The sequence below is a fragment of the Thermus sp. CCB_US3_UF1 genome, assembly GCF_000236585.1.
GTDB lineage: Bacteria > Deinococcota > Deinococci > Deinococcales > Thermaceae > Thermus.
In genome coordinates, this window is sequence record NC_017278.1 from 114,194 (window position 1) to 334,681 (window position 220,488).

Consider the following 220,488-nt stretch of genomic DNA (forward strand, 5'->3'; position numbering starts at 1 on the left):
GGTCTTCCACGCTTTGTAGAATTTCCTGCATTCCTTATCCTCCAGGCACGCAAAGGCCACCCGTTGGCAGCCCTTTTGCCAGGCCTCCCCTTCGTCAAGGCCTATCCCCTCCCCCCACCCCTCCCCCGGCTGGTAGATCTCCAGGGTGTAATCGTCCCGCACGAAGTAGATGTAGTCCACCCACCTCCAGCCCGTGGTCAAGGCATACCCGAAGACGGGAGAGGGGGGCGCCATCCCCTTGCCAGGACCCCGGGAAAGCCTGTCCTTCAGGCCCAAGCCGATTAAAACCTGGGCCATGAAGCGTTCCGGGTCCCAAAAGCCCCGCTCCTCCCGGAAGAGGTCGGTCACCGCCAGCAGAAGGGGTACCACCTCCTCGGGATAACCGTCGGCCTCCTTGTAGATCTTGATCCCCTGGTTTCCCTGGGCCAGAATCAGGGCCCGCGTGGGCATCGTACCGCTACGCATCCGCTTCCCAGGATAAGCCCCTGGGGGCCTGGGCGAGGGGATTATGACCGCCGCGCCAGGGGTCTGGGGGGGCTAAAGGCCCAGGTAGGCCCGCTGGAACTGGGGATCCTCCAGGAAGCTTTGCGCGGGGCCGTGGCGCACCAGGCAGCCGTTGGAGAGGAGGTAGGCCCGGTCGGCCAGGGCCAGGGCCCGGGCCGCCTCCTGCTCCACCAGGAGGACCGTCACCCCCTCCCGGCGCACCCGGGCGATCTGCTCGAAGACCAGGGCCCGCACCTTGGGGGCCAGGCCCGTGGAGGGCTCGTCCACGGCCAGAAGCTTGGGGCGGGCCATGAGGGCCCGGCCGATGGCCAGCATCTGCTGCTCCCCCCCGGAGAGGTCCCCTGCCCGCTGCTTCCGCCTTTCCCGGAGGCGGGGGAAAAGCTCGTAGACGAAGGCCAGCTGCCGCCCCACCTCCCCCTTGGGGAGGAGGAGGCCCCCGGCCAGGAGGTTCTCCTCCACGGTGAGCTCGCGGAAGGGGCGGCGCCTTTCGGGACACAGGACCAGGCCCAAGCGGGCGATCTGGTGGGGCAAAAGGCCGTCGATGCGCCGTCCCTGAAAGCGCACCTCCCCCTCCAGCCGGATCTCCCCCGCCTTGGTCCCGCGGTGGAGGCGGGCCTCGAGGCGGACCAGCCCGGAGATGGCCCGGAGGAAGCTGGTCTTGCCGGCCCCGTTGGGCCCCACCAGGCAGACCAGCTCCCCTTCCCGGACCTCGAGGTCCACGCCAAAGAGGATCTGGGCCTTGCCGTAGAGGAGGGAAAGCCCCCTAACCTCCAGCATGGACCCCCTCCCCCAGGTAGGCCTCGATCACCTTGGGGTCCTGGGCCACCGCCCCGGGGGGGCCCTCGGCCAGGACCTCCCCGAAGTTCAGGACCACCACCCGGTCGGCGATCTTGAAGAGCTCGGAGAGCTTGTGCTCGATGATGACCATGGCGCACCCCTCGCTGTGGAGCCGGCCAAACCGCCCCCCCTTGCGCAGCCGGGAAAGGGACTTGGCCAGAAGCTCGGTCTCCGCCGGGGTCAGGCCGGCGAAGGGTTCGTCCAGGACCAGGAGCTCGGGCTCCGTGGCCAGGGCGCGGGCGATCTCCAGCCGCTTCAGCTCCCCTTGGGAGAGGACGGCGGCGGGCTCCTTGGCCTTGTCGGCAATGCCCACGAACTCCAGGGCGTCCAGGGCCCGCACCTCGGCCCGCTTCACCCAGTCCCCCATCCTTCCCCCCCGGGGCCCGTAGGCCGCCACCAGGACGTTGGCCATCACGGGCAGGCGCTTGAGGGGCCTGGGGTTTTGGAAGGTGGCGGCCAGGCCCAGGCGCACCCGCTCCCAGGTGGGGAGGGGGGTGATGTCCTTGCCCTTGAAGAAGACCCGCCCCTCGTCGGGCCGGTGGATGCCCAGGAGGAGCCGGAGGAGGGTGGTCTTCCCTGCCCCGTTGGGGCCGATGAGGCCCACGATCTCCCGCTCCCCCACCCGGAGGTCCACCCGGTAGAGGGCCTGGAGGCCCCCGAAGCGCTTGGAAAGCCCCCGGGCCTCAAGGAGCGCCACCCTGCACCTCCTCCCTCAGCTCCCGGCGGGAGACCTTGCCCACGTCCGTCTTGGGGAGCTCCCCGCGGAACTCGATCTCCCGGGGGAGCTTGTAAGGGGCCAGGCGCTCGCGGAGAAAGGCCATGAGGTCCTCCTCCGTCACCTTGCCCCGGGCCTCGGCCTCGAGGACCACGTAGGCCTTGGGGTAGGCCCCCACCTTGGGGTCGGGCACTCCCACCACCCCGGCCGCCTTGACCAGGGGGTGGGCCCGCAGGGCCTCCTCGATCTCCCGGGGGAAGACGGGCCGGCCCTTGTACTTGATCATGTCCTTGGCCCGGTCGTAGAAGTGGAAGTACCCCTCCTCGTCCATGCGCACCAGGTCCCCGGTGCGGAAGAAGCGGAGCCCCCCTCGGGCGAAGAAGCTCCGGGCGTTCTCCTCCTCCCGCCGCCAGTACCCCCGGGTGACGTTGGGCCCGGCCAGGGCCAATTCCCCCACCTCCCCCACGGGCACCGGCTCCAGGGTGTCCGGGTCCACCACCAGGGCCCGGATGCCCGGCAGGGGGATGCCGAAGGAGCCCCGCTTCACCCGGTCCCGGGGGTTGATGTGGCTCACGGAAGTGGTCTCGGTCATCCCGTACCCCTCGGCGATCTCCCGGCCCGTCCGGGTGCGGAAGGCCTCCGCCGTGGCCTCGTGCAGGGTGTCCGCCCCGCTCACCACCACCTCCAGCCGCCCCCAGTCCACCCAGTGGGCCTTGGGGTGGTCCCGCAGGACCTCGTACAGGGAGGGGACGCCGAAGAAGTGGGTGGCCCGGTAGCGGACCATGGCCTCCAGGATCCAGTCGGGGTCGGGGGTGGAGAAGACCACGAGCCGGGCCCCGGAGAGGAGGCCCCCCAGGAGGAGGACCACCTGGCCGTAGATGTGGTAGAAGGGCAGGAAGGCCAGGATGGTGCTCCGCCGGCTGAAGGGGTTGAGGCTCTGGATCATGCGGTGGGCGGCCAGGATGTTGCCGTGGGTGATCTCCACCCCCTTGGGCAGGCCCGTGGTCCCCCCGGTGTAGGGCAACGCGGCCAGGTCCTCCCCCTGCCTGGGCTCGGGGGCCGGAAGGGGCGGGGCGCGGAAGAGGTCGCGCCAGGGGTAGACCCCGGGGCCCTGGGGCAGGGGCAGGCTCCGCACCAGAAGCCTCTGCCAGGGGGGCAGGGCCTCCTTGAGGGGGACCACGATGGTGGCCTCCAGGGCCACCCCGGCCCGGGAGGCGTTTTCCCAAAGGGCGTCCTGGACCACCAGGAAGCGGGCCCCGGAGTCCTGCAGCTGGTGCCTAAGCTCGTGGGAGGTGTAGAGGGGGCTGACGGGCACCACCACCCCCCCCGCCCAGAGGATGCCCAGGTAGGCGAGGGCGAACTGGGGGCTGTTGGCCAGGTAAAGCCCCACCCGGTCCCCGGGGCTTAGGCCCAGGGCCTTAAGCCCGGAGGCGAAGCGCTGGATGCCCTCGAGGAGCTCCCCATAGCGGTAGGCCCGGCCGTAGTAGAAAAGGGCCACCTCCCCCCCGCGGGCGCGGAAGGCCTCCTCCACCCTCTGGCCCACGTGCCCCTCGGGCGGCTCCACCGCCTCCGGGGTCCCCGGGGGGTAGAAGCGGAGCCAGGGGCGCTCCCAGTACAGGGTTTCCGTCACCTTGCCACCTCCTTGGGCCTGCCCAGGTGGAGCTCCACCCCGCAGGCCCGGCACCGCTTGCGGGTGAAGGCGTTTCTGATCTTGCACCGGGGGCACTCCTCCTCCAGGCGGTCCAGCACCCCCCGCACCACCCCCTGGGGGAGGAAGCGCATGACCAGGAGGACCAGGAGGGCGAAGGCCAGGGTCCTGAGCTCCTCGGCCAGGCGCAGGACCTCCAGGAGGGGGAAGAGGAGGAAGGTGCCCGCCACGGGGCCGTAGATGGTGGCGATGCCGCCGAAGACCGTCCAGATCACGGGCTGGATGGAGTTGAAGAGGGAGAGGCTGTCGGGGCCCGCCACCCGCAGGTAGTGGGCGTGAAGCCCCCCCGCCAGCCCGGCGAAGAAGGCGCTCACGGCGAAGGCCAGGAGCTTGAGGCGCACGGTGTTCACCCCCACCATGCGCACCGCCATCTCGTCCTCGCGGATGGCGTGGAAGAGGAGGCCTACCCTGGAACCGGAAAGTTTCCATAGGACCAGGATGGAAGCGAGGAAGAGGAGGACAACCAGGTAGTACTCCTCCAGCCGGCTTCCCCCCAGCCGGGGCAGGCCGGAAAGCCCCAGCTCCCCCCCCGTGAAGCGGGGAAAGAGGAAGATGAGGCCCAGGGCGATGATGGGAAAGGCCAGGGTGACCAGGGAGAGGTAGGGCCCCCTCACCCTTAAGGAGGGAAGGCCCACCAGGACACCGGCCAGGGTGGCCAAGAGGGCCCCCAAGGGGATGGTGAGGCCCGGGGGCAGGCCCAGTTCCCGGCCCAGGATGGCGGAGGCGTAGCCGGAGATGCCGAAGAAGAAGGCGTGCCCCAGGCTGACCTGGCCCGTGTACCCCGAGAGGAGGTCCCAGCTTGCGGCGTAGAGGGCGAAGATGGCCGTGAGGGTCAGGACCCGGAGCCAGTAGGGGTCCTGGCTGAAGAGGGGGAAGAGGAGGAGGAAGAGGGCGAAGGCCAGGGCGAGGGTGCGCCCCGGCAAGGCCAGGACCTCGTGCCGCAGGTAGAGGAGGGCCCAGGGAAGGGACCAGAGGCGCAAGGGGCCGGTCATCGCTCCTCCGCAAAGGCCGCCCCGAAAAGCCCCTCGGGGCGGAGGACCAGGACCAGGACCAGGATCAGGAGGGCCACGGCGGTGCGCAGGAAGGCCCCCCCGGGGAGGAGGTTCACCACCAGGACCTCGGCGAAGGCCAGGATCACCGCCCCCAGGAGGGCTCCCGGGAGGCTCCCCAAGCCCCCCAGGACCACGGCCGCCAGGACCACCAGGAGGGGGGCGTTCCACATGTGGGGCTCCAGGGTGGCCATGGGGGCCACGGCCAGCCCGGCCAGGGCCGCCAGGAGGGCCCCCAGGCCCACGGCCCAGTACCCGGCCCGGGAGAGGCTGATCCCCAGAAGCTCCGCCGCCTCCTGGTCCTGGGCGGCGGCCCGGATGCCGAGCCCCAGGCGGGTGCCCTTGAGGAGGGCCCAGGCCAGGAGGAGGACCAGGCCGGCGAAGAAGAGGGCCAGGAGGGCCTGCTGGGCCACCCGCACCCCCAGGACCTCGAGGAAGCCCGGCAAGAGGGCGGGCACCGAGCGGAAGTGGCCGCCGAAGAGGAGGAGGATCCCCTCCTGCAGGAGGAGGGCCAGGACGATGGTGACGATGAGGACGGTGGCCTCGTACTCCTTCAGGGGCTCCAGGAGGAGCCAGTAGGCCAGGAGGGCCAGTCCCAGGACCAAGAGGGCCGAGAGCAAGGCCGCAGGGGCAAAGCCAAGAAGCCCCAGGAAGAAGAAGAGGGCGTAGGCCGCGGCCATGTAGAAGGCGGTGTGGGCCAGGTTCAGGATGCGGGCCACCCCGTAGGTGAGGGCGAAGCCCAGGGCCAGCATCCCGTAGATGCCGCTCAGGACCAGGCCGTTGACCAGGATGGCGGCCAGCATCTACCGCCTCCAGGCCTCCACCACCCAGGGGGGAAGCTGGTAGGGCCGCACCCCCGCGTAGCTCACCACCTGGTTCCCCACCCGCCACTGCCGGGGCCAGAAGGCCTGCATCCGCCCCTCGATCCACTGCACCCCCAGGCCGGTGGTGTAGCCCGGGCCCCAGGTGACGTCGTGGGTGCGGTCAAAGACCAGGCGGCCGGAGGGGCCCACGTAGTCCGTGGCCTCGAGGGCCCGCACCACCGCGTCCGCCGCCGTGGTCCCCGCCCGCTGCAGGGCGTCGGCCAGGATGTAGAGGGCCGCGTAGGCCCCGCTGGCGGTGTAGATGGGGAACTGGCGGAAGCGGGCCTGGAAGTTGGCGATGAAGGGGATGGTCTTGGGGGTGATGGCCACGCTGGGGGCCAGGGTGTTGAGGGTGGCCACGTAGGCCCCCAGGTTGTCCGTGGCCTTGAGCCAGGTTTCCTGCTGGGCCTCCACGTTGATGCCCACGGGGGCAGCGGGGATCTTCAGGCGGCCCCAGTCCCGCCCGAAGGGCACCCCCACCGGCCCCGAGAGGACGGTGAAGATCACCTGGGCCCCCGCCCGCTGGATGGCGGTGAGCTCGGGGGTCACGTCCGTGGCCGTGGCCGAGGGGCGCCAGGTGCCCACCACCTCGCTGGCGTAGCCCTGGGGGGCAGGGGCGGCGATGAGGCGGCTGGCCGTCTCCACCAGGGGGTCGGCCCAGGCGGCCCGCTCGGCTAGGATGGCCACCTTGGGCCGCTCCACCCGCAGGTCCCGGCGCACGGCCTGGATCACCTCCCCCAGGAGGAGGAGGGAGGTGCGGGCCAGGTCGCTGGACTTGGTGGGGCTTACCCGGAAGAGGTACTTGAAGCGGTCGTAGTTCCGGTCCACCCGGCCGGCCAGGATCCCGTCCAGGGCCGCGCCGGTGATGAGGTAGACCTTGCGGTAGTCCGCGGCCACCTCGGTCATGGCCAGCACCGCCTCGCTGCGGAACCCGCCCACGAGGAAGTCCACCCGCTGGGCGGTGATGGCCCGCTCCACCGCGGTGGCCGCGTCGGTGACGCTGGTCATCTCGTTGGTGTCCACCCGCACCAGCTCGATGCGGTAGCGCTGGTTGCCCACCGCAATGCCTCCGGCACGGTTCAGCTCCTCGGCCGCCAGGGTGGCCCCGTGCCAGGTGTGCTCCCCCTGCACGAAGGCCATGGGACCCAGGATGCCGATGCGCAGGGTCTGGGCCGCCGCGGGGCCAGCCAGGGCGAGGGCCAGGGCCAAAAGGGCCAACCACCTATGGTGCGCCATCTCCGCCACCTCCCCTTCGGGTGCGTTTACCGGACGGTCGGTTAGGTTCAAGGTAACCCCCGGGCCCTTCCTTGTCAAGGAGGTTTAGCCCCTTCCCCCTCAGGGCCGGCGCGAAGGGGTTAGGATGGGGGCATGCTGGACCCCGTGGAGGCCCTGGCCCGCTTCCGCCTCCTGCCCCTTCTCACCCTCCGGGGAGGCGAGGACCTCGAGGCCCTGGGCCAGGCCCTGCTGGAGGAGGGCCTGCCCCTTTTGGAGGTCACCCTGCGCACCCCGGAAGGGCTCCAGGCCCTCCCCCGCCTGGCGGCCCAGGGGCTGGTGGTGGGGGCGGGGACGGTGCGCAGCCAAGACCAGGCGGCCAAGGCCCTAGCGGCGGGGGCGGCCTTCCTGGTCTCCCCCGCCCTGGTGGAGGAGGTGGCCCACCTGGCCCAGGAGCGCCAGGTGCCCTACTTCCCGGGGGTCCTGACCCCGGGGGAGGTGGAGCGGGCCCTGGGCCTGGGGCTTAGGGACCTTAAGTTCTTCCCCGCCAAGGCCTTCCACGCCCCCCAGGTCCTCCGGGCCTACGCCGAGGTCTTCCCCGAGGCCCGCTTCATCCCCACCGGGGGCCTCCGGGAGGAGGACCTGCCCCAGTACGCCCCCCTCCCCAACCTCCTGGCCTGCGGGGGAAGCTGGCTCCTGGAGGGGAGCCCCGCCGAGGTGCGCCGCCGGCTCCGGGCGGCCAAGGCCCTCCTCACCCCCCAAGCTCCCGGCTGATGCGCCGCGCCGCCTCCTGCACCAGGCGGGCCACCTCGGGGATCCGGGCCTCGTCCAGGTATAGGGCGGCGGTGGACACGCTCACCGCGGCCACAGGTTCCCCCTGGCCGTTGAGGATGGGGGCGGCCACGCACCGCACCCCGGGCTCGTTCTCCTCCAGGTCCACCGCGTAGCCCCGGGCCCGGGTGGCCTCGAGCTCGGCGGCGAAGGCCGGCCAGTCCCCTAGGGTCTTGGCGGTGCGCCGCAGCCCGGGGACAAAGGCCTGCCGCCAGCGCTCCGGGGGGGACCAGGCCAAAAGGGCCTTGCCCAAGGCGGTGGACTGGGCGGGAAAGCGGGCGCCGATCTGGCTGGCCAGCTGGAGCTCGCGGCGGCCCGGGACCTTGTCGATGTAGACCACCTCTTGGCCCTCGAGGATCCCCAGGTGCACGGTCTCCTGGGTGGCATCCCGCAGGGCCTCCAGGTGGGGCCGGGCCAGGGTGGGCAGGTGAAGCTGCCCGTAGGCCTTGAACCCCAGGCGGATGAGCTTGGGGCCCAGCCAGTACCCCTTCCGGGGCTCGTGCCGCAGGTAGCCCGCCCGGGCCAGGGAGGCCAGGATGCGGTAGGCGGTGCTCCGGCTCAGGCCCAGGGCCTGGGCCAGGCCCTGGAGGTCATGGACGCCCTCGGCCACCTTTTCCAGGAGCTGCAGGCCGCGCAGGAGGGTCTGGGTGCCGCTTGCCTCCGCGGTTTCCGTCTCGTGCCGGGGTAGGCGGGCCATCGGTCCCATTATATGGGAAATCCTTCCCGCAGGGCCAGGTATTGACACTATGTGGGAACAAGGAGTATATATTGGGACGAAAGGCAAGGTGAGGCCAATGAAACGATGGTGGGCGGTTGTATCGGCTTTGGCCCTGGGGGTGGGCCTGGCCCAGACCTATACCCTGCGCTACAACCACGTCCTGGGGCCCAACCACCCCTACCACGCCGGGCTCCAGGCCTGGGCGGAGCGGGTGGCCCAGCGGACCAACGGCGACCTGCGGATCCTGGTCTTCCACAGCGCCCAGCTGGGCATTGAGGAGGACATCATCGAGCAGCTGCGGCAGGGGGTGCCCCTGGGCCAGAACACGGACGGGGCCCGCCTGGGCAACTACGTGCGGGAGCTGGGGGTCTTCAACGGCCCCTACTTTGTGGACGATTATGCGGCCGTGGAGCGCCTGGCCCGCCTGCCCGTGGTCCAGGGGTGGGTGGAGCGCCTGGCCCAGCAGTACGGGATCCGCGTCCTCTGCTTCAACTGGGTCCAGGGCTACCGCCACTTCATGACCAACCGGCCCGTGCGCCGGCCCGAGGACCTGCGGGGCCTCAGGATCCGCACCCCCCCGGCCCCGGTGTGGCAGGAGTCCGTGCGGGCCCTGGGGGCCACCCCCGTGGCCCTGCCCTTTGGGGAGATCTACTCGGCCCTGCAGCAGCGGGCCATCGACGGGGTGGAGCTCGTTTACGCCAACGTGCCCGACATGAGCCTGTGGGAGGTCCTGCGCTACATCAACGAGACCAAGCACTTCCTCCTCATCAACTTCCAGATCGTGGGCGAGGCCTGGTACCAGCGGCTGCCCGCCAACTACCGCCAGATCCTGCGGGAGGAGTGCGCGCGGGCCGGGCGGGAAACCTCGCAACGCATCGCCGCCGAGGAGGAGCGCATCAAGCAGCTGGCGCAGCAGCGGGGGATGACCATCGTGAGCGACGTGGACCTGGCCGCCTTCCGGCGGGCGGCGGAGGCCGCCTACCAACGCCTGGGACTCAGGACGGTCCGGGACGCCCTGTACCAGGCCCTGAAGCGGTAAGCCGGGGCCCCCGGGTCCGGGGGCCCTCCCCTCTGCCATGAAAGGACTCCTGAACACCCTGCACCGCGTGGAGGAAGCCCTGGCCAAGGGCTTCCTCCTCACCTCCACCCTGGTGGTCTTCCTGGGAGGGGTGGGCCGCTTCCTCGGCCACCCCCTGGACTGGTCCATGGACCTGGCCACCTTCTGCTTCGCCTGGGCGGTCTTCCTGGGGGGCGACCTGGCCCTGAAGGCCGAGCGGCACGTGGCCGTGGAGAACCTGGTGCGGCTCCTTCCCCCTGGAGGGCGCCGCTGGATTCTGGCCCTGGTGTGGGGTGCGGTGGCCCTCTTCCTGCTGGTGCTCCTGGTCTACAGCCTCCAGGCGGCCTACCAGACCCGCTTCCGCAGCTTCCAAGGCATCCCCGGCTTCAGCTACAGCTGGGTGACCCTGAGCGTGGCCCTGGGGAGCCTCCTCATGTTCCTCACCGCCTTGGGCAAGCTGCGCGCCGCCTTCTCGAGGTAACCCATGCTCTTGAGCTTCGCCGTCTTCTTGCTCCTCCTCCTTTTGGGCATGCCTGTGGTTTTCGCCATCGGCATCGGCGGGCTGGTCTTCTTCCTGACCCAGCCGGGGTTGCAGCTCACCATGCCGGTCCAGCTGGCCCTGGCGGAAACCCAGAACTTCTCCCTTTTGGCCATCCCCACCTTCATCCTGGCCAGCAACCTGATGAACGAGCTGGGGGTCACCCGCAGGCTCCTCCAGTTCGCCTACGTGCTCACCGGTTTCCTGCGCGGGGGGCTGGCCCAGGTGAGCGTCCTCATGGGCTTCCTCATGGGAGGGGTTTCGGGGTCGGCCATCGCCGACGCCACCATGCAGGCCAGGCTCTTGGGGCCGGAAATGGTCCGCAAAGGGTACCCCCGCGGGTTCATCGCCGCCCTGCAGGGGTTCTCCGGCCTCCTGGCCGTGGCCATCCCCCCCAGCATCGGCCTGATCCTCTACGGGAGCATCGGCCAGGTCTCCATCGGCCAGCTCTTCGCCGGGGGCATCGGGGTAGGGGTGCTGATGGCCCTGAGCTACATGCTCACCGTGGCCTTTCTGGCGCGCCGCCAGGGGTACGCCCCCGAGGCCTCGGCTCCCCCCAAGGCCCGTGAGGTCTGGCAGGCCTTGCGGCAGAGTTTCTGGGCGGTCCTCTTCCCCTTTTTGCTCCTGGCCAGCCTGCGCTTTGGGGTCTTCGTGCCCTCGGAGGTGGGGGCGGCGGCGGTGGTCTACGCCCTCTTCGTGGGCCTGGTCTACCGGGAGCTCAGCCTGGAGCGCCTCGGCCGGGCCCTCTCCCACTCGGTGCGGGACGTGGGCATGGTGGCCCTCCTCATCTCCATGGCCGCCGTTCTGGGCTACGGGATGAAGTGGGAGATGGTGCCCCAGCAGGTTTCGGGGTTTCTGCTGGAGGCGATCCAGAACCCCCAGGTGGCCCTCCTCCTCATCCTGATCACCCTCCTTCTCCTGGGCACGGTGCTGGACTCCACGGTGATGATCATCCTCCTCACCCCCATCCTGGTTCCGGCGGCCAAGGCCCTGGGGATCGATCTGGTCTACTTCGGCGTGCTCATGGTCCTGACCTGCGCGGTGGGCCTCCTCACCCCCCCGGTGGGCCTTTCCATGTACTCGGTCTGCTCGGTGATGGGGTGTGGGATTGGGGAGTACGTGCGGGAGGGGTGGCCCCTCTTCCTGGCCACCCTTTGGGTCCTCCTTCTGGCCTACCTCTTCCCCGGGGTGGTCCTCTTCCTGCCCCGGCTGCTCTTCTAAGGGGGTAAAGGGATGCGGCTTAAGGGCAAACGCGCGCTGGTGATCGCGGCGGGACAGGGGATCGGGCGGGCCATCGCCCTGGCCTTCCGGGACGAGGGGGCCGAGGTCCTCGGGGCCACCCTGCACCCGGAGAAGCTGGAGGGGGTGGTGCCGGCGGTGCGCTTGGACGCCCGGGACAAAGGGGCCCTCCAGGCCCTCATCGGGGGGATGGCGCACCTGGACGTCCTGGTGAACGCCCAAGGGGTGGTGCCCGTGGGGGGGGTCCTCGAGGCCACGGACGAGGCCTGGGAGGAGGCCTTCCGCCTCAACGCCCAAAGCGTCTTCTGGGCCATGCAGGCCGCCCTACCCAAGATGGCGGCCCAAGGGGGCGGGAGCATCATCAACATCGCCTCCGTGGCCGCCTTCAAGGCGGTGCCCCAGCGCTTCGTCTACAGCGCCACCAAGGCCGCGGTGGTGGCCATGACCAGGGCAGCGGCCCTGGAGTTCGCCCCCCAGGGGGTGCGGGTCAACGCCATCTGCCCCGGCACCGTGGACACCCCCTCCCTGAGGGAGCGGGCCGGGGGAGAGGAGGGCCTGAAGGCCTTCGCCGAGCGCCAGCTCCTGAAGCGCCTGGGCCGTCCGGAGGAGATCGCCGCCCTGGCGGTCTACCTGGCCTCGGACGAGGGGGCCTTCGCCACGGGGGGCGCCTTCGTGGTGGACGGGGGGATGAGCCTATGAGGCTGAACGCCCAGGCTTTGGACCGCTTCGCCCAAGGGGTGCTCCGGGCAGCGGGGGCCGACGAGGCCTCGGCCGCGGCCACGGCCCAGGTCCTCCTGGACGCGGACCTGAAGGGGATCCACAGCCACGGCCTGGTACGGCTTCCCATCTACGTGCGCCGCCTCGAGGCCGGCCTGGCCAACCCCCGGCCCGTCCCCCGCCCCTTACGGGAGGAAGGGCCCCTGGTGCTGCTGGACGGGGACCAGGGCCTAGGCCCCCGGGTGGGCCTTTTGGCCGTGGAGCTAGCCCGGGAACGGGCCCGGGCCCACGGGGTGGGAGGGGTGGGGGTGCAGCGGAGCACCCACTTCGGTGCCGCCGGCTTCTACGCCGAGGCCCTGGCCCGGGAAGGGCTTTTGGGCCTGGTCCTGAGCAACGTGGAGCCCGACGTGGTCCCCTACGGGGGTAGGCGAGCCACCCTGGGGACCAACCCCCTGGCCTTCGCCGCCCCTGCCCCCCAGGGGGTGCTCCTGGTGGACCTGGCCACCTCCCAGGTGGCCATGGGCAAGGTCTTCCTGGCCCGGGCCCGGGGGGAGGCCATCCCGCCCGACTGGGGGGTGGACGAGGAGGGCCGGCCCACGCGGGACCCCCACCGGGTGCGGGCCCTCCTCCCCCTGGGCGGGCCCAAGGGGTACGCCCTGGCCCTCATGGTGGAGGTCCTGGCCGGGGTCCTGACCGGGGCCGGCATCGCCCACGGGGTGGGGCGGATGTACGACGAGTGGGACCGTCCCCAGAACGTGGGCCACTTCTTCCTGGCCCTGGACCCGGAAAGGCTGGTGGGGCAGGAGGCCTTCCGGGAGCGGATGGGCCTCCTCTGGCAGGCCATCAAGGCCACGCCCCCTGCCCCCGGGTTCCCCGAGGTCCTCCTGCCTGGGGAGCGGGAGGCCCGGCTGCGGGCCGAGCGCCTGGCCACGGGGGTGCCCCTGGAGGAGGCCACGGTCCGGTCCCTGAAGGAGCTGGGCGCCCGCTACGGCCTGGCCCTGGAGGTGGAAGGTGCCTGAGGTGGTGGCCGCCGGGGAGGCCATGGCCCTCCTCCTGGCCCCCCAGCCGGGCTACCTGCGCCACCAGACCTACCTGGAGCTGCGGATAGGGGGGGCGGAGGCCAATACCGCCATCGCCCTGGCCCGGCTGGGGTTTTCCGTGGCCTTCGCCACCTGGCTAGGCCGGGACGAGCTGGGCGAGGTGGTCCTCTCCCGGCTCAGGGCCGAGGGGGTGGAGGTCTGGGCCAACCGGGTGGAGGCCCCCACCGGCCTCTACCTCAGGGAGCGCCTCCCCGGAGGGCGGGGGCGGGTCCACTACCGCCGGGCAGGCTCGGCGGCAAGCCGCATGGGGCCCGGGGCCTTTGACCCCGGGGGCCTCGAGGGGGCCAAGGTCTTCCACCTCACGGGCATCACCCCTGCCCTTTCGGAAAGCGCCCGGGCCTTCGCCCTCTGGGCCCTGCGGGAGGCCAAGGAGCGGGGTGTGCGGGTCAGCCTGGACGTGAACCACCGGCGCAAGCTCTGGTCGGCGGAAGCGGCCCGGGGCTTCCTGGAGGAGGCCCTCCCCCTGGTGGACCTCCTCTTCCTGAGCGAGGAGGATGCCAGGCTCTGGTCCACGGAGCCCCAGGACCTGCTCCCCGCCCTGGCCGCGCGGGGGCCCAAGGAGGTGGTGCTCAAGCGAGGCCGCAAAGGGGCCCTGGCCCTGGTGGGGGGAAGCCCCGTGGCCGCGGAGGCCTTCCCCGTGGAGGAGCTGGACCCCGTGGGGGCGGGGGATGCCTTCAACGCCGGCTACCTGGCAGGGCTGCTTTGGGGAAAGCCCCCGGAGGAGCGCCTCCGGCTGGGGTGCGCCCTGGGGGCCCTGGCGGTTACGGTGATGGGGGACTACGAAGGGGCCCCATCCCCCGAAGAACTCCTGGCCTTCTTGGGACAGGAACACACCATGGACCGATAGGGGTGGGAAGATGCGCGTGGCGTTGGTGACAGGAGGAAGCCGGGGCATCGGCCTGGCCCTGGTTCAGGAACTGCTGGCCAAGGGGTTCAAGGTGGGCGTGGCCAGCCGCCACCCCGAGACCGCCGTGGCCGACCTGACCCGTCAGGGGCTGGCCGCTTTTGCGGTCCCCATAGACCTGGAGCACGAACCCCCCGAGAAGGCAGTGGCCCAGGCGGTGGCCCAAGGGGGGTTGCACGTTCTGGTCCACGCCGCAGGGATCAACGTGCGCAAGCCGGCCTTGGAGCTGGGCTACGAGGAGTGGCGGCGGGTGCTCTACCTGCACCTGGACGTGGCCTTTCTGTTGGCCAAGGCCGCGGCCCCCCACATGGCCCAGGCGGGCTGGGGACGGATCCTCTTCCTCGGCTCCGCCACCACCTTCACCTCCGGGGGCCCCGTACCCATCCCCGCCTACACCACGGCCAAGACCGCCCTGCTGGGCCTCACCCGGGCCTTGGCCAAGGAATGGGCCCCCTTGGGCATCCGGGTCAACCTCCTCTGCCCAGGCTACGTGAAGACGGAGTTCACCGCCCCGGTGTGGGGCAACCCCGAACTCTACAACCCCATCACCGCCCGGATCCCCCTGGGGCGGTGGGCCTCGCCGGAGGAGATCGCCAAGGTGGGGGCCTTCCTCTGCACGGACGAGGCCGGGTACCTGACCGGCCAGGCGGTGGTGGTGGACGGGGGGTTTTTGGCCTACTGACCCTCCCCTCCCCCGGGCCTGCCCTTGGCCCAGACCAGGGAGAGGAGGAGGACCAGGGCGGAAAGCCCCCAAAAGGCCAAAGCGGTGGGGCTCCCGAAGAGGTACCCCGGGTCCCCCGCCCCCAGGATGAGGGCCCGGCGCAGGTTGATCTCCATCAGGTAGCCCAGGACCAGGCCGAGGAGGATGGGGGGCAGGGGAACCTCCAGCTTGCGCAGCAGGTAACCCAGGAAGCCGAAAGCGGTCATGAGGAGGAGGTCAAAGGGGTTGTGGTTGACCGCGTACACCCCCACGAAGCTGATGGCCAGGATACTGGGAAGGAGGTAGTACGCCGGGACCCTGAGCACCTGGACGAAGAGGACCATTGTAATCCCTAACGGCTAACATTTAGCCCTATGTACACGTCAAAACCTCCATAGGGCATAACCCCAAGGGACTTCCGCGCCTTCCTCCCCCTGCACCCCAGAGGGCAAGCGCCCAAAGGGTGAGCAGGTCCAGCCCCGCCCGGAAGAGGCTCTGTCCCAGCCTCCCGTGCTTCTTGGGCCTCACCGGACGCACCCGGTGCAGCACAAGCCCCGTCCGAAACGCCCACACGAAGGCCAGGCTCAAGGGGACCAAAAGCCGCGAAAGCCTCTCCCCCCGCGTCACGTGCGTGGCCTCCAGGTCAAATCCCCGCCCCTTCAGGGCCCCAAAGAGCCGCTCTATCCCCCACCTGAGCCCGTACACCTCCAGCACCCGGTGAGGGTCCAGGTCCGTAGCCACAATCAGCCACTCCCGGACCCCAAGGCGCAACCCCACCACCCACATGCGCCGCCCGTAGACCCAGTACCGCCGCCTGGGCACCCGGCTCTCTCCCACCTTCAGGGAGGCAAAGAGCTCCCAGGCCCGAGGGCCCGAGCCCAACCGCCACATCCGGGTGTTGGCCTTGATTCGGATGCACCGGGGGATGCCCTTCTCCTCCAGGTACCGGAACCACGCCTCCCCTATGAACTCCCGATCCGCCAGGAACCCCTCCACCCGGAGGTGGGGGAAGTGGGCCCTCAGGAAAGCCAAGGCCCTCTCCATCAGGGCGATGCGTTCGGGGGTGGAGGAGTTGCCGTCGTGGGGAAGGAAGCTCCAGAACAGGGGGACGGCCAGGCCTTGGTACAGGAAGGCCAGCATCAGGAGGTTGACCTTGCTCTTCCCCAGCTCCCACTCGGTCCGGTCCATGACCAGGAGGAGCCCTTGGGGTCGGAGGAGGGCGAAGATGAAGCGGGCATAGCCCTCCCCGTCCAGCCCCGGCCAGGCCAAGAACCGCTGGAACCTTCGGTAGGCGGAGCGGGGGTCAGGGCTGGCTATGGAGCCGAGGGAAAGAGCGAGTCTGGGGCCGCTTGTGGTGCGGGCGGTGACCAGAGCCATCACCAGGGCGGCCAGGAAGGTGAGGCGCCTGAGGTCGGCCTTCCAGTATCGCTTCAAGGCGTTGATGAGTGGGGTAAGCTGTTCCATGGGGACCACCTCCTATGGGTACCTGCCCATCCACGTGGGCGCAGGTCCATCCTAAAGGGGTGGTCCCACGTTTTGACGTGTACTGAGCATTTAGCCACTCAGTGACTAAATATCCACCATCTGCCCCTCTACCCCGTAGACCCCTTCTCAGGACCCGCGCCTCGGCCCGGACCCGCCCGTAGGGGTGGCAGGCCCTGGGGAGGCCGCATCTGCGGAGCCAGCCCTCCTGCATGGCGGCCTCGAGGAGGGTCCTAGGCGGTGTCCAGACCAAGGGGTCCAGGCGCCTCCCCCCAGTTGGGGGGCACGGTGGGGGCAAGGCGGGCCGCCCCGCCCCCACGCCACGGCCAAAGGGGGAGGAAGGCCTCGAGGACCCCCTACCGCTCGGGGAAATCCCTAACCGCCAAGGCCGCCATCTCCCACCTCCGCCACGAAAAGGTGCCAGGCCTCCCCCCCATCCCGCCGCACGGCCAGGTGGTAGTGGAAGGGCCTCAGGCGCGGGCTCACCTCCGCCAGGGCCCGCTCAAAGGGGGAAAGGAAGAAGTCCCGCCCCATGGCCCACTCCCTTGGGCTAAGGGCGTGCCGGGGGCGCACCACCAGGACCAGCCTCCCCCCCGGCCTCAGGGCCGGAAGGGCGTAGTCCAAAAGGCCCTGCAGGTACTCCACGTAGGCGGCGTACCGCTCCTCCGGGGGCGCCTTCTCCCCCTCCTCCTTGAGCCAGGAGGCGAAGGTGGGGGGGTGAAGGACCAGGAGGGCGGCCTCCCCCTGGAAGCGGCGGGGCAGGTCCCGGATGTCCGCCCGCTCCACCCTCGGCCCTTTGGGGCAGGTATCCCCGCCCCAGGCTCGCCGCCCCAGGCCCAGGGCCTCCTCCACCACCGTGCCGTAGCCGGCCATGGGGTCCACCACCAGTTCCCCGGGGAGGGAGTAGAGGGCCACCAGGGCCCGGGCCACCCCGGGGGCCAGGGCCTCGGGCCGGGGGTCCTCCGGGTAGAGCCAGACGGGCGCCCCCAGGTCCACCCCCCCTTCCTCCCGGGGCAGGGCCTTGAGGGCCTCAGGGGGGCGGCCCTGGAGGTCCTCTAGGGCCAGCCTTCCCGCCCGGAGGAGGCGGTTTAGGCGGTGGGCGTGCCACAGGGGAAGCCCCGCCCTCAAGGCCTCCCGCAAGGGCTCAGGCAGGAAGGCCACGGGCAGGAGGTCGTGCCGCAGGTACTTGGGCTTCAGGCCCAAGCCCTGGGCGAAGGTGCGGAAAGCCTCCCGAGGAAGGGCCAGCAACCCCTGGACCACCTCCCCTTCCTCCCCTTCCAGACCCAGGCCTTGGGCTGCGCGCAAGACCTCCTCATAGACCTGCCAGGCACCCCGCTTCATGCCCTTCAGGCTAGGCCCGCCCCGGGTTTCTGTTCAACCGACGGATCCCCCTGGCCCACCATGGACGACGGGTGGGGGCTCCTCGGGCTCCACCGGGCCCGTGGATTAAACTGGTGGGCAATGGCCGCTCACCGTACCTCCTCTAAGGAGGCCCTAGCCCGGCCCAAGCACTTTGATGAGGCCAACGTGGCCCGGCTGGGGCTCATCTCCATCCAGGAACGGATTCCGGAAGGGTACTCCTCCTGGGAGGAGGAGTTTGAGTTCCTCGGCAAGCCGGTGAAGCTGGCCTGCTACGCCAGCGAGAAGGTGGGGGGCGTGCCCCACGGCCTGGACAACGAGGTGTCCCTGGCCCTCATCGCCCTCTACTTCAACGCCGGCAGCCCCGAGGACGGTACCTTTACCGCCACGCCTTACCAGATCCTCAAGCTCATGGGCCTGGACACCTCCGGCTACTACTACCAGGCCCTCAAGGAGAGCCTCATGCGCCTCACCACCGCCACCTATGTCCTCTCCGAGGCCTGGCGGGCGGACGGGCGCTGGCAGAGCGTCACCTTCCGCTACATCGAGAAGCTGGAGTACACCTCCTCGGCCGAGGGCAAACTGGACCGGGCCAGCGTGCTGCGCATCACCTTGGCCAAGGAGATCGTGCGCTCCCTGAAGCAGAACTACGTCAAGCCCATCGACATCGAGTTCATGGCCAGCCTCAAGCGCCCCTTGAGCCGGGCCCTTTACCGCCTTCTGGACGCCCAGCGCTTCTCCCCCGAAAACCCCTCTCCCCTCCCCCGCTTTGAGGTGAACCTCATGGAGTGGGCCGCGGCCTGCAAGATCGTGCACAAGCGCCCCGACAAGGTGCGGCGTACCCTCGAGCCCGCCCACGAGGAGCTCATCGCCCGACGCTACCTCCAGTCGGTGGAGTACATCGGCCGGGGGCAGCAGCAGACCATCGTCTACGTCTTCGGCGAGGAGGCGGGCGGGGTGGCGGACATGGAGGCGGTGGACCTTCTCATGGCCGAGGGGCTTTCCTTCACCTCCGCCTACTCCTTGGCCCGGCGCTACTCCCTGGCCCACATCAAGGACCGGCTGGAGCGGTTCCGGAGCATCCTGGCCTCGGGGTACAAGCCCAAAAACCGGCTGGGCTTTCTGGTGGACGTGATCCGCGACGAAGAGGGCAAGTACCGCCGGGCCCTTCCCCCTGCCCAGGGCCGGCGGGCCCAGGCCCACCGGGAGGAGGAGGAGGCCCGGCGCATTGAGGAAGAAGCCGAGCGGGAGTGGCAGCGGATGCCTAAGGAGGCCCAGGTGCGCCGGGCCCTCCAGGTGGCCCAGCTGGTCCTGCGCTCCCGGATCAGCGTGGGGGAGCTGGAGGAGCTGGCCCGCCTCATGGAGGCGGGCCAGCTAGAGCCCAGGGCGGTGGTGGAGGAGCTGAAGGCCGCCGCCAGCGGGGGACGTTTAGAGGAATGGCTCCAAACATTTCGCCAGGGCCTCGCGGAATAGGGGTATCGGAAGACTTGGGGAGTCGGGAAGGGGCCTCGAGGGCCCAAGCGGGGCAAAACGCCTTCGTAACGGGCTTTTTCTGCTCACCCCCCCATATCGGAAGACTTGGGGAGTTTGGGGGGCAAAGTATCGGAAGACTTGGGGAGTTCGGCCCACCCCCCTATCGGAAGACTTGGGGAATTGGTATCGGAAGACTTGGGGAGTTTCTATCGGAAGACTTGGGGAGTTTGCGGGGAGGGGTATCGGAAGACTTGGGGAATTGGTATCGGAAGACTTGGGGAGTTCTATCGGAAGACTTGGGGAGTTTACCACCCCGACTTGCGTCCTGGAGGCGCTTCCTCTCCCCTCCCCCCGCCCCCTTGTTGTTGATCAACATTTAGTCAAAGAATTAAGACCTTTATCTTTTAAAAGAGATCAACATCAAGGGCAGATTGCTTCACAAGGTTCCAAAAATACTCGACCACAAGATGCGAGCCCCTCCTGCGGGCCACAACCCCCTCAAGGGGAAAGTGCTGCCTCCTAGTCCCGCCCTTTCCTGTAGAATGAGGTTTCAATGGAACAGGCCTTGGCGGCGGATCGCGTGTGGGTGGCGTTGGACCTCGAGGCCACCTCGTCCCGTCCGGAGGAGGCGGAGATCCTGGAGGTGGCGGCGGTGGACACCTTGGGGCGCACCTTCCGCCGCTACCTGGTTACCCAAAACCCTCTGGGGCCGGATCACGAGGCGTTTCGCCTCACGGGGATTCCTTATGGGGAGTACCAAGCCAACAAGGTGCTCCCCGGGCAGGCCCTCGTGGAACTCTTGGAGTTTTTGGGGGCGCGGCCCCTGGTGGGCCACAACCTTCTCCGCTATGACCTTCCCCTTTTGGGGCGTTACCTGAAGGATCTGGACCTTTCCCTCCCGGCCAGGAGTGTCCTGGATACCCTACGCTTGGCTCACCTTCTCTTCCCTGTGCCTCCCCCGGGCCTCGAGGGATACCGCTTAGGCGACCTCTACCGCTTCTTCACCGGCCATGAGCTTCAAGGGGCACACCGGGCCCTGGAGGATGCCCGGGCCAACCTCCAGGTTCTGGACCACCTAATGGCTTGGGGAAAGGAGCACCTTGCCACCCATCCGGGTTTGGTAAGAGCCTGGCGGGAGCTTGGCCTTAGGGAGGCTGCCCTCTTCCCCGAGGTACCGGGCTTGGTGAAGGACCTCCTGGCGCGAGCGGCTGATGTGAGGGAGTTTTTTGTGGAGGCGGAGGGGAAGCCCCTGCCTTCCCTGGATAACCTGGGCCCCGACCTGCTACCTACCCGCCGGGAGGCTCAGCAAAGGATGTTCCACCTGGTGGCAGCGGCCTTGGACCAGGGTATTCCATTGCTCCTTCAAGCCCCTACAGGCACCGGGAAGACCAAGGGCTACCTCTACCCAGCCCTGGGGCGGGAGGGAGTAACCTGGGTGGCCACCCATACCAAAGTCCTCCAGGCCCAAGTCCTGGACGAGCTCCGTGAGGTGGCGCAAAGGGGCTACCGGGTTCGTGCGGCCCTGGTCAAAAGCGCCCGGGACGCCCTCTGTCCGGACCGCCTCCTGGAGGCATTTCTGGAAGAACGCAAGGCTGGCAGCGAGGAAGCGCGCTTGGCGGTGGGGGTTCTCCTCCACTATGCGGCCCTGGGCTTCCACGACCTCGAAGCCCTCCCTGCTTACTGGCATTTCCAGGAGGGCTTCCGCGCCGTGCGGGCCCGGGTAGGTACCAACCCCATACGCTGCCGCGAAGCCTGCCCCTTCTTCGCCTACTGCGCCTTCCAGCGGATGGAAGCAAAAAGGAAGAGGGCTACCCTTCTGGTGACCAACCAGGCTTACCTGCTGCAGCACTTCCTAGAGGCGGGCACCGGGCCCACCCTCGAGGCTACCCCCAGCCTGGTGGTGGACGAAGCCCACCACTTGGAGGAGGTGGCCACCGAGGCCCTAACGGAACAGGTAGACGGGGAAGGCTTGCGGCACCTCCTTGAACGCCTTGCTGACCAGGATAGGGGGCGGGGCCTTCTCCTTAACGAAGAATACCTCCGCCCACTGGGGGAAGAGGCCCGGGCCAAGGCCAAGGAGTTGGCAGCGGAAGGGGTACCCCGGGCTGCCGGGGTCCTGGAGGCTTATGGAAATCGCTTGGAGGCTTTTTTGAAGCAATGGGGCAGGGGAAGCCCTGAGTACGGGCTTTACCTGCCGCTGGACCGCACCTGGCCCCGGCATGAGGCCTATCCCCTTCTCCGCCGCGAGGAGCAGGCCCTCATAAGGGTCCTCGCCTATCTTCTGGAAAAAGTTCAAGAACTACGGGACCTTGCACCCCGCTCCCTGCTCGCCCTAGAGTTGGACTCCATTCTTCGGGAGTTTCGGATTTATTTGGATTTATTACGTGAAAGAGAGGAGGCCTTGGAAAAGGGGGGGGATGACAGCAGCCTGTACGTTTCCCGCCTTGATCCCGTAACCGGAACCTGGGCCCATCTGAAAGAGCCGGTGGAGGTGGCACCCCAGCTGGAACGGGGGTTGTGGCCCAAATTCCGTGGTGTGGTCCTGACCAGCGCCACCTTGAGGGTACCCACGGAGAAGGATCCGGAAGGGTTTTCCTTTTTGCAGCGGATCTTGGGCTTACCTGAGAAAGCCAAAAAGGAAGCCCTTCCCCCGAGCCTACCTTACGAGAAGGCGACCTTACTGGTACCCCACCATTTGCCAGAGGCCAGGGAGAGCACCCTTCCCCGCTTTCAACGCCTTTTGCACCAAGAACTCCGCCTGATCCTCCAGGCAGTGCCCCGCACCCTTACCCTTTTCACCAGCCTCCGGCGTCTGGAGGAAGCCAGAAGGGCCTTGGAGGACCTTCCCCATCTGCGCGCCCCCCTTACCCGCCGTGAGCGGGAGGATACCCTCCGCCTGGCCCGCGCCAACCCGGAGGCTCCCCTGGCCGCCCTAGGGTCCCGAAGCTTTATGGAGGGGGTGGATATTCCCCACCTCAAGCTGGTCAACCTGGAGCGCATACCTTTCCCTTACCCTTCCCCCCTGGTGCGCAAACGCATGGAGCGGGCCTATGAGTATGGGCTGGACGGCTGGGAAGACTACTATCTGCCCAAGGCGGTGCTGGCCTTTGTCCAGGCTTTTGGCCGTCTGGTCCGGGATGACCGGAAGCGGGCGGGTAGGGGTGCTTTCGTCCTGTGGGATAAAAAACTACTCCATGCGTCGTACCAGGAGCCCTTCTACCGCGCTCTGCCCGAAGGTGTGGGCCGCCTCTTCCCCGGAACCCGGGAAGCCTTTTACCGAGCCTTGGGGGAGGCTTTGGACCTCCCCCTACCGGTACCGGCCGAGGAGTTTCCTGAGGCACCCTGGGCCCAGGTTCAGGCCATCCTGAGGAACCCGCTGCTTTCCAACCTGGAGAAGGGCCGGCGGGTGGCTAAAGAGGTGTACCGGCTGGTGCTGGCCGAAGATCGCTGGGCCAAACAGGCGGAAGCCATCCAGGCAGCCCTCGAGGGCCACCACCTCCTCGCCCTACTCCCCACCGGTTTCGGTAAGAGCTTGGCCTTTCAGATCCCCGCCTGGCTCCAGGAGGGGCTTACCCTGGTGGTTTCGCCCCTGGTGGCCCTGATGAAGGACCAGGCAGACCGGCTGGCGGAGCTAGGCTTGCCTGCCTTGGCCCTGCACGGGCTGATGTCGGGCGGGGAACAACGGGGCGTGCTGGACGAGGTGCGCCAAGGAAGGGTACACCTCCTGTACGTGGCCCCCGAGCGGATCAACCGAAGCAGCGAACTCCAGAAACTCCTGAAGGAGTTCCGCGCTGCGGGCAGGCTGGCCCGGGTGGTGTTTGACGAGGCCCACTGCCTCCTGGAGTGGGGCTTTGACTTCCGTCCCGACTACCTGCGGGCCCTGGAGTGGCTCAAAGGGCTGGCTCTGCCCATGAGCTTTTTCACCGCTACCTTGACCCCGGAGGAACGGGTGCGGCTTAAGCAGGTGGCGGGCCTGAGGGAGGTGGTGGAGGTCCTGCCCGACACCTTCCACCGGGAGAACCTGCGCTTCGTGGTGCGTCAGGCCCGGGGAGAGGTGGACAAGTTTGCCCATCTGGCCCAGGCGCTACTTTGGGTGCAGAAGGAGGGGGGAAGCGCCATCGTCTACGCCACCAGCCGGGCGGAAACGGAGCGGCTGGCTTGGGCCTTGGGCAAGCTCTTCCCCGGGCTAGGGGTGGAAGCCTACCACGCGGGGCTCGGTCCCCACATCCGGCGCGAGGTCCAGGAGCGCTTTACCCAGGGGGTAAGCCGGGTGGTGGTGGCGACCACCGCCTTTGGCATGGGGGTGGATAAGGCGGACGTGCGTTTGGTGGCCCACTGGCGTCCCCCCTTGAGCCTCGAGGAGTACATCCAGCAGGCAGGCCGTGCGGGCCGGGATGGGAAGGAGGCCTACGCCTTCCTGCTCTACACCGTCGGGGACTGGAACTTCCTGCGCTGGATGGCCGGGCTAAGCAGGCGTTCTTCCTGGGAAGTCTACGCGGAAGCCCTCCTAAAGCGCCTGGAAACAGGGGCGTTCCGGGGGTACAAGAAAGACCTCTTGCAGAGCCTGCGCCAACAACTTGGAGAAAGTGTAGCGGAGGAGGTGGGAGTGGGGGAAGAGGAGGACGAGCCAGAGGGGATAGAAGGACCCGCTCCCCTTGGCTCAGAGGAACTGGACCTCCTGTTGGCCGGCCTGGAACGGGCGGGGGTTTTGCGTTTCCAGTACCTTCCCGGTAGGGCTTCCCTTCTCCTTTTCCCTGAGGAGTTGGACCGCCTGAGGCGCCGTGAGCCTGGGCTCTCTTCCCTGCTGGAGCGTGCTGTTTTCCGGGGCAGTCCTCGTCAGGGGGAGGTTTTTTTGGACATGAGCCGTCTTCCTCTGGAGCAGGCCGAGGAACTGGACAACGGCCTTTACCGTGCTTACCGGGAAGGATGGCTGCGCCTTTACCACTACCGGGAACCCCTCCTTTTGGTGGAGCGTTCCCCTACAGCCCAGGGCCAAAACCTGGATGCCTGGCGGCAGGATCGTGAGAAAGCCGTACGCCTGGCGCAGGAGCGCCTGGATGCGGTGCGGGAGTATGCCACCCGTAGCCGCTGCCGGGCTGGGGTTCTCCTGGCCCACATCAACGGGGAAAGGCGACGCTGCGGTACCTGCGATACTTGCTCGGGGGACCTGGGGCCTTGGGAAGGATTGGAAACCTTCCAATCAGAAGAGCTTCTTCGCGCCTATAAGCCTTTGGATACGCTTCTGGCTTTCTTCCGTTGGGTGGAGGAACACTACCTCCAAAACCCTTATCTGGGCCGTCAGGCCACCCTTATGGCCTTGAGGGGTAAGGACCGGACCAAGGATGGCCTTCTTTCTCCCCGTTACCGCGATAACGCCTTGTTTGGTCACCTCTCCTTCCTGAAGCCTAAGCAGCTGGAGCGGGCCTTTGAGGAAGCGTTGCGGCTAGGGTACTTGGAGAAAAAGGCGGTTTGGCAGGGGCGCGACCTTTTCGGCCTAACCGAGGCAGGGCGGAAGCGGCTGCGGAGGTGAGCGTGAAGGAAAAGGGAGAGAGAACGCCGCCCACCTTTAGGGTCCCCTCCTTAGGGGAACTTCCTGAGCGCTCGGGAGGGTGTCGTCCGGAGGACCTTCCCAGGCCCGTCTTCACCCCGACCCCCGAGGGTGACCTTCCCTTGTTGGGGGAAGGTTCCCAGCAGGAGGATTCCGAAAACCCAAAGGAGGAACGACAGGTTTGGAGGCTGAAGCAACGCCTTCAGAAAAAGCACGCGGAGCTGGAGGACTTGCGACGCAGGTTGGCCAGATTGGAGCGGGAATGGCAGGTAGCCTTGCGGGCCAAGGGGAAGGCAGAGATGGAGGCCAGCCGCCTGCGCAAGGACTATGCGGCATTGGAGGAGGAGCTTGCCCAGCTGAGGAAGCAATGGGAGGAGGCCCAAGCCCAGCTCAACCTACTTCTTCCCTTGCGGGAGGAGAACAAAACCTTAAGGGAAGAGGTGGTTCGCTTGGGGGAAAAGGTAGCCTCCCTTCAAAAAGAGGCCAAGCGGGGGGAAGCCTGGGCCCGTGCTCAGGCTTTTCAGGAAGCCCTCCCGGCCCCCTTTCCCCTCGAGGTCTTCTCCCGGGTCCTCTTTTTGGACTATGGGGCTCTAGGGACTACCCCCGAGGAGCGCCTCTTGGCCTTGGCGGAAGGGTACAAGGCGCTCCTGGCCGGCCACGACCATCCTGCCCTTCAGGCTAGTACTCGGGAACTAATCCAAGGAGACCCTGAAGGCATTGCCCTGGTGGGCCTGGAGCGGCTCCTCTTGGACCTGGCCAATAGCCCCTTGCCCCGCTGGTTGCGAACCCATGCTTGGCTGCTGGAGGCCAGGCTGCGGGGGGGAGGGCTACATTCCCCCAGGGAGGAAGGATGACTCCGGAGGAGCGCCAGACCCTGGAGGCTAGGTTCCGGGAGGACCTGGCCTGGTACGAGCGGGAGTTAGAGGCCTGCTGGAAACGGCTTGCTGAGGAGCGGACAGCCTGGCAGGAAACGAAGAGGGGGCTACTAGAAGAGATAAGCCGTTGTTCGCACAGGATCCGGGCCTTGGAGGCTAAGGGCCGGGAGCGGGAAAAGGAGGTGGAAGCCCTTAAGCGTCGCTTGGAGGCCCTGAACCGACCCGCCCTCGGGGAGGGTTGGTTGGCGGCGTTGCGCGAGGAGCTGGGTCATTGGGACCAGATGCTTGTGGAGAAGGTGGGGGCGGTGCGGGCGGGTAACCTCGAGGAGGCCTTGGAGGAACTGCTAGGAATGCGCCTAGAGGCCTTGCGCCGCCACCTTCAGGGGCAACAGCCCGACTTCAAGGCCCTGTACACGGCCTTGGTCCTCGAGTGGGCCCTTTGGGCCTGGTTGGAGGGAGAATGGCAGACCCTTGGCGACACGCCGTGAACCTCTATCGGGCGGTGGAGGAGGGGTTGCGCTTGGGGGATTTGCGCCGTGCTCCGGTGCGCTACGAGGATTACCTGGGGGTGAAGGAAACGGTACGCAAGCTGTGGCTGGGGGAGTGGAGACCAGGGCTCCACAAGCCCACCAAGGATGGGGTGGTACCCGCGTACCTGCTCCTCGGCTTCTTGGCCGGCTACTTCTTCTACCGGAATTTGCCCGAGAACGACCTTGCCTTTTGGCCCGACTTCCTTAAGGCCTTAGGGGTGGATCAGCAGGAGCCGACCCCCGCTCAGCGGGACCTGCTTTGGCGGGTTCTTTCTGGGGTGCCCCTCGTTCAGCGCCACTTGCGCTTTCATGCTGACGGGAGCCGGGACTTCGTGGGCACCCTGGATGCGCTCTTCGGCTTTCGGGCGTTGCGCCTTCGCGATCTGCTGGCCCACCTCCGGCGCTACCGGGAGGAGGGAGTGCTTGCCGGGGAGCTGGGGGCGTACGGGGAGATCTTGTCCACCTTGAAGGAGGCCTTGGACCGCTTGGTCCAGGAGGGGCTGGCCGAAGAGGAGCTGGACGACCTCGAGGGTCTGGTGGCCCGACTGGAAAGCCTGGGCTTCTTCCCTCCCGATCCGCACCCTTTGCGGTTTCTCTTCCACCGTTCCCAGGAGGCTCTGCGAAGCCTTTACCGGGAGTGGCGAGGTGAGAAAAACGAGGCCACGCGCTACTCTAAGGTACGGGTAGAACTCCTCCAGGGAAAGGGCCTGGTAGAGCGGGTTGTGCCCCAGATGCGGCCCGAGCCTCTCTTGGAGGGCATGAAGGTTTATGGCCAGGTCCGCTTCCGGGACGGGACCTTTCAAGGTTTCACCTGGACGCCGAGGCTGGACGAGAAGGGTTTGCCGATCCCCGAGGAAAAGCGCCTGGTTCACCAGGAGGGGGAGGTGGTCTTCCGCCTCCATCACCGGGCTTGGGGCGTGCGCTTTCTTGACAGCTCGGGCAACCCGGTCCCCTTCTGGCGCTACCCAGAACCCTTCCGGGTGGAAAGCTTTCACTTTGACCCGGCGAAAAACCCCCTGGCGTTTTCCCTCGAGTCCGGGGGTGCGCCCGTGGAGGACCCCCGGGGGATTTCCCTTGACCAGGCGCTCTTGGAGGACATCCTCTTGGTAGAGGTTCTGGTTTCAGGCAAGCGGGAGCACGGGGAGTGGCGCCTCCTTGGGCGGCTTCCTGTGCGTTTCCATCCGCTGCTGACCCCTCGGCTTACGGAGGAGGCCTTGGAGCTAGGCCTCTCCCCACCAGGGGAACTGGAGGTGGAGCTTCTCCCCTCCCAGGCCCCTCCGCAACGGGCTAGGGGCAGCGTCCGCATACCGCGAGGGCGCCTGCCTTTTCGGGTCCGGGTCCGGGCCTTCGGCCAGGTCTGGGAGTACCAGGTGCCGCCTCGAGGCTGGCCCGCCGCTTTCTACCGGGCAGGGATGGCCTTTGGAAACCCAGGCCCCCTACGGCCTGAGGGGCCCGTGTGAAACTGGGAAAGGCCCTAGCCTTTAGGGCAGGCAGGGGCGGTTTCCGGTCTGCCCCGGTTAGGGGGCGAGCCGCACGGCTGTTCCGCTGGCGGTGACCATGAGCATGGAGTTCCCCTGGCCCAGGACCTCGTAGTCCACGTCGATCCCGATCACCGCGTTGGCCCCAAGCTGGCGGGCGGCCTCCGCCAGCTCCGAGAGGGCCATTTCCCGTGCCCGGCGCAGCTCGGCCTCGTAGGCCCCGCTCCGCCCCCCCACGATGTCCCGGATGGAGGCGAAGAGGTCGCGGAAGATGTTGGCGCCCACGATGGCCTCGCCGAAGACCACGCCCAAGTAGGCCTCCACGCGCTTGCCCTCCACAGTGCCCGTGGTGGTGAGGATCATCCCAGGTCCCATGGTCTTCCTCATCCTAACCGGGGGCGGCCTCGAGGGGCCTTAAAGCCCCTTTAGGCCTCCTCCAGGCTGTGGTCCGCCTTCAGGGTGGCGCTGTTTTCCCGGAGAACCCGGGCCAGGTCCTCGGAAAACCCTCCTTCGGCCTCGGCCTGGACCTCCAGGTGGAGCTTCAGCCGCACCCCCGGTTCCTTTGCCAGGTGGAGCACGATCTCCTTGGCCAATAGCTCGGCCTCCTGCACCAGGCTATGGGGGGCCAGCTCCTTGCGGAGGTAGAAGCGCTTGGGTCGGGGCTTGGGGGCAGCGACGGGGGTCTTTTCCGGGGTTGGCGGCAAGGCACCGCCACCAGGGGGAGTGGGCCCATCTACGGCTACCTTGGCCTCCTCCCCCTGGGTGGCCTCGGCCACCTCCCTGCGCAGGAGGAAGCCCTGGAGGCTCGGGGTGACCCTTTCCCCCAGGAAAACCCCTTTGGGCTTGCCTTCCTGGAGGTGGGTTGCGTAGCCGAAAAGCCCCTCCTCCACCCCCCTTTTCACGCTCTCCAAGAGCACCTCCTCCCCCTGCAGCTTGGGCAGGTAGGGATAGGTGCAAAGGGCTTCCCAAAGCCAGCGCAAGGGGAGGACCCCTTGGGGCTCGCGGGAGGTGAAGAAACGGTACCGCTCCAGGGTTTCCAGAAGGAACCTAGGGTGCCACTCGGTGTACACCAGGGCCTCGTGTTTGGCCTTGGCCGCAGCCCGCTCCGCGGGGTCGCCGCTTCCCAAAAGGCGGATGGCGGTGGGCTCCAGATGGGGGTTTTGGGAATCCGGCTGGGTGAAGCTTAGGAGGATACGGTATGCCTCCTTCAGGCGGGCCTCGAGGGTATCCCCTGCCTCCTTGAGCCGCGCCTCCACCTGCCGCAGGTCCGCCTGGCCCAGGTTCAGGGCCTCCCGGTCCTCCCAGATGCCCTTCCAGGCCAGATAGCGCCGGGTGGCTTCCTCCAGGTCGGGCACGAGGGAGGCCTCCGCCGCCAAGAAGAGGAGGGTGTTGCGGTAGAGCCTGGGGGCCTGGCGGCGGGTTTCCAGGATTTCCCGGGCCCGCCTCTCCCCTTCCGATCCCCCCTTGGCGTAGGGGGCGGTGGGGGGAAGGAGGACCAGGCGCAGGGCAGGCTCGTCAGGCACGTCCGCGGTGCTCTCGGGGGCCGCGTGCAGGGCGGCGAAAGGGGTGCGGCCCCTGGCCCAGCCCTTGAGGCGGCCCGCTATCTCCCGCCTTGCCTCCTCTGGGTCCAGGCGGGTCGCCCGCTCCTGGGCCAGGCGGTTGAGGCTGGGCCGGGTTTCAAACCAGTACCGGTCCCCTTCCGCGTGGAAGTAGGTGAGGTGGTCGGCCAGGGCCCTTAGGGCGTCGGCCACCAGGGCCGGGCTTTCCCCCGGCTGGACCACCCCCAGGCGCACCCGCACCCCCTCCACCCCTCGAGGCCGCCCCACGGGGGCCGCCGCCCCTGGAGCCGTGGCCATGAAGACCGCCCGGGCGGTGCGCCGGGCCATCTGCTGTCGGCCCAGGGCGAGCCGCTCGTTGTCCAGGACCAAGGCCCTGGCGTTCACCCCGTCCACGTCCGCGTCCAGCACCCCATCAAAGCCCTCCAGGAAGCGGGAGAGGTGGCGGGTGAGCTCATAGCGCGGCCCGCCGGGGTCCAAGGGCAGGCCGCCGGGCAGGATCATGAGGGAGGTGTCCCCGCGGCTCCAGAGGGCGTAGACCACGGCGGCCATGAAGCGGAGAACCCCCCGGGTGCGCTGGAAGCCTTCCAGGGTGGACCAGTCCCCATAGAGGCGGTCAAAGAGCTCGGGATGGATGGGGTAGGCCAGCTTCAGGCGGCGCTCGTAGTCCGGCTCCAGGGTTTCCGGGGGGAACTCCCCCTTGTGCTCCCGGTAAAGGCGCATAAAGGCCTGGACCACCGCGTCCCGGGCCCGGTAGCCCTCCTCCGAAAGGGGGAGGAAAAGCCGCCTCCGGACGATCTCGTAGGACTCGTCCTGGGTGGCAGGCTGCCACACGGACTCCAGCCGGCCAAAAACGTTCTGGAGCCTGAAGAGGGCCTCCCGCCCCCGCTCTCCCCCCACCTCGGCGTCGGAGGCGGGCAGGGAGGCCACCAAGAGGGTGCGGCGGCTCCTCTTGGCCGCCTCGGTCAGGGCCTGGGCGAAGGTGAGGTTCTGGTCAAAGGTGCCCGCGGGTAGGTCTTCCCCGTGAAGGTTGCGCAGGTAGGCTACCCACTCGTCCATGAGGATCAGGGCGGGCGCGAAGCGGTCAAAGAGCTCCATGAACTACCCACGACCAACCGCTATCGCGGCATGGTCGGGGTTTCGCAGTTCAACGGGGCCAGTCAGCCCCTCCCCGCCCCCTGGTTCCCAGGGGTCTAAGGCCCATCTCAGCATGACCAAGGCCGCGGCCTGGTCGCGGGGCATCTCGCACCCGCAAGGGCATTGGTGTACACGTTGAGAGAGTAGTTTTTTCTCCTGGCGTAGGCAGAGGGGACAGGTCTGTGAGGGCTTGACCTTTGAGGTGGGCACCTCTACCAGCCGCGTACCAGCCTCTGCCGCTTTGTACGCCAGCTTCCGTAGAATGTCGCCGATCCCCACGTCAAGCATTGCCCGGTTGAGACCCGCCTTTCTGCTCCCACCCCTTGCCGTCATGTTTTTGACCTTGAGGGCCTCGGTTGCAATGAGCCCATATTTCGCAACCCAACCAGCAGTAAGCTTGTGCTGGAAGTCGTCTCGCTGGTTGGCAACCTTCCGGTGTATGCGAGCGATAGCCCTTTTTGTTCGCATCCAGCGATTGCTGCCTTGCTTTTGCCGGGATAGTTTGCGTTGCAGGGTCGTGTAAGGATTTATGTGTAAGGGTCCGTGTTTAATAGGGGGGCACACCTTAGCACGAGGAGGTGCCCCGTGGACCAGGATACCTTGCGGATCTTGCTGAGGGAAGCGGTGCGGGAGACAGTAGCCGAGGTTCTGCAGACGGTTCTGGAGCTGGACCGGACGGCCTTCTTGCAGGTGCACGGAGGCCGCAGGAACGGCTACTACCCCCGCAAGCTGGAGACCACCTTCGGCCAGGTGGACCTGAAGGTCCCTAGGGATCGGGAATCTCGGTATTACCCGGCTTTCCTTAAGCCCTACGTCCGCCGCCTGGTGGACGTGGGGGAAGTGGCGGTAGCCCTTTACGCCGCCGGGGTCAGTCAGCGCAAGGCGGCCGAGATACTGAGCCTGCTCTTAGGCCACCGCTACTCCCACGAGACCCTGAGCGCCCTGACGGACGAGGTCCTGGAGGCGGCAGGAGCCTTCCGCACCCGGCCTTTGCCCGAGGAGATGGCCTTCGTCTACCTGGACGGGCTTTCCCTAAAGGTCTTCAGGGAAGGAGAAGGGATCGTACGGGAAAGCGTGTATGTGGCCCTGGGCATCGCCCCTAATGGGGAGAGGCGGGTCCTGGGGTTTTGGCTGTTGCCCACGGAGAGCGCCCTGGGATGGGAGGGGGTCCTGGGGGAGCTTTGGCAGCGGGGCCTGCGGCGGGTATTGCTCTTCATCACCGACGGGCTGCCCGGGCTTCCTGAAGCGATCCGCAGGGTCTACCCTCAGGCGGAATGGCAGCGGTGCGTGGTGCACGGGGTGCGGTGGAGCCTGTCCCAGGTGCGGGCGCGGGACCGGGGCCTGCTGGCGGAGGACCTGAGGCGGGTGTACGGGGCGGAGAGCCGGGAAGAAGCTCTTGGGGCCTTGGAGGAGGTGAAGGCCGCCTGGGGTTCGCGGTACCCGGGGGTGGTGGGGCTTTGGGTACAGGATTCGGGGGCCTTCCTGCGGTTCTACGGGTACCCCAAGGTGCTTTGGCCGTACCTGCGGAGCACCAACCTGATGGAGCGGTTTATCCGGGAAGTGCGGCGGGGGACGAAGGTGCGGGACCACAAGTTTCCTAAGGAAGAGGCGGTGTACAAGCTTCTTTACCTGGAGTCGGAGAGGCAGGAAGGGAGGTGGGCAGAACGGAAACTAAAGGGGTTCTCGGAGGTGAAGGAGGTGCTGGAGAAGATGCTTCAGGAGCGGTATGCCCCCCGTACACAGACTCTTACACATAACTCTTGACACGACCTCGCAGTGCAGCCCATTCCACCGTTCCAAGGTTTCAAGCTGGGCTCGGTTCGGATACAGCTTGTAGCGCACCTGGCGGGCCTGCACGCCTCTAGTGTATCGTCAAACTCAAGACCGCCAACAACGCTGCTTTCCACCTCTCGTCTGACGGCGGGTGGTGCGCCCTTGGAGGTGCTCAAGCCATACATCCAGGGCCAGCGCAGGCCACGGGGGTAGCCGCCTTTGGCGGCGCGGGGTTATCCTTCTCCCACGGACCAAACTACGGTCTGGTCGGAGACTGCCGCCCCGCACCCCGGTGGTTCAGGGTGTCCGATCCCAGGGCCACGCCCCGCCGGTCCCCCTCCTCCACCAGCCGGTACCCCTCCACCCCCCCGAGCTGGTAGGCCATCTCCCCCAAAGGGTGTGGACCAGGAGGCCTTCGGGCTTGGGGCGGGGCCTGGCGGGGTCCAGGGCGGTGCCCACCAGCACCGCCCGGCGGGCCGTGGGCACCCGGGCCAGGCCGGCCTCCTTCAGCACCTCCTCGAGGCCCGGCACCTCGTGGGGGTCTACCCGGCCCCCGAAGAGGTGGTAAAGGGCCAGCATGGAGTGGGTCTTGCCCCCACCGAAGGCGGTCTGGAGCTCCACCACCGGGTCGCCCCCCTCCCCGCTGAGCCGCCTCAGGGCGTTCAGCAAAAGCTGCCTGAGCCCCCCGGTGAAGTGGGTGCGGCGGAAGAACTCCAGGGGGTCCCCGTACTCGGGGCTGGCCTCCCCCTGGAGCACCTCGGCCAGGTCGGCGGCGAACTCCGCCTCGGTGAAGCGGCCCGAGGCCACGTCCGCATGCGGGGTGACCACCTCCCGCCAGGGCTTGAGCCCCGAGGGGGTGGGGGCTTGGGGAAGCTTCGCGGCCTTTTCCGCTTCCCGCCGGGCCTCCTCCTCAAACCGCCTGCGGAGGAGCTCGCGGGCCATGCGGTTCGTTTCGGCCCTTTCCTCGGCGGCCACCATCTCCAGGAGGCGGGTGATGGTGTCCAGGGCCCGGTGGGCGTCCTCCAGGGAAAAGGGGTTCTGGTGGGCGAAGCGGTTGCGCACCTCCAGGAGCTCCTTGACCAGGGTGCGGCCCCAACGGCCCAGCTTCTCGTCAAAGACCTCGTTCCAGCGGAAGTCCATGAGCTTGAGGAGGGCCTGGCCGTCGGGGTCTTGGAGGCTTGCCCGGTCCTTCAGGACCTCGAGGGCCTCCTCGGCCCATGCCTCACCGTAAACCCTTTGGTACTCCCGTTCCACAAAAGGGGCCAGGCCTGCCCTCAGGAGGTCCAGGCCGCGGCCCACGATTTCCCGGTTGCTGAGCGCCATATCCCAAGCATAAAGGCCAAACCGCCTGGGCCTGGCCAACACAGCCTATGTCCGGGCCCTCATTGAGTTTTTGGGGGAAGCTTCTTCCTTGAGCACGCGGAGCTCTCTTTTGAGCACGGCAAGAGGAAGGCGCTCCGAAAGCAGGCTAACGATAAACTGGTTCAGGCTTACTCCTTCTGCCCGGGCTTCCTCATCCAGGCGGCGGTGGAGGCTTTTGGGCATTCGCACCAAAATCCTGCCGCTGTATTCCTTGGCTGAGGAAGGAAGAGGGATTTCGTCCCCGTGTTCGTAGGCGGTTTCTATCCAAAGCTGGCGTGCCTCTTCCAGATTGGCTAGGGCTTCTTCTTCCGTTTCACCCACAGAAACGCAGCCCTCCAGGTCTGGCAAAAGGGCAGTAAACCCCCCCTCGGGTTCGGGGACCAACAGCACGGGGTACCTCAGGTTGAGGTAGTATTCAAGGGGCTTGTTTTCCTTCCAAGTTTGGCGTCTCATTCTTCCTCTATCAGCTCTTCCAGGGTCTTACCCGTGACACATTCCAGGGCGGCTATCACCTGCTTGAGGTAGGTTCGGGTCACGGTTTGGCCTTTTCGTTTGGGGACTGTTAGCATACGCCCTCCCGGATGGCGGAACTGCTGGTGGCTTCCCTTGGAGCGAACGCACTCAAAGCCGAAGGCTACCAGCACCTTTTCCACGTCTTCATACCGCATCTCCGGGGGTAGGGCGAAGAGCTTTTCCAGCAGCTTTCGCTTTTTACCCACCCCTATCCCCCATTAGGATATCACAGGTGATATCATACCTCAAGCCCTGGTGTGCCCGCCTTAGAACAGCTCCCCCTGCACCGCGCCCCGTCTCCGGGCGGCTTCCACGTGGAGGTGGCCGTAGCTGCCCGCCAGGAGGTTGAAGTCCTGGGCTTCCTCGGTGCGTCCCTTGCGCTCGGCGATGCCGTAGAGGCGGTAAGCCAGGGCCCGGGCTCCCTCGGCCAGGTCGGGTGGTACCTGGGACAGGAGGGTGGCGGCGGCGCTCTCCCCTGCTTGCTTTAGGGCGCGGATGAGCTGGTGGGCCACCTCCCAGGCGCTGAGGCGGCGGTCCGTTTGGGGGTCCCAGCCTTCGGGGTACTCCTCCGGCTTCAGAAGGCGCACCTTGCCCGCCTTGGCCCGCAGGATGCCGCCCTCCTCCAGGGCGGCCACGGCCACGTTCTTGGCCTTGGCCAGGGTTTCTGCGTCCCCGAAGGGGCCTTCCCCATACCCATACTGCTCGTACCAGGCGATGGCGAAGCGGGTGGCGCTGTCCAGCTCGGCCTCCTCCTCGGCCAGGAACTCGTCCAGGACGCTGTTGATGAGGACGAGGGCCTCCCGCACGGAAAGGGCCCGGCCGCTGGGCTCCACCACCTGGCGGTAGCGGCTGAAGACGGCCATGCCCGGGCCGATGGCGCTTTGGGCTAGGTCCACAGGGGGAATGCTCCCCTGGGTAAGTTTTCTTAGGGCCTCCGGAAGCTCCTGGCGCAGGGCCCGGAGAAACTCCTGCCGGGTGGCCAAGGGGGCGTCTTGGGGCCGGGGGCGGCAGACCAGGACGATGGAGGAGGCCAGGGCGTTGGACCCCTGGCCCTGGGGGCGGTTGGCCAGCTCGGTGCGCATGGGCCAGGTGGCGGTGATCTGGAAGCCCGCGTCCACCAGGCCCTGCAGAAAGGTTTCCCACCCCGTGGAGGCCAGGGTGGGGGCGCCATTGCCCTCCTCGTCCGCCTCCTCTTCTTGTTGCTTGAAGGCGTAGTAGAGGGTTAAAGGGTAGTCCGGGTGGGCCTTTTGGCGCAGGTTCCGGAAGACCTGGCGCATGCCCTCCTCAAAGTGGCGCTTGGCGGCCTCTTTGCTTCCGTGGCGGTAGGGGTCGGCCACCAGCTCTTCGGCCTTGGGGGTAAGAAGGGTGCGGAAGAGGTCGGGATAGGTGGGTTCTAGGGTTTTGCGCAACCAAACATAGAAGAAGTCCGAAAGGATAGCATAACTGATGTTGTCATAGTAGGGGGGATCAGTGGAAATGAGGGGTGGGGTGGGTACGCCGTTCACGGACTCCTGGGCATTGAGCTGCCGGGCCTGGCCGGGAGGATGGGCGGGGAGGGCTTCCAGGGCGGTGGCTACCCATTCCAGCATGTTGTCCCAGCTTCCAGACGATTGGCTAAAGGGGTTGGCCTCAGCAAGGTCCCATACCATGGGGAGGGCTTGCCGGGTGAAGGTATTCCTAATATTTTCCCTGCTTGTGTGCCAGCTGCAAAGGGCTGGGTGGTAGTCCACAAGCCTCCCCACAGCCAGGGCCAGGTACACCCCCACCGCTTCCGCGTACGCTCTAGCGCCCCGGCCTCCCTCGGCCAGGGGGGTATCGTCATCAGGCATGCCGGCTTGGAGGGCGTCTTGGTAGACCCTTTCCCGGGCTTCGTCCACCAGGTCGGCGAAGGTGGCCAGGGCCAGGAGCTGGCGGGGGGTGAAGAGGTCGGCGTGGGTAGCGAGGCCGTACTGCACGCACCAGATGTTCCTGGGGTCGTGGACGAGCTGGGTCAAGGGTTTCCAGGTTGGCAAGGCTTGGTGGGCAATCGCCTCGTGTTCCTCGTTTGGCGCGTGGTAGTTCCTGCCTCCCTTCCCCTCCGTCATGAGGGCCATTAGTTTGGCCCCCAGGCGTCCCGCCCTTCCCTCTTGGCGCACATGCTCCAGGGAAAAGGGGGTTCCGCATACCAGGCACCGGGCCCCCTTGCGGTTCACGGTGCCCTCCACCGGGGGTTCCCCTCCCCTTTCCACCCGGAAGAACACCTGCCCGGAACGCACCTCGGGCACCACAAAGGCTTCCCTGCCCCTCTTTTTGGAAAGCCAGAAGGAGCGCACCAAGGGAGTTTCCGCGCGGCAGCCGGGGCTGGGGCAGGTTACGGTGTGGGCCCAAAGCCAGGCGATGACGGTTTCCCCGTTCAGCTCGGGGTAGAGGTGGCCGATGCGCCTCCTGGCCTCCTCCCGCACCCAGGCCCCGTAGTGGCGCACGTCCCAGGCCAGGCCCTTGGCCCCTGGCAGGGCCTCTCCTTCCCTGGCCTTGGCCCGGTACTCTGGGTTAACGGGCAAAAGGCCAAGGAAACGGGGTGGGATTTCCACCAGGGCCTTGTTGATGAGTACGGCCACGGGGTTGAGGTCGGAGGCGTAGGCCCTAAGCCCCAGGCGCTGGGCCTCCAGGGGAATGGTGCCGCCGCCGGCGAAGGGGTCCAGCACGGGAGGAGCTTCCTCCAGCAGGGCCGCTATGGTCTCACGGTCGTTCGTGGAAGCTGGCGGGGTTTTGCCTAAGCTTTGGGCCAGGCTTTTGGCAATCTCATACTGGGCCTCGGCCACCACCCCTTTCCTGGGGTCCAGGGCTTCTTGGGGGTCCTTCACATGGTCCAAGGGCTTGCCGGGCAGGGCCACCTTGTCCTTGTGGAAGGTGACCCGCTGGTAGCTCCTCAGGATGCCGGGCCTGGCCTGGCGCACCCGGGGAGGGACGAAGCTCACCTCCATCCGTCCCGCTTCCCGCAGGTGCACGCTGCCCCCCAGGCGCTCCAAGGCCTCGCGGAAGAAGCTTCCCAGGAAGTGGGGTCGGAGCTTCCTGGCCTCGGCCCGCTCCAGTTCCAGCCGAAGGGCCTGTACCTGTTTGGGGCTCAGAACCTCCTTGGCCAGGGCGTTTTGCAGCAGGCGTTCCAGGCGCTTGAGGTCCACGGCCCCTTCCACCTGGCGCAAAAGCCGGGCCCGCACCTCGGGGTCCTCGCCGTAGCGGATGGACTCGAGGAGGAGGTCCCTTAAGGGTTTTTCCTAGAAGAGCTGGCCCAGCACGTCAAACACCTTTCCCCCGAGGGCCCGGCTGGCCTCTTCCAGTTTGGCCAGGAGCCGCCGGTATACCTCCCCCTCCCGGGTGTTCTCCGCCACCAGGTAGACCTCGGTCTGGCCGATGCGGTGGATGCGGCCAAAGCGCTGCTCCAGGCGGGCGGGGTTCCAGGGGAGATCGTAGTTGATGAGGAGGTGGGCCTGCTGGAGGTTCACCCCTTCCCCGGCAGGAGGCGGAGGAGGGGGAGGCGGGTGCGGACAAAGCTCTCCCAGGTCATGCGGCCAAGGAGGCGGAAGACCTCTTCCACCTTCTTCCCCTCGGGGCTACCCAAAACGTTTTGGGTAACTTCCCCCTGTTTCTTCCCGACTCATCGATGCCATGAGCTACAATGGTAGTCGGCATGAGGGTTTCCAAGGCTTACTTCAAGGCGCATGCCCTGGAACTCCTTCGCCAGGTAGAGGCCACGGGGGAACCCCTTATCCTCACCCACAGGGGAAAGCCCGTTTTGGAGGTCCGCCCCTACCGGGAGGAGAACCCCTTAGAGGAGCTCAGGGGCACCCTCCTCCGCTATGAGGGACCCACAGAACCCACGGAGGGGGTTTGGGAGGCCCTCCGTTGAGGCCTTTTCTCCTGGATACCCACGCCTGGGTTTGGTTTCTGACCAGTCCTGAGCTCCTGCCCTCGTCTCTGCTTGCTCGCCTTGAAGCGGCTAGGAGGCGAAAAGCCCTGTACATCTCCGCCATCACTCCTTGGGAGGTGGCGGTACTGGCCCAGAAGGGCCGGATTGCTTTGGCCTTGGAATCCTGGCACTGGTTGAAAAAGGCTCTACAGGTAGAGGGTATCAGGGTCATACCTTTGGATGTGGGGATTGTCCTGGATGGTGCCTATATGGACTTGCCTCATCCTGACCCTGCTGACCGCTTTATCGCTGCGACGGCTCTACGCCTAGGTGCGGTTTTGATAACCAAGGATGCCAACCTGAGACGGCACCCTAGGTTAGACACCCTGTGGGAATGAGGCGCGGCTTCAGAACCCCATGAGGCCTAAATCAAAGGGTTCGAGCCGTGGAGATTCATCCTGGGAAACCCAGTCAGGTCCGCCTACAGGGGGGCTGTACGGACAGGGGCAACCGCATAGCCGGGTCCTTTTCCGTTGCACCCCCTTCGGCTTCCCACGTGACACCGATCCGGTCACTCCGACGACGCTCGATAGGCGAGTATAGCTACAACCCGGCCCGATCATCGGGCCCAGCTTGCAGCCGCTTTCCCTCGGGAGGACTCCCGGCTTCAGATGCAAGATGGCCTACTCTGCAAGTAGCTGCCGCAAGGCTTTTAGATGCTTCTCCACCTCCTGCCGCTTGGCCTCGGGAAGGCTCTCTAGGTCCAGCCGGGCCAGCCTGGCCGCCACCTCCTTGTGCCAGGGCGGGGGAGGGGCGGGGCGCTTCAGGGCTTGCCGCACCCGCACCCTCAGCTCCCGCAAGGGGAGGCCGGCCCTGGCTTCCGCCAGGAGGCCCTTCCTGACTCCCTCGTCCTTCACCTTCTTCAACTCCAAGGCCGCGGTGTAAGGGATGGAGCCCTCCTCCAGGGCCTCCCGGAGGTCAGGGGGGAGGCGGAGGAGGGGAAGGCGGTTCTGGACGAAGCTCTCCCAGGTCATGCGGCCAAGGAGGCGGAAGACCTCTTCCACCTTTCCTGCCTCGGGGCTCCCCATAACGTTATGGGGAACTTTCCCCTTTCGTTCATCCCGCATCCGGTGCAGGAGGCCCACCACCTCCTCCCGCTCCCGGCCCAGCTCCAGGGCCAGGAGGTCCAGGACCCCGAGGGTCTCCTCGTAGGGGTTGAGGTCCTCCCGCTGGAGGTTCTCCATGAGGGCTAGGGCCTGGGCGGTCTTCTCGTCGGCCTCCAGGACCACCACAGGCACCTCTGAAAGGCCTGCCATCCGGGCCGCCCGGTACCGCCTCTCCCCGGCGATGATCTCGTACCGCCCCTCCCCCACGGGCCGGACCAGGAGGGGCTCCAGGACCCCGTGGGCCCGGATCGAGTCGGCGAGAGTGGCCAAGGAGGCCTCGTCAAAGCGGCGCCGGGGCTGGGGCCGGGGCACCAGCTCGGCCAGGGGCAGGGTGGAGGTGGCGGGGCGCTTGGCCTCCTCCACCAGACCCTTGAGGTAGGCGCGGATGGCGCTCATGCCGGCACCCCCTCGAGGCGGAACACCCGTTCCAGGAGGAAGTCGGCCAGCCGGGCGATCTCCTCCACGGCCTCCTTGTCCCCGGCGGCGTGGATGGGCACCCCCTCCTCCGTGGCCTTGCGGTGGGGCCCGGGGCGGTAGGCCACCTTGGGGGCCACGGGGGCTACCTCCTCCAGCTCCCCGATGAGCTGGAGGACGCGGTTATCCCCTTGGGTACGGGCGTCGTACTTGGTGGGGATGAAGGCGCGGATGATGTGGGCGCGGCCCGCCACGGCCTCGGGGGCCACCTTCCTCAGGGCTTCCCGGTACTCCTTGGCCACCTGGACCACCGCCTGCAGGGCCTGCACCCCCTTGGCCCCGGTTTCCACCGGCACCAGGAGGCCGTCCCCGGCCAGGGCGGCCATCACCGCCAGGGAGCCCAAGGAGGGGAGGGAGTCCACCAGGACCAGGTCGTAGCCCTCCCGCCGCTCCAGGGCCGTGCGCAGGGCCAGGGCCCCCAGGGGCTTGCGGTCCAGCTCCAGCTCCCCCACGGCCAGGTTCACCGAGGCGGGGATGAGGAAGAGGTTGCGGCCCACCGGCCGGGGTTGGGGGAGGGTGTCGTGGCGGATCACCCGCAGGAGGGTTTCCTCGTCGGCCACGCTCCCGGGCTCCACCCCCAGCCAGGCGGTGAGGTTGGCCTGGGGGTCGGCGTCCACCAGGAGGACCCGGTACCCCCGGGAAGCCAGCTCAAACCCCAGGTCCCGGGCCAGCGAGGTCTTGCCTGCCCCTCCGGCGTGGGTGAAGAGGGTGTAGGCCTGGCCCCGGCCCTCGGGCCCCTCCACCACCTCGGGGACGTACCAGTAGTGGCCCAGGCGGACGGCCTCGAGGCGGCCCTCCCGGATCCACTTCCGGGCCAGGCTTTCGGAGATCCCTTCCCGCCGCGCCCACTCCGGCAGGGGCACCAACCTTTCCCGTTTCATGCGGAAAGCATACCCGCGCGGTGCGGTATGGCGCAAGGGAGGCCTGGACCCGGGGCCAGAGCCCCCTATATCCTTGCTCATTCAGCATGTCCATGCTAAATGAGCAGGGATGATTATCCCTCGCCGCCTGGAACCCATCCTGGAGGCGCGGTTGCGGGAGGTGCCGGTGGTGGTCCTCACCGGTCCCCGCCAGGCGGGGAAGACCACCCTAGCCCTCAGGGTAGGGGAGCGCTGGGGGGCCCTCTACCTGGACCTGGAGTCGGAGCGGGACCGGGCCAAGCTGGCCGAGCCTGAGCTCTACCTGGAGGGCTTTTGGGGCCGCCTGGTGATCCTGGACGAGGTGCACCGCATGCCGGGGCTCTTTCCCGTCCTCCGCAGCCTGGTGGACCGGGCGCGGCGGGGCCACAGGGCCGACCTCTACCTTCTCCTCGGCTCGGTCTCCCCGGAAGTGTCCCGGCAGGCGGGGGAGAGCTTGGCGGGAAGGGCGGGTTACAAAAGGGGGTGTGGGGGGCTGCAAAGCCCACCTCTTTCAAGGGTGGGATGTAGCAGCCCCCCACGTGGTCCCGTGGGCCACACAGCATGGTGAGCGGCTGGTGTGCTAGACTGTCAGCACCCTACAAACACAACAACACCTCCGTCTCGCTACTGCGATACCATTTCGTGTGGTGTCCCAAGCGTCGCCGAAAGGTGCTGGTGGGTGCGTTAGCTGAACGGCTGAAAGAACTCCTGCGGGAGAAGGCCGGGCAACTAGGCTGGGAGATAATCGCCCTTGAAGTCATGCCTGACCATGTACACCTGTTCATTTCGGTAGACCCAAAGGTTGCTCCTGTGCAAGTGATGCACCGCCTTAAGGGGTCGTGTAAGGATTTATGTGTAAGGGTCCGTGTTTAATAGGGGGGCACACGGAGACGCTAAACGCTTGGGGAGTCTCTGTAAGACCCGCGCGCAGCGGGCAGGAGACGATGAACCAAGAATCCCACCGGCTTTAGCCGTGGGAGTGTCAACTTCTGCGGCGGCTACCTCCCTATGAGGCCAACGTGGGCAAGCGCCTGGTCAAAACCCCCAAGCTCTACCTGAGGGACTCGGGCTTGGTACATGCCCTTTTGGGTCTTCCCCACCGGGAGGCCCTCCTGGGTCACCCGGTGGTGGGTGCGAGCTGGGAGGGCTTTGTGGTGGAGAACCTGCTGCGGGTCCTGCCCTGGGGGGCCGAGGCCTTCTTCTACCGCACCCGTGCCGGGGCCGAGGTGGACCTGGTGGTCCGCTTCCCTTCCGGGACCCTCTGGGCGGTGGAGGCCAAACGGAGCCTCACCCCCAGGCCCACCCGGGGCTTCTTTGAGGCCCTTGGGGATCTGAACCCCGAGAGGGCCTTCGTGGTCTACCCAGGGGAGGAGGCCTTCCCGGTGGCTCCCGGGGTGGAGGCCCTGCCCCTGCGCGCCCTCATGGCCAGGCTTGGAGGGGCTCCCTAGGGCGGGGTTGCCGGGAGGGAGCGCAGGGGCCTGGCCCACGCGGGGGTCTTCCGGGGTAGGCCCGGGGTTGGCCGGGCTAAGATGGGAGGAAGGCCATGCTCAGGACCCTGGGTGGACTTTGGTGGGAAGGCCAACCCTTTCGCCGGACCAAGCCCCTCCTCCTCCTGGCCTACCTGGCCCTCGAGGGCCCCAAGCCCCGGCGCCACCTGGCGGAGCTCTTCTGGCCTGGGGCCCAGGACGGCCTCAACAGCCTCTCGGTGGCCCTGAACCAGCTGCGCCCCCTAGGGGTGGTGGAAGGGGGAGAGGTGCTTTCCGCCCGGGTGGAAAGCGACGTGGGGGCCTTGCTGGCGGCCCTCCGGGCCGGGGACCTGGAAGGGGTCCGCCGCCTGTACCGCGGGGCCTTTCTGGAGGGGCTGGACCTGCCCTTGGGCGAGGAGCTGGAGGAGTGGGTATGGGCGCGGCGGGAGGCCCTCGCCCTGGAGGTCTACCGCCTCTTTGCCCGGCGGGCCCGGGCCCATTTCGCCCTGGGCCTGGCCGAGGAGGGGCGGGCCCTGCTCGGGGAGGCCCTGGCCCTGGGGGGGGTGCGCCACGCGGTGGAGGTGGCCGAGGAACCTCCTCCCCATCCCCAACCCCTCCCCCGGGAGGTGCGCAGGGCCTACTGGGCCTTCCACCTCCTGCCCGGCAAGGCCCCGGAGGTGTGCCCCTTGGAGCCCGAGGCCTTGGAGCGCCTCCACGAGGAAGGCCTCCTCAGCCCGGGCGGCTACCCCTTGCTCCCCTTGGGCCTCGAGGCCCTGCCCCCGGAGGCCCAGGAGGTGGCCCTGGAGCTGGCCCGCCGCCTTCCCTTGCGGGAGGCCTTGCCCCTGTACCGCCTGGCCCGCTTCTTCTGGACCGAGGAGGACCGCCGCCGGGCCGGGCAGGCCCTCCTGGCGGAGGCGCGGCGCTGGCTTTCGGAAAACCCCCTGCAGGGCCTGGAGCTTCTCCAGGGCCTGCCCCGGGACCCCCAGGTCCAGCTCCTCAGGGCCAGGGCCCTGGAGCGGCTTGGCCGCTATGGGGAAGCCCTGGAGGAGCTGGAGGGCCTGGAGGAGGAAGACCCCGAGGCCGCGGCGGTGCGCGGGGGCATCCTCTTCCGCTTGGGGAGGGTGGGGGAGGCCCTGGCCGAGGCGGAAAGGGCTGCGGGCGGAAGCCCCTGGGCCCAGGGGGAGGCCTGGAACCTCCGGGGCCTCCTCGCCTTCAGCCAGGGCCGCTTCGCCGAGGCTGCCGCCCTCTTCGCCCGGGCAGCGGTGCGCTTTCTGGCGGCAGGCGAGACCGCCCGCCAGGTGGACGCCCTGAACAACCGGGCCGTGGCCCTGGTGGAGGGAGGGAGCCCGGAGGCTGAGGGGGTGCTGGCCGAGGCCCTGCGGGCGGCGGGGGAGGCTCCCCTTCTGCGGGCCCGGGTTCTCCTGAACCTGGGGGTGGTGCGGGAGCGGCAGGGCAGGCCAGAGGAGGCCGAGGCCCTCTACCGGGCCTCCCTGGAGGCGGCGGAGCGGGCGGGGAGCCTCGAGGCCTTGGGCCGTGCCTGGAACAACCTGGGGGCCCTCTTCCACCGCCAAGGGCGCCTTGGGGAGGCCGAGGCCGCCTACCGCCAGGCCCTGGCCCTGGCCAAGGAGGGGCGGGAGTGGGTGCTCACCGCCGCGGTTCTGGCCAACCTGGCCGAGCTCCAGGGGGACCCCGCCAGCCTGGAGGAGGCCATCGCCCTGCTGCAGGAGGCCCGGTACACCGTCCTGGCCGAGCGCTACCGGGCCCGCCTCGAGGCGTTCAGGGGGCGTTAAGCCCCCTGGGACCACCTTGGAAGGGGTGAGGAGTCCATGGAAACCCTAAGGAGAAGGGGGAAGTCCGCCCGGAGGCCCAGGCCCCGCTGCCCGGCCGTCCCTGGAGGGAACGGCCTTCCCCTCCCCTAACCATGCCCATCTGGGTGCTGGATTTGGGCGGGCGGAGCGTGCTTCTCCTGGAAGGAGAGGAAGATGACCCAACGCGCCAAGGGCTTATGGCTGGTCTGGGTGCTCTTGGGGGCCTGGCTTGCGGGGTGTGGCCCTTCGGAGCCCTCCCTCACCCTCTACCCCTCCCGGGCGGTTCCGGGGGAGGAGGTGGAGGCCAGGCTTTCGGGGATGGGGGGGCTGGAGGCCCGGGTCTACGTGGGGGAGGTGGAGGCGGAGGTGACGGCCCGTGAGGTCCGGGCGGTCCGCTTCCGGGTCCCCGCCCTTCCTGGGGGCCCCAAACCGGTCCGGGTGGTGTCGGGGAGCCAGGAGGCCCAGGGCACCTTGGGCCTCCTGGGCCGGGTGGACCCTAGCCGGGTCCTCCTGCGCCTGCCCCTGGGCCGCGAGCCCCGTCTGCCCAAGGGGTTCACCCTCCTCCGCCAGGATTCCCTTTCCGCCTGCGGCTTTGCCCTGGCCGAGCTGGGGTACAGCGGGGAGGCCCTGGGAAGGGCCTTGGAGGAACTGGAGGCCCAGGACCCGGCCTACAAGGCCGATCCGGAAAGCCTCTGGAGCCTGGGGGGTGTTTCGGGCGGGGAGGCCGTGGGGGCGCCCCTGGCCCATAGGCGGGGGCGCACGGGCAAAGGGGTGCGGGTGGCCGTGCTGGACACCGGGGTGGACGCGGCTATCCCCCAGCTTCCCGGCTACGACTTCGTGGAGGACGACCCCGTCCCCCAGGATGCCTTCCCCGGGGGCCACGGCACCGGGGCCGCCGGGCTGGTGAAGGAGGTGGCCCCTGACGCCCAGATCGTCCCGGTGCGGGTATGCGACGGGAACGGGGTCTGCCGGGCCAGCCGGGTGGTGCGGGGGGTGTGCTGGGTGGTGGCCAACCGCCAGGGGCCCACGGTGCTCAGCCTGAGCCTGGGCGGGGATACCCCGGTGGAGGCCCTGCGCTTGGCCCTCGAGGCCGCCCTGGCCCAGGGCCTCCCCGTGGCCGCGGCCGCGGGCAACCAGGGGAACCAGGGGAGCCCGGCCCACTACCCCGCAGCCCTGGACCTTCCCGGCCTGGTGGCGGTGGGGGCCTTGGAAGAGGTCCAGGGGGAGTGGAAGCCCGCGGCCTACAGCACCCGGGGGACCTACGTGGACCTCGCCGCCCCCGGCACCGACCTGGACTGCGTCCTTCCGGGTGGGGGCAGGGGAAGCTGCACCGGCACCTCCTTCGCCACCCCCCTGGTGGCCGGGGCCATGGCCCTTTGGCTGGAGGCCCAGCCGGGCCTCACCCCGGCCCAGGTACAAGGCCACTTGATGCAGAGCGCCAAAGCCCTTCCCCAACCGACCCAAGCGGTGGGGGCGGGGATGCTGGACCTGGGGCAGGCCCCCTGAGGGGCTTTAGGGCCCTTGCCCTCTTAGCGGTGGGTCTTCCGTTCAGGGGCCGTTCACCCTCCCCGGGGTAGTTTGCCCTCGAGGCTTCCAGGAAAACCGGCCTGGTCCCTCAGAAAGGAAGCGGGAGATGCGCAAGCTCTTCGTTGGAGTCTGGATAGGGGCCTTTGCGGGCCTGCTGCTTGCGGGGTGCAACCTGGGGGGCGGTACCGATCCCTTGAACGAAGCCCTAGCGGCGGAGGATGCGGTGTACGGGGCCGTCCTGGCCTGGGTGGAGGGGGTGGAGGCCTCGGCCCAAGGGCTTACCCCCCAAGGGGATGGGGGGCGGCCCCTGACCCTGGTCAAGGACTCGGACGGCCTCACCGTCCTGGCCCAGGCCACGGGCTGGACTCCGCCCCAGGACCCGGGAGGGCTTCTGGGACAGCCCCTGGGCATCACCATCAAGTGCAGCAGCGACGGGCGCCGGTGCGCCTACGCCCCCATGGAGCTGGTGGGGGATGGGGAAGGGGGCTACCGCATGGTCTGGCGCGGGCGGACGGGGGAGGGTACCCCCATCGAGGAGGCTACCCCGGCCACGGCGGAGCCCGGAGGCCCGGGGACGGACCCCACGGCCAAGCCCCGCTGGAGCTACAACAAGATAGGGCTAGGGGGGTTCTGGGCGGATAGCCTTATCCAATATCCCTTCCGCCTCCACCTGGCCGCTCCTGGCCCGGAGGGGCTTGCCGGGTGGGCGGGTCCCACCCCCCCGCAAAACCCCACGGCCTCCCTGGAGGAGGCCTTGCGCCAGGCCTTCAGCCTGCCCAAGCCCTTCAGCCTTTCCTGGCCCCCGGCCCTCCTCTTGCGGGAAGACCTGGTCTTGGCCTTTGCCCCCTACCAAAACCCCGCCTTTTCCACCGCCCGAAGCCCAGCGGACCTGGTGGGCCAGCCCCTGGGGGTGGCCTACTGGCGGGGTGGGAAGGGGGCCAAGCTCACCAAGGCCGATGCCGCCCGCCTCTTGAGCCTTTCCTTGACCCAGGAGCCCGGGGGCGGGTACGGGCTCGAGGCCCAGGACCTCCGCAACCCCGGCCAGGTCCTGCGCTTCCGGGTGGGGGAGGTGGGCTGGTGCGACGGGTGCTTCGGCCAGGACCCCCGCCCCCGGTACCTGGGCATTGAGGACAGGCTCCAGGGGCCGCCCCTGGTCCACCTCCAGGTGGGGGGCCTTCTCCTGCGGGGGATTGAGAAGAAGGACCGCTAGTCCCTTTGGCCTTTGGGCCCGGGAAGGCCCTCCTCCCGGGCCCTGGCCTACAGGGGGAGAAGGCGCCCGGCCACCAGAAGGTAGGCCTCCTGGGCCGCCTCCGCCGCCAAGCGGTTCACCTCGCCCAGGAGGTCGCGGTAGCGGCGGGCCAGGGGGTTGGCGGGGACGATGCCCATGCCCACCTCGTTGCTCACCAGGATCACCCGCTTGCCACTTTCCTGGGCTGCCTTCAGGAAGCGCCCCGCCTCCGCCAGGGGGTCCAGGCCCCGCTCCAGGAGGTTGGACACCCAGAGGGTCAGGCAGTCCACCACCACCACGGGGTGCTGGGCCCGGGCCAGGGCCCCCACCAGGTCCAGGGGCTCCTCCAGGGTTTCCCAGGTGGGGGGGCGCTCCGCCCGGTGGCGGGCGATGCGCTCCGCCATCTCCCCGTCCCGGGCCTCGGCGGTGGCGATGAGGGTGGCGAAGGGCCCGGCCAGGCGCTGGGCCTGGCGGCTCTTGCCGCTCCTTGCCCCACCCAGGAAGAGGACCAGGCCGGGGGCGGGCGGGGGGTCTGGGGCCTGGGGCCTGGGGGCGGGGTGGACCCCTCCCACAAGCCCCAGGGCCCGGTGGAGGGCGGGGAGGTCCAGGTGGGCCTCCAGGGCGTCCGCGGCCCCCTCCAGGGCCTCCTCCAGCCCCCTGGCCTCCCGGCCGAAGAGGGCCCGCTGCACCCCGGGGTCCTCCAGGAGGCCGTGGAGCCAGGTGGCCAGGAGGGGGCCTTCCTGGTGGAGGAGGGGGAGGCCCTGGCCGTGGTGGATCTCGTACCCCGTGGCCTCGAGGCCGTTGAGCCGCCCCCAGAAGCCCTGGAGCCCCCCAAAGCGCACCCGGGTCCGGCGCACCGTCTTCTCCCGCTCCATGCGCACCCGGAAGGGGAGGAGGCCAAGCCCGGGGAAGACCCCTTGCGCCTCCACCCCCTCCTCGTCCACCAGGGCCTCCGAGAGCATCTCCGCCCCGCCGCACACCGCCAGGACCGGCCTTCCCGCCTCCAGGTGGCGCCGGAGGAGGGGGAGGAAGGCCCTAAGCCAGGGGAGGTCGCGGGCGGGAAGGCGGCTTCCCGGGAGGATGAGGAGGTCCGCCCCCTCGGCCTCCTCGGGGGTGCGGGCGTGGACCAGGCGGACCAGCTCCCCCAGGGCCCAGAACTCGTCCAGGTTGGCCGCGTGGGGGTAGCGGAGGAGGGCCACCTTGGGACCCTCCCCCTCCTTGGGCCGGTGGCGGAAGCCGTCCTCCTCGGGAAGCTCCAGGGGCAGGAGGGGCAAGGTGCCCAGGACGGGCACCCCCGTCCACCCCTCCAGGAGGGCATACGCCGGCTCCAAAAGGCTCAGGTCCCCCCGGAACTTGTTGAAGACGAAGCCCAAAAGCCGCTCCCGGTGCTCCCCCAGAAGGGCCCAGGTGCCGAAGAAGGCGGCCAGGGAACCCCCCTGGTCCACGTCCGCCACCAGGAGGGCCCGGGCCCCGGCCCAGACGGCCACCTGGAGGTTGGGCAGGTCCGGCCAGAGGTTCCGCTCCACCGGGCTTCCCGCCCCCTCCAGGACCAGGAGGTCGTACTCCCCAAGAAGCCCCTCCAGGGCCTCCCGCACCGGGGCCAGGAGGTGGGCCTTCCGCTCCTTCCAGGGCAAGTGGGAAAGCCTGGGGTCCACCCGGCCTAGGACCACCACCTGGCTTCCCCCTTCCCCGAAGGGCTTCACCAGGATGGGGTTCATCCGCGGGTCCGGCTCAGCCCCGGCGGCCAGGGCCTGGAGCCACTGGGCGCTGGCCATCTCCCCCCCGGCCACCACCCGGGCGTGGTTGGACATGTTCTGGGCCTTGAAGGGGGCGGCCTTTAGGCCCAGGCGGCGGAAGTGGCGGAGGAGGGCCGCGGCGAGGAAGCTTTTGCCCACCCCGCTCCCCGTGCCCCAGACGGCCAGGGCCCTAGCCCTTCCCAAGGGCCACCTCCACGGCCTTCAGGATGGCCTGGGCGTCCATAAGGGCCTTTTGGGCCTCCTCCTGGGTGTAGGCCTCCTTGGGGGTGAGGCCCGGCAGGGCGTCGGGGTAGCGGGTGGGGATGTAGAGCTTGTCCAGGGCCAGGGCCTGGGGAAGGAGGGGCTGGAGGGCCCCGCCCATCCCCTCGGGCAGGTCCCGGATCAGCCGGGCCAGACTGTGCCCCCAAGGGTCCAGGCCAAGGGCAATCCAGAGGGCCTTGAGGGCCTTCTCCCCCGCCTGCTGGGCCAGGAAGGCCGCCTGGGCGAATTTCCCCGCCCCGAGGAGGGCCTCCCCCGCCTCCCAGTCGTCCTGGGCCTGGGCGAGCCATCTCAGGCCCTCTTCACGCCGCTTTTCCGCGCTCATAGAGGGGCTTGGCCTCCCGCAACACCCCCTTGAGGAAGGGGAGCTCTCTCCTTTCGGCCAGTTCCTCGGGGGTCAGGACCAGGGCCTCCACGGGCAGGGGGGCGTCGGCCAAGAGCTGGAGGACCAGCTCCAGGCGGGCCAGGGGCGGGAGGGGGGTGCGGGCCACCACCAGGAGGTCCAGGTCCGACCTCCGGTCCGCGGTACCCCGGGCGTGGGAGCCGAAGAGGTAGAGGGCCTCCAGGTCCAGGGCTTCCCTGAGCCGCTCCGTGGCCTGGGCCAGGTAGGCTTCCAGGTCGGCCTCCATGCCCCTAGCTTAGCCCATCAGGGGCACGGCCCCCTGGAGCATCCGGGCGAGGACGGGCCCCAGGGCCTGGGCCTCCTCCAGGGTGTAGGCGTGGAGCTCCAGGGGGAGGCCGGGAAAGGCCCGCCGGGCCAGGCGGTGCAGGTCCTCCCGGCGGGGGCCCCGGTAGAGGAGGAGGAGGTCCACGTCGCTTCCCGCCACGGCCCGCCCCCTGGCCCAGGAGCCAAAGAGGTAGGCGGCCTCCAGGGGCACCTCCTGGGCCAGGGCCTCGAGGCCCTTCCTAAGGCGTTCCAGGAGGGTTTCCCTGTTCCAGGGAGGATAGAAGACCTGCACAGAAGGCATGGATTTCCTCCGCATGTGCAAGAAGCCGCTCGGCCTCCGCCCTTCGGTAATGCGCGAAGGGCGCTCCCTCGGCAGGGCGTCGGGGTAGCGGCTAGGGATGTAGGCCTTGTCCAGCTCGCTGGCCCCATCCAGGAGGGCCTCCGGCACGGGAAAGGTCTGGGCAAGTTCCTCTAGAAGCCTGGCCACAGAATGTCCCCAGGCCACAGCCCCCAGCCGTTGGAAAACCGCCTTCACCGCCTTCTCTGCCCCCTGCTGGGCGGCAAAGGCTGCCCACCCGTAGAACCCTTCCCTGAGGGAAAGCCGGGCCTGTTCCAGGTCCCGCCCCGCCTGGAGGAGGAAGTCCCGGCTCCGCTCCACCCCTTCAGCCTACCACCTCCAGGAGGATTCCCAGGGCTAGCCCGAGCCCGTAGCCCCAGGCTCCCGCCAGCCATACCCCCCGGCGCAGGTGGGCGGGGGTGGGGGAGGGGGCGGTGGGGTTCAGGGCGTAGACCCCCGGCTTGCGCAGGCGCACCCCCAGGCGGAGGGCCATGGCCCCCATGGGGAAGCCGGCGTTGGGGGAGGGGGTTTTCCGGGCCTCCTGGAGGAGCCTGGGCCATAGCCTTGGGGGGCATAGGAGGAAGCCCGCAAGCCGGGCGGGGAGGAGGTTCAAGAGGTCGTCCGCCCGGGCGGCGAAGGCCCCCCTCTCCCCGTGCTCGGGGTAGCCCCACATGGCGTCGGCGGTGTTGGCGTAGCGGTAGAGGGCAGCCCCCGCCAGGCCCAAGAGGGCGTAGTAGAGGAGGGGGGCGAGGAGGCTATCGGAGAGGTTTTCCGCCAGGCTCTCCAGGGCCGCTTCCCGCACCTCCTCCTCGCTGAGCCCGCCCGTAGGGCGGCTCACCAGGCGGGCCACCTGCCTACGGCCCGCCTCCAGCCCCTTCCCCAGGGCCCTTTCCACCTCGAGGACCTCGAGGAGGAGCATCCTCAGGCTGAAGAGGGGCTTGAGGAGGAGGCCGAGGAGGAGCCAGCCCAGGCCCAGGGGCCTCAGGAGGAGGTCCAGGAGGAGGGCTGGAAGGGTGAAGAGGAGGGCCCCCAGGCCCCAGTAGAGGGCCCCGGACCAAAACCCCCGCACCCGGGGCCAGGCCCAGGCCAGGTACCGCCCCATGAGGACCACGGGGTGCCCCCGGGCCGGGGGCTCCCCCAAGAGGGCGTCCAGAAGGAGGGCCAAAAGGAGGCTCACGGGCTAGGGAGGATCCGGTCCAAGACCCTCTTGGGCCACTCCAGGACCACGGCGCTCCCTAAGGGGATGAGGCCATCCTCCCCCAGGGCCCTGAGGGCGGCCCGGATCACCCCGCCGTGGGTGAAGAGGACCGCGGGGGCCCTAAGGCCCCCCAGGAAGGCCAGGACCCGCTCCTGGAACCGGTCCAGGCTCTCCCCCTCGGGGGGGTGGAACCCCTGGAAGCGGAGCATGGCCTCCTTGAGGCCGGGGTCCAGGGCGTCCCAGAGGGCCCCCTCCAGGGAGCCGAAGTGGATCTCCCGCAGGGAGGGGGTGGGGGTGGGGGAGAAGCCCGCCAGGAGGGCCGTCCTCAGGGCCCGGGAGAGGTCGGAGCTGTAGGCGGGAAGGGGGGGAAGAAGCCCCTGGAGGGCCCTGGCCTGGGCCTCCCCCAGGGGGGTGAGGGGGAGGTCGGTCCAGCCCAAAAGCCTCCCCTCCCGGTTCCACAGGGTCTCCCCGTGGCGCACCAGCCAGAGTTCCATAGGGCCAGTCTAAGCCGGGTGGGGGGTGGGTATAGTGGGGGCATGGAGGGGATCAGGGAAGCGGCCCAAAGGCGCATGGAGCGCCTCACCAAGCCGCCCCGCTCCTTGGGGCGGCTGGAGGAGGTGGCCTTAAGGCTTGCCGCCATCCAGGGCCGGGTGAGGCCCGAGCTCGGTCCGGGGGGGGTGGTGGTGGCGGCCGCGGACCACGGGGTGGCGGAGGAGGGGGTTTCCGCCTATCCCCAGGAGGTCACCCGGCAGATGGTCCTGAACTTCCTCCGGGGCGGGGCGGCCATCAACCAGTTCGCCCAGGTGGCGGGGTGCGAGGTCTACGTCCTGGACGTGGGGGTCAAGGGGGAGCTTCCCGACCACCCCAGGCTCCTCAAGGCCAAGGTGCGGGAGGGAAGCCGCAACCTGGCCCGGGAGGCGGCCTTGACCCTGGAGGAGGCGGAAAGGGCCCTCGAGGCCGGGCGGGAGGCGGCCCGGAGGGCCATCGCCGAAGGGGCCACCCTCCTGGCCGCGGGGGACATGGGCATCGGCAACACCACCACCGCCGCCGCCCTCACCGCAGCCCTCCTGGGCCTCCCCCCGGAGGCGGTGGTGGGCCGGGGGACCGGGGTGGGGGAGGAAGGCCTAAGGCGGAAGCGGGAGGCCGTGGCCCGGGCCCTAGGGCGGCTGGGGCCGGGGATGGGGCCCCTGGAGGTGGCCGCCCAGGTGGGGGGGCTGGAGCTCCTCGCCATCGCCGGGGTCTACCTGGAGGGGTACGCCCGGGGGCTTCCCCTGGTCCTGGACGGCTTTCCCGTGACGAGCGGGGCCCTTTTGGCCTGGCGGCTTGCCCCCGGGATCCGGGACCACCTCTTTGCCGGCCACCTCTCCCGGGAGCCCGGGCACCGGCACGCCCTCGAGGCCCTGGACCTAAAGCCCCTCCTGGACCTGGACCTGGCCCTGGGGGAGGGGACGGGGGCGGTCCTGGCCATGCCCCTCCTGCGGGCCGCGGCCCGCATCCTGCACATGGCCACCTTTGAGGAGGCCGGGGTTTCCGACCGGCTCTAGGCCCGTGCTCCTCGCCTTTCGCCTGGCCCTGGCCCTCCTCACCCTCCTGCCCGTGGCCCCCCACGGGGCCAAGGAGGAGGACTTCCGCCGGAGCACGGCCTTCTTCCCCCTGGTGGGCTACCTCCTGGGCCTGCCCCTGGCCCTCTTGGCCCCCCTCCCCCTGCCCGAGGGCCTCTGGGGGGCCCTGGCCCTGGGCCTCCTCCTGGGCCTCACGGGCTTTCTCCACCTGGATGGCCTCCTGGACGCGGCAGACGCCCTCCTCGGGACCAGGACCCGGGAGGAGCGGCTCCGCATCCTCAAGGACCCTCACCTGGGGGCCTTTGCCTTCGGGGTGGGCGGGGTCTACCTCCTCTTCCTCTGGCAGGCCCTGGCCCTGGTGAGGGACCCCCTTTTCCTCCTCCTCTTCCCCGGCTTCGCCCGCTTCCTCCCCCTGCCCCTCCTCCACCGCTACCCCCTCCTGGGCCCGGGGATGGCGGGCCTCATCCGCGGGGGGCCCCTCCTCCTTCCTGCCCTCCTCGCCCTGCCCTTCCCCCTCCTCTACCCCCTGCCCGCCCTCCTGGCCCTCCTCGCCGCCTGGGGGGTGGCCCGCCTGGCCCTCCTACGCCTGGGGGGGCTCAACGGGGACGTGCTGGGGGCGGGCATCGCCCTTGCGGAGCTTTCCGCCCTCTTAAGCTATGCCCTATGGAGGAGCCTAAGCGGGTGAAGCCCTACCGGAAGCCGGAGGGGGAGAGGCGGGGCCTCCTTTTGGTCTACACGGGGGAGGGGAAGGGGAAGAGCACCGCGGCCTTCGGCCTGGCCCTGCGGGCCCACGGGCGGGGCCTTAGGGTGCGCATCTTCCAGTTCCTGAAGCACCAGGGGGCGCGGTTTGGGGAACACCGGGCCTTTGCCCTCTTGGGGGTGCCGGTGGAGGGGCTGGGGGACGGGTTTACCTGGAGGAGCCGGGACCTGGAGGCCACGGCGGGGCTGGCCCGGGAGGGGTGGGCCCGGGCCAAGGGGGTTCTCCTTTCGGGGGAGGCGGACCTGGTGGTCCTGGACGAGGCTACCTACCCCTTGCGCTACGGCTGGATTCCCCTAGAGGAGTTCCTGGAGGCCCTGAAGGCCCGCCCCCGGCACGTGCACCTGGTGGTGACGGGGCGTGGGGCGCCGGAGGCCCTGGTGGCCCTGGCGGACACGGTGACGGAGATGCGCAAGGTGAAGCACGCCTTTGACCAGGGGGTGCCGGCCCAGCGGGGGATGGAGCACTGAAGAGCTAAGGGGGTTTTGGCCCGATTAGGACCCAACCCCCTATACCCCATTACCTAGGAACCATTCAGTACACCTGTTCCCGTTGCCCGTAGCTGAACACGCTCACCCCCATCACCTGGTCAACGCCCGTGGTGGGGAAGAAGGGTGGTGCTAACCCCTGGAGGAAGCGGCGGTCGTAGGTGAAAGCCCGCCCGTATCCCGTGTTGTTCTGCCCGGTTTGTGGGTTGAAGGTGCCAAAGGCCCCGTAGAACCTTTCGATGATCCCGCCGATGAGGTACACGTTGCCCTTGTTGGCTATGGAATTGTAGTTTTCTACCTGCACCACGCCCCTGGCGCTCATGAGGGTTCCGTGAATGTGAAGATCCCTAGGCGCGCCCTGATCGATTAAGACATCGCCGTTTTGGCTGAAGATGCCCAGCACGTTTTCAGCCGAGAGGTTATCGCAGCTGGCCGGGTTCACGGTGCCGTTGGGGTTCCGCGTGGGTGTCCCTGAGCAGGGCGGGTTTTCGTACTTGAGATCCCCAGTGATCTGGATGGTGTTGTTGGCGGCCACGGTGATCTGGGCAAACTCGGCCAAGGCAGGCCCAGCCGTGTTGGGGTCGTTGGCATTTGTCCTGCTTGGTCCGGACAGGTTCTGGATTTCGCCGTCGCTGAAGATGACCCCGTTAAAGTACACGTCGTTGTTGTTACGCCTTACGGGCTGCCAGGTGGTGGTGTTGCCCTGGGTTACCCTTTGGTAGAGTTTCAGGTCGGGCCCATAGCGGTAGATCTCGGTGGCGGTCTGGTTGCAGTTGTTGTTGGCGCAGTACGTGACGGTAATGTACTGGAACTTGCTCACGCCCACGGGCAGAGGGAGCGCGCACGTTACCTCAAGACCTGTGAGGTTTTCGATGCACTTACGCTCCAGGCGCAGGTTAGTAATGGTCCGCTGGAAGTAAAGGCCTCCGCTTTGGGCTGCGCTGCGTTGATCCTGGTTGTTCTGGGGCAAAGGGATGAAAGGGGCATTCCAGTCTACCCCGGCGGTAAATTCTGGGGCGTGGGTACCGAAGGTGTTGGTGTAAGAAGGCGCACTGGCGCTGGGCTGCATGTTGGTGGCCAGCACCAGGTTGCCCCCGTTGACCCCATAGAAGTAGGCTCCCGCCCGGGTTTGACCCGAACAGGAGGAGTCTCCCGGGTTGGTACAGCCCGCACTGGTCACCTCGCCCCCGAACCAGGGCCTGCGGTAGAGGCGCAGGTGGCTATTGGTGTGCACGGGGCCGTCGAACAGGGTTCGCTCGGTGAACCACACATCCGTACCGTCAGGAAGGGTGTGGATGTGGGTGAAAAGAGCCCAGCGGGCAAAGCTGGCCCGGCCCACGGTAAACCGATACTCCCCTTGCAGGACCACGTTGCGGCGGTAGGGGCCCATCTCGGCCTGGGCTACCATCACGAAGGGCAAAGCGTAGGTCTGTGCGGTGTTGGAAGCCCCTGCGGTTCTCGGACTGCCGTCCACAAAGCGACCTGCGGGTAGCTGGGTCCCAGGTGGAAGTCCCTGCCCGCAGGCGGTGGCGGTGAAGTGGAGCCGGAGGGTTACGTTGGCGTTCAGTCCGCTTGGGGCCAGGTTCCTTGGGGTACCGTTAGGGCAGAGGGACCCATCCACTTGGCTCTGGAGCTGGGAGGCCACGGTCCCCAGGGCTTGGGCTACGGCCACGGGGTCAGGAGTCTGCCCTGACTGGCAGTTGGCGTTGCCGCCATAAGCCCAGCACGCGGTGTTGCTGGCCGTGTTGCGAACGATGGTGTTCAGGCGGTCGCGGCCCGTGGTGCTCAGGAAAGTACCCCCTACGTTGGCGGCGCCACGGGCCAGCATCAAGGTTTGCACGATGCCCTGGTCCTGGCCGCTGTGCCGGATCTCCCCCAGGGTGCGCACGAAGAGGAGGGTGCCGATGCCCGAAACCACCACCAGGGTGGCCAAGGCGATTACCAGTGCAATGCCCTTTCTGCTCATCCTTACCCTCCCTATTGGCACGGGATGATCCGCTTGACCTGATACTGGGTGTTGGAGGAGAGCTCCACCTGGCTGGTGTAGGTTCGCTCGAACGTTCGTCCCCGGGATGCGAACCCGGCGGAGAGGGTAAGGGACAGTCGTTTTAGGGTGTAGGTTTTTCCCGCGGCGGTGAACTGGTAGGGGGGTGAGGCCGAAGGAGCCCCATAGTTGTAAGGGCCAGGATTCACCAACACATCCTGGCTGCCCGCTTCATAGACGTAATCGATGCGGAAGCCTGTGAGGTCAAAGGCCATGGGAAGGGGGTTGCCCGAGCCTTCCCTGTAAGACAGTTGTTTGGTGGCAGGGTCGTAGGTTAGGCCCACGGTTCGGACGCGAAAGAGCAGCGTATTGGGAGTGTAGTCAATGGTGTTGCCGCACCCCGCATGGACCACGTGCCACCGGTTGGCTTGGCCACCCACGGCGTTGACGCCAGTTACCGGGAGGATGACCCCATCCCCATTGCGGTTGACCATGAGGACATAATCCCCTCGGTTGATGCCGATTTGCGAAGCCTGGGTTGCCAGGGCGAGAATTTTGACCTCCGCCGCTTGTTTGAAGCTGTTGTTGTTGCCGCTGTCGTGAGGCAGAACCGGATACCCTGCTCCCCCGTCGATGAGGGCGAAGGAGATGCTGTTCCTCCCCGTAGGGTAAGGCGTGGAGGCCAGGCCCCCGAATACGGCGCTGCGCAGGTCTTGGGTAAAGACCTCCACGATCCGCCGGAGCTTGGCTTGAGCGCTTACCGTGGCATCTAGGTCGGAGCGGGTCTGCATAAACTGGACGACGCTGCCGTAGGCGATGGCCATTACGATACCGAAAATGGTAAGGGCCAGAAGGACCTCAACCAGCGAAAGCCCCCGATTTCCAAGACCCTTTGCGCGCATCTTAGCCTCCAGACCTTCAGTTGATCCCCTCCAAGGGGGGCGTGCTCGGGCTTGCGGTGGAAGGAGGCGCGGAGAAGGTCCTTCCCTCGGCGCAATGCTCCCGGCCACCTTGCCGCCAGCATACGAGGATCCGGTACTCGTTGACGCCTACCCCTAGGGAACTGGCCCACGTGGGGGTTCCCAGGTTGCTGATGGCCACCCGGTACAGGTCGGGGTTGGCGAAGCGCACCTCCTGGGGCAGATCGGGAAAGTTCTGACGCAAGGAGCCGTAGCCGTAGTTGAGGGGTGTGGAACCGGGGAGAAGGAGGGTTTCCCCGCCCACGATCCTGCGCCCCACGTAGTTGAGGATCTGCACCGCCTGCGTCCGTGCGCCCGAGATAGAGGTGTGCCGCAGGCTGGAAACCAGGAGGGCGTTGAGCGCGAGGAGCACCAGGCTAAGCACCGTAATGGCGATGAGAACTTCAACCAAGGTAAGCCCCTTGCGGAAAAACCCCCCACGCTTCATGGTGCCCCCTTGACCTCACCGATGAGCGAGACCGTATAGGCGTATGTCCTTTGGCCTATGCTGATGGTGAAGGATAAGGGAGAGGAGAGGTTCTGGCCCTGCGCGTCCAGGAGCTTACCTGGGGGGGAGAAGCGGACCACCGTTCCTTGGGGAAGGGAAAGGTTCACGCCTTGAGGTATGTCCACCGTGCGCAGGGTTTGGCTTCCCAAGCGGAGCTGGAGGCGATTACCTTGCCGCACCAGGCTGAGTTCCGCGCCGCGGCTCGCCGCTTCCGTGGCCCCTTGCCAGAAAAGACCTTGCACTGTTCGCAGAAACGCGGTTTGCTCCTGGCCAAGAAGGGTTCGGCGCCCGTTGAATGCCGCGATGGTGAAAATGACCGCCAGGATGACCAAGACCACAAGGAGCTCCGTAACAGTGAAGCCTTTTGTCTTCAACGGGTTACCTCCCCAAGGACACATTGTCATTCTAATACTAACCAGGAAGCCCTTGTGCAGGCATCCCCCATGGGGGGGCTAGAGTCGCTCAAGTGGGTGATGGGCACTTGTGCGAGATCCAGACAAGGATTGTTGCTTCCGCACCCGTAGGCTAAACGTTTGCATTGGGTTGCCCTTAGGCTGCCCTCTGTGCGGGAGGGATTCGTGGTCATGAACCGTAGCCTATTAGCCTAGATACCCCAGGGGTTTGCGGAGGCTTGCTGCACCTCGGCCTGCCTGGTGGGTCGGATGCCCTGGCTTATTGGTGACCTGGTCCTCAGGCCCAGGGAGCTGGAGGATCCCTGTATGCCATGATCTTTGGGGAAAGGGAAAGAGTCTTCTGCGCCTCGATACGAGGCCCCGAGTTTTGAAGGGTACGCCCCTACTCGATGGGGCTTTTCTAGGGTTCGCGGGAGAGTCATGGCTAGGCCCTATTTGCAAGCTTCGTCCTGGGCCAAGAGGGATGCGGTAGGCTAAGGGGTAAGCCATGCTGCGTTTCCGCCTGCTGGGTATCCCTGCTCTGGAGCAGGCGGGAAGGCGGGTGGCCTTGCCCACCCACAAGCTCTTGGCCCTGCTGGCCTACTTGGCCCTGGAAGGCCCCACGGCACGGACCAAGCTGGCAGGGCTACTTTGGAGCGAGCAGGACGAGGCCGGCGCCCGGGCCAACCTGCGCCGTGAACTCAATCGTTTGCGGCACACGCCCGTGGCCGCGGTGTTGCGGACCGAAGGCGGCTGGCTTGCCCTTGAGCCCTTGGAAACCGATGTGGAGGCCTTTAGGGCCTCCGTTGAGCACGGAGATTTGCAGGCCGCTCTTAGCCTCTACCAGGGGCCTCTGCTGGAAGGATTAGACCTGCCGGGGGCCACGGGGTTTGCCGACTGGCTCGAGGGACGGCGGGAAGGTCTAGCCCAGCTTTGGCGGGAGGCTTTGCACCGGCAGGCTCAGCGCCTCGAGGCCGCCCACGACCTGCGGGGGGCTTTGGCCAGCCGGCTTACCCTCCTACGGGAGGACGAACTCCAGGAGTTCCACCATCGGGAAGCCATGCGCTTGCAGGCCCTTTTGGGTGAGCGGGAGGCGGCGTTGGCCAGGTTTGCCCGCCTGAAAGAGCTCCTCCGGTGCGAGCTCCACCTAGAGCCCCTTCCGGAAACCCTGGAGTTGGTCCGGCAGATCCAGGAGGGGACCCTAAACCCGGTAAGGCTCCCCCCGGTGCGCGAGGTCATAGGGGTTGTGTCCCGGGTTCCCTTCGTGGGGCGGGAGCAGGAATGGGCCCAGATGGAAGCAGCTTGGAGGGCGCAACAGGCCATCTACGTTTCCGGACCTGGTCGTGTAAGGATTTATGTGTAAGGGTCCGTGTTTAATAGGGGGGCACACCTTAGCACGAGGAGGTGCCCCGTGGACCAGGATACCTTGCGGATCTTGCTGAGGGAAGCGGTGCGGGAGACAGTAGCCGAGGTTCTGCAGACGGTTCTGGAGCTGGACCGGACGGCCTTCTTGCAGGTGCACGGAGGCCGCAGGAACGGCTACTACCCCCGCAAGCTGGAGACCACCTTCGGCCAGGTGGACCTGAAGGTCCCTAGGGATCGGGAATCTCGGTATTACCCGGCTTTCCTTAAGCCCTACGTCCGCCGCCTGGTGGACGTGGGGGAAGTGGCGGTAGCCCTTTACGCCGCCGGGGTCAGTCAGCGCAAGGCGGCCGAGATACTGAGCCTGCTCTTAGGCCACCGCTACTCCCACGAGACCCTGAGCGCCCTGACGGACGAGGTCCTGGAGGCGGCAGGAGCCTTCCGCACCCGGCCTTTGCCCGAGGAGATGGCCTTCGTCTACCTGGACGGGCTTTCCCTAAAGGTCTTCAGGGAAGGAGAAGGGATCGTACGGGAAAGCGTGTATGTGGCCCTGGGCATCGCCCCTAATGGGGAGAGGCGGGTCCTGGGGTTTTGGCTGTTGCCCACGGAGAGCGCCCTGGGATGGGAGGGGGTCCTGGGGGAGCTTTGGCAGCGGGGCCTGCGGCGGGTATTGCTCTTCATCACCGACGGGCTGCCCGGGCTTCCTGAAGCGATCCGCAGGGTCTACCCTCAGGCGGAATGGCAGCGGTGCGTGGTGCACGGGGTGCGGTGGAGCCTGTCCCAGGTGCGGGCGCGGGACCGGGGCCTGCTGGCGGAGGACCTGAGGCGGGTGTACGGGGCGGAGAGCCGGGAAGAAGCTCTTGGGGCCTTGGAGGAGGTGAAGGCCGCCTGGGGTTCGCGGTACCCGGGGGTGGTGGGGCTTTGGGTACAGGATTCGGGGGCCTTCCTGCGGTTCTACGGGTACCCCAAGGTGCTTTGGCCGTACCTGCGGAGCACCAACCTGATGGAGCGGTTTATCCGGGAAGTGCGGCGGGGGACGAAGGTGCGGGACCACAAGTTTCCTAAGGAAGAGGCGGTGTACAAGCTTCTTTACCTGGAGTCGGAGAGGCAGGAAGGGAGGTGGGCAGAACGGAAACTAAAGGGGTTCTCGGAGGTGAAGGAGGTGCTGGAGAAGATGCTTCAGGAGCGGTATGCCCCCCGTACACAGACTCTTACACATAACTCTTGACACGACCCCGGACCTCCTGGGGTAGGAAAGACCCGGCTGCTGTTGGAGTTTGCCCAGCGCCAGGGCCCCATGTTTTTCCTGCGGGCGGATCCCTCCGACGGGGGCATCCCCTACGCCTTCTACACCCGGGGTCTCCGCGAGTCCCTAGGGCAATTCCCGGCTTTGGAGCTTCCTCTTTGGGCAAGGAGGGAAGTTTCCCGGCTCCTGCCTGAGCTTGGGGAAGGATCCCTGGCCCCTGCTTCGGGCCTCGAGGGCAAGGTGCGCTTGCTGGAAGCCATCACCGAGGTGATCCGGGCCTTGGGGCGACAGGGGGTGAGGAGCGTGGTGGCCGATGATCTGCACTTCGTCCGCGACGCGGCCAGCCTCGAGGCGGCCACCTATGCCATGGCCCGGCTTCTGCCGGAGGGGATGTTGCGCCCGTTGGTGGCCTTCCGCCCGGAGGAGCTGGATCCTGCCTTCCTGAGGGCCATCCGAGAGCAGGTTGAAGGAGGGAAGGCCATTCTGCTTGAGCTGAAGCCGCTTTCCGAGACCGACCTCTTGCGGCTGGTGCGGGCGCTTTCGGGCTCCTCTGGGGCCACCCGTTTTACCCAACGGCTTTACCAAGCCACTGGGGGCAATCCCTTGTTTGTGCTGGAAACCCTCAAGGCGCTCTTCGAGTCGGGGGCCTTGCAGGTGGGCCCCGAGGGCTGGCACACCCCCTACGACCAGGAAACCACCGACTACCGCGAGCTGCCCCTGCCCGCCTCGGTGCGGGAGGCCGTGTGGCGGCGCATCGAGGGGCTGGGAGCTGCGCCCCGGCGGCTCCTGGAGGCGGCCAGCCTGGCGGGGGATGGCTTCAGCCTGGAGGTGCTGAGGGGGGCCACCGCCCTTTCGGAGTGGGAAAGCCTGGAGGCCCTCGAGCAGGCCCTGGCCGCCGACCTGTTGCGCCGCCAGGACGCCGGCTATGCCTTCAGCCACGAGCTGGTGCGGCGCTCGGTGCGCGAAGGGCTGGGCCCGGAGCGACGCCGGCTCCTGCACCGCAAAATGGCCCAGAGCCTGGCCCGCCAGGGCGGTAGCCCGGCCCGCGTGGCCGAACACTGGGAAGAGGGCGGTAGGCCCCAGGAGGCCATCCCCTGGCGCCTCCGGGCTGCCCTAGCCGCGGTCCGGGTCTATGCCCACCGGGAGGCCTTGGAGCAGTACCAGCTGGCCCTGTCGGACGGCGCCGAAGGCAAAGTGGCCTACGAGATAGAGCGCGAGCGGGCCCGGCTCTGGCAGACCCTGGACGAACGCACCCCCTGGGCCGAGGCCCTGGGGGCGATGGAGCGGCTGGCCCAGGAACTGGGAGAGGCCGCCTTGCAGGCCGAAACCCGGCTGGGCTGGGCCGAGCACCACCTGCTCTGTGGGCGCTATAAGGAGGCGCTGGCGGAGGCCGAAGGGGTGGGGCAGTCCGGGCCTCTGGCCGCTCCCTTACAGGCCAAGGCGCTCTACCTGGGGGGCCGGGCCCTGGGGGCGATGGGGGAGCTTGGGGCCGCCGAAGCCCGTTTGCTGCAAGCCCAGGTCCTACTGCCGGCCGAGCCCCTGACCCTGGAGGTCTACGACTGGCTCAGCATCTTTGCCTACCGGCAGGGCAAGCTGGAGGCCGCCCTGGGCTACACCGAGGCCGAGCGGGCCCTGGCGCAAAAGCTGGGCAACCGCACCGGTCAGAACAACGCCCTGCAAAACGCCGCCACCTTCACCGCCGCCCAGGGCCGCTACCAGGAGGCCGTGCAGCTGGCCGAACGGGCCATCGCCGAGGCCAGGGAGATGGGGGACATAACCCTGCTGCGCTACGCCCTTTTGAACCTGTTTGCCATCCACTACCAGCGCAGCAACTTCGAAGCTGCCCTGGGCCCCCTCGAGGAGGGCCTGCAAATGGCCCGTGAGCCGCAAAACCCCGAGATGGAGGCCAAGTTTCTGAACAACCTGAGCTTGGTGCACTGGTACCGGGGGGCCCTGGGGGAGGCCTACCGGGCGGTGTCCCGGGCGCTGGAACTGAGCCAGAGAAGCGGCCACCGGGCCGATGCCCTCTTTTACCAGGTGGTGCTGGCCGACGACCTGCACTGGCTGGGCCAGCCCGCCGAAGCCCGGCGGTTGCTGGAGGCGGCGGTTCGGTCCATACAGGAACTGGGCTTGTGGGGCCGCCTGCCCTGGGCCGAGACCCACCTGGCCCGCTGCGAGGTCTCGCTGGGGCAGCCCGAGCAAGCCCTAAAGCGGCTGGGGCGCCTGCGCCAGGAACCCCACCTGGCCGACTCCCTGAACCCCCCGCGCGTGGCCTGGGTGGAGGGGCTGGCCTGGCTGAGGCTGGATCAACCGGCCCGCGCCTTGCAGGCCGTGCAGGACACCCACTCCGACGACCCCACCACCACCTCGCAGCTCTGGAGCGTTCGGCTTTGGGCCCAGGCCCGGCTTGGGCAGGTTTCCCAGGATGACCTCCAAGCAGGGCTAAAGTTTTTGCAGGCCCCGGAAATACCCCCCTTAGAAAAGCTCGCGCTGCGCCAGGCGGTGACGGCGGCCTTGCGTGCCCGGGGCAATTTGCGCCAGGCCCAGGAGCAGCAACGCCTGTGCGAGCAGGCCTTGCGGGCCCTATGCGAGAGCCTCGAGGGGTACCCCCTCCTTAAGGAGGCCTGTAGGAAAGCGTACGGTCTTTATCCGGGTTCGCCTTCCTGATGCCTTCTTCCAAGAGAGGGGCAGCGCCCTCTGCTTTGCCCCCATGGAGGGCGCCCTTGCACCCCCTGCCACGCTTTTGCCACGCCTACCCGGCTAAGGTAAACCGCACAAGGAGGTGAGGCGTGGACGAGGAAGAAAGCCAACGCGAATACCGGCTCATCGTGCGGTTGCCGGACGAAACCCACCCCTGGCAGGCCCGCCTTGAGCGGGCAGGAGAGGTGCTTGAGTTCGCGAGCCCCCTGGAACTGGTGGCCTGGCTTGAGGCCGCCTTCCATCACGAGGGCTTGTCTTGACGGGAGTCACATGAAGCCCAAGCTGATGTTGGCGCTGTTTCTGGGTATCCTGGGGGCCTGCACCAGCCCCTCCCCGCAAGGGGGACCGGTCGGTCCGGATATCCAGGAGTTCTTGACGGTAGGAGGTTACCCAGCGGTGCGGCTGGGCAACGGAGAGGTCAAGCGCCTGGATAAACCCGAGGAAACCGCCTGGTACTTGGATCGCTTTCCCCCACCGGCCACCCCGGGGTTGGCCCAGGTGGGTCCGCAAAACCTGCCCCTCGCGGTGGACCTTACCCCTTACCAAACCCCGGTGAAGGACCAAGGAGGCCGGGGTACCTGCACGGCTTTTGCGGTGGTGGGGGCCCTCGAGGCGGCCTACAAGCGCGCTTATAACCTTACCCTGGACCTCTCGGAGGAGTTCCTAAACTGGCAGGACAAGGTCAACGTGCTGGATACCCAAAGCCCACCCGTGCCTCCCAGTCAGTCCGAGAATTTCCTGGCGGTTTGGGGTGGGGGTAGCGTAAACTATAAGCTGCAAAGCATCTTGAACGGGGAGCGGGGCATTCCCCTGGAAAACCAGGCTCCGTACAATGGACAGGAATCCTTTGGGGACTCAGGCCAGTGGCTCCCCCCCATCACCCGCAATAGCCCGCAGCGCTCCATGGGCGAGGCCAATCTCAGCCAGCGCAGCCAAACCTACCGCATCCCCTTCCCGCTGGACTGGCTGATGCTTCCCCAGCTGGCCCTGGAGGAAGGCCGCTACCGGGTCAACCAGGCGGTCTTCGCCGGTGGGAGTCAGCTCACCAACCCCGAATGGTTCAAGGCCCAGCTAGCCGCTGGGCGCGAGGTGGCCTTTGGGGTTCGCATACCCAATAATGGCAAAGGCGTCAAGGGCGGGATTTGGATGCCCGGGGATATGGACTGGGGCGACCACGCCATGCTGATGGTGGGCTACGACGACAGCAAGCAAGCTTTCCGTGTCAAAAACTCCTGGGGCACGAGCTGGAACGAGGGAGGATATGTCTGGATGAGCTACGAGTTTGTGCGGCGGGGCAAGGTTTACGAGGCTGCCAGCATCCTGAGCGTGATGCCGCCTAACTTTGCGGTCTATACGCCCCAGCTCTTCTTTGGCCGCTACCTGCTCAGCCACGACGGCTGGCGCGGGGTGCTGGACATCTACCATATCCCCAACCCCAGTCTGTTCCGGTTCCAGAACGATACCGACCGCCGCCTGGGTACCTACTACGGCGCGGACGGTATGGCCCGGCGGGTCAATGGGGTCATCCACGGGCGGCAGATCGACTTTTACCTCGACTGGGGCAACACCGTGGCCCGTAGCTATGGCGAGTTGAGCGGCATGCGTTTCACAGGCTTCCTGGCCGACGACAACCGCACCCTAGCCGGCACCCTGGACGACGGTAGCGGCACTACCCAGGGCTTTTATGCCGTCAAGTTGCGGGATTACCTGAGCGGCACCCCCGGCGGCAGCCTGGGCCTGAGCGCTTATCTGGGCAACTGGCAAATAGATGGGCTGGACGTGACGGCAGGCAGCTTTTCCATAACAGCGGTAAATCCCAGCACCGGGCAGGTTACCGGTACCGTCTTTGGTGGTGACCCCCTGGTTGGAACGGTTAGCCCCACCCAGCCCCGGCGCTTTACCTTTCAACTGGGCGGCCAGAGTTACGAGGGCTATATGTTGGCCCTCGACCCCGGGGTGATGGCCGGGAAGGTGGGCTCGAGCAAGGGCTTCATCGCTACCCGTCGCGACTTCAGCGCCCCTCAGGTGAGCATCCAGAGCCCCCAGTCGGGCGCAACCCTCTACCGCACCCAGACCTACACCCTGAGCGGGCAGGCCAGGGGCGACAATGGCAGCGGGTTTATCGTAGACCTGCCCTGCCGCTGGGCGAGCAGCGACGCGGGCGATACCCAGTTCCCCCTCCAGGGTAGCTGCAACCCTACCTTTACCCTTCGCCCCGGAAGCCCTGCCAGCGTTACCTTCACGCTATCAGCAACGGCCCAGGGCGGGGCCAGCGCCCAGACCAGTGTGACGGTTAACGTGCAGAACCCGCCTAACAGCGGCCCGCCCAGTGTGAGCATCATTGAACCCGCGAGCGGAAGCTCGGCCAGTGTGGGCAGCACGGTGACGCTTGGGGGCCGGGCAGTAGGTGGAACCCCACCGTATCGCAACTACCGCTGGAGCTGGCAAGCCAGCAAGCCCGGCTGTGCCGAGATCGACATCTCTGTCCGAGCGCTGCCCAACCAGCCCATTGGCGGGGGTCAGTACTGGGAGTGGAACACCGCTGGGGCGCAAAACATCCCAAACGGTTGTGGTTTCGATAATGCCGGCGGCACCCTCCGGCTCTATGTTACCGATGACCTCAACCTCACCGGCTCGGCCTCTATTGCCTTCCGGCTTTTCTATGTTCCGCCGCCCAACTGAGAAAGGAGCGAAGCACATGAAGCGGTTCCTCATTTTTGCGCTGGTACTGGGTTCCCTGGGCCTGGCCCAGAAAGACCCTCACCCCTGCTACCTGATGGGCATCTTTAACCCCAACAACACCCCCAACGCCCTGGGCTCGGTGGGCTTTGTGATGAGCAACGAAGGCCTCTTGCAGGATGGCAAGCCCCTGAGCAGCCCTGGCGGCCAGGCGGTGGCCCAGGCCATGGCGCAGTCCATCGGCTCGGTACAGCCCATGTACTACTGCATTCACAACCTGTCCGGTGGGGTCGTCCAACTGCAATACTTCCGCAGCAGCCCTGAAGGGGCCAAGGACTGGCTGGGCAAAATCCGCAAGGGGGCCCCCAGCTGGGTAGGCCTGCAAGTGGGCGACGAGGCCGGGTTGTTTCGCGGCGACCAGAGCCAGCCGGGTTTCAACCTGGCCTTCCGCTACCGCGAGTATGCCTTCTTGCTTACCAACAGCAGTGTGAACGACCCCGAGAGCTACCGCAAGTGGGCCCTGGCCGTCATTGAACGGGTACAGAAGTTCAAGTAGGGTGCAGGTCTCAGGTTGCAAGACGAGTCACAGAAAAAGGAGAAGACCATGAACAAGCTCTGGCAAACAATCCTGGTACTGGCGCTGGGCCTCTCGCTGCTGGCGCTGGCCCAAAGCGCCCAGCGGCTGATCCTGAACGGGCAGGTGGCCTCCACGCGGGTGATCGTGGTGCAGGGGGTGGCCTACGTGCCGCTGGCCGACGTGGCCAAGGCCCTGGGCCAGACGGTGGTCAAGGTGCAGGGCGGCTACGAGATTCGCGCCGCCGGGGGAGCCAACCAACTGATGGGACAGTTCCAGGGCAAGGTGGGGGATCAGATTCTGACCGGGCTCTTCCGGGTGCAGGTGCAGAAGGTGGAGCGGATGGAGAGCTACACTACCCGCTTCGACGGGGGTAACCGGGCGATCCAGCCCAACAATGCCCAGGAAGAGCTGGTGGTGGTGACCGGGGTGCTCAAAAACGCCAAACAGTCGGGCACGGTGGCTCCCTCGCTGGGTACCAACAACCCCGGCAATACCGCCCTGGCCGGGGCCGATGGACGCTCGTTCCCACCCATCGCCTACGACAGCCCGGCAGGGGTCAATGTGGGCGGGGGGTTTACCCTGTTGCCGGGAGCGGCCTTGAACTTCGCAGTGATCTTCTCCGTGCCCCGCGGGACCGAGGCCAAAGCATTGGTGCTGAGGGTTGGGGAGTATGGCGAGGTTGGCAGCAAGGACGTGCGCGTGGCCTTTTAAAGGCTGGGACATGGGCTTGGGTTGCTGGTGTGGGCCAGGCAGGGAACAATAGGGCCATGCGGGCCATGGTGTTGCGGAGGGTAGGGGAGCCCCTGGCCCTGGAGGATCTCTCCCTCCCCCGCCCGGGTCCGGGGGAGGTTCTCCTGAAGGTGGAGGCCTGCGGGGTCTGCCGCACGGACCAGCACATCGCCGATGGGGAGCTTCCCCCGCCCAGGTTGCCCTTGGTCCTGGGGCACCAGGTGGTGGGGCGGGTGGCTGCCCTGGGGGAGGGGGTGGAGGGCATCCCCTTGGGGGCCCGGCGGGGGGTGGGGTGGCTGGGGGGAACCTGTGGGGCCTGCAAGTTCTGCCGCCGAGGCCAGGAGAACCTCTGTCCGCAGGCGGAGTTCACCGGCTACGGGCGGGACGGGGGGTATGCGGAGTACACCCTGGCCCGGGCGGCCTTCACCTACCCCTTGCCCGAAGGGCTTCCCGCGGAGGGCCTGGCCCCTTGGCTTTGTGCCGGGCTCATCGGCTACCGGGCCTACCGGATGGTGCGGGACCGGGAGGTCCTTGGCCTTTACGGCTTCGGGGCCGCGGCCCACCTCCTTCTCCAGGTGGCGCGCCATGAGGGGAAGCGGGTCTACGCCTTTGTCCGCCCAGGGGACGAGGCGGCCAAGGCCTTTGCCCGAGAGCTAGGGGCGGTCTGGGCGGGGGACTCCACGGAAGACCCCCCGGAGCCCCTGGAAGGGGCCCTCATCTTTGCCCCCGTGGGGGAGCTGGTGCCCAAGGCCTTGGCGGACACGGAGCCAGGAGGGGTGGTGGTCCTGGGGGGGATCCACATGAGCCCCATCCCCTCCATGCCCTACCGCCTCCTCTGGGGGGAGCGGACCCTCCGTTCCGTGGCCAACCTCACCCGGGAGGATGCCCGGGCCTTCCTGGAGGTAGCCCCGAAGGTTCCGGTGCGGGCGGAGGTGGAGGTCTTCCCCCTGGAGGAGGCCAACCGGGCCCTCGAGGCCCTCCGGGGAGGCGGGCTTAGAGGGGCAGCGGTGCTGGTGCCTTAGCGGTGGGTTTGCGGGCGCACCTTGTACGCACCACCTACCTTACCTGGGCTGAAGGGAAAGGGGAAGGCCTCGAGGGCACCCCTACCGCTTGCGGTAAGCGTAGAGGACCAGGGCCACCCCACCCGCGAAAAACAGGATGCCTGGCCAGATTCCCCTCCAGATCCCCTGCCATCCCCCTTCCTTCTGGAGCTCGTACAACCATACCCCAAAAAGGGCCCCGAGGAGGGCCAACCAGAACTCGCGGTAGCTAGACCGGGGTTTGGAAGCCATTAATGCTAGAATGGCACTTCCCTGTCAGCCCTGGGTCAAGGAGGGTCCGGGGCGTTTCGCCGGGGGGGCCTCAGGGGCAGACGGGCTCGGGCGAGGGCCGGTGGAGGAGGAAGCCTTGGGCCAGGTCGCACCCCAGGTGGCGGGCCAAGGCCACCTCCTCCTCCCTCTCCACCCCCTCCAGGACCACCCCCAGCCCCAGGCCGTGGGCCATCTCCACCAGGTGGGCCAGGATGGGGCCCATACCACCTTTCCCTAGACCATGAGCTCAAAGGCTCCCTGGGTTTCCGCGGGGTAATATTGCGAGCGGACGGGGGTAGACCCCCTTTCACGAGGCCATGCGTTCCGTAGCCCTGTTTCTTCACCTGATGCGCGCCGAAACCCTCCCTGAGCTTCACGCCTGGGCGGCCCAAGGAGCCATGCACCTGGCCCAAGCCGAGGGGGCCTACCTTCTCCGGGCGGAGATGGGGCGTTTCCGGGTGGTGGGGGCCGCCGGGGTGGGGCGGGTAGCCCGGGGCCTGCGTCTGCCCCTGGAGTGGGAGCCTTACCGCGGCCCCACCCCTCCTCCCGGCCCCTTGGGCTTTTCCCCTGACGGCAAGGCCCGGTGGGGGTACCTGGCGCACCGGGGGCACCTGGTTCTGGCCCTCGAAGGAACCCCATCCCTTTCCGAGGACCAGGAGGAGCTACTTCAGATGCTCCTGGAGGCCGTGGCCCTGCGGGAGGGCCGCATGGTGGGGCTCAGCACCTTGGAGGGCCTTCTCTCCCTGTCCCGTCGCCTGCGGGAGGGGGCCTCCCTAGAGGCCGAGGTGCGGGGGGTCCTGGAGGAGCTGCTGCGCTACCTGGGTTTGGATGCGGGCTTTTTGTTCGGTTTGGCCGAGGGGGTGTTGGTCCCTTGGGTGGCGGCAGGGGAGTTTCCCAAGGGCTACCCGGAACTCTACCGCCGTTTTCCGGTGGTCCTGGGTGAAGGGGCGACCCGGGCCCTAGAGGGAGGGAAGGCTTTTGCCCTGATCCCCGACTACCAGGAGTACCCCCATGCCCTTCCCCCCATGAAGCAGGCAGGCCTGCGTACCGTGCTCCTGATCCGCCTGGAGCGGGGGGATAGCCCCTATGGGGTTTTGGTCCTGGCCAGTTTTCGCCGCCCCCGGGATGTGCCTCCCGAGGCCCAGACCTTTCTCCTGGTGGCCCGGGGCGAGCTGGAAGCCCACTTGGAAAGGCGCTTGCAAGTGGAGGGCACCCTGGAGGCCATCGCCGCCATCCTGGAACGGCTGGATTACGAAACGGAGGGGCACATGCGCCGGGTTTCGGAGCTGGCGGTTCTTCTGGGGGAGCGGGCGGGGGTGAAGGACCTGGAGGGCCTGCGCATGGGGGCGTACCTGCACGATCTGGGCAAGCTCTTCATTCCCCGGGAGATCCTGGAGAAGGACGCCCCCCTTGTCACGCAGGAGTGGCGGGTGGTCAAGACCCACCCCGAGGCCGGTCACGAGGTGCTTTCCCGGATCCCCTTCCTGCCCCAGACGGCCTTGGAGGTGGTCCTCCACCATCACGAGCACTGGGACGGCACGGGGTACCCCTTGGGGCTAAAAGGGGAGGCCATTCCCCTGGCCGCCCGGGTGTTCGCGGTGGTGGACGTGTGGGATGCCCTTAGGTCGGCGCGGCCCTACAAGCCTGCCTACCCTGAGGAGGAGGCCATGGCCGAGCTCCTTGCCATGGCGGGGCGGAAACTGGATCCTCGGTTGGTGGAGCTCTTTTTGCTCCTGGTGCGGGAGAAGGTCCTAACAGGAAAGGAGAAGCGGAGATGAAAGGCGAAACCCTGGAGATCTTTTTGGATACCCCCGAACTGCCGGAGGCGCAGCGGGAAGCCTTGGCCCGGGAACTCCAGGCGGCGGTGGAGCGCCACCTGCCCGGTCGGCCGGTCCGCCTTTTGTCGGGGGTAGACGGGCAGGGGCGAAGGTGGTTGCGCCTGGTCATTGAGATGGAACCGGGCCGTTCCCTCGAGGCTCCTAAGGAAGTCCGGGGCTAACCACCTCCCAAGAACCCGGTGTAGGCTTTCCCTGAGGCGACGGAGGGCAGGTGAAACGCCTAGGGTTATGGCTTTTCCTTGCGGCCCTGCCCGGCCTGTTGGGTGGGTGCCGCGAGGGAGGGCCCTCCTTTCCCCCGCCTTATGCCGCCCGGCCCGATGGGGTGTACAAGGGAGGGGCCCTGTTGCCCCTCTACGGCCTCAACTGGTTCGGGCTGGAGACCTGCGACCGGGCCCCCCACGGCCTCTGGGCCGGGCGGAGCGTGGGGGAGTTCCTGGCCCAGGTGCGGGGGCTTGGGTTCAACGCCCTCCGCCTCCCCGTGTCCCCCGAGGTCCTGCGGGACCAAGGGCAGGTGGCCCCCTGGGCCCGCACGGGGGATCCCGGCTACCCCCAAAGCCCCCTGGCGGGCCTGCGCTACGTGCTGGAGAGGGCCCAGGGGCTTGGCTTCCACGTTCTTCTGGACCTCCACACCTTCCGCTGCGACCTCATCGGCGGCAGCCTTCCCGGCAGGCCCTTTGACCCGGCCCGGGGCTACACCAGGGGGGACTGGCACGCGGACCTCAGGCGGCTGGCCCGGCTTTCCCTGGAGTTTCCCAACGTTTTTGCCATAGACCTCTTCAACGAGCCCCACGGCCTTACCTGGTCGGAGTGGAAGGCCCTGGTCCAGGAGGCGGCCCAGGAGGTCCTCAAGGTGAACCCGCGGATCCTGGTGGCCGTGGAGGGGGTGGGGAACCTTTCGGACCACGGGGGCTACCCGGCCTTCTGGGGGGGCAACCTCAAGGAGGCCACGGACGACCTGGGCCTGGGGGACCGCCTGCTCTACTTGCCCCACGTGTACGGGCCCTCGGTGCACGCCATGCCCTATTTCAGCCACCCCGGCTTTCCCGAGAACCTCCCCCCCATCTGGGACCTCCACTTCGGGCACCTTTCGGGGCGGGGCCTCCCCTGGGGGGTAGGGGAGTTTGGGGGCAGGTACACGGGCCAGGACCAGGTGTGGCAGGACCGCTTTGCCCTGTACCTGCGGCAGAAGGGGGTCAAGGTCTGGTTTTACTGGGCCCTGAACCCCAACTCGGGGGATACGGGGGGGATTCTCCAGGATGACTGGCGAACCCCCGTGGCGGGCAAGGTGAACCTCCTCAAGGGGCTCATGGGGGCTCCATCGGGCCAGGCCTTTGACTTCCTGCCCGAGGGGGGCGAGGTGCCCGGGCCGGAGCGGGGCTTTTCCGTGGACTCCCACTACCCGAACACCCCCCTTTTGGACGCCCCGGGCCTGGTGGCCCAATGGCGGGCCCAAGGGTTTGAGGTGCGCCTCATCCGCCGGGTGTACTACCTGCACGCCTTCGCCGGCCAGGACACCCTTCCCCAGGCTTTTCTCCACACCCTGGCCCAGGACCTGGCCTCGGCGGAGGCGGCGGGGGTGAAGCTGATCCTGCGCTTCGCCTACCGGCCCGATGAGAACCGCGCCGGAGGACCCACCTACTGCGACCCACCCACGGCCAGGATCCTGGGCCACATCGCCCAGCTGGGGCCGGTTCTCAGGTCCCGCATTGGGGTCATCGCCTACCTGGAGGCGGGCTTCATCGGCCCCTGGGGGGAGTGGCACTCGGCAAGCCCCGAGGCGGCCCTCATGGACCCCCTTCCTGGCTACCAGGAGGGTGCGCAACCCCCTTGCGGCCGGCAGAACTACGACCGCAAACTCCCCAACGCCGCCACCCTGGAGATCGTCCAGGCCCTTCTCGGGGAGGTTCCCGGGCGGAAGGTGGCCCTGCGCTACCCCATGGCCAAGGCCAAGCTGGTGGAGCTGGCGCAAGGGGGTGTGGCGGGCACCTACCCAAGCCCCTCCTCCTTCACCCCCCTTACGCCCCAGGAGGCCCACGGGAACACCCTCAAGGCCCGCCTGGGGGCCCACAACGACTGCTTCCTGGCCTCAGCGGACGATTACGGCACCTACTACTACACCCCAGGTCCCCAACAGGAGCGGGAAAAGGAGTACTGGAGCCAGGACAACCGCTTCACGGTGATGGGAGGGGAGACCTGCACCCCTGCTCCCCACGTCCCTTCCGGGGAGGACCCTGCTCGGTACGTGTACGAGCAGTTCCGTCGCTACCGCTACAACAACCTCAACCTCCTCTACCACCCCGACATGATGGCTTGGTTCCGGAGCCAGCCTTTCGGGACAGGTACCCTGCTGGAGGCCCTGAAGCGGGACCTGGGGTACCGGCTTTACCTGAGGCGGGTGGAGGTGAGCGGCGTGCACCTTTCCCCCAACCAGGCCTTTACCGTGAGGCTTTACCTGGAGAACCAGGGCTTTGGGGGGCTCTACAACCCCAAGGGGCTGGAACTGGTCTTCATCCGGGAGGGGGACGGGCTGAGGGTGGCCCGCACCCTGCAGGCCACGGGCTTTTACGGCCCGCCCCCGGGGGAGGAGGGGATGTACGCCTACACCGTTCCTGCCCCGGGCCAGCCTGGGACCTATGCCCTGTGGCTGCGGATTTATGACCCGGACCTCCCCAATAACCCTGCCTACAGCGTTCCCTTGGCGAGCCGGCTGGAGCGCCGGGAGGGGCGGAACGCTTTGGGGTTTGTCGTGGAGGTTAGGTAGAAGGGTCTCCGCCCCTCTCCCGGCCCCTGCCCGGGGAGGTTGGCCTGAGGGTTCCCTGTTTTCAGCTTCTGCGGCCTGGCCCCCACCTCTCCCGTGCCTGGGCCGGAGATCGGGATCCGCACCCGGGGTTTTGGGTCCCGAAGGCCTTCACAGGGGTGGGAGTTCCGAGGCGCAGAGGGTAGGGGCCCCCTAGGCCAAGGCTGGCCCCGGGAGGAGCGAGGGAAAAAGCCGCCCTATGCCCGCGAGGTCCGGAGGGGTCAGGATCCCTGCGGGGGCCTTTGGTGTGAAAAGGGCTTCATTCCCCTCGAGGGGAAAGCGCGTGGGTGTGGGGCTGGGGTGGCCTCGAGGGTTTTCACACGGTTTTCACACGCCCTCGGGATGATCTACCGGGGGTAGGTATGCGCAAAGCCCTTGTTCCAGCCCTTTTCCTAGCCTTGCTCGTGGCCCTGGCCCAGGCCCTTAACCTGGACCTCCGGCCCTATCTGGTAAAGGCGGTGGAAGGCAAGGAAACCTACGAAGAGAACCCCTTGGGCGTCAGGCCGGGCGACCTCCTGGAGTGGCGCCTCCTGGCGGAGAACCGCTCCCAAGGGGCCCTGCGCCAGGTGGCCTTGGTGATCCCCATTCCCAAGGAAACCCGCTATCTGGAGGGGACCGCCAAGCCCCTAAGCCTTGGTTCGGCCACCATCCGCCCGGAGTTCAGCTTTGACGGGGGGAAGACCTTTGGTTTCCCCCCCCTGAAGAAGCGGATCCGGGTGGTGGAAAACGGGAAGGAGGTGGAAAAGGAAGTGGAGGTCAAACCAGAGGAGTACACGCACGCCAGGTGGGTTCTCCCCGAGATGCCTAAGGGCGCCAGGGTGCAGGTGTCCCTGCGCACGGTTGTGAAGTGAAGGAGGTTTGAGGAGGATGAAGCGCATACATGTAGGGTTTCTTTTGGTCGTGCTGATGGGCCTGGCCTTGGCGGCTGGTACCCCTGCGGGTACCGCCATCACCAACCAGGCCACCGCCACCTACATAGACTCGGCCGGCCAGCCTAGGACCACCACGTCCAACCTGGTCACCACCATCGTCCAGCAGGTCTACAGCTTTACCATTACCCCTGACGGGAACAACGAGGGCAATCCCGGCCAGGTCCGCAGCGGTCTTCCCGGGTCCCAGGTGCTTTTCAACTACCGGGTGAGGAACAACGGTAACGGCACCGACACCATCAACCTGTCCATAGCCCAGGGCACCAGCGACAACTTTGACCTGCAAAACGTACGCATCCACCTGGATGCCAACTGCAACGGCAACGTGGACGCCGGGGAGGGGCAGGTCACCCAGGTGACCCTGCCGGCGGACGGCGAGGCCTGCCTGGTGGTGGCTGCGGTCATCCCCAGTGGGGCCACGTCCGGACAGTACGGCAACCTCAACTTGGTGGGAACTTCCCAAGGCAATGCCAGCGTAGTGGATAACAACAACTGGGCCCGGGCGGTGGCCACGGCCCAGGCAGCCCTTACGGCCTTCAAGGCTGCGACCCCCTCCGGAAGCGTCGCGCCTGGGACCCCCATCACCTACACCATCTCCGGCGCCAACACCGGCGGAAGTGGGGCGTACGGGTACCCCGTCACCGTGGACAGCACCTCCCGGACGGGGATCCTCATAGAGGACGTCATCCCGAATGGCCTCCGGGTGACCGCCATGCCTACTGGCTCCGCGGGGGCGGGTACCGTCCGGTTTGTCTACAACACCGGTTCCGGCTGGTCCACCCTTACGAGCTCTAACCTGCCCCTCACCGGCAACGGGACCGTCAGGATCGGCATGCTCATTGAGGGTAGCGGACCCTTCTTCCCCCAGGGAGCCCAGTACACCTTCAGCTTCCAGGCCCAGGTACCCTCGGGTGTCCCTGCCGGCACCAGCTACAGCAACTTCGCCGTGGTCCGGTTCGACGCCAACGGGGATGGGGATGCCGACGACCCCGGGGAGACCGTGACCACCAACACCACCACCAACACCGTGGGGGCTGCTTACGCGGTCCAGGTAGGGCCCTACGGGTACCCCCTTGGGAACGGTACCGGCACCTACCTGGTGGGAGCCTACACCATCACCCGGAATGCGGACCAGCAGACGGTGAGCGCCGTCTACAGCGGGACCACGGTCATCTTCCGCCACACCCTTAGGAACACGGGGAACACGGCCGATAGCTTCACCTTGAGCCCTAGCGGGCAGCCCTCGGGCTGGGCCTGCCAGCTGGTGGCCGATGACCTCGCCACGCCCATCTCTGGCCCGGTGGGTCCTGTGGCGGCGGGGGCTGACCTGAACTTTGCCTTGCGCTGCCAGGTGCCGGCGGGCTACACCAGCGCTTCTGCCATAAACATCACCGTCACAGCTACGAGCGTAGGCGATCCTTCCAAGTGGGACGCTACCCAGGACACGGTGACCCAGGTTCTCCTGGGCTATGGCGTGGATTTGGCCGCCAGGGGCCGGGCAGGGGACAATGACCAAAGCAACGATAACCCGCCAGCCCAAAGCGCCAACCCTGGCCAGGCAGCCTACTTCCCCTTGGAGGTGTACAACGCCGGTCAGAACCCAGACGTCTACAACTTGGCCGCCAGCCTGCCGAGTGGCTGGAGCGCCATCTTCTACCCGGATGCCAACTGCGACGGCATGCCCGATGGAGCGCCCATCACCAACACCGCCTTGCTGAACCCTGGCGCCAAGCAGTGCGTGGTGGCTGCGGTATCCGTACCCGCGGGTACGGCGCCCGGTAGCAACCCCGTGGGCTTCACCGCTACCAGCACCACGCTACCCGGGGTGAGCGATGTGGTTTCCAGTACGGTTACCGTGAACCTGGTGGCCCAGGTCACCTTAGACCCCGACCGTTCCGGCACCGTGACCAGCCCGGGGACCCTGGTCTACACCCACACCCTCACCAACAGCTCCAATGCCCCGGCCTACTGCGACATCTCTGGCAATGGCGGGGCCCATGGCTGGACCTACCAGTACTCCACGGACGGGAGCAACTGGTATGGGGCTTTGACGGATGTGTACGTGGCGCCCAATGGCGGCACCGCCACCATCTATGTCCGCCTCCAGGTACCCGCGGGCCAGCCTGTGGGCCGGACGGACGTGAACACCGTCACCGCCAACTGTGACGTGACCACGGGTACGCCGGACAACGTCTACGAGGCCACGGACACGGCCACGGAGACCACCACCATCGTGGGCGGGGAGCTCCGGCTGCAAAAGACCGTGGACAAGTCCACGGCCTACCCCGGGGACGTCCTCACCTACACCGTCACCGCCGAGAACATCGGTACCGGGAACCTCAAAGAGGTGAAGATCTCCGATCCCCTGCCGCACCACACCACCTTTGTGAGCATCTCCGCCACGGCCACGGGCTTCCCTGCTGGGGCCACGATCCTCTACTCCACGGACGGCACCACCTGGTCGTCCACGCCTCCCACCTCTCTGCCGGCGGGTGGGGTGGTGTACGTGGGCGTGGACACGGACGGCGACGGCAACATCACTAGCGCCGACTTCATGCTGCCTGCGGCCAAGGTCACCATCACCCTGAAGGTGCAGGTTCAGTAGCTTCTCTAGCTCCGCCCCAGGAGCCCCTGGGGCGGAGCCCCCCTCCAGGGGGCGTGCGGAAACCAGAGAGGAAGTTTTGAGAAGAGCTTTCAAAGGGTTTTCACAGGGGGTGTAGAGGATGAAGAAGGCGATGGGGATGCTGGGGCGAAACAGGATGTGGCCCAAGAGCTTTGGGGCCCTCCTCTGGCTCCTTTCCATCGCCTTCGCCCTGACCCCTGCGGGAACGGTGATCCGCAACCAGGCTGTGGCCTACGCGGGAGGGGAGCGGTACCTCTCCAACGAAGTGGAGGTTCTGGTGAGGCCCCTTTGCGTTCCCCTCCTTTCTCCTGATGGGACCACGGCCCTCCCAGGGCAAGAAGCCGGGGTGAGCCCTGGGGGGTACGCCTACCTTCCCTTCCTCCTGACCAACGGGGGGAATGACCGTTTTTCCTTGCGGCTTTCCCACCTCTTTGGTCCAAGGGACTGGAACCCCGAGGAGGTCCACCTCTACCCTGACCGTGATGGGGATGCCCTGCCCGACCCGGGGGCTTCCCCTTTGGCGGAGGTTTCCCTGGCCATGGGGGAAAGCCTCCGGCTGGTGCTGCGGGTCAAAGCCCCTTCTGGCGCTTCTGGTGCCCTTCTTTTGAGCCCGGTGGCTTCCTGCCCCGAGGGCCAGGAGGATCGGGATAACTGGGCGAGGGTGGTGGTCCAGCCGGGCCCGGTCCTGGCCCTTCAGAAGGGGATGCCCCTCGAGGCCCTCCCAGGGCAGGAGGTCCTCGTGGTCTTGAGGGTGCGCAACCTGGGGGACAGGGAGGCCCAAGGGGTGGTGGCGACCGACGCCCCCCTGCCCCTCCCCTTCGTACCCAGCTCGGCCTCGGCCCCCAAGGGACGGGTGGAGTACTGGGATGGGGCCTTATGGGCCCCTTCGGAGCCGTCTGGGGTGCGCGGGGTGCGCCTGGTCCTGGAGCGGCTAGGGGTAGGGGAGGAGGCCTTCCTTGCCTTCCGCCTCCTCGTGCCCCCAGGAACCCCCCCAGGATTCGTGGAAAACCTGGCCCGGGCCGAGGGACCTGGAGGGCCTGTGGAGGCTAGGGCTTCCCTGCGCGTCCTTCCCCTTTACGCCCACCACCTGGGGCCGAGGGGCAACCCCAGGGCCCTCCCCGGCGGGGAGGGTTCCCCCGACGACCGGCAGGCCCAGCGGGGCCTCGAGGGCCAGACCCTCTGCTTCGCTCATACCCTGGAAAACGCCGGCACGGGCCAGGACACCTACGATCTAAGGGTGGAGGGCCTTCCCCAAGGGGTGGACTTCTGGTGGGAAGGCCCCACCGGCACCCCCTTGGGCCTCCCCCTTACCCTCTCCCCAGGGGAGAGCCGGGACTTTTCCCTTTGCCTCCGCCCCTCAGCCCCCATGGGCTTTACCGCCCGGGTGGTGGCCACCTCCCGGGCCACGGGGGCCAGCAACGCCACCTGGGACCTCCTGGAGGTCCTGCCCGCCTCGGCCCTCACCCTTTGGAAGGAGGCCGACCCCCCATCGGGCACCACCCTGCGCCCGGGTCAGGAGGTGGTCTACACCCTGCGGATCCAAAACGCCTTTGCCCCCCTGCGGGGAGCCAGGGTGGAGGATGCCCTAAGCCCCTGGCTGGAGTTTGTGGAGGCCTCCCACGGGGGCCTGTGGGACCCCACCCGCCGCCTGGTGGTCTGGAACCTGGACCCCCTCCCCCTAGGGGAGACCCGCCTCACCCTGCGGGTGCGGGTGCGGGAGGATACGCCCGACGACACTCTGGTCCAAAACGCCTTTTCCCTGCGCGCCCAGGACCTGACCCAGCCCATCCTCTCTCCCCCCACCCGCCACCCCGTCTTCGGGGTACGCCTCCTCCTTCGGAAGGAGGTAAGCCCCAAAAGCGCCCGGGTGGGGGACCTCTTGCTCTACCGCCTGACCCTGGAAAACCCTTCCCCTAGTCTCCTTACCGTGCGCCTCAGGGACCTGCCTCCCCCGGGCACGGCCTACGAGCCCGGCACCGCCTTCCTGGGATGCGGCGCCTCCAAACTGCCCCTGGAACCCAAGGTGCAGGAGGGCCTCCTCCTTTGGGAGGGCCTGGAGCTCCCGGGCCGTGGCCGGATTTGCCTGGAGTACAAGCTTCGCCTCCTCCCCGGGGCCCCAGAAGAACTGGTGAACACCGCCGAGGCCCAGGGCCTAAGCGCTAACGGGGCGGCCACGGCCAGCGGCAGGGCCCAGGCTCTCGCCAGGTTGGACCTAGGCCCCTTCGCCCTGGGGGGGGTCCTCTTGGGCCGGGTCTTCCTGGACCTGGATGGGGATGGGGTTTTCGGCAAGGGGGATCTGCCCTTGCCGGGGGCCCGGATTCTCCTCAGCAACGGCACCCAGGCCCTTACCGACGCCATGGGACGGTACGCTTTCCGTAATCTTTCTGGCCTTCACCAGGTGATGCTGGACCCGGACTCCGCGCCCTTTGCTCCCCTTCCCCTGCCGGAAGGCCTGGGGGAGGGGTACCGCAAGCGGGTCCTGGTCCAGGGGGCCACGGTGGCGGACTTCCCCTTGCGGGTTCCCAAGGGGTACGTGAGGGTCTTGCGCGCCACCACCTTGCGCATGGGCCCTCTTTCCGTGGAGAAGCGGGTGGTGGAGGTGGCCGGGAAGGCCTTGGCGGAGCTACGGGTGCGCAGCCTCGAGGCCCTTCCCGAGCTGACCCTGCGGGACCCCTTGCCGGGGGGTGGGGAAAGGGTCTTTGCCTTTGGGCTCTTCCAGGGGGAGGAGGTCTTAGCCTATCCCCTGGAGCGTCCCATCCTCACTGACCCTGAGGTGCGTTGGAGGTATCCATGAGGTTTGGGCTGGTCTTGCTTCTGGCCTTTTTGCTCATCCAAGGGGTAGTTGGGGCTTCAGAAGCCCCTAAGGCAGAACTCAGGGTACGGGTATTCCTGGATCTACCAGGAGGGGAGCGGCCTGGGGAGGGGCTGTTGCGTGCGGGCGGGGAGGAGCGCCGGGTGGTGGGGGAGACGGTGCTTGCCCTGGCCCCTGGCAGGTACCCGCTGGCCTTCCTGGTCGAGGGAGCGGAGGTGGAGGGGCCTAGCGAGGTGGTTCTAGCTCCCGGGGAGAGGAGGGAGGTGGTCTACCGCCTGCGGCCCCGGGTGGAGCTGGTCCTCACGCCTCCTTCCCAGCGGCTTCCCGAGGGGGAGGAGGCCCGCTTCCTCTTGCGGGCCACCACGGACTACCCCGGGCTTTTGCCTGGGGAGCTGGCCTTGGAGCTACCGGAGGGCTTGGAGGCCCTTTCGCCCACGCGGCTTGTGGGGGTGCTTTCCCGGGGTCGGCCTGCGGAGCTTTCTGTGGCGGTGCGGGGCCCGGTGGGGCAGTACCAGGTGCGGGGGGTGCTTGCCCCCTATGGCCTGGTACGGGCGGCCGGCGTGGAGTTTTACCGTAAGGCCACCTTCGCCTTGCGCAAGGAGGCCCTGACCCCCAGGGTGGAACGGGGTGGGGAGGCCCGCTTCCGCCTCACGGTGGCTAACCAAGGGGATGAGGCCGGGCGGGTGCGTCTAAGGGACCTGGGCGGGGAGGGCCTCGAGGGTCCCGGCCTGGATCAGGAGGTTTACCTCGAGGCAGGCCAAGCCCGGAGCTATGAGGTGGCCTTCCGGGTGGTGGGGGAAGGGGTAGCGGTGAACCGGGCGGAGCTCCTGGGGCCCGAAGGGGTGGTGGCCCGGGCCGAGGCCAGGGTGGAGGTCCTCCTCCCCAAGCCCCTTCTGGCCCGCGAGCTTCCCTTCCGCCGCTATTTGCCCGGGGAGGCGGTGGAGCACCGCCTAGTGGTGCGCAACCTAGGCCAGGCCCCCCTGCGCTACGTCCTGGAGGACACCTGCCCCGACTTTCTGGAACCCTCGGGGGCCCGCTTTGAGGGCACCCTGCCCCCTGGGGGAGAAACGGTCCACACCTACCGGGCCCAGGTGCGCTTTGGCCTCGAGGCCGAAGGGGTCTGCCAGGCCCTTTTGCGCCACCAAGGGGAAGGGGTGAGGGCGGAGGTCCCCCTTGCCCGGGTGCTCCTGGACCTCCGCAAGGAGGTAAGCCCACAGCGGATCCTGGAGGGCAGCGAGGCCACCTTCCTCCTCAAGGTCCATAACCCCGCGGACCACCCCGTGCGGGTGCGGCTGCTGGACACCCCCCCCAAGGGCCTGCCCATGGAAGGGCTGGCCTGGGAGGGCCTCCTGGAGGCGGGGGAGGTTCGGATCTTCCCCCTGAAGGCCTCTGGGGTGCCTGCGGGCCTCCACGTGAACCGGGCCAGCGCCTTCGTGGGCGAGGTCCCGGCTGCCTTCCCTGCAGAAGCCTCCTTAGCCGCCCTGCCCCTGTTGCTGCCCGAGCGGCTTTCCGAGATGGCCCTGCCCTTTAGGGTGGAGGGGCGGGGGGAGGAACTCCTCCTGGCCTTCTCCCTGCCCGAGGGAGCCGAGTACGTGCCAGGAAGCGCCCGGATTCTGCGGGAGGGAAGCCTCCTTCCCCTGGCGGATCCCCTTTTCCTCCAGGAAGGGGGGAGGCTCTACTGGCGCCTTCCCTTCCAGGGGGAGGGCGAGGTGCGCTTCCTCCTCCGCCACCGGGAGGCCCTGCCCCCCCTGGCGGAGCCGGGCCTGACCCTTTTGGCCTCGGGGCGGGAGGTCCCCTTGCAGGGGGCGGCCAGCTTAGCCGAATACCGCAGGGCCAAGCCCCTCAAGGGGGAGCGGCAGGGGGCGATCCGCGAGCCCCAGGACGGCCAGGTCTTCCAGGACCAGGGGGCCATCCGGGTGGTGGTGGAGGCGCCCTTGGGGCCCCTTGTCCTTAGGGTGAACGGGGAGCCCGTGGGCCAAGACCGCCTGGGCAAGGCGGAGCTGGACGAGGGGCGGGGCTGGCAGCGGCTGGAGTACTACGGGGTGCCCCTCCGGGTGGGGCGGAACCTCCTGGAGGTGGAGGGGGTGGCCCAGGACCGCCTCGAGGTCTTCCGGGCCGGCAACCCCGTGCGCCTGCGCCTCACTTTGGTGGAGGCCAAGACCGATGGGCGCACCCCCCTCAGGGTCCTGGTGGAGGCCCTGGACGAAAACGGGCTTCCCTCGGGCTTTGGGCCCTTGAGCGTGGAAACGGATCTGGAGCCCCTGAACCCCGACGCCTTCCTGGCCCTCTCCGGCTACCAGATCCTCCTCAAGGATGGCCGGGGGGAACTCCTCCTGCGCCCCCTGGTGGCCCCGCGGGAGTTCTACGTGCGGGTGGGCTTCAACCGCCTCGAGGCCCAATCCCGCTTCTTCGCCGGGGAAGGGGCCAAGGGGCTTTGGCTGGCCCAGGGGAGCGTGGGGGTGGCTCTGAGGGACCCGGGGGCGGGCCTCCGCCTGGAGAACCTCCACCCCTTCGGCCTGGCCCGGGCCTACGCCGAGGGGCCCTTCCTTGGGGGGCAGGCCCAGGGGGCCCTGGACACCGCAGGGGGGCTTGGGCAAAAGCTCACCCAGGAGCGCTTCCCCGTCACCGGGGCCGCCGCTGAGCCCAAGCGCCCCCTCACCTCCGATGACCCCATAGCCTTCCGCTATGACCAGCCCGGCTTTACCCTTGCCTACGAGCGGGCTCCCCTAGGAGCCTCCCTTCCCGAGGCCACGGCCCTAAGGCTCAGCACCCGGGGGGAGGCCCGCCTCGAGGGTTTCCTGGCCCTCCTGCCCCGAGGGATCGTGCGGGAAACCATTCGCCCAGACGGCACCTCCTTCTACCGCCTCTCCCAGCCCCCCAGGCCGGGCTCCCTCACCCTGACCCTGGTAGAAGGCTCCAAGGAAACCCGCCTGGAGGCGGGCCGGGACTATGCGGTGGATGACCTGGGCAACCTCCAGCTCGCCCGGCCCCTCTTCCCCACCACCCCCGACCTGGCCCCCGTCTACTTGGTGGCGGAGTACGCCCCGCAAAACGCCCCCCGCGACCTCCTGGCCTACGGCCTGGGGGCGGCCTACGAGGGAGGGGGCTGGCGGTTTGGCCTTTCCGCGGCCTACCTGGGGGCCTGGCGGTATGGGGCCGAGCTCGGCTACCAGGAGGGGACGGACCGCCTGGGCATTAGGGCGGGCTACGCCGAGGGCCGCCTGAGCCTGGCCCTGGGGGCTGAGGCCCGCCTCGGGGCCTTCCGCCTCCGGGGGGATCTGCGCTCGGAGGACCTGGCCCAAGGGGTGCGGGGCCTCCAGGGGGAGGCCCGCCTGGCCTACGAGGAGGGTTCCTTGGGGGTGGCCCTGGAGCAAACCACCCCAGCCCAGACGGCCTTCCTCCTGGAGTACCGGACCAGGCCCTTTTCCTTGGGGGCCGGCCTGGGCTACCTCTGGACCGAGGGGGCCCTGGCCCTCCTGGGCCGCGCGGGGTACGAGGAGGGGGGCAGGCGGCTCCTCCTCACCCACACGCAAGCCCTGGGCCCCGCCAAGGCCATCACCCGCCTGGATGCTGGCCTTCCCCTGGACCCCAACCTGGGCCTCGAGGCGGGCCTGGCCTACACCTGGGGGGAGGGTTTTGGGGGCACCGTGGCCCTGAAGCAGCGCTTCCAGGGGGCCAACCTGGCCCTTTCCTACGAGCTCCCCACCGCCTCTGGCCAGGGCAACCGGGCCCGCTTTGGCGTGGAGGCCCCCCTGCCCTTGGACGAGCGCTGGAGCCTGAACCTGAGCGCCGGGGCCGAGCGGAGCTTCGCCAGGGGGGAAGGCCTCACCTCCTTCGGCCTTGCCGCCCGGTACAAGGCCGAGGAGTTCAGCGCCACCTTAGGGGCCGAGACCGCTTTCGCCCAGGAAACGAAGCTGGTCCTCAAGGGTGGGGCGGCAGGCAGCCTGGACCCCGAGAACACCCTTTCCGCCGACTTCGCCTACCAGGTCCTGCCCCGGCCCCAGGGCCGCTTCACCCTGGCCTACGCCCTCTTCGCCCCCCAGGCCAACCTCCTCACCTACCACCGCCTCCTCTGGGAGGGGGAGCCCGTGCTGGAGGGAGAGGCCCTCTTTGCCTACCACCAGCCGGGCTTCCAGCTCCGCCCGGGGCTCGCCTACCGGGTGAAGCCCCAGGACCCCGCGGCCAACACCTTCCAGGTGGGGCTGGGGGGCAACCTGTACCTCACGGAACGCTTTGGCCTAGGGGCTGCCCTCTACTATGTCTTCCAGCCTGCCACAGGAAGAAGCCGCCTGGCCCCCAGCGCGGAGTTCAGCCTGCGGGCCCTGGAGGGGCTTTGGCTCAATCTAGGCTACGGCTTTGGGGAAAGCCTTCTGCAGCCCGAAGGGCTTTACCTGCGCCTGGACCTCTTTGGAGGTAGCCGATGAAATTCCTAGCTCTCCTTCTCAGGCGAGCCAAATCGGTTCTGACCCGTACCTTCCCCTGGCTAAGCGGTTTGCCACTAGCCCTATTCCTTGTGCTGCTTAGGGGTAACGGTGGAGGTGGGCCCTGCGCATGTGGATTCTGTGGGGGTGCTGCCTGTACCGCTTCCCCTCACCCCATTCACCAGGCAGGGTTCTTCGCCTGGGTGTACGCCTTTTGGACAGCCTTCTTGTTCTCACTGAAGCAATGGAAGGTATGGAAGCTGATACGGAGGCCAACAGGTGCCTTTGTGTTTTTGATTGCCCTTGTTCTCCTTCCCATTAGAGGCAGCAACTTCCCAGTGATTGATCTGCCATCCCCTCCTTCCAATCCTCTCCCACTACAAGCAGGTTCCCTTGTCATCCCCATGAATGACAGTCTGCAAAACCTGAGTGGAACCCCCCTCAGTACACGTCAAAACGTGGGACCACCCCTTTAGGATGGACCTGCGCCCACGTGGATGGGCAGGTACCCATAGGAGGTGGTCCCCATGGAACAGCTTACCCCACTCATCAACGCCTTGAAGCGATACTGGAAGGCCGACCTCAGGCGCCTCACCTTCCTGGCCGCCCTGGTGATGGCTCTGGTCACCGCCCGCACCACAAGCGGCCCCAGACTCGCTCTTTCCCTCGGCTCCATAGCCAGCCCTGACCCCCGCTCCGCCTACCGAAGGTTCCAGCGGTTCTTGGCCTGGCCGGGGCTGGACGGGGAGGGCTATGCCCGCTTCATCTTCGCCCTCCTCCGACCCCAAGGGCTCCTCCTGGTCATGGACCGGACCGAGTGGGAGCTGGGGAAGAGCAAGGTCAACCTCCTGATGCTGGCCTTCCTGTACCAAGGCCTGGCCGTCCCCCTGTTCTGGAGCTTCCTTCCCCACGACGGCAACTCCTCCACCCCCGAACGCATCGCCCTGATGGAGAGGGCCTTGGCTTTCCTGAGGGCCCACTTCCCCCACCTCCGGGTGGAGGGGTTCCTGGCGGATCGGGAGTTCATAGGGGAGGCGTGGTTCCGGTACCTGGAGGAGAAGGGCATCCCCCGGTGCATCCGAATCAAGGCCAACACCCGGATGTGGCGGTTGGGCTCGGGCCCTCGGGCCTGGGAGCTCTTTGCCTCCCTGAAGGTGGGAGAGAGCCGGGTGCCCAGGCGGCGGTACTGGGTCTACGGGCGGCGCATGTGGGTGGTGGGGTTGCGCCTTGGGGTCCGGGAGTGGCTGATTGTGGCTACGGACCTGGACCCTCACCGGGTGCTGGAGGTGTACGGGCTCAGGTGGGGGATAGAGCGGCTCTTTGGGGCCCTGAAGGGGCGGGGATTTGACCTGGAGGCCACGCACGTGACGCGGGGGGAGAGGCTTTCGCGGCTTTTGGTCCCCTTGAGCCTGGCCTTCGTGTGGGCGTTTCGGACGGGGCTTGTGCTGCACCGGGTGCGTCCGGTGAGGCCCAAGAAGCACGGGAGGCTGGGACAGAGCCTCTTCCGGGCGGGGCTGGACCTGCTCACCCTTTGGGCGCTTGCCCTCTGGGGTGCAGGGGGAGGAAGGCGCGGAAGTCCCTTGGGGTTATGCCCTATGGAGGTTTTGACGTGTACATAGGGAACCCCCTTTAACCTAGCTGCCTATGGTCTGGTCAACCACTTGCTCCAAAACAAGATTCCCGTGTACTGGGTCATTCGCTCAGGGAAGCCCAAAGATGGAGTGGACTTCTCGGCACGCGCAGAGCGCGTTTTACCCTCTGCCCTAGCTGAGAGCAACCTTAACTTCTCAGGGGGGCCTTTTGTTGTTCCTGCAGAGTTTGCCGATCAAGCCGTCACGCTGGCGACGAATTTTGGTAGGCAAGTAGCTGTTTACCGCCTTAAGGAGGATGTAACTGCAGATGTCCGTTACATCCTAACTTTTAAACCCAGGATTTTGGTCCACTACGACAATTCCACAATCCACACAAGTATTCTTCTTGCTGCGGGCTTCCCAACGACATCCTACCAAACAGCTACCCAAACCACTCAGCTAAGCTCTAATAGCTGTTTCACATTGCACACAGCTCCCCATACCACCACCCCCATTCCTGGAGCTGGCGATTTTGTTAGCAGTGGCGGCAACCTCATGGCCCAATGTCAAGCCATTTTCTGGTACGAAAATCAATACAGTTTCCAAATAAACGGAAATATGCAGATAGATAACAGAAATCTAGTTCTGTCATATCCTAACCCCGACTTGCACTTCAGCCAGTTCACGGGGACTTTAGACCCGAATCCGGGAGGCTCAGAGGAAGACTGGAGGGTGGTGGGTTCCCTAAAGAACAACGCCCATCCCCATGCCCTGGCCGTTTTGTCGGGTACCACGTATTACCAGGCTACAGCTTCCAAGCACTTTTCTGGAGCCGGTGGAATGGTGTTTTACCTTGGCGGTCACAATTATAACGATAACAACCTGCCTTCCTATAATGGGAGGCGGATGTTTTTGAACACGGTTTTTGTGCCCTCTACACGACCCCAAACCTGCGGCCTTTTGTTCGGCATGCTACGCGGTAGCGTCTTTTTGGACTTAGATGCGGACGGCATCTGGGATGCCGGTGAGCCCCCCTTACCGGGTATTTCCGTGAACCTGACCGGTCCTGAAAACCGTACCCTGACTACAAGCAACTCTGGTTCCTTCGCTGCGGGTGTGGATTTGGGAACTTACCAAGTAACTGTGGTAGTACCCTCTTGGGCTCAAGTAACCACTGGGAATGCTATCCAAACCCTTAACGTACTTCCTTACAGGGTCAACCAAACCACCCCTGTGGGTTTGACATACCAAGCATCTCCCTTGTCTGGGCAACTGGTGATCAATGAGCTCCTTTTCCGCCAACGTTCAGGAGATGTGGATGAGTTCATTGAGCTTTACAACGCGGGCTCCAGTCCGGTGGACCTTACAGGCTTTCGCCTCATGGATGGTAATATTTTGATTAACTTGCCCAATCTCTTGGATGGTACTGGCTCCATCACCGGTTCCAACACGCCCTTTTCCTTCCCCTCAGGCACCGTTTTGGGGCCGGGAGAGTACCTGGTAGTTTGGGTGGGAAGTCCCTCAACAGAACGGAATGCCCCTGGAGCGCGTTACCAGTTCTACCTAGCCCAAACCCAACCCCGCCTGAACGACAGTGGGGATGACCTTTGGCTTTACGATGCACAGCTTCGCCTGGTGGACTATGTGGCCTGGGGTAGCTTTTCCGAGAACTACTACCCACGCCACCTGTGGGACGCCAGCTACCAGGCCAACCTGGTTTCTGTGGGTCCTGGCCAGTCCATCAGCCTGACCCCTAACGGCCAGGACACCCACACCTCGGCCTGTTGGGAGCCCACCACCAGCAACCAGGCCCAAGGGCGGTGCCTGGGGTGGTTGCCCACTGTGGACACCGATGAGGTTGCGGGCAGGATTACCAGCGTGGGCCGCAACAACAACGGCTTTACCGTAGCGGGGTTCGTCTACCACGACCGCCAGCCCAATGGGATGCGGGACCCCGCCGAGGACTGGTCGGATGGGGCCACGATCTGGGTGAAGCTGGTCCAAGGAAGCACTGTGGTGGCCACGGCCCAGGTGGACCCGGGGAGCGGGGCCTTTGGGTTCCAGGGGGTTATGCCGGGGAGCTACACCCTGCTGGTGGACAATAACAGCTCTACCTCGGACCTCACCCCCACCCCCCCTTCGGGCTGGCTTTTCGTCACGCCCCCCGGGGGAAGCCTTTCCGTGAATGTGAGCGGCAACGTCCAGGGCCTCCTCTTTGGCCTCTTCCAGGGTAGCCTGGTGGAGGGCCGGGTGTTCTGGGACGACGGCCTGGGTGGGGGTGTGGCCAACGACGCCCTGCAAAACGGCGGGGAAGGAGGCGTGGGCGGCGTGGAGGTACGGGCCACGGACGGGGCGAACCTCCGCACCGCCCTCACGGATGGGGCTGGGTTCTACCGCCTCTACCTGCCCGCCTCCTGGGGGAGTGTGGTCCTCTCTCACCCCCTGCGCCCGGCCACGGGCTGGAACGACGGGAGCGTGGCGCAGAGGGTAACCTCCTGGTCCCAGGCTGCAAGCCCTTCCTCCCCTGGGGCCCAGGTGGCCCTGGGGGCGGCCTCGAACCTGGCGGGAAGCACCCTGGTCCGCAACTTTGGCGCGGTGCGGGAAAGCCGCCTCTACCCGGATGGCTCGGGGCAGACGGGCTCCCCTGGGGTCTACACCTTCGCCCACAGCTACCGGCCCGGCACCCTGGGGAGCGTGGTCTTTTCCCTGGCCTCCCCGCCCCGCTACGCCTACCAGGTGCGGCTGGATGCGAACTGCAACGGCTCCTTTGACCCGGGGGAGGGCTGGACCCCCTTCCCGGCCAGCTTGGCCGTGGGCCCCACCTGGCCCCGGGAGCCCGATGGGAGCCTGAGGGCCTGCGCCCTCGAGGTGCGGGCCCTGGTCCCCGCGGGGGAGCCCCAGGGGGCTGTGGACGTGGCCCTGGTGCAGGCCACCCTCACCTGGGCCAACCTGGCCTCCGTTCAGGAGGTGGATGGCCTCACGGATACCCTCCAGGTGGTGGGGGGAGAGGTGCGCCTCAGCAAGCGGGTGCGCAACGTGACCCAGGGCACCCCCTTGGGCACCACGGGACAGGGGAGGCCGGGGGACATCCTGGAGTACTGCATCGCCTACCGCAACCTAGGCACTTCCCCCGTGGGGAGCTTTACCCTAACCGACCCGGTCCCCTTCTTCACCAATCCCGAGAGCAGCGTGGGGGACTATGGGAACCGGGCCATCCGCTGGGTGCAAGGGGGCACCACCTCCTTCCTGACCGCGGCCCAGGACGGGGATGCGGGGGAGATTGTGGGAGGGGTGGTCCGGGTTCTTGTGGGGAGCCTGGGTCCCGGTGGGGAAGGGGAGGTGTGCTACCGGGTGCGGGTGCGCTGAGGGGTTGGGTTTTGGTTTTCAGTCCAGGATCTCGGACGCGTGACGGATGGCCCTGGCCCTTTTGCCTTCGAGCTCCAGGAAGATGTAGCTCACCCGCAGGGGTCCCGAGGCCGGCCTGAGGGCCAGGCCCTTGGGGGGAAGCCTGCGCCTCAGGGCCTCCACCAGGAAGTCGGGCTCGTACCCCTGGTAGCCCCCATCCGCCCCCACCATGCCCACGTCGGAAACGTAGGCCGTCCCCTTGGGCAGGACGCGGGCGTCCTGGGTGGCCACGTGGGTGTGGGTGCCGAGGAGGGCGGAGATCTGCCCGTCAAAGAGGTAGGTGCACCCCAGCTTCTCGAACACGGACTCGGAGTGGAAGTCCACCAGGACCGGCACCTCCCGCTACCCCTCCAGGAGGGCCTCCAGGGCCTCGAGGGGATCCCCCGCCAGGGGCAGGGCGCTCCGGCCGGCCAGGTTCACCACCAAAAGCTCCCTTCCCCCCTTGCGCAGGAGGAGGCTTCCCTTGCCGGGGGCGTGGCGGCTATAGTTGAGGGGCCTTAGGACCCGGGCGTGCCCCAGGACCATCTCCGCCTCCGGCGGGTCAAAGGAGTGGTTCCCCCCCGTGAGGGCGTCCACCCCCAGGCGCACCAGGCGCTCCACGCTCTCGGGCCGCATGCCCGCCTTCCCCAGCTCGGGGACCGTGAGGTCCAGGTTCTCCCCGTTGGCTACCACGAAGTCGGGCTCCAGCTCCCGCCTCAGCCGGGGCAACTCCCGCTCCAGGGCCCTTACCCCCGGCTCCCCCACCACGTCGCCGAAAAAGAGCACCCTCATCCCCGCACGCCTCCTTCCATAAGGGTTTCCAGAATCCTCCGGTGGAAGAGGAGGAAGAGGACCAGGGTGGGCAGGGTGGCCAGCACGGAGGCCGCCATGAGGGGCCCCCAGGCGTTGGACCCTTCCCCCCCGGCAAAGCGCTGCACGGCCACCGTGAGCACGTACATCTCCGGCCGGTTGGCCACCAGCATGGGCCAGACGAACTGGTTCCAGGCCCCGATGAAGAGGGTGAGGAAAAGGGCCAGGAGGGTGGGGCGGTTGGCGGGGAGGAGGACCCGGAGGAGGAGGTCCTTGGTCCCCGCCCCGTCCACGATGGCCGCCTCGAGGATCTCCCTGGGAAAGCCCAGGAAGTGCTGCCGGAGGAGGAAGGCGGCGTACCCCGCGGTGAGCATGGGCAGGATGAGGCCCGGGAAGGTGTTGAGGAGGCCCAGGCGGGCCACCAGGAGGTAGCTCGGCAGGTAGGTGACCACGAAGGGGACCAGCATGCTGAGGACGAAAAGGCCCAAGAAGAACCCCCCCAGGGGCGGCCGCCGGAAGGCGAAGGCATACCCGGCCAGGACCCCCAGGAGGACCTGGCCCAGGGCCGAGCCCAGGGCGAAGGCCAGGGTGTTCAGGGTGTACCGGGCCCAGGGGAGCTTCTCCAGGACCACCCGGTAGTTCTCCAGGGTCAGGGGGTGGGCGAAGGGCCAGGGGCTGGTGAAGAGGGCCTGGGGCGGGGTTAGGCTCAGGCCCACCTGGTAGGCGAAGGGGAGGAGGGTGAGCCCCGCCGCCAGAAGGAGCAGGAGGTGGGGAAGGAGCCGCCTACCCATACCCCCTCCGGCCCAACAGGTAGAGCTGCCCCAGGATGAGGGCCCCAAGCCCCAGGGTGAGGAGGACGGCCTGGGCCGCGGCCACCCCGGCCCGGAAAAAGCGGAAGGCCTCCTGGTAGACGGCGTACATGAGGTGGGAGGTGTGGCCGAAGGGCCCCCCTTGGGTCATGACCTCCACGGGCACGAAGGCGTAGTCCAGGGCGCTGGCCAGGGCGCTCAGGAGGAGGAAAAGGAGGGTGGGGAAGAGGAGGGGGAGGAGGACGTGCCGCAGGAGGGGCCAGCCCTGGGCCCCATCCACCCGGGCGGCCTCCAGGACCTCCCGGGGGAGGGCCTTGAGCCCCGCCAGGGCGATGAGGTAGTGGAAGCCCAGGAACTTCCAGTTGGCCACCAGGGCTATGGCGGGAAGGGCGTACCGGGGGTCCGCCAGGAAGTTTGGGGCAGGAAGCCCCAGGGCGGCCAGGCCCTTGGCCAGGGGTCCGGCGGCGGGCAGGTAGAGGTACAGCCACACCAGGGCGGCCACGGAGACCGCGGCCACCGTGGGGGCAAAGAGGAGGGCCTGGTACAGCTCGGCCCAACGCCCCTTCACCTGCAAGGTCAGGAGGGCCAGGCCCAGGGGGAGGAGGAAGTTGCCCAGGAGGGCCAGGCCCATGTAGAGGAGGCTTTGCCGGAGGAGCTGGCCGAAGAGGGGGTCCTGGAGGAGGAGGCGGTAGTTGGCAAGCCCCACGAACTCGGCCTTGGGCCGCACCAGGTTCCAGTCGTGGAGGCTCAGCCAGAGGTTGTAGAGGAGGGGCCAGTAGACGAAGACGAGGAGGAGTAGGAGGCCTGGGGCCAGGAGGAGGAGGGCCTCGAGGTCGGCCTGCCTCCTCCGGCCCCCTTGGCCCAAGCCCCTGGCCGCCCCTACTCCCTGCACCGCTCCGTCCCGATCAGGCGGTTGATCTCCGCCGCCGCCTCCTTGAGGGCTGCCTCAGGGGTGGCCTGGCCCGCCAAGGCCTTCTGCACCGCCCGGAAGAGGGTCTGGCTGGCGGCAAGGCCGTTGGGGCCGGGGAAGCCGGTCCAGGGAGCCGTGAAGGGGAGCTGCTCCACCGCTACCCTTTGGATGGGGTTCTTCTCCACAAAGTCCTTCAGGTACCGGGGGTCGCGGATGAGCTCGGGGAGAAGGGGGACGTACCCTGTCCCCTTGGTCCAGAGGGTGAACCCCTCGGGGCTGGTGAGGAACTGGATGAACTTCCAGGCCGCCTCCTGCCTCTTGGGGTCCTGGCTGAAGACCATGAGCACGTTCCCCCCGCTGGGCAGGGCCGGGGGCTTGCCCCCGAAGGTGGGGAAGCGGGTCGCCCGGAGCTCAAACCGCCCCCGGGTCTGCTCCTGGAGCCCGGCCCGGCGGGCGATGGTGGTCATGAAGCTGGCGGCCTCCCCTGCTAGGAAGGCCTGCTCCCCCTGCTGAAGGGGCACCCCCAGGGCGAGCCCTTCCCGGACCAAGCCCGCCCACATCCCCAAGGCCTCGGCGGCCTCCTTGCTGTCCAAGCCCGTGCGGAAGAACCCCCCTTCGCAGCGGAGGAGGGTTCCCCCGTTGGAGCGGATGAGGGCCTCCACCGCCCAGTTGTCGTCCAGGAGGATGAGGTAGATGCCGTACTTGCCTGTGCGTTCCTTGATCTGCCGGGCAGCCCGCCGCCACCCCTCCCAGGTGGCGGGGGGACGGTCAGGGTCCAGGCCGGCGCGGCGGAAGAGGTCGGCGTTGTAGTAGGCCACGATGTTGGAAAGGGAGTAGGGCATCCCCACCAGGACCCCGTCCACCTGGCCCAGGGCCAGGACGTTAGGGGCGAAGCGGCGAAGGTGCCTTTCCCCGCCGTAGCGCTTGGCCAGCTCGTCTATGGGCACGTAGGGCAGGTTCTTGGCGGCGTAGCGGGTGTAGAGGTAGCCCATCTGCACCACGTCTGGGGGGTTGCCCGCTGCCAGGGCCGCCTGGAGGTTCTGCAGCAGGCCGGTGTAGGCGTTGGGATTGTAGCGCTCTTCCACCTTGATCCCCGGGTTCCGCCGCTCAAACTCCCGGATGAGTTCCCTAAGGGCGGGCAGGCCGAAGACCTCGGTGTTGATGTGCCAGTACTGGAGGGTGATGGGGGCTTGGGCCAGGGACAGGCCCGCCGCCACCACAAACCCAAGAAGCCCCTTCATCCCCTTCACCTCCCATCCCTAGGGTGGGGGAGGCCCATCAGAGGGCGGTCAGGCCGGTAAAATGGCGGCATGAACCGGGCCCGGGACTGGCTGGAGCAGGCCAGGCACAACCTGGGACACGCCCAAAGAAGCCTGGACCTAGGGGACTACGCCTGGGCCTGCTTCGCTGCCCAGCAGTCGGCGGAGGCGGCCCTCAAGGGCCTCCACCTCTCCAAGGGGCAGGTGGCCTGGGGCCACTCCATCCTGGATCTCCTATCCGGCTTGCCCGAAGGGGTGGAACCCCCCGAGGCCCTGTTGGAAGCGGCCAAGGTCCTGGACAAGTACTACATACCCACCCGCTACCCCGACGCCCACCCCGCTGGGCCCGCCGCCCGCCACTACACCCGCCTCGAGGCCCAGGAGGCCCTGCGGTTGGCCGAGGAGATCCTTCGCTTCGTGGAGGCCCGGATGTGACGCGGATCTTTCCCTTTGACCCCAAGGCCAGGCTGGAGGAGGTCCGGCGGGCAGCCCAAAGCCTACAGGAGTGGCCCGAGGTCCTGGGGGTGGTGCTCTTCGGTTCCCTGGCCCGGGGGGAGGCCACGGCCTTCAGCGACGCGGACCTCCTGGTCCTCCTGGCCCACACCCCCTTGCCCTTCCCCGAGCGGCTCCTCCGCTACCGCCCCCAAGGGGTGCGGGGGGTGGAGGTCTTCCCGTACACCCTGGAGGAGGTCCGGCAAAGCCTCCGGGGGGCCTGGGGCCTGGCCCCGGTGGCCTTGCGAGAGGGAGTGGTCCTTTGGGAGCGGGAAGGTGCCCTGAGGGCCTTGGCTGCCGAGCTAGGGGACGCTATCCTTGGGGGAAGCGCAGGAGGCGGGTGAAGCCCAGTCCCACCCGTTCCCCGGGCCGGGCCTCGAGGCGCACCCAGGCCTCCCCCCAGGGGAGGTGGACCCGGCAGAGGACCTCCCCCCTGAGGGTCCGCCGCTCCAGAACCAGGGCCTCCACCTCCCCTCCCTCCCGCACCCACTCCTGGCGGAAGGCCAGGACCTCCCCGTCCTGGGGAAGGAGGTTGGCCCGGCCCAGGGCCAGGAAGGCCGCCAGGGAGCCTGGGGCCTCGTAGACCTCCTCGGGGGAGCCCACCTGGAGGAGCCTCCCCTCCGCCATCACCCCCACCCGGTCGGCCAGGAGCATGGCCTCCTCCGGGTCGTGGGTCACGTGGAGGGCCGTGGTCCCCATCTCCTTGAGGAGCACCCGCACCTCCAGCCGGAGTTCCTCCCGCAGCACAGGGTCCAGGGCGCTGTAGGGCTCGTCCAGCAGGAGAACCTTGGGCCTGCGGGCCAGGGCCCGGGCCAGCCCCACCCGCTGCCGCTGCCCCCCGGAGAGCTCCCCTGGACGCTTCCCCGCGTGGTCCAGAAGCCCTACCCGTTCCAGGAGGGCGAGGGCCTCTTTGCGGTCGGGCCTTGGCATGACCAGGAGGAGGTGTTCCAGGGCGGTGAGGTGGGGCCACAGGGCCTGGTCCTGAAAGACATAGCCCACCTGGCGCCGCTCTGGGGGCAGGTGGGTGACCTCCTTCCCCCCCAGGTACACCCGGCCCCGGTCAGGGAGGAGGAGGCCCGCCACCAGGTGGAGCAGGGTGGTCTTGCCGCTCCCCGAGGCCCCCAGGAGGACGAGGACCTCCCCCTCCCCCACCTCCAGGTCCACCCCCTCCACCCCGCCTCCCCGGGGATAGCGCTTGCTCAGGCCTTCCAGCCTCACCACCTTGGCCTCCCCAAAAGGGTGGTAGCGGATAGGGCCATGAGCAGGAGGCCTAGGGCCGCAGCCTCCCGGTAAAGCCCCCCGTTCAGGGCCGAGAGGACCGCCACCCCCACGGTCTCCGCCCCGGGGGCGTAGAGGAGGGCAGACAGGGTGATCTCGGCGAAGGCCAGGGGGAAGATGAGGAAGAAGCCGGCGAAGGCCGAAGGGAGGAGGAGGGGGTAGCCTAGGCGGAGCCAGGCCCGCCACGCCCCAAGCCCGTGGACCCGCCCCGCCCACACCGCCCCCTCCACCCGCACGCTCCCCTCCAGAGCCCGCAGGGCCAGGGCGGCGAAGTTGAGGAGGTAGGCCAGGAACAGGATCCACGGGGTGCCGTAGAGGGGCGTGGGGCCCAGGAGGAGGATGAGCCCCAGGCCGAGGAGGGTGCCGGGAAGCAGGTAGTGGAGGTCCAGGACCCTCCTAAGCCGCCCCAGGGCCTGGGGAAAGGGCCGGAGGGCCAGGGCCAGGAGGAGGAGAAGGCCCGTGGTGGCGAGGGCCAGGAGGAGGGAGTTGCGGAGCCCCCTCTGGACCAAGGGTAGGGCTAGGGCCTCCCCGAAGGCCGGGTCCAGGGCCCCGGTATAGGGGTTTTGTAGGGCTTCCCGCACGAGGCCGAGCAGGGTTAGGGCCAGGGCCAGAAGGGCGTAGAGGGCAAAGAGGTGGCGGTAGATGGGCCTGGGGGGCGGGAGGAGGGGTTCTTGGGCCTCCAGGAGGGGGGGGCGGGAGAGGAGAAGGGCGGGAAGGGCCAGGAGGGCCAACCAGATGCCCAAGGCCGCCGCCTCCCCCAAGGGGTCTTGGGCCAGGGGGCTCATGAGGCGGGCGTAGGCCAGGGTGGGAAGGACATAGACCCTTTCGGGGAGGCCCAGCACCGCGGGCACCCCGAAGTTGCCCAAAAGGGCCAGGTACAGGGCCCCCCCTGCGGCCAGAAGGGGGGGCAGGAGGGGGGGGAGGAAGACCCTGAGGGCCCTCACCCCCACCACCCCGTGCACCCGGGCTGCCCCTAGAAGGCCCAGGGCCACCCGCACCTGAGGCTTGAGGAGGAGGTAGGCCAGGGGGGTGTAGTGCAGGGTCCAGGCCAGGAGGATTCCTGGGGCCCCATAGGCCTCCATCCCTATCCCCTCCAGGCTGAAGAGCACCCCCATCCCCGTCACGAAGGGGGGGACCAGGTAGCCCAGGAGGAGGAGCCCCTCCCATCCCCGGCCCACCCGGCCCAGGAGGCCCCATGCGGCTAAGGCCAGGGCGAGAAGCAGGGTGAGCAGGGTGCCCGCACCCGCCAAAGCCAAGCTTTGCAGGACCACGTCCAGGTCCTGCAGGGTCCGGGGGAAGGTAGGGAGGCCGCGGAGAAAAAGGAGGAAGAGGGGCAGGGCCAGGGCCAAGGCCAAGCCCCAAAGGAATATGCGCAGAAGGGGGAGGGTTTTCACCGCCGTAGGCCGAAAAGGGTGTTGAACCGCTCCAGGGTGGCGCTGTCAGCGAACCGGGCCTTGAGCCCTACCACCTGTTCGGGAGCTCCTTGGGGTCTAGGAGCCCCGGGCATCACCGGGTAGTACCCCCTCTCGGCGAAGATCCTCTGGGCCTCGGGGGAGAGGAGGAAGTTGAGGAAGCGCACCGCCAGTTCGGGGTTCTTGCTCCAGGAGGCCACGGCCACGGGGGTGGGCACCAGGATGGCCCCGTCCCGGGGATAGACCACGGCCAGGGGGGCTCCCCGGGCGATCTCCTGCCGCACCCCGAAGTCGGTGGTGATGGCGAGGCCGTACTCCCCCCGGGCCAGCTTCTGCTGGAGCACGGGGTTGGACTGCTCTATCCGGAGGCCCTGCTCCTTTAGCTGGGCGAAGAAGCCCATCCCTAGCCGCTCTGCCAGGGTACCCACCGTGGCCAAGGCGGCCCCGGAGAAGTTGGGGTCGGGCATGGCCAGGAGGTTGCGGTACTCCGGCCTTAGGAGGTCCCGCCAGAGGGCGGGTGGGGTCCGCACCCTTTGCGTGTTCACGGCCAGGATGTTGTAGAGGAGGCGCACCTCGTGGTAGAGCCCCCCTCCCGGGGCGTACTGCACGGGGTAGCCCGGAACCGTGGGCGGCACCCGGCGGAGGAGGCCCTTGGCCCCAAGCTCCTTGAGGAAGTCCTCGTTGGCGAACCAGAGCAGGTCGGGTTGGGGGTTGCCCGCCTCCAGTTCCGCCCGCAGCTTGGCCACCACCTCCCCCGTGCCTGAGCGGAAGACCTGGACCTGGACCCCGGGGTTCCGGGCACGGAAGGCCTCCACCAGGGCGTTCACGTCAGCCAGGACCTCCGAGGTGTAGAGGGTAAGGGTGCCCTGGGCCAGGGCAGATCCCACCAAGAGCGCAAGGGTAAGGACGCTTTTCCCCTTCACGGTTCCGAGGCTATGGGGTCCGTGTCAGGAGCGCGTCAATCGGTTTCGCCCATGATGTCTGGCTGGATCCTTCAACCCCGCGGGAGGATGGGAACCGGCAGGGGATCCTTAATGTAGGAAAAGCCCGGGGGCCCCTTTCGGGGGCCCCACAGGGGGTGTCTTCGCTTACCGCTTGAGGGCTGGGTCTAGGTTCAGAGGCTTGGCCAAGCGGATCCAGATGAACTCGTTGGGGTCCTTCACCCCGGCCCCCCGCCCGCCCGTGGCCGGGTAGTTGTTGTCGTTGACCAGGAGGAGGGTCTCCCCGTCCAGGGGGAGGACGGCCTCAATGGTGAAGTAGGGGAAGCGGTAGGCCCCGCCCCGGCTGAAGGGGGAAAGCCCCCTGGGGTCGCGCAGGTTCAGGAGGTCCACCAGGAGCTCCTTGCTCACGAAGCCCTGGGCGTCCTTGCGCTTCAGGTTCACCAGGTAGACCCGCTTGAACCGGGCCTCGTCCCCCTGGCGGCTGTCCCGCTCGATGACCAGGTACTCCTCCTCGTTCACGGCCACGATGTCCCCGATGGCGTGGGCGGGGTCCTCGAGGCGGTAGAGCCCCGCCAGGCCCAGGTAGCGCCGGGCGGCGGGGTCAAACTCGTAGATGCGCAGGGTCCCGGGCGGGTCCCCCGCCACCGCCCCCTCCAGCATGGGGTAGATGCGGGTCTTGCCCGGGTTGATGGCCATGCCCTCAAACCCCCGGGAGGTGGCCAGGTTGGCGGGATAGGCCTGCCCAGGGGCCGGGGGGTTGAGGAGGAGGGCCGGGTTCTGGGGGGCCCGCACCTGGTCCTTGGCCGGGTCCTTGCCCTGGCCGAAGTCGGGGGTGGGGTAGGGGGGGTCCAGGAGGACCCCATCCGGGCCGAAGCGGAGGAGGTAGGGGCCGAACTCATCCCCCACCCACAGGCTCCCGTCCGGGCCGATGACGAAGGACTCGGGGTCAAAGTCGTACCCCGTGAGGAGGCGCTCCCGCGTGCCCTCGTTCAGGATGGGGAAGGGCACCTTGCGCAAGGGGTCGCGAAGCTGCACGTGGCGCAGGACCTCCACGCCCCCCTCCCCGCCTTGGGCCGTCTTGGGCTCGGGCCGCACCAGGTAGAGGCGGAGGAGGTAGTCGGGGCTGTTGGCCTTGCTGCCGAAGCCGTTGTCGGAGAGGACCCAGTAGGTGCCCGCCACCGGCCCCCGCTGGATGGCGCTGAAGCCCTGGACGGGCTGGCCGGCAAAGGCGGGGCTAGGGGAACGGAAGCCCGGGGTCTCCCGGTAGGCCCCGCTCGGGGGGCCGGGGGCAAAGGTGTCCGCGGGCAGGAGGGCCCAGCCCACCAGCTCCAAGGCGGGCGTGGCCTCCCCCTGGCCTGCCCCCCGGGGGGAGGCCAGGTACCCAAGGAAGGCCAGGAGGGTGAGGAGGGGAAGGAGGTTTTTCATACGGCTTCACCTCCAAGGGGAAGCCTAGGGGGGGTTTGTCAGTGGAAGGTTTGGGTCAGCCCGGGGTCAGGGAAGGCTCAACCCAACCTAAAGGCCAGAGGGGCCATGCGCCTCTACCCTGAAGGGTTGAAGGAGGTAAGGTCCATGAGGTTTGCGGTCCTTGCCCTGGCGGCCCTCCTGGGGGCCTGCGCCCCCGGCCCGTGCCCGAGCTGGAGGTTTCCCGTCGCTTTGGCCTGGTGGTGCCCGACGGGGTCCTCCTGGCCCGGGAGGGGGAGGGCCCGGTGGAGGTCACCGAGTTCCGCTTTCCCCCGGACTCCTCCTACCGGGCCTACTCCCTGGAGGAGCTGGGGGAGCGCCTCCGCGCCCAGCTGGAGGCCCGGGGGTTTTCCCTCCGCTGCCGCACCTATAACGCCCTTCCCCTCTTTGGGGGGCCCCAGTACACGGTCCGCCTGGCCCGGGGGGCAGAGGGGGTGGGGACCTTCCTGAGGCCCCTTCCCCAGCCCGACGCCTACCGGGTGGAGGTGGCCCCCGGTGACCCCAACCCGCCCCTAGGCTGCCCCGCCCGGTAGCCCCCCGCCCCGGGATACCCCCTGCCTCGGGCAGGGGGTTTGGCTCCCTGACCAGGGATTGACAGGCTTCCCGTACCATCCCCCCGGGTGGTACCTATGAGAAAGCCCAGCCCGCTTTTTTGGACGCTATCCCTCTTGGCCCTTCTGGGAGCCCAGGGCCAGGCCCCCGGGGCAGGGGAGGTCCAGGTGGTGGGGCCCTACGCCCTGCCCCCCACCCCCATCCGGGCCCTGAACCCCCACCTGCGGGAGGCCGAGGTGCAGGAGGCCTTGCGCCGGGGCTGGCCCGTGGCCGATCGGCCCGCCATCGGCTCGGGGCTTGCCTACCTGGGGGGTGGGCGTTTCCTGGGCCTCACGGACCGGGGGCCCAACGGGGACTGCCCGGGGGGGAAGTTCTTCCCCCTGCCCCGCTTCGCCCCGGCCTTGGTCCCCTTCCGCCTGGATGAGGCGGGGAGGGCCATCCGCCTCGAGGCCCCCCTCCTCCTCCGCACCCCGGGCGGCTCCCCCCTCACGGGCCTGCCCAACCGGGAGGAGGAGGACATCCCCTTTGCCGCCGCCGACTGCAAGGAGAAGCTGCCCCTAGACCCGAGCGGGGTGGACACCGAGGACCTGGCCGTGCTGCCGGGGGGTAAGGGGTACCTGTTGGTGGAGGAGAACTCCCCCTCCCTCCTCTACGTGGACCCTCGAGGCCGCCTCCTGGTCCGCTATACCCCCGAAGGGGTGCGCTTCTCCGCCCGCTACCCGGTGCGGGACATCCTCCCCAAGGTCCTGGCCCTGCGCCGCAACAACCGCGGCCTGGAGAACCTGGCCCTCTCCGGGGACGGGAAGACGGCCTGGGCCGTCCTGCAAAGCCCCATCGGCTCCACCCGCGACCCCGCCTACGACGCCAGCCTGGTGGCCCGGGCGGTCCGCCTGGACGTCTCCGACCCCGAGCGGGTCCGGGTGACGGGGATGTACCTGGTGCCCTTCTCCGACCCCAAGGACTACCCCAAGCCCAACCGCCCCCGGGACATGAAGTACTCCGCCGCCACCTGGGTGGATGGGGAGAAGATCCTCCTCCTGGAGCGGGCCGAGGGCGGGGCCCGGGTCTACCTGGTGGACTTCGCCCAGGCCACGGACCTCCTGGCCCATCCCAAGGGGGCAAGCCCCGAGCTGGACAGGGCGGGCACGGACTACGCCGCCCTGGGCATCCGCCTGGCCCCAAGGCGGCTTCTCCTGGAGACCTGGCGCTTCCCCGCCTTTGACACGGACAAGCTGGAGGGCCTGGCCCTCTTGGAGGACGGCAGGACCCTGGCCATCGTCGACGACAACGACTTCGCCATCACGGGGAAGGAAGGGCCTTCAAGGGCCTGGCTGGTGCGGCTGGCCGAGGGGTTGCGGTAGTCCGGAGGATCCCATATGCGCAAGGTGGGTTGGTTGTGGCTATGGACGGTGGGCCTCCTGGCGGCCTGCACGGGCCAGCGTTCCTCCACTGGGGGGGAAACCCCTGTTCGGGTGCTGAACGTTCCAGACACCGTGCAGGCGGTCACCTTGGAGGTGAACGGCACCCCCTATCCCGTGGCCCGGGAGGGGGAGGTCTGGACCGCCCGGGTCCGCCTTCCCCAGGGGGAGCATACCTTCATCGCCCGAGGCCTGGACGCGCCCGGGGGCATCGTGCTCTACAAGGCCCACGAGCGCAAGCGGGTGGTGCCAGGGCAGGAGGTGCGCCTGCGGATGTACCGCCTCACCTCCGATCTGGAGGTGGAGGTGGAGAACCCTGCCCCTGGGGAAGCCTATCTGGCCAAGGCGGCCGGGGCCATGGCTGCCCTGCCTGGGGGGCGGGGCCTCCTGCAGGGGGTGCCCACGGGCCGGGGGGTAAGCCTCCTGGTGGAGGCCAGGGACCCCTCGGGGATGCTCCTCCGCCAGGGGACGGCCCAGGTGGACCTCTCCGAAACCCCCCGTTCCGTGCGGGTGCGGCTTGGGGAGGTGGCCCACGAGCCTCCCCGGGTGCGGCTCGTGGGCCCTGTTCAGGTGGAGAGGGGCCAGGCCTACACCCTGCGGGTGGAGGCGGAAGACCCCAACCCCCAGGACCGGGGGGTGGTCCTTAGCCGGCTGGCCGTGGAATGGGGGGATGGGGCCAGGGAGGAGGTGGCCCTCTCCGGGCGGCAGGCGGTGCGGGAACTGGTCCACACCTATACCGCTTCGGGCAGCTACACGGTGAGCGTCCGGGTGGAGAACAGTGCCCGCCTTGCGGCCCAGGAGAGCCTGGCCCTGGCGGTGCTGGAGCCGGAAACCCCGGTGACCATCGAGCCTGGCCCCGACCTGGCCCGGGTGGCCCTGGCGGTCACGGGGGCTCCCGAGGGCACCGAGGCCCTCCTGGCGGAGATCACCCCGGAAACCCCTCTGGTGCCCCAGGCCCTCAGGCCCCTGGACCTGAGAAACCGCTACCAGGTGGCCCTCTTCCCCCAAGGGGGCGCCTGGCGGGGTGGCCTCCACCTCCCCAGGGGCTTGGGCTACCGCCTCCTCCTCCGGGCCCGGGTAGGGGGACAGGAGGTCCTGTCCAGGGAGGAGGCCTTCCGCACCGACGGGGCCGAGGTGGTCCTGGAGCGGCCCTTCGTCCCTGCCCCCGAGTACGCCTGCCCTGCCCCGGGGGCGCCCCTGAAGGCCGCCTACGAGGTCCAGGGCCGGGGGGCCCGTAGCCCCCTTGAGGGCCAGACCGTGGCCGTGCGGGGGGTGGTGACCGCCTTCTTCCCCGGGCTCCAGGGCTTCTTCCTGCAAGACCCAAGGGGGGATGGGGACCCCGCCACCTCCGATGGCCTCTTTGTCTACTACGGCAACACTAGCCTCTCCCTAACCCCGGGCCAGTACGTGCAGGTGGTGGGCCAGGTGGCCGAGTATGCGGCCAGCGGGGACACCCTGGGCACCCTGACCCAGCTCCGCCTCAGCGGCCACGCGGTCTGCGGGGAGGCGGGCCTTCCCCAGGCGGTCTCCCTTAGCCTGCCCGCCCAGGACCTCGAGGCCCTGGAGGGGATGCGGGTGCGCCTTTCGGGCCTCACGGTGACCGAGGTCTACAACCTGGGCCGCTTCGGCGAGCTTACCCTGGCCCCAAGCCGCCTGGTCCACCCCAACGCCGACGGGGATCCCGCCACCCGCCTGGATCCCAACACCCCACCCTACCCCGGGCATACCCTGGTCCTGGACGACGCCTCCACCCGGCAAAACCCCAGCCCCATCCCCTACCTGCCCCAGGGGGGCACCCTGAGGGTGGGGGACCGCCTGGTGGCGGCCGAAGGGGTTCTGGAGTGGCGCTATGGTGCCTACCGCCTCCAGCCCACCCAGGCCCCCACCTTCCAGGCGGCCAACCCCAGGCCCGCCCCACCTTCTGGGCCAGGCCTCAGGGTGGCCTCCTTCAACCTCTACAACTGGTTCACCACCCTTTCCGGCACCTTCACCCCCCCGGGGTGCACTACCCCCTTGGACCGGCGCGGGGCCACCAGCCAGCAGGAGCTGGAGCGGCAGCGGGCCAAGCTGGTGGCGGCCCTCACCGCCCTGGACGCCGACGTGGTGGCCCTCCAGGAAGTGCAAAACAACGGCGCCACGGCCATCCAGGCCCTGGTGGACGCCTTGAACGCCGCCTTGGGCCCCGGCACCTACGCCTACGTCCCCGATCCCGAAGGGGGGCTAGGGTGCGACGCCATCAAGGTGGGCTTCATCTACAAGCCCGCCCGGGTGGAGCCCGTGGGCGCCCCCAAGGCCCTGCAAAGCCCCACCTTTGAGCGCTACCCCCTGGCCCAGGCCTTCCGGGACAAGGCCACCGGGGGGGTCTTCACCGCGGTGAGCGTCCACCTGAAGAGCAAGGGAGGCTGCGACCCCTCCGACCCCGACACCGGCCAGGGGTGCTGGAACCGCCGCCGCACCGCCCAGGCCCAGGCCCTGGCCGGCTGGGTGGACACCCTGAAGGCCGTGGACCCAGACGTGGTGGTGCTTGGGGATTTCAACGCCTACGAGGAGGAAGACCCCCTGGCCCTCCTCAGGGGCCGGGGCCTGGTCCCCCTCCTTTCCGGCCACCACACCTACGTCTACATGGGGCTTTCCGGGGCCCTGGACCACGCCTACGCCACCCCCAGCCTCTCCGCCCAGGTGCGGGGGGCCTTGGCCTGGGCCATCAACGCCGAGGAGCCCAGGGTCCTGGACTACACCTTGGCCAACAAGCCGGACGACCGCTTCGCCCCTGACCCTTACCGCTCCAGCGACCACAACCCCCTTCTCCTCCGCCTGGAGCTCGCCCCCGACCGGCCGCCTTGCGCCGGGGAGGGGGCGCGGGTGGTCATCAACGAGTTCCGCTTCCGGGGCCCTAGTGGCGGCAACGACGAGTTCATCGAGCTCTTCAACCGCTCCTGTACCCCCGTAAACCTCGGGGGGTGGAAGGTGCAGGGGTTGAGCGGAACGGGCTCCACCTGGAGCGACCGCGCCACCCTCGCCAACGTCACCCTGGAACCCGGCCAGTACTACCTGCTCGCCAACACCAGCAGCGGGGGTTACAGCCTGGGCGTGGCTCCCGACCAGACCTACACCACCGGCATAAGCGACAACCGGGCCGTGCGCTTGCTGGATGCCGGAGGGCAGGTGGTGGACCTGGTGGGCTTCGCTTCCAGCGGCCAGTTCGAGGGCCAGGGCCTGGCGGACGGCCCCACGTCCAGCACCGGGTTGGGCCAGATCAGCTGGAAGCGGATCCCCTCCGGCAAGGACACGGACAACAACCTCCAGGACTTCCAGTTCGGCCAGGGGTGGGCCAACCCGCAGAACCGCCAAAGCCCCCTCTACGGGGATAACTAGCCCTGCCTCTGCCGCGGAGGGGGCCCTGCGGGGCCCCCTCCCGGCCTCTGGCCCCTCCGGGGGCCGGGGAGGCGGGGCAACCCCTTGACAAAAGCAAGCATAAACGATTACAATTGCGCAAAACCCATGCCCCTGGCCACCCTAAGACGGCAGAACCTGCTGGAGCTTCTCCGCCAGCACCGCGGCCTCAGCACCAAGGAGCTGGCCCGGCGCCTGGGCGTCTCCGAGGCCACGGTGCGCCGGGACCTGGCCGCCCTGGCCCGGCAGGGCCTCCTCCAGCGGGAACACGGGGGGGCCATCGCCCCCGAGGCCGAGCCCCCCTACGCGGAAAAGCTCGCCCGGAACCGGGAGGCCAAGGAGGCCATCGCCCAAAGGGCAGCCCTTCTCGTGCCCGATGGGGCCACGGTGGTCCTGGACTCGGGGACCACCCTCCTGGCCCTGGCCCGGCTCCTTTCGGGGCGGCCCCTGAGGGCCATCGCCCTGGACCTGCCCATCGCCCAGGCCCTGGCCCAGGGGGAGACGGAGGTCCTCTTGGCGGGAGGCCGGGTGCGCAACGGCTTTTTCAGCCTGGTGGGCCCCTGGGCGGAGGAGCTTTTGGGAAGGGTGCGGGCGGACCTCTTCTTCCTGGGGGCCGACGCCTTTGACCCCGAGGGGGTGACCAACCACACCTTTGAGGAGGCGGCGGTGAAGCGGAAGGCCATGGAGGTGAGCCGGAAGACGGTGCTCCTGGCGGACGGGAGCAAGTGGGGGAAGCGGGCCCCCGCCTTCGTGACCCCCCTTTCGGCCCTGGAGCGGGTGATCACCGATCTGGAGGACCCCACCCTGGAGGCCTTGGTACCCGTGGAGGTGGTGCGTGGAGCGCTTTGAAGCCCTCTTTGGCCCCAAGCCCGTGATCGCCATGGTGCACCTCCGGGCCCTTCCCGGCACCCCCCTGTACGAGGGGGACCTGGAGGGGATCGTGGAGGCGGCCCGGCGCGACCTCCTGGCCCTGCAAGAGGCCGGGGTGGACGCGGTGATGTTCGGCAACGAGAACGACCGTCCCTACCAGCTTAGGGTGGACCCCGCCAGCACCGCCACCATGGCCTACGTGATCGGCCGGCTGCGGGGGGAGATCCGGGTCCCCTTCGGGGTGGATGTCCTCTGGGACCCCCTGGCCACCATGGCCCTGGCGGCGGCCACGGGGGCGGCCTTTGCCCGGGAGATCTTCACCGGGGTCTACGGCTCGGACATGGGGCTCTGGCAGGGGCGGGCGGGGGAGGCCTTGCGCTACCGCCGGCTTCTTGGCCGGGAGGACCTCTTTCTCCTCTACAACGTTTCGGCGGAGTTTGCCTCTCCACTGGATGCCCGCACCCTCCCCGAGCGGGCGAGAAGCGCGGTCTTCTCCAGCCTGGCCGACGCCGTCCTGGTCTCGGGGCCCATGACGGGGGAGGGGGTGGCCCTGGAACACCTCCGGGCGGTGAAGGAGGCCCTGCCTGGGGTGCCCGTTCTGGCCAACACCGGGGTGCGGCACGAGACCGTGGCCGAGATCCTGGGGGTGGCGGACGGGGTCATCGTGGGCACGGCCCTGAAGCGGGACGGCGTCACCTGGAACGAGGTGGACCCCGAGCGGGCCAGGGCCTTCATGGACCGGGTGCGGGAGGCCAGGGGGCGGTGATGGTCCTGGGCGTGGACATCGGCACCACGGGGGTGAAGGCCCTCCTCCTCTCCGAGGAGGGAAGGGTGCTGGCCGAGGCCGAACACCCCCATGCCCTCCGTGCCCCGGCCCCGGGCTTCGCCGAGGAGGACCCCGAGGACTGGTGGCAGGGCCTCAGGGCCACCCTGGCCCGCCTCCTGGAGGGGCGGGACAAGGCCTCCCTCAGGGCCATAGGCCTTTCCGGGATGGTCCCCGCCCTGGTCCTTCACGACGGGGAGGGCAGGCCCTTAAGGCCTTCCCTGCAGCAGAACGACGCCCGGGCGGTGCGGGAGATCCGGGAGCTGGAGGCCCACTTCGGAAACCAGTGGCTCTTCGCCCGCACCGGGGCCACCTGGAACCAGCAGGTCCTGGCCCCCAAGCTCCTCTGGCTGAGGCGGCACGAGCCCCAGGCCTTCGCCCAGGCCCGCTGGATCTCGGGCTCCTACGAGCACCTGGCCTTCCGCCTCACGGGGGAGCGCTACCAGGAGGCCAACTGGGCCCTGGAGTCTGGCCTTTGGGACCCCAAGGCGGAGGCCTGGCTGGCCGAGGTGCTGGCCTATGTGGGCCTCGAGCCGGACCGCCTCGGCCCCGTGCGCCGGCCCCACGAGGGGGTGGGGGAGGTGACGGGGGAGGCGGCCCGGGCCACGGGCCTCCCCAAGGGCCTCCCCGTCATCGCGGGGAGCGCGGACCACATCGCCGCCGCCCTGGCCTCGGGGCTCAAGGAGCCGGGGGAGGCGGTGGTGAAGCTGGGCGGGGCGGGGGACTTCCTCTACGCCATCGACCGCTTCGCCCCGGTCCCCGAGCTCTTCATCGACTTCCACGACCTGCCCGGGCTTTTCGTGATCAACGGGTGCATGGCCACCACGGGAAGCCTCCTCAAGTGGTTCCAAGGGGCCTTCCGCCCCGGGGTGGGGTTTGCCCAGCTGGACGCGGAGGCGGAGGGGATCCCCCCCGGGAGCCAGGGCCTGGTGGTCCTCCCCTACTTCCTGGGGGAGAAGACCCCCATCCACGACCCCGAGGCCCGGGGCACGGTGGTGGGGCTCACCCTGAGCCACACCCCGGCCCACCTCTGGCGGGCCCTCCTGGAGGCGGTGGCCTACGCCTTCCGCCACCACCTGGAGGTCCTCGAGGCCCGCGGCCACCGGGTGGAGCGGCTCTTCGTCATGGACGGGGGGGCAAGGAGCCCCCTCTGGCGGAGGATCCTGGCCTCGGTGCTGGAAAGGCCCCTGGAGCGCCTCCTAGGCGGGGAGCGGGGAAGCGCCTACGGCACCGCCTTCCTGGCCGGGGTGGCGGCGGGGCTTTGGGGCTTTGCCGACCTAAGGCGGGAGGTGGCGGAGGTGACGGAACCCGAGCCCACCTGGATCCCCCCCTACCGGGAGCTCTACGGGGTCTACCGGGAGGTTTACCAGAGGCTCAAGGACCTCTACCCCAGGCTGGGAGGTGGGTATGCCTAACGCCTTGGTGACGGGGGCGGGCACCGGCATCGGCCGGGCCATCGCCGAGCGGCTGGTGCGGGATGGGTTCAAGGTCTGGGTCACGGACCTTAAGGAGGAGTGGGCCCAGGAGGTGGGGGAGGCCCTGGGCATGCCCCACCTCAAGGTGGACGTGACCAGGCGGACCGACCTGGAGCAGGCCCGGGAACGGGTCTATGCCGAGGATGGCCGCCTGGACCTCCTGGTGGCCAACGCCGGGGTTTCCACCATGAACCCCTTCCTGGACCTCACCGAGGAGGAGTGGGACTTCAACTTTGCCGTGAACGCCAAGGGCACCTTCCTCACCCTGCAGACCTTCGCCCGGGCCATGGTGGCCCAGCCCCCCATGCCCGGCCGGGGGGTGCGGGGCAAGCTGGTGGCCATCGCCTCCATGGCCGCCCGCCAGGCCGCTCCCCTTCTCGCCCACTACTCCGCCAGCAAGTTCGCTGTCCTGGGCCTGGTCCAGGCAGCGGCCAAGGAGCTTGCCCCCTACCGCATCACGGTCAACGCGGTGAACCCGGGCTTCGTGCGCACCTCCATGCAGGAGCGGGAGGTGGCCTGGGAGGCCAGGCTTCGGGGCCTCACCCCGGAGGAGGTGGTCCAGGACTACCTGCGCCAGACCCCCTTGGGCCGCCTCGAGGCCCCCGAGGACGTGGCCGGGGTGGTGAGCTTCCTGGCGGGCCCCGATGCGGACTTCATCACCGGGGAGGCGGTGGAGGTGAACGGCGGTGCCTGGATCTTCTAGGGGGCTTCGCCACCTGGCCCACGCCCTCCTCTGGGCCTACAGCCTGGCCTTCCTCCTTCCCCTCCTCTGGACCCTGCGGAGCGCCCTCCTGCCCGAGGGCTTGGCCTATGCCCTGCCGCCCGCCTGGGGACCCTGGACCCTGGAGAACTTCGCCCAGGTCCTCCAGGGGCCCCTGGGCAAGGCCTTCCGCAACAGCCTCCTGGTGGCGGGCCTGGTGGTGGCCCTCGGGCTTCCCCTGGCCGCGGGCCTGGGCTACGCCCTGGCCCGCCACCGCCTGGGCGGCGAGCCCCTACGCTTCGCCGTCTTGGCCACCCAGATGCTTCCCCCCATCGTCCTGGCCCTGCCCCTCTTTGCCCTTTTCCGGGCCCTGGGGCTTTCGGGCTCCCTTTGGGCCCTGGTCCTGGCCTACCTGGCCTTTGCCCTCCCCTTCATGGCCTGGCTCCTCCTGGGCTTTTTCCAGGGGCTTCCCCGGGAACTCCTGGAGGCGGCCTATGTGGACGGGGCGAGCCCCTACCAGGCCTTTTTCCGCGTGGTCCTGCCCCTCTCCGCCCCTGGCCTCTTCGCCGCGGGGGTCCTGGGCTTCCTCCTTTCCTGGAACGAATTCCTCTTCGCCCTGCTCCTCTCGGGGAGGGAGACCCAGACGGTGCCCGTGGCCCTCTCTGCCCTGGTGACCCAGCGGGGGGTGCTCTTCGCCCAGGTGGCGGCGGGGGTGGTGCTCTCCGTGATCCCTGTGGCCCTTCTCGCCCGCACGGTGGACCGGTACCTGGTGGAAGGTCTCACCCTGGGGGCGGTGAAGTGAAGGAGGTGATGGCATGAGGCGGCTTTTGGCGGTGGCGTTGGCCCTTTGGGGCCTCTCCCTGGCCCAGGGGGTGGTGCTCCGGGCCCTCATGGAGGACGTGCCCGAAACCCGGATCATCGAGGCCCTCCTCCCCGAGTTTGAGCGGGCCACGGGCATCCGGGTGGAGTTTGAGAAGGTCCAGTACGCGGCCATGCACGACAAGCTGGTGGCCCAGCTCCTGGCCCCGGAAAGCGCCTACGACTTCCTCCAGGTGGACTTCCTCTGGGCAGGGGAGTTCCCGGCGGCGGGGTGGCTGGAGCCCCTGGAGCCCTTCGTGAAGGCCAGCGGCTTTGACCTCACCCCCTACTACCCCTCCATGCTGGACCTGGTGGGCTACTACCGGGGGACCCTCTACATGATCCCCATGTACAACTACGCCATGGGCCTCATCTACCGCAAGGACCTCCTGGAGCGCAAGGACCTCAAGGGCCGCTTCCAGTCCCAGTTCAAACGGCCCCTGGCCCTGCCCAAAAACCTCCAGGAGTACGTGGACCTCTCCCTCTTCATGGCCAGAAACGCCGGGGTGGCGGGGGCAGCCATGCAGGGGCAGCGGGGGGACCCCAACTTCATGGAGTTCTCCAACTACCTCTTCGCCGCCGGGGGGGACTACGTGGACAAGGGGGGACGGGTTGTGCTCAATAGCCCCCAAGGGGAGCGGGCCCTCACCCTCTACGTGCGCAACCTGCGGGAGGGGGCCCAGAAGGGGGCCCTGAACGCCAACCTGGACGACACCTTCCGGGTCATGTGCCAGGGCGGGGCCTTCAGCATGGTCACCTACTGGTGGATGCTGCCCCAGCTCAACGACCCCAAGCAGTGCCCCAAGGTGGCGGGGAAGGTGGCCTTGAGCCCCATGCCGGGCGGGGTCGGGGTGAGCGGGGGCTGGGGCTGGGCCATCCCCAAAAACAGCCGCAACAAGGAGGCGGCCTGGCGGTTTATCTCCTGGGTGGAGTCCAAGGAAATCGTGAGGCAACGGGCCCTCCAGGGCCACGCCCCCACCCGTAAGGACGCCTTCCAGGACCCCGAGGTGCTGCGGAAGTACCCCTACTACAAGGAGGCGGAGCGCATCCTGGCCAGGGCCAAGAAGGTGCCCATCTTCGCCTACACCGCGGAGATGGAAGACGTGGTGGGCCGGGAGATCAGCCTGGCGGCTGCAGGGCAGAAGGGGGTCAAGCAGGCTCTGCAGGATGCGGCCAAGGGCCTCGAGGCCCTCCTCCGCAAGGCGGGCCTCCTGAGGTAGGGGGGCGGGGTGGGGGAGAGGCGCTCGGCCTGGGTCCTGGCCCTGCCTGGACTCCTCCTCCTGGCCGGGGTGGTGGGCTTCCCCCTCCTTTACGCCCTGTTCCTCTCCCTCACCGGCTACACCTTCCTCCGGCCCAGCTACGCCCTCCAGGGCCTCGCCCGCTACCGGGAGGCCCTGGCGGACCCCTACTTCCTCAATGCCCTCGGCCTCACCGCCCTCTACCTCCTCCTCACCGTGGGCCTTACCCTGGCCTTGGGCCTCCTCCTGGCCGTCCTCCTGCACCAGAACCTCCCCTTTAGGGGCTTCCACTACTTCGCCGTGAGCCTGCCCATGCTCATCGCCCCGGTGGGGGTGGGGCTCATCTGGAAGATGATCCTCCACCCTGAGCTGGGCATCCTGGCCTACCTCCTGGGCGGGGTGGACTTTTTCGGGGAGGCCCGCTACGCCCTCCTCTCCCTGGCCCTGGTGGACGTGTGGCAGCAGGTTTCTTTTGCCGCCCTGGTCCTCCTGGCGGGCCTTAGGAGCCTTCCCCGGGAGCCCTTGGAGGCGGCCTATGTGGACGGGGCCACCCCCTGGCAGGCCTTCTGGCGGGTCACCTTTCCCCTGCTCCGGCCCGTCCTCCTGGCCCTCCTGGTCCTGCAAACCCTCACCGAGGTGCGCACCTACGACCTGGTCTACGTCCTCACCCGGGGGGGGCCGGGCTCGTCCACAGACCTGGTGAGCTACTACATCTACCGCAAGGCCTTCCTGGGCCTGGACCTTTCGGGGGCGAGCGCCATGGGGTACCTGCTCCTGCTCCTTTCCCTCCTTCTGGTGGCCGCCTACTACCGCCTTCTGACCCGAGGGTGGACATGAGGTTGGGTTTCCGCCCCCCCAAGGACCCCGAGGGCTTCCTGGCCTACGCCCGGGTCCTCGCAGGGAGGTATGCCTTCATCGAGGTCCCTGGCTCGGCCGCCCCCCATCTGGAGGGGGTGGCCCAGGAGGCCAGGGGGATGGGGTACCGCCTCACCTACCATGCCCGCTACCTGGACCTCTACCCGGGCTCCCCGGTGCCCGAGATCCGGGAGGCCTCCCTGAGGCTCCTCAGGGAGGACCTGGAGCGGGCGGCCCGCATGGGGGCCTTTCTGGTGAACGTCCACGCGGGGAACATCCCCTGGACGGACTACCCGCCCCCGGGCCTTTCCCCAGCCCACGAGGCCCTGCGGGAGGCGGAGGGGAGGCTCCGCCGGGAGTACCTGGAGAGGGCCTTGGAAGCCCTTGCGGGCCTGGCTAGCCTGGCCCTGGACCTGGGCCTAAAGCTTACCCTGGAGAACCTCCCTGCCCCCCAGGAGGTGCCCAGGACCCCCGAGGAGATGGCCCTCTTCTTGGCGGTGCCGGGGTTGGAGTTCTGCCTGGACCTGGGGCATGCCCAGATGGCCGGGCAGGACCCCAAGGGTTTCCTGGAAGCCCTAGGGGGTAGGCTTGTCCACGTGCACGCCCACCGGAACGACGGGCGGTTTGACCTGCACCTGCCGCCCCGCCCGGAAGACCTAAACCCTTTCCTGGACACCCCCTGCACCCTCCTGGTGGAGCTCCCCCCCAGGGGGGTAGGGGAGTACCTGGCCTTGGTGGGAGACCAACCGTAAGGGGTAATCGCTTCTAATACCAACAAAATCCGACCAGAATACTTGACTTTTCCTCCCCCCCGGGTTACCCTCCCGGTGTAGGGGGTGGCCTGTGTTCGTGGTGATGAACCGCATCCCGGTTAAACCCGAGTACGCCGATAGGTTTGAAGAGGTTTTTCGGACCCGGGCCCGCCTGGTGGACCGGATGCCTGGATTCATCCGCAATCTGGTCCTTAGGCCCAAGGACCCGGAGGACCCCTACATCGTCATAACCTTTTGGGAGAGCGAGGAGGCTTTCCGCGCCTGGACGGAGAGCCCCGAGTTCCGCGAGGGCCATGCCCGCAGCGGCACCTTGCCCAAGGAGGCCTTCCGGGGCCCGAACCGCTTGGAAACCTTTTCGGTCTTCTTGGACTCGCAGGACAGCCATGGCTAGGCCTGACATCGAAACGCCTTCCGCCTGGGTACTTCTGAAGCGGGCCCGGGAACGGGTTTACACCCTACCGGAGGATTTTCCGGGCTTTCGGGGGACCCTGGCCCTTTTTGCCGGGGGTTTATGGCACTTCGGCCGGGTGGAGGTCCAGGGGTTTAGCCCCAAGGTGGACCTTTTGGGCCATCTTCGCTCCGTGGCGGAGAGGGAACTCGCCTCCCTCCTGGGCCACCGCCGTCCAGTGCCCTTCCCCGAAGGGGAGGGGAAGTACCCCATGCGCCTCTTTGAAGAGGGTCCCCTAGGAACGGGGATCGCCCTCGAGGATCCCTTCCGCTCCCGCATATGGGTAAAGGGGAACCGGCTTCAGGTGATCGAGCGGCACCTGGCTGGGGGCTCCTTTCGCATCCACCTGGAGGTTTGGCGGGAGGTGGAGGAAGGGCTTCTGCCCCAGCGTTTCCTCCTGGTCCATCGGGACCCTGAGGGGCGGGTGGTGAGGGTGGAGCGTTTCCGGGACGAGTACCAAAAGGTGGGTCCCTACTGGCTTCCCGTAGAACGGGAAGTGGTGGTGGAGGCCAAGGGGCTTGAGGTGCTTGTGCTGCGTCTGGAGGAGCTGGAGGTGAACGGATGAAGGGGTTCTATGTGGGGCTTTTGCTTTTGTCTTGCACCCTAGCCCAGGCCCAGCCCTTCCGGGTAGTGGACGCCAAGGGGACGGAAATACAGGTGCGTTCCCTTGAACGCATCGTCAGCTTGGACGGAATCACCACGGAGATCCTCTTCGCCTTGGGCGTGGGGGACAAGGTGGTGGGCCGGGATGATTCCAGCTACTATCCACCGGAAGTCCTCAAGCGTCCCAGCGTGGGCTATCAGTTCCGGCTTTCCGCGGAGGGGATCCTCTCCTTAAGGCCCACCTTGGTCATCGGCCGGGAAGATGTGCGCCCACCCCAGGTGGTGGACCAGCTTCGGGGGGCCGGGGTGGCCGTGGTCCTGGTGCCCACGGAGCCCACCGTGGAGGGGGCAAAGCGAAAGATCCGCACCGTGGCCCAGGCTGTTGGCCGGTTGGAGCAAGGAGAGGCTCTGGTACGTGCCTTGGAGCGGGATTTGCTGGCCTTGCGGGCCTTTCAAGCTCAGCAAGCTCCCAAAGGTAGGCTCCGGGGCCTCTTCCTCTACCTGCGCGGCCCCCAGACCACCTTCGTGTGCGGGGAGGGGAGTACCCCCGTGGGGATGATGGAGCTGGCGGGCCTGATCAACGCAGCCAAGGGCATCCGGGAGTGCCAGCCCATGACCGCGGAGAGTGTGGTGGCGGCCCGTCCTGACGTGCTGGTGGTCTTCCAAAAGGGCTTGGAGAGCGTGGGTGGCCTGGAGGGCCTTCTCAAGCTTCCTGGTGTGGCCCAAACCCCTGCGGGGCAGAACCGCAAGGTGGTGGCCATGGACGACCTCTACCTGGGTTCCTTTGGGCCTAGGGCTGGCAGGGCCGCCCTGGACCTTTTCCGTGCGGCTTACCTGCGGGAAGGGTTCGTGGAGGTGCGTTGATGGTTTCACCTCGGCTTTATCGGGCTTTCCTCAAGGCCCTTTTCCTCCTTTGGCTCCTGGGCAAACCCCTACCCCAAAGCCCCCGGGAGGCCTTCGGGGGGCAGGAGGTGAGGGGATGAGCGGCCTCGGGGTCGCCCTGCGGGCCCGGGCTTACCGCCTTGCCCTTCTGGGCCTGGCCCTCCTCCTGCCCCTGGCCTTGCTCCTTGGGGCGGGCCTGGGAGCCTACCCCATACCTCCCCTGGCCATACCGGGGATCCTCTACCGGGGGGAGGGGTTGGAGTACCAGGTCCTGACCGCCCTTCGCTTTCCCAGGGTTTTGGGGGCGGCCTTGGTCGGAGGGCTGTTGGCCCTGGCGGGAGCCGTGCTCCAGGGGTTTTTCCGCAACCCCTTGGTGGACCCGGGGCTGATCGGGGTCTCCTCGGGTGCGGCCCTGGGGGCAGCCTTGTTCATCGTTCTCGTACCCGGGGCGGGAAACCTAGAGGTCTACGCCCTTCCCCTTTTCGCCTTCCTCGGAGGGCTTCTGGCTACCCTTCTCCTCTGGCGCATCGCCCAGACCCCCTTGGGGGTCCAGGTTTCCGTGCTTCTCCTCTCGGGCATCGCCCTGAATGCCCTGGTGGGGGGTGGGATCGGCATCCTCACCTTCCTCGCCAGCGAACAAGAACTCCGGAGCCTGACCTTCTGGACCCTGGGCGGGTTTTCTGGGCTGACCTGGAGGCTTCTCCTGGCCGCCTTACCCCTAGCCCTTCTCGCCCTCTACCTCCTTTTCCCCTTGGCCCGGGGACTCAACGCCCTGGCCCTGGGGGAGCGGGAGGCCTTCCACCTGGGGGTGGGCCTCGAGGGCCTCAAACGGAGGGCGGTGGCTGGGGCGGCCTTGGGGGTGGGGGTTTCCGTGGCCCTGGCAGGGGGAATCGGCTTCATCGGCTTGGTGGCCCCCCATCTCTTCCGGCTCTTGGCAGGACCGGACCACCGCTACCTGCTGCCCGGGGCCTTTCTCCTCGGGGCTAGCCTGGCGGTGCTTGCCGACCTCTTGGCCCGCACCCTGGCGGCCCCAGCGGAGATGCCCGTGGGGGTAATCACCGCCCTTCTGGGGGGACCCTTCTTCCTCTATCTGGTGCTGCGCTACAAGCGGGAGGTGTACCGTGCTTGAGGCTAGGGGGCTGGGCTACAGGAAGGAGGGGCGGTGGCTCCTTCGGGGGGTAGACCTCTCCCTTGCCCCAGGGGACTTCCTGGCGGTTTTGGGTCCCAACGGCAGTGGCAAAACCACCCTCCTCCGCCTCCTTGCAGGGGAGCTTTCCCCGTCGGAAGGGGAGGTGCGGCTCCTGGGCAGGCCCCTTGGGTCCTACACCCCCCTGGAGCTTGCCCGCCAGCGGGCCGTGCTCTCGCAAAACCGGGAGTTGGCCTTTTCCTTTACGGCCTACGAGGTGGCTTTCCTGGGCCGCCACCCCCATCTTGAGGGCAGGGAGCGTTCCCTGGACCACGAAAAGACCCTCGAGGCCCTTCGGCGTGCCCAGGCCCTTCCCCTCCGGGAAAGGCTATACCCTACCCTCTCCGGGGGGGAGGGCATACGGGTAGAGGTGGCGAGGCTACTCAACCAAGAACCGAGGTTCTTTCTTTTGGACGAGCCCACCAACCACCTGGACCCCCGCTACGCCCTGGAGGTTCTGCTCCTCTTCCGTGCCCTGGCCTATGAGGGGAGGGGGGTGCTGGCCGTGCTTCACGATCTCAACCTGGCTTCCCTTTTCGCCAACCGTCTTCTCCTCCTCAAAGGGGGACGGGTTTTGGCCTATGGCAGCCCGGAGGCGGTGCTCTGTCCTGAGCTTCTGGAGGAGGCTTACGAGGTGCCTTTTTATGCCCTGGCCCATGGGGGGGTATCCCTTTTCCTGCCTGTTCCCCGGGAGGTGGTCCGTGGAACCTGAACACGCCCAGGAGGTGGCCCGGCTTTCCCCTACCCGCTACCTGGCCCGTTGCGCCTGCCATGGGGGTACCTACCATCTCCATTGGGATGCGGGCACCTTTCGCCTTAACCAGGAGGGCATCGCTTTCTTGATGAGGGTTTTGCAGGAAGTTCTAGAGAATGGCACCGGAGGGGTGGTCTGGTTGGGTTCCGTGGGCCTCCGCTTTGGACCGGAGGAGGGGGAGGAACTTCTCCGCCTTCTCCGCGCGGGTTTGGCCTTGCCTTGGGATAGACCAGTTTTTTGGTTTCGGCAGATCCACTGATGAGGGGGTCGTGTCAAGAGTTATGTGTAAGAGTCTGTGTACGGGGGGCATACCGCTCCTGAAGCATCTTCTCCAGCACCTCCTTCACCTCCGAGAACCCCTTTAGTTTCCGTTCTGCCCACCTCCCTTCCTGCCTCTCCGACTCCAGGTAAAGAAGCTTGTACACCGCCTCTTCCTTAGGAAACTTGTGGTCCCGCACCTTCGTCCCCCGCCGCACTTCCCGGATAAACCGCTCCATCAGGTTGGTGCTCCGCAGGTACGGCCAAAGCACCTTGGGGTACCCGTAGAACCGCAGGAAGGCCCCCGAATCCTGTACCCAAAGCCCCACCACCCCCGGGTACCGCGAACCCCAGGCGGCCTTCACCTCCTCCAAGGCCCCAAGAGCTTCTTCCCGGCTCTCCGCCCCGTACACCCGCCTCAGGTCCTCCGCCAGCAGGCCCCGGTCCCGCGCCCGCACCTGGGACAGGCTCCACCGCACCCCGTGCACCACGCACCGCTGCCATTCCGCCTGAGGGTAGACCCTGCGGATCGCTTCAGGAAGCCCGGGCAGCCCGTCGGTGATGAAGAGCAATACCCGCCGCAGGCCCCGCTGCCAAAGCTCCCCCAGGACCCCCTCCCATCCCAGGGCGCTCTCCGTGGGCAACAGCCAAAACCCCAGGACCCGCCTCTCCCCATTAGGGGCGATGCCCAGGGCCACATACACGCTTTCCCGTACGATCCCTTCTCCTTCCCTGAAGACCTTTAGGGAAAGCCCGTCCAGGTAGACGAAGGCCATCTCCTCGGGCAAAGGCCGGGTGCGGAAGGCTCCTGCCGCCTCCAGGACCTCGTCCGTCAGGGCGCTCAGGGTCTCGTGGGAGTAGCGGTGGCCTAAGAGCAGGCTCAGTATCTCGGCCGCCTTGCGCTGACTGACCCCGGCGGCGTAAAGGGCTACCGCCACTTCCCCCACGTCCACCAGGCGGCGGACGTAGGGCTTAAGGAAAGCCGGGTAATACCGAGATTCCCGATCCCTAGGGACCTTCAGGTCCACCTGGCCGAAGGTGGTCTCCAGCTTGCGGGGGTAGTAGCCGTTCCTGCGGCCTCCGTGCACCTGCAAGAAGGCCGTCCGGTCCAGCTCCAGAACCGTCTGCAGAACCTCGGCTACTGTCTCCCGCACCGCTTCCCTCAGCAAGATCCGCAAGGTATCCTGGTCCACGGGGCACCTCCTCGTGCTAAGGTGTGCCCCCCTATTAAACACGGACCCTTACACATAAATCCTTACACGACCGATGAGGGGTGAAAGATGCGTAGGGTTTTCTTTGCTTTCCTGTTTACAGCCGTCGCCCTGGCGCAACAGGGGACGTGCCCTGGAGAAAGGGTTCCCCACGACCTTGGGGAAGTCTGCCTTTCCAAAGTGCCTGACCGGGTGGCGGCCTTGGATTGGAGGCCTCTGGAAGACCTCTTGCTTCTGGGGGTTAGGCCTGTGGCCGGGGCGGACCTGGCTGACTTCCCCAAATGGGTGAAGGTTCCCCTTCCCCAAGGGATCGCGGATCTAGGTGGGCGCACCGCCCCCAACCTTGAGCGCCTCCTTGCCTTGAGGCCTGACCTGATCCTGGGCTACACGGGCTTTCAAGGCCGTCTCTATCCGGAGCTGTCCCGCATCGCCCCCACGGCCCTCTACGATTACCTGCCTTCGGAGGGGCAGCTTGCTGCCATGCGCCGACACTTCCTGCTCCATGCCCAGCTGGTGGGCAAGGCCAAGGAGGGGGAGAGGATACTCTCGGATTTAGACCGCTTTCTGGCCCAGGCCCGGGAGCGCTTGGAGCAGAGGGGGCTCGGGGGTAGGCCCTTCCTCCTGGTGCAAGCCTGGGCCAGGGACAAGGTGTACAACATCTTCACCCGCTCCACCTTGGCCTCCGAGGTCCTGGAGGCCGTGGGTCTGCGCAACGCCTGGACGGGGAAGGCTGAGGCTTACGGTCTTTCCCGGGTAGGGCCCGAAGGGCTGGTGCGCCTGGTGCGGGAGAACCCAGGGGTGCAGGTGTTGCTCATCGCCCAGCCGGGAAACAACCCCCTGGCTGACCCTGCCATTGGGCCCCTGCTCCGCCTCCAGGGGGCCCGGGTCCATCCCATGGATCCGGCCACCTGGACCTACGGGGGTCCCCTTTCGGTTCGGGTACTGGTGGAGGAGGCGTTGCGGGTCCTTCTGGGGGGTAAACCATGAGCCAAGGTGGCCTTGCATTCACCCCCATTCCCGGGGCCTTCCCTGGAACATAGGTTAGGGAAGGGGCCCTGGGGCCCTTCTCCCAGGGACCCGGGGGTAGCTTGGCCTTTGACCCCCCTTTCCCGAGGGGGGGCAAGGGGGAAGCCTTGGGTGTGGCCTGGTGGGCCTCCTGCCCTAACATCGAGATGATGCCCATCCTCCTTGACCCCCCACACAACCCATGGTAGCCTCCCCTTCAGGGTGCCCAATACCTGGGGTGCCCTGGCCGCGATGCCAGGCCGACAGGCCTGGACGCCCCTTGGCGGTGGGGGAAGTCCGGTGAGAGTCCGGCGCTGTCCCGCAACGGTAACCGGTCCTACCTGGCCGGAAGCCCGAGTACCCGCTTCGCGGTCCTGCCCCGTAGCCCTCGAGGCAAGGGTGAAGGTGGTGATGCCTGTGGGACCTTAGACCCAAGTCTCCCCAAAATCCGTAGGGCGGAACCCTTGTGGTCCGCTAGGCTTTAGGTTCCTGGGGCGGAGGTTTTCCTTCCGCAAGGACAGAGGAGGTTTGCGTGCGGGAAACCCGCATGGTCCACCTGGTGTTTCCCGGTGAGACCAACCACTACGGCACCCTTTTCGGCGGCACGGTCATGGCCTGGATGGACCAGGCGGCCTTCGTGGCCGCCACCCGCCACGCGAGGCGCAAGGTGGTTACCGTCCATTCCGACGCCGTGGACTTCCAGCGCCCGGTGCCCCTGGGCTCCATCGTGGAGCTGGTGGCCCGGGTGGTGGGGGTGGGGCGTACCTCCATGCGGGTGGCGGTGGAGCTTTGGGTGGAGCCCTTGGAGGGGGATAGGTACCTGGCGGCCAAGGGTGGGTTCGTGCTGGTGGCCTTGGATGGGGAGGGGCGGCCTGCGCCGGTCCCTCCCCTGGAAGGGGTGAAGGAATGACGGTGAGGACTTTGGCCTACGGTTTTCCCCGGCTGGGTCCGGACCGGGAGTATAAGCGCCTTTTGGAAGGCTTCTGGTCCGGGGAGGTGTCGGAGGAGGCCTTCCGGCAGGGGCTAGAGGGGTTGGAGGCCCTGCGGCTTGCGGCCTACCGCCGCCATGTGGACCTCTACCCCGTGGGGGAGATGAGCCTCTACGATCCCCTGCTGGACCTGGCGGTGATGGTGGGGGTCTACCCCATAGACCCCCAGGACCTGGGGGCCTACTACGCCCTGGCCCGGGGCAAGGGGGCCCTGCCCCTGCGGAAGTGGTTCGGCACCAACTACCACTACCTGGCCCCCCTGCTGCCCGAGGCGCCCCGCTACAAGCCCCACTGGAACAAGCCCCTGGAAGCCTTCCGCAAGCACCCTGAGGGGCTTCCCCACCTCCTTGGGCCCTATACCCTTCTCCGCCTGGCCCAAAACCCTCCAGAGGGAGGGGAGCGGGCCCGCCACCTCGAGGCCCTGGGCGAGGTCTACGCCGCCTTCCTTGGGGAACTCAAGGGGGCAGGGGCCCCCCTGGCCCTCCTGGAGGAGCCGGCCCTGGGCCTGGATGGGGCCGAGGAGGACCTCCCGGCCTTGGAAAGGGTTTATGGCCGCCTCCTGGAGGCCCTGCCCCTGGCCCTCCTCACCCCCTACCTCCTCCCCCGGCCGGAGGTGGGGGCGGGGCTTTACCCCCTTCCCTGGGCCGCGGCAAGCCGGGACCTCGAGGCCCCCCGGGGAGGCCCCAGGGTGCCCATCCTGGGGGTGGTGGAGGGGCAGGGGGTTTGGCGCACCCCCCTCCTGGAGGTGGCCCGCCGCCTGCGGGAGGCCTTGGGGGAGGGGGAGGTCTGGCTTGCCCCCCGGGCCCCCCTTTACCACCTGCCCTGGCGGGTGGGGTCCCCGCCCCCGGGTCTGGAGGGACGGCTGGCCTTTGCCGAGGAGAGGCTTGGGGAGCTTGCCCTCCTGGCCCGTCTCCTCCGGGGGGAGGAGGGGGCCCTGGCCGAGGCCCAGGCCTGGCGCGCCCCCGGGGAGCCCCCCAGGCTACCTCCCCTTTCCCCCCCTCCCGGGCCCCGTCCCCCGGGGCCTGTGCGCAAGGAAGCGCAAAGGGACCTCCCCCTGCCCCCCTTCCCCACCACCACCATCGGCAGCTTCCCCCAGACCCAGGAGCTACGCGCCCTCCGGGCCCGCTTCCGCTCGGGAAAGCTTTCCCCCGAGGCTTACGGGGAGGCCATACGGGAGGCCATCGCCCGGACCATCCGCTTCCAGGAGGCCGTGGGCCTGGACCTCCTGGTCCACGGGGAGCCGGAGCGGAGCGACATGGTGGAGTTCTTCGCCGAGCGGCTGGAGGGTTTCCACACCCACCCCTCGGGCTGGGTCCTCTCCTACGGCAGCCGGGTCTACCGCCCTCCCATCCTGGCGGGGCCGGTGCGGCGCAAGGGGCCCCTGGCCCTGGAGGAGCTCCGCTACGCCCAAAGCCTTACCCCCAAGCCCGTGAAGGCCATCCTCACCGGCCCCATCACCCTGGCCGCCTGGAGCTACCTGCCTGAGGGGGCCAGCTTCGCCGAGGCCGTCCTCCACCTGGCCGAGGCCATCGGGGAGGAGGTGCGGGCCCTGGAGGGGGCAGGCTTCCGCTTCCTGCAAATCGACGAGCCCGCCCTCCTGGAGAAGCTTCCCCTGCGGGCCGAGGCCCAGCCCGCCTATCTGGAGCTGGTGCGGGAGGCCTTCCGGCGGGCGGTGCCCGTGGGGCCGGGGGTGCAGGTCCACCTCCACCTCTGCTACTCCGAATACGCCGCCTTGAGGCCCTTTCTGGAGGCCATGGACCCCGATGTGGTGAGCCTCGAGGCCGCCCGGCAGGAGCCCCGCTTCCTGGGGGCCCTGGAGGGTCTGGACCTGGGCCTGGGGCCCGGGGCCTTCGACGTGCACTCCCCCCGGGCCGTGTCCCCGGAGGAGATGGAGGGGAGGCTCCTCGCCTACCTGGACCACATCCCCCCCTCCCGCCTCTGGGTCAACCCCGACTGCGGCCTCAAGACCCGTACCTGGCCCGAGGCCGAGGCCAACCTGAAGGCCATGGTGGAGGCGGCCCGGCGCCTTAGGGCCCGTTTTGGAGGCGAGGATGCTCACAGAACCTAGGGTCCACTACCGCCCCTACGAGTACCCGGGGCTTCTCCGCTTCCGGGATGCCATCCGGCACAGCTACTGGGTGCACACCGAGTTCAGCTACGCCGCCGACGTGCAGGACTACGCCCTGGTGGGGGAGGCCGAGCGGTCCCTGGTCCGGCGGGCCCTTCTCGCCATCTCCCAGGTGGAGCTTTCGGTGAAGCTCTTCTGGGCCCGGGTCTACGAGGTCTTCCCCAAGCCCGAGGTGGCCGAGGTGGGGATGACCTTTGCCGAAAGCGAGGTGCGCCACGCCAACGCCTACGCCCACCTCCTGGACCTCCTCTCCCTCTCGGAGGCCTTCCCCAAGGCCCTGGAGGAGCCCCCCCTGAAGGCGCGGCAGCGCCTCCTGGCCTCGGTGCTGGAGCGGGCCCGCGGGGGGAGCCTGCGGGAGTACGCCCTGGCCCTCCTCCTCTTCTCCGCCTTCACGGAGCACATCTCCCTCTTTTCCCAGTTCTACATCCTCATGGCCCTGAACCGCCGCCAGGGGCGGTTCAAGGGGATCTCCAACGCCATCGAGGCCACCAGCAAGGAGGAAAACCTGCATGGGCTCTTTGGGGTGGAGCTTCTCCGCCTGCTCAGGATGGAGCGGCCCGAGCTTTTCGTGGGCTTTGACGAGGAGGCCCTGGGCTTTGCCCAGGAACTCTTCCGGGCCGAAGAGGACCTCCTCTCCTGGCTTTTCGCCGGAGGGGAGCCCGAGGCCGTTGCCTTCGCCGAGGTGCGGGAGTTTCTCAAGGCCCGCTACAACGAGGTCCTGGCCCTCCACGGCCTGCCCAGGCCCTTTGCGGTGAAGGAGGAGCTCCTTCGGGACACGGACTGGTTTGCCCTGGAGCTTTTGGCGGACAAAGAGGTGGACTTCTTCAACAAGCGCTCCGTGGCCTACGCCCGGAGGGTGCAGAGCTACGATCCGGAAAGCCTTTTCTAGGAGGATGGCATGCGGAAGACGAAGCGGGAGTATGAACCCTGGTACTGGGCCAACGAATGGACCCGGCTCTACATGAGCCGGGGCTACCTCCTCCCCGGGGTTTCCGTGGAGGAGCGGGTGCGGCAGATCGCCAGGCGGGCCGAGGCCCTGACCCGGATCGAGGGGTTTGCCGAGAAGTTTGAGCGCTACATGGCCCGCGGCTGGTACTCCCTGGCCACCCCCATCTGGGCCAACTACGGCCTTGGGCGGGGCCTTCCCATCTCCTGCTATGGCACCTACGTGGAGGACGACACCGCCTCCATCCTGAGGGCCGTGGCCGAGATCGGGATGATGAGCAAGCAAGGAGGGGGGACCTCGGTCTACCTGGGCAACCTTCGTCCCCGGGGGGCCCCCATCCGGGACAACGGGGAGTCCAATGGCTCCTATGCCTTCGCCAGCCTCTTTGACCGGGTGATTGAGGTTTTCAACCAGGGCTCCACCCGCAGGGGGCAGTGCGCCGCCTACATCCCCATCGAGCACCCCGACTTCCCGGAGTGGCTCAGGATCCAGCGGGAGGGGTCGGAGATCCAGTCCCTCTTCTGGGGGGTTACCGTGGGGGACGCCTGGCTCGAGGCCATGGTGGCAGGGGACCGGGAGAAGCGGGAGCGCTGGGCCCAGGTTCTCAAAAGCCGGGCCGAGGTGGGCATCCCCTACATCTTCTTCCGGGATAATGCCAACCGGGCCCGGCCGGAGATCTTCAAGCGGCTTGGAGTGGAGATCCATGGGTCGAACCTCTGCGTCGTGGGGAGTTCCCTTGCGGTGACCTCGGAAGGCATACGCAGGGTGGAGGACCTTTACCGGGAGGGAAAACCCCTCACGCTCTTCGATGGGGAGAAGCCTGTACCAGCCTCACCGATGTACCTCATAGAGAGGGATGCCGACGTATACACCGTCATAACGAAATCTGGCAGAAGGCACACCGTAACCGGATACCACAAGGTGAAGACCCAAAGGGGCATGGTACCTGCCTTGGAGCTCAAGCCGGGGGATAAAATTGCCATCCAGCGGAACGAGGGTTTGTTTGGTTCTTACCACAACCCGGACCTGGCTTTTCTCCTTGGCCTGTACCATGGTGACGGCACGCAAACGGATAAGCAAATCTTTATAGACCTTTGGGAACATGACTTTGACCTGAAGGAGAAGATAGAGGCTTGCGTGGAGAGGGTGTACCTGGCGAACGGTTGGGATGCGTATGAGGTTTTTGTCCCCAGTGTGAGAACCGCCAGCAGAAGGGCCAGCATCCCCAGGTTCTACCCTACGCCTCAAGTGGGCAAAGAGAAAAAGCTTAGGCTTGGGAGCACAAAACTAAAGCAACTTGGCTTCGAAAAGTTCCTCATCCCGGACTGGATTTGGCAGGGAGACAAGGAGACCCAGGCGGCTTACCTTAAGGGACTTTTCTACGCTGATGGGACCGTTCGTGTTGGCGAATCTGAGGGGAACCCCATCCAGCTTGCCTTAGCCTCTGTCAACAAGGAATTCCTCCGTCAGGTCCAAATCATCCTCACCAATCTGGGGATCAACTCCAGGATTTATAAGCTTCATGATGCCGGAAATACTCTTCTACCAGATGGTCGTGGCGGGCATAAGGAGTACCCAACCAAGGACTCTTGGCGTTTGGTGATAGGGGATAAGAATTCTGCCCTAAAGTTTGAGGACCTAACAGGCTTCTTGTCCCGTAAAGGCGTGCATCTGGAGCGTCGGGAGTACCGGGACAACACAAAGAAGTGGGACGAAGTCGTGGCTGTGGAATACGCCGGGAAGGAGGACGTCTATTGTTGCACGGTCTACACAGATGAGCATGTGTGGGTTTGCGATGGAATAATTACATCAAACTGCACCGAAATTGCACTTCCCTCCACCCCAGAGGAGTCCTTTGTCTGCTGTCTCTCCTCCCTGAACCTCCTCCACTTTGACGAGTGGAAGGACACGGATGCGGTGGAGACCCTGACCATCTTCCTGGACTCGGTGCTGGACGACTTCATCGAGAAGGCCCAGGGCATCCCCTACATGGAGCGGGCCGTGCGCTTCGCCCGGCGCTACCGGGCCATCGGCATCGGGGTTTTGGGCTGGCACAGCTACCTCCAGTCCAAGGGCATTCCCCTGGAGAGCGCGGACGCGGTCTTCCTCAACGGGCTCATCTTCAAGACCATCCTGGAGCGGGCCGAGGAGGCCTCCCGCTGGCTCCGGGCCCGCCACCCGGAGGATGAGCTTGCCGAGCTCATGGAGAGGAGGAACGCAACCCTGATGGCCGTTGCCCCCACCAAGTCCAGCTCCTTCATCCTGGGCCAGGTTTCCCCCTCCATAGAGCCCTACACCAGCAACTACTACCTCAAGGACCTGCAGAAGGCCCGCGTGCCTTTCAAGAATCCCTTCCTGGAGGAGCTCCTCCGGGCCAAGGGCAAGGACGAGGAGCGGGTTTGGCGGAGCATCTTGGAGCACAACGGCTCCGTGCAGCACCTGGACTTCCTCACGGACGAGGAAAAGGACGTCTTCAAGACCTTTGCCGAGGTTTCCCAGAAGACCCTCATCAACCTGGCCGCTGGGCGGCAGCGGTACATCGACCAGGGCCAGTCCCTCAACCTGGTGATCCACCCCGAGGCCCCGCCCAGGGACGTGAACGAACTCTACCTCCACGCCTGGCGCTCGGGGCTGAAGGCCCTCTACTACCAGTTCAGCAGCAGCACGGCCCAGGCCTACAGTCGGGACCTCCTCCTCTCCTGCCGGGCCTGCGAGGGGTAGGCTGGATGGTAGGGGCATGCGGGTAGCCAGCCTGGTCCCCTCGGGCACCCTCCTCCTGCGGGCCCTAGGGGTGGAGCCCGTGGGGGTAAGCCACGCCTGCCCTAACCCTAGGGGGGCGGTGGTCCTCACGGAAAGCCTCATTCCCAAAGGCCTTTCCCAGGAGGAGATTGACCGCCGGGTGCGCGAGGCCTACGCCCAAGGGGCCTCCCTCTACCGGGTGCGGGGGGAGGCCCTGGAGGCCCTGGCCCCGGACCTCCTGGTGGCCCAAGGGGTGTGCGAGGTCTGCGCCGCCACCCCCCAGGAGGTGGCAGGCGCCCTGCGTTTCCTCTCCCAAAGGCCAAGGGTGCTGGAGCTTAGGGGCACCCGCCTGGGGGACCTCTTCGCCGAACTCCAGGCCCTAGGGGAGGCCACGGGAAGGGAGGGGGAGGCCCGGGCCTTGACCCAGGCCCTTAGGGAGCGGCTCCTGGCCCTTCCCCTGCCCTCCCATAGGCCCAGCGTGGCCTTCCTGGAGTGGCTGGACCCCCCGTACCTGGGGGGGCACTGGGTGGCGGAGGTGGTGGAGGGGGCCGGGGGGCGGTACCTGGGGCCGGGCCCCGGGGAGCGGAGCCGGAGGGTGGACCCTAAGGGGCTGCCCCAGGCGGAGGTGGTCCTCCTAGCCTTCTGCGGCTACAGCCTGGCCGAGGCCCAGGAGGCCGTGGCCCGCCACCTCTCCCGCGGAGGGTGGCTTGGGGAGTACCTGAGGGGGCGCCGGGCCTACCTCCTGGACGCCGCCCCCTTCCAGGCCCTGACCCACCTGACGGTGGAGGGGGTGGAGCTCCTTTCCCGCCTCCTCCGGGGGGAGGAGGGGGTGGAGGGCCTGGCCCTTCCCCTGGCCTGACCCGGCCCTGAAGGGAAGGTGATAGACCAAAGGCATGGCGAAGGTGCGCAGAACAGGCCCCGGTGCCCTTGCCCTCCTGGTCGGGCTTTCCCTGCTCCTGGCCGCCTGCGGGGGCCCTGCCGGATCCCTCCAGGACCCCCGCCTCGAGGTCCTGGAGGATATGCGCCGCCTGGGGCTACCCCCCGAGGTCATCGCCACCTATGGGGAGGCTTTGGAGAGCCTGGGGCCTCGCCTTGCCCCTCAGGGAACAGGGGACCTGCAACTGGTCCAGGCCATCGCCCTGGGGAGCGTGCCCCACTATGAGGCCTACTACGCCCGCCGCCAGGACTACCCCCAGTTCGACTGGAGCCGGGATGGGTGTTCTGCCCCCGAGGGCCTGGGCCTCGGGTATCGGGAGACCTTCCGGCCTGCCTGCAACGTCCACGACTTCGGCTACCGCAACTTCCCCCGGTTCCCCGAGCTCTATAACGAGAGGGGAAGAAGGCTTGCCGACGACAACTTCCTCGTCAACATGAACGCCATCTGCCGCCCCATGGGCCTGGTGAACCGGGCAGCCTGCTATTCGGCGGCCCACGCCTACTACTGGGCGGTCCGGGCCTTTGGGGGCGGGCACTTCTACCGTTAGGCGGCTTAGGGGGGAAGCCTCACATGGGGGGCAACACCGGGAGCCAGACGGCTACCCTGCTCATCCGCTCCATGGCCCTGGGCCAGGTGCGGCCCCGCCTTGGGGACTTCCTCCTCGTCCTCAGGCGCGACATCCCCGTGGCCCTGGGGGTGGTGATCGCCCTCCTCGAGGCCCTTCTGGCCTTTTTCTCCAAGGGGGTGGGCACGGAGATCCTTCTGGTGGTGGGCCTTTCCATGCTCACCACCACCGCCTTGGGGAGCCTGGTGGGGATTTTCCTACCCTTCCTGGCCAAGCGCCTGGGGGCCGACCCCGCCACCCTGAGCGCCCTGGTGATCACCTCGGGGATGGACCTCCTTGGGGTGATGGTCTACTTCGGCTACGCCTACGCGTTCCTGGGGGATTTGCTCCGCTAGGAGGGGCCCATGGGGCTTTGGGAGTTCGTCCTGCGCTTGCTGGTGGTCCCTCATCGGGGAGAAAGCAGCAACGTCTCCAGAGCCCAGCGGGGATAGGTACGGGCAGATCATCCGCTTTCCCCATGCCTCACCGGGCTTTTGAGGTAAAGTAGCAAAGGCGGTCTTGGCTGCCAAGGAGGCAAAACCATGGAGCGTAGGACTTTTGGTAAACTCCTAAAAACCAAGCTCACTGGCTGGGGCAAAAGGGGAGTCTTCTGAAGGATTTCGCGGGGAGAAAGGGTTGATACCATGCGAGGGGGAGAACTTATCTTGCAAGCGGGACTTGTGTTTTGGGTGCTGGTGGTCCTTTCGGTGTATGTTTTCTACCTTCTCCTCTACGCCCTCTTCCTCCTGCAGCGCGAAGGGAAGGTGGAGCCCTCCCTCCTCCTCCGCCTCGAGGGCCTAGCCCAGCTCGCCCCCTTGGTGGGCCTCCTGGGCACGGCCTTGGGGATGATCCAGGCCTTCCTGGCCCTTTCCGGGGAGGGGAACCCCCAGGGCCTGGCCAAGGGCATCGCGGAGGCCCTGGTGAACACGGCCATGGGCCTCCTGGTGGCCGTGGTGGCCTACGGGGGACGGGTTTTCCTGGAGCGGGGGAGATGAGGCCCCTCAACCTGGTTCCCCTTATCGACCTCTTCCTTCTCCTCGCCCTCTTCGGGCTTATGCTGGCCCAGTTCCCCGAGGCCCTCTCAGGGGGGATAGCCCAAGAGCGGGCCCTCCGGGTGGAACTCCCCCAGGGGGAAGGAACCCCGGGAGGAGGAGCGCTGCTCATTGAGCTTTCCCGGGATGGGAGGCTGGCCCTGGAGGGGAAACCCCTCCCCTCCCTGAAGGCCCTCGAGGAGGCCCTGAAGGCCCTCCCCCTAGGGGATAGGCCCGTGCGCCTGGAGGCAGACCGGGAAGCGGCCCACGGGCAGGTGGTGGCGGTGATGGAGGCGGTGCGTCGTGCTGGGGGAAAGGGAGTCCAGGTGGCGGTCAAGAAGTAGGCGGCGGGCCTTCCTCCTTTCCCTCCTCCTCCACAGCCTCCTCGGGTGGGGCCTCCTCCTCTACGACCTTTTGCCCCCCATGCTTCCCCAAGAGGGGGCATACACCTACACCGTAACCTTTCCTCTTCCTAGGCCGCCCGAACCTTCCAAGGCCAACGAGCCCCCTATGCCCAAGCCCAACTCCCCTCAAAGGGAGGCCCTTCCGGGGAAGGGCGAGGGGCGTCGGGAAGGGCCTGCGGATGGGGCCCCTTCCCAGGTTCGGGGAACCCCTCTTCCCCCCATGGGAGAAAGGCAAGGGTCTTCCTCCCAAAGGCTTCCCCTCAAGGGGTCCCAAAGGGGGAGGGAGGAAGGGGGAGAGGGAAAGCCCCTTGCCCCCACACCCTCCCGGGAGGCGGTAGGGCCTTTGGACCCCCGCCCTCCAGAGGTTCCTGGGGTGGAGGGAGAGGTGGGGAGGAGAGAGGGCCCCCTGGGGGCTCCCTTCCCTCCTCAGGAGGTAGCTCCCCAAGGAGCGGAAGCCCCTGGAGGGGCCAAGGAGGAAACCTCTCCCTCCCTCGGACAGGCGCCCTCCCCAGGGCCCAAAGAGGAGCCCCTGTCCCAAGCAAGGAGTCCTCTCCTGGGGGAAAAGAAAGAAGAGATCTCCCCTGGGAACGGGAAGGCTCAACTCTCCTCCGGGGTGGAGGCCCTTCGCAACGGGCAAGGGTCTTCCCCAGTTCCTACAGGGGAGCCTCTCTCCCAAGGAAGGGCCCTTTCCCGTGGGGAAGGGGAAGGGGAGGCCCTAGGGAGGGCTTCCCGGGAAGGTCTAGGTCGGGAGGGCCTCCCTCCCGTGGGAAAGGGGGGTAGCGGGGAGGAGGGGGCCCGGTGCGCCGTGGTGGTGGAACTCCGGGGCCTCCCCTACGCCCAGGGGCCCTCTCCCGCCATCCTGGACCCCCAGGGGAGGCTCGTCTGGCCCGACCCCAAGAGGGTGCAGGGGGTACCCACGGAGGTGGTGGACCGCTCGGGCATCGCCCTCTTTTTCCGCCCGGGGGAGTTCCGGGAGGAGGCCTACGGGCGGGTCTACCGGGTGCGGGCCCTCGCCACCCGCCCTCGCACCCCGGGAAGCCGCTTCCCCGAGTTGGTGGTGGTGGGGGAGGAGGAGGCGAGGCTCCTCCTGGGAGCGCCCCCCACCTGCCAGGCTGTCTTCATCCGCTAGGAGGTAGAGGATGCGCAAAGGGTTCGTCCTGATCCCCCTTTTGGTTTTGGTCCCCTCCCTGGCCTGGTCCCCCGCCCCCACCCTCGAGGAGGCCCAGGGGGTGGTGGAAGGGGTCTACAGCCGCCTGCCCCGCCTCCCCGTGGCCTGGGAGAGCGAGGCCCCCCCTTGGCGTCCCTGGCGGGGGGAGTGCCCCTCCTCCGGGGGGAGCCGCCCCGTGGCCGTGCGGGTGGGGGGGCAGCTGGAGGTGGTGGAGATCCTGGCGGAAAGGGCGCGGAACGAGTTCCGCCGGGTCCGGGCCCAGGAGGTCCTGCCCCAGGCCAAGCGCTTCCTGCCCGACGGCCACCTGCGGGTCTACCTCACGGTGGAGGGGCTGGCCCGCCTGGAGTGGCGGGAGGCCTACACCCTGGGGGCCCTGGTGGGGGATAAGCCCAGGCGGGCCTACCGGGTCACCTATTTGGACGACTGGCAGAAGGAGGAAAAGGGGTACCGGGGGACCCTGGTCTTCTACCTGGACCTCTCGGAAGGGGTGGACCCCCAGGGGGAGCTTCTCCTCCTCCTCATGACCGAGGCCGAAGCGGACTGCGTCTACGCCTTGTCCGTGCCCCTCGGGCGGTTCCGATAGGCTAGACCCTATTTCCTGAGGAGGCTTGGTGGGGATGAAGCTTTGCAGACCAACCATGATGAAGAAGCAGGGTGGAACCTCCTTGGGGTAGTCCATACGCGTTGCTCCCAGAACCCCTGGTCCAAAGACACCAGGGTCCTTATCTGCAAGAGGCGGTAGCCCGGTTCAGCCTCCATTACAAGGCGGGCTGGCGGGTCCTGCGGGAAGGGGAGGCCTAGACGAAGAACAGGCTGCTGGGTTGGATGCGGCCCTGGGGGAAGCTTCCCACCCGGGCCCGCTCCTTCACCAGGCGGTCGGCCAGGTGCAAGGGGGCGGGCAGGCGGGGAAAGAGGAAGCCGCTGGGAGGGTACAGGCGGGTCAGGTGGTAGACTTGCCGCGCTACCTCCTCCAAGGGGGTTTCCCCTGCTTCCCGCACCACCTTGAGGGGCCTCGGCGTACCCCGGCCTTCCCGGTGCACGGTGAGGAGCAGGAAAGCATCCCCTTCCAGGGGGAGGAAGACCCCGTCCCCCAACCGGCCCCGCACGGGATAGATCCGTCCACCCCCTGTCTTGCGCACGGAGATGAGGTCGTAGCTGATCTCCTCCTGGCGTAGCCCTTCCAGGGCCAGGCGGAACTCCCCTTGCGGGATCCGCCCATCCCGGAGGAGGAGGACGTGGCGGGGAAAGCGGCCGTAAGCGTTGTGAAACCCCTTTAGGGTATTCGCCAGCAGGTCCCAGGCTACCCGTTCGGGGATGCGTTCCCCCACCTGGGCCTCCGGAAGGGCCCAGCCGAGGAAGCTTCCGTCCCCCGTGGTGGCGCAGGCGGCGCCGCCAAAGCGGAGGGTATCCCGGCCCCCGGCATCAAACCCCACGGCCAGCTCGGCGGCATACCTCCCTTCCAGGGCCACCACCGGCCAGCCCAGCTTGGCCAGGAGGCCCAGGAGGGCATTGGCCATCCGGTGCCGATCCCCAGGGCCGAGGGGGGTGTTGAGGAGCTGGGTGGGTAGGCCTTCCTGCAGGGCTAGGGCCTTGAGGCGGTTCCGCCTTTCCGGGCTCAAGGGTGGGGTGAGGACCAGAAGGGCCTCGGCCCCTTGGGCCCGGATCCCCTCCAAGGCCTGGCGGAAGGCCAGTTCCCGCTCGGGTAGGGGTGTCTGCCCTATGAGAAACCTCATGGACACCCCGCTGGCCCGGGCTACCCCCTTTAGGGCCTCGAGGAGAAGAGGAGGCCATCCCTGGCCCCCGTCCAGGCGGAGAAGGGCCACCGTGGCCTCCCGGGCCCCCAGGGCCCCCACCCTAAGGGCGTCCGCGGGCTTGCCCACCCGCTTACCCCCATGGGCCCGCAGCTGGGCTTGCGGAAGGCGCCGGGCCTGGACCCGGAGAGGGCGGGCTTCGGGGAGGCCGAAAAGTCTCTGGGCCACCACCCGGGCCACCTGCTCGGCGTCCTTCCGGCGCGGCTCCGGTGGGATCTGCAGGGCCAGGGGTTCTTCCAGCTCCTCCAGGGTGAGGACGGGCACCAAGAGCCCGGTGAGGTGGGGGGTTTCCTTGGCCCTCCTGGGGTCCCGCACCCAGACCACCCGCCCCGGGGATCCCCCTTCCCAGTGCCCCTTTTGCTTGTGGTAGGCGAGGAGGCTGAGCCCGTTCTCCAGGAGGACCTCCTCCGGGGCCTCCTCCCCCAGGCGGACCACCTCCCACACCCCCCGGTAGCCTCCCCCGTAGGCGTTGCGGGCCCTGGCGGGAAGGGGATGCCCCTGGGCCAGCCACCCCTCGAGGTCCAGGGTGGCCTCGAGGCGGTGGACCAGGTCCACCTCCAGCAGCCATCGGCCCTCAGGGTCCACCATCAGGTCCAGCTCGGCTCCCCGTAGAAGCCGCCATCCGGGGCCTTCTCTTAGGGGTTTGAGGCCAAGGAGCCGCCGGCCCTCAACGCGGTAGCCTTTGGGGAAGGCCTGCTGCAGGCCAAGCTCCAGGCGCCGCCGGGCCAGGGCGTTCAGGGCCTCCCGGTCCCCAGGCCGGGCGGGGTCCAGGGGGCGCCGGCCCTGGGGCAGAAGGCGGTAGGCGTGGGACCCCCTACTCCCCGCCACTTGCCCCTCCAAGGCCAGCCCTTCCGGTAGCGACCAGGAAACCAGGCCTGTACCGAAGCGGGCCACCATGGGGCCCACCTGCCGGGCCAGGCGGCCCAGGAGGGCGTAGGTGGCCTCGGGTTCCGGGGGAGGGTCCAGCTGCACCTGAAGGAGCCAAGGGGAGGCTTCCTCCTCCTCCAAGGGGCGCAAGGGGAAGCGGTTCAGGAAAACTTCCACGGTCTGCACAGGGCCTATCATAAAGGCGTGCAGCTTCCCAGGCTCCTCCTCGCGGCCCCCCATTCCGGGGCGGGGAAGACCACCTTGGCCCTGGCCCTCCTCCAGGCCCTCCGGGAGCGGGGCCTGGCCGTCCAGCCCTTCAAGGTGGGCCCGGACTACATCGACCCCACCCACCTGGAGCTGGCCTCGGGCCGGCGCCCCTACAACCTGGACGGCTTCTTCCTGGACGGGGAGGGGCTCCTCTCCCTCTTCCGCCACGGGGCCAGGGGGGCGGACCTGGCCCTCATCGAGGGGGTCATGGGCCTCTTTGACGGCAAGGACCCCCAGGGCCGGGTGGGCTCCACCGCCCAGGTGGCGAGGCTCCTCCAGGCCCCCGTGGTCCTGGTGGTGGACGCGGGGGGGATGGCGGGCTCCATCGCCCCCCTGGTCCAGGGGTTTGCCCGCTTTGACCCCGGGGTGCGGGTGGTGGGGGTGCTGGCCAACCGGGTGGGCTCGGCGCGCCACGCGGAGATCCTGAGGGAGGCCCTGGCCCCCTTGGGCCTCCCCCTCCTGGGCTGGCTGCCCCTGGACCCTGGCCTGGAGCTTCCCGAGCGGCACCTGGGTTTGGTGCTGGCGGGGGAGGTGCGGCCTCCCCTGGAGGCCCTGAGGAAGGCCCTCCGGCTGGACCTGGAGGGGCTCTTGCGCCTGGCAGGGGAGGCCCCGCCCCTGCCCGAGGCCCCCCCCTTCCTCCCCGAAAGGCACCCCCCCAGGGCCCGGGTGGCCTACGCCTGGGACCGGGCTTTCCGCTTCTACTACCCCGAGGCCCTGGAGCTCCTGGAGGCCCTGGGGGCCGAGCTCATCCCCTTTAGCCCCCTGGCCGATGGGGCCTTGCCCCAGGCCGAGGCCCTCCTCCTGGGGGGTGGCTACCCCGAGCTCTTCGCCCGGGAGCTCTCGGAGAACACCCCCATGAGGGAGGCCATCCGCCGCTTCAGGGGGCCCGTGGTGGCCGAGTGCGGGGGGTACATGTACCTCTCCCGGGGGCTTTGGGTGGGGGAGGCCTTCTTCCCCATGGTGGGCCTGGTGCCCGGGGAGGCGCGGATGGGGGAGAGGCCGGTCCTGGGCTACCGGGAGGTGGAGGCCCTCCGGGATAGCCCCCTGGCCCAAAGGGGGGAGGCCTTCAAGGGGCACGAGTTCCACTACGCCCACCTCCCCCCTTCCCCGAGCCCCGCTTGGCGCCGGGTGGGAGGGGAGGAGGTGGAGGGGTACACGGACGGGAGGGTCCTGGCCAGCTTCGTCCACCTCTACCTGCCCGCCAGGCCCCAGGGGGCCCTACGCCTTCTCCTCAGTGCCCAGAACCCCCTAGGGTAGAGGTTTGGGGAGGGTTCTCTGGCCGCGGTTTTCCCTCGGGGAGGCCTCTTTCACCTCACCCTGGCCGAGTTGGCCGAAGAGGTGGGGGAGCTGGATGAGCCTACCCCCATGGGAGTCGCTTTTATGGGAAGGTGTGCTCCGAAGGGGGTTTTTATCCTTTTTCTTGATGGATTTGTGGTATCCGCGGGCTTGGCTTTGATAAAGCACTATCTTTAGTAGCGGGAGGTGAAGCCTACCCCGGGTAGGAATAACCCTACCCGGCTTTTGCCTTGGGTGGACTTCAAGGAGATCCTGGGCGCAGGCCTCTACAGCTACGAGGAGGGGGTCCGCCACCCCGGTTGGGAGCGGGAGTGGTCCAACCCCCTCAGGGAGACGGAGGAGGACGGCTTCCAGAGCTTCGCCCACAGGGAGAGGCGGCCCTTCCCCTTCCAGGCCTTCTGGGAGTTTCTGCAAGGCCTTCCCCCTATGTCCTCTGGGCCAAGGGGTTTGTGCGCCTCGCCCACCATCCCCCGGCTCTCCTCTTCCCAAGCGGAGGAGAGCCTGGCCCCTCGAGGCCCTAGAGGAGGTGGAAGCCCATCCAGAGGTTCCCTACCTGGACCTAGGCGGAGAGGAGGAGGCCACGGAAATCGTTTTCATCGGCCAGGGGATCCTGCGGCGGCAGGAGCTGGAACGGGCCCTGGCCGTTTGTCTGGGGTAGAGGACCAACCCGCGGACCTCCGGTCCCGCCCACGCTCCTCTGGGCGTTGGGGTGCTTGTCCCTGCAGGATGTCCATGGGGTCCTCGAGGCGCCCTCCCGCCGTAGCCCTGGATTGGGCATGTTCTTGCCCCCACGGGGCAAGGCTTTGGGGAAAGGGGAACCCCCCTCCCAGAGGCAGGCACCGTGCCCTGGCGGAAGGGCCTGGGAGGGGTATCCTATGGGGGATCACCACGGAGGAACGCCTCCTCAAGCTGGAAGGGATTGTGGAGGCGGTGGTGCGCCTTCTCCCCGAACGGAAGCCTGGAAGGCAGGCTGGAGGCTTTCCGGCAGGAGCTCAGGGGGGAGATCTAGGCCCTGAGGGGAGAGACCAGGCAGAGGGTAACCGTCCTGCGGCAGGAGATGGAAAGGGGTATCGCCGCTTTGTGGCAGGAGGTTAAGGCTGAAATCAACACCCCCTTCAACCGCCTCATGCTGGTCTTCACCGGCCTAGGGGTGGTCCTGCCCCTCCTAACCCTGCTGCGCTGAAGGGCATGGTTTCCCCCAAGGGCTTAGGCCCTAGGGCTGACCGGGAGCAGAAGTATCAGGTGGCCTGCCCATCCCCGGCCTCCGGGAATGGCCCTGCGGGCCGAAATCTCCCGGCTTTCCCCCAGGTGGCTTGGGTTGCCTGGGGTTTGGTTTTGGAAAATACTTTTGCTGTGCATTGGGCCTTGGTGTCTCTGGTGGGCAATGACCCTGCCCCCGGGGCCATGGGGGCTAGGGTCTTCCTCAGGCGCTTTGCTGCTTCCACCCCTGCGCCCCGTGTCTTTTTGGTGAGGGACCACTCGCCCGAGGAACCCCTACGGCGGCCCCGCCTCGAGGCCCTCCAGGGATGGCTGCACGGCCTTGGCTTCAGGGTGGAGTGGGTGGACTTGGGCTTTGTGGAAGGCCACCAGGAGCCCCTGGTTCTCAACCTAACCGGGGGGGACAAGGCCACCTTCTTCCGCCTTTACCGCCTGGCCTCGGCCCGGGGATGGCCAGGCTTTCTCATCGAAGCCCACGGCGCCCAGCCGGTCTTGGTGGAGCTTTCGGGGTGGGTGGGACCTCTTCCCAAGGAGGAAGGCCTCTCCCTCGAGGACTACCTCGCCCTCTACGCCCGCCCGGCGGGCGCCAAACCCCGAGGGGAGCCTGGCCGGGTCCCTCCCGCCTTGGCCGGGGTTTCCTGGACTCTCCTGGACCTCGAGGGAGAGGAGGTGCTCTATGGGGTGGAAGCAGGACGCCCTCTGGTTTTCCTGCCTCGCCCCCACCCGGCCTTTAAGGACCAGGTCAACCGCCTAAGGGAAAAAGCCAAGCGCCTGGGCGGGCAGCAAGCCCTAGGCGTGGCCCTCCTGCCCATGGACAAGGTCCTGGGCCAGCACGAGAACAACCGCGAGTGGGTTCTGGCCCACTACCAGACCTACGCCCGCGAGGCGGGGGTCTTAGCCCTTGATCCCCGGGAGGAGGGGGCCTTGGGGCGCGCCCTTTCCCTACCCTCTCCAAACCCGGGGGCCAAGGACCTGCCCTTCCGGCCCCCGGAGGCCGGTCCCGTTCTCCTGGGCCTTCTGAGCGAGCAGCCCATCCCTCTCCTGGCCTCTTTCCTGGTCCATCGGCCCAAGGAGGTGCTGCTGGTGTCCACGCAGGACCTGGAAAGGCGCCTGGGCCGGCTGGCCTCGGCCCAGGCAGCCTTTTCCCGTTTGGGGGCCCGGGTGCAGGTGCGGCAGGTATCGGGTCCATGGGCTTTGGACGAGGTGGAAGCCCTTTTCGCTCCGGTGCTTGGGGCGATCCAGGCCCGGGGGCTTTCCGGGGTAGCCAACCTGGCCGGGGGAACCAAGGCCATGGCCCTGGGCCTGCTCCGGGTCCTTCCCCCGGGCTTCCGGGTGGAGTACCTTCGGGGGAGCACCCTTGAGGGGCTCCCAGAGGGGGATCCCCTGCCCGTGCCCTGGGCCGAGGTGGGGCCGGAGGCGGTGTTGCACCTTTATGGCTACCAGTTGGAGAGGGACCCGAAGCTGGGGCAGATCCAGCCCCACCAGGAAGTGTTGGCCAGGGCGGAGGAGTTTTTGCGCCACGTGGAAGACCCCCAGCGTGCCAGGGCCTTCTTGGAGGCATGGGAGAAAAGTTTTGCCGCCGAGGCGGAGGGTTTCAGGCTACGCTGGAGGGACTTGCGGCCCAGCGCGGGGCTGGCCCTAGAGTACCTGGCCTTCTTCCACCTGCACCGCCTGCTTACCCCTAGGGGGGCCAGGGTGGAGCCAGGTGCCCACCTACGCCCCCTTTGGGCCCACCCTGGGCTGAACCCCAGGGAGGTGGACGGCTTGGTCTGGCACCGGGGGAGCCTGGCCTTTGTGGAGTGCAAGCCCGACCTCCGCTCGGCCCTCTCCAAACACCAGGAGGACGCCGCCCTCTTCGTGCTGCAGGAAAACTTCGGCGGGGTGTTTGGCCGTGGCCTCCTTCTGGTCCAGCGGGGAAGGTGGAAACCTCACGAGAAACCCCCGGCGGAGCTTCCCTGGGTCCTGCGCAACCCAAGGCTCCGTCTCCTCAGCCTCGAGGGCGGAACCCCATACCCCGGGGGCCGGGTCTACGCCTTCCCTGAGGAGCTAGAGGAAGCCCTCAGGGATTGGGGATGGCCCTAGAGAACCCCCAGCTTTTGCAACACCTGCCTGAGGGTTTCGCTCCTTTTGGCCCACGCCTTGAGGTCCGCGGCGTTTTGTAGGAACTTCCTTTCCTCCATGGCCTCCTTGAGGCCTCGGAGCTCCTGGGGGCTGAGCCCCAGGATGGCCTGCGCCTCCCTTTCCAGGAAGGCCGGGAGATCCCGGTACTTGGTGGACCTGAGCTGGGTGCGAAGGGCCTCGTAGGCTGGGCTGGAGGCGGCCTGGGGGGGTGAGGGGGCGGATTCTCCCTCCAGGTCCATCCTCCCGTACCCCGAGGCCGTCTTGGCCCCTACCCCCTCCTCCCTGAGGGCCCAAGCCAGGATGCGCCAGGCGGCCTGGAGCCAGGGCCGGGCCTCCTCCCGGGGTACGCCCGGGGCCGGGGCCAGGGCCAGGAGGAAGGTGCCCTTGACGCTCAGGAAAGGGACGGGCACGGGGCTATCCCAGTCCGCTGGGGGGGCTCCCCCACCCCCGTAGTAGTCGGCGTGGTGGGGGTTCATGAGGTCGGGGTGGATCCTCCAGGTCTTGGGGTAGGGGAGGGCGTCAAAGAAGACCACCGCCCCCTGTTCCTCCGTGGTGCCGAAGAGGCCCGCCTGGGCCTCACCCCGGGGGTCCCTCCGCCAGGCCTCCCCTTCCAGGTAGAGGTGGGCGTAGCGGCTGGCCAGGCCCTTGAGGGCCGAGCCGGGGATATAGGGGACGCTGTAGGTGCGGTGGAGGGTGAGGCTGGTCTCCAGTACCCCCTCTCCCCCCAGGCCCACCACCAGGCGGCTCCGGGTGGTGGCGCGCCGCGTTTCCGCCCCCATGGCTTCCAGGGCCTCCAGGTAGCGGGCGAAAAAGGCCCCGTACCCCTGGGGCTCGGCGATTCCCGCCACCTCCTTGACCAGCCTGCCCTTGGCCTCGGTGTCCTCCCTTTCGGCCTCGGCCAGGTACTTGTCCAGCCAAAGCCCCCGGTGGGTCCCCTGCGGGTCCAGCCGAACCCCTTGCAGCGCCTCCCTGCGTCCCATGGCTAATCCTCCAAAAGGGCCTGGGCAAAGCGCTTGAACCACTCCGCCACCTGGAGGACCTCCCGGGTAAGCCTCAGGTACTGGAGGAGCTCGGCCCTCCTGGCCGCCTCCGCCAAGGCTTCCAGGTTTCCGTGGCCCAACACGGCGGCCAGGTCGTCCCCCACGGCCCTATGGCCCTCCTTGCCCCGGGAGTGGACGAAGGCCAGGGCCTGCGAAAGCCCCGCCTGGCGTACCAGGACCGGGAGCTTCAGGGCCATGTCCTGGTACTCCTCCCGCTTTTCCCAGTCCTTGCGGGCCCGGACCCTTTCGTAGGCCGCCTGGGCCCAGTTCTGCGAGCGCGTCCGCACGGGCTACCTCCCCACCCTGACCCGGCAGAGCCCCCGGCCCACCGTGGCCTTACCCCCAAGCTGCAGGGCCTGGCCGTCCACAAGGCCTTGGAATAGCTCCAGCACGCTTGCGGCGCCCAAGGGTTTGGTCTTGCGATGGGAGGCCTCGGTCCGCACCAGGCTGTAGAGCACGCTTTCCGCCGGCAGGCTTTCCTCGTACCAGAGGGCCCCCCTGGCCACGGTTTTGGTGGTGTCCTCCAGGCGGATGCGGGCCACCACCTCGGTGGCGGTTTCCAGGAGAAAGCCCATGAGGTCGTCGTGGACCACGGCCATCCGGCCCCCTACCGGGGCCTGGGTCTGCTGGGAGAGCCATGCCTCCCAAGCCCCCACGGCCTCCCCCGCCTGGGCCCGAAGGTCCAGGTCCTCGAGGAAAACCCGCCCCTCGGCCGCCAGGTGGGACCCGGGGGCCACGGCCACCCCTTCCTGGGGGGGAGCCGCCGGCCCCTCGGGCGGGTTGAGGCCCACCATCCTGGCCTCCCTCAGGAAGCGTTCCAGGAGGTAGGGGCTCGTCACATGGGCGAAGACCCCGTAAAGGCTCCGCACCGGGAGGAGGAGGAGCCTGGCGTCCCCCACCTGGAGGGCTCCCGCATGCTCGGAGGCCCTTTCGGTCTCCGGGCCGAAGACCGCTTCCAGGGTGTCCTCGTCCCAGCCTTCCCCTCGAGCCCGGTCCCGCAACACCCCTTTGAGGGAGCTGCCCGGCAGGTAGGGGATGCCCGTGGCCTTCTCCCGGGCGATGGGCAGGTCGATGGCCCCAAGGCCTTGCCCCGTCCCCGGGTGCAAAGGGGAAAGGGCGTGCAGGAAAAGGAGCGCTGTGGCATGTCCTTTCATCGTCCACCTCCAGCCCTGTTCTCCAGGTACCTCAAGAAAGCCCTGAGGGGGTCCACCTCCCCTCCCAAGGGCTCTATCCTCTGGGCCTCCTCTGGGGTCAGGCCGACCTGCACTTCCCAGGACCGCTTTTTGTCATGGGTTTCCAGAACCGCCCTGTCCCCTGGCACCCCGCTTCCCTCCAGGATGGCCACCAGGGTTATCCCCTTCCCCAGGGGGCGAAGGATGAGGGGGCTTGCCAGGCGGTCGGTGCCCTCGAGGGGGGGCTTCAGAGTGGTGTCGGGGGGGTCTCCTTCGTCCTTGAAGTGGAAGATGATGGGCAGGCCAAACCGAGCCCGGGGAAACTTGCCCACGGGATGGCGGGGTGGGTGGCGGGGATGGTTCCTGCCCGTGAGGCGGCGCACCTGGTCGGGCTCGGGCCAGCGGGAGCGGCCAGGATTCCTGGGGTCGTCCTTGGCCCGCCTTTGCCGGAAGGCTCGGTAGGCTTCGGCCACCTCCCGCCACGAAAGGCCCATGACCCGCACCAGGCTCTTAGGGGTCAGGTGGGGCACCCCTGGGGGCCAGCCCCTTTCCCGGCTGTAACGCCGGAGCTGGGCCCGGATCCCCTCCTCCGTAGGGGGGGAGGACCCCTCCAGGGCCAGGGCCCCAAACCCCCGGCGGGTGCGGCCCCCTATCCCGCCAAAGGTTTCCCAGGCCCAAAGGGCGGCTTCCAGCTCCTCCTTGGGGTCCAGGCCTTCTATGCGCTCGGGGCAAGCCAGGCGGAGGCGGAAGCGCACCCCTACCCGCACCGGGTGGTTGACGGGGTCCTGGCGGGTGCGCTGCAAGGGGAAGGCCAGGTAGGGGTGGGCTATATCAGACCGGCCTCGGGGGAAATTTTTGCCGGGGAGGTCCTGGAAGGCCGCTTCCTCCTTGCCCTCCTCCACCACCTCCAGCTCCACCGCCAGCGGGGAGGCCCCGCCCTCCCCCGCATGGCCAAAGAGGCTTGCCTCCAGCCGCCAAAGCCGTCCCAGGTCCCCCTCGGCCTGCCACCCCCGCACCGCCCGCCACCAGAAGCGCAGCTGCCCCCGCACCTCCGTGGCCCGCACCACGCTCACGGGGTCGGCCCTCTTGGGCTCCACTCCCCCGCCAAACAGGGGGGTGAGCAAGAGGTAGCTGCGCTCCCAGGTGAGGATTCTCACCCCGTCGCGCCGCACCAAGCTTCCCCCCGCCTCCCGCTTCCTGGGCCCGAAGGCTTCCTGGAACTTCCTCATACCTCCTCCCAGCGCCAGGGCTTCCCCGACCATACCCCCAAGGCGGCGAGCCCAAACCCATCCTTGCGGTCCGTCTCCTCCTCGGAGAGGTTTTGCAGCCAGACCTTTTCCGCAAAGGCACGGACTTCTTCCCGGCTCCACTCCCCCGGCAACCTCACGAAATACACGCTTCCCGGGGGCACGGCCCTGCGGGTGGGCTTGGGCCTGCCCTTCTTTAGGTCCCACCCCGAGACCACCACGGGCCGGCCCACCGCGGCCCCCACCACTTGGGCCCCCAAGAAGGCGTCTTTTTCAGGCAGGTAGCCCTTGCGGAAGAAAGCAGGGGTGAGGAGGACGATGCGGGCGGCCCTATGCTCCCAAAGGGCTTCCAGGAGCCCTGAGGGCATGGGGGGCAAGGGGGGGCCGCCCCGGCGCCAGTAGGCCAAGCGGCGTTCCCCCCCCAAGGGATGGATCCCCTCCACCTCCACCCCGTCCTCGGGCCAGAGGGCCAGGGCAAGGCGGTGTGGGCGGCCATCCCCTTCGCCCCTCCTGTAGGCAAACTCCAGTCCAGAGGTCTGGAACAGGGCCCCTTCCCGGGCGGTCCCCGCTTCGGGCCTAAGGCTCACGTGGGTGCGCACCTCGATGGTGGGGCCCCCGTGCCCCTTGGGTTGGAAGCCCTCTGGGGCTTCCTCCAAGAGCCAGCGTTGCCAGTCCTCCCAGTACCAAAAGGCGGGCAGGGGGGAGGGCTTCCCCTTCAGGCCCGTCTTGGGTAACCCCACGGGGAACAGGCCCTGGGGCAGGTTGGTGCCAGCCCCTTCGGGTACCTCTAGGGGCCTTAGGGCGTAGACCCTTTCCCCCAGCTTCAAGGCATCCAGGGGTCGGGGTGCCAGGAGCCGCCACCCCGTTTCTGCCTCTTCGGCCAGGAGGGGCCCTTTGAGGCCCCACTCCCGTACCCGGTCCGCGTCCTGGGGGAAGGAGAGGCCCTCCTCCATCCCCCGACGCGCCCGGTAGGCCCCGGCCAGGGTCTGGGGCAGGGGGAAGGCGAGGCTATGGGCCCTGGCCCCCGGGCTGTTGGTGAAAGGCCTGCCATCCCGGACGATCAGGGGGTCGCGGGGCTCAATGAGCATCCCACACCTCCCGGCTTTCCACGGGGATGCCGGCCTGGTCCAGGGCCTCGGCCAAGGGCCGGGCCAGGATCAGCTCCTGGGCCAAGCGCTCCACATCCCGTGCGTTCTGGATCCAGTCCGAAAGCTCCTGGCGGTATTTTTTTTCCATGGCTTTCCTTCCCAGGATGCGCAGGGCCTCGGCCACCAGGGCCTCTTCGGAAAGCCCTTTCCGCCAAGCCAGGAGTTCCCTAAGCTCGTGGGCGGCCCTCGAGGGCACCTCCCCTGCCCGCAGGAGGTCGGCGTAGCGGAGGAGCCGCTGGGTCAGCCGGGGGGTTTCGTCCCACCGCCCCCGGACCAGGAGCTCCGAGCCCGAGCGGGGGCTGTAGGCCACGCCCAGGGCGTTCCTCTTTTCGTCCTCGGGGGTGCCCTCCGGGCCCTCCTTGGCCAGCCTCTCCGCCTTGCGGGCCAGCTCCAGGGCGTCCTGCAGGGGCTCGAGGTGGTGCACCACGGCGAGGCCCACGGAGAGGCTTGGCTTGCCCTCGCCCCCGCCAAACCGGGCCATGACCTCCTGGAAGCGCCTGGCCAGGGCCCAGGCCGTCTCCAGGGCCCGGTGCAGGGGGAGGAGGGCCAGGACATCGTCCCCCCCAGAGTAGACCAGCCCACCCCCGCGGCCTTGCACCAGCTCCCGGACCTGGGCGGCGAAGTCCAGGGCCAGGGCCCGGGAAAGCTCGCGGTGGGCCTCAGGGGTCTTCTGCCGGTCAATCGCCTCTCCCATCCGGTCCCCATCGGCGTGGAGGAGGGCGTAGTAGCTCCCGGGGCTGCCCAGTCCCAGTTCCCCAAGGAGGCGCCTCAGGCGCCCCCGTGCCTCCTCCAGGCGCCTCGGATCCTCCCCCAAGGCGGGGAACTCCTCCAGGCGGCTTTCGTAAAGAAGGCGCACGTCCCACTCCCAGAAGGGGGTGTCCCTCAGGGCGGGGTGGCGGGTGTTCCCCTTGGCCTCCTCCCCGGCCAGCTGGGCCAGGTCCTCGAGGCCCTTGCGGAAAAGCCCCTCTTTGCCTGCCTTGCGCACCCCTTCCCAAAAGGGCAGGGCTGCCATGTGGATGGTGCTCACAAACCCTCCTTCCGCCTCCCACCAACGCTTCAGGAGGTCCGGCCCCGAAAGGTACTCCCCTTCCCGCAGGCCCAGGCGGAGGCGGACCCGGAGGGCCTCTGCCCTGGACTCGGGCAGGAGCAGAACGCTTTCCCGCGCCCCGTCCAAGGAGCTTTTGTAGGCAGGGCTTCCCCAGGACACCGGTCTGAAGTCCCGGGTGTTCTTCCGGGCTCCCAGGAGGGCCATGACCCGCTCCCGCGCCTGGGGGTAGTCCCCTTGCAGGGGCAGATGGGCGTAGTAGCCCTCCAGCAGGTCCCCCACCTGGTCTAGGGCCGCCTCCAAGCTCACGTAAGCACGCCGCCCTTCCCGGGTGAAGAGCTCCTTGGCCTTTTCCCTTAGGTACTCCCGGGCTGCCCCAAGGGCTACCTCGGCCAGGGCGCCTGGGTCCAGCCCCTCGGATACCCTGGCTAGCAGGACGTTGGGGATGCCCGCTTGGCCCAGCTTAGCTAGCTCTTCCTTTGTCTTGGGGGCGGGGAAGATGAGCCTCTCGGGGCCAAGGCGCTCGGCCAGAACCTCCGCTGCCTTGCCCGCGGCCTCGGAGAGGAGGCGGCTCCCCGCGTAGAGGTCACGGGTGCGGCGGGCGGTGGCGATGAAGTCCTGCACCGGCCCTAGGCTGATGGCCAGCAAGCTTTCCATAACCCCTCCCAGTTTACCTCAAGGCTCTCCTTCAGGGATTCCCGGGGCTCACAAGCGTTCCAGGGGAAGGACTTCCAGTTCCAAGGAGGGAGCCCCTTCCTCCTGAAGGGCCTTCAAGAGCTCCCGGCCCAGTTGTTGTACCTGCTCCACCTGCTTTTCCGTGGGCACCAAGAGGCCGTGGATGAGGAGGGGTTGGTTCCGGCTCTGTAGCACGCCCACAAGGTCCTGCAGCCCCTTGACCTGCTTGGCCTTCAGCACCGGGTCTTCCAGTACCCTAAGAAAGGCCATCAGCTCCAGAAGCCCTGTTTCAAACCCTCATAGGTACGGTCAGAACTCGGGTTCCTGGACGGGCATACTTCACCCCCATCCTGTCGTTTCAAACCCTCATAGGTACGGTCAGAACCAACGGACACTACCTTGCCGACGCCCTGGAAGCAGGGTTTCAAACCCTCATAGGTACGGTCAGAACGAAAGGGGGCGGTACATGGTGTCGCCGTACCTAGCCGCGTTTCAAACCCTCATAGGTACGGTCAGAACCCTCCGGAGGCTCGCCAGCCTCCGCCCCACTATTTCGGGGTTTCAAACCCTCATAGGTACGGTCAGAACCTGCGGGACTTCCACACCACCCCCCGGTCCAAGAGCCGCCCGTTTCAAACCCTCATAGGTACGGTCAGAACGGCTAGGGCGGCCATAGTTTTGGGGGCGGGCTCAGTGCCGTTTCAAACCCTCATAGGTACGGTCAGAACAAGGCCCCCAAGGCCAAGGCGGCCCCGGGGGAGGTGTTTCAAACCCTCATAGGTACGGTCAGAACCTTTCAATGAAAATAAAGCTAGATTTGCATTAAGGTGTTTCAAACCCTCATAGGTACGGTCAGAACAAGCGTGCGTTTACCCATATGATATCAGCTTTTGCCTGTTTCAAACCCTCATAGGTACGGTCAGAACATGTTGAAGCATGCTATCCAAAGCATGCTTCAGTAGTTTCAAACCCTCATAGGTACGGTCAGAACGGGGGGCTTGCGCTAGGTGGCCCTCATGGGCGATAAAGGGTTTCAAACCCTCATAGGTACGGTCAGAACCAGAGCAGTCCCGTAGCCTATGGCCGCATACCGAAGGTTTCAAACCCTCATAGGTACGGTCAGAACGGGGGCGGCCAAGGCCGAGGCCGAGGCCCCCAAGGCGGTGTTTCAAACCCTCATAGGTACGGTCAGAACCGCCACGAACTCTATTGGAAACGAACTTTTTGAGGGGTTTCAAACCCTCATAGGTACGGTCAGAACGAGGGTCATGATGATTGAGAAGATTTGGGGCATGCTCGTTTCAAACCCTCATAGGTACGGTCAGAACAGGGTGGCGGTAGCAGCTTGGGGGTCCATGGCCTCCACGTTTCAAACCCTCATAGGTACGGTCAGAACGAATAGCCTGCTGGAGTACCAAGAAGATGCGGTTACCGGTTTCAAACCCTCATAGGTACGGTCAGAACAGCAGAAGCTGCCCTCTGGACGAAAGGCTCTCATAAAAAGTTAATGTTTGTTATCAAGAACCCCTGCGGCTGCAAAGGAAAATATGAGCCGCCTATCGGTATCCTAGGCGGTTTAGGGGTGCTGCGTCAACCCCCCGGGGGTCAGGGGGTGATTAGGGGTTGGCGCAAATAGGAGCCAAAACAAATTTAGCGAAACCGGTAAGGGATGTAAGGGTTTTCCTCTATAAGGTGTTTCTCTAACTTGTAAAGCTCCAGACGCAAAGTCGTTCGGTAAGAAACGGAACGCTTCAGGGAAAGGTGTCGGTAGGTGGCTTGGAGGCTATTTTCCCATTCCTCTACCACCAATCTCTTGCCCGCTTCGGAAAGGAAAACCCCTTGACCCTCCCTGAGGAAATGGCCGGTTTTTATTTGTCCCCGTCGGATCAGTCGGAAGATCATTCGGTCCACCAGCACTGGCTTGAAGACCTCCGCCACGTCCAGGTTCAGGGAATGGCGACGGTAGTTGGCTTCGTGGAGGAAGCCTATACGGGGATCCAGGTGGGTTTGGTAAATCTGCGCCAGAATGGCCGTGTAAAGGAGGGTGTTGCCAAAACTCACGAGAGCGTTTACGGGGTCTTTCGGGGGCCTACGGTTGCGCTCCAGGCTCCACTCTTCCCCAAGCAGTTCGTCCCAAACGGCATAGTAGCTTTCGCGGGCCCGCCCTTCTAGGGCCATCAGTTCTCCTACATGTTGTGCCCCCTTTACCTGGGACAGGATTTCCCCTATGGTGTCCAAGGCGTCCGAAACCCTTTTCCCCTTTGCTTCTTCTTTCCGTAACAAGCGCCGGATGTTTTCCAGGCCACCTTCCACAAAGCGCCGGGCCAGGTTTAGGCGACGGTTTGCATCCAGATAGTGTTGGGCTTGGCGCAGGGTAAGGTACCCGCTCAAGAGATGTTCCCTGGGGTAGAAAGAGCCCACGTAGTAGCCAAAGCGATTGAAAAAGTGCAGAAGGATGCCCTTCTGTGCGGCAAACTCTAAAAATCGCTTGTTCAGGTCTACCTCTCCGAAGAGGTAAAGCTCGGAAACCTGTTCCACTGGAAGATGGCGCTTGCGATCCTCGGTCTCCAGAACAAGGGTGTTGGCCAAGCGGCTCAGTCGCCCGGAGGAAAAGATGTACACGGGCTTAGGCATCTTCCTCCTCCGCAAAACAGAACTCAAGGTAAGCGCATGCCCGGCATGCCGGAATCCTTCGGGCAGGAGGGGGTTTTTCTTGCTGAAGGAGTTCCTTGAGCCTCCTTTCGGTTTCCCGCACCTTGGCTTCCAGCTCGGGGGTTAGCTTCACCCTTTCCACCAGCCGTTCCTACGGATAGCGCAGCTCCCCCTCGGCCTCGAGGCCCACTTCCCTCAGGCGAAGGAGGTAGTACCCGAGCTGGAGCAGGTGGGCCTCCTTGGAGCCCGAGCGGCGTTTGACCTCGGCCACCACCAGGGTTCCCCCTCTACCCATAAGGAGGTCCATGCGGATGCCGGGGAGGGCTACCTCCTTGCGGGCCTCGGGGTAGGCTGTCTGCTGGAGGAGTCGGCCCAGGGCCAGGAGTTCATGGTCGGGATAGGGCTCCAAGGCATGCCCCATGAGCCAGGCCTCCCGGGGGCATATGGCGTAGTACCAGAACAGGGTGGCCGTCAGAGGAACTGTTCCATCTCCCATAGGAAGCCCATCTCCTCATCGTAGAAGTCCGCAACAGCTTCCCTAGGCACGTGCCGCCATTCCTCCCGCCCCAGAAGGGGTGGGGGTAGGTTTTTCAGCGCCCGCTGCAGGAGAGGGGAAACCGTGTAGCCTTGGATCCTGGCCAGGAGGGGCCGTAGGCGCTTGCGCCGCTCCCCGGGATCCTTGAGGGTCAGGGCCCCCTCCAGCTCCCCTAGGAGCCGGGTTGCCTCCTGGTCCCACTCGATGAAGATGGGGATGGAAGGCGCTTCCTCAATGAGGGTGAAGCGGAGCTGGCTGTAGTCCAGTCGGGCCAACTTGGCCAGCAGGTCCTGACCCTTGGCCTGGCTGATGCCCTCTTCCACCAGGCGGTAGTACTGGGGGAGGAGGGCATAGGCCTCCAAGTCCCAAAGCCCTTCGGCAAGCCGGGGGCCCAGCACCCGTCGGCTACGGTCCAGGAGGATCGTGCCGTAGACCCGTCTTCCCCCGTCTCCCTCGAGGTCCAAAACCCAGAGCCTCCCCTCCCCCAAGGCGCTCCGGTTCACCCTCCCCGCCACCTGGAGGATGCTTTCCATGGGGGCGAAGGCCCGGTAGCCCTCTTGGAAGTCCAGGTCCACCCCGGCCTCCACCACCTGGGTGGCCACCAGGGTGAGGGGTTGCCCCTCTTGGAGCTTGGCCCGGATCTCCCCCAAGCGGGCCTTCCGGTGCTTGGGAATGATGTGGCTGGTGAGGAGGTAGAGATGGGGAAGCCCTTCCTCCCTGAGGAAGCGGTAGAGGGATATGGCCTCCCGCACCGTGTTCACCACCACCAGGCGGCTTTTGGGGCCTTCCTGGAGCAGGGCCTGCCCAAGCTCCTCTAGGGTGCGGGCCCCGTGCCAGGCCAGGCGCACCCGCCGGGGGTAGGAGGGGAGATGGGGCGCCACCTCCTGGCCCTTCACCAGGCCGGGCTGGGTGGCGGTCATGCTGATCACCGTCATCTGGCCTGGAAGTTGCCTAAGGAGCTCCCCCAGAAAGGGCCAAAGCTCCGCGGGCAAGGTTTGCACCTCGTCCAGGATGAGGATGGCCCCCTTGGCCAGGGCGTGAAGGGGGCGCAGGGCGCTCCCTGGGCCCACCAGGGTAGGGAAGAGCTGGTGGAAGGTGGTCACCACCACCTCCGCATCCCAGGTCTCCTGCAGGAGGAGGGCTTCCTCCACCGACCCCTCTTCCTCGCGCGCCAGGGCCAGATGGTGGTGGACCAAAAGGTGCTCCTCGGGCTTCAGGCCCGCGGCCTGGAGGACCCCCCGGGCCTCCTCCTCCACCTGGTCGGCGATGGCGATGTAGGGTAGGGCGTAGACCACCTTGGGGCGGAAGCCCCTTTCCCTGTGGACCCGCTCCCTCAAGGCCAGGGCGAAGCGGAGGGCTGCCAGGGTCTTTCCCGCCCCCGTGGGGGCGGTGAGGGTGAGCCGGGCGGGGAAGACCCTCTCCAGCGGCCCCTCGAGGACCTCCCCCACCCCCCGGAAAAGGGCCTCCCGTTGGGGGGATAGGGGCGTGGGGCGGGACTTGCGGGCCAGGTGGGCTTCCGCCGCCTCAGGGGGGATAGGGATCCCCTCCCCTTTAGGGGGAGCCTGGCCGGCCAGCCTCCGGTCCGCGTCCAAGAGGGCGGAGTAGAGAAGGGCCAGGCGGTAGTGCAGCCCCAGGTCCCGGCCCTCCCGGTCCAGGAGGGCATCGGCCTCCCGGGCCAAGCGCTCGGCCTCCTCCCACGCCCCTTCCCCGAGAAAGGCTTCGGGCGGGGGTAGGCCGAGGTCCGCCACCAGGGCGGGGAAGAGGGGGCTTTCCTGGAGGGCCCGGATCTGTTTGGGCAGGATTTTCCACGCCTTTTCTGAGGCTTGCCTTGGCCCCAGGGGGATCCGCTCCCACGGGGTCTTGAGGGAGCCGTGGTGCTCCAAGACCGCCAGGAAAAGGAGGAGGCTTTTCTCCCCCATACCCCTTTGGCGGGCGGTCCAGGCGGCGTAGAGGGCCCCCAAGAGGGCGTGCCAGGTGAGGGGGTCCCCCTTGGCCCGTTGCCCGGCCAGCATTTCCTGGAAGTAGGGCGTGGCCTTGCCCAGATCGTGGCAGAGGCCGGCCAGCCTGCCCTCCTCCCCCAGTCCTAGGGGGGCCAGGTATCCCTCCGCCAGGGCCCCCACGCCCAAGAGGTGCTCCAAAAGGGGTTCGTCCGGGGAGGTGCGGGCCAGCAGCATCGTTAGACCCCAGCATAGGTTCGGTGGTATCTTGGAAGCAAGATGCCTTCGGAGGGAGGTAGGCTTAGCCTTCGCTTTTTCGCCGAGGGGAGGTTGCCCGTAACCTACCGGGAGGGCCTGCAGGCTGCCTTGTACCAGGCCTTGCCCCTGCCCCTGGGCCAAAGGCTCCACGACGGGGGCTTGCTGGAAGGCCATAGGCCCCTAAAGCTTTTCGTCTTCAGCCGCCTCCAGGGCCTCCTCTACCTCAGGGAGGAGAAGGCCTTCCTTGCCCAGGGCGAGCTGGTTCTCCACTTTGCCTCCGCCCTTCCCGAGGTGGTGGAGGGCCTTGCCAAGGGGGTGTGGGAGCGGGGGGGCCTCGAGGTCCACGGCCTTTTCCTACGCCTTTTGGGCATGGACCTGGACCCCCTGCCTGAGGGGGGGGATCTGGTGGTGGAGGCCCTTTCTCCCATCACCGCCTACCGCACGGAAGGGGGCAGGACCCTGTACTTCAACCCCCTTAACCGCGAGTTCGCCTTGCTCCTCGAGGCCAACCTGGTCCGCAAGGCCCAGCTCCTGGGTCTGGAGGCGGGTAGCCTCGCCCTGAAACCTGTGGGTTTCCGACCCCAGCACAAGCGGGTAGAGCGCTATAAGGACACCTGGATTGAGGGCTGGATGGGGAGGTACCGCCTGGAAGGCTCCCCCCACCTGATCCGCCTGGCCCTCCTGACGGGCCTGGGCGCCAAGAACAGCCAGGGGTTTGGCTTTGTGCGGGAGGTGAAAGGGTGATCCGGCAACTCCTACGGCTCGGTCAAAGCGGTGGGGAGGGGTTCAGGTTGGAGGACTATGTCCAGCGGGCCTCGGGTCGCCTCTACCTGTTGGATCTGGACCCACAAAACCGCGTTGCTGGCTTCACCCCCTATGAGCTGGACGAGGAAAAATGCGCCCGCTTCCTCTGGGTGGGGGATCCTCCCGCTTCCAACGCTCCTCGGGACCGGGCCACCACCAAGGACCTTCGCTACCTTCTGGGCCAGGTGCCTACCAGGATGGCGGAGCATTCTGGCCTCAAGTCCCTCCTCCAGGGCTTCCTTTGGGACCCTGGAAAGCCAGGCGGCAAGGCCCGCTACCTCTTGGACCTCCGGGGCTGGCGCCTCCAGGGGGCCAAGGACGCGGAAGCCCCCCCTTTCCGGATCCAGGGGGGAAGGCTGGAGATGGATGGAACTGCGGAGGGGAAGACCGCAGGGGAGCTGGCGGAAGCCCTAGCCCAGGTCCTCAGGGCGGCCTACGACATCAGGTCTCCCGAGAAGGGGGGGGTTCTGCTCTTCAGCCTGGCCCTTTCGGGGAAACCCCTGGCCGAGTACCCCGAGTACGGGGACTACCTCCGCCAAAGGCTTCTGCAGGAACCCTTCGCTGAGGCCCAAATGGGGATATGCCATGGCTGCGGCAGGAAGGATCGGGTTACGGGAAACTTCTCGGCCTTCCGCCTGAAGTTCTACATCACCGATAAGAAAAGCTTCGCCCCAGGGGTGGATGAGGGGGCCTTCCCCCGGGCTTACGCCCTTTGCCAAACGTGCTTTGCCGCCTTGGGGGTAGGGGAGCGCCTGGCCTGGGAGCGTCTCAGGCAGAGGTTTCTGGAAAGGGATGTCTTGGTCCTCCCCGAAGCGGACTTTCCCCAGGAGAGCCTGGAGCGCCTTCTGGAGCGGTTGGTCGGCCAGGTCCAGGGGCTGGAACGCCTGGAGAGGTGGAAGGATTTTTTGGAGCGCGCCGCCCACCGGCAGGAGGAGGTCCGGTACCTGGGCTTTTCCCTTCTCTTCTTCCAGCGCGCCCAGGCCGCCACCAAGGCGGAGGAGCTGGTCCTGGAGGTTCCCCCTTCCCGGGTGGAGGCCATCCTCAAGACCCTGCAGGAAGCCCGGGAGCGCGGCTTTCCCGTGGAGGGTTTAAGGGACTGGCTTTTCCTGATGCCCCTAAGCCGGGGGCGCAAGGGGGAGATGGGGCAGATGGGCCTCGCCCTGCAGGCCGTTTCCAGGATCTTTCTCCAGCTGCCCCTGTTTCCCAAGGATCTCCTCCCCCTCTGGCTCAAAACGGCAGAGCGGGTGTACCGTGAGGACGGAACCCTTTACGCCTTGACCCGTTATAGGGCAGGCCAGGGGGTCATCGATCTGGTCAACCTGGGAGCGGGCTGGATGTGGGTGTTGCAGCGGCTTGAGGTCTGGGGAGGGAATATGGAGGGAGAGGTCAAGGGTGCCCTGCCTCTAACAGAGGAGGAAAAGCCCCTTTTTGAGGCCTACGGCTTTGGTGCCTTGAGGGCTGGGCTCTACCTCCTGGGCCAGGCCATGGAGGCCGTGGGCCAGGCCCAGGCTAGGCTTTCCGAGTATAGGAAAGAACCCCTTTTGGACTCCATCGGTTGGCAGGGGATGAGCCTGGTCCGGGTGCGCCATCTGGTACCGGAGGTGATGGCTAAGGCCACCTACTACCTGGAAGGGGACGACCGCACCCGTGTGCTGGACCTTTTGGGTCGGGCCACAGACCTGCTGGAGCGTTCCCGGGAAAGCCTTTCCGAGCGGGAGGTGCCCTACTACATCCTCATGGGCTATGCCCAGGCCCGGAGCAAAAGGCTACGTTCAGGGAGAAGGGAGGAGGTAACCCATGGTGGCTAATGCGGAGATCCTCTACCTCTATGAGGCCAAGGACACCAACCCCAACGGGGATCCCGACGCCGAAAACCGTCCCCGCATGGACTACGTGGGGCAACGGCTTCTGGTGAGCGATGTACGGCTTAAGCGCTACGTGCGGGACTACCTCCTTGCCCGCGGGGAGGATGTATGGGTGCGTTCCCGCGAGGATGGGAGCCGCACGGATGCCGACGGCAGGCTGGAGGACTTGAAGGGGCTCTACAAGGAAGAAACCGGGCGGGATGCTGGGGCCAAAAAGAAGGACCTGGACCCCGAGTTTCTGGCCTGGTACCTCAGGCGCCTGAGGGACGTGCGCCTCTTTGGTGCGGTGCTACCCATCAAGGCTGAGGGCGAATCCAAGGGTGGGACAGGGCAGTTTGTGGGGGCCGTGCAGTTTGATTGGGGCTACTCCCTTCACCCCGTGGAGGTCTACACCGCCACCATCTCCAGCGTCTTTGCTGGGCGCACAGAAGGCGGCAAAGGGGAGCATGGCACCTTCGGCAAGGACCACCGCGTTCACTACGCCCTCATTGCTTTTTGGGGCAGGGTTTCCAAGAGGCGTGGGGAGGCGGTAGGCTTGACCTCCGAGGACCTCGAGGTCCTGGAAAAAGGCCTTCTGGAAGGCCTCTTGGAGGGGGCCACCACCCGAAGCAAGGTGGGCCAGACCCCTAGGCTTTACCTTCGGGTGGACTGGAAGGAAGGCTTCCGTCCCATGGGGGACCCGCGGGATGGCCTCAGTATACGCCCCGTGGAGGGGAAGGCCCCTGAGGGCATCCGCAGTGTGCGGGACTATGTGTTGCAGGCCCATGCTCTAAGCGAAAGCCTGAACTCCCTCCGGGAAAGCATCGCTAGGGTGCGGCTTTGGCAGCACCCTGACCTACAGCTCGAGGGTCTGAACCTGAGCGGCCTCTCCCTGGAGGAGGTGAACCTCTGAAGGTTCTTCGCTTTCTCATCAAAGGCAAACGGGCCCACTTTCGCCGTTTCTACACCAACTCTTCCTCCCTTACCTATCCTGTTCCCCCCCCTACTACCGTGCAAGGCCTCCTGGCGGCGGCCTTGGGTTTGGGGGAGGAGTACTTGGGGGAACTGAGAGGGCTCTGGGTTTCTGCGAGGCCCACTGCTCCCTTGCGGCACGCTTTCCAGACAGTGAACTACCTTTTTTTAAAGGAAGGCAAGCTAGAGGAGCTTCGGGGTCTTTACCGAGAGGGTCGCACGCAGATCCCCGTTCAGTACCTTTTGGGGGAGGAGGGGAGACCGGTGGCCTTTGAGGTCTACGTGGCCTCGGAGCGCAAGGGGATAGTGGAAGGCCTAGGAGAGGCCCTGGCCAACCCGGCCTACCCTCTTGCCCTTGGGCCCGCCTATGCTCTGGCCTGGGCAGAAGGAATTTCCATTCTGGAAGCAGACCTGCGTTCCCACTGGACAGGTATAGGGTTGGGTTGGTGGGAAGCGGGGAAGTTGAGGTTGCAGGGTACTCCTCTTGGTGCCCGTCTTTACCGGGATCGCTTTCCTTTGTCGCTAGGACCTGGGAGGCAACCCATGCGAATAGGCGAGTTGGCCCTGGAAGTGAGGGGTGAACCCCTTCCGGTTCAGTACGAAGGTGAGGTACTTATGTTGGGCGAGGTGGCCGTAGGTGTGGTTCAGGTCTAGAACATGTACGTGGTTATGGTCTACGACGTGGCGGTGGAGCGGGTGGTGAAGGTGCTTAAAGTGGGTAGGCGCTACCTCACCTGGGTGCAAAATTCCGTTTTGGAAGGGGAGCTCTCGCCCGCCCAATATGCGCGCCTGAAAGCAGAGGTTAGAAAGATCATTGAACCCTCGGATGCCGTGCGCTTCTACTTGTTTCCTAACCGCGATTCCTTGCGGATAGAAACCATCGGTTCAACGAAGAACGAACCAGACCAGTTTATTTGATTGGTCAGAAACCAAGTTGCGCCAACCTCCAATCACCCCCTGACCCCCGGGGGGTTGACGCAACTCCCCCGGGTTGCGTATTATGTCGTCAGGCGGCTCAAGAACTCCTATTGAGTCGCAGGGGTTCTTGAAAACAAAGATTAAAGCTTCATGAGTTGCTTACGTATGGGACGATATACCTGCTCTTTGAACCGTACCTATAAGGGTTTGAAACAGGGTGCGGACCACCAAAGCGCCCCCCGCGTACTCAACCTTTGAACCGTACCTATAAGGGTTTGAAACAGGGCAACCTGTGCGCCCCAGGGCACACCACTAACTCCTTTGAACCGTACCTATAAGGGTTTGAAACGGGTTGACCTCGGCCTTGGGGACCCCCTTATCGGCCTTGGGCTTTGAACCGTACCTATAAGGGTTTGAAACGGCCGTGCACGGGTAGGGGGGTGGACCGGGACAGCCCCTTTGAACCGTACCTATAAGGGTTTGAAACTGAGGCCCTCCATAGGGCTTGGCGTAGGGGGTGGGAAGCTTTGAACCGTACCTATAAGGGTTTGAAACTCGCTGTTCTCCATCTTTTTCCTGCGTGGGCTCCCAATGCTTTGAACCGTACCTATAAGGGTTTGAAACAGGGTATGGACCCGGGGGCGGTTGTAGCCGCCCTTAAACGCTTTGAACCGTACCTATAAGGGTTTGAAACGCACCCACTTGGTGAACAAAGTTTTTGCCACACGCCTTCTTTGAACCGTACCTATAAGGGTTTGAAACGACGGCCTGGACCCCCAGGCCGTTGCCGCCCACTTCTTTGAACCGTACCTATAAGGGTTTGAAACCCTTCCACAGCAACTTTTACTTTGACCATAACTCCTCCTTTGAACCGTACCTATAAGGGTTTGAAACGGCTTCGCCTTCGCGGCACCATCCTCTTCATCCCCTGCTTTGAACCGTACCTATAAGGGTTTGAAACTATTCTGGGGGCGGGACCGCGTGTCCTGCCCCACACCCTTTGAACCGTACCTATAAGGGTTTGAAACCCATGCGCCGCGCCATGAAGACGGGAAGCCAGCCCCCTCTTTGAACCGTACCTATAAGGGTTTGAAACGTTCCTCAATAGGCCACTACGGGGTCAACCCCGAGGGCCTTTGAACCGTACCTATAAGGGTTTGAACTATGTACACGTCAAAACCTCCATAGGGCATAACCCCAAGGGACTTCCGCGCCTTCCTCCCCCTGCACCCCAGAGGGCAAGCGCCCAAAGGGTGAGCAGGTCCAGCCCCGCCCGGAAGAGGCTCTGTCCCAGCCTCCCGTGCTTCTTGGGCCTCACCGGACGCACCCGGTGCAGCACAAGCCCCGTCCGAAACGCCCACACGAAGGCCAGGCTCAAGGGGACCAAAAGCCGCGAAAGCCTCTCCCCCCGCGTCACGTGCGTGGCCTCCAGGTCAAATCCCCGCCCCTTCAGGGCCCCAAAGAGCCGCTCTATCCCCCACCTGAGCCCGTACACCTCCAGCACCCGGTGAGGGTCCAGGTCCGTAGCCACAATCAGCCACTCCCGGACCCCAAGGCGCAACCCCACCACCCACATGCGCCGCCCGTAGACCCAGTACCGCCGCCTGGGCACCCGGCTCTCTCCCACCTTCAGGGAGGCAAAGAGCTCCCAGGCCCGAGGGCCCGAGCCCAACCGCCACATCCGGGTGTTGGCCTTGATTCGGATGCACCGGGGGATGCCCTTCTCCTCCAGGTACCGGAACCACGCCTCCCCTATGAACTCCCGATCCGCCAGGAACCCCTCCACCCGGAGGTGGGGGAAGTGGGCCCTCAGGAAAGCCAAGGCCCTCTCCATCAGGGCGATGCGTTCGGGGGTGGAGGAGTTGCCGTCGTGGGGAAGGAAGCTCCAGAACAGGGGGACGGCCAGGCCTTGGTACAGGAAGGCCAGCATCAGGAGGTTGACCTTGCTCTTCCCCAGCTCCCACTCGGTCCGGTCCATGACCAGGAGGAGCCCTTGGGGTCGGAGGAGGGCGAAGATGAAGCGGGCATAGCCCTCCCCGTCCAGCCCCGGCCAGGCCAAGAACCGCTGGAACCTTCGGTAGGCGGAGCGGGGGTCAGGGCTGGCTATGGAGCCGAGGGAAAGAGCGAGTCTGGGGCCGCTTGTGGTGCGGGCGGTGACCAGAGCCATCACCAGGGCGGCCAGGAAGGTGAGGCGCCTGAGGTCGGCCTTCCAGTATCGCTTCAAGGCGTTGATGAGTGGGGTAAGCTGTTCCATGGGGACCACCTCCTATGGGTACCTGCCCATCCACGTGGGCGCAGGTCCATCCTAAAGGGGTGGTCCCACGTTTTGACGTGTACTGAGGGGTTTGAAACTTGCCGTTCTCCATCTTTTTCCTGCGTGGGCTCCCAATGCTTTGAACCGTACCTATAAGGGTTTGAAACCGTTTCCACTATTATGGCTTGGACCCGTGGGCTCGGGCTTTGAACCGTACCTATAAGGGTTTGAAACGTGGAGAGCTTGGACCCGGGGGCGGCCGCCAGCCACCTTTGAACCGTACCTATAAGGGTTTGAAACTGGGGGCTATGGTATCATCGGCCCACGGGGAGAACAGGCTTTGAACCGTACCTATAAGGGTTTGAAACCTACCACAGGCTGGATGGTACCGCTCCCGCACGGAGCTTTGAACCGTACCTATAAGGGTTTGAAACCCTCTTCATCTTCATCCTTATCCCCCCTTTACACCCTCCTTTGAACCGTACCTATAAGGGTTTGAAACTCGGGGAGGAGGCTTCAGAGTTCGGCATAGTGCTAATCTTTGAACCGTACCTATAAGGGTTTGAAACTCCTCCGAGAGGATGGCGTAGATGTGCTCCTCCCGGACCACTTTGAACCGTACCTATAAGGGTTTGAAACGAAGCCCAGCGTAAAAAAGAAAAATTTAAAAGCTACTTTGAACCGTACCTATAAGGGTTTGAAACTGCCCCCCAGGAGTTTGAGGGGGCGTGAGGTTGAGGAGCTTTGAACCGTACCTATAAGGGTTTGAAACTAGATTAGAACTAGACCAAACTCGGTCTCCTCCTCAGACTTTGAACCGTACCTATAAGGGTTTGAAACTCGGGCCGAGATAAACATCAGCCCGCTCCCATTCTTCCTCTTTGAACCGTACCTATAAGGGTTTGAAACGGAAAGGATCAAGACGGCCAAGGGGCGCAAGACCAACTTTGAACCGTACCTATAAGGGTTTGAAACTGGGGTCTAACTGACCCTGTACCCCCATGGTGCCACGGCTTTGAACCGTACCTATAAGGGTTTGAAACAATGAGTTCTATGGCTTTCTCTTCCATCCTTTCACTCTTTGAACCGTACCTATAAGGGTTTGAAACTCGTGAGGTCGGCGTACCTCGGGAGGACTAGACTAGGCTACTTTGAACCGTACCTATAAGGGTTTGAAACCCTAACCTGCCTAGCCTGCTTGCCTAACCCGCCTAGCCTTTGAACCGTACCTATAAGGGTTTGAAACAAAAGATTTGGGACATGCTCCAGCAGGCTATTCAGGCTTTGAACCGTACCTATAAGGGTTTGAAACAGCCCGCCCCCCTTTAGGGTGGACCTAGTCTGCTAGGCTTTGAACCGTACCTATAAGGGTTTGAAACCGCTTCCCCCCTCCCGCATAAATCTTTCCCATTGCCTCTTTGAACCGTACCTATAAGGGTTTGAAACCTGGGGGTGCGGGGAAGACCTCCCTGGCCCGGGACCCTTTGAACCGTACCTATAAGGGTTTGAAACGGTGCGCCGCACTCCTTTCGTCTAAGAGGTCCCGCATCCGCTTTGAACCATACCTATAAGGGTTTGAAACTCAGAAGCCAAACAACAGAAAGAACTATCATCAGGCCTTTGAACCGTACCTATAAGGGTTTGAAACGCTGCCCGGTACACTTCTGGGCCTCGGGTGGCCCAGCTTTGAACCGTACCTATAAGGGTTTGAAATCTTGGAAGCGCTGGACCGCCCAGGGTGAGGGAGGCTGTCTTTGAACCCTACCTATGAGTTGACTGCATGGGGGCAGGGCCTCGAGGACCTCGAGGACCCCCAAACCCCCAGGAGTAGTCCCCCGGCACCCTCCTGTGCCCCATGGGGTGGGGCCTGATTGCCCCTCGAGGCCCACTTGTTCGCGAAACGTAGCTTTCGCGAAAAGAACCCCCAAGGGCCTTCCGTCTCCCAAAACCTCACGGGGATGCGTAGCCTGGTGTGGGTGAGAGATTTAGAGGGGATTTGGATTAGGGCCTCTTTTCACGGGGTCATAAATGCCGGGGAAAGAATCCCCTTTGGGGGAGTAAAGAAAGCCCCTGCGAGCAGGGTACCTGCAGGGGTGGACCTCAGGCCAAACCCAACTAGTGCCCGATGCCTCCGGCTTCCCCTCCAGGGTCGGCGGCGGAGGGTAGATCCACAACCCTAAGCACACCTGTGGACTGGACCTGGATAGCTTGCTGGCTCAAGTCCGAGGAGACCCTGAAAGGGGAGTCCAAAGCAGGTCGTGTAAGGATTTATGTGTAAGGGTCCGTGTTTAATAGGGGGGCACACCTTAGCACGAGGAGGTGCCCCGTGGACCAGGATACCTTGCGGATCTTGCTGAGGGAAGCGGTGCGGGAGACAGTAGCCGAGGTTCTGCAGACGGTTCTGGAGCTGGACCGGACGGCCTTCTTGCAGGTGCACGGAGGCCGCAGGAACGGCTACTACCCCCGCAAGCTGGAGACCACCTTCGGCCAGGTGGACCTGAAGGTCCCTAGGGATCGGGAATCTCGGTATTACCCGGCTTTCCTTAAGCCCTACGTCCGCCGCCTGGTGGACGTGGGGGAAGTGGCGGTAGCCCTTTACGCCGCCGGGGTCAGTCAGCGCAAGGCGGCCGAGATACTGAGCCTGCTCTTAGGCCACCGCTACTCCCACGAGACCCTGAGCGCCCTGACGGACGAGGTCCTGGAGGCGGCAGGAGCCTTCCGCACCCGGCCTTTGCCCGAGGAGATGGCCTTCGTCTACCTGGACGGGCTTTCCCTAAAGGTCTTCAGGGAAGGAGAAGGGATCGTACGGGAAAGCGTGTATGTGGCCCTGGGCATCGCCCCTAATGGGGAGAGGCGGGTCCTGGGGTTTTGGCTGTTGCCCACGGAGAGCGCCCTGGGATGGGAGGGGGTCCTGGGGGAGCTTTGGCAGCGGGGCCTGCGGCGGGTATTGCTCTTCATCACCGACGGGCTGCCCGGGCTTCCTGAAGCGATCCGCAGGGTCTACCCTCAGGCGGAATGGCAGCGGTGCGTGGTGCACGGGGTGCGGTGGAGCCTGTCCCAGGTGCGGGCGCGGGACCGGGGCCTGCTGGCGGAGGACCTGAGGCGGGTGTACGGGGCGGAGAGCCGGGAAGAAGCTCTTGGGGCCTTGGAGGAGGTGAAGGCCGCCTGGGGTTCGCGGTACCCGGGGGTGGTGGGGCTTTGGGTACAGGATTCGGGGGCCTTCCTGCGGTTCTACGGGTACCCCAAGGTGCTTTGGCCGTACCTGCGGAGCACCAACCTGATGGAGCGGTTTATCCGGGAAGTGCGGCGGGGGACGAAGGTGCGGGACCACAAGTTTCCTAAGGAAGAGGCGGTGTACAAGCTTCTTTACCTGGAGTCGGAGAGGCAGGAAGGGAGGTGGGCAGAACGGAAACTAAAGGGGTTCTCGGAGGTGAAGGAGGTGCTGGAGAAGATGCTTCAGGAGCGGTATGCCCCCCGTACACAGACTCTTACACATAACTCTTGACACGACCCCCGCCGCCCATCACGACGGCAAAAGCGATGTTTTGGGAAGTAAGGCAAGCATGTGGGGGTGCTGGCGGATGAAGGATATCGCCTAAGTACAGGTACTCGGATTTCAATCCTAACTCGGGCAAAAGCCCAAGTGTAGCCAGTGCCTCAGTACACGTCAAAACGTGGGACCACCCCTTTAGGATGGACCTGCGCCCACGTGGATGGGCAGGTACCCATAGGAGGTGGTCCCCATGGAACAGCTTACCCCACTCATCAACGCCTTGAAGCGATACTGGAAGGCCGACCTCAGGCGCCTCACCTTCCTGGCCGCCCTGGTGATGGCTCTGGTCACCGCCCGCACCACAAGCGGCCCCAGACTCGCTCTTTCCCTCGGCTCCATAGCCAGCCCTGACCCCCGCTCCGCCTACCGAAGGTTCCAGCGGTTCTTGGCCTGGCCGGGGCTGGACGGGGAGGGCTATGCCCGCTTCATCTTCGCCCTCCTCCGACCCCAAGGGCTCCTCCTGGTCATGGACCGGACCGAGTGGGAGCTGGGGAAGAGCAAGGTCAACCTCCTGATGCTGGCCTTCCTGTACCAAGGCCTGGCCGTCCCCCTGTTCTGGAGCTTCCTTCCCCACGACGGCAACTCCTCCACCCCCGAACGCATCGCCCTGATGGAGAGGGCCTTGGCTTTCCTGAGGGCCCACTTCCCCCACCTCCGGGTGGAGGGGTTCCTGGCGGATCGGGAGTTCATAGGGGAGGCGTGGTTCCGGTACCTGGAGGAGAAGGGCATCCCCCGGTGCATCCGAATCAAGGCCAACACCCGGATGTGGCGGTTGGGCTCGGGCCCTCGGGCCTGGGAGCTCTTTGCCTCCCTGAAGGTGGGAGAGAGCCGGGTGCCCAGGCGGCGGTACTGGGTCTACGGGCGGCGCATGTGGGTGGTGGGGTTGCGCCTTGGGGTCCGGGAGTGGCTGATTGTGGCTACGGACCTGGACCCTCACCGGGTGCTGGAGGTGTACGGGCTCAGGTGGGGGATAGAGCGGCTCTTTGGGGCCCTGAAGGGGCGGGGATTTGACCTGGAGGCCACGCACGTGACGCGGGGGGAGAGGCTTTCGCGGCTTTTGGTCCCCTTGAGCCTGGCCTTCGTGTGGGCGTTTCGGACGGGGCTTGTGCTGCACCGGGTGCGTCCGGTGAGGCCCAAGAAGCACGGGAGGCTGGGACAGAGCCTCTTCCGGGCGGGGCTGGACCTGCTCACCCTTTGGGCGCTTGCCCTCTGGGGTGCAGGGGGAGGAAGGCGCGGAAGTCCCTTGGGGTTATGCCCTATGGAGGTTTTGACGTGTACATAGTGCGGGCAGAGTAAAAACTACCCTTTGCAGACCATCTAATGCTTTCATGCGGGGCGGAGGAATAGGAAGCGTTTTTCAATGCCCGCCGGTTGATCGCATAGTGGGGGAAAAACCTCGGTGTTGTTGTCTTGCCAACAGCTCGAGGGCAAGATATCACCTCCCTTTAAGGGAGAGGAGAGGGATGTAGGAGTCAGATGGATAACTTTCCTCTATTAATGCTATAACTGAACCCGACTCCTATTTAGGGATATATCCTGCATTCTCTTGGAACACCTACACAGGCGGTCGAGAAAAGAAGTCGACTGCTTACGGACCATCTAGGTTTCCTATTGTTACTATGAGCTGTTAGAACTGCCCTTCGCCAAAAATTCCTACGCTGGCCAAATCTCATACACCAGATCGAGTAGCCACTTCGTCCGTTCTCGTATAGCCTGTTCATCCCAACGCTCCAGAGATACACTTCGGAAGTACTCTTGGTTAATGGACAAGGTACTTTCTCTGAGAACTTTGAGTTTTTCTGAGAAGGGCTTGTTGCCCATCTCCTGGTTATACCCAGTTAGAGTGAGATTTCCTAGCGCATTCAGATGCGACTTATGTGTTCTTTCCCAATCGATTCCGATTTCAGCCTTCCATGCCTCGCTCAAAGTGCGTGGCATAATGTGCTCCAGAGTGAGGTTTTCCAAGTTCGGGAGTTCCTTGCGCTTTAGCTTCTTCCAGAGGTATTGTTCAATGCGCTTGAGTATGTAATAGGCATGGCTAGTGCGAGGATCCCTTCCCCCACCATCCCAGACATATATGGATCTTTCTGCGTTGCGCTTTTCCAGCTCTTCTCGGTCCGGCCACCGCCTGTTTCCACTCAGCCCTTTCAAGAAGCGGCGTACTTTTTCAGCAGGATTAGGCTCATCTAAGAGGCCGTTCTTTAGCACAGATAATACCGTACGACCCACGGTGTTAGTGGGCACGCTCGCTAATATGCGGTGGAGATAGTAGGCCTCCATTACCGCTAGGACCTGGTCGGCATCCTCTATGTCTAGCACGCCTTTCCTAATGCGCTGCTTGAGAGCCATGACCAGAGGGGCGGCCACACCGAAGCCCAGTATGCGGAAGGCCTCCAAGCGCCTCTGTAGTTTTGGGTTAGTTTCCAGGTGCGGTCTTTCAAAGAATAGGTAATCCGCGAGACTTTCCTTCAATTCCAAGGCAAAGCTTTCCGTGGCCTTTCCCTCTTTCAGAGTAGCGTTGAGCCGATCGATTAGAGCGGGATAAGTGGCATCCCAGGGTATCTCTTCCCCGTTCGTTCTGACATAGTGCCAGATTCCTAGACTCATCCGTTCGAGGTGTGGGATGCTGTTTGCAGGGCTAGGAGGGAAGACTTTTTTGTACGCCTCCTCAACGGGTGCCCAGACCTTTTCGTACGTTTCTTTCTCTTTTTCTTTGCCCTCTGCTGCCAGGCGCATGAAGAGGTAGTTGCGTACAAGGTCAGCTGGAGTAAGGGGAGAGCCCTTGTAGTTCAAGCTCTCGAATATCCGGTAAGCGTTTTCACCCTGGCTGAGGTGGATACGCACCACCTCAGTTTGATCCAGTAAGGCTTTGGCAAGGACTTCGAGTTCCTCTGGAGCACGTCCTTTAAGTTTGTCTGTGAAGAAAGAATAGGCGTTGCCTATAGGGGAGTGCAGCTCCTCTAGGGGAGTTCCCCTAATAATTCCCCTAAGGGCGGCCTCGTCAAATTCGGTTGGTTGGACTTTCAACTCTAACTCTTCGTCCGCGTTTCTGAGTAGCTTGTCCAGCTCATGAGAAAGGGAAGATAGCCCTGCCTCTGCGGCCCTATTCCGTATGGCTGCCAGTAACAAGGCTATAGTAATTAGGCGCTGTTGCCCGTCTACAAGTATGTAGGGAGCAACTACTTCGACCCCGGAGGGTCGGGCCATGGTTATGATGGCGCCCAAGAAATGGAGATAGGGCATGCCATCTTTGCTTAAATGACAAGTGTTCTCTATGTCTTCCAAAAACGTCTTCCAATGAACCCTGCTCCAACTGTACGGACGTTGGAAGCGAGGTACTTGGTAGACCACCGAAGATTCCAGGAGCTGTCGGATGCGAAAGACCTTGGTTTGGATCCTTTCGTTGTCCATTTGCCGTCTGCCCCCTTTCTTTTGGGTTTTTAGGTTAAGCCCCTTCAAAAGTATATCAGCTCCGTTCATGTCGATGGTCGTGTCAAGAGTTATGTGTAAGAGTCTGTGTACGGGGGGCATACCGCTCCTGAAGCATCTTCTCCAGCACCTCCTTCACCTCCGAGAACCCCTTTAGTTTCCGTTCTGCCCACCTCCCTTCCTGCCTCTCCGACTCCAGGTAAAGAAGCTTGTGCACCGCCTCTTCCTTAGGAAACTTGTGGTCCCGCACCTTCGTCCCCCGCCGCACTTCCCGGATAAACCGCTCCATCAGGTTGGTGCTCCGCAGGTACGGCCAAAGCACCTTGGGGTACCCGTAGAACCGCAGGAAGGCCCCCGAATCCTGTACCCAAAGCCCCACCACCCCCGGGTACCGCGAACCCCAGGCGGCCTTCACCTCCTCCAAGGCCCCAAGAGCTTCTTCCCGGCTCTCCGCCCCGTACACCCGCCTCAGGTCCTCCGCCAGCAGGCCCCGGTCCCGCGCCCGCACCTGGGACAGGCTCCACCGCACCCCGTGCACCACGCACCGCTGCCATTCCGCCTGAGGGTAGACCCTGCGGATCGCTTCAGGAAGCCCGGGCAGCCCGTCGGTGATGAAGAGCAATACCCGCCGCAGGCCCCGCTGCCAAAGCTCCCCCAGGACCCCCTCCCATCCCAGGGCGCTCTCCGTGGGCAACAGCCAAAACCCCAGGACCCGCCTCTCCCCATTAGGGGCGATGCCCAGGGCCACATACACGCTTTCCCGTACGATCCCTTCTCCTTCCCTGAAGACCTTTAGGGAAAGCCCGTCCAGGTAGACGAAGGCCATCTCCTCGGGCAAAGGCCGGGTGCGGAAGGCTCCTGCCGCCTCCAGGACCTCGTCCGTCAGGGCGCTCAGGGTCTCGTGGGAGTAGCGGTGGCCTAAGAGCAGGCTCAGTATCTCGGCCGCCTTGCGCTGACTGACCCCGGCGGCGTAAAGGGCTACCGCCACTTCCCCCACGTCCACCAGGCGGCGGACGTAGGGCTTAAGGAAAGCCGGGTAATACCGAGATTCCCGATCCCTAGGGACCTTCAGGTCCACCTGGCCGAAGGTGGTCTCCAGCTTGCGGGGGTAGTAGCCGTTCCTGCGGCCTCCGTGCACCTGCAAGAAGGCCGTCCGGTCCAGCTCCAGAACCGTCTGCAGAACCTCGGCTACTGTCTCCCGCACCGCTTCCCTCAGCAAGATCCGCAAGGTATCCTGGTCCACGGGGCACCTCCTCGTGCTAAGGTGTGCCCCCCTATTAAACACGGACCCTTACACATAAATCCTTACACGACCATGTCGATTGTCTTAAATGTTTGCTTTGAGGTGCCTTGGTCGTGAGCGTTGGTGACTAAAATAGACAAGGGCACGTCGACAATCTTTAAAGTGCCCTTCCTTGGGCATCAGGTGCCCTGCTGAGTAAACCTTATTCCTTTGCAACTAGATAGGCCTTAAGCAAAGCCCTAAATAACTTGCCATGATTCGGCACACTTAGGTGTAGCAACTCGTGCACGATCACCTCGCGGCGGAACTCAGCTGGCTGGTGTAGGAGCGCGGTGTCGAATGTTAGCCGCCCTCGAGAGGAGCAGCTCGCCCATTTGCGCCTCATCGGCTGGATACGAATCTCGCGCGGCGTGACGCCCAAGCGCTCCGCCCAAGCTAACACTTCTGCGCGGAAGACGTCTACGGGCACAGCTTCCTCTAGCGGTTGCCACGCAGATTCGGTTGCCTCTTTGCGCTTGGTCACACCTCTACGCATCGGTAGCCCTCCGCAAAAGGTCTAGTATGGCGTTCGTCCACGCTACGACATCCGACACGCTTATTGCGAACAGCGCTTTGTACAGGCATTTGCGCAGCTCTCCCTCTTGCCGTCGGTCGCTCATCCAATGGGGAAACTCCGCAAAGGCGGCTTCCATGGTGTCAGCCACTTCCTTTGCGCGCTCTGGGGCGATGTTGTGGAGGCGCAGCCACCACTCCACGGTGAAGGCTTGTTCAGCGTGCGGGCGTGCAGCCAAGTCACCGCGTTGGCGGCGCTCTTCCTCGGCAGCACGCAATTGCCGTATCAGCTCGTTCAGCTCGCGCAGGGCTTCTTGCGACTCAATCTGCCGCTCCTCGAAGCGACGGCGAATCTCCTCAGCGCGCTCGCCGATGGAGAGCAGATAGGGCGCGCTGTGTCCCTTCGCCTCCACCAAGCGATACAGCTCCTTGAGCAGGTTGAAGACCTTGACGGTGTCGGGCTGCTCGGCGTTGAGCAGCGCCATCAGCATCGCCGCTCCGATCTCGTAGGTCGCGCTCGGCTCGTGCACGAGGCTCGTGTGGGTGTGCTGCTGCACAATCGTCGCCGTCTTGCGCAGAAAGGATTTGTCCACGGGAATGTGCGGCTCGTAGCTGGCCCGCAGCAGGCGATACATCTCCGCTAGGCGTTGGTAATCGTTCAAGTGCGGGCGCAGGAACGGGTCGGGCGAGAGGATCTCGTACACCTCTTCTAATTCGCGGAAGAATTGGTAGAACGCCTCGCGGCGGTCTTTGTCGCGGAAGTGCTCTAGTAACGCTTCGGCAGCTTTATCGCCGACTTCGCCCGCAGCGATGGGAAGATACGTGTGGCGTCCTTCATCCATGAGCTGGGCAAAGCGCGCCTTGAGCGCATCTATCCCCTGCACCACGCCGCTCACATCCTGCGAATCAAACGCCAACGCGCGCTCCAGGTTGTCGAAGATGCCTACGAAGTCCACGATCAAGCCGGTGGTCTTGCGCTGCCCCTGCTCGCTCTCGTAGGGGCGATTGACGCGCGCAATCGCTTGCAACAGCACGTGGTCGCGCATCGGTTTGTCCAGGTACATGCAGTAGAGGATGGGCGCATCGTAGCCGGTGAGCAGCTTCTCGGTGACGATGAAGATCTGGGGATTCTCGCCGGGCTTGCGAAAAGCTTGGCGCAGGCGGCGCTCTGCGTCTTCGCTCAGGTGGTAACGCTTCAGATGCGCAGGGTCGTTGTGCCCAGCGCTGATGACCACGGCGCTCCACTCGGAAGGCAGATGACGGTCCAGCGCTTCCTTGTAAAGCACACAGCCCTCGCGGTCGGGGGCGACGAGGAACGCCTTGTACCCCATTGGCTGCACATACTGCTTGAAGTGATCCGCTACGAAGGCGGCGATCTTCGCCACGCGCTCGGGGTTTTTGAGCATGTTCGTGAGCGTGACGGCGCGGTCCAGCACGCGGTTGATCTCTTCGATGTCGGCGACGCCCTCTAGCTCGGCGGCTGCCCAGAATTCGCGCTCCATCGCCTCGCGGTCGGCGATCAGGTCGTTCGGTGCGAGCTGGTAATGTAGCGGGACGGTTGTGCCATCCTCGATGGACTCGCGGATGGAGTACTTGTCCAGGTAGCCCTGCGGGTCATCGGTGCCGAAGGTCTTGAAGGTGCCTTTGCCGTGTGCAGTGCGGTCGATTGGCGTGCCGGTGAAGCCGATGAAAGTTGCGTTGGGCAACGCACCCATCAGGTAGTTGCCCAGATCGCCGCCAGTGGAGCGGTGCGCTTCGTCCACTAAGACGAACACGTTGTGCCGCGTGCACAGATCCGCCGGCATGTCGTCGAACTTGTGAATCATCGAAACGATTATGCCGCGCGTGTCGGCAGCGAGCAGCTCGCGCAGGTGGCGCTTGGAGAGCGCCAAGTGCACGCGGCTGAAGCCGATCGCCTCCAGGTTCTGGAAAAGCTGCTGCTCCAGCTCGTTGCGGTCCACGATGAGCAACACCGTGGGGTTCTCAAAGCGAGGGTCCTCCAGCAATCGGCGGGCGATGGTGAGCATGGTGTAGGTTTTGCCCGAGCCTTGCGTGTGCCAGATCAAGCCGCGACGTTTCTGCGGGTCGTGCGCACGCGCCAGCACGCGCTCGGTGGCGCGCATTTGGTGCGGACGCAGTACCACCTTAGTTAGCTCTCCGTCCTTGCGAGCAAAGAGGATGTACTCGGTCAGCACGCGCATCACACGGCGCGGAGCAAGAAAGGATTTGACCAGCGTTTCAAAGTCGCCGCTCCCATGCTCCTCCCGCCAGTTGAACAGCATCTTGCGCGAGAGCGACCAGGTGGCACCGTAGAAGAACTGCACCAGATGCGTCAGCGCGAACAGTTGCAGGTGCACCAACAGATCCGGCGCCTCGGCGTGATAGCGGCGAATTTGGTCGAACGCCTCGGCGATGCCCTCCAGCCGCGTGGCGGCTTTGGTTTCGATCACCAGCACAGGGATGCCGTTGATGAAAAAGACGACATCCGCGCGAATGCGCCGCGCTCCACTTCGGAACACGAACTCGTCGGTGACGTGAAAGCGGTTGTCCTCTGGGCGATCAGGGTCCAGCAGGCGCAGGTTGCGCTCGCGGCGGTCGGCTTCCACGAAGATTGTCTTCAGCCCCTTGAGGTACTCCCACGCCTCGCGGTTGCCTTCAATATCAGCGCGCAGCGCCTGCAGGCGGCGCACCACCTCTTCGGCCTTGGTGGCATGGGTCACCACGCCGGGGTTGAGGCGTTGGAGCTGCTCCACCAGTACTGCGTGCAAGAAGGGTTTGTCCTCGCCACTGCGCAGGCGCAGAGCTTCATCTGGCGGCACGTATGTCCAGCCCGCCTCAGTGGCGTAACGGAGAAGCGGGTTCTGGACGGTGCGGCGTTCGGAAGAGATGCTCATAGCGAACGCTCCTCTATGGTAGGGGTTGCTGCGCGCAGCGTTTGATCGCCATGGCTGGCAAACTTAGCAATAAACTCAGCTGGTAGCCGGCGTCGAGCGGTCATCAGCTCGTGCAGGAGCGTGCGGAAGAGCGCCTCCAGCGCGTGCACGTGCGCCTCCTCCGCCTGGATGCGCTGATCCACCGCCTGCAGCATGCGCGCAATCTCCCGCTGCTCGGGGAGGGGTGGAAGAGGGATTAGGTAATTTTCCAGATCATGCCGCTTAAGGCTGGGGAGTGTAGTCCTGGCATGTTCCCCAGACAAAGGGTTGAGACTTACAAATCCAAAAACAAACCACACATCAACTGGTTTTTTCCAAATCAAATAGTAAGTCGTGTCTGAAGGCCAACAAGCTTGTTCAACCAGCCAAACTTGACCTGCTGTTCCTTTTCTTCCGATGACAAGCGTCGGGAATTCCACAAGAGGTGCATCTGCCCAGCCGTAGATACCACCTGAGCCGATAACTGGAATCTCACCTTCAGCTTTTGGTTTTGCCCTGCCGTATTTGACTTCTGCCACCTCCCCCAGCCTCACCACCTGCCAGTGGGCGGGGAGGGGACCGAGTTCGGTGTCGCGTAGGGGCACGTGCTCGGCAGCATCGATGGGCACCGGTCCATACGTGAACAGGTGGCGCATGAGGCTTTTTTTCAGCGCCCGTAGCGCCTCCACGACGCGCTCGCCCGCCTCCTTAGCGGCTTGCACCGTCCGCAGCACATGCGCAATCGCCCGCTGCTCGGTGAGAGGGGGGAAGGGGATAGGAATATTCTCAAAGTTTGACTTATGCAGGATTGGAACGGTTGTCATTCTTGCTCTGCTTCTCAACACATCGGTTTCATGCATCAGAGCGTAAGCAAGAAACCAGTTGTCGCAACCGAAGGGAATAACGGCGTTGATTTGTTGGTTCGTAGTAGCAAGTTCAGCCTCTACGATACCAATTTTGCCTATGTAACCAATGCAGCTCACCAGAACTGCACCCCTTGGTAGGGGCTTTGCATGCTGAAGACCCTCTTCTGTGATGGATCTCTCCGAATGTCTGATTGGCTTTCCTTGAAGGTCAACAGGTGTGATGAACGGAATATGGCCGTTCCAAAATCTAGCCTGTGAAGTGGGTGGAGTGCGACCTGTTATAACCTTCCCCACCTCCCCCAACCGTACCACTTGCCACTCCTCCGGCAATGGGCCGAGTTCGGTCATGCGGTAGCCATCGGGCAGGGTATCCGGGTTCGTGCACCTCATCGCAGTCCCAGTTGTTGCAGTACGGCTTGGAGCGCACGTTCAGCTTCGGCGCGTTCTTCTTCCGCTTCCTCCAGTCGCACGAGTGCTTCCTCCAACGGCAGCACTTCTTCGCTGCCGCTGATGCTCACATAGCGGCTGGGCGAGAGGTTGTAGTCATTGCGCGCCGCCTCCTCGCGGGTGATGATGGCATGGAGGGGCGCATCACGATTCGCCCCCGCGGGATCGCCCCACGCATGGTAGATGCTGGCAATGGTCTCGATGTGCTCCTCCGTCAGGTAGTTCTTGGGTCTGCCCTTGGCGAAGAGCTGGCTGGCGTTGATGAGCAAGATTTGGCCTGGGTAGCGCTTGCGGCGGTTGACGACGATGATCACGCCCGGCGCGGTAGTGTTGTAAAAGAGGTTCTCCGGGAGCAGGATGACCGCCTCGATGAGATCGGCTTCCACGAACGCTTTACGGATGTCGCGCTCGCGGTTGGAGCCCTGGTTGCCGCTGCCGCGCGAAACGGCACCCGTGTCGAGCACAACTGCCATGCGCCCGCGCTCATTGAGCGAGGCAAGCATGTGCTGCAGCCAGCCCCAATCAGCGGATGAGCTTGGCGGGGCGCCGTAGCAGAAACGGTTGTAGGGGTCGTTTTTGTAGAGCTCTTGCGGGAACTTCTGGTTCCACATCGGATTTGCCACCACCAGGTCGAAGGTCTGCAAACCCCCCCCTTGGCCTTTAAACGCCGGCTGGCGCATGGTGTCGCCGATGCGGATATCGGCTTGGATGTCGTGGATGACAGCGTTCATGCGCGCGATGGCGAAGGTGGCGGGGTTGATCTCCTGCCCAAAGACGTGCAGGGGTGCTATATTGGTCGGTAGCTTCAGCCGGCCATTCTCCTGCTTCCCAAACCGCTCGAGAAGCCGCAGGTGACACTTGATGAGCAAACCCCCAGAGCCGCAGGTGGGGTCGTAGACCATCATACCCGGCTCGGGCTCCAGCAGGCGTGCCATGAGTACGCCCACCTCGCGCGGCGTGTAGAACTCGCCGGCAGACTGCCCTTGGTCTTCGGCGAACTTGCGTAGCAGATACTCATAGGCGCGACCAAGGATATCGGGTTCTACGTCCCCTAAGCCTAGGCGGTAACGCGAAAGGACGTTGATGAGGCGAGCTAGGTATTCATCGGGCACGATGCGTTGTCCCGCGGCTGTAGCGTTAAAGTCCACGATGTCAATCACACCAGCAAGGACAGGGTTTTCCCGTGCTAATGCGCGAACGGCATCGGTGAGGTATTCTCCAAGATGGCTCGTTTGCCGGCGAACTGTTTCCCAGCGAGCATTTTCGGGTATGTAAAAGCGTACTAAGGTGACCTTCCCATGTGCACGTTCTTGTTCCACAAGGTTCTGCGCCACGTCTATGCCACCAAACTCCACGGCGAGGCTGCGCAGCTCATCTTCAAAGACGTCCGATAGACGCTTGAGGAAGATCAAAGGCAGAATATAGTCTTTGAACTTGGGCGCGTCCACAGGACCGCGGATAGCGCAGGCAGCCTCCCATAACCAGTTCTCTAGGGTTGTTAGATCCATCATGGCCATATTATTCACCAACCAAATGCACGGCTTGCTCAGACTCTCATCCAAGCTTCCTCAGTAAGGCTAGCACAAGGTACCCAGTACTGCACCCCGAGAGGAATTCGTTCCCTTACCCTAACCCACCTTTTCCTGGCTCTGAATGATAAGAAATTCCCCTGAGTCATTCCCCTAGCACCCCCCCGGCCACCAATGGAAGAGGGTATGGCTACGAATGAGGTCCGGCTGGGTTTGCAGGTAGGCACATCGGGCCTCCACCTTCGCCCAAGTGATGCCGCAGCTGGAGCTCTAGCCGGGGGCGGCGGCGGTGCTTGGTCAACTCCATACCCCCATCCTATGGGAGAAGCCTAGCGGGAGTTCTTATGACACCACGGCTGGGGCCTCTCTAGGTCTCCACTTCGCGGTGGATAGCATCCTTTCTTTGAGGGCTCTATCTCAGATTGCTGCTCGCAGCCTCCAAGAGGGATCCTCCATCTTTTTGAACCCCTTGCTACCAAAGCGGTGTGTGCGCGTCGGTACTACGGCAGTTACTACGGCAGTTGAGTCCGGAAATAGCCGTGAAGCCTCGTGCTATACCGGAAGTAAGTAACGATACATAAGCGCCTACCTGTAAGTTCCCGTAGGATAACGAAACCATTCTAAACGCCTTACAAGCGAGAGGTCAGAGGTTCAAATCCTCTGCCGCCCACCAACCGGGCCCTGGCCCCCTGGGTCAGGGTTTTAGTCCTCCTTGGCCAGGAGGCTTTGCACCCCTTCGGGCAAAGCCTCCTCAGGAAAAAGGCTTTGGAAGCGGCGGGCCAGGTCCCGCAACAAGGGGCGGAGCCCTGCCTCCCGCAGGGCCTGGGGGTAGAGTTCCCGCATCTCGGCCAGGAGCCTCTCGCGGGCCAGGTGGCGGGCCACCAGGAGGGCCTCCCCTTCCAGGCGGGGGGGGCGGCCCCGCTTCAGGCGCTCGGCCTCCTTGCGCACCAGGGGGCTTTCCAAGAGGCGGCGGCAGGTGGGGCAGGGATGGGTTTCGCTGGGGGTGCCGCAGAGGGGGCAGGGGTTCCCCCGTTTGTGCGCGAAAAGGGCAAAGGCCGCACGGGCCACGGCTTCCCGTAGCTCTGAGGGAGCCAGCTGGGCCAAGGCCAGGGCCTTGCGGCCCGCCTCTGGGTCCTTGGGTGGCGGCGGGGGTTCCGGGGAGGGGGCCTCGAGCCTCCCCACCAGGAAGCGGATCTCCCGCACCTTTCCCGGGAAGCGCTCCTCGTACCGGCGGAGGAGGGCCAGGCGGCTATAGGTCAGCTGGTGGGCGGTTACGGGATCCGCCACCCACACGGTGAGGACCCCCTCTTCCAGGGCAACGGCCTCGGTGAGGCGGGCTAGCTCCCGGCCCACCACCTCCTTCCAGGAGGCCAGGACCAGGCCCCGTTGCAGGCGCTCCTTCCCCCCAGCCCGCTTGAGGGCTTCGGGAAGGACCTCTTTCAGCCGCCAGGGCAGAGCACCACCCCCCCTGCCATAGAGCATACCGGCATCCCCTCTGGGGTTTGAAGGCCGGCCAGGATGGCTTGGGGTAAGCCCTGGGCGTAGGTAAGGAGGGCCTTCCGCCTTCCTGGGTCCAGCTCCTCGCTCCACTCGTCCACCAGGAGGAGGGGAGCCTCCCCGTGGTGTTCCCAGAGCAGGCGGTGCTCGGCCAGGCGCAGGGCCAGGGCCAGGGCCTTGGCCTCCCCGCGGCTAGCGAAGCGGTGGGCGGGACGGCCAGCGAGGAGGAAGACCAGGTCGTCCCGATGGGGGCCGAGAAGGGTCTGTCCCCGGAGGAGTTCCTCCGGGCGGCGCTGTTCCAGGGCCTCGAGGAAATCCCCCTGCGCGCTTTCCTCGAGGGCCAGCCCCACCTCCCCCGGGGCCAAGGAGCGGTGCACCTCCTGGAAGGTGGGCAGGAAGCGCCTGAGAAAGCGCCGCCTAAAGGCCATGATCTCGGTTCCATAGCGGGCCAGTTCCCGGTCCCACACGGAAAGCCCGTTCCCGCCCGCCTTGAGGAGGGCGTTGCGCTGGCGCAGGACCTTCTCGTAGGCGGAAAGCAGGGCGGCGTAGCGGCGGGAAAACCGCCCGATCATCCGGTCCAGAAACCCCCGCCGCTCCTCCTTGGGCCCCAGGACCACCTCCACGTCCTCAGGGAGGAGGAGCACGGAGCCGGGCAGCTCCCAAAGCCCCTTTAGGCCCACGGCCTTCCCGTTCACCCGGATCTCCCGCCCCTCGGGGAAAAGCCTCTGCTCCACCCGGTAGCGCCCAAGCTCGGTCTCCACCTCGCCATAGAGCCAGGCCTCCCGTTCCCCGAAGCGCACCAGGTCGGCCAAGGAGGCCCGCACCTCCCCTCCCAGGAGGAGGTGCACCCCCAGAAGCAGGCTGGTCTTGCCCTGGGCGTTTCCCCCCACCACGGCGAAGGGGACCGGAGGGGGATGGAAGGTTTCCAGGTAAAGGTTGCGGAATCCCTTCTGGCGAAACAGGCGTAGCCGCATCTAAAGCCTCACCCGGCGAAAGAGGAGGGGGAGAAGGGCCCAGGAAAGCAGGAGGAGGCCCGCCCCCAACAGGTAGGGGGCCTCGGGGGCCAGGCGGTAAAGCCCCGTGCCCAGCAGGGGCCCCAGCATCCGTCCCAGGGCCTGGGCCGAGGCGTTGAGCCCTGCTACGGGGCCCTGCTCCCCTTCCCCCACCGCCAGGGAAAGGGCCGCCGTGACCCCAGGCCCCGCCAGGGCCGCCCCGGCTCCCTGCAGGGCCAGGCCCAGGGCCAAGGCCCAAAACCCCTGGGCCAGAACGAGCACCAAGAAGCCCGCAAGCCCCAAGGGGAGGCCCAGGAGGAGGAGGGTCTTGGGGGGCCAGGCCAGCCGCCGCACCAGGAAGCCCTGGACCAAGACGGCCACCGCCCCGTAGAGCACCAGGGCCAGCCCCACCTTCTGGGCCGTGGCGACCCCGGAAAGGCCCAGGCGGTCCTGGAAGTAAAAGGCCACCGTCTGCTCCAGGGCCACGCTGGAGAGGTTCAGGGCAAAGCCCAGGAGGAGCAAGGGGAAGACCCGCCCATCCCAAGGGGAGAGGCGGCGCTCTTCCCTGGTCCCTTGGGGCCGGGACTCGGGGAGGACCAGGGCCACGAAAAGGGCGTTGAGGAGGGCGATGCCGCTGGCGAAGAAGACGGGGGCCAGGAGGCCCAAGAGGCCGGCAAGCCCCGCCCCGATGGCCGGCCCCACGATCACCGCCAGGCCAAAGGCCGCCCCCAGGAGGGCCATGCCCGCGGTGCGGTTTTCCCTGCCGGTCACGTCGGCCACGTAGGCCTGGGCCGTGGGCAGGGTGGCGGAGCTAAACGCCCCGCCCAGAAGCCGGCTTAGGAGCAAAAGGGGAAAGAGAAGCCCCGGGGGCAGGAGGCCCTTTTGCCCCAGAAGGGCCAGAAGGCCAAAGAGGAGGAAGCTTGCGGCAAACCCCAGGATACCCAGGAGGAGGACGGGCTTCCGCCCCCCTTCGCTCCGCCGCCCCCAGTAGGGGGCGAGGAGGAACTGCATCAGGGCGTAGCCCGTGGAGAAAAGCCCCACCTGGACCTCGGAAAGGCCCAGGGAACGCCCCAAGGGGCCCAGGATGGGGAAGAGGAGGGAAAGGCCCAGGACGCTGTTGAAGAGGGTGAGGAAGAGCAGGCCTAGGGCGGACACAAAAGAGTCTAACCGAAGCGCCCGGTGATGTAGGCCTCCGTATAGGGGTGCTGGGGCTTGGTGAAGATCACCTCGGTGGGGCCTTCCTCCACCAGCACCCCCAGGTGCATGAAGAGGGTGCGGTCGGAGATGCGCGCCGCCTGCTGCATGTTGTGGGTGACGATGACCACCGTGTACCGCTCCTTGAGCTCGAGGATCAGGTCCTCAATGGCCTGGGTGGCGATGGGGTCCAGGGCGCTGGTGGGCTCGTCCATGAGGAGGAGGGGAGGTTCCACGGCGATGGCCCGGGCGATGCAAAGGCGCTGCTGCTGGCCCCCGGAGAGGCGGAGGCCGCTTTGCTTCTTGAAGATGTCCTGCACCTCGTTCCAGAGGGCGGCCCGCTTCAGGGCCTCCACCACCCGGTCCTCCAGCTCGCTGCCCTTGACCCCCATGAGCTTAAGGCCAAAGGCCACGTTTTCAAAGATGGTCTTGGGGAAGGGGTTGGGCTTTTGGAAGACCATGCCGATATGGCGGCGGACGGCCACCGGGTCCACCCGGGGGTCGTAGATGTTCACCCCTTCGTAAAGCACCTCCCCCTCCACCCGCACCCCGGGGATGAGGTCGTTCATGCGGTTGAGGGAGCGCAGCAGGGTGCTCTTTCCACACCCCGAGGGGCCGATGATGGCGGTGACCTGGTTCTTGGGGAAGCGGACGCTGATGTGGAAAAGGGCCTGTTTGGCGCCGTAGTAGAGGTTGAGATCCTTGACCTCCACCAGGGCCTCGCCGGGGGAGACGGGCGCGGTGCGCACCGTCTCGTGCTCTTTGAGCATTTCCAGACTCACCATTCCCTCCTGAAACGGTTCCTAAGGTAAAGGGCCAAGAGGTAAAGGCCCGAGAGGGCCAGGAGCATGACCAGGATGCCCGCCGCCGCCACCCGGGCGAACTCGGGGATGTTCATGGAAACCCAGAGGTAGATCTGCACGGGGATCACCGTGTACTCGGACATGGGGCCGGAGGGGAAGAAGGGCACGTAGGCCGCGGCCCCTACCAGGAGGAGGGGGGCCGCCTCGCCGATGAGCCGGGCGGCGGAGAGGATGACCCCCGTGACCATGCCAGGCAAGGCGGCGGGCACCACCACCCGGAAGACCACCTGCCGCCGCGTGGCCCCTAGGGCAAAGGCCGCTTGGCGCAAGGACTCGGGCACGGCCCTTAGGGCCTCGCGGGAGGTGACCACGATCACCGGGATGCCCAAAAGCCCTAGGGTGAGGGCGGCGGCCAGGATGGTGGGGCCCAGGCCCAGCTCCCGGACGAAGATGGCTAGGCCTAGGAGGCCATAAACGATGGAGGGCACCCCGGCCAGGTTGCGCAGGTTGACCTCGAGGATACGGTTCAAGGTCCCCTCCCGCAGGTACTCCTCCAGGAGGATGGCGGTGCCGATCCCCACGGGGATGGCGATGAGGAGGGCCAGGGAAAGAACCCAGACCGTCCCCCAGATGGCCACCCCGATCCCCGCCGTGAGGGGGGAGCGGGAGGGGGTGCGGGTGAGGAAGCTCTGGTCCAGCCAGGGGTTGAGCACCAATCTCTCCCCTTCGCCAAGCCCCGCCTTGAGCTCGTTCCAGCGCCTTAGCCCTTCCGCCAAGGAGAAGTCCTCCACCCGCTCGTCGCGGAGCCCGGTGACCACGTAGCGGAAGGGCCCGTCCTGGGTGTTCCACATGAGCTCCACCCGGTTCTGCAGGAAGAGGACCCGGCGCTCCGTGGGGTCCTGGAGGAGGGCCTTAACCTCCTCTTCCGTGTAGCCCCGGGCCAGGAGTTCCTGCTTCAGGACCTCGCTGGCGGAAAGGCCAAAGGGGTAGGTCTTTCCCGGGCCCTCGTCCGCCCGCACCACCTGCACGGAGACGCTGCGGTAGAGGGTATCCCCCAGGAGGAGGATCAGCAAGCCGATGGAGAGGATCAGGGGAAGGACAAGGGCCCGTGCGAAAGTTCGGTCAATGCGGGTTTTCCAAGGGTCGGTCCCGAAGGCTTCTTGTGGGGGTTGGGCCAGGGTCTTATTCATACCGCTCCCGGTAGCGTTCCACCACGTACTGGGCCAGGATGTTCAGGAGGAGGGTGAGGAGGAAGAGGGTGAAGCCCACGGCGAAGAGGGCATAGAAGGCGGTGGAGCCCGTGGGCTGGTCCCCGGTGGCCGCCTGGACGATGTAGCTGGTCATGGTGGCGATGGTCTCCCGGGGGTCCAGGGTGAGGGCAGGGCGCTGGCCGGCGGCGATGGCCACGATCATGGTCTCGCCGATGGCCCGGCTGGTGGCCAGGATGATGGCGGCGATGATGCCGGAGATGGCGGCGGGGAAGACCACCCGCAGGGCCACCTCGTAGGGCCTAGCCCCCAGGGCGTAGGCCGCCTCGCGGATGGAGCGGGGCACGGACTCCATGGCGTCGGCGGCCACGTTGGAGATGTAGGGGATGATGGCGAAGCCCATGACCAGCCCTGCGGAAAGGGGGTTGAAGATGTTGAGGTCGGGGATGAAGCGCTGGAGCAGGGGGGTGACGAAGAGGAGGGCAAAGTAGCCGAAGACCACGGTGGGGATGCCCTCAAAGAGCTCCAGGGTCCCCTTGATGCGGGCCCGGGCAGGCCCTGAGGCGTACTCCGAGAGGTAAATGGCCAGGGCCAGCCCCAAGGGCACCGCCACCAGGAGGGCGATGAAGGTCACCAGGAAGGTGCCGGCGATCAGGGGGCTGATGCCGTAGCGGGGCTCGTCGAAGAGGGGGGTCCACTCTGGGGCCAGGAGGAACTCCAGGAGGGGCACCCGGCGGAAGAACTGGGCCACGTCCCCGATGAGGCTCAAGATGACCCCTAAGGTGGTGAAGAGGGTGACGGAGGAAAGGAGGACCAGTAGGGCGAAGGTGAGTACCTCCTTGGGGTTCCTCGAGGGCCTTTGCTTCAAGATCTCCATGCCTTCCCCATTCTAAAGGGGTGGGGGAGAACCCCCCACCCCTTGGGCCTCAGGGTTTACTGCACTTCCTTCCTCAGCTCCTCGATGAACTTGGAAAGCGGGGTTCCCGGGGGCAGGTCGCTGAAGAAGCTCCCCGTCTTCTTGCGGGCCACCAGGGCCTGGCCAATGCGGTAGGCCTCCTCGGGAAGCTCCACGTAGCCCGTGGCCCGGATGGCGCGGCGGGCAGCGGGGGAGAGGTAGAAGTCCACGAAGTCCCGCACCTCCTTGCGCTCCAGGCTCTTCAGGTTCACGTAGATGAAGAGGGGCCGGGCCAGGGGGGTGTAGGTGCCGTTGAGCACGCTCTCCCGGCTGGGGGCCACGCACCCCTTGCCCCCGTCCACGGCCAGGGCCCGCACCTTGTCCTTGTTCTCCTCGTAGTAGGCGAAGCCCACGAAGGCCATGGCGTAGGGGTTCCCCGTCACCCCGCGCATGATCACGTTGTCGTCCTCGGAGGGGAAGTAGTCCTTGCGGATGGATCCGGCCCGGCCCATGATGGCCTCGGTGAAGTAGTCAAAGGTCCCCGAGTCGGTACCCGCCCCGAAGAGGACGATGCGGCGGTTGGGCCAGGCGGGGTTCAGGTCCTTCCAGAAGTTCACCTTGGCGTTGGGCTCCCAGATGGACTTGAGCTGGGCCGTGGTCAAGCACTGGGCCCAGGTGTTCTGCTTGTTCACCAGGATGGAGAGGGCATCGTAGGCGATGGGGATCTCAATGTACTGGATCCCCGCCTTCTGGCAGGCCTCCATCTCGGACTTGCGGATGGGGCGGCTGGCGTTTTGCACGTCCGTCTCCCCGCGGCAGAACTTCTGGAAGCCCGCCCCCGTGCCGGAGAAGGCCACGGAGATCTTCACCTGGGGGTTTCGGGTGACGAACTCCTCCGCCACCGCCTGGGTGATGGGGTAGACGGTGGAGGACCCGTCCGAGCGAACCTGGGCCAGGGCCGTGCCCAGCAGGGCGACCAAGGCTAAACCGATGGCTTTGCGCATCTCCTAACCTCCCACCCGTACTCTGCCAACCCTTTGTCAGGAGAAGGTCAAGGCCTTTTCCATCAGCTTTGGGTCAAACCCCGCCAGGTTGTAGAGCCCCTTGCGGATCACCGCTCCTCCCAGAAGCCTTTCCCCCTGGTAGAAGACGGCGCTCTGCCCCGGGGTTACCGCGAAGACGGGGCTTTGGAAGCGGAGGCGCAAGGGGGAAAGGGACTCCACCCTGGCCCGGACCGGGGGGGTGCGGTAGCGCACCTGGACCTCCACCTCCTCGGGCAGCTCGGCCAGGAGGTTTACTTCCTCCCCCTCCAGCCCTCCCCAGAAGGCCGCTTCCTTGGGGCCCACGTAGACGATGTTGGCCCCGGGGTCCAGCCCCACCACGTACCGCTCCAAGTGGGTCTTGTGGAGCCCAAGCCCCTTCCGCTGCCCCAGGGTGTAGAGGCTTGCCCCTTGGTGCTCCCCCACCACCTCCCCGGTTTCCACGTCCACCAGGGGACCGGGGCGGGCCTGGAGCTTTTCCGCCAGGAACCCCCGCAGGTCCCCGGCGATGAAGCAGAGGTTTTGGCTTTCCGGCTTCCTGGCGGTGGGGAGGCCGGCCCGGGCGGCCATGGCCCGGACCTCGGCCTTGTGGAACCCCCCCACAGGGAAGAGGAGATGGGGGATGGCCTCCTTGGGCGTGCCCCAGAGGAAGTAGGTCTGGTCCTTGGCCGGGTCCACCCCCCGCAGGAGGGCCTCCCCTTCCCGGCGGACGTAGTGCCCCGTGGCCACGTAGTCCAGGCCCAGGCGACGGGCCTGCTTCAGGAAGGCGCCAAACTTCACCTGGGTGTTGCAGCGGGCGCAGGGGTTAGGGGTTCTCCCCTGGGCGTAGTCCCGGAGGAAGGGCTGGATGATCTCCTCCGCAAAGACCTCCCGGTAGTCCAAGAGGTAAAAGGGGATGCCAAGCAGCTCCGCCACCCGCCGGGCCTCGTAGGCGGCGTCGGGGGTGCAACAGCTTTCCCAGGCCCTGCCTCCCCCGGCCTCGAGGCGGGGGGCGGGAGGCTCCTCGGGCCAGAAGCGCATCATGGCCCCCACCACCTCGTAGCCCGCCTCCTTCAGCAAGTAGGCGGCCACCGAGGAGTCCACCCCGCCGGACATGGCCACCAAAACCCGCTTCATGCCACCACCTTTTCCCCCAGGGCCGCCTGCGTGCTCCGGATGGCCACCTCCACCATGTCCGGGGTGGGCTCGGCCACGGTGAGGGCCTGGAAGCGGAAGCCCAGGCCCCGCAAGGCCCGGGAGAGGGGGTCCTCGTGCCGGGCAGAGAAGTAGAGGAGCTCAAAGGCCAGGGCCGCCACCACCGGCAGGAAGAGCACCCGGGCCAGAAGCCGCCACCACAGGACCTCCGGAGCGGGGATGAGGCTATAGACCAGCACGGAAACCACGATGACGAAGGCCAAAAAGGTGGTGCCGCACCGGGGGTGGAAACGGGGCTGGGCCAGGACGTTTTCCACGGTGAGGGGCAGCCCCTTCTCGTAAGCGTGGATGGCCTTATGTTCGGCCCCGTGGTACATGAAGAAGCGCCGAATCTCGGGAAGCCGACCGATGAAGAGGAGGTAGCCCACCAGGATGCCCACCTTGAGGAGGCCGGCCAGAAGGTTGTAGAGCACCGGGTGGCGGGCGGGGTCCAGGAGAAGGCCGGAAAGGAAGCCAGGCAGAACGATGAAGAGGGCGATGCCCAAGAGAAGGCTGAAGGCCACCGTGCCCCAGAGGGCCCCTTTGGGCACCTCCTCCTCCCCCTGGAGTTCGGCGCTGCGCGCTAAGGCCCGGTAGCTTACGGAAAGGGCATCCCATAGGGCCACCACCCCGCGGAGGAGGGGGAGCCGGGCCCAGGGGTAGCGCTGGGCCAGGGCGGCCTCCTCATGGCGTTCCACGTGCACCTGCCCATTGGGCAGGCGCACCGCCAGGGCCCAGGCCCAAGGGGCCTTCATCATGACCCCTTCCAGGGCCGCTGACCCTCCCAGGGTGGCCTGTTGGGCGAGAAAAGGAAGCCGCATCCCTCCTATTCTGCCACGGGGGCATGGTATAACTCCAGGCGTGATCACCCTACACGCTGCGGAAGCCCCGCTTTGGCAGGCCCAGGTTCCCCTGAAGGTCCTTTGGGTGCGCCAGGGGAAGCTTTCCCCCCAGGGAGAGGCCCTGGACATCCGCCTGGAGGGTCTCCTCCGCCGCGCCTGGGAGGGGGCGGGCCTGAAGGGGGAAAGCGGGGAGAGCCTGCTCCTCGCCACCCCTGAGGGGCATTTCCTCCTCGTGGCCGCGGATGGGTACGCCCGGCAGGCCGGGGGTAGGCTGGCCCAGCTCCTGGGCCGCTACGCTTTCCTCGAGGCCCTGGTGGAACCCCTGGAAGACGGCTACGCTCTGGCTGAAGGCCTTTGGCTTGGGGCGTACCGCTTTCTCCGCTACAAGGGCCAGCCTGGGGAAAGGCCCCTGGCCCTCCACCTCCTGGGGGTGGAAGAAGGGGTCCTGGAGCGGGCCAGAAAGGTGGCCGAGGGGGTTTACTTTGCCCGGGATCTGGTCAACGAGCCCCCCAACGTCCTCACCCCCGAGGCCCTGGCGGAGGCGGCCCTGGCCCTCAGGCCCCTGGGGGTGGAGGTGGAGGTCCTGGACGAGGAGGCCATCGCCGCCTTGGGCATGGGAGCTTTCCTGGCCGTGGCCCAGGGTTCGGCCAACCCGCCCCGCTTCATCCAGCTCCGCTACCGCCCGGAGGGGGCCAGGGGGCGGCTGGACCTGGTGGGCAAGGGGCTTACCTTTGACTCCGGGGGGTATTCCCTGAAGCCCACCGAGGGCATGGCCGCCATGAAGGGGGATATGGCCGGGGCGGCGGCGGTCCTGGGGGCTTTCAAGGCGGCGGCCCTCCTGGGGCTTCCCGTGGAGCTCTGGGGGTACATCGCCGCCTGCGAGAACCTCATCTCGGGGCGGGCCTACCGGGTGGGGGATGTGCTCAAGACCCTCTCCGGCAAGACGGTGGAGGTGATGAACACCGATGCCGAGGGCCGCCTCACCCTGGCGGATGCCCTGGCCTACGCCGAGCGCCAGGGGGCCGAGCGCATCCTGGAGCTTTCCACCCTCACCGGGGCGGCGGTGGTGGCCCTAGGGGAGGAGGTGGCGGCCCTCTTCGCCACCGAGGCCGCCTGGGGGGAGCGGGTGCGGCAAGCTGCCCAAAGGGCAGGGGAGAAGGTCTGGCCCATGCCCCTGGAGGCCGCTTACCGGGAGAAACTCAAAAGCCCCGTGGCCGACCTGAAAAACGTGGGGGACCGCAGCGGTGGGGCCATCACCGCGGCCCTCTTTTTGGCGGAGTTCGTCCGGGTGCCCCTGGTCCACCTGGACATCGCCGGGCCGGCCTTCGCCAAGAAGGCCCACGCCCTGGGGCCGGAAGGGGGTACGGGGTTTGGGGTGAGGACCATCCTGGAGGTGGCCCAGGACCTATGAGCAAGGGGCCCGGGACATGCCCCGGGCCCCTTGGGCTTTTCCTTAACCCTGGCAGGTCGGGCACTTGCCCCGGAGCTCTAGGCGGAAGCCCTCCAGGGCCCAGCCCGTCCTCTCCGCAGCCGCCCCTTGGGCACCGGAAAGGTCCAGCTCCGGCAGGTTCTTGAGGAGCAGGTCCTCCACCTTGCCGCAGGCGGTGCAGACCAGGTGCACGTGGGGCTCGTTGTAGCCGTCGTAGCGGGTGTCCCCCTTGGGGTCTTTGAACTCGTAGATGAGGCCGTGCTCCCGCAGGACGTGCAGGTTCAGGTACACGGTGGAGAGGCCGATGTCGTAGCCCCGCTTCTTCAGGCCGTTGTAAAGCTCCTCCGGGGTGGGGTGAACATTCTTGCGGTCCAGGTAGCTCAGAATACGCTCCCGGGGCAGGGTGTGCCGCAGGCCCACCGCCTTCAGCCGCGCCCGGTAGTTCTCCTTTTCCTTCATCCTTGGCATGGCTCCTCCTTCCTTTCCATTCCAGTATACACCGGTCATGTGCAAATGCAATGGGTTGAAGCCGAAGGGCTTGCTAGAATACTGTTCCGCCATTTTTCGGTTTCTGGGGTGAGTTTTTCTCCAGATCTAGCCTATATTTTAGGAAAATTTCTTCTGAGTTGGGGCCCGGACGGGTGCGGGGTATAATGGGGCTAGGTTGGAACGCCCCGTGTACCGTCTGCTCCGCCTGGTCTTTGCCCTGGGCCTGGCCCATGCCCTTTTCCTCCTGGGCCAGGAAGCGGTCCGGGCCCACCAGCTGGCCAAGGAGCGGGAGCGGCTGGAAGAGGCGGTGCACCAGGCCGAGGCCCGGGTGGCCCGGCTTCGGGCCGAGGTGGAGGCGGCCCAAGACCCTGCCCACCTCGAGGCCCTGGCCCGCCGGCTTGGCATGGTGCGGCCAGAGGAGATACTGAAGAGGCGATGAGGGAAGACCCAGCCCAGGTACTCTTGGAAGACGAGGCCCTCACCGAGGGCCTGACCGACGAGGAGGCGGAGGTCCTCCTCTCCTGGCTTTTGGACCTGGCCCGGGAAGCTGGTCCCGCCCAGCTCTCCCACCTGCGGCGGCTGGGCCACGAGATCACCCGCCTTTCCCGCGACTACGGGGTGCCGGTGGAGGAGGCCATCGGCCTGGTGGAGCTGGCCTGGGGGGAGGATGAGCCCCCTAGCCTCAGGGCCTAGGGGGCCCAGCTCCGGAGGAGGGCCCGCACTTCCAAGAGCCTAGGGGGTGGGGGGGCCTTGCGGTAGATGAGGGAAACCTGCAGGGCGGCTGCTTCCTCCAGGGGCCGGAGCACCGTGCCCGGATGGGGAAAGACCCGGTACGGGGCCAGGGTGAGGTGGACCCCTACCCCCGCGGCCACCAGGCTGACCGCCTGCGGGAAGCGGGCCACCTCCCGCACCACCTTAGGGGTGAAGCCAGCCCGGCGGAAGACCTCCATGAAGGCCTCGTGCAAGGGGGGGAGGGCTTCTTTGGGGATGAGGAGGAAGGGGGCTTCCTTGAGGGCCTTCAGGGGCACCCGTTCCCGGGAGGCCAAGGGGTGGCCCTCGGGCAGGACCACCACGATGGGCACCTCCAGCAAGGGCTCCTGGTCCAGGGCGGGATCCTCCACCCGCAGGCCGGCCAGGCCGTAGTCCAGGCGGCCTTCCTTTAGGGCCTTGACCTGCTCGGGGGTGTGCATCTCCAGGATCTCCACCGGCTGGCCCAAGCCCCGGCGCAAATGGTCCAAGAGGGGCATGAGGTCGGGCAGGAGGTTTTCCGGCACGCCGAAGCGAAGCTCCCCCCATCCCGCCCGGCGCACCCGTTCCCGTAGGGCCAAGGCCTCCTGGAAGAGGCGCTCCCCTTCGGCCCGAAGGATCTCCCCCGCCGGGGTTAGGCGGAAGGGTTTGCGCTCCACCAGGCGCACCCCCAGCTCCCGCTCCAGGGCCCGGATCTGCTGGGAGAGGGCGGGCTGGGAAAGGTAAGCCCGCTCCGCCGCCCGGTGGAAGTTGCGCTCCTCCGCCAGGAGGAGGAAAAGCCGCAGGCGGCGCAGGTTGATGGGCTCCATGATAAGAAGATCTTATCGCTCCGGGCAGGGGCTTGCTATTGGACAAAGCCCGCCCTCTGCCCCAGACTGGAGGGTGAGTCGGTGTAGTGTACTTGGCTGCCGGGGGGGAAGCATGACGGAAAGCGCGCTGAAAGAGGCCCTGCAGGCCCTCTCCGCCGAGGAGCGGGCCCGGCTTAGGCAGGTGGAGAACCGGGAGTGGGTGGAATCCCTGGAGTATGTCCTCCGGGTGGAGGGGTGGGAGCGGGCGGAGGAGCTTCTGCGCCTTTTGGACGAGTACCTTTACCTCCAGGGCTACTTCCCCGAGAACCGCCTTTCCACCCCCTACCTGAACACCATCCCCAGGGAGAAGGAACCCCCTTACCCCGGGGACCTCGAGCTGGAGCGGCGCATCGTCAACATCCTGCGCTGGAACGCCGCCATGATGGTGGCCCGGGCCAACAAGCGGGCCGACGGCATCGGGGGGCATATCTCCACCTACGCCTCCATCGCCGAGCTCTACGAGGTGGGCTTCAACCACTTCTTCCGCGGCCCTGAGGCGGGTTTGGACCGGGATCTGGTCTTCTTCCAAGGGCACTCCTCTCCCGGGATCTACGCCCGGGCCTTCCTGGAGGGGAGGCTTTCCGAGGCCGACCTGGAGAACTTCCGCCGCGAGGTCCACCCGCCCGTACCGGGGGGACGGGGGCTTTCCAGCTACCCCCATCCCTGGCTCATGCCGGATTTCTGGGAGTTCCCCACGGTGTCCATGGGCCTGGGCCCCATCCAGGCCATCTACCAGGCCCGCTTCATGCGCTACCTGGAGGACCGGGGGCTCAAGCCCAAGAGTTCGGCCAAGGTCTGGGCCTTCCTGGGGGATGGGGAGCACGACGAGCCGGAAACGGTGGGGGCCCTGCACCTGGCGGCCCGGGAGGGGCTGGACAACCTGGTCTTCGTGGTGAACGCCAACCTGCAGCGCCTGGACGGACCGGTGCGGGGCAACTCCAAGGTGATCCAGGAGCTGGAAAGGCTTTACCGGGGGGCGGGCTGGCGGGTGATCAAGATCGTCTGGGGCGCCGCCTGGGACCGGCTCATCGCCAGGGACCGGGAGGGGCACCTCCTGCGGCGCTTTGAGGCCCTGGTGGACGGGGAGAGCCAGCGCTACGCCGCCTTCGGGGGTAAGGAGCTGAGGGAGCGTTTCTTCAACACCCCCGAGCTCCAGGCCCTCATCCAGGGCATGACCGACGAGGAACTCACCGAGCTCACCCGCAGCCGGGGTGGCCACGACCTCAAGAAGATCTATGCCGCCTACAAGGCCGCGGTGGAGCACCGGGGAAGCCCGGTGGTCATCCTCGCCCGCACCATCAAGGGCTACGGCATGGGGCCCACGGCCATGGCCAAAAACGTGGCCCACCAGGTGAAGAAGCTCACGGAGGAGGACCTCAAGGAGGCCCGGGCCTTCCTGGGCATCCCCGTTCCCGAAGAGCGCCTTTCCGAACTCCCCTACTACCACCCGGGGCCAGACTCCCCGGAGGTCCGCTACCTCCAAGAGCGGCGCAAGGCCCTGGGCGGTTTCGTGCCCGAGCGGCGGGTGCGTTTCCAAGGGGGCCTCGAGGTCCCCGGGGAAGACTTTTTCCAGGAGTTCTACGAGGGCTCGGGGGGGCGGGAGATCTCCACCACCATGGCCTTCGTGCGCATCCTGGCCAAGTTGCTCCGCCACCCCACCGTCGGCAAGCTCCTGGTCCCCATCGTCCCCGACGAGGCCCGCACCTTTGGCATGGAGGCCCTGATCGCCCAGGTGGGGGTCTACTCCCCCCAGGGACAGCTCTACATCCCCGTGGACGCCGGCACCCTCACCGCCTACAAGGAGAGCAAGGAGGGGCAGATCCTGGAGGAGGGCATCACCGAGGCCGGGGCCATGGCCGACTTCATCGCTGCCGGCACCGCCTACGCCCACTGGGGCATCCCCACCATCCCCTTCCTCATCACCTACTCCATGTTCGGCCTGCAACGCATCGGGGACCTGGTCTGGGCCGCCGCCGACCAGCGCACCCGGGGCTTCCTCATGGGGGCCACGGCGGGCCGCACCACCCTGGAAGGGGAGGGCCTGCAGCACCAGGACGGGCAGAGCCCCCTCTACGCCCTGGCCGCCCCCAACCTCCAGGTCTATGACCCTGGCTTCGCCTACGAGCTGGCGGTGATCCTGGAGGACGGCCTGCGGCGCATGTACGCCCAGGGGGAGGATGTCTTCTACTACCTCACTATTGAGAACGAAAACTACCCCCATCCCCCCATACCCGAGCCCCGGGACCGGGTCAAGGAGGGGATCCTCAAGGGGCTTTACCTCCTCCGGCCCGGGGAGGGGAAGGGGCCCAGGGTGCAGCTTTGGGCCTCGGGGCCCCTCCTGCCCCAGGCCCTGCGGGCCCAGGAGCTCCTCTTGGACTACGGGGTGGTGGCGGAGGTCTGGAGCGCCACCAGCTACAAGGCCCTTTACCTGGATGCCATGGAAGCGGAAAGGGAAAGGCGGCTTCTGGGCCGGGCCCGGAAGCCCTACGTGCAAGCGGCCATGGAGGGGCACGAGGGCCCGGTGGTGGCGGCCACCGATTACCTGAAGGCCCTGCCCAACCTGGTCCGGGGCTACCTGGACCGGCCCTTCTGCCCCTTGGGCACCGACGGCTTTGGCCGCTCCGACACCCGGGAGGCCCTGAGGGACTTCTTTGAGGTGGACGCCCGGCACATGGCCTACGCGGCCCTGGCCCTCCTGGTGGAGGAGGGGAAGCTGGAGGCTGGGGTGTTGGGGAGGGCCCGGGCGCACCTGGGGCTTAAGCTGGAGGAAGTGCCGCCCCATAGGCGCTAGGGAGGCATGGCATGGAACTGAAGCTTCCTGAACTGGGCGACAACGTGGCCGCGGCCACGGTGGTGGGGGTGCTGGTCAAGGAGGGGGACCGGGTGGCCCCCGGCCAGCCCCTCTTGGAACTGGAAACCGATAAGGCGGTGATGGAGGTTCCCGCCGAGGCGGGCGGGGTGGTGCGGCGGGTGCTGGTGAAGGTAGGGGACGAGGTGCGTCCGGGCCAGGCCTTCTTGGAGCTGGAGGGAGAAGGGGCTCCGGTAAGCCCCGTCCAGGCCCTTCCCCAGGCTCCCGAGCCCCCCAAGGCGGAAGCCGCCCCACCCCGGCCAGCCCCTCCCTCGGGGCCCTCGGAGGAGGGCCGCCTGATCCCCGCGGCCCCCTCCATCCGCCGGCTGGCCCGGGAGCTGGGGGTGGACCTAAAGGGGGTTCGGGGGACGGGCCTGGCCGGGCGCATCACCGAGGAGGACGTGCGCCGGGCGGCGGGGCTTGCGCCGGCCCTCGAGGCCCCAGCCCCCGCCCTCCCGCCCGTCCCGCGCCTTCCCGACTTCACCCGTTGGGGCCCCGTGCGCGTGGAGCCCATGAGCGGGGTGCGCAAGGCCACCTTGCGCGCCATGGCCCAGGCCTGGGCCCAGGTGCCCATGGTCACCCACTTTGACGAGGCGGACATCACCGAGCTGGAGGCCCTGCGCAAACGCTACGCCAAGCGGGCCGAGGAACGGGGGTACAGGCTTACCCTCACCGCCTTCCTCCTCAAGGCCCTGGCCCTGACCCTGAAGGCCTTCCCCAAGTTCAACGCCTCCCTGGACGCGGAGCGGCAGGAGGTCATCTACAAGGACTACGTGCACATCGGGGTGGCGGTGGACACCCCCCATGGCCTCCTGGTGCCTGTGATCCGCCATGTGGACCAAAAGGGGGTGTTGCGCCTGGCCAAGGAGCTCCAGGAGGTTTCCGAAAGGGCCAGGGAGCGCAAGCTCTCCCCCGAGGAGATGCAGGGGGGCACCTTTAGCCTCTCCAACCTGGGGGGGATCGGCGGCACCGGCTTCACCCCCATCGTGAACTGGCCCGAGGTGGCCATCCTCGGGGTTTCCCGTTCCCAGGTCAAGCCCCTCTGGGACGCGGAGAAGGAAACCTTCCTCCCCCGCCTGGTCATGCCCTACGGCCTCACCTACGACCACCGCCTGATTGACGGGGCGGAGGCGGCCCGCTTCTGCCGCCACCTGGCCGCCCTTCTGGAGGACCCCCTGGGCCTGGCCCTGGAATGAGGCCTTCCTGAGGTCCTCGTGTAGTATGGGAAAGTATGCGCGTCATCGTGGTGGGAACCCGGGGTAGCGCCCTGGCCCTGGCCCAGACCCGGTGGGTGGTGGAGCGCCTCAAGGAAAGCTGGCCCGAGGCGGAGTTCAAGGTGAAGACGGTGAAGACCCGGGGGGACCAGGGGGCGAACCCCAGGGAGCAGGCCATCTTCGTCAAAGAGCTCCAGGAGGCCCTGCTATCCCGGGAGATCGACATCGCCGTGCACTCCCTAAAGGACCTGCCCACAGAGGAGCCTCCGGGGCTCAAGATCGCCGCCATCCCCAGGCGGCAAGACCCCCGGGACGTCTTCCTGGGCAGGGCCTATAAGCGCCTGGAGGACCTGCCCCAGGGGGCGGTGGTGGGGACCAGTTCCGTGCGCCGCAAGGCCCAGCTCCTGGCCTACCGGCCAGACCTGGTGGTGAAGGACCTCCGGGGCAACGTGGACACCCGTCTGGCGGCCTTGGGCAATGGGGAGTACGACGGCATCGTCCTGGCGGCGGCGGGGCTTATCCGCCTGGACCTCAGGAACCGCATTGACCAGTTCCTGGAGCCGGAAGTGATGCTCCCCGCCCCCGGGCAGGGGGCCTTGGCCCTGGAGGTGCGCCAGGGGGACGATCTGGCGGAGGAGCTTTGCTACGCCCTCCACCACCACGCCTCCTACGACCGGGTGCGGGCGGAGCGGGCCTTTCTGCGGGGCCTGGGGGCTGGGTGCATGGCCCCGGTGGGGGCCCTGGCCCAGGTGGCCGAGGACGGCACCCTCCTCCTGGAGGGGACCCTCCTCTCCCCCGACGGCAGGAGCTTCATCCGGGCGGAGATCGAGGGGGAGGCCTCCGAGGCCGAGGAGCTGGGGCTGGAGCTGGCCCGGGACGTCCTGGAGCAGGGGGGGCGGGAGATACTGGAACAAACCCGACAGGTTTAGTGGGGTTTTGCTATAGTGGGGGCGATGGCGCTGAAGCGCTTGACCCGCCAACGCAAGGCCGTATTGGAGGTGGTGCGCCGGGCCCACAACCACCCCGACGCCGCCTGGATCTACCAGGAGGTGCGCAAGGTGGTGCCCAAGGTGAGCCTGGGGACCATCTACCGCACCCTCGAGGCCCTGGTGGAGGAGGGCTACCTGGTGCCCATCACCAAGGCCGGGGAGGCCACCCGGTACGACGCCAACCTCCACCCCCACCTCCACCTGGTCTGCCAGGGGTGCGGGGCCATCGTGGACCTGGAGGTGGACCTGCCCGACCTTCGGGGCCTGGCCCAGGAGGCCCATCCCTGGGTGGAGGTGCGGGAGGTGGAGGTTACCTATAAGGGCCTCTGCCCCACCTGCAAGGCGGCCCTCGAGGGCTAGATGCACCCCTTGGCCTGGCTCTACGCCCGCCAGGGCGTGGTGACCCTGGGCCTGGAGCGGATCCGGGCCCTCCTCCGCCGCCTGGGGAACCCGCAGGAGGCCTACCCTGTGGCCCTGGTGGGGGGGACCAACGGCAAGGGCACCGTGGCCCGGGTCCTGGCCGCCATCCTGGAAGAGGCGGGCCTCAAGGTGGGGCTCTACACCAGCCCCCACCTGGTGGACTTCCGCGAGCGCCTGGCCGTGGGGGGGGAGCCCGTTTCCCAGGACCAGCTCCACCGCCTTCTGGAGGAGGTCCGCCCCCATGCCGAGGCCGTGGGGGCCAGCTTCTTTGAGGCCACCACCGCCTTGGCCCTCCTCCACTTCGCCCGCCAGGGGGTGGAGTTCGCCGTCCTGGAGGTGGGCCTAGGGGGGAGGCTGGACGCCACCAACGCCGCCGAGCCCATGCTTTCCATCGTCACCAACATCGGCCACGACCACCTGGAGGTCCTGGGCCCCACCCTGCGGGACGTGGCCCGGGAGAAGGCAGGGATTTTCCGCCCGGGCGTGCCGGCCCTCACCGCCGCCCGAGGGGAAGGGCTTTGGGAACTTAGGGCCCAGGCGGCGGCCTTGGAGACCCCCCTTTGGGTCCTAGGGGAGGCCTTCGCCCTGGGGGAGGTGGCCCCCTCGTCCCGGGGCTTGGCCTTTACCCTTTTCCTGAGGGGAGAGGAGCGGCGCTTCCACACCCCCCTCCTCGGCCCCCACCAGGCGGAGAACCTGGCCCTGGCCGCGGTAGGAGGGAGGCTTTTGGGGGCGGGCTGGGAGGCCGTGGCGGGCGGCCTGGCCCGGGCCACCCATCCGGGTCGCCTGGAAAGGATCCCCTTGGAGGGGAAGGAGCTCCTTCTGGATGGGGCCCACAACCCCGAAGGGGCCTGGGCCCTGCGGGAGGCCTTAGGCTTCCACGGCCTTCTCCCTGCGGCCTTGGTCCTGGCCTTCACCCGGGGGAAGGACCTGGCGGCCATGGCCGAGGCCCTGCGGGGCCTAGGACCCGTGGTCCTCACCCGCTACCATTCCCCCCGGAGCGAGGACCCAAGGGCCCTTCTCCCCCTTTTCCCCGGGGCCCTGGTGGAGGAGGAGCCCCTGCGGGCGGTGGAGAGGGCCTTGGCCCTCGAGGGCCGGGCGGTGGTGGCGGGAAGCCTCTACCTGGTGGGGGAGGTGCTCCGGGGCCTAAAGGGGCTTCCCCCGGAGGAAAGGTGGCAGTAAGGCCCTGTTCAGGGGTCGTTCACCTCCGGCTGCTAAGCTAGCTTTGAGGTCAGCCAGAAGCCAAAGGGCTCCCTAAGGAACAGACCGCTTCCGGCTTCCTCGTTAGGGAGGGATGTATGCGGCGTAGAAACATGGTCTTGGCCTTGGCGTTGGCAGGCGGCCTAGGGAGCCTCCTTGCAGGGTGTACCCCCTCCGCCCAGTGCACCACCCCCATCTGCCTGGTGGCCCACTGGCCCTTGAACGAAACCGCGGGGGCCACCAGCGTGGCCGATCAGGTGCTGAACCCCATCCTGAATACCGGCGTGCCCATGCCAGGATCCGTGCAAGGCTTCCCGGGTTCCGGGGGGCCTCTGGCCGTTAGCGGCCAGGTGGGGGGTGCCCTTTACTTTCCCGGCAACGGGGCCAGCTACGTGCGGGTACCCCACACCCCCGACCTAAACCTGGGCTACGGGAGCCTGTACCTCGAGGCCTGGGTAGCCCCCGTCCAGTGCGGCCTTGGAGCCTACTACCCCATCCTGGATAAGTGGGATGCAAGCACCAATAGCGGCTACGCCCTGTACCTGGAGGGCACTGGGCCAGGGCAGGTACGGGTGGGCTTCCGCCTTGGGGGCAGCGCCTTCTTTTCCTCCACCAGCTTTCCGGCCAACTTCACCCCCCCTGTCGGGGGAACCTGGACCCAGGTGGCGGTGAAGGTGGACGGAAACAGCGGCAGCTTCACCGTGAACGGGGCCCCTGCGGGGACCTTTGCCGCGCCTTCCGGTAGTACAACCAACTCCTTGGACCTTTGGCTAGGGGCCCTACACACCCCCCCTTCGGGCAAGGTGCACTGCGAGATCGCCCTGGACGAGGTCAAGGTGGGCAGGGTAAACCCCATGTTTAGCGGGCAGTGAGGGGGGTTATGAAGCGCCTCTGGCCTCTCCTCCCCTTGGCGTTCCTCCTCCCTGCCTGCGGGCCTGGTGGTCCCCAGGCCTTGAACGTGGTCCTAGTGGACGGCCTAGGGGAGCCTCTCCAGCCCTTGGCCGCCGCCTGGCGGCTGGGCCCGCCCCCTTCCACCTCGGGGATGCCCTGGAACGCCTTGCCCGTGGCCCAGTCCAGCTGGAGCCTGCCCATCCCCCCAGGGGCTCGCTTTCAGGTGGCTTTCCGCTGCCCCAACGCGGGCTTAACTCAGTTTTACCTGAGCTTGGACTTGAACCGGGCAGAGCTGGGCAATAAGCTCATGGTGCGCTGTCCCAGCGTGTATGCCAGCCCCACCGTGACGGTGACCGGAAGCGTGAGCCTTCCCTTGCAAAGCGGCACCGCGGCCTCGGCCAGGGACCAGGCTTCCTTTACCGGTGGGGGATTTTCCGGCCTTGCCTTACCCCAGGGGTCTGGTCGGGAGGTGGCGGTCTTCGGGGTGGACGCTGGGGGAACCTCCTACTTTGGCCGCACGAGTCCCCTTAGCGTGGGCCCCGGCACCACCTCGGTGGGTCCTATCCCGTTGGCTTCCGCGCCTAGCCTTACGGCCACCACCCCCCTAGGCTTTTTTTCCTCTGCCCGCTTGCTCCTCAACTCTTTCGTGCCTATGCCCCTTGCCTCCTGGAGCGGTGGCTCCCAGGCGGTGGCCCGCCCCGCCCTTTTGGGGGGAGACCTTTTTGAGTTTTGGACCTGTCACGGCTCTAGCTGCGCCATCCGGCGGCTGGACCAGGCTAGCCCTACCGTAGCCGCAGGGGCTACCGTTTCCCTGAGCGTACCCCCTTTGAGCTTTTCCGGTACGCAAACCCACACCCCCACAGCCCTTCCCACCTTGGCCAACCTAGCCTTTAGCGGATTCAGCCCTACTCTGGGTCCCTTAGGCTATGCCCTTTTCCTGGGAGAGCCTGGGGTGCGGTACTGGCGGCACTATCTGAGCCCAGGGGCCTTGGGCAACGCCACCAGTTATTACTTGGACGTGGAAAACGCTCCCGGGTTCTCTGGAGTGGTGCCTACACCGGGGCAGTCGGTGCAGCTCAGGGCCACAGCCTTCGCTGGGGATCAGCCCCTCGGGGTTCTCCTGGCGGCAAGGCCTATTCCGGAGGAAACCCTTCCCGCCCATACCCTTTTCTTGGATTGGGCTTGGCCTGTCCACCTCGAGGCCGCCCTTCTTCAAGCCAGCTTTACCTGGTGAGGACTTCCCGGATGATCCCTGCCGCCCGCAAAAGCTCCTCCAGGGGCCGCACCAGGGCGATGCGCACCCATCCCCGCCCCCCGGGGCCAAACCCCTGGCCCGGGGCCAGGGCCACCCCCCGCGCCACCAGGTCCAGGACGAAGCCCAGGTCGTCCAGGCCCCCGGGGAGCCTGCCCCACAGGTACATGGTGGCCCGGGGCGGGAGGAGGTCCAGGCTCCCTTCCAGGGCCTTGGCCATCCCTAGGGCCCGCTCCCGGTAGACCCGCGCAAAGCCCCGGGTGGTCTCCTTTGGGGTGGCCAAGGCGGCCACCCCCAGGCGGAGGATGCCCGCATACGCGTTGAAGTCCACCACCCCCTTCACCCGCTCCAGGCGGGAAAGGGCCTCCTCGTTTCCCAGGGCGAAGCCCAGGCGGAAGCCCGCCAGGTTGTAGCTCTTGGAGAGGGAGAAAAGCTCCACCACCCGCTCCCTTCCCCCAGGGAGGGCCAAGGGGGAGGGGGCCTCGCCTTCGTAAACCTGATCCACGTAGGGGTTATCGTGCACCAGCCAAAGGCCGTACCGCTTGGCCAGGCCCAGGGCCTCCTCGAAGTAGGCCCAGTCGGCCACCGCTCCTGTGGGGTTGTTGGGGTAGTTGAGGAGGAGCACCCTGGCCTTGCGCCAGACTTCCTCCGGCACCCGGCTCAGGTCCGCCAGGCCATCCTCCCGCAAGGGGATGGGATGGGTTTCCAAGGAAGCCAGCCGGGCCGCCCCGAAGTAGCTGGGGTAGGCCACCTCGGGGAGGAGGAGGAGGTCCTTGGGCTCGGTGAGGGCCAGGAGGAGGTGGGCCAGGCCCTCCTGGCTGCCGATGAGGGCTAGGGCTTCCCGCCTGGGGTCCAGGAAGAGCCCGTACCGCTCCCGGTACCAGCGGGTGGCCGCTTCCAGGAAGGGCAGGGTGCAGCTTTTCAGGCAGTAGCCGTAGGTGCTGGGGTCGTCCAGGGCCTCCCTGAGGGCCTGGAGGGGCCCTGGCGGGGGTGGGAGGTCGGTGGAGCCGATGGAGAGGTCCAGGAGCCGCACGCCTCTCTCCCGGGCCTTCCGCTTGGCCTCGTCCACCACCAGGAAGACCGAGGGCTCGGGGACCCTACTCATGGTGCCCCTCCCGCCAGACCTTGCCCGTGACCAGGCTCAGGGCGTGGGGCAGGATGGGGAGGACGGCCTCCAGGGACTCCCGCGCCCCCCTGGGGCTTCCCGGGAGGTTGAGGATCAGGGTCCTGCCCCTGACCCCTGCCACCCCTCGGGAGAGGGCAGCCATGGGGGTCCTTTCCAAGCCCTTGAGGCGCATGAGCTCGGGAAGGCCCGGCACCTCCCTTTCCAGCACCTCCCGGGTGGCCTCGGGGGTGCGGTCCCGGGGGGAAAGCCCCGTGCCCCCGTTGGTGAGGATGAGGTCCAGGCCTTCCCGGTCCGCCCAGAGCCGGAGGACCTTTTTGATCATGGGGGGCTCATCGGGGACGATCTCGTAGGCGGCCACGGCAAAGGGCCCTCCTTTCAGGGTCTCCCGCAGGGCCAGGTGGGTGGTATCCTCCCGCTCCCCGCGAAAGCCCTTGTCGGAAACCGTGAGGATGCCCACGCGGAACATCTGGCCTAAGCTTACTACGCTTCCTGGAGTACCCGCCCCAGTATCCTTTGGGCGTAGGTGAAGGTTTCCTCCAGGGCCTTGCGGTCTAGCCGGGCGAAGGTGTCCGTGGGCCAGTGCCAGTCAGGGGGTACCCCGCCTTCCAGGCGGATGAGCCCCAGAGAGGGGAAGCCCCGTTGCGCCAGGGGCAGGGTGTCCAGGTAGGCCAGGCGGTAACGGAGGGGCTTGGCCCCTGGGGTCTTCCGGGCGGCCTCCAGGAGGGCCCCATGGTAGGGGAAGTAGCGGAGCATCCCCTCCCCCTCCACGTAAAAGAGCTCCCCCCGGCCCACGTTGTCCAGGTTGAGGACCAGGGTGTCCGGGGGGAGATGGGGAAGGAGGGCCTTGGCCCCCAGGGCCCCCACCTCCTCGCATCCCGTGAGGGCCAGGCCCAGGCGGAAGCCTGGCCTGGGTTCCGTTTCCAAGAAGAGGGCGGTGGCCACGGCCACCCCGCTGGCGTTGTCGTTTCCCCCCTCCACGTAGGGGGCGAAAAGTTCCCGGTGGAGGAGGAGCCCCGCCTGGAGGAGGAAGTAGGCCCCCACGGCCCACTTCCAGGGGGTGAGGGCCAGGAGGGGGGCCAGGAAGGCCAGGAGGGCGTTGAGGAGAAAGTTGCTCCGGAAGGCCCTAACGCGCCCAGGGTGGTAGAGGAAGAAGGTCTTGGCGGTGTCCACGTGGGCCAAGAGGAGGACCGCCTTTTCCCCCTCCCCTTTCCAGCAAAGGAGGTTGCGGGAAGGATGGCGGTCCAGGAGGAAGCCCCAGGGCCGCCGGCCCTGAAAGTAGAGGAAAAAGCCCAAGGCGCCCAGGAGGGGCGGGAGGGGGGAGAGGGGGCTTAGGGCCAGGAGGAGGCTTATCCCAAGGAGCTCCCAGCCGTAGCTTGGCACCCCCCGGAAGGGGATCTCCTGCACCCTTAGCCCCTGGGCCTCGAGGAAGGCCCGGAGGCGGCGGAAGGCCTCTTCCTCCTGGGGGGTGGCGCTTCCCCGGTGGGGGGGCTTGAGGAGGTCCAGCACCGCTTCCAGGGTGGCCATGCCCCAAGCATAATGGGCCCATGTGGTCCTTCCCCCAGCGCCTGGTGGGGCGGTACGTGCGCCTGGAACCCTTGAGCCTAGCCCATCTTTCGGGCTTCCTGGCCCAGTTTGACCCCGAGGTGTACCGCTTTCTTAGCCGCATGCCCCTAGAGCCCACCGAAGAGGCCCTAAAGGCCCACCTGGAAGGCCTTCTCGCCGAGCCCGGGCGGGTGAACTGGGCGGTTTACCTGGGCGAGGAGCTGGCGGGACGGATCTCCGTCATTGCCCCCGATCCAGAACATCGCAAGCTGGAGATGGGCACCATGATCTTCAAGCCCTTCTGGGGTAGCCCGGCCAACAAGGAGGCCAAGTACCTCCTCCTCCGCCACGCCTTTGAGGTCCTGGGGGCGGAGCGGGTCCAGTTCAAGGTAAACCTAAAAAACGAGCGGAGCCAGAGGGCCTTGGAGTCCCTAGGGGCGGTGCGGGAAGGGGTGCTGCGGAAAAACCGCAGGCTTCCCGATGGCACCTTCCGCGACGACGTGGTCTACAGCATCCTCCGCGAGGAGTGGCCGGGGGTGCGGGCGGGGCTGGAGGCCAGGCTGTATGGCCCAGGAAGCCCTTAGCCTGCTGGTCCTCTCCCTCACCTACCTGGGCCTGGCCCTGGGGGGGCTTCCCGGCTACCGCATGAACCGGGCGGGGGTGGCCCTGGTGGGGGCGAGCTTCCTCCTCCTCTTGGGCACCTTGGACCTCGAGGCCGCCTGGCAGGCCCTGGACGCCAAGACCCTGGTCTTCCTCTTCGGGGTCATGGTCTTGAACGCCCACCTGGCCTACGCCGGCTTCTTCGGCCTGGCGGCGGAGCGGCTCCTTGGCCTGGCCCGGACGCCCTTGGCCCTCCTCGTCCTCCTCACCCTCGGGGCCGGGGGGCTTTCCGCCCTCTTCCTGAACGACACCATGGCCCTCCTCCTCACCCCCTTGGTCCTGGCCCTGACCCGGGGGCTGGGCCTGAACCCCGTGCCCTACCTCCTGGCCCTCATGGGGGCGGTGAACACGGGAAGCCTCCTCACCCCCACGGGCAACCCGCAAAACATCCTGGTGGCCAGCCTTTCCGGCCTGGCCTACCTGGACTTCGTGCGCGCCCTCTGGCTTCCCGCCCTCCTGGGCCTCCTTCTCCAGGTGGTCCTCTTGGCCTTCCTTTACCCGGAGGTGCGTTCCCGCAAGCCCCTTCCGCCCTTGCCCCCCTTGCGCTACCGCCTCCACCGCCCCCTGCTCCGCAAGGGGCTGGGGGTGGCCGTAGGCCTCCTCCTGGCCTTCCTCCTAGGCTACCCCTTGGCCCAGGGGGCCCTGGTGGGGGCGGGCCTCCTCCTCTTCACCCGCAGGCTTCGCTCGGAGCGCTACTTCCTGCGGGTGGACTGGGAGCTTCTTGTGCTGTTCGGGGGGCTTTTCGTGGTCACCGAGGGGGTGCGGCGGCTGGGCCTGGCCGAGGCCCTCCTCCCCCTGGGGGAGAGCCCCTTGGGGCTGCTTTTGGCCGCCACCCTCCTTTCCCTCCTCATCTCCAACGTGCCCGCGGTCCTCCTCCTGGCCCCTTTGGTGAACGACCCCCGGGATTGGCTCCTCCTGGCCGGGGGGAGCACCCTGGCGGGCAACCTCACCCTTCTCGCCAGCGTGGCCAACCTCATCGTGGCCGAGGGGGCAAGGAAGGAGGGGTTAGGGGTGGGCCTGGGGGAGCACCTCCGCTTCGGCCTGCCCCTTACCCTCCTCACCCTGGCCCTGCTTTACGGGCTACTTTAGCCGGGCCTCCAGCCAGCCCCCGATGGCCAAGACCTTGCCGTCCTCGGCGTAGGGGCCCACCACCTGCAGGCCCACGGGCATCCCGTCCACCCGGGCGAAGGGCAGGGAGAGGGCCGGCACCCCCAGGAGGCTGAAGGGGAGGGTGAGGGTGAGGAAGGCCTCCCGGTGCCCCTTCCGCCCCGATTCCAGCTCCACCTCCTCCGTGCCCAAGGGGGGGGCGGGGAGGGGCTGGACGGGGAGGAGGAGAGCATCCACGCCCCGCAGGGCCTTGGTGAGGGAGAGGCGCAGGGCCTCCCGCTCGGCCACCGCGTCCCGGTAGTCCTTTTCCGTGAGGGCAAGGCCCGCAAGAAGGGCCTCGCGCACGCTGGGCGAGAAGCCCTCGGGGTGCTCCTTGAGGGCCTTTTCGTGGATGCGGGCGGCCTCGTAGCGCACCAGGCGGGTGTAGACCTCGTAGGCCCCAGGGAGGGGGAGGGAGACCTCCCGCACCTCGGCCCGGAGGAGGGGCAGGTCTTCCAAAAGCCGCTGGAAGGCCTTGCGCACCCCCTGGCCCAAGCGGCCTTCCAGGAAGTCTAGGGGCACGCCAAAAGTGGGGTTCTGGGGACCCTCCAAGGGGATGCTCTCCCCCGCCAGGATCTCCGTGAGGAAGTGGGCGTCCCGCACCGTGCGGGCCAGGGGGCCGGCGTGGTCGGTGGAGCGGGAAAGGGGCAGGGCTCCTTCCAGGCTGATGCGGCCAAAGGAGGGCTTGAAGCCCACCACCCCGTTGAAGGCGGCGGGGATGCGGATGGACCCCCCGGTGTCCGTGCCCAAGGAGGCCAGGCCGATCCCCAAGGCCACGGCCACGGCGCTGCCCCCGCTGCTTCCCCCCGCCTGGCGGGTGGGGTCAATGGCGTTCCTCACGGGGCCGGTCCAGGGGTTTTCCCCGGTGATGCCCAGGGCGATCTCGTGCATGTGGGTCTTGGCGAAAATGAGGGCCCCCGCCTCCTTGAGGCGGCGCACGGCCTGGGCTTCCTCGGGGAGGGGAGGAAGGGGGGCCTGGGTCCCGGCCCGGGTGGGCATGCCCTTCACGGGGAAAAGGTCTTTGACCGTGAGGGGGAGGCCGTGGAGGGGCCCCCGCACCTGCCCCCGGCGCTGCTCCTCCGCGAGCCGGGCGGCCTCCTTTCGGGCGCCCTCCTCGTCCAGGTAGGCCAGGGCGTTGCGGTCGGCGAAGGCCCGGGCCCGCTCCAGGGCTTCTTCCAAGAGGGCCAAGGGGGTCGTGCCGCCCCTTTCCAGAAGGGCTTTAGCCTCCAGCAGGTCCATGCTCCATTATAAAAGCCTGCCCCGCCTTCTCCCCCAGGGGCTTCCGTCCTGGCCAGGCATAGGCCACCACCTCCCGTTCCCGGAGGGCCAGGGCCACCAGGTCCTTTAGGGGCAGGCGGCGCTCCACCTCCAAGACCACCTCCAGGTCGGCCCGGGTCACGGGGTGTTTGGGGGCGAAGAGGGTGCAGCACTCCTCATCGGGGAGGATGGAGATGGCGTAGGTGCCCAGGCGCAGGGCCTCGGCCTTGATCTCCTGCTTGTCCATGCCGATCAGGGGGCGGAAGACGGGGAGGGTGGCGGCCCCATTCATTACATGGAGATTTTCCAGGGTCTGTGAGGCCACCTGGCCTAGGCTGTCCCCGGTGGCCAGGGCCAAAGCCCCTTCCTCCCGGGCGATGGCCTCGGCGATGCGCAGCATGAAGCGGCGGTAGAGGACCACCCGGTAGGCCTTGGGGGCCTCGAGGAGGATCTGCCGCTGTACCTCGCTGAAGGGGACCAGGTGGAGCCTTAGGCGGTGCTGGAAGCGCACCAAGCGCTCGGCCAGGGCCTTGGCCTTCTCCCGGCTCCCGCCCGGGAGGAGGGGGAAGGGGTGGAAGTGCACCAGGGCCACCTCCGCCCCCCGGCGCATGAGGCGGTAGGCGGCCACGGGGGAGTCTATGCCCCCGGAGAGGAGGGCCACCACCTTTCCCGAAACCCCCGGGGGAAGCCCCCCGGGCCCAAGGTGGCGCTCGGCCTCCAGGAGGGCCGCCCCCGGGAGGAGGCGTACCCGGAACTCCCGCTCGGCCCCCTTGAGCCGCACCTGGGCCCCGGTCCGCTCCCTCACGAAGGCCCCGAGGAGGCGCTCCACCTCCGGGGAGGTGAGGGGGAAGCCCTTGTCCGAGCGTTGCGCGCGGATGCGAAAGCTGGCGAAGCCCCCATCCTCCAGGATCCCCGCCAGGGCGGCCTTTAGGGCCTCCAGGTCTGGGGCGGTGCGGAGGACGCGGGCAAAGCTCTCCACCCCCAGGGTCTCCCCCAGGCGTGCGCGGGCCTCGGGCCAGGCCTCCTGGGGCAGGCGGAAGAGGAGGGCCAGGGGCCACAGGGCCTCGAGGCGGGCCTCCGTGCCCTTCAGGGCCCGCTGCACGTGGGCCTTGGCCCTTTTCAGGAAAAGGGGGCGGTTTCCCCCTTTGAGGGCCAGCTCGTGGAAGAGGTTGACCAAGACCAGGGTTTCCATGGCCTTTCCGGGTCCCTGGGCGCACCCGCCCCAGGGCCGCAGGCGTGGGGAAAGGGTGCGCGGGCCAGGCCCGCCCGCACCCCCTCAAGGTAGCAGGATTGTAGCCTAGGCGCAAATCAGGCCAGGCGTAGGGGTTCCACCTCCACCGGGGTGGCGTGGAAGGTGCTCCCGCCCCCCAGGTCGGTGAGCCCTTCCGAGGTGAGGTGGTTGATGCCCTTGCCGTCCGGGGCCCATTTTTCCCACCAGATGCCCTCGAGGACCACCGTCCCCGGGATGGGGGCCTCCGTCACCCGCGCCCGGCGCACCACCTGCCCCCAAGGGGAGCGGAGGTAGACCAGGCCCCCGTCCGTCACCCCCCGGGCTTCCGCATCCTGGGGGTGGATGAGGAGGAGGGGCTCCCCCCCCTCGGCCTCCGCCAGGGCCGCCACGTCCCCGTAGGTGGAGTTGAGGAAGCGGGGGGCCGGGGGGGTGAGGAGGACCAGGGGGTAATCGGGCAGGGGCTCGGTGGGCAGGACCTGGGGAGGGGGACTGAAGCGCACCGGCCCCCGGGCGAAGGGGAGGAAGGGCTTGGGCAGGCGGAGCTTGAGGAAGCCCTCGGCCTTGAGCCTTTCCAGGGTGATGCCTTCCAGGTAGGGGTGGTCCGTGTCCAGGAGGCTTCGGGCCACCTCCTCGGCGCTCCAGTAAAGGGTGGGCTCCTCCAGGCCGAGCCTTTGGGCCAGTTCCCGGAAAACCCAGGTGTTGGGCCGGGCCTCCCCTTGGGGTTCGGCCAGGGGCTCGTTCCAGGAAAGGTAGTAATGGCCGTAGCTGGTGTACAGGTCCGGGTGCTCGTAGAAAAGGGTGGCGGGGAGGAGGTAGTCGGCGTAGCGGGCGGTTTCCGTCATCACCTGTTCCAGGACCACGGTGAAGAGGTCCTCCCGTTCCAGGCCCGCCCGCACCTTGCCCGTGTTGGGGGCCACCACCAAGGGGTTGGTGTTGAAGACGAAAAGGGCCCGGATGGGGGGCTTGAGCCCCGTGAGGGCGGTGCCCAGCTGGTTCATGTTGATGGCCCGCACCCCGGGGTTGGGGCGGAAGTAGCCCCGGTGGGGGTGCCGGCCTTCCAGGAGGTGGCGCCCGCCCAGGAAGCGCTTGTTGAGGGGGAAGGCCCCGCTGGTGGAGAGCATGGCCCCGCACCCGGGGTAGCGCCAGGCCCCCAGGAGGGCGGGGAGGAGGAGGACCGCCCGCAGGCTGTTCCCCCCGCCGGGGTGGCGGGTCATGCCGTAGCCCACCCGCAGGAAGACCCGCCTGGCCTCCCCCAGCTCCCGGGCCAGGCGGCGGATGGCCGGGGCGGGCACCCCGGTGAGGGCCTCGGCCCGCTCGGGGGTCCAGGCCTCGGCGGCTTCCTGGAAGGCTTCCACCCCCGTCGCCGCCTCCTCCAGGTAGGCCCAGTCCACCAGCCCCTCCCGGAAGAGGACGTGGGCCAGGGCGTAGGCCAAGGCGGCGTCCGTGCCCGGGCGGAGCTTGAGGTGCTCGTGGGCGAAGCGGCTGGTGAGGTTGGCGTAGGGGTCAATGTGCACCACCTTGGCCCCCCGCCTTTTGGCCTCCTTGAGGAAGGGGGTGAGGTGGCTGTGGGTGGCAAGGCTGTTTACCCCCCAAAGGAGGAGGTAGCGGGCGTTTTCCGGGATTTCCTCCGGGTCGGGGGCCATCCTGGGGCCATAGGTCATCTCCCAGGCGGCGCTTCCCGTGCTGGCGCAGATGGTTTCCAGGAGCTCGCTGGCCCCGATGGCCCGGAAGAAGGCCAGGGGATGCTGGTTCTCCACCAGGCCCATGGTGCCGGCGTAGTGGTAGGGCAGGACCGCCTCCCCCCCGTACCGGTCCAGGATGGCCCGGAGCCGGGCGGCGATCCCCTCCAGGGCCTCCTCCCAGGAAACCCGCTCGAACCGGCCCTCCCCCTTCCGCCCCACCCGGCGCAAGGGGTAGAGGAGCCTCTCCCTTACCCGCTCCGGGTAGCGGTAGGTTTTGCCGCAGGCGAAACCCTGGGTGATGGGGTGGCGGGGGTCCCCTTCCACCCGGACCAGGCGCCCCCCTTCCAGGGTGAGGAGGAGGCTGCAGGCGTCGGGGCAGTCCAGGGGGCAGGTGGCGCGGGCCTTCATGGCCTTTAGCATAAGGGGGTGGAGCGGGAGATGGAGGCCCTCGAGGCCCCCTTCTGGCGCCAGGGCCTGCGCGTGGCGGGGGTGGACGAGGCGGGCCGCGGGGCCTGGGCGGGCCCCATCGTGGTGGGGGCGGTAGTCCTGCCCCCCGGGGTCTACCCTTTCCGAGACTCCAAGCGCCTCTCCCCTCAGGTCCGGCGCCGGCTGGCGGCGGAGGTGCGGCGGGTGGCCTTGGGCTTCGCCCTGGGGGTGGCCGAGGTGGCGGAAGTGGACCGGCTGGGGGTGCTGAAGGCCACCCTCCTGGCGGCGGAGCGGGCCCTGGCCCTTTTGCGCCCACCCCCGGAGGCCCTGGTGACGGACTACCTGGCCCTTTCCACCCCCCTTCCCCTCCTGGCCCCCCCCAAGGCCGACGAGGAAAGCCCCAGCGTGGCCGCGGCCAGCATCCTGGCCAAGGTCCACCGGGATGCCCTTATGGAGGAGCTGGACCGCCTCTACCCCGGCTACGGCTTTGCCCAGCACAAGGGCTACGGCACCGAGGAACACCGGGAGGCCCTGTTCCGCCTGGGGCCTTCCCCCGTCCACCGCCGGTGCTTTGCCCCCGTGGCCCAGGCTCCCTTAAGGTTTTCTGAAGCGGAGGGGGAAGGGGAAGGGCTAAGCTGAGGCTGGAGGTGGCCATGCGGTTTTTCCTGGTTCTGGTGGCGGGGCTTCTTTCCGCCTGCACGGTAACCCTGGAGGGGATCACCCTCACCTACCGGCTGGACCTCACCCCGGCCATCCTGCGCTTTGAGCCGGACCGGGGGGCGGGGGCCACCTACTTTGTGGGGGAGGAGGTGCGCTTCCTCCTCACCCTGGAAAGCCCGGGCTGGGTCAGCCTGGTGGCCGTGGACCCGGACGGGCGCACCTACGAGTTTGACCGCCTCTACCTGGGCCGCGGCACCCACCTTTTGCCCCCCGGGGCCTACCGCTACACCCTCACCCCCCCCAGGGGCCTTTACCGGGTGCGGGCGGTGTACACCGACCACGAGCCAGGTTCCGTGCGCCTGGAGGGGATGTTCACCGACTGGGAGGCCCGGCTTAGGGTTTACCTGGAGGCCTCGAGGACCCGCCGCCACCAGGTGGTGGAAACCCACTTCTACCTGCGCTAGGGGCGCATGAACTTGCAGGAGGGGCTTGCGCCTTGGCCCCCCCGGTGGGGTATAATCCCCCCGGACCTAACGGAGGTCAAAATGAAGCGGCGTGACTTCTTGAAGAAGGCAGGTATCGGCGTGGCGGCCAGCGCGGCCTTTGGCCCGGTTTTCGCCCAGGCCCAGCCCACGGTGCGCTGGCGCCTGGCCTCCAGCTTCCCCAAGAGCCTGGACACCATCTACGGGGCGGCGGAGGTGTTGGCGGAGCGGGTTTCTGAGCTCACTGGGGGGCGCTTCCAGATCCGCCCCTACCAGGCGGGGGAGCTGGTGCCCGGCCTGCAGGTGATGGACGCGGTGCAGCAGGGCACGGTGGAGATGGGCCACACCGCCAGCTACTACTATGTGGGCAAGGCCCAGGTCCTGGCCTTTGACACCGCGGTGCCCTTCGGCCTCACCGCCCGACAGCAGAACGCCTGGATGTACCACGGGGGCGGGATTGAGCTCTTCCGCCCCATCTTCGCCGACTTCGGCATCATCCAGTTCCCCGGGGGCAACACCGGGGTGCAGATGGGGGGCTGGTTCCGCAAGGAGATCAAGACCGTGGCCGACCTCAAGGGCCTGAAGATGCGCATCCCCGGTCCCGGCGGCCAGGTGATGAGCCGGCTGGGGGTGGTGCCCCAGGTCATCGCAGGGGGCGACATCTACCCGGCCCTGGAGCGCGGCGTGGTGGACGCCGCCGAGTGGGTGGGGCCCTACGACGACGAGAAGCTCGGCTTCTACAAGGTGGCCAAGTACTACTACTACCCCGGCTGGCACGAGCCCGGGCCCATGCTCTCCTTCTACGTGAACCTGCGCGAGTGGCAGAAGCTCCCCAAGGACTACCAGCAGGCCATTGAGGTGGCGGCAGCCGAGGCCAACCTCTGGATGATGGCCAAGTACGACCGCCTGAACGCCCCCGCCCTGCAGCGCCTCATCAAGGCCGGGGTGCGCCTGCGCAAGTGGCCCGCCGAGGTGATGAAGGCCGCGCAGAAGGCCGCTTTGGACTGGTACGAGGAGGAGGCGGCCAAGGACGCCACCTACCGCAAGGTCTACACCGCCTGGAAGGCCTTCCGCGAGGAGCAGTACCGCTGGTTCGGGGTGGCGGAGCTGGGGTACGAGGGCTTCGCCTTCCCCGCCTCCTAAGGCTTCCCAAGGACATCCCCCCGGGGAAGCCCCCGGGGGGTTTTCCTTGGGGCTAGCCCCCTGCCCCGTGGACGAAGCGCAGGATGGGCTCCCGCAGGAGGTAGGTGAGGAGGAGGACCAGAAGCTGCAGGCCGATGAAGGGCACGCCGCCCAGGTAAATGTCCCCCGTGCGCACACTGGCTGGGGCCACGTTCCTGAGGTAGAAGAGGGCGAAGCCAAAGGGCGGGGTGAGGAAAGAAGTCTGAAGGTTTACCCCCACGAGGAGCCCGAACCAGAGCTTATCGATCCCCAAGGCATCGGCCCCGATGGCGAGGAGGGGCAGGGCGATGAAGGCGATCTCAAAAAAGTCGATGAAGAAGCCCAGGAGGAAGACCAGCACCATGACGAAGAGGATGAAGCCCACCTCCCCGCCAGGCAGGCCGGTGAGGAAGCCCTCCACCCACAGGTCCCCATCCACCCCGCGGAAGACCAGGCTGAACAGGGTGGAGCCGATGAGGATGAAGATGACGAAGGCGGTGAGCCTGGCCGTCCCCTCCATGGCCCCGTAGAGGACGGGGAAGGAAAGCCGGCGGTTCAGGGCGGCCAGGATAAGGGCCCCCACCACCCCCATGGCCCCGGCCTCCGTGGGGGTGGCCAGGCCGATGAGCACTGTGCCCAGGACCAGGAAGATGAGGACCAGAGGGGGGACCATGGAGAGGAGGGCCTTCCTAAGAAGGGGGTTCTTGCGGATCCAGGGAAGGAGGATGAGGGTCCAAAGGCCCAGGGCCAGAAGGATCTCCAGCCACTCCGCCCAGGCCGGGAGGAAACGGCCCACCGCATAGGCCCCTACCCCCACCAGGAGGTAGGAGAGGAGGGCGAAGGCCGCCCCGGTTTCCTTGCCGGCATCGGGCCGGGCCTCGAGGGGCAAGGCCGGAGCCCACCGGGGCCGGAAGAGGGCCACGTAGACCACGTAAAGGAAGTAGAAGGCCACGGTGAGGCCCGCGGGGATCAGGGCGGCCTGGTACATGTCCCCCACGCTCACCCCCAGCTGGTCCGAGAGGACGATGAGGACCACGCTGGGGGGGATGATCTGGGCCAGGGTGGCCGAGCCCAGGATCACCCCGCTGGCGAAGCGGGGGTTATAGCCGTACTTCAGCATGATGGGCAGGGAGATGAGCCCCATGGCCATCACGCTCGCGGCCACCACCCCGGTGGTGGCGGCCAGGATGGCCCCCACGAAGACCACGCTAAGGGCTAGGCCTCCCCTTAGGGGCCCAAAGAGCTTGCCCATGGTGTCCAGGAGGTCCTCGGCCAGGCCGCTTTTCTCCAGGATGATGCCCATGAAGGTGAAGAAGGGGATGGCCAGGAGGAGCTGGTTGGACATGATGCCGAAAATCCGGTCGGGCATGGCCCGGAGGAGGGGTGCGGGGAAGATGTCCAGGGCGATGCCCAGGAAACCGAAGACGATGCCCACCGCCCCCAAGGAGAAGGCCACGGGGTAGCCGGAGAGGAGGAAGACGATGAGGGCCAGGAACATCAGGGGGGGCATGAGGCTTTCCAGGCTCATTCCACCACCTCCTCCCGCTCCTCCTTAAGCTGGAGGTGGCCCGTCAGGAAAGCGATGCGCTTGATGAGTTCGGAAAGGCCCTGGAGGGCCAGGAGGGCAAAGCCCAAGGGCAGAGCCAGCTTGATGGGCCACCGGGGAAGCCCGCCCACGTCCGGGGACATCTCCTTGCCCCAAAAGGAGTTCATGGCCCAGGGCCAGGCCAGGTAGATGACGCCCAGGGCCATGGGCAGGAGGAAGAGCACCGTGCCCACCAGATCGATCCAGGCCTGGGTGCGCCGGGACAAGCGGCCAAAGACCAGGTCGATGCGCACGTGGGCGTTGTGCTTGAGGGCGTAGGCCCCGCCCAGGAGGAAGATGAGGCTGAACATGTACCACTGGGCCTCGAGGTAGGCGTTGGAGCTATAGCTGAAGCCGTAGCGCATGATGGCGTTGCCCGCGGAGAGCAGGGCCACCAGGAGCACCAGCCAGACCACCGCCCGCCCTACCCCCTCGGTCAGGGTGTCTATGGCGCGGGATAGACCCAGGAGAAAGCGCATATTCTTACCCTCCAAGAAAGCCGGCCCCATCCTACCCGGGAAGGGTGTGGGTGTCAACGCGTGGGGAAGGGCATTTTTACAGGAGGCCTAGCGGGCCCGGCGGATGGGGGCCACCAGAAAGGCCCCGAGGAGGAAAAAGCCCCCCGCGAGCCCGAAGAGGACCAGGTAGCCCAGGCCGGGGGCTTGGGCGTTCAGGAGGTCTAGGGGCCGGCCAAAGGCCCCGGCCAGCACCTGGGGCACCACGATGGAGGTCTGCCAGAGGCCCATCTGGGTGGCGTGGGCCTCGGGCTCCTTAAGGATGTCGGAAACCAAGGCCCAGTCCACCGCCAGGTAAACGCCGTAGAAGAGGCCGAAGAAGAGGGAAAGGAAAAGGAGGAGGTCGTACCGGGGGAAGAGGAGGAGGAAGGGCATGAGGAGGCCAAGCCCCGCCCCCGAGAGGTAGATGAGGGGCTTGCGCCCCATCCGGTCCGAGGCCCGCCCCGCGGGGACGCTGGAAAGCCCAGCCCCCAAGGAGATGAGGAGGCCGAGAAGGGCCACGGCCTGGAAGGGCTCTTCCGTCAGGGAACGGCCCCAGGCCTGGAAGGTCTGGACCACGTCCCCCAGGTAGTACTGCAGGTAGGTCTGGGCCAGGTAGAAGCCCAGCATCACCAGGAAGCGGGTGAGGTAGACGAGGAGGAAGTCCCGGTCGCGCCAGGGGGCGGCCATGGCCTTTAGGAAAGGGCGCTCCGAACGCGTAGGAAGCCGCTCGGGTACCAGCTTCAGGCTCCAGAAGGCCCCCAGGAGGTTCACCAGGGCGGCCAGGTAGGCCTGGGGGTGGAGGGGCAGCAGGAACCCCACCACCCCCCCCAGGACCTGGCCCGATACCTGCAAGACCCCCATGTACCCCGAGGCCGTGCCCCGCTCCCCCTTGGGCACCAGGTCGGGGATGAGGGCGGAGTAGGGGCCGGTGGCCAGGTCGTCCGCCAGCTGCAGGAGGAGGTAGGCCAGGAGGAGGACCCCGTAGCTGGGGGCGTGGGCCAAAAGGAGGAGGGCCAAGGCGGTGAGGAGGCTTCCCAGGAGGAGGAAGGGCCTTCTCCGCCCCAGGCGGTCCGAGAGGTAGCCCATGATGGGGGGGCCGAGGATGGCCATCACCGCCCCCAGGCCGAAGAGGAAGCCCAGCCGGGTGGCCTTTTCCTCCGGGGGGGAAACCTCGGCCACCTTGGCGGGCAGGAGGACCAGGAGGACCAGGAACCACTTGAGGCTGGTGGCGAACCAGTAGGCGGAAAGGGAAAGGAACCAGCCCGGTCCGTGGCGCATGGGCTTCACCTTACCAGACTGCGGCCTCGGGGACCACCAGGAGGGGCAAGGGGGTTCTGGCCACCAGGGTTTCCACCATCCGCCCCAGGCGGTGCCGCCAGGTGCTTTTGGCCTTGGACCCCAGCACCAGGAGGTCCGCCCCGCGGGCTTCCGCCAAGCGAAGGAGGTCCAGCTCGTCCTCCCCCTTGCTTACCTCCACCACCCCCGTGGCCCGGAGGAGGGCCTCGAGGTGGGCCCGGGCCCGCTCCAGCACCTCGGCCAGGGCCAGCCCCCGGGGGTCCAGGTAGGTGGGGAAGCAGCACCCGCCCTCCCCGCTCACCAGGTGCAGGCCCAGGACCTCGGCCCCCAGGGCCCTGCCCCAGGCCTCCGCCACCCGGAAGGCAGCCAGGCTGGCGGGGCTTTCGTCCAGGCCCACGGCGATGCGCCGCACCCCTTTCAGGGCCCGGGGAAGCAGGAGGACGGGCACCTCCCCCCGGTGCAGCAGGTAGCGGGCCAGCCCCCCGCGGGCCAGGACCTCCAGGCTTCCTTCCCCCTTATGCCCCAGGAGGACGGCCTTGCTCCGCAAGGCCTCCCCGGCCACCACCTGGGCGGGGAAGCCCCGGAGGACCCTGGCTTTCAGGCCGGTGCCCCTTAGGACGGCTTCCACCTTGGCCTCCACTTGGCCCAAGGCGGCCTCGAGGCTGGGCCCAAGCTCGGGGAAACGGCGGGCCAGGGCCTCCAGGTAGGGGGTGGGAACCACGTGCACCACCTCGGCGGGGATGCCCAGGCCCCCTTGCAGGAAACGGGCGCTGGCCACCACCCCTTCCAGGGTGTCTCCCAGGTCTACCGCGGCCAACAGGCGCATTTTCCCCTCCTGGCCCCACTATAATCCTCCTGTGCTCTGGCTACGCGACCGCGCCCTGGACCTTTCCCGCCCCCGGCTCATGGGCATCCTCAACCTCACCCCCGACTCCTTCTCCGACGGGGGGTTGTACCTGGACCCGGAAAGGGCCCTGGCGCGGGCCCGGGCCATGGTGGCCGAAGGGGCCGACCTCCTGGACCTGGGGGCCGAGTCCACCCGCCCCGGGGCGGAGCCGGTGCCGGTGGAGGAGGAAAAGCGCCGGCTTCTGCCCGTACTGGAGGCGGTGCTCTCCTTGGGGGTGCCCGTGAGCGTGGACACCCGTAAGCCCGAGGTGGCCGAGGAGGCCCTCAGGATGGGGGCCCACCTCCTGAACGACGTGACGGGCTTACGGGATGAGCGCATGCTGGCCCTGGCGGCCCGCTTCGGCGTGGCCGCGGTGGTCATGCACATGCCCGTGCCCGATCCCAAGGCCATGATGGCCCATGCCCGCTACGGCGACGTGGTGGCTGAGGTCCGGGCCTTCCTAAAGGCCCAGGCGGAAAGGGCCCTCCGGGCCGGGGTGCCCCAGGTGGTCCTGGACCCGGGGTTTGGCTTCGGCAAGCTCCTGGAGCACAACCTGGCCCTCCTGCGCCGCCTGGAGGCCATCGTGGAGCTAGGCCACCCGGTCCTGGTGGGGCTTTCCCGCAAGCGCACCATCGGGGAGCTCACGGGGGTGGAGGCGCCAGGGGAGCGGGTCCTGGGCTCCGTGGCCGCCCACCTCTACGCGGTCCTCAAAGGGGCCAGGATCCTCCGGGTGCACGACGTGGGGGCCCACCGGGAGGCCCTTGCGGTGTGGAACGCCCTCTGGGGGTAGGCATGGGGGTGATCGCCCTTCTGGGCTTGGAGTTCTATGGCCGCCACGGGGTCATGCCCGAGGAGGGGCGGCTTGGGGCGCGGTTTGTGGTGGACCTGTGGCTTTCCGTCCCCTTTGAGGGCAAGGGGGACCGGCTGGAGGAGACCGTGGACTACGCCGCGGTCTACGCCCTGGTGGAGGAGGCGGTGCGCCACCGCCGCTTCTACCTCATTGAGGCCCTGGCCGACCACCTGGCGGAGGCCCTCATCCAGGCCTTTCCCCGCCTCGAGGGGGTGCGGGTGCGGGTGCACAAGCCCCACGCCCCCATCCCTGGGGTCTTCCGCGACGTGTACGCGGAAACCGAGAAAAAACGCTCCTAGAGCGGATTTTCTTCCCTCATCTTGCGCTCATGGGAGCCTTGTGTTAGGATAGCGGCGCCCGAAAGGGCTAAGCCGAAGCCTGTATGCCCTCCCCACCGCTCATGGAGCGGTGGGCTATGAAGTTTCTCACCTCCTTTGGGCTAGACTGAGGGTGCCCGGAAAGGGGCGGGCCGGTTATGGAAAGGGTGGCCATATTTATCGACGGCTCCAACCTTTACAAGGGGTTGGTGCAGCACCTGGGTTCGGATTATCGGCTGAACTTTGTGGAGTTTATCACCTTGCTCACCGCTGGGCGGCGGCTTCTCCGGGCCTACTACTACAACGCCCCCCTCCCCCCGGAGGACCCCGCGGCCAAGGCCCACCAGAGCTTCCTCAACTACCTCAAGCGGGTGCCCTACGTGGCCGTGCGCCTGGGCCGCCTGGAGCGGCGGGCCGACGGCTTTGTGGAAAAGGGGGTGGACATCCAGATCGCCATCGACATCCTGCGCCTGGCCTATGCCGACGCCTATGACGTGGCGGTCCTGGTGTCCGGGGACGGGGATTTCGCCGAGGTGGTGCGGGTGGTGCAGGACATGGGCAAGCAGGTGGAGAACACCACCTTCCACGCCCTCTCCTCCCACCGCCTGGCCCAGCAGGCGGACCGCTTCTACCCCCTGGACGACTTCCCCTGGGAGCGCCTCCGGGCCCCCAGCCTTCCCCAGGCCTCGGAAGGCGAGTGACCCCTACCCGGGTCTGGGGCTTAGAGCAGCTCTTCCGGCCGGAAGAAGAGGGCGATCTCCCGCTCCGCGTCCTCGAGGCTGGCCGAGCCGTGGATCACGTTCTCGTCAATGGTGGTGGCGAAGTCGCCGCGGATGGTGCCGGGCAGGGCGTCCTTGGGGTGGGTGGCCCCCATCATCTTCCGCACCTCGGCCACCACGCCCGGCCCCTCCAGGACCATGGCCACCACCGGACCCGAGGTGATGAAGGCCACCAGGCTGGGGAAGAAGGGCTTCTCCCGGTGCTCGGCGTAGTGCTTTTCCGCCAGCTCCTGGGGGATGCGCAGGGCCTTGAGCCCCACGAGGCGGAAGCCTTTGCGCTCAAAACGGGCCAGGATCTCCCCCACCAGGCCGCGCCGGAAGCCATCGGGTTTCACCATCACGAAGGTGCGCTCCATACCCCTAGGAGTCTAGCAGGTCTAGGGCTTCCGGAAGTAGCCCAGAAGGATGTAGCCCACCACCAGGATCCACAGGCCGATGAGGAGCACGTCCCGCCAGCCCAGGCGGGCCCCTTTCCTCTCCGGTTCCAGGACCTGGGTGGGGAGTTCGTCCGGCTCCTCCCCCAGCTTGAGGCCCACCGGCTTCCCCTGGGCGGCCTCCAGGGGCAGGGCGTAGGGCCGGGGGTTCCTGGGCAGCTCCTCGGGCACGCGCACCACGATGGCGCTGATGTTGTCGGGCCCCCCCCACTCGTTGGCCAGGGCCACCAGGCGGCTCGCCGCTTCCTGGGGAGGGAAGTGCCTTAGCACCTCCCCCAAGGTGCGCTCGTCCAAGACGCCAGAAAGCCCATCGGTGCAAAGCAGGAACACATCCCCCGGTTCCAGCTTGAGCCCCAGGAGGTCCACCCGGGCCTGGGGGAAGGAGCCCAGGGCGTTGGTGATCACGTTGCGCCAGCGGTGGGTCCGGGCCTCCTCCGGGGTGAGGAGGCCCTGGCGCACCCGCTCGGCCACCCAGGAGTGGTCCTCGGTGAGGAGGGTAAGCTCCCCCTGGCGCAGGAGGTAGGCCCTGGAGTCCCCCACGTGGGCCAGCAGGGCGTAGGGCAGGTCCAGGAGGAGGCAGGTGGCGGTGGTGCCCATGCCCCGGTTCTCCGGGCGTTGGGCTTCCCCATGGATGCGGGCGTTGGCCTCCTCAAAGGCCTGGAGGAGGGCCTTGGGGCTGGGCTCCCCCTCCTTGAGGTGGGCCAGGATGGTCTCCACGGCCAGCCGGGCCGCCACCTCCCCGGTGCGGTGCCCCCCCATGCCGTCCGCCACCACGAAGACCCCACCCCAGGGGGTGAGGGTGTACCCCAGGGCGTCCTCGTTCTTGGGCCGCTTCAGGCCGGGGTGGGTTTCCAGGGCGAAGGCCAGGCCGGGCACGGGGGGATTTTACCCCAGCCTGCGGGGGGAAGGGGGGCTTGGTTGCATACCCTTGACGCATAGCGCATACCGGGGTAACTTGATGATAGGCCCGGGCCTCTAGAGCCCGGCGGTTTTGTTTTGGGAGGGCGCCATGCGTTGGGAAAAGATCGCCCCCTACACCTACCGCATCCCCAGGCAGGGGAAGATGCGGGTGGATGCCGTCTTCTTCGCCTCCGAGGAGATCCTAAGGGACCTCGAGGCCGAGAACTACGCTTCCTTAGCCCAGCTGGCCAACGTGGCCACCCTGCCCGGCATCGTGGAGCCAGCCTTGGCCATGCCCGACATCCATTGGGGCTACGGTTTTCCCATCGGCGGGGTGGCGGCCTTTGACCCGGAGGCCGGGGGGGTGGTGAGCCCTGGGGGGGTGGGGTTTGACATCAACTGCGGGGTCCGGCTCCTGGTCTCGGCCCTCACCCTGGAGGACCTTTTGCCCCGGCAAAGGGAGCTGGCCGACGCCCTCTTCCGCCTGGTGCCCTCGGGGGTGGGGAGCGAACGCAAGGACGTGCGCTTCAGCAAAAAGGAGCTCAAGGAGATCCTCAAGGAGGGGGCAGGGTGGCTGGTGCGCAAGGGGTTTGGCCACCCTGAGGACCTGCGCTTCATAGAGTCGGAAGGACGCCTGCCCTGGGCCAACCCGGACAAGGTTTCCGAGCGAGCCTTTGAGCGCGGGGCCCCTCAGATCGGTACCCTGGGAAGCGGCAACCACTTCCTGGAGGTGCAGTATGTGGACCAGGTCTACGACCTGGAAGCGGCTGAGGCCTACGGGCTTTTCCCAAACCAGATCGCCGTCCTCATCCACACGGGCAGCCGCGGCCTCGGCCACCAGGTCTGCCAGGACTACGTGGAGCGCTTCTTGAAGGTTGCCCCGCGGTACGGGATTGAACTGGTGGACAAGCAGCTGGCCGCCGCCCCCATCCGGAGCCCCGAGGGGGAGGATTACCTCCAGGCCATGGCCGCCGCCGCCAACTTCGCCTTCGCCAACCGCCAGCTCATCGCCCACTTCGTGCGCGAGGCCTTTGAGGCCGTGGGCTTCACTCCTAGGGAGCATGGGCTTAGGGTCCTTTACGACCTGGCCCACAACAACGCCAAGTTTGAGGAGCATGGGGGAAGGCGGGTCCTGGTCCACCGCAAGGGGGCTACCCGGGCCTTCGGCCCTGGCTACCCCGAGATCCCCCGGGAGTACCAGCGGGTGGGCCAGCCGGTCCTGGTCCCCGGGGACATGGGCCGCTACTCCTACGTCCTGGCGGGGACGGAGGGGGCCATGGCCCACGCCTTTGGCTCCAGCTGCCACGGGGCCGGGCGCAAGATGAGCCGCCACCAGGCCAAGCGGGTAGCCCGGGAGCGCAACCTGGTCAAGGAGCTGGCCGAGCGGGGGATCCTGGTGCGGGCCGCCACCCGGGCCACGGTGGACGAGGAGATGCCCGAGGCCTACAAGGACGTCTCCTCGGTGGTGGAGGCGGTGCAGGGGGCAGGGATCGGCAAGAAGGTGGCCCGCCTCCGCCCCCTCATCGTGGTCAAGGGCTAAGCCCCTTCTCACCGGGGCCTGCTTTCATGGGGGGATGAGGCCTTTGCCCTTCTTCCCCTTCCTGTTCCTGTTCCTGTTCCTGGGCCTGGCCCTGGGGCAGACCCTCCTTCCCGCCCAGGTCCTGGGCCTGTCCTTCCGGGAGGAGGCGGGGGCTTGGGTGTACGAGGGCGAGGGGGTGCGGCTGGCCTACGTTCCCGGGGTGGGCTGGGCCGAGCCCCTGGGGGCCCACCTGCCCCCGCCCGACCGGGAGCGGCTTCCCCTCGAGGCCCTGAAGGCCCTGGGCTACTTCCAGGCCCCCGAGGCCGGGGTGCGCTTCGGGGTCCAGGGCCGGGCCTTCCGGGCCGTCCTGGACCTGCCCATGCCCCACGGGGGTGGGGCCCAGGAGGGGCGGGGTGGGGCTTTGGACCTTCCCCTGCCCTACCTGGCCCCGGGCCTCCTCCAGGCCCCCTGGCCCCCCGGGGTACGGGCCGAGGTCCGCCTCCAGCCCGGGGGGACCCTCCTCCGCCTCCAGGCCCCTGGCCGCCTCCTGCGCTACCGCCTTTTTCCCCTGCAAGACCCTCCCCGGCTGGTCCTGGACCTTTACGCCCTGGAGCCCGAGGTGGAGGAGGCCCTGGCCCCAGGGGTGCGCTACAAGGAGGTCTGGGCCTTCGCCCCCGAGCCCCTGCGGCTTTACCTGGTGGAGGCCGAGAGGGGAAGGCTCGTCCCCGTGGGCACCCCGGGCCGCAGGGCCGTGGCCCGGGACCTGGCCCCGGGGGCCTTGGCCGTCCTGAACGGGGGTTACTTTGACCCGGGAAGCGGCACCCCCATCGGGCTTTGGGTCCAGGACGGGGTGACGGTCTCCTACCCCTTTGGCCGGGTCACCCTCCTGTGGGAGGGGTGGGGCTTCTTCCTGGGCTTTCCCCGCTTTGAGGCGGTGGTCCGGGGGCCGGGGGGGAGCGGGTGCGGGTGGGGGTGAACGCCTCCCGGGCCCGCTACACCGCCCACACCGTCCCCGGGCCCGTGGGGCGGGAGGGGGAGGAGGTGGCCCTGGTGGTGGGGGACCGGGTGCAGGCCCTCCTTCCCGCCCCCCAGGAGCTTCCCCCTGGGGCCTGGGCCCTGAGCTTCCCCAAGGGAAGCCCCCCCTTCCCCCTAGCCCCGGGCACCCCCTTGAGCCTGTATGGCCGCCTGGACCCCCCCTTCGCCTACGCCCTGGAGGGCGGCCCCTTGCTGGTGCGGGAGGGGCGGTACGCCTTTGACCCGGCCCAGGAGAACTTCAAGGACCCCAGGCCCCTGCAGGCCCTGGCCTCCCAGGCGGCGGTGGCCTGGACCCGGGAGGGGCGGCTTTGGCTTCTGGTTTCCGAACCCACCACCCCGGGGGTCCTGGCCCGGGGCCTCCTGGCCCTGGGGGCCTGGAACGCCCTGAGGATGGATGGGGGCGGCTCGGCCCAGCTCTGGGTGAGGGGCCGGCTCCGCAACCCCTACCAGGGCTCCCCCCGGCCGGTGGTGAGCGCCCTGGCCCTCTATGCCCCTTAGGAGGCCCTCTGCCAGACTTCCAGGAACTCCTTGAGGATGTTCCCCGTCACCCCCCAGATGTCCACCCCCCGCCAGGGGAAGTGCCAGACGGTCCGCCCCCCGCGCACCTCGCTCCAGGGCTCCACCCGGAGGAGTTCCTCCAGGGGGGCTAGGAGGACCTCGGCCACCTCCAGGGGGTTGGGGCGCAAGGGGGGAAGGTCCTCCCGGTGGACCACCACCGGCTGGACCAGGAAGCCTTGGGGGGAGAGGGTAGGGGAGAGGAAGCCCAGGGGCTCGAGGCCCCCAAGCCCCACCTCCTCCTCCGCCTCCCGCAGGGCGGCCTCCACCGGGCTTTCCCCGGGCTCCACCACCCCCCCGGGGAAGCTCACCTGGCCGGCGTGGGTGGGGAGGTGGGGGCTGCGCCGGGTGAGGAGGAGGACCTCCCCCAGAAGGGGCACGGCCACCGCCGCCAGGCGGAAGCCCGGGGGCAGGGTTAGGCCTCCCGGCAGGCCCTGAGGGAGCGCCTCCTTAAGGCGCTCTCGGGGTCCAGGCCCCGCTTGGCGAAAAGCCCCACCAGGTTCCACAGCGCCTCCTCCAGGTCCCCCCGCTCCAGGGCGGCCCGCAGCCCTTCCTCGCTGCCAGGCTCCACCCCCCTGCGTTGCAGCTCGTAGGCCCTCAGCAGGGTGGGCAGGTGCTGGGGCAGGCCGCAGGGCCGTTCCTCCTTGCCCTCTTCCGCCTTCAGGGCCTCCCAGCGGGCCTTGACCTCCTCCGGGGTGTGGGCGCTGGCCTCCCCGAAGACGTGGGGGTGGCGGCGGATGAGCTTTTCCACGATGCCCCGCTCCACGTCGCCATAGGTGAAGCGGCCTTCCTCCTCGGCGATCACGCTGTGGAAGGCCACCTGGAGGAGGACATCCCCCAGCTCCTCGGCCATGGCCTGGGGGTTTCCCTCCAGGAGGGCGTCCGCCGCCTCGCTGGCCTCCTCCAGGAGGTAGGGCACCAGGCTGGCGTGGGTCTGGGCCCGGTCCCAGGGGCAGCCGCCCGGCCCCCGCAGGCGGCGCATCACCTCAAGAAGCCGCTCCATGCCTCCCATTCTCCCCCAAGAGGACCCCCCCCGCCAGGGAGAGCCCCACCAGGAGGAGGGAAAGGGGGTCCAGGGGGGCGGGCTCGAGGGCCCAGCCGCTGGGCCCGGGGAAGGGCAGGCCGGCGGTACGGGTGAGGAGGAAGAGGAGGAGGAGGAGCCCCACCAGGTACCGCCCCCCCCGCAGCCACCCTGGGGAGAGGCGCACCTCCAGAAGGGGAAGGAGGAGGAGGGAAAGGCCAAAGCCCAGCTCCAAGGCCAGGAGGAGCATGAAGAGGAGGCCGTACCAGAACCCCGGGGTCTGCAGGGCCAAGGAGGGGTCGCCCACCCGGAAGACCTCGCCGCAAAGCCCCCCGCCCAAGGGGGTGTCCCCCAGGCCCAAGAGTTGAAGGAAGAAGGGCAAGGAAAGGAGGATGCCCGCCAGGCGGCTGCGCATGGGGCCATCCTACCGGTCGCGGCGGGCGAAGACCAGGGCGGCCAGCAGGGTGAGGAGGAAGCCGAAGGCGAAAAGGTAGGCCAGGCCCCAAAGGGGGGCCACCGCCCCCAGCCGCTCGGCCACCAGGTAGCCCAGGGGGCCGGTGAGCACGGGGGCCTTCACCCCAGAGAGGAGGGCCACCCGGTGGATCTCCTGGGGGTTGAGGAGGAGGGCCAGGGAGAGGAGGCCTTCCAGGGGGTGGTCCTGGAGCCGCACGGCCAAGGCCACCACCAAGGGGCCGTAAAGGACGTTTCCCAGGCCAAAAAGCCCAAAGCCTAGGCCCAAGGCCCGTCTTTCCTCCAAAAGGAGGGCGGAAAGGAGGGCCGCCACTCCCACCCAGAAGGCCAAAAGGCCCACCCCCGAAAGGAGGAGCCAGAGGGTACTTCCTGGGGAAAGCCCCAAAAGCCCCGCCCCCAGGAGGAGGCCCGGAAGGAGGGGGAGGCCTAGGCCCAGGAAGACCCCCAGGACCCCTTCGGCAAAGGCCTTCCCTGGGGGCAAGGGAAGGCCAAGGAGGAAGGCCCACTCCTCCCTCGAGGCCAAAAGGGGCACGGCCAGGGCCAGGGCCAGGGGGGGCAGGAGGAGCAAAAGCCCCGAGTAAAGCCCCACCAGCCCCACCCCCTCCCCCCGGCCCTGGAAGCCCAGGGCCAGGAGGGCCGGCAGGAGGAGGAGGCCCAGGCCCCAGGGGTTGCGCCCCACCTCGCGGAGGAAGAGGAGGGTCATGGGGCCTTGGGGGGCGGGGGGAAGAAGGCGGCGGGCACCCAAGGGCGCTTCCCCCCTTCCTTCAGGGCCTGGGCCCAGGAGAGGACCCGGCCCCCCGCCCGCTCGGGGCGTTCCCTCAGGTGGCCTTCCAGGGCCTCGCGGCGGGCAAAGGCCAGAAGCCCCGAGCCCATGGGGGTGCGGATGCGGGGATGGTGGTAGAGGATGGCCCCTTCCGCCGGCACCCAGCGGGGTTCGCTGCGGGTGCTTTCCCCGTAGTCCGCCAGGTAGACCTCCCGGGCCCTAAGGCTCGGCCCACCCCAGCCGTTCAGCTGGTCCAGGAGGCAGGCGGGGTCATCGTAGAAGAAGGCCTTTCCCTGGGGGTTTACCGCCTGGGCGGCGTGGCGGGCGTCCAGGAGGGTCATAAAGCAGTAGGGGCAGGCCTCCACCCCCACCCGGAGGGCCCGGGGCGCGCCCCTGGCCCAGGGCAGGAGGCTTCCGGCCAAGACCCAAAGGAAGCGGCGCCGCTCCATGGACCAAGCCTACCGGTTCTGCAGCAGCCCCGCGTGCCGGGCCAGGAGGGCCACCAGGTTCATCTCCGGCAAGGGGGCCAGGTCCAGGAGGGTTTGGAAGCTATAAAAGCGCTGCCGCCCATGCTGGGCCTTGTGGGCCTCGGCGAAGTCCTGGGCCGCCTTGGCGCTGGCAAAGGCCAGGAGCTTGGCGTTCATCACCACCATCATCCGCTCCCCCCAGTAGAAGGTGGCGCTGCGGGCCGGCACCAGGCGCACCGTTTCCTGGGGACGGGCGGGGTCGTAGGCCCCGCGGTCGGTGACGTAAAAGGTGGCCCCTTCCCCGTCCCTAAGGCCGTGCACCCAGGCGTAGTTCACCATGCAGGCGATGCTTTCAAAGTGCAGGGCCTCCACGGTTTCCTTGGGGTTGTGGGGGGCGGGGCGGGGCTTCTCAAAGGCGATCTGGCTGTAGGTCTGTTCAAAGAACCCTTTGGGGAAGGTGCGCCCCCGCCATGCCCCTTCCGGGGTCTTGATGGGCATCTCGCAGAAGGCGCACGACCCCCCCTCCCAGGGGATGGGCTTGGCGGGCACCCGCACCCCGCCTGGAGTGCCCTCTCCCGGGGCCATCTGGGCCAGGGCCGGGCTCCCAAGGACCAGTCCTCCTAAAGCCTTGAGCACCTCACGCCGGTTCCTCATAGAGCACCTCCATGAGCCAGGGGAGGCGTTCTCCCCTTGGACCCAAAAGCCGTTCTGGGGGGCCTTCCTCCAGGACCTTTCCCCCCTTGAGGAGGACCAGGCGCTGGGCCCTTTGGGCCTCCTCCACGTGATGGAGGGCCAGGAGGGCCACCCCTTCCCCCTTTTCCCCCACCCAGGCCCAAAACCGCTCCCGCCCCTTGGGGTCCAAAGCGGCGGTGGGCTCATCCAGGAGCCAGATGGGGGGGTTGCCCATCAGGCTTGCCGCCAGGGCCAGGCGCTGGCGCTCTCCCCCGGAGAGGGTCCCCACGGGTTTCCCCCACACCCCTTCCAACCCCATGCGGGCTACGGCTTCCTCCAGGGCCTCGAGCCCAAGCCCCTTGGCCCGCCGGGCCCCCTCCAGCACCTCCTTGCCCTTGAGGTGGGGGAAAAGCCTGGGGCTTTGGGGCAGGTAGGCGCGAAGGGCCAGGGCCCTGGGGTCCCGGGGGTCCAGGCCAAGGAGCCGCGCCTTCCCGGCGCTGGGCTTCAGCCTTCCCGCCAGGAGGGCCAGGAGGGTGCTCTTCCCCGCCCCGTTGGGGCCCAACAGGCCCACCACCCCCCCGCGGGCCTCGAGGCTTACCCCCCGAAGCCGCCCGTCCTTTCTCAGGTCCTGAACCGCCACCACAGGACACCTCCTAAAAGCCCCAGGAGGAGGAGAGGCGCGTGCGCCCTCCGGGAGGGGGGCAGGGCCAGGGCCTGGGGGTCGGCCAGGGAGAGGAGGCGGAGGCCCGGGACCTGGGCCTCGGCCCCTTCCCAAAGGAGCACCCCGGGGGAGAGGGCCAGGAGGGAGAGCTCGGGCTGCCGGGCCAGGAGGAGGGCGAAGCTGGAGCTCGGCAGGTGGGGTACGGGGAGGCCCGAGGCCCGGTCGTAGGCGTTGCCCACCACCTGGGCCTTGGCCTCGGGGTCATCCACCAGGAGGTCGTAGAGGTTGCCCAGGAAGAGGTTCCCCTCCACCCGGGCCGAGTTCCCTCCCTTTTCCCGGGTGATGCGGAGGGCGGTGCCGTTTTCCTGGAAGCGGTTGCCCCGCACCCCCACCTGGGCGGCATCCAGGAGGACCAGGCCCAGGGTGTTTTCCTGGAAGCGGTTGGCCTCCACCTGGCTTCCCCGCTCGTCCTGGAGGAGGAGACCGTAGGCCAAGGGGCTGCGGTGGCCGTGGAGACGGTTCCCCCGCACCCGGTTCTCCGCCCCGTGCATCACCGCATTGCCGACGCCGTTTCCCCAGCTTTCGTTGCCCTCCACCCGCACGTGCCAGGAGAACATCACGTGGAAGCCGTACCGCCCGTGGCCCGTAAGGCGGTTGCCCCGGAGGACTAGCCCTGGGCTGTACTCGGCGTAGATCCCGTCCATGAAGCCTGCCAGGTGGCTCTCCACCACCTGGGCCCCTGGGCTGCGGTACACCAGGACCCCGGGGGAGGCCCCCAGGCCCCGGGCCCTAAGCCCCTGGACCTTTGCCCTGGGGGAGTCCTCCAGCCGCACCGCCGCCGGGGCGCCTTCCACCTCCAGGCCCTCCAGCAGGCACCCCTCGCACCCCCGGAGGTAGACCGCGGCGTCGGGTTCAAAGAAGTCGTCGCCGCCCCCTGCCCCCACCACCTTGAGGCCCCGCACCCGGATGCCGGGGGCAAGGAGGGAAAGGGTGTGCCCCTTCCGGCCCCGGAGCACCGCCCCCTCCGCCTCCACCTCTAGGCCCGGGGTGGTGAGGACCAGGGGGCCTTCCACCTCCCCCTCGAGGCGGAGGACTGGGGCGGCCAGGCTGACGCCCGCCAGGGCCAGGAGGAGGCTCGCCCGCTTCATTACCCCCCAGGGTAGGGGAGGGAGGTGGGACATTCGTACTTCCAGGCCCTGAAGGACATTTGCCCCGGAGGCTCTGGTACCCTAAAGGGCGTGAGGCACCTCGCCGTCTTGGCCTTTTTAGGCCTGGCCCTGGCCCAGCCCCTCGCCGTTCCGGGCTGGGTGCGCCTGGTACCCCCGGGGGTGAAGGACACCGCCGCCTACCTGACCCTGGAGAACCGGGGCCAGGTTGCCTTGCGCCTGGTGGGGGCGGAAACCCCCGTGGCCCAGCGGGTCTCCCTGCACCGGGAACACCGGGAGCACCGGGGCGGGCACACGGTCTTGGGCATGCGCCCCCTGCCCCATCTGGACCTCCCCCCCGGGGCCAGGGTGGCCTTCCGGCCTGGGGGCTACCACTTCATGCTGGAGGGGCTAAAGCGCCCCCTTAAGGCGGGGGAAAAGGTGGAGCTCGTCCTTAAGTTTGCCGACGGCACCCGGCTTAGGGTGGTCTTGCCGGTGGAGATGCGATGAGAAGAAGGATCTTCCCCCTGTTGGCGGTGCTTCTCCTGGTGGGCTTGGCCTACTGGCTTCTGCCCAAGGGCGGCCACAGCTTTTACGGCACCCGGCTCCTCAACCCCAAGCCGGTGGACTTCACCCTGCAGGGTCCTTCCGGGCCGGTGCGCTTGGGGGAGATGGGGGGCAGGCTTGTCCTCCTCTTCTTCGGCTTCGTGCACTGCCCCGATGTCTGCCCCACCACCCTTATCGCCCTCAAGCGGGCCTACGAGCGCCTTTCCCCGGAGGAACAGGCGCGGGTGCGGGTGGTCTTCGTCAGCGTGGACCCCGACCGGGATACCCCTGAGGTTTCGGACCGCTACGCCAAGGGGTTCCACCCCAGCTTCCTGGGGCTTTCGGGAAGCCCCGAGGCGGTGCAGGAGGTGGCCCGCACCTTTGGGGTTTACTACCAGAAGACCCAGTACCGGGGCCCAGGGGAGTACCTGGTGGACCACACCGCCACCACCTTCGTGGTCCAAGACGGCAAGCTGGTCCTCCTCTTTAGCCCAGAAAAGGTGGAGGCCACGGACAAGGTGGTGGCCGACCTGAGGGCCCTTTTCTAAAGGGGGTTAGCCTAGGGCCACGTCCAGGGCCATCATGAGGGCAAAGCCCACCATGACGCCAAAGGTGGAGGTGTCCCCGTTGCCCTCGGATTGGCTTTCCGGGATGACCTCCTCCACGATCACGAAGACCATGGCCCCCGCGGCCAGGGCCATGAGGTAGGGCAGGAGGGCCTGCATCTCCGCCACCAACAGGGCGCCCAGCACCGCCCCCAAGGGTTCCACGATGGCGGAAAGCTGGCCGTAAAACCAGGCCCGCCCCGCGCCGATGCCCGCCCGCCGCAGGGGCCAGGCCACGGCCAGGCCTTCGGGAAGGTTCTGTAGGCCGATGCCCATCGCCAGGGCCACCGCCCCCCCCAAGGTGGCCGCCCCGCTGGGATCTAGGCCCGCGGCCCCAAAGGCCACCCCCACCGCCAGCCCCTCGGGGAAGTTGTGCAGGGTGATGGCCAGGATGAGGAGGGTGGTGCGCCGCCAGGCGGTGTGCAGGCCTTCCTCCTGGGCCCCTGGCCCCAGGTGGAGGTGGGGCAAAAAGCGGTCCAGAAGGCGCAAAAGCCCCCCGCCCAGGAGGAAGCCTACCACCGCCGGCACCCAGGGGAGCATCCCTTGGGCCTGGGCGATCTCCATGCCCGGGAGGAGGAGGGAGAAGACACTAGCCGCCAGCATCACCCCGGCGGCGAAGCCCAGGAGTCCGTCCAGGAGCTTGCGGCTGGGCTCTTGCCACAGGAAAACGCTGGCCGCCCCCACCGCGGTGAGGCCCCAGGTGAAGACGCCCCCCAGCAGGGCGTAGAGGAGGGGGGAGTCCATAGGCCTTATTTTAGGCATGCCTAAACCCCTGGGCAAGCCCGCCTTGGGGTATCCTGAGGTAAGGTATGCTGGATAAGCTTGCGCGCCTAGAAGAAGAGTACCGGGAGCTGGAAGGCCTCCTGGCTGACCCCGAGGTCCTCAAGGACCCAAGGCGCTACCAGGCCCTTTCCCGGCGCTACGCCGAGATGGGGGAGATCATCGCCCTCATCCGCGAGTACCGTAAGGTCCTCCAGGACCTCGATGGCCTGGAAGACCTCCTGGACGACCCCGAACTCAAGGAGGTGGCCAAGGGGGAACGGGAAGCCCTCCTGGCCCGCAAGGAGGAGCTGGAGAGGGATTTGGAGCGCCACCTCCTGCCCAAGGACCCCATGGACGAGCGGGACGCCATCGTGGAGATCCGCGCCGGCACCGGCGGGGAGGAAGCGGCCCTTTTCGCCCGCGACCTCCTGGAGATGTACCTGCGCTTCGCCGAGGAGATGGGCTTTGAAACGGAGATCCTGGACTCCAACCCCACGGACCTGGGCGGGTTTTCCAAGGTGGTCTTTGAGGTGCGGGGCCCAGGGGGCTATGGCACCTTCAAGTACGAAAGCGGGGTCCACCGGGTGCAGCGGGTGCCGGCCACGGAGACCCAGGGGCGGATCCATACCTCCACGGCCACGGTGGCCGTGCTGCCCAAGGCCGAGGAGGCCGACTTCCAGCTCAACATGGACGAGATCCGCATTGACGTCATGCGGGCTTCCGGGCCTGGGGGCCAGGGGGTAAACACCACGGACAGCGCGGTGCGGGTGGTCCACCTGCCCACGGGGATCATGGTCACCTGCCAGGACTCCCGCAGCCAGATCAAGAACCGGGAGAAGGCCCTCATGATCCTGCGCAGCCGCCTTCTGGAGATGAAGCGGGCGGAGGAGGCGGAACGGCTCAGGCAGACCCGCCTGGCCCAGATCGGTACCGGGGAGCGCTCGGAGAAGATCCGCACCTACAACTTCCCCCAGTCCCGGGTGACCGACCACCGCATTGGCTTCACCACCCACGACCTGGAAGGGGTGCTCTCGGGCCGCCTCCAGCCCCTCCTGGAGGCCCTGAAGCGGGC

The 220,488-nt window shown here is 67.2% G+C and carries 194 protein-coding genes, 8 pseudogenes, 3 CRISPR repeat arrays and 1 riboswitch (2 of these 206 only partly in view); of the genes and pseudogenes, 107 read left to right on the forward strand and 95 right to left on the reverse strand.

Annotated elements, in window-relative coordinates; all coding sequences use genetic code 11:
• The 7 genes from TCCBUS3UF1_RS00500 to TCCBUS3UF1_RS00530 form a co-directional block, all read right to left on the reverse strand.
• Positions 1-465, reverse strand: the 5' portion of a protein-coding gene (locus tag TCCBUS3UF1_RS00500) for a hypothetical protein (protein ID WP_155983230.1). It extends 66 nt beyond the left edge of the window; the window shows 465 of its 531 coding nt (coding positions 1-465); its start codon is at positions 463-465; its stop codon lies off the left edge, out of view.
• Positions 466-537: 72 nt separating this feature from the next.
• Positions 538-1,281, reverse strand: a complete 744-nt coding sequence (locus tag TCCBUS3UF1_RS00505; protein WP_014514524.1) for an ABC transporter ATP-binding protein — start codon at positions 1,279-1,281, stop codon at positions 538-540.
• Entirely contained in the window at positions 1,268-2,038 is a 771-nt protein-coding gene (locus tag TCCBUS3UF1_RS00510; RefSeq protein WP_014514525.1) for an ABC transporter ATP-binding protein, read from the reverse strand. Before TCCBUS3UF1_RS00510 ends, TCCBUS3UF1_RS00505 begins: the two co-directional genes overlap by 14 nt.
• On the reverse strand, positions 2,025-3,686 hold the full coding sequence (locus TCCBUS3UF1_RS00515; RefSeq protein WP_014514526.1) for an AMP-binding protein: 1,662 nt from the start codon (positions 3,684-3,686) through the stop codon (positions 2,025-2,027). Before TCCBUS3UF1_RS00515 ends, TCCBUS3UF1_RS00510 begins: the two co-directional genes overlap by 14 nt.
• A complete protein-coding gene (locus TCCBUS3UF1_RS00520) occupies positions 3,683-4,756 on the reverse strand; it encodes a branched-chain amino acid ABC transporter permease (protein WP_014514527.1) in 1,074 nt (357 codons plus the stop codon). The genes TCCBUS3UF1_RS00515 and TCCBUS3UF1_RS00520 overlap by 4 nt, the downstream gene beginning before the upstream one ends.
• Entirely contained in the window at positions 4,753-5,616 is an 864-nt protein-coding gene (locus tag TCCBUS3UF1_RS00525; RefSeq protein ID WP_014514528.1) for an ABC transporter permease, read from the reverse strand. The genes TCCBUS3UF1_RS00520 and TCCBUS3UF1_RS00525 overlap by 4 nt, the downstream gene beginning before the upstream one ends.
• Positions 5,617-6,912, reverse strand: a complete 1,296-nt coding sequence (locus tag TCCBUS3UF1_RS00530) for an ABC transporter substrate-binding protein (protein ID WP_041433913.1) — start codon at positions 6,910-6,912, stop codon at positions 5,617-5,619.
• Positions 6,913-7,044: 132 nt separating this feature from the next.
• Here TCCBUS3UF1_RS00530 and TCCBUS3UF1_RS00535 point away from each other — a divergent pair, with 132 nt between their 5' ends.
• Positions 7,045-7,662: a bifunctional 4-hydroxy-2-oxoglutarate aldolase/2-dehydro-3-deoxy-phosphogluconate aldolase gene (locus TCCBUS3UF1_RS00535; RefSeq protein ID WP_014514530.1), complete on the forward strand. Its 618-nt coding sequence runs from the start codon at positions 7,045-7,047 to the stop codon at positions 7,660-7,662.
• On the opposite strand, the gene TCCBUS3UF1_RS00540 is transcribed toward TCCBUS3UF1_RS00535, so the two are convergent.
• On the reverse strand, positions 7,640-8,416 hold the full coding sequence (locus tag TCCBUS3UF1_RS00540) for an IclR family transcriptional regulator (protein WP_014514531.1): 777 nt from the start codon (positions 8,414-8,416) through the stop codon (positions 7,640-7,642). The genes TCCBUS3UF1_RS00535 and TCCBUS3UF1_RS00540 overlap by 23 nt on opposite strands.
• A 97-nt stretch (positions 8,417-8,513) precedes the next feature.
• Here TCCBUS3UF1_RS00540 and TCCBUS3UF1_RS00545 point away from each other — a divergent pair, with 97 nt between their 5' ends.
• Genes TCCBUS3UF1_RS00545 through TCCBUS3UF1_RS00575 form a run of 7 tightly spaced genes read left to right on the forward strand, consistent with a single transcriptional unit; the run spans position 8,514 to position 14,674 of the window.
• Entirely contained in the window at positions 8,514-9,476 is a 963-nt protein-coding gene (locus tag TCCBUS3UF1_RS00545; protein ID WP_014514532.1) for a C4-dicarboxylate TRAP transporter substrate-binding protein, read from the forward strand.
• A 37-nt stretch (positions 9,477-9,513) separates the two neighbouring features.
• Positions 9,514-9,975 carry a TRAP transporter small permease gene (locus TCCBUS3UF1_RS00550; protein WP_014514533.1) on the forward strand — a complete coding sequence of 154 codons (462 nt, stop codon included), beginning with the start codon at positions 9,514-9,516 and terminating at the stop codon, positions 9,973-9,975.
• Between the two features lie 3 nt (positions 9,976-9,978).
• Positions 9,979-11,253, forward strand: a complete 1,275-nt coding sequence (locus TCCBUS3UF1_RS00555) for a TRAP transporter large permease (protein WP_014514534.1) — start codon at positions 9,979-9,981, stop codon at positions 11,251-11,253.
• Positions 11,254-11,265: 12 nt separating this feature from the next.
• Positions 11,266-11,970, forward strand: coding sequence for an SDR family oxidoreductase (locus TCCBUS3UF1_RS00560; RefSeq protein WP_014514535.1), 705 nt, complete (start codon positions 11,266-11,268; stop codon positions 11,968-11,970).
• The gene (locus TCCBUS3UF1_RS00565) at positions 11,967-13,007 is read left to right on the forward strand and encodes an Ldh family oxidoreductase (protein ID WP_014514536.1); all 1,041 of its coding nucleotides are present in this window, start codon (positions 11,967-11,969) and stop codon (positions 13,005-13,007) included. The genes TCCBUS3UF1_RS00560 and TCCBUS3UF1_RS00565 overlap by 4 nt, the downstream gene beginning before the upstream one ends.
• Positions 13,000-13,935, forward strand: coding sequence for a sugar kinase (locus TCCBUS3UF1_RS00570; RefSeq protein WP_014514537.1), 936 nt, complete (start codon positions 13,000-13,002; stop codon positions 13,933-13,935). The genes TCCBUS3UF1_RS00565 and TCCBUS3UF1_RS00570 overlap by 8 nt, the downstream gene beginning before the upstream one ends.
• A gap of 10 nt (positions 13,936-13,945) precedes the next feature.
• Positions 13,946-14,674, forward strand: a complete 729-nt coding sequence (locus tag TCCBUS3UF1_RS00575) for an SDR family NAD(P)-dependent oxidoreductase (protein ID WP_041433612.1) — start codon at positions 13,946-13,948, stop codon at positions 14,672-14,674.
• Here TCCBUS3UF1_RS00575 and TCCBUS3UF1_RS00580 read toward each other — a convergent pair.
• From TCCBUS3UF1_RS00580 to TCCBUS3UF1_RS12295, 3 genes are all read right to left on the reverse strand, one after another.
• Positions 14,668-15,036 carry a tripartite tricarboxylate transporter permease gene (locus TCCBUS3UF1_RS00580; RefSeq protein ID WP_014514539.1) on the reverse strand — a complete coding sequence of 123 codons (369 nt, stop codon included), beginning with the start codon at positions 15,034-15,036 and terminating at the stop codon, positions 14,668-14,670. The two genes, TCCBUS3UF1_RS00575 and TCCBUS3UF1_RS00580, sit on opposite strands and share 7 nt — an antisense overlap.
• A gap of 28 nt (positions 15,037-15,064) precedes the next feature.
• Complete coding sequence (locus TCCBUS3UF1_RS00585) at positions 15,065-16,156, reverse strand: IS4 family transposase (protein WP_014514485.1); 1,092 nt, start codon at positions 16,154-16,156, stop codon at positions 15,065-15,067.
• Between the two features lie 393 nt (positions 16,157-16,549).
• Entirely contained in the window at positions 16,550-17,515 is a 966-nt protein-coding gene (locus tag TCCBUS3UF1_RS12295) for a hypothetical protein (RefSeq protein WP_014514540.1), read from the reverse strand.
• A gap of 120 nt (positions 17,516-17,635) precedes the next feature.
• Between TCCBUS3UF1_RS12295 and TCCBUS3UF1_RS00595 the strand changes: the two genes are divergently transcribed.
• The 5 genes from TCCBUS3UF1_RS00595 to TCCBUS3UF1_RS00615 all read left to right on the forward strand — a co-directional run bounded on the left by TCCBUS3UF1_RS00595 (position 17,636) and on the right by TCCBUS3UF1_RS00615 (position 27,419).
• Positions 17,636-19,006: a replication initiator protein A gene (locus TCCBUS3UF1_RS00595; RefSeq protein WP_014514541.1), complete on the forward strand. Its 1,371-nt coding sequence runs from the start codon at positions 17,636-17,638 to the stop codon at positions 19,004-19,006.
• Between the two features lie 553 nt (positions 19,007-19,559).
• Positions 19,560-24,536, forward strand: coding sequence for a RecQ family ATP-dependent DNA helicase (locus TCCBUS3UF1_RS00600; protein ID WP_014514542.1), 4,977 nt, complete (start codon positions 19,560-19,562; stop codon positions 24,534-24,536).
• Positions 24,537-24,796: 260 nt separating this feature from the next.
• Positions 24,797-25,408 (forward strand): hypothetical protein, encoded by a 612-nt coding sequence (locus TCCBUS3UF1_RS00605; RefSeq protein WP_155983231.1) that lies wholly within the window; start codon positions 24,797-24,799, stop codon positions 25,406-25,408.
• On the forward strand, positions 25,405-25,917 hold the full coding sequence (locus tag TCCBUS3UF1_RS00610; RefSeq protein WP_014514544.1) for a hypothetical protein: 513 nt from the start codon (positions 25,405-25,407) through the stop codon (positions 25,915-25,917). The genes TCCBUS3UF1_RS00605 and TCCBUS3UF1_RS00610 overlap by 4 nt, the downstream gene beginning before the upstream one ends.
• On the forward strand, positions 25,890-27,419 hold the full coding sequence (locus TCCBUS3UF1_RS00615) for a hypothetical protein (RefSeq protein WP_014514545.1): 1,530 nt from the start codon (positions 25,890-25,892) through the stop codon (positions 27,417-27,419). The genes TCCBUS3UF1_RS00610 and TCCBUS3UF1_RS00615 overlap by 28 nt, the downstream gene beginning before the upstream one ends.
• 57 nt (positions 27,420-27,476) lie before the next feature.
• Here TCCBUS3UF1_RS00615 and TCCBUS3UF1_RS00620 read toward each other — a convergent pair whose 3' ends face one another.
• From TCCBUS3UF1_RS00620 to TCCBUS3UF1_RS12405, 3 genes are all read right to left on the reverse strand, one after another.
• Positions 27,477-27,800 carry a heavy metal-binding domain-containing protein gene (locus tag TCCBUS3UF1_RS00620; RefSeq protein WP_041433614.1) on the reverse strand — a complete coding sequence of 108 codons (324 nt, stop codon included), beginning with the start codon at positions 27,798-27,800 and terminating at the stop codon, positions 27,477-27,479.
• A gap of 62 nt (positions 27,801-27,862) precedes the next feature.
• Complete coding sequence (locus TCCBUS3UF1_RS00625; RefSeq protein WP_014514547.1) at positions 27,863-30,091, reverse strand: ATP-binding protein; 2,229 nt, start codon at positions 30,089-30,091, stop codon at positions 27,863-27,865.
• Positions 30,092-30,094: 3 nt separating this feature from the next.
• Positions 30,095-30,598 carry an RNA-guided endonuclease InsQ/TnpB family protein gene (locus tag TCCBUS3UF1_RS12405; protein WP_369791722.1) on the reverse strand — a complete coding sequence of 168 codons (504 nt, stop codon included), beginning with the start codon at positions 30,596-30,598 and terminating at the stop codon, positions 30,095-30,097.
• A gap of 75 nt (positions 30,599-30,673) precedes the next feature.
• Here TCCBUS3UF1_RS12405 and TCCBUS3UF1_RS00630 point away from each other — a divergent pair, with 75 nt between their 5' ends.
• A complete protein-coding gene (locus TCCBUS3UF1_RS00630) occupies positions 30,674-31,894 on the forward strand; it encodes an IS256-like element ISTth4 family transposase (RefSeq protein WP_014514494.1) in 1,221 nt (406 codons plus the stop codon).
• A 306-nt stretch (positions 31,895-32,200) separates the two neighbouring features.
• Here TCCBUS3UF1_RS00630 and TCCBUS3UF1_RS00635 read toward each other — a convergent pair whose 3' ends face one another.
• The 6 genes and pseudogenes from TCCBUS3UF1_RS00635 to TCCBUS3UF1_RS11945 all read right to left on the reverse strand — a co-directional run.
• A complete protein-coding gene (locus tag TCCBUS3UF1_RS00635; RefSeq protein WP_155983233.1) occupies positions 32,201-33,226 on the reverse strand; it encodes a Swt1 family HEPN domain-containing protein in 1,026 nt (341 codons plus the stop codon).
• A gap of 45 nt (positions 33,227-33,271) precedes the next feature.
• The gene (locus TCCBUS3UF1_RS00640) at positions 33,272-33,718 is read right to left on the reverse strand and encodes a type II toxin-antitoxin system HicB family antitoxin (RefSeq protein ID WP_081477216.1); all 447 of its coding nucleotides are present in this window, start codon (positions 33,716-33,718) and stop codon (positions 33,272-33,274) included.
• Positions 33,715-33,984, reverse strand: coding sequence for a type II toxin-antitoxin system HicA family toxin (locus TCCBUS3UF1_RS00645; RefSeq protein ID WP_014514550.1), 270 nt, complete (start codon positions 33,982-33,984; stop codon positions 33,715-33,717). The genes TCCBUS3UF1_RS00640 and TCCBUS3UF1_RS00645 overlap by 4 nt, the downstream gene beginning before the upstream one ends.
• Positions 33,985-34,044: 60 nt before the next feature.
• The gene (locus TCCBUS3UF1_RS00650; protein WP_014514551.1) at positions 34,045-36,975 is read right to left on the reverse strand and encodes a DUF1156 domain-containing protein; all 2,931 of its coding nucleotides are present in this window, start codon (positions 36,973-36,975) and stop codon (positions 34,045-34,047) included.
• Between the two features lie 57 nt (positions 36,976-37,032).
• Positions 37,033-37,260, reverse strand: a complete 228-nt coding sequence (locus TCCBUS3UF1_RS11940) for a helicase-related protein (RefSeq protein ID WP_014514552.1) — start codon at positions 37,258-37,260, stop codon at positions 37,033-37,035.
• Positions 37,261-37,274: 14 nt separating this feature from the next.
• Positions 37,275-37,391 (reverse strand): annotated as a pseudogene (locus TCCBUS3UF1_RS11945) (chromosome partitioning protein ParB); the annotation flags it as partial.
• 54 nt (positions 37,392-37,445) lie between these two features.
• Here TCCBUS3UF1_RS11945 and TCCBUS3UF1_RS00660 point away from each other — a divergent pair.
• Together TCCBUS3UF1_RS00660 and TCCBUS3UF1_RS11535 are read left to right on the forward strand one after the other, a co-directional pair.
• Positions 37,446-37,664: a type II toxin-antitoxin system Phd/YefM family antitoxin gene (locus TCCBUS3UF1_RS00660; protein ID WP_014514554.1), complete on the forward strand. Its 219-nt coding sequence runs from the start codon at positions 37,446-37,448 to the stop codon at positions 37,662-37,664.
• Positions 37,661-38,062, forward strand: coding sequence for a type II toxin-antitoxin system VapC family toxin (locus TCCBUS3UF1_RS11535; protein WP_014514555.1), 402 nt, complete (start codon positions 37,661-37,663; stop codon positions 38,060-38,062). Before TCCBUS3UF1_RS00660 ends, TCCBUS3UF1_RS11535 begins: the two co-directional genes overlap by 4 nt.
• A 285-nt stretch (positions 38,063-38,347) precedes the next feature.
• Here TCCBUS3UF1_RS11535 and TCCBUS3UF1_RS00665 read toward each other — a convergent pair whose 3' ends face one another.
• Both TCCBUS3UF1_RS00665 and TCCBUS3UF1_RS00670 read right to left on the reverse strand, forming a co-directional pair.
• Positions 38,348-39,226, reverse strand: coding sequence for a ParB/RepB/Spo0J family partition protein (locus tag TCCBUS3UF1_RS00665; RefSeq protein ID WP_014514556.1), 879 nt, complete (start codon positions 39,224-39,226; stop codon positions 38,348-38,350).
• On the reverse strand, positions 39,223-40,185 hold the full coding sequence (locus TCCBUS3UF1_RS00670; protein ID WP_014514557.1) for a ParA family protein: 963 nt from the start codon (positions 40,183-40,185) through the stop codon (positions 39,223-39,225). The genes TCCBUS3UF1_RS00665 and TCCBUS3UF1_RS00670 overlap by 4 nt, the downstream gene beginning before the upstream one ends.
• A gap of 109 nt (positions 40,186-40,294) precedes the next feature.
• Here TCCBUS3UF1_RS00670 and TCCBUS3UF1_RS00675 point away from each other — a divergent pair, with 109 nt between their 5' ends.
• The 6 genes and pseudogenes from TCCBUS3UF1_RS00675 to TCCBUS3UF1_RS00695 all read left to right on the forward strand — a co-directional run bounded on the left by TCCBUS3UF1_RS00675 (position 40,295) and on the right by TCCBUS3UF1_RS00695 (position 46,214).
• Positions 40,295-40,771, forward strand: coding sequence for an AAA family ATPase (locus TCCBUS3UF1_RS00675; RefSeq protein WP_014514558.1), 477 nt, complete (start codon positions 40,295-40,297; stop codon positions 40,769-40,771).
• A gap of 17 nt (positions 40,772-40,788) precedes the next feature.
• A pseudogene (gene tnpA, locus TCCBUS3UF1_RS11540) lies at positions 40,789-41,040 on the forward strand (IS200/IS605 family transposase); the annotation flags it as partial.
• A gap of 182 nt (positions 41,041-41,222) precedes the next feature.
• Complete coding sequence (locus TCCBUS3UF1_RS00680; protein WP_231291399.1) at positions 41,223-41,651, forward strand: DUF4143 domain-containing protein; 429 nt, start codon at positions 41,223-41,225, stop codon at positions 41,649-41,651.
• Positions 41,652-41,746: 95 nt separating this feature from the next.
• Complete coding sequence (locus TCCBUS3UF1_RS00685) at positions 41,747-43,459, forward strand: tetratricopeptide repeat protein (RefSeq protein ID WP_014514559.1); 1,713 nt, start codon at positions 41,747-41,749, stop codon at positions 43,457-43,459.
• A gap of 192 nt (positions 43,460-43,651) precedes the next feature.
• Positions 43,652-44,983 (forward strand): S8 family serine peptidase, encoded by a 1,332-nt coding sequence (locus tag TCCBUS3UF1_RS00690; RefSeq protein WP_014514561.1) that lies wholly within the window; start codon positions 43,652-43,654, stop codon positions 44,981-44,983.
• Between the two features lie 127 nt (positions 44,984-45,110).
• Complete coding sequence (locus tag TCCBUS3UF1_RS00695; RefSeq protein WP_014514562.1) at positions 45,111-46,214, forward strand: hypothetical protein; 1,104 nt, start codon at positions 45,111-45,113, stop codon at positions 46,212-46,214.
• Positions 46,215-46,261: 47 nt separating this feature from the next.
• On the opposite strand, the gene TCCBUS3UF1_RS00700 is transcribed toward TCCBUS3UF1_RS00695, so the two are convergent.
• The 7 genes and pseudogenes from TCCBUS3UF1_RS00700 to TCCBUS3UF1_RS00730 form a co-directional block, all read right to left on the reverse strand.
• A complete protein-coding gene (locus tag TCCBUS3UF1_RS00700; RefSeq protein ID WP_014514563.1) occupies positions 46,262-48,172 on the reverse strand; it encodes a cobyric acid synthase in 1,911 nt (636 codons plus the stop codon).
• Entirely contained in the window at positions 48,159-48,572 is a 414-nt protein-coding gene (locus TCCBUS3UF1_RS00705) for a HEPN domain-containing protein (protein WP_014514564.1), read from the reverse strand. The genes TCCBUS3UF1_RS00700 and TCCBUS3UF1_RS00705 overlap by 14 nt, the downstream gene beginning before the upstream one ends.
• Positions 48,550-48,876: a nucleotidyltransferase domain-containing protein gene (locus tag TCCBUS3UF1_RS00710; protein WP_014514565.1), complete on the reverse strand. Its 327-nt coding sequence runs from the start codon at positions 48,874-48,876 to the stop codon at positions 48,550-48,552. The genes TCCBUS3UF1_RS00705 and TCCBUS3UF1_RS00710 overlap by 23 nt, the downstream gene beginning before the upstream one ends.
• A 9-nt stretch (positions 48,877-48,885) precedes the next feature.
• On the reverse strand, positions 48,886-49,230 hold the full coding sequence (locus TCCBUS3UF1_RS00715) for a nucleotidyltransferase domain-containing protein (protein ID WP_369791723.1): 345 nt from the start codon (positions 49,228-49,230) through the stop codon (positions 48,886-48,888).
• Positions 49,154-49,572: pseudogene (locus tag TCCBUS3UF1_RS00720) on the reverse strand (HEPN domain-containing protein). The gene TCCBUS3UF1_RS00715 and the pseudogene TCCBUS3UF1_RS00720 overlap by 77 nt, the downstream one beginning before the upstream one ends.
• A gap of 4 nt (positions 49,573-49,576) precedes the next feature.
• Entirely contained in the window at positions 49,577-50,428 is an 852-nt protein-coding gene (gene cbiB, locus TCCBUS3UF1_RS00725) for an adenosylcobinamide-phosphate synthase CbiB (RefSeq protein ID WP_014514567.1), read from the reverse strand.
• A complete protein-coding gene (locus tag TCCBUS3UF1_RS00730) occupies positions 50,425-50,943 on the reverse strand; it encodes a histidine phosphatase family protein (protein ID WP_014514568.1) in 519 nt (172 codons plus the stop codon). The genes cbiB and TCCBUS3UF1_RS00730 overlap by 4 nt, the downstream gene beginning before the upstream one ends.
• A 42-nt stretch (positions 50,944-50,985) precedes the next feature.
• Here TCCBUS3UF1_RS00730 and cobT point away from each other — a divergent pair, with 42 nt between their 5' ends.
• From cobT to cobO, 3 genes are read left to right on the forward strand one after another with little or no spacing between them, the layout of a single operon-like run.
• On the forward strand, positions 50,986-51,993 hold the full coding sequence (cobT, locus tag TCCBUS3UF1_RS00735; RefSeq protein WP_014514569.1) for a nicotinate-nucleotide--dimethylbenzimidazole phosphoribosyltransferase: 1,008 nt from the start codon (positions 50,986-50,988) through the stop codon (positions 51,991-51,993).
• 4 nt (positions 51,994-51,997) lie between these two features.
• On the forward strand, positions 51,998-52,696 hold the full coding sequence (locus TCCBUS3UF1_RS00740) for an adenosylcobinamide-GDP ribazoletransferase (RefSeq protein ID WP_014514570.1): 699 nt from the start codon (positions 51,998-52,000) through the stop codon (positions 52,694-52,696).
• The gene (gene cobO, locus TCCBUS3UF1_RS00745) at positions 52,675-53,238 is read left to right on the forward strand and encodes a cob(I)yrinic acid a,c-diamide adenosyltransferase (RefSeq protein ID WP_041433623.1); all 564 of its coding nucleotides are present in this window, start codon (positions 52,675-52,677) and stop codon (positions 53,236-53,238) included. Before TCCBUS3UF1_RS00740 ends, cobO begins: the two co-directional genes overlap by 22 nt.
• A gap of 64 nt (positions 53,239-53,302) precedes the next feature.
• Here the strand turns inward: cobO and TCCBUS3UF1_RS00750 are convergent, their stop codons facing one another.
• From TCCBUS3UF1_RS00750 to TCCBUS3UF1_RS00765, 4 genes are read right to left on the reverse strand one after another with little or no spacing between them, the layout of a single operon-like run.
• Positions 53,303-55,222 (reverse strand): DUF4900 domain-containing protein, encoded by a 1,920-nt coding sequence (locus TCCBUS3UF1_RS00750; protein ID WP_014514572.1) that lies wholly within the window; start codon positions 55,220-55,222, stop codon positions 53,303-53,305.
• Positions 55,223-55,233: 11 nt separating this feature from the next.
• Positions 55,234-56,142: a prepilin-type N-terminal cleavage/methylation domain-containing protein gene (locus tag TCCBUS3UF1_RS00755; protein ID WP_014514573.1), complete on the reverse strand. Its 909-nt coding sequence runs from the start codon at positions 56,140-56,142 to the stop codon at positions 55,234-55,236.
• A 16-nt stretch (positions 56,143-56,158) separates the two neighbouring features.
• Positions 56,159-56,647, reverse strand: coding sequence for a prepilin-type N-terminal cleavage/methylation domain-containing protein (locus tag TCCBUS3UF1_RS00760; RefSeq protein ID WP_014514574.1), 489 nt, complete (start codon positions 56,645-56,647; stop codon positions 56,159-56,161).
• Positions 56,644-57,045, reverse strand: coding sequence for a type IV pilin (locus tag TCCBUS3UF1_RS00765; protein ID WP_231291400.1), 402 nt, complete (start codon positions 57,043-57,045; stop codon positions 56,644-56,646). Before TCCBUS3UF1_RS00765 ends, TCCBUS3UF1_RS00760 begins: the two co-directional genes overlap by 4 nt.
• Before the next feature lie 562 nt (positions 57,046-57,607).
• Here TCCBUS3UF1_RS00765 and TCCBUS3UF1_RS00770 point away from each other — a divergent pair.
• The 8 genes from TCCBUS3UF1_RS00770 to TCCBUS3UF1_RS00800 all read left to right on the forward strand — a co-directional run bounded on the left by TCCBUS3UF1_RS00770 (position 57,608) and on the right by TCCBUS3UF1_RS00800 (position 67,414).
• Entirely contained in the window at positions 57,608-58,462 is an 855-nt protein-coding gene (locus TCCBUS3UF1_RS00770) for a BTAD domain-containing putative transcriptional regulator (protein ID WP_014514576.1), read from the forward strand.
• A 6-nt stretch (positions 58,463-58,468) separates the two neighbouring features.
• Positions 58,469-59,689, forward strand: a complete 1,221-nt coding sequence (locus tag TCCBUS3UF1_RS00775; protein ID WP_014514494.1) for an IS256-like element ISTth4 family transposase — start codon at positions 58,469-58,471, stop codon at positions 59,687-59,689.
• A gap of 69 nt (positions 59,690-59,758) precedes the next feature.
• On the forward strand, positions 59,759-62,374 hold the full coding sequence (locus TCCBUS3UF1_RS12300; protein ID WP_304412073.1) for a hypothetical protein: 2,616 nt from the start codon (positions 59,759-59,761) through the stop codon (positions 62,372-62,374).
• A gap of 122 nt (positions 62,375-62,496) precedes the next feature.
• On the forward strand, positions 62,497-62,667 hold the full coding sequence (locus TCCBUS3UF1_RS11870) for a hypothetical protein (protein WP_014514578.1): 171 nt from the start codon (positions 62,497-62,499) through the stop codon (positions 62,665-62,667).
• 10 nt (positions 62,668-62,677) lie between these two features.
• A complete protein-coding gene (locus TCCBUS3UF1_RS00785) occupies positions 62,678-65,089 on the forward strand; it encodes a C1 family peptidase (RefSeq protein WP_014514579.1) in 2,412 nt (803 codons plus the stop codon).
• A gap of 16 nt (positions 65,090-65,105) precedes the next feature.
• On the forward strand, positions 65,106-65,642 hold the full coding sequence (locus tag TCCBUS3UF1_RS11875) for a hypothetical protein (RefSeq protein ID WP_014514580.1): 537 nt from the start codon (positions 65,106-65,108) through the stop codon (positions 65,640-65,642).
• A 48-nt stretch (positions 65,643-65,690) separates the two neighbouring features.
• Positions 65,691-66,374 (forward strand): hypothetical protein, encoded by a 684-nt coding sequence (locus tag TCCBUS3UF1_RS00795; protein WP_014514581.1) that lies wholly within the window; start codon positions 65,691-65,693, stop codon positions 66,372-66,374.
• Between the two features lie 56 nt (positions 66,375-66,430).
• Entirely contained in the window at positions 66,431-67,414 is a 984-nt protein-coding gene (locus TCCBUS3UF1_RS00800) for a zinc-dependent alcohol dehydrogenase family protein (protein ID WP_041433627.1), read from the forward strand.
• Positions 67,415-67,495: 81 nt separating this feature from the next.
• Here TCCBUS3UF1_RS00800 and TCCBUS3UF1_RS00805 read toward each other — a convergent pair whose 3' ends face one another.
• Together TCCBUS3UF1_RS00805 and TCCBUS3UF1_RS11545 are read right to left on the reverse strand one after the other, a co-directional pair.
• Complete coding sequence (locus TCCBUS3UF1_RS00805; protein WP_014514583.1) at positions 67,496-67,684, reverse strand: hypothetical protein; 189 nt, start codon at positions 67,682-67,684, stop codon at positions 67,496-67,498.
• A gap of 70 nt (positions 67,685-67,754) precedes the next feature.
• Positions 67,755-67,925 (reverse strand): EAL domain-containing protein, encoded by a 171-nt coding sequence (locus TCCBUS3UF1_RS11545; protein ID WP_014514584.1) that lies wholly within the window; start codon positions 67,923-67,925, stop codon positions 67,755-67,757.
• Positions 67,926-68,049: 124 nt separating this feature from the next.
• Between TCCBUS3UF1_RS11545 and TCCBUS3UF1_RS12305 the strand changes: the two genes are divergently transcribed.
• The 10 genes and pseudogenes from TCCBUS3UF1_RS12305 (at position 68,050) to TCCBUS3UF1_RS11550 (ending at position 88,059) form a co-directional block, all read left to right on the forward strand.
• A complete protein-coding gene (locus TCCBUS3UF1_RS12305; RefSeq protein ID WP_155983234.1) occupies positions 68,050-69,480 on the forward strand; it encodes an HD-GYP domain-containing protein in 1,431 nt (476 codons plus the stop codon).
• Positions 69,477-69,701 (forward strand): hypothetical protein, encoded by a 225-nt coding sequence (locus TCCBUS3UF1_RS00815; protein WP_014514586.1) that lies wholly within the window; start codon positions 69,477-69,479, stop codon positions 69,699-69,701. The genes TCCBUS3UF1_RS12305 and TCCBUS3UF1_RS00815 overlap by 4 nt, the downstream gene beginning before the upstream one ends.
• A 50-nt stretch (positions 69,702-69,751) precedes the next feature.
• The gene (locus TCCBUS3UF1_RS11460; protein ID WP_014514587.1) at positions 69,752-72,301 is read left to right on the forward strand and encodes a DUF4832 domain-containing protein; all 2,550 of its coding nucleotides are present in this window, start codon (positions 69,752-69,754) and stop codon (positions 72,299-72,301) included.
• A gap of 398 nt (positions 72,302-72,699) precedes the next feature.
• Positions 72,700-73,188: a hypothetical protein gene (locus TCCBUS3UF1_RS00825; RefSeq protein WP_014514589.1), complete on the forward strand. Its 489-nt coding sequence runs from the start codon at positions 72,700-72,702 to the stop codon at positions 73,186-73,188.
• 16 nt (positions 73,189-73,204) lie between these two features.
• Positions 73,205-75,871, forward strand: a complete 2,667-nt coding sequence (locus tag TCCBUS3UF1_RS00830; protein ID WP_014514590.1) for a DUF11 domain-containing protein — start codon at positions 73,205-73,207, stop codon at positions 75,869-75,871.
• 118 nt (positions 75,872-75,989) lie between these two features.
• On the forward strand, positions 75,990-78,683 hold the full coding sequence (locus tag TCCBUS3UF1_RS00835; RefSeq protein ID WP_231291401.1) for a hypothetical protein: 2,694 nt from the start codon (positions 75,990-75,992) through the stop codon (positions 78,681-78,683).
• Positions 78,680-83,125, forward strand: a complete 4,446-nt coding sequence (locus TCCBUS3UF1_RS00840) for a hypothetical protein (RefSeq protein ID WP_014514592.1) — start codon at positions 78,680-78,682, stop codon at positions 83,123-83,125. Before TCCBUS3UF1_RS00835 ends, TCCBUS3UF1_RS00840 begins: the two co-directional genes overlap by 4 nt.
• A 524-nt stretch (positions 83,126-83,649) precedes the next feature.
• Positions 83,650-84,741, forward strand: coding sequence for an IS4 family transposase (locus TCCBUS3UF1_RS00845; RefSeq protein ID WP_014514485.1), 1,092 nt, complete (start codon positions 83,650-83,652; stop codon positions 84,739-84,741).
• A 921-nt stretch (positions 84,742-85,662) separates the two neighbouring features.
• Positions 85,663-86,289 (forward strand): annotated as a pseudogene (locus tag TCCBUS3UF1_RS12410) (lamin tail domain-containing protein); the annotation flags it as partial.
• Positions 86,290-86,328: 39 nt separating this feature from the next.
• Positions 86,329-88,059: a hypothetical protein gene (locus tag TCCBUS3UF1_RS11550; RefSeq protein ID WP_050802017.1), complete on the forward strand. Its 1,731-nt coding sequence runs from the start codon at positions 86,329-86,331 to the stop codon at positions 88,057-88,059.
• An 18-nt stretch (positions 88,060-88,077) separates the two neighbouring features.
• Here TCCBUS3UF1_RS11550 and TCCBUS3UF1_RS11965 read toward each other — a convergent pair.
• The 4 genes and pseudogenes from TCCBUS3UF1_RS11965 to TCCBUS3UF1_RS00870 form a co-directional block, all read right to left on the reverse strand.
• Positions 88,078-88,869, reverse strand: a pseudogene (locus TCCBUS3UF1_RS11965) (YmdB family metallophosphoesterase).
• The gene (locus TCCBUS3UF1_RS00860) at positions 88,866-89,678 is read right to left on the reverse strand and encodes a carbohydrate ABC transporter permease (protein WP_014514596.1); all 813 of its coding nucleotides are present in this window, start codon (positions 89,676-89,678) and stop codon (positions 88,866-88,868) included. Before TCCBUS3UF1_RS00860 ends, TCCBUS3UF1_RS11965 begins: the two are co-directional and overlap by 4 nt.
• Positions 89,671-90,588, reverse strand: coding sequence for a carbohydrate ABC transporter permease (locus tag TCCBUS3UF1_RS00865; protein WP_014514597.1), 918 nt, complete (start codon positions 90,586-90,588; stop codon positions 89,671-89,673). Before TCCBUS3UF1_RS00865 ends, TCCBUS3UF1_RS00860 begins: the two co-directional genes overlap by 8 nt.
• A complete protein-coding gene (locus TCCBUS3UF1_RS00870; protein WP_041433630.1) occupies positions 90,576-91,847 on the reverse strand; it encodes an ABC transporter substrate-binding protein in 1,272 nt (423 codons plus the stop codon). The genes TCCBUS3UF1_RS00865 and TCCBUS3UF1_RS00870 overlap by 13 nt, the downstream gene beginning before the upstream one ends.
• 69 nt (positions 91,848-91,916) lie before the next feature.
• Here TCCBUS3UF1_RS00870 and TCCBUS3UF1_RS00875 point away from each other — a divergent pair, with 69 nt between their 5' ends.
• Together TCCBUS3UF1_RS00875 and TCCBUS3UF1_RS00880 are read left to right on the forward strand one after the other, a co-directional pair.
• Entirely contained in the window at positions 91,917-92,300 is a 384-nt protein-coding gene (locus TCCBUS3UF1_RS00875) for a HEPN domain-containing protein (RefSeq protein WP_014514599.1), read from the forward strand.
• Complete coding sequence (locus TCCBUS3UF1_RS00880) at positions 92,297-92,701, forward strand: nucleotidyltransferase domain-containing protein (RefSeq protein WP_014514600.1); 405 nt, start codon at positions 92,297-92,299, stop codon at positions 92,699-92,701. The genes TCCBUS3UF1_RS00875 and TCCBUS3UF1_RS00880 overlap by 4 nt, the downstream gene beginning before the upstream one ends.
• Here the strand turns inward: TCCBUS3UF1_RS00880 and TCCBUS3UF1_RS00885 are convergent.
• The 4 genes from TCCBUS3UF1_RS00885 to TCCBUS3UF1_RS00900 all read right to left on the reverse strand — a co-directional run bounded on the left by TCCBUS3UF1_RS00885 (position 92,670) and on the right by TCCBUS3UF1_RS00900 (position 97,413).
• On the reverse strand, positions 92,670-93,578 hold the full coding sequence (locus TCCBUS3UF1_RS00885) for an ABC transporter ATP-binding protein (protein WP_041433632.1): 909 nt from the start codon (positions 93,576-93,578) through the stop codon (positions 92,670-92,672). The genes TCCBUS3UF1_RS00880 and TCCBUS3UF1_RS00885 overlap by 32 nt on opposite strands.
• Positions 93,572-94,990 (reverse strand): ABC transporter permease, encoded by a 1,419-nt coding sequence (locus TCCBUS3UF1_RS00890; RefSeq protein ID WP_231291402.1) that lies wholly within the window; start codon positions 94,988-94,990, stop codon positions 93,572-93,574. Before TCCBUS3UF1_RS00890 ends, TCCBUS3UF1_RS00885 begins: the two co-directional genes overlap by 7 nt.
• A 35-nt stretch (positions 94,991-95,025) precedes the next feature.
• The gene (locus TCCBUS3UF1_RS00895; RefSeq protein ID WP_231291422.1) at positions 95,026-95,934 is read right to left on the reverse strand and encodes an ABC transporter substrate-binding protein; all 909 of its coding nucleotides are present in this window, start codon (positions 95,932-95,934) and stop codon (positions 95,026-95,028) included.
• 201 nt (positions 95,935-96,135) lie between these two features.
• The gene (locus tag TCCBUS3UF1_RS00900) at positions 96,136-97,413 is read right to left on the reverse strand and encodes an esterase-like activity of phytase family protein (protein WP_014514604.1); all 1,278 of its coding nucleotides are present in this window, start codon (positions 97,411-97,413) and stop codon (positions 96,136-96,138) included.
• A gap of 200 nt (positions 97,414-97,613) precedes the next feature.
• Here TCCBUS3UF1_RS00900 and TCCBUS3UF1_RS00905 point away from each other — a divergent pair, with 200 nt between their 5' ends.
• The 17 genes from TCCBUS3UF1_RS00905 to TCCBUS3UF1_RS00980 all read left to right on the forward strand — a co-directional run bounded on the left by TCCBUS3UF1_RS00905 (position 97,614) and on the right by TCCBUS3UF1_RS00980 (position 114,235).
• Positions 97,614-97,982, forward strand: coding sequence for a hypothetical protein (locus TCCBUS3UF1_RS00905; protein ID WP_014514605.1), 369 nt, complete (start codon positions 97,614-97,616; stop codon positions 97,980-97,982).
• 96 nt (positions 97,983-98,078) lie between these two features.
• Positions 98,079-99,362, forward strand: a complete 1,284-nt coding sequence (locus TCCBUS3UF1_RS00910; RefSeq protein ID WP_014514606.1) for an esterase-like activity of phytase family protein — start codon at positions 98,079-98,081, stop codon at positions 99,360-99,362.
• A gap of 15 nt (positions 99,363-99,377) precedes the next feature.
• Positions 99,378-102,794, forward strand: a complete 3,417-nt coding sequence (locus TCCBUS3UF1_RS00915; RefSeq protein ID WP_014514607.1) for an ExeM/NucH family extracellular endonuclease — start codon at positions 99,378-99,380, stop codon at positions 102,792-102,794.
• A gap of 126 nt (positions 102,795-102,920) precedes the next feature.
• Positions 102,921-103,661 carry a DeoR/GlpR family DNA-binding transcription regulator gene (locus TCCBUS3UF1_RS00920; protein WP_014514608.1) on the forward strand — a complete coding sequence of 247 codons (741 nt, stop codon included), beginning with the start codon at positions 102,921-102,923 and terminating at the stop codon, positions 103,659-103,661.
• Entirely contained in the window at positions 103,648-104,448 is an 801-nt protein-coding gene (locus TCCBUS3UF1_RS00925) for a BtpA/SgcQ family protein (RefSeq protein WP_014514609.1), read from the forward strand. Before TCCBUS3UF1_RS00920 ends, TCCBUS3UF1_RS00925 begins: the two co-directional genes overlap by 14 nt.
• The gene (locus tag TCCBUS3UF1_RS00930; RefSeq protein WP_041433635.1) at positions 104,448-105,920 is read left to right on the forward strand and encodes an FGGY-family carbohydrate kinase; all 1,473 of its coding nucleotides are present in this window, start codon (positions 104,448-104,450) and stop codon (positions 105,918-105,920) included. The genes TCCBUS3UF1_RS00925 and TCCBUS3UF1_RS00930 overlap by 1 nt, the downstream gene beginning before the upstream one ends.
• Complete coding sequence (locus TCCBUS3UF1_RS00935) at positions 105,913-106,683, forward strand: SDR family NAD(P)-dependent oxidoreductase (RefSeq protein ID WP_014514611.1); 771 nt, start codon at positions 105,913-105,915, stop codon at positions 106,681-106,683. Before TCCBUS3UF1_RS00930 ends, TCCBUS3UF1_RS00935 begins: the two co-directional genes overlap by 8 nt.
• Complete coding sequence (locus TCCBUS3UF1_RS00940; RefSeq protein WP_014514612.1) at positions 106,667-107,482, forward strand: carbohydrate ABC transporter permease; 816 nt, start codon at positions 106,667-106,669, stop codon at positions 107,480-107,482. Before TCCBUS3UF1_RS00935 ends, TCCBUS3UF1_RS00940 begins: the two co-directional genes overlap by 17 nt.
• Positions 107,483-107,495: 13 nt before the next feature.
• Positions 107,496-108,758 (forward strand): extracellular solute-binding protein, encoded by a 1,263-nt coding sequence (locus tag TCCBUS3UF1_RS00945; protein ID WP_014514613.1) that lies wholly within the window; start codon positions 107,496-107,498, stop codon positions 108,756-108,758.
• A gap of 9 nt (positions 108,759-108,767) precedes the next feature.
• Positions 108,768-109,613: a carbohydrate ABC transporter permease gene (locus TCCBUS3UF1_RS00950; RefSeq protein WP_014514614.1), complete on the forward strand. Its 846-nt coding sequence runs from the start codon at positions 108,768-108,770 to the stop codon at positions 109,611-109,613.
• Positions 109,610-110,383 carry a sugar phosphate isomerase/epimerase gene (locus TCCBUS3UF1_RS00955; protein ID WP_014514615.1) on the forward strand — a complete coding sequence of 258 codons (774 nt, stop codon included), beginning with the start codon at positions 109,610-109,612 and terminating at the stop codon, positions 110,381-110,383. The genes TCCBUS3UF1_RS00950 and TCCBUS3UF1_RS00955 overlap by 4 nt, the downstream gene beginning before the upstream one ends.
• A 91-nt stretch (positions 110,384-110,474) precedes the next feature.
• Positions 110,475-110,795: an antibiotic biosynthesis monooxygenase gene (locus tag TCCBUS3UF1_RS00960; RefSeq protein ID WP_014514616.1), complete on the forward strand. Its 321-nt coding sequence runs from the start codon at positions 110,475-110,477 to the stop codon at positions 110,793-110,795.
• Positions 110,788-111,417, forward strand: a complete 630-nt coding sequence (locus TCCBUS3UF1_RS00965) for a DUF3386 family protein (protein WP_014514617.1) — start codon at positions 110,788-110,790, stop codon at positions 111,415-111,417. Before TCCBUS3UF1_RS00960 ends, TCCBUS3UF1_RS00965 begins: the two co-directional genes overlap by 8 nt.
• On the forward strand, positions 111,414-112,319 hold the full coding sequence (locus TCCBUS3UF1_RS00970) for a hemin ABC transporter substrate-binding protein (RefSeq protein ID WP_014514618.1): 906 nt from the start codon (positions 111,414-111,416) through the stop codon (positions 112,317-112,319). The genes TCCBUS3UF1_RS00965 and TCCBUS3UF1_RS00970 overlap by 4 nt, the downstream gene beginning before the upstream one ends.
• On the forward strand, positions 112,316-112,438 hold the full coding sequence (locus tag TCCBUS3UF1_RS12260; RefSeq protein ID WP_255344585.1) for a hypothetical protein: 123 nt from the start codon (positions 112,316-112,318) through the stop codon (positions 112,436-112,438). The genes TCCBUS3UF1_RS00970 and TCCBUS3UF1_RS12260 overlap by 4 nt, the downstream gene beginning before the upstream one ends.
• Complete coding sequence (locus tag TCCBUS3UF1_RS00975) at positions 112,435-113,466, forward strand: iron ABC transporter permease (protein WP_014514620.1); 1,032 nt, start codon at positions 112,435-112,437, stop codon at positions 113,464-113,466. Before TCCBUS3UF1_RS12260 ends, TCCBUS3UF1_RS00975 begins: the two co-directional genes overlap by 4 nt.
• Complete coding sequence (locus tag TCCBUS3UF1_RS00980) at positions 113,459-114,235, forward strand: ABC transporter ATP-binding protein (RefSeq protein ID WP_014514621.1); 777 nt, start codon at positions 113,459-113,461, stop codon at positions 114,233-114,235. The genes TCCBUS3UF1_RS00975 and TCCBUS3UF1_RS00980 overlap by 8 nt, the downstream gene beginning before the upstream one ends.
• 314 nt (positions 114,236-114,549) lie before the next feature.
• On the opposite strand, the gene TCCBUS3UF1_RS00990 is transcribed toward TCCBUS3UF1_RS00980, so the two are convergent.
• On the reverse strand, positions 114,550-115,770 hold the full coding sequence (locus TCCBUS3UF1_RS00990; RefSeq protein ID WP_014514494.1) for an IS256-like element ISTth4 family transposase: 1,221 nt from the start codon (positions 115,768-115,770) through the stop codon (positions 114,550-114,552).
• A 168-nt stretch (positions 115,771-115,938) separates the two neighbouring features.
• On the opposite strand from TCCBUS3UF1_RS00990, the gene TCCBUS3UF1_RS00995 reads away from it, so the two are divergent.
• The 12 genes from TCCBUS3UF1_RS00995 to TCCBUS3UF1_RS01050 all read left to right on the forward strand — a co-directional run bounded on the left by TCCBUS3UF1_RS00995 (position 115,939) and on the right by TCCBUS3UF1_RS01050 (position 128,280).
• Positions 115,939-116,733 (forward strand): iron-siderophore ABC transporter substrate-binding protein, encoded by a 795-nt coding sequence (locus TCCBUS3UF1_RS00995; protein WP_231291423.1) that lies wholly within the window; start codon positions 115,939-115,941, stop codon positions 116,731-116,733.
• Positions 116,734-116,999: 266 nt separating this feature from the next.
• A riboswitch (cobalamin riboswitch) is annotated at positions 117,000-117,135 on the forward strand.
• Between the two features lie 163 nt (positions 117,136-117,298).
• Positions 117,299-117,661: an acyl-CoA thioesterase gene (locus TCCBUS3UF1_RS01000; protein WP_041433929.1), complete on the forward strand. Its 363-nt coding sequence runs from the start codon at positions 117,299-117,301 to the stop codon at positions 117,659-117,661.
• Positions 117,658-119,808, forward strand: a complete 2,151-nt coding sequence (gene metE, locus TCCBUS3UF1_RS01005) for a 5-methyltetrahydropteroyltriglutamate--homocysteine S-methyltransferase (protein ID WP_081477219.1) — start codon at positions 117,658-117,660, stop codon at positions 119,806-119,808. The genes TCCBUS3UF1_RS01000 and metE overlap by 4 nt, the downstream gene beginning before the upstream one ends.
• Entirely contained in the window at positions 119,792-120,757 is a 966-nt protein-coding gene (locus TCCBUS3UF1_RS01010; RefSeq protein ID WP_014514627.1) for a ribonucleotide-diphosphate reductase subunit beta, read from the forward strand. The genes metE and TCCBUS3UF1_RS01010 overlap by 17 nt, the downstream gene beginning before the upstream one ends.
• 9 nt (positions 120,758-120,766) lie before the next feature.
• On the forward strand, positions 120,767-123,535 hold the full coding sequence (locus tag TCCBUS3UF1_RS01015; protein ID WP_014514628.1) for an LAGLIDADG family homing endonuclease: 2,769 nt from the start codon (positions 120,767-120,769) through the stop codon (positions 123,533-123,535).
• A 16-nt stretch (positions 123,536-123,551) separates the two neighbouring features.
• The gene (locus tag TCCBUS3UF1_RS01020) at positions 123,552-124,412 is read left to right on the forward strand and encodes an ABC transporter substrate-binding protein (protein ID WP_014514629.1); all 861 of its coding nucleotides are present in this window, start codon (positions 123,552-123,554) and stop codon (positions 124,410-124,412) included.
• A gap of 34 nt (positions 124,413-124,446) precedes the next feature.
• Entirely contained in the window at positions 124,447-125,037 is a 591-nt protein-coding gene (locus TCCBUS3UF1_RS01025) for a phospholipase A2 (protein WP_014514630.1), read from the forward strand.
• Positions 125,038-125,060: 23 nt separating this feature from the next.
• Positions 125,061-125,450, forward strand: a complete 390-nt coding sequence (locus TCCBUS3UF1_RS01030) for a magnesium transporter (RefSeq protein ID WP_014514631.1) — start codon at positions 125,061-125,063, stop codon at positions 125,448-125,450.
• Positions 125,451-125,774: 324 nt separating this feature from the next.
• Complete coding sequence (locus TCCBUS3UF1_RS01035) at positions 125,775-126,089, forward strand: MotA/TolQ/ExbB proton channel family protein (protein ID WP_231291403.1); 315 nt, start codon at positions 125,775-125,777, stop codon at positions 126,087-126,089.
• On the forward strand, positions 126,086-126,469 hold the full coding sequence (locus TCCBUS3UF1_RS01040) for a biopolymer transporter ExbD (RefSeq protein ID WP_014514633.1): 384 nt from the start codon (positions 126,086-126,088) through the stop codon (positions 126,467-126,469). Before TCCBUS3UF1_RS01035 ends, TCCBUS3UF1_RS01040 begins: the two co-directional genes overlap by 4 nt.
• An 823-nt stretch (positions 126,470-127,292) precedes the next feature.
• Entirely contained in the window at positions 127,293-127,658 is a 366-nt protein-coding gene (locus TCCBUS3UF1_RS11765) for a hypothetical protein (RefSeq protein WP_155983235.1), read from the forward strand.
• A 10-nt stretch (positions 127,659-127,668) separates the two neighbouring features.
• The gene (locus TCCBUS3UF1_RS01050; RefSeq protein WP_014514635.1) at positions 127,669-128,280 is read left to right on the forward strand and encodes a hypothetical protein; all 612 of its coding nucleotides are present in this window, start codon (positions 127,669-127,671) and stop codon (positions 128,278-128,280) included.
• Between the two features lie 214 nt (positions 128,281-128,494).
• Here the strand turns inward: TCCBUS3UF1_RS01050 and TCCBUS3UF1_RS01055 are convergent, their stop codons facing one another.
• Positions 128,495-130,561: an argonaute PAZ domain-containing protein gene (locus tag TCCBUS3UF1_RS01055; protein ID WP_155983236.1), complete on the reverse strand. Its 2,067-nt coding sequence runs from the start codon at positions 130,559-130,561 to the stop codon at positions 128,495-128,497.
• Between the two features lie 18 nt (positions 130,562-130,579).
• On the opposite strand from TCCBUS3UF1_RS01055, the gene TCCBUS3UF1_RS01060 reads away from it, so the two are divergent.
• Entirely contained in the window at positions 130,580-131,899 is a 1,320-nt protein-coding gene (locus tag TCCBUS3UF1_RS01060) for a cobyrinate a,c-diamide synthase (RefSeq protein WP_014514638.1), read from the forward strand.
• Here the strand turns inward: TCCBUS3UF1_RS01060 and TCCBUS3UF1_RS11770 are convergent.
• Complete coding sequence (locus tag TCCBUS3UF1_RS11770) at positions 131,891-132,304, reverse strand: hypothetical protein (protein WP_155983237.1); 414 nt, start codon at positions 132,302-132,304, stop codon at positions 131,891-131,893. The genes TCCBUS3UF1_RS01060 and TCCBUS3UF1_RS11770 overlap by 9 nt on opposite strands.
• A gap of 160 nt (positions 132,305-132,464) precedes the next feature.
• On the opposite strand from TCCBUS3UF1_RS11770, the gene TCCBUS3UF1_RS11970 reads away from it, so the two are divergent.
• The 3 genes from TCCBUS3UF1_RS11970 to TCCBUS3UF1_RS01070 all read left to right on the forward strand — a co-directional run bounded on the left by TCCBUS3UF1_RS11970 (position 132,465) and on the right by TCCBUS3UF1_RS01070 (position 135,238).
• On the forward strand, positions 132,465-132,596 hold the full coding sequence (locus TCCBUS3UF1_RS11970) for a GTP-binding protein (RefSeq protein WP_231291404.1): 132 nt from the start codon (positions 132,465-132,467) through the stop codon (positions 132,594-132,596).
• A gap of 399 nt (positions 132,597-132,995) precedes the next feature.
• On the forward strand, positions 132,996-133,121 hold the full coding sequence (locus TCCBUS3UF1_RS12265; protein ID WP_014514641.1) for a hypothetical protein: 126 nt from the start codon (positions 132,996-132,998) through the stop codon (positions 133,119-133,121).
• Positions 133,122-133,291: 170 nt separating this feature from the next.
• Complete coding sequence (locus TCCBUS3UF1_RS01070) at positions 133,292-135,238, forward strand: hypothetical protein (protein ID WP_155983238.1); 1,947 nt, start codon at positions 133,292-133,294, stop codon at positions 135,236-135,238.
• Here TCCBUS3UF1_RS01070 and cmr6 read toward each other — a convergent pair.
• The 10 genes and pseudogenes from cmr6 to TCCBUS3UF1_RS01120 all read right to left on the reverse strand — a co-directional run bounded on the left by cmr6 (position 135,235) and on the right by TCCBUS3UF1_RS01120 (position 146,965).
• The gene (gene cmr6 / locus TCCBUS3UF1_RS01075; RefSeq protein ID WP_014514643.1) at positions 135,235-136,257 is read right to left on the reverse strand and encodes a type III-B CRISPR module RAMP protein Cmr6; all 1,023 of its coding nucleotides are present in this window, start codon (positions 136,255-136,257) and stop codon (positions 135,235-135,237) included. The genes TCCBUS3UF1_RS01070 and cmr6 overlap by 4 nt on opposite strands.
• A 2-nt stretch (positions 136,258-136,259) precedes the next feature.
• A complete protein-coding gene (gene cmr5 / locus TCCBUS3UF1_RS01080; RefSeq protein WP_014514644.1) occupies positions 136,260-136,604 on the reverse strand; it encodes a type III-B CRISPR module-associated protein Cmr5 in 345 nt (114 codons plus the stop codon).
• Between the two features lie 3 nt (positions 136,605-136,607).
• A complete protein-coding gene (cmr4, locus tag TCCBUS3UF1_RS01085) occupies positions 136,608-137,471 on the reverse strand; it encodes a type III-B CRISPR module RAMP protein Cmr4 (RefSeq protein ID WP_014514645.1) in 864 nt (287 codons plus the stop codon).
• Entirely contained in the window at positions 137,468-138,718 is a 1,251-nt protein-coding gene (cmr1, locus tag TCCBUS3UF1_RS01090) for a type III-B CRISPR module RAMP protein Cmr1 (RefSeq protein WP_014514646.1), read from the reverse strand. Before cmr1 ends, cmr4 begins: the two co-directional genes overlap by 4 nt.
• Positions 138,715-139,824 (reverse strand): type III-B CRISPR module-associated protein Cmr3, encoded by a 1,110-nt coding sequence (locus tag TCCBUS3UF1_RS01095; protein WP_014514647.1) that lies wholly within the window; start codon positions 139,822-139,824, stop codon positions 138,715-138,717. Before TCCBUS3UF1_RS01095 ends, cmr1 begins: the two co-directional genes overlap by 4 nt.
• Positions 139,814-141,586, reverse strand: coding sequence for a type III-B CRISPR-associated protein Cas10/Cmr2 (gene cas10, locus TCCBUS3UF1_RS01100; protein ID WP_014514648.1), 1,773 nt, complete (start codon positions 141,584-141,586; stop codon positions 139,814-139,816). The genes TCCBUS3UF1_RS01095 and cas10 overlap by 11 nt, the downstream gene beginning before the upstream one ends.
• A gap of 48 nt (positions 141,587-141,634) precedes the next feature.
• Complete coding sequence (locus tag TCCBUS3UF1_RS11560) at positions 141,635-141,874, reverse strand: hypothetical protein (RefSeq protein WP_014514649.1); 240 nt, start codon at positions 141,872-141,874, stop codon at positions 141,635-141,637.
• A gap of 16 nt (positions 141,875-141,890) precedes the next feature.
• Positions 141,891-143,068: direct repeats of the CRISPR family, unit length 30 nt; unit sequence GTTTCAAACCCTCATAGGTACGGTCAGAAC.
• 186 nt (positions 143,069-143,254) lie between these two features.
• The gene (gene cas1b / locus TCCBUS3UF1_RS01110) at positions 143,255-144,238 is read right to left on the reverse strand and encodes a type I-B CRISPR-associated endonuclease Cas1b (protein ID WP_014514650.1); all 984 of its coding nucleotides are present in this window, start codon (positions 144,236-144,238) and stop codon (positions 143,255-143,257) included.
• A pseudogene (gene cas4, locus TCCBUS3UF1_RS01115) lies at positions 144,231-144,752 on the reverse strand (CRISPR-associated protein Cas4). Before cas4 ends, cas1b begins: the two are co-directional and overlap by 8 nt.
• Positions 144,728-146,965, reverse strand: coding sequence for a CRISPR-associated endonuclease Cas3'' (locus TCCBUS3UF1_RS01120; protein ID WP_014514653.1), 2,238 nt, complete (start codon positions 146,963-146,965; stop codon positions 144,728-144,730). Before TCCBUS3UF1_RS01120 ends, cas4 begins: the two are co-directional and overlap by 25 nt.
• 42 nt (positions 146,966-147,007) lie before the next feature.
• Between TCCBUS3UF1_RS01120 and cas6 the strand changes: the two genes are divergently transcribed.
• The 5 genes from cas6 to cas2 are packed head-to-tail and all read left to right on the forward strand — an operon-like array spanning position 147,008 to position 151,524.
• Positions 147,008-147,730 (forward strand): CRISPR-associated endoribonuclease Cas6, encoded by a 723-nt coding sequence (gene cas6, locus TCCBUS3UF1_RS01125; protein WP_014514654.1) that lies wholly within the window; start codon positions 147,008-147,010, stop codon positions 147,728-147,730.
• Between the two features lie 47 nt (positions 147,731-147,777).
• The gene (locus TCCBUS3UF1_RS01130) at positions 147,778-149,598 is read left to right on the forward strand and encodes a TM1802 family CRISPR-associated protein (protein WP_014514655.1); all 1,821 of its coding nucleotides are present in this window, start codon (positions 147,778-147,780) and stop codon (positions 149,596-149,598) included.
• Positions 149,588-150,547 (forward strand): type I-B CRISPR-associated protein Cas7/Csh2, encoded by a 960-nt coding sequence (gene cas7b / locus TCCBUS3UF1_RS01135; RefSeq protein ID WP_014514656.1) that lies wholly within the window; start codon positions 149,588-149,590, stop codon positions 150,545-150,547. Before TCCBUS3UF1_RS01130 ends, cas7b begins: the two co-directional genes overlap by 11 nt.
• A 17-nt stretch (positions 150,548-150,564) precedes the next feature.
• Positions 150,565-151,260 (forward strand): CRISPR-associated protein Cas5, encoded by a 696-nt coding sequence (gene cas5, locus TCCBUS3UF1_RS11565; protein ID WP_081477220.1) that lies wholly within the window; start codon positions 150,565-150,567, stop codon positions 151,258-151,260.
• A gap of 15 nt (positions 151,261-151,275) precedes the next feature.
• Positions 151,276-151,524, forward strand: a complete 249-nt coding sequence (cas2, locus tag TCCBUS3UF1_RS01140; RefSeq protein ID WP_155983240.1) for a CRISPR-associated endonuclease Cas2 — start codon at positions 151,276-151,278, stop codon at positions 151,522-151,524.
• A 184-nt stretch (positions 151,525-151,708) separates the two neighbouring features.
• Positions 151,709-152,688: a CRISPR direct-repeat array (repeat unit 30 nt; unit sequence CTTTGAACCGTACCTATAAGGGTTTGAAAC).
• A 148-nt stretch (positions 152,689-152,836) separates the two neighbouring features.
• Here the strand turns inward: cas2 and TCCBUS3UF1_RS01145 are convergent.
• Positions 152,837-153,778 (reverse strand): annotated as a pseudogene (locus TCCBUS3UF1_RS01145) (IS4 family transposase); the annotation flags it as partial.
• Between the two features lie 68 nt (positions 153,779-153,846).
• Positions 153,847-155,560: a CRISPR direct-repeat array (repeat unit 30 nt; unit sequence CTTTGAACCGTACCTATAAGGGTTTGAAAC).
• Positions 155,561-156,062: 502 nt separating this feature from the next.
• Here TCCBUS3UF1_RS01145 and TCCBUS3UF1_RS01150 point away from each other — a divergent pair.
• Both TCCBUS3UF1_RS01150 and TCCBUS3UF1_RS01155 read left to right on the forward strand, forming a co-directional pair.
• Positions 156,063-157,283: an IS256-like element ISTth4 family transposase gene (locus TCCBUS3UF1_RS01150; RefSeq protein WP_014514494.1), complete on the forward strand. Its 1,221-nt coding sequence runs from the start codon at positions 156,063-156,065 to the stop codon at positions 157,281-157,283.
• A gap of 238 nt (positions 157,284-157,521) precedes the next feature.
• Positions 157,522-158,613 (forward strand): IS4 family transposase, encoded by a 1,092-nt coding sequence (locus TCCBUS3UF1_RS01155; protein ID WP_014514485.1) that lies wholly within the window; start codon positions 157,522-157,524, stop codon positions 158,611-158,613.
• Between the two features lie 371 nt (positions 158,614-158,984).
• Here the strand turns inward: TCCBUS3UF1_RS01155 and TCCBUS3UF1_RS11570 are convergent, their stop codons facing one another.
• The 15 genes from TCCBUS3UF1_RS11570 to TCCBUS3UF1_RS01220 form a co-directional block, all read right to left on the reverse strand.
• Positions 158,985-160,862, reverse strand: a complete 1,878-nt coding sequence (locus TCCBUS3UF1_RS11570) for a DUF262 domain-containing protein (protein ID WP_014514661.1) — start codon at positions 160,860-160,862, stop codon at positions 158,985-158,987.
• On the reverse strand, positions 160,825-162,045 hold the full coding sequence (locus tag TCCBUS3UF1_RS01160; RefSeq protein ID WP_014514662.1) for an IS256-like element ISTth4 family transposase: 1,221 nt from the start codon (positions 162,043-162,045) through the stop codon (positions 160,825-160,827). Before TCCBUS3UF1_RS01160 ends, TCCBUS3UF1_RS11570 begins: the two co-directional genes overlap by 38 nt.
• Positions 162,046-162,205: 160 nt before the next feature.
• Positions 162,206-162,538: a M48 family metallopeptidase gene (locus TCCBUS3UF1_RS11575; protein WP_081477221.1), complete on the reverse strand. Its 333-nt coding sequence runs from the start codon at positions 162,536-162,538 to the stop codon at positions 162,206-162,208.
• A complete protein-coding gene (locus TCCBUS3UF1_RS01165; protein ID WP_014514663.1) occupies positions 162,531-165,449 on the reverse strand; it encodes a type I restriction endonuclease subunit R in 2,919 nt (972 codons plus the stop codon). Before TCCBUS3UF1_RS01165 ends, TCCBUS3UF1_RS11575 begins: the two co-directional genes overlap by 8 nt.
• On the reverse strand, positions 165,446-166,723 hold the full coding sequence (locus tag TCCBUS3UF1_RS11580) for a restriction endonuclease subunit S (protein WP_081477222.1): 1,278 nt from the start codon (positions 166,721-166,723) through the stop codon (positions 165,446-165,448). Before TCCBUS3UF1_RS11580 ends, TCCBUS3UF1_RS01165 begins: the two co-directional genes overlap by 4 nt.
• On the reverse strand, positions 166,720-168,288 hold the full coding sequence (locus TCCBUS3UF1_RS01175; RefSeq protein WP_014514665.1) for a type I restriction-modification system subunit M: 1,569 nt from the start codon (positions 168,286-168,288) through the stop codon (positions 166,720-166,722). Before TCCBUS3UF1_RS01175 ends, TCCBUS3UF1_RS11580 begins: the two co-directional genes overlap by 4 nt.
• Positions 168,289-169,011: 723 nt before the next feature.
• Positions 169,012-169,791 carry a DUF721 domain-containing protein gene (locus tag TCCBUS3UF1_RS01180; protein ID WP_014514666.1) on the reverse strand — a complete coding sequence of 260 codons (780 nt, stop codon included), beginning with the start codon at positions 169,789-169,791 and terminating at the stop codon, positions 169,012-169,014.
• On the reverse strand, positions 169,749-170,780 hold the full coding sequence (gene recF / locus TCCBUS3UF1_RS01185) for a DNA replication and repair protein RecF (RefSeq protein WP_014514667.1): 1,032 nt from the start codon (positions 170,778-170,780) through the stop codon (positions 169,749-169,751). The genes TCCBUS3UF1_RS01180 and recF overlap by 43 nt, the downstream gene beginning before the upstream one ends.
• Positions 170,781-171,953 (reverse strand): MFS transporter, encoded by a 1,173-nt coding sequence (locus TCCBUS3UF1_RS01190; protein ID WP_014514668.1) that lies wholly within the window; start codon positions 171,951-171,953, stop codon positions 170,781-170,783.
• An 8-nt stretch (positions 171,954-171,961) separates the two neighbouring features.
• Positions 171,962-172,777, reverse strand: a complete 816-nt coding sequence (pstB, locus tag TCCBUS3UF1_RS01195; RefSeq protein WP_041433643.1) for a phosphate ABC transporter ATP-binding protein PstB — start codon at positions 172,775-172,777, stop codon at positions 171,962-171,964.
• Complete coding sequence (gene pstA, locus TCCBUS3UF1_RS01200) at positions 172,771-173,985, reverse strand: phosphate ABC transporter permease PstA (protein WP_014514670.1); 1,215 nt, start codon at positions 173,983-173,985, stop codon at positions 172,771-172,773. The genes pstB and pstA overlap by 7 nt, the downstream gene beginning before the upstream one ends.
• On the reverse strand, positions 173,978-174,880 hold the full coding sequence (gene pstC / locus TCCBUS3UF1_RS01205; protein WP_014514671.1) for a phosphate ABC transporter permease subunit PstC: 903 nt from the start codon (positions 174,878-174,880) through the stop codon (positions 173,978-173,980). Before pstC ends, pstA begins: the two co-directional genes overlap by 8 nt.
• 56 nt (positions 174,881-174,936) lie before the next feature.
• On the reverse strand, positions 174,937-175,902 hold the full coding sequence (locus TCCBUS3UF1_RS01210) for a PstS family phosphate ABC transporter substrate-binding protein (protein WP_014514672.1): 966 nt from the start codon (positions 175,900-175,902) through the stop codon (positions 174,937-174,939).
• Between the two features lie 36 nt (positions 175,903-175,938).
• Positions 175,939-177,054: a tRNA 2-thiouridine(34) synthase MnmA gene (gene mnmA, locus TCCBUS3UF1_RS01215; RefSeq protein ID WP_014514673.1), complete on the reverse strand. Its 1,116-nt coding sequence runs from the start codon at positions 177,052-177,054 to the stop codon at positions 175,939-175,941.
• A complete protein-coding gene (locus TCCBUS3UF1_RS01220) occupies positions 177,051-177,932 on the reverse strand; it encodes a DUF1385 domain-containing protein (RefSeq protein WP_014514674.1) in 882 nt (293 codons plus the stop codon). Before TCCBUS3UF1_RS01220 ends, mnmA begins: the two co-directional genes overlap by 4 nt.
• 40 nt (positions 177,933-177,972) lie before the next feature.
• Here TCCBUS3UF1_RS01220 and TCCBUS3UF1_RS01225 point away from each other — a divergent pair, with 40 nt between their 5' ends.
• On the forward strand, positions 177,973-179,364 hold the full coding sequence (locus tag TCCBUS3UF1_RS01225; protein WP_014514675.1) for a leucyl aminopeptidase: 1,392 nt from the start codon (positions 177,973-177,975) through the stop codon (positions 179,362-179,364).
• A 42-nt stretch (positions 179,365-179,406) separates the two neighbouring features.
• On the opposite strand, the gene TCCBUS3UF1_RS01230 is transcribed toward TCCBUS3UF1_RS01225, so the two are convergent.
• Positions 179,407-179,850, reverse strand: a complete 444-nt coding sequence (locus TCCBUS3UF1_RS01230; RefSeq protein WP_014514676.1) for a Fur family transcriptional regulator — start codon at positions 179,848-179,850, stop codon at positions 179,407-179,409.
• A 196-nt stretch (positions 179,851-180,046) separates the two neighbouring features.
• Here TCCBUS3UF1_RS01230 and TCCBUS3UF1_RS01235 point away from each other — a divergent pair, with 196 nt between their 5' ends.
• Together TCCBUS3UF1_RS01235 and TCCBUS3UF1_RS01240 are read left to right on the forward strand one after the other, a co-directional pair.
• Complete coding sequence (locus TCCBUS3UF1_RS01235; protein WP_014514677.1) at positions 180,047-180,310, forward strand: septum formation initiator family protein; 264 nt, start codon at positions 180,047-180,049, stop codon at positions 180,308-180,310.
• Positions 180,307-180,564, forward strand: coding sequence for a hypothetical protein (locus tag TCCBUS3UF1_RS01240; RefSeq protein ID WP_014514678.1), 258 nt, complete (start codon positions 180,307-180,309; stop codon positions 180,562-180,564). The genes TCCBUS3UF1_RS01235 and TCCBUS3UF1_RS01240 overlap by 4 nt, the downstream gene beginning before the upstream one ends.
• Here the strand turns inward: TCCBUS3UF1_RS01240 and TCCBUS3UF1_RS01245 are convergent.
• On the reverse strand, positions 180,561-181,418 hold the full coding sequence (locus TCCBUS3UF1_RS01245; RefSeq protein WP_041433935.1) for a LysR family transcriptional regulator: 858 nt from the start codon (positions 181,416-181,418) through the stop codon (positions 180,561-180,563). The two genes, TCCBUS3UF1_RS01240 and TCCBUS3UF1_RS01245, sit on opposite strands and share 4 nt — an antisense overlap.
• Positions 181,419-181,539: 121 nt before the next feature.
• Here TCCBUS3UF1_RS01245 and aceE point away from each other — a divergent pair, with 121 nt between their 5' ends.
• The 6 genes from aceE (at position 181,540) to TCCBUS3UF1_RS01275 (ending at position 189,006) form a co-directional block, all read left to right on the forward strand.
• Positions 181,540-184,257, forward strand: a complete 2,718-nt coding sequence (aceE, locus tag TCCBUS3UF1_RS01250; RefSeq protein ID WP_014514680.1) for a pyruvate dehydrogenase (acetyl-transferring), homodimeric type — start codon at positions 181,540-181,542, stop codon at positions 184,255-184,257.
• Positions 184,258-184,268: 11 nt separating this feature from the next.
• A complete protein-coding gene (locus TCCBUS3UF1_RS01255; RefSeq protein WP_014514681.1) occupies positions 184,269-185,510 on the forward strand; it encodes a 2-oxo acid dehydrogenase subunit E2 in 1,242 nt (413 codons plus the stop codon).
• Between the two features lie 35 nt (positions 185,511-185,545).
• Positions 185,546-186,457 carry a hydroxymethylbilane synthase gene (gene hemC / locus TCCBUS3UF1_RS01260; protein WP_014514682.1) on the forward strand — a complete coding sequence of 304 codons (912 nt, stop codon included), beginning with the start codon at positions 185,546-185,548 and terminating at the stop codon, positions 186,455-186,457.
• Between the two features lie 24 nt (positions 186,458-186,481).
• The gene (perR, locus tag TCCBUS3UF1_RS01265; RefSeq protein ID WP_014514683.1) at positions 186,482-186,877 is read left to right on the forward strand and encodes a manganese-dependent transcriptional regulator PerR; all 396 of its coding nucleotides are present in this window, start codon (positions 186,482-186,484) and stop codon (positions 186,875-186,877) included.
• The gene (locus TCCBUS3UF1_RS01270) at positions 186,878-188,116 is read left to right on the forward strand and encodes a folylpolyglutamate synthase/dihydrofolate synthase family protein (RefSeq protein WP_014514684.1); all 1,239 of its coding nucleotides are present in this window, start codon (positions 186,878-186,880) and stop codon (positions 188,114-188,116) included.
• A gap of 116 nt (positions 188,117-188,232) precedes the next feature.
• Positions 188,233-189,006 (forward strand): LamG-like jellyroll fold domain-containing protein, encoded by a 774-nt coding sequence (locus TCCBUS3UF1_RS01275; RefSeq protein WP_014514685.1) that lies wholly within the window; start codon positions 188,233-188,235, stop codon positions 189,004-189,006.
• Positions 189,007-190,248: 1,242 nt separating this feature from the next.
• On the opposite strand, the gene TCCBUS3UF1_RS01285 is transcribed toward TCCBUS3UF1_RS01275, so the two are convergent.
• From TCCBUS3UF1_RS01285 to TCCBUS3UF1_RS01295, 3 genes are read right to left on the reverse strand one after another with little or no spacing between them, the layout of a single operon-like run.
• Positions 190,249-191,382 (reverse strand): aminotransferase class I/II-fold pyridoxal phosphate-dependent enzyme, encoded by a 1,134-nt coding sequence (locus tag TCCBUS3UF1_RS01285; RefSeq protein ID WP_014514687.1) that lies wholly within the window; start codon positions 191,380-191,382, stop codon positions 190,249-190,251.
• Positions 191,375-191,869 carry a MogA/MoaB family molybdenum cofactor biosynthesis protein gene (locus TCCBUS3UF1_RS01290; RefSeq protein ID WP_014514688.1) on the reverse strand — a complete coding sequence of 165 codons (495 nt, stop codon included), beginning with the start codon at positions 191,867-191,869 and terminating at the stop codon, positions 191,375-191,377. Before TCCBUS3UF1_RS01290 ends, TCCBUS3UF1_RS01285 begins: the two co-directional genes overlap by 8 nt.
• Positions 191,870-191,883: 14 nt before the next feature.
• Positions 191,884-192,927 carry a M28 family metallopeptidase gene (locus TCCBUS3UF1_RS01295; protein WP_014514689.1) on the reverse strand — a complete coding sequence of 348 codons (1,044 nt, stop codon included), beginning with the start codon at positions 192,925-192,927 and terminating at the stop codon, positions 191,884-191,886.
• A 20-nt stretch (positions 192,928-192,947) separates the two neighbouring features.
• Here TCCBUS3UF1_RS01295 and TCCBUS3UF1_RS01300 point away from each other — a divergent pair, with 20 nt between their 5' ends.
• Both TCCBUS3UF1_RS01300 and TCCBUS3UF1_RS01305 read left to right on the forward strand, forming a co-directional pair.
• Positions 192,948-193,529, forward strand: a complete 582-nt coding sequence (locus tag TCCBUS3UF1_RS01300; RefSeq protein ID WP_014514690.1) for a GNAT family N-acetyltransferase — start codon at positions 192,948-192,950, stop codon at positions 193,527-193,529.
• Positions 193,510-194,694, forward strand: coding sequence for an SLC13 family permease (locus tag TCCBUS3UF1_RS01305; protein WP_014514691.1), 1,185 nt, complete (start codon positions 193,510-193,512; stop codon positions 194,692-194,694). Before TCCBUS3UF1_RS01300 ends, TCCBUS3UF1_RS01305 begins: the two co-directional genes overlap by 20 nt.
• Here TCCBUS3UF1_RS01305 and TCCBUS3UF1_RS01310 read toward each other — a convergent pair.
• From TCCBUS3UF1_RS01310 to TCCBUS3UF1_RS01320, 3 genes are all read right to left on the reverse strand, one after another.
• Positions 194,686-195,990, reverse strand: a complete 1,305-nt coding sequence (locus tag TCCBUS3UF1_RS01310; protein WP_014514692.1) for an amidase — start codon at positions 195,988-195,990, stop codon at positions 194,686-194,688. The genes TCCBUS3UF1_RS01305 and TCCBUS3UF1_RS01310 overlap by 9 nt on opposite strands.
• On the reverse strand, positions 195,971-197,200 hold the full coding sequence (gene thiI / locus TCCBUS3UF1_RS01315) for a tRNA uracil 4-sulfurtransferase ThiI (RefSeq protein ID WP_014514693.1): 1,230 nt from the start codon (positions 197,198-197,200) through the stop codon (positions 195,971-195,973). The genes TCCBUS3UF1_RS01310 and thiI overlap by 20 nt, the downstream gene beginning before the upstream one ends.
• Before the next feature lie 116 nt (positions 197,201-197,316).
• On the reverse strand, positions 197,317-199,329 hold the full coding sequence (locus TCCBUS3UF1_RS01320) for a molybdopterin oxidoreductase family protein (RefSeq protein WP_041433937.1): 2,013 nt from the start codon (positions 199,327-199,329) through the stop codon (positions 197,317-197,319).
• A 30-nt stretch (positions 199,330-199,359) separates the two neighbouring features.
• On the opposite strand from TCCBUS3UF1_RS01320, the gene TCCBUS3UF1_RS01325 reads away from it, so the two are divergent.
• The 3 genes from TCCBUS3UF1_RS01325 (at position 199,360) to TCCBUS3UF1_RS01335 (ending at position 201,632) form a co-directional block, all read left to right on the forward strand.
• Positions 199,360-199,986, forward strand: coding sequence for a ribonuclease HII (locus TCCBUS3UF1_RS01325; RefSeq protein WP_041433938.1), 627 nt, complete (start codon positions 199,360-199,362; stop codon positions 199,984-199,986).
• A 14-nt stretch (positions 199,987-200,000) separates the two neighbouring features.
• Positions 200,001-200,471 (forward strand): DUF4384 domain-containing protein, encoded by a 471-nt coding sequence (locus TCCBUS3UF1_RS01330; RefSeq protein ID WP_014514696.1) that lies wholly within the window; start codon positions 200,001-200,003, stop codon positions 200,469-200,471.
• An 81-nt stretch (positions 200,472-200,552) separates the two neighbouring features.
• Positions 200,553-201,632 (forward strand): TRAP transporter substrate-binding protein, encoded by a 1,080-nt coding sequence (locus TCCBUS3UF1_RS01335; protein ID WP_014514697.1) that lies wholly within the window; start codon positions 200,553-200,555, stop codon positions 201,630-201,632.
• A 52-nt stretch (positions 201,633-201,684) separates the two neighbouring features.
• Here the strand turns inward: TCCBUS3UF1_RS01335 and TCCBUS3UF1_RS01340 are convergent, their stop codons facing one another.
• From TCCBUS3UF1_RS01340 to TCCBUS3UF1_RS01355, 4 genes are all read right to left on the reverse strand, one after another.
• Positions 201,685-203,178 (reverse strand): TRAP transporter large permease subunit, encoded by a 1,494-nt coding sequence (locus TCCBUS3UF1_RS01340; RefSeq protein WP_014514698.1) that lies wholly within the window; start codon positions 203,176-203,178, stop codon positions 201,685-201,687.
• Positions 203,175-203,714: a TRAP transporter small permease subunit gene (locus tag TCCBUS3UF1_RS01345; protein WP_014514699.1), complete on the reverse strand. Its 540-nt coding sequence runs from the start codon at positions 203,712-203,714 to the stop codon at positions 203,175-203,177. The genes TCCBUS3UF1_RS01340 and TCCBUS3UF1_RS01345 overlap by 4 nt, the downstream gene beginning before the upstream one ends.
• 87 nt (positions 203,715-203,801) lie before the next feature.
• On the reverse strand, positions 203,802-205,010 hold the full coding sequence (locus tag TCCBUS3UF1_RS01350) for an MFS transporter (protein ID WP_014514700.1): 1,209 nt from the start codon (positions 205,008-205,010) through the stop codon (positions 203,802-203,804).
• Between the two features lie 10 nt (positions 205,011-205,020).
• On the reverse strand, positions 205,021-205,854 hold the full coding sequence (locus tag TCCBUS3UF1_RS01355) for a universal stress protein (RefSeq protein WP_014514701.1): 834 nt from the start codon (positions 205,852-205,854) through the stop codon (positions 205,021-205,023).
• A 31-nt stretch (positions 205,855-205,885) separates the two neighbouring features.
• Here TCCBUS3UF1_RS01355 and folP point away from each other — a divergent pair, with 31 nt between their 5' ends.
• From folP to TCCBUS3UF1_RS01370, 3 genes are all read left to right on the forward strand, one after another.
• Positions 205,886-206,704, forward strand: coding sequence for a dihydropteroate synthase (folP, locus tag TCCBUS3UF1_RS01360; protein WP_014514702.1), 819 nt, complete (start codon positions 205,886-205,888; stop codon positions 206,702-206,704).
• A gap of 2 nt (positions 206,705-206,706) precedes the next feature.
• Positions 206,707-207,063, forward strand: a complete 357-nt coding sequence (gene folB, locus TCCBUS3UF1_RS01365) for a dihydroneopterin aldolase (protein ID WP_014514703.1) — start codon at positions 206,707-206,709, stop codon at positions 207,061-207,063.
• Positions 207,064-207,239: 176 nt separating this feature from the next.
• Positions 207,240-207,782: an NYN domain-containing protein gene (locus TCCBUS3UF1_RS01370; RefSeq protein WP_041433648.1), complete on the forward strand. Its 543-nt coding sequence runs from the start codon at positions 207,240-207,242 to the stop codon at positions 207,780-207,782.
• A gap of 20 nt (positions 207,783-207,802) precedes the next feature.
• Here the strand turns inward: TCCBUS3UF1_RS01370 and ndk are convergent, their stop codons facing one another.
• Entirely contained in the window at positions 207,803-208,216 is a 414-nt protein-coding gene (gene ndk, locus TCCBUS3UF1_RS01375; RefSeq protein WP_014514706.1) for a nucleoside-diphosphate kinase, read from the reverse strand.
• A 21-nt stretch (positions 208,217-208,237) separates the two neighbouring features.
• Positions 208,238-209,170 (reverse strand): PP2C family serine/threonine-protein phosphatase, encoded by a 933-nt coding sequence (locus tag TCCBUS3UF1_RS01380; RefSeq protein ID WP_014514707.1) that lies wholly within the window; start codon positions 209,168-209,170, stop codon positions 208,238-208,240.
• Between the two features lie 133 nt (positions 209,171-209,303).
• Here TCCBUS3UF1_RS01380 and rtcB point away from each other — a divergent pair, with 133 nt between their 5' ends.
• Both rtcB and TCCBUS3UF1_RS01390 read left to right on the forward strand, forming a co-directional pair.
• Entirely contained in the window at positions 209,304-210,734 is a 1,431-nt protein-coding gene (gene rtcB / locus TCCBUS3UF1_RS01385; protein ID WP_014514708.1) for an RNA ligase RtcB, read from the forward strand.
• Positions 210,735-210,768: 34 nt separating this feature from the next.
• Positions 210,769-212,246, forward strand: a pseudogene (locus TCCBUS3UF1_RS01390) (phosphodiester glycosidase family protein).
• Here TCCBUS3UF1_RS01390 and TCCBUS3UF1_RS01395 read toward each other — a convergent pair.
• Genes TCCBUS3UF1_RS01395 through TCCBUS3UF1_RS01430 form a run of 8 tightly spaced genes read right to left on the reverse strand, consistent with a single transcriptional unit; the run spans position 212,243 to position 217,506 of the window.
• Positions 212,243-212,689 carry a CoA pyrophosphatase gene (locus tag TCCBUS3UF1_RS01395; RefSeq protein WP_041433650.1) on the reverse strand — a complete coding sequence of 149 codons (447 nt, stop codon included), beginning with the start codon at positions 212,687-212,689 and terminating at the stop codon, positions 212,243-212,245. The pseudogene TCCBUS3UF1_RS01390 and the gene TCCBUS3UF1_RS01395 overlap by 4 nt on opposite strands.
• A 29-nt stretch (positions 212,690-212,718) precedes the next feature.
• Positions 212,719-213,315, reverse strand: a complete 597-nt coding sequence (locus tag TCCBUS3UF1_RS01400) for a MazG family protein (RefSeq protein WP_014514711.1) — start codon at positions 213,313-213,315, stop codon at positions 212,719-212,721.
• Complete coding sequence (locus TCCBUS3UF1_RS01405; protein WP_014514712.1) at positions 213,290-213,739, reverse strand: hypothetical protein; 450 nt, start codon at positions 213,737-213,739, stop codon at positions 213,290-213,292. Before TCCBUS3UF1_RS01405 ends, TCCBUS3UF1_RS01400 begins: the two co-directional genes overlap by 26 nt.
• Positions 213,740-213,748: 9 nt before the next feature.
• Positions 213,749-214,498 carry a hypothetical protein gene (locus TCCBUS3UF1_RS01410; protein ID WP_014514713.1) on the reverse strand — a complete coding sequence of 250 codons (750 nt, stop codon included), beginning with the start codon at positions 214,496-214,498 and terminating at the stop codon, positions 213,749-213,751.
• A complete protein-coding gene (locus TCCBUS3UF1_RS01415; RefSeq protein ID WP_014514714.1) occupies positions 214,495-215,007 on the reverse strand; it encodes a nitrous oxide reductase accessory protein NosL in 513 nt (170 codons plus the stop codon). Before TCCBUS3UF1_RS01415 ends, TCCBUS3UF1_RS01410 begins: the two co-directional genes overlap by 4 nt.
• Before the next feature lie 9 nt (positions 215,008-215,016).
• A complete protein-coding gene (locus tag TCCBUS3UF1_RS01420; RefSeq protein ID WP_014514715.1) occupies positions 215,017-215,679 on the reverse strand; it encodes a nitrous oxide reductase accessory protein NosL in 663 nt (220 codons plus the stop codon).
• Positions 215,663-216,340 (reverse strand): ABC transporter ATP-binding protein, encoded by a 678-nt coding sequence (locus TCCBUS3UF1_RS01425; RefSeq protein ID WP_041433651.1) that lies wholly within the window; start codon positions 216,338-216,340, stop codon positions 215,663-215,665. The genes TCCBUS3UF1_RS01420 and TCCBUS3UF1_RS01425 overlap by 17 nt, the downstream gene beginning before the upstream one ends.
• A complete protein-coding gene (locus TCCBUS3UF1_RS01430; RefSeq protein WP_155983243.1) occupies positions 216,319-217,506 on the reverse strand; it encodes a NosD domain-containing protein in 1,188 nt (395 codons plus the stop codon). Before TCCBUS3UF1_RS01430 ends, TCCBUS3UF1_RS01425 begins: the two co-directional genes overlap by 22 nt.
• 90 nt (positions 217,507-217,596) lie before the next feature.
• Between TCCBUS3UF1_RS01430 and TCCBUS3UF1_RS01435 the strand changes: the two genes are divergently transcribed.
• On the forward strand, positions 217,597-218,013 hold the full coding sequence (locus tag TCCBUS3UF1_RS01435) for a copper chaperone PCu(A)C (RefSeq protein WP_041433653.1): 417 nt from the start codon (positions 217,597-217,599) through the stop codon (positions 218,011-218,013).
• A complete protein-coding gene (locus tag TCCBUS3UF1_RS01440) occupies positions 218,010-218,597 on the forward strand; it encodes an SCO family protein (protein ID WP_014514719.1) in 588 nt (195 codons plus the stop codon). Before TCCBUS3UF1_RS01435 ends, TCCBUS3UF1_RS01440 begins: the two co-directional genes overlap by 4 nt.
• Before the next feature lie 6 nt (positions 218,598-218,603).
• On the opposite strand, the gene TCCBUS3UF1_RS01445 is transcribed toward TCCBUS3UF1_RS01440, so the two are convergent.
• Positions 218,604-219,398, reverse strand: coding sequence for a ZIP family metal transporter (locus TCCBUS3UF1_RS01445; RefSeq protein ID WP_014514720.1), 795 nt, complete (start codon positions 219,396-219,398; stop codon positions 218,604-218,606).
• A 65-nt stretch (positions 219,399-219,463) separates the two neighbouring features.
• On the opposite strand from TCCBUS3UF1_RS01445, the gene prfA reads away from it, so the two are divergent.
• Positions 219,464-220,488, forward strand: the 5' portion of a protein-coding gene (gene prfA / locus TCCBUS3UF1_RS01450; protein ID WP_014514721.1) for a peptide chain release factor 1. Its footprint extends 40 nt past the window's final position; 1,025 of the gene's 1,065 nt are visible here — the first part of the coding sequence; it begins with the start codon at positions 219,464-219,466; its stop codon lies beyond the right edge, outside the window.

What these genes read in the sequence shown, in the direction of transcription:
- TCCBUS3UF1_RS00505 (WP_014514524.1), bottom strand. Translation starts at nt 1,281, where the DNA reads ATGCTGGAGGTTAGGGGGCTTTCCCTCCTCTACGGCAAGGCCCAGATC.
- TCCBUS3UF1_RS00520 (WP_014514527.1), bottom strand. Translation starts at nt 4,756, where the DNA reads ATGACCGGCCCCTTGCGCCTCTGGTCCCTTCCCTGGGCCCTCCTCTAC.
- TCCBUS3UF1_RS00525 (WP_014514528.1), bottom strand. Translation starts at nt 5,616, where the DNA reads ATGCTGGCCGCCATCCTGGTCAACGGCCTGGTCCTGAGCGGCATCTAC.
- TCCBUS3UF1_RS00530 (WP_041433913.1), bottom strand. Translation starts at nt 6,912, where the DNA reads ATGGCGCACCATAGGTGGTTGGCCCTTTTGGCCCTGGCCCTCGCCCTG.
- TCCBUS3UF1_RS00535 (WP_014514530.1), top strand. Translation starts at nt 7,045, where the DNA reads ATGCTGGACCCCGTGGAGGCCCTGGCCCGCTTCCGCCTCCTGCCCCTT.
- TCCBUS3UF1_RS00540 (WP_014514531.1), bottom strand. Translation starts at nt 8,416, where the DNA reads ATGGCCCGCCTACCCCGGCACGAGACGGAAACCGCGGAGGCAAGCGGC.
- TCCBUS3UF1_RS00545 (WP_014514532.1), top strand. Translation starts at nt 8,514, where the DNA reads ATGAAACGATGGTGGGCGGTTGTATCGGCTTTGGCCCTGGGGGTGGGC.
- TCCBUS3UF1_RS00550 (WP_014514533.1), top strand. Translation starts at nt 9,514, where the DNA reads ATGAAAGGACTCCTGAACACCCTGCACCGCGTGGAGGAAGCCCTGGCC.
- TCCBUS3UF1_RS00555 (WP_014514534.1), top strand. Translation starts at nt 9,979, where the DNA reads ATGCTCTTGAGCTTCGCCGTCTTCTTGCTCCTCCTCCTTTTGGGCATG.
- TCCBUS3UF1_RS00560 (WP_014514535.1), top strand. Translation starts at nt 11,266, where the DNA reads ATGCGGCTTAAGGGCAAACGCGCGCTGGTGATCGCGGCGGGACAGGGG.
- TCCBUS3UF1_RS00565 (WP_014514536.1), top strand. Translation starts at nt 11,967, where the DNA reads ATGAGGCTGAACGCCCAGGCTTTGGACCGCTTCGCCCAAGGGGTGCTC.
- TCCBUS3UF1_RS00575 (WP_041433612.1), top strand. Translation starts at nt 13,946, where the DNA reads ATGCGCGTGGCGTTGGTGACAGGAGGAAGCCGGGGCATCGGCCTGGCC.
- TCCBUS3UF1_RS00580 (WP_014514539.1), bottom strand. Translation starts at nt 15,036, where the DNA reads ATGGTCCTCTTCGTCCAGGTGCTCAGGGTCCCGGCGTACTACCTCCTT.
- TCCBUS3UF1_RS00585 (WP_014514485.1), bottom strand. Translation starts at nt 16,156, where the DNA reads ATGGAACAGCTTACCCCACTCATCAACGCCTTGAAGCGATACTGGAAG.
- TCCBUS3UF1_RS12295 (WP_014514540.1), bottom strand. Translation starts at nt 17,515, where the DNA reads ATGAAGCGGGGTGCCTGGCAGGTCTATGAGGAGGTCTTGCGCGCAGCC.
- TCCBUS3UF1_RS00595 (WP_014514541.1), top strand. Translation starts at nt 17,636, where the DNA reads ATGGCCGCTCACCGTACCTCCTCTAAGGAGGCCCTAGCCCGGCCCAAG.
- TCCBUS3UF1_RS00600 (WP_014514542.1), top strand. Translation starts at nt 19,560, where the DNA reads ATGGAACAGGCCTTGGCGGCGGATCGCGTGTGGGTGGCGTTGGACCTC.
- TCCBUS3UF1_RS00610 (WP_014514544.1), top strand. Translation starts at nt 25,405, where the DNA reads ATGACTCCGGAGGAGCGCCAGACCCTGGAGGCTAGGTTCCGGGAGGAC.
- TCCBUS3UF1_RS00615 (WP_014514545.1), top strand. Translation starts at nt 25,890, where the DNA reads ATGGCAGACCCTTGGCGACACGCCGTGAACCTCTATCGGGCGGTGGAG.
- TCCBUS3UF1_RS00620 (WP_041433614.1), bottom strand. Translation starts at nt 27,800, where the DNA reads ATGATCCTCACCACCACGGGCACTGTGGAGGGCAAGCGCGTGGAGGCC.
- TCCBUS3UF1_RS00625 (WP_014514547.1), bottom strand. Translation starts at nt 30,091, where the DNA reads ATGGAGCTCTTTGACCGCTTCGCGCCCGCCCTGATCCTCATGGACGAG.
- TCCBUS3UF1_RS12405 (WP_369791722.1), bottom strand. Translation starts at nt 30,598, where the DNA reads ATGCGAACAAAAAGGGCTATCGCTCGCATACACCGGAAGGTTGCCAAC.
- TCCBUS3UF1_RS00635 (WP_155983233.1), bottom strand. Translation starts at nt 33,226, where the DNA reads ATGGCGCTCAGCAACCGGGAAATCGTGGGCCGCGGCCTGGACCTCCTG.
- TCCBUS3UF1_RS00640 (WP_081477216.1), bottom strand. Translation starts at nt 33,718, where the DNA reads ATGAGACGCCAAACTTGGAAGGAAAACAAGCCCCTTGAATACTACCTC.
- TCCBUS3UF1_RS00660 (WP_014514554.1), top strand. Translation starts at nt 37,446, where the DNA reads ATGAGGGTTTCCAAGGCTTACTTCAAGGCGCATGCCCTGGAACTCCTT.
- TCCBUS3UF1_RS00665 (WP_014514556.1), bottom strand. Translation starts at nt 39,226, where the DNA reads ATGAGCGCCATCCGCGCCTACCTCAAGGGTCTGGTGGAGGAGGCCAAG.
- TCCBUS3UF1_RS00670 (WP_014514557.1), bottom strand. Translation starts at nt 40,185, where the DNA reads ATGAAACGGGAAAGGTTGGTGCCCCTGCCGGAGTGGGCGCGGCGGGAA.
- TCCBUS3UF1_RS00675 (WP_014514558.1), top strand. Translation starts at nt 40,295, where the DNA reads ATGATTATCCCTCGCCGCCTGGAACCCATCCTGGAGGCGCGGTTGCGG.
- TCCBUS3UF1_RS00685 (WP_014514559.1), top strand. Translation starts at nt 41,747, where the DNA reads ATGCTCAGGACCCTGGGTGGACTTTGGTGGGAAGGCCAACCCTTTCGC.
- TCCBUS3UF1_RS00690 (WP_014514561.1), top strand. Translation starts at nt 43,652, where the DNA reads ATGACCCAACGCGCCAAGGGCTTATGGCTGGTCTGGGTGCTCTTGGGG.
- TCCBUS3UF1_RS00695 (WP_014514562.1), top strand. Translation starts at nt 45,111, where the DNA reads ATGCGCAAGCTCTTCGTTGGAGTCTGGATAGGGGCCTTTGCGGGCCTG.
- TCCBUS3UF1_RS00705 (WP_014514564.1), bottom strand. Translation starts at nt 48,572, where the DNA reads ATGAGCGCGGAAAAGCGGCGTGAAGAGGGCCTGAGATGGCTCGCCCAG.
- TCCBUS3UF1_RS00710 (WP_014514565.1), bottom strand. Translation starts at nt 48,876, where the DNA reads ATGGAGGCCGACCTGGAAGCCTACCTGGCCCAGGCCACGGAGCGGCTC.
- TCCBUS3UF1_RS00715 (WP_369791723.1), bottom strand. Translation starts at nt 49,230, where the DNA reads ATGCGGAGGAAATCCATGCCTTCTGTGCAGGTCTTCTATCCTCCCTGG.
- TCCBUS3UF1_RS00730 (WP_014514568.1), bottom strand. Translation starts at nt 50,943, where the DNA reads ATGGAACTCTGGCTGGTGCGCCACGGGGAGACCCTGTGGAACCGGGAG.
- cobT (WP_014514569.1), top strand. Translation starts at nt 50,986, where the DNA reads ATGGAGGGGATCAGGGAAGCGGCCCAAAGGCGCATGGAGCGCCTCACC.
- cobO (WP_041433623.1), top strand. Translation starts at nt 52,675, where the DNA reads ATGGAGGAGCCTAAGCGGGTGAAGCCCTACCGGAAGCCGGAGGGGGAG.
- TCCBUS3UF1_RS00750 (WP_014514572.1), bottom strand. Translation starts at nt 55,222, where the DNA reads ATGAGCAGAAAGGGCATTGCACTGGTAATCGCCTTGGCCACCCTGGTG.
- TCCBUS3UF1_RS00755 (WP_014514573.1), bottom strand. Translation starts at nt 56,142, where the DNA reads ATGCGCGCAAAGGGTCTTGGAAATCGGGGGCTTTCGCTGGTTGAGGTC.
- TCCBUS3UF1_RS00760 (WP_014514574.1), bottom strand. Translation starts at nt 56,647, where the DNA reads ATGAAGCGTGGGGGGTTTTTCCGCAAGGGGCTTACCTTGGTTGAAGTT.
- TCCBUS3UF1_RS00770 (WP_014514576.1), top strand. Translation starts at nt 57,608, where the DNA reads ATGCTGCGTTTCCGCCTGCTGGGTATCCCTGCTCTGGAGCAGGCGGGA.
- TCCBUS3UF1_RS12300 (WP_304412073.1), top strand. Translation starts at nt 59,759, where the DNA reads ATGTTTTTCCTGCGGGCGGATCCCTCCGACGGGGGCATCCCCTACGCC.
- TCCBUS3UF1_RS00785 (WP_014514579.1), top strand. Translation starts at nt 62,678, where the DNA reads ATGAAGCCCAAGCTGATGTTGGCGCTGTTTCTGGGTATCCTGGGGGCC.
- TCCBUS3UF1_RS11875 (WP_014514580.1), top strand. Translation starts at nt 65,106, where the DNA reads ATGAAGCGGTTCCTCATTTTTGCGCTGGTACTGGGTTCCCTGGGCCTG.
- TCCBUS3UF1_RS00795 (WP_014514581.1), top strand. Translation starts at nt 65,691, where the DNA reads ATGAACAAGCTCTGGCAAACAATCCTGGTACTGGCGCTGGGCCTCTCG.
- TCCBUS3UF1_RS00800 (WP_041433627.1), top strand. Translation starts at nt 66,431, where the DNA reads ATGCGGGCCATGGTGTTGCGGAGGGTAGGGGAGCCCCTGGCCCTGGAG.
- TCCBUS3UF1_RS00805 (WP_014514583.1), bottom strand. Translation starts at nt 67,684, where the DNA reads ATGGCTTCCAAACCCCGGTCTAGCTACCGCGAGTTCTGGTTGGCCCTC.
- TCCBUS3UF1_RS11545 (WP_014514584.1), bottom strand. Translation starts at nt 67,925, where the DNA reads ATGGGCCCCATCCTGGCCCACCTGGTGGAGATGGCCCACGGCCTGGGG.
- TCCBUS3UF1_RS12305 (WP_155983234.1), top strand. Translation starts at nt 68,050, where the DNA reads ATGCGCGCCGAAACCCTCCCTGAGCTTCACGCCTGGGCGGCCCAAGGA.
- TCCBUS3UF1_RS00815 (WP_014514586.1), top strand. Translation starts at nt 69,477, where the DNA reads ATGAAAGGCGAAACCCTGGAGATCTTTTTGGATACCCCCGAACTGCCG.
- TCCBUS3UF1_RS00825 (WP_014514589.1), top strand. Translation starts at nt 72,700, where the DNA reads ATGCGCAAAGCCCTTGTTCCAGCCCTTTTCCTAGCCTTGCTCGTGGCC.
- TCCBUS3UF1_RS00830 (WP_014514590.1), top strand. Translation starts at nt 73,205, where the DNA reads ATGAAGCGCATACATGTAGGGTTTCTTTTGGTCGTGCTGATGGGCCTG.
- TCCBUS3UF1_RS00835 (WP_231291401.1), top strand. Translation starts at nt 75,990, where the DNA reads ATGAAGAAGGCGATGGGGATGCTGGGGCGAAACAGGATGTGGCCCAAG.
- TCCBUS3UF1_RS00840 (WP_014514592.1), top strand. Translation starts at nt 78,680, where the DNA reads ATGAGGTTTGGGCTGGTCTTGCTTCTGGCCTTTTTGCTCATCCAAGGG.
- TCCBUS3UF1_RS00845 (WP_014514485.1), top strand. Translation starts at nt 83,650, where the DNA reads ATGGAACAGCTTACCCCACTCATCAACGCCTTGAAGCGATACTGGAAG.
- TCCBUS3UF1_RS00860 (WP_014514596.1), bottom strand. Translation starts at nt 89,678, where the DNA reads ATGGGTAGGCGGCTCCTTCCCCACCTCCTGCTCCTTCTGGCGGCGGGG.
- TCCBUS3UF1_RS00870 (WP_041433630.1), bottom strand. Translation starts at nt 91,847, where the DNA reads ATGAAGGGGCTTCTTGGGTTTGTGGTGGCGGCGGGCCTGTCCCTGGCC.
- TCCBUS3UF1_RS00875 (WP_014514599.1), top strand. Translation starts at nt 91,917, where the DNA reads ATGAACCGGGCCCGGGACTGGCTGGAGCAGGCCAGGCACAACCTGGGA.
- TCCBUS3UF1_RS00900 (WP_014514604.1), bottom strand. Translation starts at nt 97,413, where the DNA reads ATGAAAAACCTCCTTCCCCTCCTCACCCTCCTGGCCTTCCTTGGGTAC.
- TCCBUS3UF1_RS00910 (WP_014514606.1), top strand. Translation starts at nt 98,079, where the DNA reads ATGAGAAAGCCCAGCCCGCTTTTTTGGACGCTATCCCTCTTGGCCCTT.
- TCCBUS3UF1_RS00915 (WP_014514607.1), top strand. Translation starts at nt 99,378, where the DNA reads ATGCGCAAGGTGGGTTGGTTGTGGCTATGGACGGTGGGCCTCCTGGCG.
- TCCBUS3UF1_RS00920 (WP_014514608.1), top strand. Translation starts at nt 102,921, where the DNA reads ATGCCCCTGGCCACCCTAAGACGGCAGAACCTGCTGGAGCTTCTCCGC.
- TCCBUS3UF1_RS00930 (WP_041433635.1), top strand. Translation starts at nt 104,448, where the DNA reads ATGGTCCTGGGCGTGGACATCGGCACCACGGGGGTGAAGGCCCTCCTC.
- TCCBUS3UF1_RS00935 (WP_014514611.1), top strand. Translation starts at nt 105,913, where the DNA reads ATGCCTAACGCCTTGGTGACGGGGGCGGGCACCGGCATCGGCCGGGCC.
- TCCBUS3UF1_RS00945 (WP_014514613.1), top strand. Translation starts at nt 107,496, where the DNA reads ATGAGGCGGCTTTTGGCGGTGGCGTTGGCCCTTTGGGGCCTCTCCCTG.
- TCCBUS3UF1_RS00955 (WP_014514615.1), top strand. Translation starts at nt 109,610, where the DNA reads ATGAGGTTGGGTTTCCGCCCCCCCAAGGACCCCGAGGGCTTCCTGGCC.
- TCCBUS3UF1_RS00965 (WP_014514617.1), top strand. Translation starts at nt 110,788, where the DNA reads ATGGCTAGGCCTGACATCGAAACGCCTTCCGCCTGGGTACTTCTGAAG.
- TCCBUS3UF1_RS00970 (WP_014514618.1), top strand. Translation starts at nt 111,414, where the DNA reads ATGAAGGGGTTCTATGTGGGGCTTTTGCTTTTGTCTTGCACCCTAGCC.
- TCCBUS3UF1_RS00975 (WP_014514620.1), top strand. Translation starts at nt 112,435, where the DNA reads ATGAGCGGCCTCGGGGTCGCCCTGCGGGCCCGGGCTTACCGCCTTGCC.
- TCCBUS3UF1_RS01000 (WP_041433929.1), top strand. Translation starts at nt 117,299, where the DNA reads ATGGTCCACCTGGTGTTTCCCGGTGAGACCAACCACTACGGCACCCTT.
- metE (WP_081477219.1), top strand. Translation starts at nt 117,658, where the DNA reads ATGACGGTGAGGACTTTGGCCTACGGTTTTCCCCGGCTGGGTCCGGAC.
- TCCBUS3UF1_RS01010 (WP_014514627.1), top strand. Translation starts at nt 119,792, where the DNA reads ATGCTCACAGAACCTAGGGTCCACTACCGCCCCTACGAGTACCCGGGG.
- TCCBUS3UF1_RS01015 (WP_014514628.1), top strand. Translation starts at nt 120,767, where the DNA reads ATGCGGAAGACGAAGCGGGAGTATGAACCCTGGTACTGGGCCAACGAA.
- TCCBUS3UF1_RS01020 (WP_014514629.1), top strand. Translation starts at nt 123,552, where the DNA reads ATGCGGGTAGCCAGCCTGGTCCCCTCGGGCACCCTCCTCCTGCGGGCC.
- TCCBUS3UF1_RS01025 (WP_014514630.1), top strand. Translation starts at nt 124,447, where the DNA reads ATGGCGAAGGTGCGCAGAACAGGCCCCGGTGCCCTTGCCCTCCTGGTC.
- TCCBUS3UF1_RS01030 (WP_014514631.1), top strand. Translation starts at nt 125,061, where the DNA reads ATGGGGGGCAACACCGGGAGCCAGACGGCTACCCTGCTCATCCGCTCC.
- TCCBUS3UF1_RS01040 (WP_014514633.1), top strand. Translation starts at nt 126,086, where the DNA reads ATGAGGCCCCTCAACCTGGTTCCCCTTATCGACCTCTTCCTTCTCCTC.
- TCCBUS3UF1_RS01050 (WP_014514635.1), top strand. Translation starts at nt 127,669, where the DNA reads ATGCGCAAAGGGTTCGTCCTGATCCCCCTTTTGGTTTTGGTCCCCTCC.
- TCCBUS3UF1_RS12265 (WP_014514641.1), top strand. Translation starts at nt 132,996, where the DNA reads ATGGAAAGGGGTATCGCCGCTTTGTGGCAGGAGGTTAAGGCTGAAATC.
- cmr6 (WP_014514643.1), bottom strand. Translation starts at nt 136,257, where the DNA reads ATGGGACGCAGGGAGGCGCTGCAAGGGGTTCGGCTGGACCCGCAGGGG.
- cmr4 (WP_014514645.1), bottom strand. Translation starts at nt 137,471, where the DNA reads ATGAAAGGACATGCCACAGCGCTCCTTTTCCTGCACGCCCTTTCCCCT.
- cmr1 (WP_014514646.1), bottom strand. Translation starts at nt 138,718, where the DNA reads ATGAGGAAGTTCCAGGAAGCCTTCGGGCCCAGGAAGCGGGAGGCGGGG.
- TCCBUS3UF1_RS01095 (WP_014514647.1), bottom strand. Translation starts at nt 139,824, where the DNA reads ATGCTCATTGAGCCCCGCGACCCCCTGATCGTCCGGGATGGCAGGCCT.
- cas10 (WP_014514648.1), bottom strand. Translation starts at nt 141,586, where the DNA reads ATGGAAAGCTTGCTGGCCATCAGCCTAGGGCCGGTGCAGGACTTCATC.
- TCCBUS3UF1_RS11560 (WP_014514649.1), bottom strand. Translation starts at nt 141,874, where the DNA reads ATGGCCTTTCTTAGGGTACTGGAAGACCCGGTGCTGAAGGCCAAGCAG.
- cas1b (WP_014514650.1), bottom strand. Translation starts at nt 144,238, where the DNA reads ATGCCTAAGCCCGTGTACATCTTTTCCTCCGGGCGACTGAGCCGCTTG.
- TCCBUS3UF1_RS01120 (WP_014514653.1), bottom strand. Translation starts at nt 146,965, where the DNA reads ATGCTGCTGGCCCGCACCTCCCCGGACGAACCCCTTTTGGAGCACCTC.
- cas6 (WP_014514654.1), top strand. Translation starts at nt 147,008, where the DNA reads ATGCCTTCGGAGGGAGGTAGGCTTAGCCTTCGCTTTTTCGCCGAGGGG.
- cas7b (WP_014514656.1), top strand. Translation starts at nt 149,588, where the DNA reads ATGGTGGCTAATGCGGAGATCCTCTACCTCTATGAGGCCAAGGACACC.
- cas2 (WP_155983240.1), top strand. Translation starts at nt 151,276, where the DNA reads ATGGTCTACGACGTGGCGGTGGAGCGGGTGGTGAAGGTGCTTAAAGTG.
- TCCBUS3UF1_RS01155 (WP_014514485.1), top strand. Translation starts at nt 157,522, where the DNA reads ATGGAACAGCTTACCCCACTCATCAACGCCTTGAAGCGATACTGGAAG.
- TCCBUS3UF1_RS11570 (WP_014514661.1), bottom strand. Translation starts at nt 160,862, where the DNA reads ATGCCCCCCGTACACAGACTCTTACACATAACTCTTGACACGACCATC.
- TCCBUS3UF1_RS11575 (WP_081477221.1), bottom strand. Translation starts at nt 162,538, where the DNA reads ATGCGTAGAGGTGTGACCAAGCGCAAAGAGGCAACCGAATCTGCGTGG.
- TCCBUS3UF1_RS01165 (WP_014514663.1), bottom strand. Translation starts at nt 165,449, where the DNA reads ATGAGCATCTCTTCCGAACGCCGCACCGTCCAGAACCCGCTTCTCCGT.
- TCCBUS3UF1_RS11580 (WP_081477222.1), bottom strand. Translation starts at nt 166,723, where the DNA reads ATGAGGTGCACGAACCCGGATACCCTGCCCGATGGCTACCGCATGACC.
- TCCBUS3UF1_RS01175 (WP_014514665.1), bottom strand. Translation starts at nt 168,288, where the DNA reads ATGGATCTAACAACCCTAGAGAACTGGTTATGGGAGGCTGCCTGCGCT.
- TCCBUS3UF1_RS01180 (WP_014514666.1), bottom strand. Translation starts at nt 169,791, where the DNA reads ATGCTCTATGGCAGGGGGGGTGGTGCTCTGCCCTGGCGGCTGAAAGAG.
- recF (WP_014514667.1), bottom strand. Translation starts at nt 170,780, where the DNA reads ATGCGGCTACGCCTGTTTCGCCAGAAGGGATTCCGCAACCTTTACCTG.
- pstB (WP_041433643.1), bottom strand. Translation starts at nt 172,777, where the DNA reads ATGGTGAGTCTGGAAATGCTCAAAGAGCACGAGACGGTGCGCACCGCG.
- pstA (WP_014514670.1), bottom strand. Translation starts at nt 173,985, where the DNA reads ATGAATAAGACCCTGGCCCAACCCCCACAAGAAGCCTTCGGGACCGAC.
- pstC (WP_014514671.1), bottom strand. Translation starts at nt 174,880, where the DNA reads ATGGAGATCTTGAAGCAAAGGCCCTCGAGGAACCCCAAGGAGGTACTC.
- TCCBUS3UF1_RS01210 (WP_014514672.1), bottom strand. Translation starts at nt 175,902, where the DNA reads ATGCGCAAAGCCATCGGTTTAGCCTTGGTCGCCCTGCTGGGCACGGCC.
- mnmA (WP_014514673.1), bottom strand. Translation starts at nt 177,054, where the DNA reads ATGAAGCGGGTTTTGGTGGCCATGTCCGGCGGGGTGGACTCCTCGGTG.
- TCCBUS3UF1_RS01220 (WP_014514674.1), bottom strand. Translation starts at nt 177,932, where the DNA reads ATGCGGCTTCCTTTTCTCGCCCAACAGGCCACCCTGGGAGGGTCAGCG.
- TCCBUS3UF1_RS01230 (WP_014514676.1), bottom strand. Translation starts at nt 179,850, where the DNA reads ATGCCAAGGATGAAGGAAAAGGAGAACTACCGGGCGCGGCTGAAGGCG.
- TCCBUS3UF1_RS01240 (WP_014514678.1), top strand. Translation starts at nt 180,307, where the DNA reads ATGAGGGAAGACCCAGCCCAGGTACTCTTGGAAGACGAGGCCCTCACC.
- aceE (WP_014514680.1), top strand. Translation starts at nt 181,540, where the DNA reads ATGACGGAAAGCGCGCTGAAAGAGGCCCTGCAGGCCCTCTCCGCCGAG.
- TCCBUS3UF1_RS01255 (WP_014514681.1), top strand. Translation starts at nt 184,269, where the DNA reads ATGGAACTGAAGCTTCCTGAACTGGGCGACAACGTGGCCGCGGCCACG.
- hemC (WP_014514682.1), top strand. Translation starts at nt 185,546, where the DNA reads ATGCGCGTCATCGTGGTGGGAACCCGGGGTAGCGCCCTGGCCCTGGCC.
- perR (WP_014514683.1), top strand. Translation starts at nt 186,482, where the DNA reads ATGGCGCTGAAGCGCTTGACCCGCCAACGCAAGGCCGTATTGGAGGTG.
- TCCBUS3UF1_RS01270 (WP_014514684.1), top strand. Translation starts at nt 186,878, where the DNA reads ATGCACCCCTTGGCCTGGCTCTACGCCCGCCAGGGCGTGGTGACCCTG.
- TCCBUS3UF1_RS01275 (WP_014514685.1), top strand. Translation starts at nt 188,233, where the DNA reads ATGCGGCGTAGAAACATGGTCTTGGCCTTGGCGTTGGCAGGCGGCCTA.
- TCCBUS3UF1_RS01285 (WP_014514687.1), bottom strand. Translation starts at nt 191,382, where the DNA reads ATGAGTAGGGTCCCCGAGCCCTCGGTCTTCCTGGTGGTGGACGAGGCC.
- TCCBUS3UF1_RS01290 (WP_014514688.1), bottom strand. Translation starts at nt 191,869, where the DNA reads ATGTTCCGCGTGGGCATCCTCACGGTTTCCGACAAGGGCTTTCGCGGG.
- TCCBUS3UF1_RS01295 (WP_014514689.1), bottom strand. Translation starts at nt 192,927, where the DNA reads ATGGCCACCCTGGAAGCGGTGCTGGACCTCCTCAAGCCCCCCCACCGG.
- TCCBUS3UF1_RS01300 (WP_014514690.1), top strand. Translation starts at nt 192,948, where the DNA reads ATGTGGTCCTTCCCCCAGCGCCTGGTGGGGCGGTACGTGCGCCTGGAA.
- TCCBUS3UF1_RS01305 (WP_014514691.1), top strand. Translation starts at nt 193,510, where the DNA reads ATGGCCCAGGAAGCCCTTAGCCTGCTGGTCCTCTCCCTCACCTACCTG.
- TCCBUS3UF1_RS01310 (WP_014514692.1), bottom strand. Translation starts at nt 195,990, where the DNA reads ATGGACCTGCTGGAGGCTAAAGCCCTTCTGGAAAGGGGCGGCACGACC.
- thiI (WP_014514693.1), bottom strand. Translation starts at nt 197,200, where the DNA reads ATGGAAACCCTGGTCTTGGTCAACCTCTTCCACGAGCTGGCCCTCAAA.
- TCCBUS3UF1_RS01320 (WP_041433937.1), bottom strand. Translation starts at nt 199,329, where the DNA reads ATGAAGGCCCGCGCCACCTGCCCCCTGGACTGCCCCGACGCCTGCAGC.
- TCCBUS3UF1_RS01325 (WP_041433938.1), top strand. Translation starts at nt 199,360, where the DNA reads ATGGAGGCCCTCGAGGCCCCCTTCTGGCGCCAGGGCCTGCGCGTGGCG.
- TCCBUS3UF1_RS01330 (WP_014514696.1), top strand. Translation starts at nt 200,001, where the DNA reads ATGCGGTTTTTCCTGGTTCTGGTGGCGGGGCTTCTTTCCGCCTGCACG.
- TCCBUS3UF1_RS01335 (WP_014514697.1), top strand. Translation starts at nt 200,553, where the DNA reads ATGAAGCGGCGTGACTTCTTGAAGAAGGCAGGTATCGGCGTGGCGGCC.
- TCCBUS3UF1_RS01340 (WP_014514698.1), bottom strand. Translation starts at nt 203,178, where the DNA reads ATGAGCCTGGAAAGCCTCATGCCCCCCCTGATGTTCCTGGCCCTCATC.
- TCCBUS3UF1_RS01345 (WP_014514699.1), bottom strand. Translation starts at nt 203,714, where the DNA reads ATGCGCTTTCTCCTGGGTCTATCCCGCGCCATAGACACCCTGACCGAG.
- TCCBUS3UF1_RS01350 (WP_014514700.1), bottom strand. Translation starts at nt 205,010, where the DNA reads ATGCGCCACGGACCGGGCTGGTTCCTTTCCCTTTCCGCCTACTGGTTC.
- TCCBUS3UF1_RS01355 (WP_014514701.1), bottom strand. Translation starts at nt 205,854, where the DNA reads ATGCGCCTGTTGGCCGCGGTAGACCTGGGAGACACCCTGGAAGGGGTG.
- folB (WP_014514703.1), top strand. Translation starts at nt 206,707, where the DNA reads ATGGGGGTGATCGCCCTTCTGGGCTTGGAGTTCTATGGCCGCCACGGG.
- TCCBUS3UF1_RS01370 (WP_041433648.1), top strand. Translation starts at nt 207,240, where the DNA reads ATGGAAAGGGTGGCCATATTTATCGACGGCTCCAACCTTTACAAGGGG.
- ndk (WP_014514706.1), bottom strand. Translation starts at nt 208,216, where the DNA reads ATGGAGCGCACCTTCGTGATGGTGAAACCCGATGGCTTCCGGCGCGGC.
- rtcB (WP_014514708.1), top strand. Translation starts at nt 209,304, where the DNA reads ATGCGTTGGGAAAAGATCGCCCCCTACACCTACCGCATCCCCAGGCAG.
- TCCBUS3UF1_RS01400 (WP_014514711.1), bottom strand. Translation starts at nt 213,315, where the DNA reads ATGGGAGGCATGGAGCGGCTTCTTGAGGTGATGCGCCGCCTGCGGGGG.
- TCCBUS3UF1_RS01405 (WP_014514712.1), bottom strand. Translation starts at nt 213,739, where the DNA reads ATGCGCAGCCGCCTGGCGGGCATCCTCCTTTCCTTGCCCTTCTTCCTT.
- TCCBUS3UF1_RS01410 (WP_014514713.1), bottom strand. Translation starts at nt 214,498, where the DNA reads ATGACCCTCCTCTTCCTCCGCGAGGTGGGGCGCAACCCCTGGGGCCTG.
- TCCBUS3UF1_RS01415 (WP_014514714.1), bottom strand. Translation starts at nt 215,007, where the DNA reads ATGGAGCGGCGCCGCTTCCTTTGGGTCTTGGCCGGAAGCCTCCTGCCC.
- TCCBUS3UF1_RS01420 (WP_014514715.1), bottom strand. Translation starts at nt 215,679, where the DNA reads ATGAGGAACCGGCGTGAGGTGCTCAAGGCTTTAGGAGGACTGGTCCTT.
- TCCBUS3UF1_RS01430 (WP_155983243.1), bottom strand. Translation starts at nt 217,506, where the DNA reads ATGAAGCGGGCGAGCCTCCTCCTGGCCCTGGCGGGCGTCAGCCTGGCC.
- TCCBUS3UF1_RS01440 (WP_014514719.1), top strand. Translation starts at nt 218,010, where the DNA reads ATGAGAAGAAGGATCTTCCCCCTGTTGGCGGTGCTTCTCCTGGTGGGC.
- TCCBUS3UF1_RS01445 (WP_014514720.1), bottom strand. Translation starts at nt 219,398, where the DNA reads ATGGACTCCCCCCTCCTCTACGCCCTGCTGGGGGGCGTCTTCACCTGG.